Below are 230686 nucleotides of genomic sequence, written 5' to 3'. Positions count from 1 at the left end.
CATTCGTGATGCGTGAAATTGTTGCCCGTGATATCGTGCAAAACGTCAAAGCTGCTAAACGCTTGGTGGAACGCGGAGATGAGCGTATCTGGGATATCCTTGAAGAAGTGATTAAAGAACACCCAGTGCTTTTGAACCGCGCACCGACCCTTCACCGTTTGGGTATCCAAGCCTTCGAGCCAGTCTTGATTGATGGTAAGGCCCTTCGCTTGCACCCGCTTGTCTGTGAAGCCTACAATGCCGACTTTGACGGGGACCAAATGGCCATCCACGTACCGCTTTCAGAAGAAGCCCAAGCAGAAGCTCGTATCTTGATGCTAGCTGCTGAGCACATCTTGAATCCGAAAGATGGTAAACCAGTTGTTACTCCGTCTCAGGACATGGTTTTGGGTAACTACTACTTGACTATGGAAGAAGCTGGTCGTGAAGGTGAAGGAATGGTCTTCAAAGACCGTGACGAAGCGGTTATGGCTTACCGTAATGGTTATGTTCACCTCCACTCACGTGTTGGTATCGCAACAGACAGCCTCAACAAGCCTTGGACAGAAGAGCAAAAACATAAGGTCTTGCTCACAACAGTTGGTAAAATCCTCTTCAACGACATCATGCCAGAGGGGCTACCATACTTGCAAGAACCAAATAATGCCAACTTGACAGAAGGCGTTCCAGCTAAATATTTCTTGCCACTTGGTGGAGATATCAAGGAAGCTATCAGCAATCTTGAGCTTAACCCTCCATTCAAGAAGAAAAACCTTGGGAATATCATCGCTGAAATCTTCAAACGTTTCCGTACGACAGAAACTTCTGCCCTACTTGACCGTATGAAGAACCTCGGTTACCACCACTCAACTCTTGCAGGATTGACAGTGGGTATTGCCGATATTCCAGTCGTTGATGACAAGGCTGAAATCATTGAAGAATCACACAAACGTGTAGAACAAATCACAAAACAATTCCGTCGTGGTATGATTACAGACGACGAGCGTTACAATGCCGTTACAGCTGAATGGCGTGCTGCCCGTGAAAAACTAGAGAAACGTTTGATTGCCAACCAAGATCCTAAGAACCCAATCGTTATGATGATGGACTCTGGAGCCCGTGGTAATATCTCAAACTTCTCACAGCTTGCCGGTATGCGTGGTCTGATGGCTGCTCCGAACGGACGCATCATGGAATTGCCAATCCTTTCAAACTTCCGCGAAGGTTTGTCAGTACTCGAAATGTTCTTCTCAACTCACGGTGCCCGTAAAGGTATGACCGATACGGCCCTTAAGACAGCCGACTCAGGTTACTTGACTCGTCGTTTGGTTGACGTTGCCCAAGACGTTATCATCCGTGAGGATGACTGTGGAACTGACCGTGGTCTCTTGATCCGTTCTATCGCAGAAGGAAAAGAAATGATCGAGTCACTCGAAGAGCGTCTCAATGGTCGTTACACTAAGAAAACTGTTAAACATCCAGAAACTGGTGCAGTGATCATCGGTCCAAATGAGTTGATTACAGAAGACAAGGCGCGTGAAATTGTCAATGCTGGTGTGGAAGAAGTTACTATCCGCTCTGTATTTACATGTAACACTCGTCATGGTGTCTGCCGTCACTGTTATGGTATCAACTTGGCGACTGGTGATGCGGTTGAAGTCGGTGAAGCAGTTGGTACAATCGCTGCCCAATCTATCGGGGAACCTGGTACACAGCTTACAATGCGTACCTTCCACACGGGTGGGGTTGCCTCAAATACCGATATCACTCAGGGTCTTCCTCGTGTCCAAGAAATCTTTGAAGCTCGCAACCCTAAAGGGGAAGCGGTTATCACAGAGGTTAAAGGACAAGTTACAGCTATCGAAGAAGATGCATCAACTCGTACTAAGAAAGTCTTTGTTAAGGGTGAAACTGGCGAAGGGGAGTATGTCGTTCCATTTACAGCTCGTATGCGTGTTGAAGTTGGAGACCAAGTAGCGCGTGGTGCTGCTCTGACAGAAGGTTCTATCCAACCAAAACGTCTCCTTGCAGTTCGTGATGTCTTGTCAGTTGAAACTTACCTTCTCGGTGAAGTACAAAAAGTTTACCGTAGCCAAGGGGTAGAAATCGGTGACAAACACATCGAGGTAATGGTTCGTCAAATGATCCGTAAAGTTCGTGTCATGGATCCAGGTGACACAGATCTTCTCATGGGTACCCTCATGGATATCAATGACTTTACAGATGCCAACAAAGATGTCCTTATTGCAGGTGGAGTTCCAGCGACAGGTCGCCCAGTTCTTATGGGAATTACCAAAGCCTCACTTGAAACCAACAGTTTCTTGTCAGCGGCTTCCTTCCAGGAAACAACTCGTGTCCTTACTGACGCGGCTATCCGTGGTAAGAAAGACCATCTCCTTGGACTTAAAGAAAATGTTATCATCGGTAAGATCATCCCAGCAGGTACTGGTATGGCCCGTTACCGTAACCTTGAACCACAAGCTATCAACGAAGAAGAATACCTTAATCCTCCAGTAGAGGAAGAAGGAAATGAAGAGACAACAGAAGTAGTTGTGGACACTGCCGTTGAAACTGTGGAAGAAACAGTAGAATAAGAGAGAATGAGAGAGCCTTCGGGTTCTCTTTCTCTTTTCTGAAAACTTTCTCCATTTTTCCATGAAATGTGGTAAAATAAAAGAAAGAAGCTGACAAAGGAGACGGGTATGGAACAAACATTCTTTATCATTAAACCAGATGGTGTAAAAAGAGGATTAGTAGGTGAAGTGTTGAAACGCATCGAACAACGTGGCTTTACAATCGAAAAATTGGAGTTGCGTTCACAGGTTTCAGAAGAGTTGATTGATCAGCACTATCAGGACTTGGTTGGTCAAAGTTTTTACCCACCGATTCGTGAATTTATGACTTCAGGCCCAGTTCTTGTAGGTATCATTTCTGGTCCCAAAGTAATTGAAACTTGGCGGACCATGATGGGTGCTACTCGTCCAGAGGAAGCTTTACCAGGAACTATTCGAGGTGATTTTGCAAAAGCTGCTGGAGAAAACCAAGCTATTCAAAATGTTGTGCATGGTTCAGATTCAGAAGAGTCAGCTAAGCGAGAAATTACTCTTTGGTTTGACGGAAAGTAGTAAAAGTTTGATGTAAGGGTTACTTGCATCAAACTTTTTTGCATTTTAGAGTAGAAAATTGACAGTTGAGAAATATTCTAGCAATGGTGAGGATTTCTAGCCTATAATAAGAGCAAGTAAGGGAGGAAGAATGATGGAAAGAATGAAAAAGCAAATTCGTATTTTGTTATTGCTGACAGTTTTTGGTATTAGTAGCTGTTCTTGTTTAAGTTTATCGACTTGGGCCTTGATGTTAAATCAAAACTGCTTCTATTATTTAGTAGGTATGTTGCTCCTTGCCAGTATTGGGGCAGGGATAAACTACTATAGAGGGCAGGGAAATCAATCTTATTCAGTTTTTAAGGAAGATAAGCAACAATTCTTGTATAGTCTCTTGCTATTAGTAAATATTTTGGGTTTAGCTTTAATTGTCATAGAACATATCCTTGCAGGAAATACATCCGTAGAAGGGGGTGTGGAAGCCTTTCTACCGAGTTTCTTTTTCTTATTTGGTATTGATTTGTTAGTTTTTCTGCCGATTCAGAAGTATGTAAATGGATTGAAAAAGATTTTTGGAAAGAAGGAAATGTGTTTTATTAGTGGATTAGCTATTCTAATCTTTCTCAGAAATCCTTGGATGCTATTATCCATGATCTTTTATATTGCCTTGGGAATGCTATTTCTAGAACTGTTGGTGCCAAAAGTCATTCGTTGGGAAGTTTCATTTTACAGTCATTTGATGAGAGATATCTTGTTAGTTGTCTTTTTACTGTTCCTATTTTAAAATCATAACAAGGACTGGCTCAAGTTTTTAATTCATAATATGGAATTCAGAGATAATACCTAGACAAAGAACAAGTTTTTGGTATAATAGAAACATGTACACTAAAAACGAAGAAGAGTTACAGTCCTTAGGGGAACGTTTGGGCTATTTATTAGAAAAGAATGATGTCTTAATTCTAACTGGAGAACTTGGAGCAGGCAAAACGACCTTTACAAAAGGTCTTGCTAAAGGATTAAAGATTACTCAGATGATTAAGAGTCCAACCTACACTATCGTAAGAGAGTATGAAGGTCGTCTTCCTCTTTATCATTTAGATGTTTACCGCATTGAGGGGGATGCTGATTCTATTGATTTAGATGAGTTTCTCTTTGGTGGCGGGGTGACTGTCATCGAGTGGGGACATCTTTTAGGTGATGCCTTACCAGATACTTATTTAGAATTGGAAATTCTAAAAGAAGAAGACGGTCGCAGGCTGAATTTCCAAGCAAAGGGTTTACGTGCAGAAAAACTCTTAGAGGAGCTTCAACATGGAGTATGAGTTGCTCATTAGGGAAGCAGAAGTTGAAGATGCGGCTGAGTTAGTATCATTTTTAAATCGTGTCAGTGTAGAAACAGATTTTACCAGTCTGGACAGGGATGGCATTTTGATGACAGATACTGAGATGGAGTTGTTTTTGGATAAACAGGCTCATTCAGAAAATCAAATCACTTTACTAGCCTTGCTGAATGATGAAATTGCTGGTATTGTAAATATTACAGCTGACCAGCGCAAGAGAGTTCGGCATATTGGAGATCTCTTCATTGTGATTGGTAAGAAGTATTGGAATAATGGACTGGGGAGTTTGTTACTTGAAGAAGTTGTAGAATGGGCGCAGGTTAGTGGCATTCTTCGTAGACTTCAACTCACTGTCCAAACTCGTAATCAGGCTGCAGTTCATTTATATCAAAAGAATGGTTTTGTCATTGAAGGTAGACAAGATCGCGGTGCGTACATAGAAGAAGGGAAATTTATAGATGTTTACCTGATGGGTAGACTGATAGATTGATAGAAATATGGTTAAAAAAATTATTGGAATGGTGCTAGCTTTTCTAGCTGTGACAGTTTTGGGTGTCGGTGTTTTTGCTTATACCATTTATCAGCAAGGCACACAAACCTTATCAAAGACCTATAAAAAAATAGGGGAAGAAACCAATGTTATTGAGGCGACTGAACCCTTAACGATCCTTTTAATGGGGGTTGATACTGGAAACGTAGAACGAACTGACCCTTGGGAGGGAAATAGTGATTCCATGATTCTCTTAACGGTTAATCCGCACACGAAAAAGACAACGATGTTAAGTTTGGAACGTGATATCTTGACTAAAATTCAGCATAAAGATGGTAGTGTTGAGGAAGCTAAACTAAATGCTGCCTATGCTGGTGGTGGTGCGGAATTGGCAATCTCAACTATCCAGAAAATGATGAATATTCATATCGATCGTTACGTTATGGTGAATATGCAGGGACTGCAACAATTGGTTGATGCAGTTGGCGGGGTGACTGTAAATAATACACTCGGTTTTCCAATTTCGATTACTGACCAGGAAGAATTTAATAAAATTTCCATTGGTGTTGGACAGCAAACTCTAAATGGTGAAGAAGCGCTTGTTTATTCTCGCATGCGCTACCAAGATCCAGAAGGGGACTACGGACGTCAGAAGCGTCAGCGTGAAGTCATTCAAAAGGTTGTTGAAAAAGTTCTTAGCTTGAATAGTGTTAGTCACTATCAGTCTATCTTAAAAGCCCTAAGTACCAATATGCAGACCAACATTGATTTATCAGCGAAAAGTATTCCACAATTACTTGGTTATCAAGATTCCTTCAAGAATATTGAAACACATCAATTGCGAGGAGAAGATGCTGAACTGCAGGGCATTTCTTACCAGATTGTTACAACTGAGCATATGTTAGAAATGCAAAATCTCTTACGTCGTTCACTAGGTAAAGAGGAAGTAACTGAAGTAGAAACCAATGCTGTGTTATACGAAGCAATTCTTGGAAGAACTGCTACACCAACGAATGCTTCAAGTGTAGAAATAGAACAAAATTAATAATGAAATCGTGGGAAATTTCCTGCGATTTTTTCAAAAAAATACGAATAGATAGGTAGGAGGAAACATGAAAGCAGAAATCATTGCTGTTGGAACAGAGATTTTGACAGGACAGATTGTTAATACCAATGCCCAGTTTTTGTCGGAAAAACTAGCAGAGATTGGGGTAGATGTATATTTTCAGACGGCTGTAGGAGACAATGAAGCTCGTCTCTTATCCCTGCTTGAGATTGCCAGTCAACGTAGCAGTCTGGTGATTTTGACAGGTGGTTTGGGGCCAACTGAGGACGATCTAACCAAACAAACCCTAGCTAAATTTTTAGGGAAAGAATTAGTCTTTGATCCTCAGGCGCAGGAGAAGTTGGATGTCTTTTTTGCCCAGAGACCAGACTATGCCCGAACACCGAATAACGAAAGACAAGCTCAGCTTGTAGAAGGGGCGACTCCACTACCAAACGAAACAGGACTGGCTGTGGGGGGAATATTGGAAGTAGATGGAGTGACCTATGTCGTCCTTCCCGGTCCACCAAGTGAATTAAAACCCATGGTTTTAAATCAACTTCTACCTAAGTTGATGACAGGGAGTAAGCTATATTCCCGAGTTCTTCGTTTCTTTGGGATTGGCGAAAGTCAGTTGGTTACGATTTTGGCTGATTTAATTGATAATCAAACCGATCCTACCTTGGCTCCTTATGCTAAGACAGGGGAGGTAACTCTACGTCTGTCAACAAAGGCTAGCAGTCAAGAAGAAGCGAATCAAGTGCTGGATATCTTGGAAAATCAAATCTTGGACCACCAGACTTTCGAAGGAATTTCTTTACGAGATCTTTGTTATGGTTATGGGGAAGAAACTAGTTTAGCTAGCATTGTGGTAGAAGAACTGAAAAGGCAGGGGAAAACCATCACGGCTGCTGAGAGTTTGACGGCTGGTCTTTTCCAAGCTAGGGTAGCGGATTTTTCGGGTGCTTCAAGTATATTTAAGGGTGGTTTTGTAACCTATAGCTTGGAGGAAAAATCAAAGATGTTGGATATTCCTGTCAAGGATTTGGAAGAACAGGGTGTGGTGTCTGAATATACAGCTCAGAAGATGGCTGAGCAGGCACGAATCAAGACCCAGTCTGATTTTGGCCTTAGTTTGACTGGAGTGGCAGGACCAGATAGCCTAGAAGGGCACCCAGCTGGGACAGTCTTTATAGGCTTGGCTCAAGGGCAAGGAACTGAGGTCATAAAGGTCAATATTGGAGGCAGAAGTCGAGCAGATGTACGTCATATTGCGGTTATGCATGCCTTTAACCTAGTTCGCAAGGCTTTATTAAGTGACTAACTTTTGATATAATAGTAGATAGGTCTGAGGACCATTAGAATGTAGGAGAATAGAATGGCGAAAAAACCAAAAAAATTAGATGAAATTTCAAAAAAATTCGGGGCTGAACGTGAAAAAGCCTTGAATGACGCTCTTAAACTGATTGAGAAAGACTTTGGTAAAGGATCAATCATGCGTTTGGGTGAACGTGCCGAGCAAAAGGTGCAAGTGATGAGCTCAGGTTCTTTGGCTCTTGACATTGCCCTTGGTTCAGGTGGTTATCCTAAGGGACGTATCATTGAAATCTATGGACCAGAGTCATCTGGTAAGACAACGGTTGCCCTTCATGCAGTTGCGCAAGCGCAAAAAGAAGGTGGGATTGCAGCCTTTATTGATGCGGAGCATGCACTTGATCCAGCTTATGCTGCGGCTCTTGGGGTCAATATTGACGAATTGCTCTTGTCTCAACCAGACTCAGGAGAGCAAGGTCTTGAGATTGCAGGAAAGTTGATTGACTCAGGTGCAGTTGACCTTGTCGTGGTCGACTCAGTTGCTGCCCTTGTACCTCGTGCTGAAATTGATGGAGATATCGGAGATAGCCACGTTGGTTTGCAGGCTCGTATGATGAGCCAGGCTATGCGTAAACTTGGTGCTTCTATCAATAAAACCAAAACAATTGCCATTTTTATCAACCAATTACGTGAAAAAGTTGGGGTCATGTTTGGAAATCCAGAAACAACTCCTGGTGGACGTGCTCTGAAATTCTACGCTTCAGTGCGTTTGGATGTTCGTGGAAGCACACAAATCAAGGGAACTGGTGACCAGAAAGACACCAATGTCGGTAAAGAAACTAAGATTAAGGTCGTGAAAAACAAGGTGGCTCCACCATTTAAGGAAGCCTTCGTTGAAATCATGTATGGAGAAGGTATTTCTAAGACTGGTGAGCTTTTGAAGATCGCAAGCGATTTGGATATCATCAAAAAAGCAGGAGCTTGGTATTCTTACAAGGATGAGAAAATCGGGCAAGGTTCTGAAAATGCTAAGAAATACTTAGCAGATAATCCAGAAGTCTTTGATGAGATTGATCATCAAGTCCGTGTTCAATTCGGCTTGATTGATGGAGAAGAAGTTACTGAAAGCAAAAAAGATGAAGCAGTTCAAGCAGATTCTGTAAATGAAGAAGTAACTCTTGACCTAGGCGACGAACTTGAAATCGAAATTGAAGAATAAGCTGTCAAAGTAGTGGAGAAATCCACTGCTTTTTCGATTCTTTGTTCAAGATTTCAGATTGCATATAGTTTGCTGTTTCTTGTCGCTCCTCTAGAAAGCTGATATAATAGCCTTATGAATAAAAAACGAACAGTGGACCTGATTCATGGTCCTATTCTTCCCTCGCTTGTGAGTTTTGCCTTCCCAATCTTGCTATCAAATATTTTTCAACAGCTCTATAACACTGCTGATGTCTTGATTGTTGGGCGTTTTCTTGGTCAAGAATCCTTGGCTGCAGTAGGAGCGACGACAGCAATCTTTGACCTGATTGTAGGTTTTACTCTTGGTGTTGGCAATGGGATGGGGATTGTCATTGCCCGTTATTACGGGGCTCGGAATTTTACTAAAATCAAGGAAGCAGTAGCAGCCACCTGGATTTTAGGTGCTCTTTTGAGTGTTGTAGTTATGCTGCTGGGCTTTCTTGGTTTGTATTCACTCTTGCAATACCTAGATACTCCTGCAGAAATTCTTCCTCAATCTTATCAATATATATCTATGATTGTGACTTGTGTCGGTGTCAGCTTTGCTTATAATCTTTTTGCAGGTTTGTTGCGGTCCATTGGGGACAGTCTGGCAGCGCTTGGATTTCTGATTTTCTCTGCTCTGGTTAATGTGGTTCTGGATCTCTATTTCATTACACAATTGCATCTGGGAGTTCAATCCGCGGGACTAGCTACCATTATTTCGCAAGGCTTATCAGCGGTTCTTTGCTTTTATTATATCCGTAAGAGTGTGCCTGAGCTACTCCCTCAGCTCAAGCATTTCAAATGGGACAAGACCTTGTATGCGGATCTTTTGGAGCAAGGTTTGGCTATGGGCTTGATGAGTTCAATTGTATCTATAGGCAGTGTGATTTTACAGTCTTCTGTCAATACTTTTGGAGCCGTGATTATTAGTGCTCAAACAGCGGCGCGACGCATTATGGCTTTCGCCCTTCTTCCCATGACCGCTATTTCCGCTTCGATGACGACCTTTGCTTCTCAGAATTTAGGTGCTAAGCGACCAGATCGTATTGTTCAAGGACTTCGAATCGGCAGTCGTCTAAGCATGTCCTGGGCAGTTTTTGTTTGTGTCTTCCTCTTTTTTGCCAGTCCAGCCTTGGTTTCCTTCTTGGCTAGTTCGACGGATAGCTACTTGGTAGAAAATGGCAGTCTCTATCTGCAAATCAGCTCAGTTTTTTATCCCATTTTGAGTCTCTTGTTGATTTATCGCAATTGTTTGCAGGGTTTGGGGCAAAAAGTCCTTCCACTGGTTTCTAGCTTTATCGAACTAATCGGGAAAATCGCTTTTGTGGTCTTGATTATCCCTTGGGCAGGCTATAAGGGAGTTATTCTTTGCGAACCCCTAATCTGGGTTGCCATGACTATCCAACTGTATTTCTCACTGTTTCGTCACCCCTTGATAAAAGAAGGCAAGGAAATTTTGGCAACCAAAGTGATATCCTAGCTGTATTTGCTAAATAAAATCCATTTCCTCTAGTGAAAATCGAAAAAACTTGTGTTATAATAAGAAAGATTAAAATGTGAAAAAAGGAGATTCCTAATGGGACGTAAATGGGCCAATATCGTAGCCAAGAAAACGGCTAAAGATGGAGCTAACTCTAAAGTATATGCAAAATTTGGTGTAGAAATCTATGTAGCAGCTAAAAAAGGTGATCCAGATCCAGAATCAAACTCAGCCTTGAAGTTCGTTATCGACCGTGCTAAACAAGCCCAAGTGCCAAAACACGTTATCGATAAAGCGATTGATAAAGCAAAAGGAAATACAGACGAAACCTTTACAGAAGGACGTTACGAAGGTTTTGGACCAAATGGTTCTATGCTGATCGTTGATACTTTGACTTCTAACGTCAACCGTACAGCAGCCAATGTCCGTGCAGCTTTTGGAAAAAATGGCGGAAACATGGGTGCTTCAGGTTCGGTTTCTTATCTCTTTGACAATAAAGGGGTAATCGTATTTGCAGGTGAAGATGCCGATGCAGTCTTTGAGCAATTGCTTGAAGCAGATGTGGATGTGGATGATGTAGAAGCAGAAGAAGGTACAATCACAGTTTACACAGCTCCAACTGACCTTCATAAGGCTATCGTTGCCCTTCGTGAGTCAGGTATCGAAGAATTCCAAGTGACTGAATTGGAAATGATTCCTCAGTCAGAAGTGGAATTGTCAGGCGATGACCTTGAAACCTTTGAAAAACTTTACAGCGTTCTTGAAGACGACGAAGACGTACAAAAGATCTACACAAACGTAGATGGATTCTAATAGAAAAACGAACAGTTTTACTAGCTGTTCGTTTTTTTGATATTTGAACTTAGACTCAGGTTTCAGAATCGTTTTGTTGCTTGCTTTTTTCTAGACCTAGACCGACTGCATGTTTTTGGACGAGCAAGAGCTGTCCATTGTCCTGTTTTGCAAAAGTTAAGGTAACAGTCTTGGTCTTGTCTCCAATGGAGATATAGGTGATTTTTTTCGTATTGTAACCCCCAAGAGTGAAGTCAAACTCGGAATCTGGCTTTCCGTGTTTGTTGATAATATCCTCGTAGGTGGTACCACCTTTTCCTTTGTTGTCAAGGTCACCTTCGATTAAGGCGTCGAACTGTTCTTGGGTCCAGGCGAAGGTATCGTCTGTCAAGTCGCTTTTTTCTTCGCGTTCCATTGAGGCACTCGTATCCATGTAGGAACGGTTAAACTCCTTGGCATACTCTTTGTAGACATCAGCGTATAGTGCCTGAGTCGTAAAGAAAAGTACAACAGAGGCAACTGCCAGGGATGTTCCGATAATAGCCATTGTTTTCCGTTTTTTGAGGTTGACGATAAGGCCGATAATCCCCAAGATAAATGCGACGATGGCGATGAACAACGATAGATAGTTAATAAACGGGATCCAGGATCCTAAAAGTGCGGTGGCTCCAAAAATGGTTGCTAAGATTCCTAAAACTCTTTGTTCTTTTGGTTTCATTTGAAAGTTTTCTCCCTTCATTGAGTGAATGGATTTCTATCCACAGTAGTAAGTGCTTATTATATAAAAAATCTTGCCTAATGTCAATTTAAACTAAGATAGTTCTCTAGGAAACTTTTTTCTTGACATCCCTCCTCAAAGTGATAAAATAGTTCTCACGAAAACTTATTTAGTTCCTAGGAGAACTAAATACAAGGATTAGAAAGGAGCAATCATGGATAAACCGATGTTGGTCTTTAAGCGTTTTAGTCATCAGATTCATCTGATGGTACAAAGGGAAGCCAAACGTTGTGGTATTGAATTTATGGGTGGACCGCAAGGTCAGGTTGTACGTTTTTTGGATATCCGTGAGGAAAACCAAGACTTGGTCTTGATTAAAGATATTGAGCAAGAACTCAATATTAGCAAGTCTGTTGCTAGTAACTTGGTCAAGCGTATGGTGCAAAATGGTCTGGTAGAATTGGAGGCGAGTTCTAGCGATAAGCGGGCTAAGTTTGTTCGTCTGACGGACAAATCGCGTTCTCAAATGCAAGAATTTAAGGCCTTTTTTAAACGCATAGACAAGCAGTTGTTGGCAGATGTAGATGAAGGCGAATTACTGATTTTTGAGAAAGTCCTCAATCAACTACAGGAAAATATCAAGAGAATAGGAGGAGATAATGAAGAAATTAGCAAAACGAATTAGTAGAAAAGAATGGGGGATGATTTTACTAGCCATTCTCTTTACCTGCTTTTCGGTCTATCTAGAGCTGGAAGTGCCGACCTATATCTCGAAAATTACGGATTTGCTAGGAAGTCAAGGAACCAACTTGGATGAGTTATGGCAACCAGCAGGTATGATGGTCGGAATGTCTTTTTTTGCCTTCTTGTCCGCAGTCGCAGTTGGATTTTTTGCATCCAGAGTGGCTGCTTCTTATACTAGTAGGCTGAGAAGTGACATTTTTAACCGAGTTTTAGACTACTCGCAGACAGAGATTAAGAAATTCTCTATTCCCAGTCTCTTGACGCGTACTACCAATGACATTACTCAAGTTCAGATGTTGATTACCATGGGCTTGCAAGTAGTTACGCGTGGTCCGATTATGGCTATCTGGGCTATCGGGAAGATTTTAGGCCATTCGGAATACTGGCTCTGGGCCGTACTTGTGGCAGTGATTGTCAACGTTTTAATGACGACTATTTTGATGACGTTAGCCTTTCCAAAACAGTCCTTGATTCAAAGTCTGACTGATAAACTGAACAGTATCACTCGTGAAAGTTTAACAGGTATTCGTGTCGTTCGCGCCTACAATGCAGAGGATTACCAAAATGAAAAATTTGCAGCAGCAAATGATGAATTGACACGCTTGAATTTGTTTGTCAACCGTCTTATGGCCATTCTAAATCCAATCATGATGGGGATTTCAAGTGGTTTGAGTGTGGCGATTTACTGGATTGGGGCCTATGTAATCAACGACGCTGCTGCGACAGCGCGTCTGCCTCTCTTTAGTGACATGGTCGTTTTCATGTCTTATGCCATGCAGGTTGTCATGGGATTTCTTCTCATGGGGGCGCTCTTTATCGTTCTTCCCCGAACCATGGTATCTGCTAAGCGGATTAATCAAGTTTTAGATTTGCATTCGTCTATCCAAAATCCTGCCCAAGTGCAGCAGGCTGATGAAAACCTCAAAGGACAGGTCGAATATAAGGATGTGACCTTCCGCTATGCGGCAAATTCGGAGGCAGTTATCGAGCATGTTAGCTTTAAAGCAGAAGCGGGTCAAACAGTGGCCTTTATTGGGTCGACAGGTTCTGGTAAATCAACTCTGGTCAATCTGATTCCACGTTTCTACGACGTGTCAGCAGGAGAAATTCTGGTAGATGGTGTCAATGTTCAAGACTATGACTTGAAAGATTTGCGCAACAAGATTGGTTATATTCCTCAGAAAGCGGTTCTCTTTTCAGGTGATGTTAAGGGCAATTTGGACTTTGGACACAGTCAAGAAACACCGCTGAATGAACAAGCTATGTGGCAAGCCTTGGAATTGGCCCAGTCTAAGAACTTTATCGAAGACAAGGAAGCGGGCTTGGTCTCAGAAGTGGCCCAAGGAGGAAGCAACTTCTCAGGTGGACAAAGACAGCGTCTGGCCATTGCTCGTGCCTTGGCTCGGAAGCCAGAAATCCTCATCTTTGATGACTCCTTCTCAGCCTTGGACTACAAGACAGACCGTGTCCTACGCCAAGAGCTAGCAGAGAAAACCAAGTCTATGACCAAGCTTATCGTTGCACAGCGTATTTCAACGATTATGGATGCAGATTTGATTTTGGTCTTGGATCAAGGAAAAGTCGTGGGACAAGGCACCCACAAGGAACTTCTAGCTAATAACGAAGTTTACCAAGAAATTGCCTATTCACAACTATCGAAGGAGGAATTGGAACATGGAAAATAAGAAAATGTCTCTCTGGAAACAGAGTAAACCCTATCTTGCAGGCCTCCAGTTTGCCCTTCTAATCGCCTTTCTAGCAACAATCGTATCCAATATCATTACTGTATATGGTCCAACCCGCATCAAGGAAATGACTAATATTATTGCCAGTGGTCTAGAAACAAGTGTGGATGTCGCGGCGGTTGCAGCTATTGGTGGTTTTTTGGCCGTGATTTATGTGATCGGACTTCTATCAAATTATTTACAGGCATTTCTGTTTACAACAGCCATTCAACGTTTTTCAGAGCGTTTGAGAACAGCCATTGCAGAGAAAATCAATCGCCTACCATTGGGATATTTTGATGGACACTCTCAGGGGGATACTTTGTCTCGTGTGACCAATGACGTTGACACTGCAGCCCAGTCCCTCAATCAAAGTCTAGGAACAGTTCTTTCATCTAGTTTACTGGTCGTGGCAGTCTTGGTAACCATGTTTGGGATGAACTGGATTTTAGCCTTGGTGACGGTTGTGTCAACCCTTATTGGTTTTGTTTTCGTGTCCGTCTTTATGGGCAAATCACAGGGCTTTTTTAAGAGTCAGCAACAAGATTTGGCAACTGTCAATGGCTATGTGGAGGAAATGTACTCTGGCCATAATGTGGTGACCAGTTACAATGCTATCGAGAGTACGAAAGAAGAGTTTGCGAAATTAAACAATCGTCTGTATGATAGTATCTGGAAATCTCAGTTTATTTCAGGGATTATGATGCCGATTATGATGTTTATTGGGAACTTTAGCTATGCCCTAGTGATTATTGTTGGTGCAGCCTTGGCTTTAAGTGGACACATCAGTATCGGGATTATCGTTGCCTTTATGGCCTATGTTCGTATCTTTTCTCAGCCTCTTTCACAAATTGCCCAAGGAATTACTAGTCTGCAGCAGGCTAGTGCAGCCATGGGACGTGTCTTCGAATTTCTAGCTGAAGAGGAGATGGAAGATGAATCCCATAAAGCAATCCAATTGAGCGATATGAAAGGTCAAGTAGTCTTTGATCGAGTCTCCTTTGGTTATACACCAGAGCGAACTATTATCCATGACTTTTCTGCGACCGCTCATGCAGGTCAAAAGGTTGCCATTGTCGGACCGACAGGAGCTGGTAAGACAACCATTGTCAATCTTTTGATGAAGTTCTATGAGATTGATAAGGGAAGTATCTGCATCGATGGTGTGGATACCAAAGAGATGAAGCGTTCGGAAGTACATGATGCCTTTTCAATGGTCTTGCAGGATACTTGGCTCTTTGAAGGAACCATTCGCGACAATCTTATCTATAACCAAAAGGGGATTAGTGATGAGCGCGTGATTGAAGCCAGCAAGGCTGTAGGGATTCACCACTTTATTATGACCCTACCAGATGGTTATGATACAGTCTTGGACGACACAGTGACCTTGTCTGTCGGACAAAAACAACTCTTGACTATCGCTCGTGCTTTGCTGAAAGATGCGCCGCTCTTGATTTTAGATGAGGCGACCTCTTCGGTTGATACTCGGACGGAAGAATTAATCCAGAAAGCCATGGATCGTTTGATGGAAGGCAGAACTTCCTTTGTCATCGCCCACCGCTTGTCTACTATCCGAAATGCTGACTTGATTCTTGTCATGAAAGATGGAAATATCATCGAGCAAGGAAATCATGATGAGCTAATGGCGCAAGCTGGCTTCTATGCTGATTTGTATAACAGTCAATTTACAGAAGACCAAGCAGAAGAATAAACCAAAAGAAGGCTTGACGGCCTTCTTTTTCTGCACTATACTAGAAGACAAGTGCTTCCCTGCAAGCAATACTCTTCGAAAATCTCTTTAAACCGCGGCAGCTTCGCCTTGCTGTAGGTATATGTTATTGACTCCGTCAGTCTTATTTACAATCTCAAAGCAGTGCTTTGAGCAGTCTGCAGCTAGCTTCCTAGTTTGCTCTCTGATTTTCATTGAGTATAAAATTTGAGTAAGTAATGAGAAAATATATGAAAAATTATCAAGAATGGTATGCCCACATTGCTGCTAACATTAAAAATAAGCCCTTTCTTCTGAGCTTGTTAAGAACTTTTAATCGCTTCATGACAGTAGTTGTGCCTATAGTCTATCTGACCTTGTTAACTACTATCTATTTCCGAGAAGGATTTGGGAAACAAGTCTTGATGTATGTGTTTATCCCTGCATCAGGTTTTGTGATTTTGTCCTTTCTTCGTAAGAAAATCAATGCCCCTAGGCCTTATGAAGTTTGGGAAATTGTCCCGCTACTAGACAGAGATAGTCCTGGTCAGTCTATGCCCAGTCGTCATGTCTTTTCAGCAACCATTATATCCATGGCTTGCTTTCATGCTAGTTTATCTGTAGGGGTTATCTTGTTGGTTTTGTCAGCCTTTCTCGGTCTAGTGAGAGTCTTAGGTGGAGTGCATTTCCCCAAGGATGTAGTAGTTGGCTATATATGTGCTCTTGTGTGGGGTGTGATTTTCTTTCTATGTTGACCTGTAAGTTAAGGTGGTCCCGCAACCACTTACGAGTCTAAAGTAACCACTTGCTTTTTTGCTCTTGTTTTCTTATTTTGGCTTTGATATAGTAGAGTCAGAAAGGAGATGGAATGAAGTTACGAATCGAAATTGACAGCAATTTAGAGGAAACTGAAATTGTCATCAAGGCAGCGTCTTTGACAGATGAGATTGCGGATTTACAGCGGCTCTTGCAAGAGTCCAAGTCTCCTCGGTTGATTTTTTACAAGGGGACGGGTGAATATTATCTGGACTTGTCGGAAATTCTCTTCTTTGAGACAGGAGGGAACAAGATTTACGCTCATACCCAGAAAGATGCCTACGAGGTTCGGCTTAAACTCTATGAGTTAGAGTCTATCCTTCCTCGTTATTTTAGTCGGGTATCCAAGTCGACTATTGCAAATATCCGTCAGGTTTACTCGGTGGACAAATCCTTTTCAGGAACGGGCACCATTTCCTTTTATCAGACCCATAAGGAGGTTCATGTCTCACGACATTACCAATCCCTCCTAAAAGAAAATCTAAGAAACATGAGGTAATAAGATGAAAAAGAAAGCATTTGGTATTGTTTTATTGGTTTTAGCGGCATGGATTTTGTTACAAGGAAATTTTGGTATTCCTTCTTTGGATGGTAAAATATGGCCTTTACTTGGTATCGTCTTTTTTGCCTACCAGTCAGTTGAATCTTTGCTTCGTCGTCACCTGACATCAGCAGTTTTTACAGCTCTAGTAGCAGTAATGATTGCAAATCATTTTTATAACATTTTACCTATCCCAAATCAGTCTCTATTTTGGGCTAGTATCTTAGCAGTGCTAGGTGTTGGCTATCTCACTCACTCAAGTAAGTTTTGGAACGGGAAAAAATGGTGGTATGACGGTGAAAAGACCATTCTGACAGACAAGGAAGTCGCTTTTGGAAGTGGGACTTTCTATAAACAAGATCAAGATCTTGTAGAAGACCAAGTAGAAGTTGCTTTTGGAAATGCAAAAATCTACTATGACAATGCAGATATGTTAGGTGATTTTGCGACTTTAAATATCGAAGTTGCTTTCGGAAATGCAACCGTCTATGTTCCACAACACTGGCGTGTAGATTTGAAAGTAGAAACATCCTTTGGTGCAGCCAAGGCAGATGCTCCTGTAGCGCCAACAAGCAAAACCTTGATTATTCGCGGGGAAGTGGCTTTTGGTAAACTTGGTGTTGTCTACGTCAAATAAAAAAATCTTCCAATCCCCTTGCCAAAACAGAGAAAGTGTGATAACATAGTACAGTATGTGGTGCTAGCACATCCGCTATATTAGATCTAATAGGAGGAAAACACAAATGGCTAAAGTATGTTACTTTACAGGTCGTAAGACTGTATCAGGAAACAACCGTTCACACGCGATGAACCAAACAAAACGTGCCGTAAAACCAAACCTTCAAAAAGTTACTGTTCTTATCGATGGTAAACCTAAAAAAGTTTGGGCTTCAGCTCGTGCTTTGAAATCAGGTAAAGTTGAACGCGTTTAATAATAAAAGTAAGGAGACCTTAGGGTCTTTTTTCTTTTACTGTAGATATAAAATCATTTGAAAAATAGAGTAAATATCCGCTGATACAGTATTCTGCTTTTACACTTGGGCTGAAATATGATAAAATAGAGTATCAACTAGTTGAGGTAAAAAGGATGACTGTAAAAATTAATACAAAAGATGGTCAAATCGAACTAACAGATGAAGTGATTGCAACCGTCGTAGGTGGAGCAGCAACTGAGATTTTTGGTGTGGTCGGTATGGCTAGTAAAAATGCCCTCAAAGATAATTTCCAAGCCCTTCTAGGTAAGGAAAATTACTCTAAAGGTGTGGTCGTAAAGGCAGCCGAAGATGGCAGCATTGCAGTTGATGTATATACCGTGTTGAGCTACGGAACAAAGATTAGCGAAGTGTCAAAAAACATTCAAGAGCGTGTTCGTTTTAGTTTGGAAAACCAACTTGGAATTACTGCTCAGACTGTAAATGTCTACATTCAAAATATCAAAGTTGTAGGAGAATAACCGTGTCAAAAATTACTACTAGCTTATTTCAAGAAATGGTGCAGGCTGCATCAACTCGCTTGAATAAGCAAGCTGAATATGTCAATTCATTAAACGTCTTTCCAGTTCCAGATGGAGATACTGGAACAAATATGGGAATGACCATTGAAAATGGTGCTAAAGAAGTTGCAGACAAGCCAGCTTCTACAGTTGGCGAGGTAGCGAGCATTCTTGCCAAAGGTCTTTTGATGGGTGCGCGTGGAAACTCAGGTGTTATTACGTCTCAGCTTTTCCGTGGATTTTCACAAGCCATCAAGGATAAAGACGAGTTAACAGGTCAAGACTTGGCCCTTGCCTTCCAATCAGGTGTAGAAGTTGCCTATAAGGCAGTGATGAAACCAGTCGAAGGAACGATTTTGACAGTTTCTCGTGGAGCTGCTATCGGTGCTAAGAAAAAAGCTGAGCAAACAGATGACGCTGTTGAAGTCATGCGCGCAGCCTTGGAAGGTGCTAAAACAGCTCTAGCTAAAACACCAGACATGCTTCCAGTATTGAAAGAAGTTGGCGTTGTGGATTCAGGTGGTCAAGGACTGGTCTTCATCTATGAAGGTTTCCTTTCAGCCCTTACTGGTGAATATATTGCATCTGAGGACTTTGTAGCGACTCCGGCCAACATGAGTGAAATGATCAATGCTGAACATCATAAGTCTGTAGCTGGTCACGTAGCGACTGAGGACATCACCTTTGGTTACTGTACTGAAATCATGGTAGCTCTTAAGCAAGGTCCAACCTATGCCAAAGATTTTGACTACGACGAATTCCGTAACTATTTGAATGAACTCGGGGATTCTCTCCTCGTTGTTAATGATGATGAAATCGTCAAAGTCCATGTCCATACAGAAGATCCAGGACTTGTTATGCAAGAAGGTCTCAAATATGGTAGCTTGGTCAAGGTAAAAGTTGACAATATGCGTAACCAACACGAAGCACAGGTTGAGAAAGAAGCTGCTCAAGTTAGCAAACCAGCTGAAGAAAAAGAGTATGCTTTGATTGCTGTAGTGGCTGGTAAAGGTCTAGCAGATATCTTCCGTTCTCAAGGTGTGGATTATGTTATTGAAGGCGGTCAAACTATGAACCCTTCAACAGAAGACTTTATCAAGGCTGTTGAACAGGTCAACGCTCGTAACATCATCTTCCTACCAAACAACAAGAATATTTTCATGGCAGCTCAATCTGCAGCAGAAGTTTTGGAGCAACCAGCAGTAGTGGTAGAGGCTCGTACTCTTCCTCAAGGTTTGACAAGTCTTCTTGCCTTTGATCCAAGCAAGTCTATCGAAGAAAACCAAGAACGTATGACTGCAGCCCTCAGCGATGTCGTTAGTGGAAGCGTCACAACAGCCGTTCGTGATACAACCATTGATGGCTTAGAAATCCATGAAAACGATAATCTTGGTATGGTGGATGGGAAAATCCTCGTGTCAAACCCTGACATGCACCAAACCTTGACAGAAACATTGAAACATATGTTGGATGAAGACAGTGAAATCGTAACCTTCTATGTCGGTGAAGACGGAAGCGAAGAACTTGCCAATGAAATTGCTCAAGAAATCGCAGAAGAATTCGAAGACCTTGAAGTCGAGATTCACCAAGGCCAACAACCTGTTTACCCATACCTATTTAGTGTGGAATAAAAATTTAATAGATTAAAAAGAAAGTTGATTTTGCAACTTTCTTTTTTTATGACATTTGTCATATCTCCTCATGACAGAAGCTTCTAGTGATTCTACCTTCAAAGAATTATACTAGATGTATCAAGTGGAGGAAGAAAAAATGAAACATAAAGTAATTGTCGCAATGAGTTTAGTAGCAGCTGGAGTCATGACTTATCTCATGTTCTCAGGATTGGATGAAGATTTCTATCATTTTCCTTGGGAGCTATTTGCAGGATTTGGAATGATGTCCTGGCTTATCCGAGAAGGTTTGAAATTAGTCTCAGATGTGAAAAAGGAGTTTGAAAAATGAAAAAAGCGTTTCTCTATCTTTTTATTGGACTATCACTAGTGGTATGGTTGGTAGAAATGTTTACAGGTTGGTTTGATCAAGCCTTCCTTCACCAATTCATCCGTGGTGCCTGGGGACTAGGATTTATGATTTTTATCGCCTTTCCTATGGGAAAGGAGTGGCTGAAAGGAGAATAGCATGAACATGATTAAGGTAGAAAGCCTAAATAAAAACATCAAGGGCAAGGCTATTTTGAAGGATATTTCCTTTGAGGTAGCTGAAGGTGAATGCGTCGCCTTGATTGGGCCCAATGGTGCTGGGAAGACCACACTCTTGGACTGTCTGCTTGGAGATAAACTGGTCACAAGCGGTCAAGTATCTATTCAAGGTTTACCAGTGACGAGTTCTAAGTTAGACTATACTAGGACTTACCTCCCTCAAGAAAATGTGATTGTACAGAAATTGAAGGTTAAAGAGTTAATTGCATTTTTTCAAAGTATTTATCCAAATCCTTTGAGCGAGCAGGAAATTGATCAACTATTGCAGTTTGATAAGCAACAAAAAGAACAATTGGCAGAAAAATTGTCAGGTGGGCAGAAGAGTCTCTTCTCTTTTGTCTTGACCTTGATTGGCCGACCAAAGCTTGTCTTTTTAGATGAGCCAACTTCGGCCATGGATACCTCTACCCGTCAACGTTTTTGGGAAATTGTTCGGGACTTAAAAGCGCAAGGAGTTACCATTCTCTATTCGTCTCATTATATTGAAGAGGTAGAGCATACAGCTGACCGGATTTTGGTTTTAAATAAGGGAGAGTTGATTCGTGATACGACGCCTCTAGCTATGCGTAGTGAGGAGATTGAAAAGCATTTTATCCTTCCTCTAGCTTACAAGGAAGTCGTTGAGAAGTCAGTCTTGGTTGAAAGGTGGGTACAAAAACAAGATGCCCTGCAAGTAGTCACTCGAGAAGCAGATGCTTTCTGGGAACTATTATCCCAAGCAGGATGTAGCATACAAGAAATCGAAGTTAATAACCGTAGTTTGTTGGATACAATCTTTGAAGAAACACAAAAGGGAGATGACTAAGATGAAACGATGGACCGCACTAAACAAGATAGAATTTTTATTGACCAAACGACAATCAGTCTATTATCTATTATCCGTAGGGATGCCGACAGCCTTCTATTTATTCTTTTCAGGCATGTACCAGGACACACCCGGTGAGCCAGCTAATTTTATGCGTGATTACCTCATCTCCATGACGGCTTTTTCCATGATGTCGACTGCTATGTTTTCATTTCCAGCTGTCTTACATACTGACAAGATTAACAACTGGCAGAAAACATTGCGCCATACTCCGGTAAATATGGTAGAATATTATCTATCAAAGATAACAAGTATGATGGTTGATTATCTGGTCTCAATCCTGGTTGTTTTCTCAGTTGGGCACTTGGTCAGAGGTGTGGATATGCCTTTAGGAAGCTGGATTGGGGCTGCGCTCTTGCTGATAGTAGGAAGTGTAGCTTTTGTAGCGCTTGGCTTGACCTTGACACTCTTGCCTTCTAGTCAGCTGATGTCTGTCGTGGGCAATCTTCTTTATCTAGGCTTGGCTGTTTTAGGCGGACTCTGGATGCCCATCTCTTTATTTCCAGACTGGATGCAAGCAATCGGGAAGTGTCTACCAACTTATCAGTTGATGGAGTTGCTCAAGACCTTCTTAAACGAGGGTAGCATCAATCTATCAGCCACAGTTTATTTACTTGTTTTTTCAGCAGTTTTATTTGGTTTGACTATTTACCTTCAAGGTCATAAGGAGAATGCTTAATGCTTGAAAGACTGAAAAGCATACATTATATGTTTTGGGCCAGTTTAATTTTTATGATTTTCCCCATCCTACCTGTAGTGACTGGAAGGCTTTCTGCCTGGCATTTATTGATTGATATTCTATTTGTAGTGGCGTATTTGGGTGTTTTAACAACTAAGAGCCAGCGCCTATCTTGGCTATATTGGGTCCTCATGCTGACTTATGTAGTTGGGAATACTGCCTTTGTTACTGTTAATTATATCTGGTTTTTCTTTTTCCTATCCAATCTCTTAAGTTATCATTTCAACGTAGGTGGTTTAAAGTCTTTACATGTCTGGACTTTTCTTCTTGCTCAATTCCTTGTTGTGGGCCAACTGTTGATTTTTCAGAGAATCGAAGTTGAGTCTCTATTCTATCTATTTGTAATTCTTGCTTTTGTCGATTTAATGACTTTTGGCTTGGTTCGGATTCGTATTGTGGAGGATTTGAAAGAAGCGCAGGCCAAGCAAAATATCCAGATAAATCTATTGTTAGCAGAAAACGAGCGCAATCGTATCGGTCAGGATTTGCATGATAGTCTGGGGCATACTTTTGCTATGCTTAGTGTCAAGGCAGATTTAGCATTACAGTTATTACAGATGCAGGCTCATCCACAGGTGGAAAAGGAATTAAGAGAAATACAGCAAATTAGCAAAGACTCAATGCGTGAAGTGCGAACGATTGTGGAAAATCTTAAGTCTAGAACTTTGACATCCGAACTAGAGACTGTGAAAAAGATGTTAGAAATTGCTGGAATTGAGGTGGAAACGGATAACCAACTAGATACTGCTAGCCTTACTCAGGAATTGGAGTCAACGGCTTCCATGATTTTACTTGAGTTAGTGACCAATATCATCAAACATGCCAAAGCGTCGAAGACTTACTTAAAATTACAACGAACAGAGAAAGAACTCGTTTTAACAGTAAGAGATGATGGCTGTGGCTTTTCTTCCCTAAAGGGGAACGAACTCCATACTGTCCGAGATCGTGTCCTTCCATTCTCTGGAGAAGTAAAGGTAATCAATCAGAAAGAGCCAACGGAAGTGAAAGTTCGACTACCTTATAAGGAGAGAAACTAAGATGAAACTACTTGTTGCAGAAGATCAAAGTATGTTACGAGATGCCATGTGCCAGTTACTTGCCTTTCAAGCAGATGTAGAGTCTGTCTTACAAGCCAAGAATGGGCAAGAAGCAATCCAACTCTTAGAAAAAGAGTCTGTAGATATCGCCATCCTTGATGTAGAGATGCCTGTTAAGACAGGTCTCGAAGTGCTGGAATGGGTACGAGCAGAAAAGCTAGAAACAAAGGTGGTTGTGGTAACGACCTTCAAGCGCCCTGGTTATTTTGAACGTGCGGTCAAGGCTGGAGTGGATGCTTATGTCTTGAAAGAAAGAAGCATTGCAGACCTCATGCAAACCTTGCACACTGTTCTCGAAGGACGCAAGGAATATTCGCCTGAATTGATGGAAGTGGTGATGACGCATCCTAACCCGTTAACAGAGCAAGAAATCGCCGTTTTAAAGGGAATTGCTCAGGGCTTCTCTAACCAAGAAATTGCAGATCAACTTTATTTATCAAACGGAACCGTCCGAAACTATGTCACCAATATTCTTTCTAAACTAGATGCTGCTAATAGAACAGAGGCAGCTAATATCGCGAAAGAATCTGGTTGGTTGTGATGATATAATATTTTTCTGAACATTATGTGCTAAAATTGATGGGATTGAATGGAACAATACCAAACTTTAGGAGGGACTATTCCTCCTTTTCTTTCTTTTGGAAGCGGGATCCCAGAGCTAAAATTAACAATAAAAAAGAAAAATATCTTGACAAGCAAGGGAAAAATTTGTTACAATAATAGACGGTACTTTTTACTTTTGGTCTCTCAAGAGTGTACAGGGACGTGCTGACAAATGTTGCAAAAGTACACACAGATGATAGCTGTCACCAAGTGTATCATCACCAAAAATAAAAAAACACAGGAGAATGTAGATGCCTACAATTAACCAATTGGTTCGCAAACCGCGTAAATCAAAAGTAGAAAAATCTAAATCACCAGCTTTGAACGTTGGTTACAACAGTCATAAAAAAGTTCAAACAAACGTTTCTTCACCACAAAAACGTGGTGTTGCAACTCGTGTTGGAACAATGACACCTAAAAAACCTAACTCAGCCCTTCGTAAATTCGCTCGTGTACGTTTGAGCAACCTTATCGAAGTTACTGCCTATATCCCAGGTATCGGACACAACTTGCAAGAGCACAGCGTGGTGCTTCTTCGTGGTGGACGTGTAAAAGACCTTCCAGGGGTACGTTACCATATCGTCCGTGGTGCACTTGATACTGCAGGTGTTAACGATCGTAAACAAGGCCGTTCTAAATACGGTACTAAACGTCCAAAAGCATAAGGAAAGGGGATAAAGAGAAATGAGTCGTAAAAATAGAGCTCCAAAACGTGACGTATTGCCAGATCCGCTTTACAATTCACAACTAGTTACTCGTCTTATCAACCGCGTTATGCTTGATGGTAAACGTGGTACAGCTGCTTCAATCGTTTACGGTGCTTTTGAGCAAATCAAAGAAGCTACTGGTAACGATGCACTTGAAGTATTTGAAACAGCTATGGAAAACATCATGCCTGTACTTGAAGTACGTGCACGTCGTGTTGGTGGTTCTAACTACCAAGTCCCAGTTGAAGTTCGTCCAGAACGTCGTACAACACTTGGACTTCGTTGGTTGGTAACAATCGCTCGTCTTCGTGGTGAACACACAATGCAAGACCGTCTTGCAAAAGAAATCTTGGATGCTGCTAACAACACTGGTGCAGCTGTTAAGAAACGTGAAGACACTCACCGTATGGCTGAAGCTAACCGTGCATTCGCACACTTCCGTTGGTAAAATCATGATGCTAGGAACGATAAGGATGCAAGGTGAAAATAGGAAACTGACGCAGTATTCGACGAATACAAGGAAGTTTATCTTTTTCACACAGCATCCCGTTCTGGCTCAAATCGGCTAATTAACTTTAGCCCGAGTTCAACTCAACTTACCATTTCGTAAGTTGAAACCAACAATAGCATGAAAACATTGAGAACGGGTAGGTCCTGCCTATCCGTTTTTATTAAAATCGTGTTATAATAGAATAGAAATCAAAAATAAATAGGAGAAACAAACCTCATGGCACGCGAATTTTCACTTGAAAAAACTCGTAATATCGGTATCATGGCTCACGTCGATGCTGGTAAAACAACAACTACTGAGCGTATTCTTTACTACACTGGTAAAATCCACAAAATCGGTGAAACTCACGAAGGTGCGTCACAAATGGACTGGATGGAGCAAGAGCAAGAACGTGGTATCACTATCACATCTGCTGCGACAACAGCTCAATGGAACAACCACCGCGTAAACATCATCGACACACCAGGACACGTGGACTTCACAATCGAAGTACAACGTTCTCTTCGTGTATTGGATGGTGCGGTTACCGTTCTTGACTCACAATCAGGTGTTGAGCCTCAAACTGAAACAGTTTGGCGTCAAGCAACTGAGTACGGAGTTCCACGTATCGTATTTGCTAACAAAATGGACAAAATCGGTGCTGACTTCCTTTACTCTGTAAGCACACTTCACGATCGTCTTCAAGCAAATGCACACCCAATCCAATTGCCAATCGGTTCTGAAGATGACTTCCGTGGTATCATCGACTTGATCAAGATGAAAGCTGAAATCTATACTAACGACCTTGGTACAGATATCCTTGAAGAAGACATCCCAGCTGAATACCTTGACCAAGCTCAAGAATACCGCGAAAAATTGATCGAAGCAGTTGCTGAAACTGACGAAGAATTGATGATGAAATACCTTGAAGGTGAAGAAATCACTAACGAAGAATTGAAAGCTGGTATCCGTAAAGCGACTATCAACGTTGAATTCTTCCCAGTATTGTGTGGTTCTGCCTTCAAGAACAAAGGTGTTCAATTGATGCTTGATGCGGTTATCGACTACCTTCCAAGCCCACTTGACATCCCAGCAATCAAAGGTATCAACCCAGACACAGACGAAGAAGAAACTCGTCCAGCATCTGACGAAGAGCCATTTGCAGCTCTTGCCTTCAAGATTATGACAGACCCATTCGTAGGTCGTTTGACATTCTTCCGTGTTTACTCAGGTGTGCTTCAATCAGGTTCTTACGTATTGAACACTTCTAAAGGTAAACGTGAGCGTATCGGACGTATCCTTCAAATGCACGCCAACAGCCGTCAAGAAATTGACACTGTTTACTCAGGTGATATCGCTGCTGCCGTTGGTTTGAAAGATACTACAACTGGTGACTCATTGACAGATGAAAAAGCTAAAATCATTCTTGAGTCAATCAACGTTCCAGAACCAGTTATCCAATTGATGGTTGAGCCAAAATCTAAAGCTGACCAAGACAAGATGGGTATCGCCCTTCAAAAATTGGCTGAAGAAGATCCAACATTCCGCGTTGAAACAAACGTTGAAACTGGTGAAACAGTTATCTCTGGTATGGGTGAGCTTCACCTTGACGTCCTTGTTGACCGTATGCGTCGTGAGTTCAAAGTTGAAGCAAACGTAGGTGCTCCTCAAGTATCTTACCGTGAAACATTCCGCGCTTCTACCCAAGCACGTGGATTCTTCAAACGTCAGTCTGGTGGTAAAGGTCAATTCGGTGATGTATGGATTGAATTTACTCCAAATGAAGAAGGTAAAGGATTCGAATTTGAAAACGCAATCGTCGGCGGTGTGGTTCCTCGCGAATTTATCCCAGCGGTTGAAAAAGGTTTGGTAGAATCTATGGCTAACGGTGTTCTTGCAGGTTACCCAATGGTTGACGTTAAAGCTAAGCTTTACGATGGTTCATACCACGATGTCGACTCATCTGAAACTGCCTTCAAGATCGCGGCTTCACTTGCTCTTAAAGAAGCTGCTAAATCAGCACAACCAGCTATCCTTGAACCAATGATGCTTGTAACAATCACTGTTCCAGAAGAAAACCTTGGTGATGTTATGGGTCACGTAACTGCTCGTCGTGGACGTGTAGATGGTATGGAAGCACACGGTAACAGCCAAATTGTTCGTGCTTACGTTCCACTTGCTGAAATGTTCGGTTACGCAACAGTTCTTCGTTCTGCATCTCAAGGACGTGGTACATTCATGATGGTATTTGACCACTATGAAGATGTACCTAAGTCAGTACAAGAAGAAATCATTAAGAAAAATAAAGGTGAAGACTAATCAGTCCTCGCTCTAGAAGGAAGTCACTTAATGGCTTCCTTTTTTGTAACGTTACGACAAATTTTATATATTCTGAAAATATGACTTAAAGAACTTTCATATAACATAAGTTGAAGTAATTTGCGAAGGAAATTTACAATGTAAATGAAAATATATTGTTAAAGAATGTAATTTATCTTTTAAAACTCATAAAAACAAAATAATTATTCATAAATAAACTTTAAAATAGAAAATTCAGAAAATTTCTTATTTTGTCTTGAAAAATTTTGAAAAAATGGTATGATAGTAACAAGTTATTTTTAAGAGAAGAGAAAGGGGAACAATGGAGAAAATCAGTTTAGAATCTCCTAAGACGGGGTCGGACCTAGTTTTGGAAACACTTCGTGATTTAGGAATTGATACCATCTTTGGTTATCCTGGTGGTGCGGTCTTGCCTTTTTATGATGCGATATATAATTTTAAAGGCATTCGCCACATTTTAGGGCGCCATGAGCAAGGTTGTTTGCATGAAGCTGAAGGTTATGCCAAATCAACTGGAAAGTTGGGTGTTGCCGTCGTCACTAGCGGACCGGGAGCAACAAATGCCATTACAGGGATTGCGGATGCCATGAGCGACAGTGTTCCCCTTTTGGTCTTTACAGGTCAGGTAGCGCGAGCAGGGATTGGGAAGGATGCCTTTCAGGAGGCAGACATTGTGGGAATTACCATGCCAATCACTAAGTACAATTACCAAGTTCGTGAGACAGCTGATATTCCTCGTATCATTACGGAAGCTGTCCATATCGCAACTACAGGTCGCCCAGGGCCAGTCGTAATTGACCTACCTAAAGACGTATCTGCATTAGAAACAGACTTCATTTATTCACCAGAAGTGAACCTACCAAGCTATCAGCCGACTCTTGAGCCAAATGATATGCAAATCAAGAAAATCTTGAAGCAATTATCCAAGGCTAAAAAGCCAGTCTTGCTAGCTGGAGGTGGGATTAGTTATGCTGAGGCTGCGGCAGAATTAAATGAATTTGCAGAACGCTATCAAATTCCAGTAGTAACCAGTCTTTTGGGACAAGGAACGATTGCAACGAGTCATCCACTCTTCCTTGGAATGGGAGGCATGCATGGGTCATTCGCAGCTAATATTGCCATGACAGAAGCTGATTTTATGATTAGTATTGGTTGTCGTTTTGATGACCGCTTGACGGGGAATCCTAAGACCTTCGCTAAGAATGCTAAGGTTGCTCACATTGATATTGACCCAGCTGAGATTGGCAAGATTATCAGTGCGGATATTCCTGTGGTGGGAGATGCTAAGAAAGCCTTGCAAATGTTACTAGCAGAACCGACAGTTCATAACAATACTGAGAAATGGATTGAAAAAGTTACCAAAGACAAGAACCGCGTTCGTTCTTATGATAAGAAAGAGCGTGTGGTTCAGCCGCAAGCTGTTATTGAACGCATCGGTGAGTTGACGAATGGAGATGCCATTGTGGTAACAGACGTTGGTCAACACCAAATGTGGACAGCTCAGTATTATCCTTACCAAAATGAACGTCAGTTAGTGACTTCAGGTGGTTTGGGAACGATGGGATTCGGAATTCCAGCAGCAATCGGTGCTAAAATTGCTAACCCAGATAAGGAAGTGGTCTTGTTTGTTGGGGATGGTGGTTTCCAAATGACTAACCAGGAATTGGCTATTTTGAACATTTACAAGGTGCCAATCAAGGTGGTTATGCTGAACAACCACTCACTTGGAATGGTCCGCCAGTGGCAAGAATCCTTCTATGAAGGTAGAACATCTGAGTCGGTCTTTGATACCCTTCCTGATTTCCAATTGATGGCACAAGCTTATGGAATTAAAAACTATAAGTTTGACAATCCTGAGACTTTGGCTCAAGACCTTGAAGTCATCACTGAGGATGTTCCTATGCTAATCGAGGTAGATATTTCTCGTAAGGAACAGGTGTTACCAATGGTACCAGCTGGTAAGAGTAATCATGAGATGTTGGGGGTGAAGTTCCATGCGTAGAATGTTAACAGCAAAACTACAGAATCGATCAGGAGTCCTCAATCGCTTTACTGGTGTCCTGTCTCGTCGTCAGGTTAATATCGAAAGTATCTCTGTTGGAGCAACAGAAGATCCGAATGTATCGCGTATCACCATTATTATTGATGTTGCTTCACATGATGAGGTGGAGCAAATTATCAAACAGCTCAATCGTCAGATTGATGTGATTCGCATTCGTGATATTACAGACAAGCCTCATTTGGAGCGCGAGGTAATTTTGGTTAAGATGTCAGCGCCAGCCGAGAAGCGCGCTGAGATTCTAGCGATTATTCAACCTTTCCGTGCAACGGTGGTAGATGTAGCGCCAAGCTCGATTACTATTCAAATGACAGGAAATGCAGAAAAGAGCGAAGCGCTGTTGCGAGTCATTCGACCATACGGTATTCGCAATATTGCTAGAACGGGTGCAACTGGATTTACCCGCGACTAAAAATCCAACTTAAATTTGTTAAACCAGCCTAAAAGGCAATAAATAATAGAAAAGAGAGAAAAACTATGGCAGTTCAAATGGAATACGAAAAAGATGTTAAAGTAGCAGCGCTTGATGGTAAAAAAATCGCCGTTATCGGTTATGGTTCACAAGGACATGCGCATGCTCAAAACTTGCGTGATTCAGGTCGTGATGTCATTATCGGTGTACGTCCAGGTAAATCTTTTGACAAAGCAAAAGAAGATGGATTTGACACTTACACAGTAGCAGAAGCAACTAAATTAGCTGACGTTATCATGATCTTGGCACCAGACGAAATCCAACAAGAATTGTACGAAGCAGAAATCGCTCCAAACTTGGAAGCTGGAAATGCAGTTGGATTTGCCCATGGTTTCAATATCCACTTTGAATTTATCAAAGTACCTGCAGATGTAGATGTCTTCATGTGTGCTCCTAAAGGACCAGGACACTTGGTACGCCGTACTTACGAAGAAGGATTTGGTGTTCCAGCTCTTTACGCAGTTTACCAAGATGCAACAGGAAATGCTAAAAATATTGCTATGGACTGGTGTAAAGGTGTTGGAGCAGCTCGTGTAGGTCTTCTTGAAACAACTTATAAAGAAGAAACTGAAGAAGATTTGTTTGGTGAACAAGCTGTACTTTGTGGTGGTTTGACTGCCCTTATTGAAGCAGGTTTCGAAGTCTTGACAGAAGCAGGTTACGCTCCAGAATTGGCTTACTTTGAAGTTCTTCACGAAATGAAATTGATCGTTGACTTGATCTATGAAGGTGGATTCAAGAAAATGCGTCAATCAATTTCAAACACTGCTGAATACGGTGACTATGTATCAGGTCCACGTGTAATTACTGAGCAAGTTAAAGAAAACATGAAAGCTGTCTTGGCAGACATCCAAAATGGTAAATTTGCAAATGACTTTGTAAATGACTATAAAGCTGGACGTCCAAAATTGACTGCTTACCGTGAACAAGCAGCTAACCTTGAAATTGAAAAAGTTGGTGCAGAATTGCGTAAAGCAATGCCATTCGTTGGTAAAAACGACGACGATGCATTCAAAATCTATAACTAATTGATAGAAATCAAGTTGAAGGCGAGTTGGGGGGACCTAACTCGCTTTTATAATCAATTCATCTCTTTTTGAGAGGATGGATTGTGATAGTATGAAATAGTCTAGGAGAAAAAGATGTTAAGTTCAAAAGATATCATCAAGGCTCATAAAGTCTTGAACGGTGTGGTCGTGAATACCCCACTGGATTATGACCATTATTTATCGGAGAAGTATGGTGCTAAGATTTATTTGAAAAAGGAAAATGCTCAACGTGTTCGTTCCTTTAAAATTCGTGGTGCCTATTATGCTATTTCTCAGCTCAGTAAGGAAGAGCGTGAGCGTGGGGTAGTCTGTGCTTCTGCGGGAAATCATGCGCAGGGAGTGGCCTATACATGTAATGAGATGAAAATTCCTGCTACTATTTTTATGCCAATTACGACTCCGCAACAAAAGATTGGTCAAGTTCGCTTTTTTGGTGGGGATTTTGTAACCATTAAACTAGTTGGGGATACCTTTGATGCTTCAGCCAAAGCAGCCCAAGAATTTACAGTCTCTGAAAATCGTACCTTTATTGATCCCTTTGATGATGCCCATGTTCAAGCAGGTCAAGGGACAGTTGCTTATGAGATTTTAGAAGAAGCTCGAAAAGAATCGATTGATTTTGATGCTGTTTTGGTCCCTGTTGGAGGCGGAGGTCTCATTGCTGGAGTTTCGACTTATATCAAGGAAACAAGTCCAGAGATTGAAGTTATTGGGGTAGAAGCTAATGGAGCGCGTTCCATGAAGGCTGCCTTTGAAGCTGGTGGACCTGTTAAGCTCAAGGAAATTGACAAATTTGCGGATGGGATTGCTGTACAAAAGGTAGGTCAATTGACCTATGAAGCAACTCGTCAACATGTTCAAACTTTGGTAGGTGTCGATGAGGGATTGATTTCTGAAACCTTGATTGACCTCTACTCTAAGCAAGGGATTGTTGCAGAACCTGCTGGAGCGGCTAGTATCGCCTCTCTAGAGGTGTTGGCTGAATATATCAAGGGGAAAACCATTTGTTGTATCATTTCTGGAGGAAATAATGATATCAACCGGATGCCAGAAATGGAAGAACGTGCCTTGATTTATGATGGGATCAAGCATTACTTTGTGGTCAATTTTCCACAGCGTCCAGGTGCTCTGCGTGAGTTTGTAAATGATATCCTAGGACCAAATGATGATATCACACGATTTGAGTATATCAAACGAGCTAGCAAGGGGACAGGGCCTGTATTGATTGGAATCGCTTTGGCAGATAAGCATGATTATGCAGGCTTGATTCGTCGAATGGAAGGTTTTGATCCATCTTATATTAACTTAAATGGTAATGAAACGCTCTATAATATGCTTGTCTGAGGACTAATAAAAAAATATCATATTATTTGCACAACTGATGTATAGGTGCTATAATGAGAGTGAAGAAAGGGGGCGATTCCTATGGACTTAGGAAATCGATTACGCTATTTCTATCACAAGTCATTATAGTACCTATTATTTTTTGATTGGGTTTATAGTAAGGGAGTAAAATTACTTGTTATATATAAGGAGTATTTTTAGAATCCACTATTTTATATATGTCTAATCTGAAATTTGGTTAAATATAATAGGAATTAGAAAAAATAATCAATACTAATGAGAAGCTTTATACTGAGTTAACTGAGAAGAGTGATAAGATACTAAGAAGATAAAAACAGTGGAAGATGTTGGAAGATAAGATACTATGGTTTCCTAACTACTCATCTTTTTATAGGTTTGAAGAAATAAAAAGGAATATTGATAAAGTAAATAAATAGTACCAGTTGAACAAGTGAAAAGTACTTATGCAGACAGGAAGAAAATCAAAGAAGGAGAAGAGAAATAATAGTTAGTAATAGTGTGGAGAGAAAGTCTTCTACTATTAGAAATATCATTTTAAAGTTAGGTAAATAGAATAAAGTTGAAGATAAAACCTGTCTAATCTATCAAGAATTGGTATTTGTAAAGCATGAATATTTTTACAAATAAAAGAGTTAATAATACAATTATTTTAAAGGTGTTTACTAATGGTTTATAGCAAGGGAAAACCTATATATTATCGGCTTTAATAAGATAGTAATAGAAAAATAAATCATTAATTTTATTGAATATATGTTTTTTTATTGACAAAAGTCATAAAAACGTATACAATTAAATATCGTAAAGAAGAAAATAGGAGAAGGACATGGCTAAGTCAAACTTTGAAAAAGTAGAATCAGTTGTTGGCTGGGTTCGTGATAAGAAAATCACAGGCTACCGTATCTCTAAAGAAACGAATGCGCGTGAAATGTCTATCATTGCTCTAGCGCAGGGGCGTGCAAAAGTAAAAAATATTTCGTTTGAAACGGCTCTAGGTTTAATTGATTTCTATGATAAAAATCATGAAAAATTTGAAGATTAATCTTTGGATGATGGCGGATTCTTGAATAGGGTCTGCCTTTTCATTTTGATACTCAATGAAAATCAAAGAGCAAACTAGGAAGCTAGCCGTAGGTTGCTCAAAACACTGTTTTGAGGTTGCAGATAGAGCTGACGTGGTTTGAAGAGATTTTCGAAGAGTATGAGGACAGCAAAAAGACTGCACGGTTGATGCAGCCTTTTCTTTTTATTTGAGATAGCGTTGAAGGAACTCTTTTGTACGGTCTTCTTTAGGATTGGTGAAGAGGTCTTCTGGTTTGCCTTCTTCAGCAATCACCCCCTTATCCATGAAGATAACACGGTGAGAGACATCACGGGCGAATTCCATTTCGTGGGTTACGACAATCATAGTCAAGCCTTCCTGAGCCAGATCTTGCATGATTTTGAGGACTTCTCCAACCATTTCTGGATCGAGAGCTGATGTTGGTTCATCAAAGAGAATGGCGTCCGGATTCATGGAGAGGGCACGAGCGATGGCCACACGTTGTTTTTGACCACCTGAGAGTTGTTTTGGTTTCGCTTGCCAGTAGCGTTCTCCCATGCCGACCTTTTCAAGGTTTTCTTTGGCAATCTTTTCAGCTTCTGTACGTTCGCGTTTAAGGACAGTCGTCTGAGCGACAATTGTGTTTTCAAGTACGTTAAGATTTTCAAAGAGGTTAAAGGATTGGAAAACCATCCCCAACTTTTCACGGTATTGCGTGAGGTCATAGCCTTTTTCGAGGACGTTTTGTCCATGATAAAGGATTTGTCCATCAGTTGGTGTTTCAAGTAGGTTAATGGAGCGTAGGAAGGTTGATTTTCCGCTTCCAGAGCTTCCGATGATAGAGATGACTTCTCCCTTGTGGACGGTCAGAGAAATGTCTTTTAGCACTTCGTTTTGTCCATAGGATTTTTTGAGGTGTTTAATTTCAAGGATTGCTTGTGTCATTATTTCAAATCCTCCGTTTGCATTTGGTTAGCACCTGTAGTATAGGTATCCATGTCCATTCGGCGCTCGATGAAGCGTAGGATACGTGTTACGGTGAAGGTGAGGACAAAGTAAATCACGGCGATGATTGTAAATGTCTGGAAGTATTGATAGGTTTGAGTTGCTACGGTATTTCCTGAGAAGTAAAGTTCGACAACCGAGATAACGTTCAATACAGATGTATCTTTGATATTGATGACAAATTCATTACCAGTTGCTGGTAGGATGTTACGGACTACCTGAGGTAGGACAATCTTACGCATGGTTTGGTTATGAGTCATACCAAGAGCAGTTGCGGCTTCAAATTGTCCCTTGTCAACTGCTAGGATACCACCACGAACAATTTCAGTCATGTAGGCACCGGTGTTGATCGAAACGATGAAGATAGCAGCCAGTGTACGGTCAAGGTTGATACCGAAAGCTTGGGCAGTTCCATAGTAGATAACCATCGATTGAACAATCATTGGTGTACCACGGAAAATTTCGATATAGACATTGAGGATCCAGCTGACTAGTTTTTGTAGGCCATAAATGGCTTTATTCTCAGAGAGAGGAGCAGTACGGAAAACACCAATGGCAAGGCCGATAATGAGACCTGTGATGGTTCCGACGATAGAGATTAAAAGAGTGATACCAGCACCACGCAAGAGTTGTTGCCAGTTTTCAGAAAGAATTTTAGTGACTTGGCTAAAGAAACTACTGCTAGTCTCTTCAGTTGTTGTAGCTTCGGCAGGTTGTTCCTTAATCATACGGTCCATCAAGGCAACTTGATCGTCTTTTGAAATGGTTTCAATGCTAGCATTGATTTGGCTAATACGATTGTCATCTTTACGAAGTCCAATGGCAATAGCTGTATCTTCTTCTCCAGTTTTAAAACCTGGTTCTACTTGAACCATCTTGAACTTAGAGTTAGCAGCTTCTGCAGTCAGTGCTTCTGGGCGTTCAGAAACATAAGCATCAATGACACCAGCCTCAAGAGCTTGGCGCATTTGAGCGAAGTCTCCCATGGCTGTTTCTTTTTTAGCACCTGGTATTTGTGAGATCAACTCATAAAGGTAAACACCTTGTTGAGAAGTGATTTTCGCACCATTAAAGTCATCCAAAGATTTGGCGTTTGCATAGGCAGAATCTTTTTTGACTAGTAGAACAGGTTCGCTAGTGTAGTAACTGCTTGAAAAGGCAATTTCTTGTTTACGTTCTGCAGTTGGACTCATACCTGCGATAATCATGTCAATCTTACCAGAAGTAAGAGCAGGAACTAGACCTTCCCACTTGGTTTTAACAACCAAAGGTTCTTTACCTAAGTCCTTAGCGATTTTCTTGGCGATTTGAACATCGTATCCGTTAGCATACTGGTTAGTCCCATCGATTTTGACAGCCCCATTGCTATCATCATCCTGAGTCCAGTTAAAGGGAGCATATGCTGCTTCCATCCCGATGCGTAAATATTCATCGGCTTGAGCAACATTGACAAGTCCCAGCATCAGCAAGAGACTTGTGAAAATAGATAAGTATATTTTTCTCATGATTTCTCCTATTTCTAATCTATTAAAAAATAACTGTCTCCTATTTTATCGAAAAAAACTCTATTTTTCAATACAGGTAAGCCCTTACTTGAGAAAAAATGATATAATGATAGCAAAGATAAAAAGGGGGCTTAGTTGATGAAAAAAACTTTTTTCTTACTGGTGTTAGGCTTGTTTTGCCTTCTGCCACTCTCTGTTTTTGCCATTGATTTCAAGATAAACTCTTACCAAGGGGATTTGTATATTCATGCAGACAATACGGCAGAATTTAGACAGAAGATAGTTTACCAGTTTGAGGAGGACTTTAAGGGTCAAATTGTGGGACTTGGACGTGCTGGCAAGATGCCTAGCGGATTTGACATTGACCCTCATCCAAAGGTTCAGGCCGCGAAAAACGGTGCTGAACTGACAGATGTTACTAGCGAAGTGATAGAAGGAGCAGATGGTTATACTGTTAAAGTTTATAATCCAGGTCAAGATGGCGACACAGTTGAAGTTGACCTTATCTGGAACTTAAAGAATTTGCTTTTCCTTTATGATGATATCGCTGAATTAAATTGGCAACCTCTGACAGATAGTTCAGGAGCTATTGGAAAGTTTGAATTTCATGTAAGGGGAGACAAGGGGGCGGAAAAACTCTTTTTCCATACAGGGAAACTTTTTAGAGAGGGAACGGTTGAAAAGAGTAACCTTGATTATACTATCCGTTTAGACAATCTTCCGCCTAAGCGTGGAGTTGAATTGCATGCCTACTGGCCTCGAACTGATTTTGCTAGCGCTACGGATCAGGGTTTGAAAGGGAATCGTTTAGAGGAGTTTAATAAGATAGAAGACTCGATTTTTAAAGAAAAAGAGCAAAGTAAACAACTCGTTACGTGGGTGTTTCCTTCTATACTTTCTATCTCCTTGTTATTGAGTATTTGCTTTTATTTTATTTATAGAAGAAAGACCACTCCTTCGGTCAAATATGCCAAAAATCATCGTATCTATGAACCACCAATGGAATTAGAGCCTATGGTTTTATCAGAGGCTGTCTACTCTACCTCCTTGGAGGAAGTGAGTCCCTTAGTCAAGGGGGCTGGCAAATTTACCTTTGATCAACTTATTCAAGCTACCTTGCTAGATGTGATAGACCGTGGAAATGTCTCTATCATTTCAGAAGGAGATGCAGTTGGTTTGAGGCTAGTAAAAGAAGATGGTTTGTCAGGCTTTGAGAAAGACTGTCTAGATCTGGCTTTTTCAGGCAAAAAAGAAGAAACTCTTTCCAATTTGTTTGCGGATTACAAGGTATCTGATAGCCTTTATCGTAGAGCAAAAGTCTCTGATGAAAAACGGATTCAAGCAAAGGGGCGTCAGCTCAAATCTTCTTTTGAAGAAGTATTGAAAGAGATGCAAGAAGGAGTGAGAAATAGAGTTACCTTCTGGGGGCTTCCGGATTACTACCGTCCTTTAACTGGTGGGGAAAAGGTCTTGCAAGTGGGTATGGGTGCTTTGACTATCCTGCCCCTATTTATCGGATTTGGCTTGTTCTTGTACAATTTGGATGTTTATGGCTATCTTTACATCCCCTTGCCAATACTTGGTTTTCTAGGTTTGGTTTTGGCTGTTTTCTATTATTGGAAGCTTCGATTAGATAATCGTGATGGTGTCCTAAATGAAGCAGGAGCAGAAGTCTACTATCTCTGGACCAGTTTTGAAAATATGTTGCGTGAGATTGCACGATTGGATCAGGCTGAATTGGAAAGTATTGTGGTCTGGAATCGCCTTTTGGTCTATGCGACCTTATTTGGCTATGCGGACAAGGTTAGTCATTTGATGAAGGTTCATCAGATTCAAGTGGAAAATCCAGATATCAATCTCTATGTAGCTTATGGCTGGCATAGTATGTTTTATCATTCAAGCGCGCAAATGAGCCATTATGCCAGCATCGCAAACACAGCAAGTACCTATTCCGTATCTTCTGGAAGTGGAAGTTCTGGCGGTGGCTTCTCTGGAGGCGGAGGTGGTGGCAGTATCGGTGCCTTTTAAAGAGAGCTATCACAGACTAAAAAAATATGCTATAATGGAAGATAGAAAAAAGGAGTAATCTATGTATCTTATTGAAATTTTAAAATCTATCTTCTTCGGGATTGTTGAAGGAATTACGGAATGGCTGCCGATTTCAAGTACAGGTCACTTGATTTTAGCAGAGGAATTTATCCAATACCAAAATCAAAATGAAGTCTTTATGTCCATGTTTAATGTCGTGATCCAGCTTGGTGCGATTTTGGCGGTTATGGTGATTTACTTTAATAAGCTCAATCCCTTTAAACCGGGTAAAGACAAGCAGGAAGTTCGTCGAACTTGGCAATTGTGGTCTAAAGTTCTTGTAGCTACTTTACCTTTGCTTGCAGTGTTTAAGTTTGATGATTGGTTTGATACTCACTTCCATAATATGGTTTCAGTTGCTCTCATGTTGATTATCTATGGGATTGCCTTTATCTATTTGGAAAAGCGCAATAAAGCGCGTGCTATCGAGCCAAGTGTAACAGAGTTGGACAAGCTTCCTTATACGACAGCCTTCTATATCGGTCTTTTCCAAGTTCTTGCCCTTTTACCAGGAACCAGTCGTTCTGGGGCAACGATTGTCGGTGGTTTGTTAAATGGAACGAGTCGTTCAGTTGTGACAGAATTTACCTTCTATCTTGGAATTCCTGTTATGTTTGGAGCCAGTGCCTTAAAGATTTTCAAATTTGTAAAAGCAGGACAACTCTTGAACTTTGGACAATTATTCTTGCTCTTGGTTGCGATGGGAGTGGCCTTTGCAGTCAGTATGGTTGCTATTCGTTTCTTGACAAGCTATGTGAAAAAACACGACTTCACTCTTTTCGGTAAATACCGTATCGTACTTGGTAGTGTCTTGCTATTGTATAGCTTTGTCCGTTTATTTGTATAAGAAAAACCTTGAAGGGGCAGCTCTTCAAGGTTTTAAAATCCAGTCATGGTAATCCCCAACAGGCGGACACCTCTTTCTTTCTCGCTTAACTCTTCATAGAGTTGCAGGGCTATTTGGCTTATCTGACTAGCATCCTGTGTTTTTTGAGCCAGACTTTTTCGTTTGGTAAGAGTTGAAAAGTCTTCGTAGCGGATTTTCATAATGACAATTTTTCCAGCTTTTTCTTGTTGACTGAGATTGAGAGCGACTCTTTCTGATAGGAGAGTCAGCTCTTTTTTGATGTCTTCCTCGGCACGGAGAATCTTCCCGTAGGTTTTCTCCTTCCCGATTGATTTACGGATGCGATTGGATTTGACCGGGGAATTGTGGATGCCACGAGCCTTTCGATACAGGTCATAGCCCAGTCTGCCAAAGCGGTCTATTAGGGTCACTTCAGGGACTTCAAGTAGATCAGCGCCGGTAAAAACACCCATTTGATGAAGTCTCTCTACCGTCTTTTTTCCTACTCCATGAAACTTAGAAATATCCATTTGTTTGAGAAAATCCTCAGCTTGGTCAGGTAAAATAATTGTCAAACCGTGTGGTTTTTGATAATCACTAGCCATTTTAGCTAAGAATTTGTTGTAGGAAACGCCTGCAGAAGCAGTTAGATGGAGTTCTTGCCAGATATCCTCTTGAATGAGGCGAGCGATTTTGACCGCTGACTTGATACCGAGTTTATTTTCTGTCACATCCAAATAGGCTTCATCAATGCTCATGGGTTCAATCAAATCTGTATAACGCTTAAAGATAGCTCGAATCTGGAGGCCCACAGTCTTGTATTTTTCATAATTCCCTGAGATAAAGACGGCCTGGGGGCAACGTTCGTAGGCTTCTTTAGAACTCATGGCTGAATGGACACCAAAAGCTCGCGCCTCATAGCTACAAGTGGAAACGACACCACGCCCACCTGTTTGCCGAGGGTCGCTTCCAATAATGACAGGTTTTCCTCTGAGTTTAGGATTATCTCTGATTTCGACCGCAGCAAAAAAGGCATCCATGTCAATATGGATGATTTTTCTTGACAAATCATTTAATAAAGGAAAAATCAACATGCCTGGCCCCCCTTTTTACAGCTTATTTTCTTTTATTATACCCTTTTTTCTGAAAAAAGGAAAAAAGGGTAAATTTTTTTCAAAAATATAATACAGTTTGGGGTGAAATATAGACTGTTTTAGAAAAGAAAGTGTAAAAACAGGGATTTAGCACTTGTTGAAATCGGTTACTGTATGGTATACTTGTCTCATGAATGTAACAGATGGATGTTACTAGAAAGAAAAAAGAGGACATTAACATGGTTGTTAAGACAGTTGTTGAAGCACAAGATATTTTTGATAAAGCTTGGGAAGGCTTCAAAGGCGTAGATTGGAAAGAAAAAGCAAGTGTATCACGCTTCGTACAAGCTAACTACACACCTTACGATGGAGATGAAAGCTTCCTTGCAGGACCAACAGAACGTTCACTTCACATCAAAAAAATTGTAGAAGAAACTAAGGCTCACTACGAAGAAACTCGTTTCCCAATGGACACTCGTCCAACTTCTATCGCTGATATCCCTGCTGGATTTATCGATAAAGAAAACGAAGTTATCTTTGGTATCCAAAATGACGAACTCTTCAAATTGAACTTCATGCCAAAAGGTGGTATCCGTATGGCTGAAACTACTTTGAAAGAAAATGGATACGAACCTGACCCAGCTGTTCACGAAATCTTCACTAAATACGTAACAACAGTTAACGACGGTATCTTCCGCGCTTACACTTCAAACATTCGTCGCGCTCGTCACGCTCACACTGTAACTGGTCTTCCAGATGCATACTCACGCGGACGTATCATCGGTGTTTACGCACGTCTTGCTCTTTACGGTGCAGACTACTTGATGCAAGAAAAAGTAAACGACTGGAATGCAATCGAAGAAATCGATGAAGAAACAATCCGTCTTCGTGAAGAAATCAACCTTCAATACCAAGCATTGCAACAAGTTGTTCGCTTGGGTGACCTTTACGGAGTTGACGTTCGCAAACCAGCGATGAACGTTAAAGAAGCAATCCAATGGGTTAACATCGCCTTCATGTCTGTCTGCCGTGTTATCAACGGTGCTGCTACATCTCTAGGACGTGTGCCAATCGTATTGGACATCTTTGCAGAACGTGACCTTGCTCGTGGTACATTTACTGAATCAGAAATCCAAGAATTCGTTGATGATTTCGTTATGAAACTTCGTACAGTTAAATTTGCTCGTACAAAAGCTTATGACCAATTGTACTCAGGTGACCCAACTTTCATCACAACTTCTATGGCTGGTATGGGTAACGACGGTCGTCACCGTGTTACTAAGATGGACTACCGTTTCTTGAACACTCTTGACAATATCGGTAACTCTCCAGAACCAAACTTGACAGTTCTTTGGACTGACAAATTGCCATACAACTTCCGTCGCTACTGTATGCATATGAGCCACAAACACTCTTCTATCCAATACGAAGGTGTTACAACAATGGCCAAAGACGGATACGGTGAAATGAGCTGTATCTCATGCTGTGTGTCTCCACTTGACCCAGAAAATGAAGAACAACGCCACAACATCCAGTACTTCGGTGCACGTGTAAATGTATTGAAAGCTCTTCTTACTGGTTTGAACGGTGGTTACGACGATGTTCACAAAGACTACAAAGTATTTGACATCGAACCAATCCGTGACGAAGTTCTTGAATTCGAATCAGTTAAAGAAAACTTTGAAAAATCTCTTGACTGGTTGACTGATACTTACGTAGATGCTTTGAACATCATCCACTACATGACTGATAAGTACAACTACGAAGCTGTTCAAATGGCCTTCTTGCCAACTAAACAACGTGCGAACATGGGATTCGGTATCTGTGGATTTGCTAACACTGTTGATACATTGTCAGCTATCAAATACGCTACAGTTAAACCAATCCGTGACGAAAATGGCTACATCTACGATTACGAAACAATCGGTGAATACCCACGTTGGGGTGAAGATGATCCTCGTTCAAACGAATTGGCAGAATGGTTGATTGAAGCTTACACAACTCGTCTACGTAGCCACAAACTTTACAAAGATGCAGAAGCTACAGTATCACTTTTGACAATCACATCTAACGTTGCTTACTCTAAACAAACTGGTAACTCACCAGTCCACAAAGGTGTATACCTCAACGAAGATGGTTCTGTGAACTTGTCTAAACTTGAATTCTTCTCACCAGGTGCTAACCCATCTAACAAAGCTAAAGGTGGATGGTTGCAAAACTTGAACTCACTTTCTAGCCTTGACTTTAGTTACGCAGCTGATGGTATCTCATTGACTACACAAGTTTCACCTCGCGCGCTTGGTAAGACTCGTGACGAACAAGTTGATAACTTGGTAACAATCCTTGATGGTTACTTCGAAAACGGTGGACAACACGTTAACTTGAACGTTATGGACTTGAACGATGTTTACGAAAAGATCATGTCAGGTGAAGACGTTATCGTACGTATCTCTGGATACTGTGTAAACACTAAATACCTCACTCCAGAACAAAAAACTGAATTGACACAACGTGTCTTCCACGAAGTTCTTTCAATGGATGATGCCTTGGATGCGTTGAGCTAAGATTATATAAAATAATACAAAGAAGGACTAGTCAAAAGCTAGTTCTTCTTTTTGTAAAATTTATTGGTCAATTAAAGTCAAATCTCTTGACCTTTTTTGACTAATGTAGTATATTATGAACGTAAGGTAGATGAAAGCCTTACTCGAAAAGTTATACTCAATGAAAATCAAAGAGTAGACTAGGAAGCTAGCCGCAGGTTGCTCAAAACATTGTTTTGAGGTTGCAGAGAGAGCTGACGTGGTTTGAAGAGATTTTCGAAGAGTATTATTTAAAGTAAAATAGAAAGAGGTGGGGTCTATGTTTAATCTAGAAATCTTCAGAAGTAAAGATAGTCTACTCCTGCTTGAAAAAGAAAAACCAGAAATAGTACGTAGAGTAGTGATTTAGCTAGTCTAAATTTTTTAAAACAAAGGTCAAAGATAGTCAATATCAGTAATAATAAATAACAAAAAGAGGTAAAGAATATGAACAACAACTTTAATAATTTTAACAACATGGATGATTTATTTAACCAATTGATGGGTGGTATGCGAGGATATAGTTCTGAAAATCGCCGTTACTTGATTAATGGACGTGAAGTCACACCTGAGGAATTTGCTCACTATCGTGCAACTGGTCAATTGCCAGGAAATGCAGAATCTGATGCGCAAATGCAACAACAGGCTTCAGGTATGAAACAAGACGGTGTCCTTGCCAAACTAGGTCGTAACTTGACAGCGGAAGCTCGTGAGGGTAAGTTGGATCCTGTTATCGGACGAAACAAGGAAATTCAAGAAACATCTGAAATTCTATCACGCCGTACCAAGAATAATCCTGTTTTGGTTGGAGATGCAGGTGTTGGTAAGACAGCGGTTGTAGAAGGTCTAGCACAAGCCATTGTGAACGGAGATGTCCCAGCCGCTATTAAGAACAAGGAAATTATTTCCATTGATATTTCAGGCCTTGAGGCTGGTACTCAGTACCGTGGTAGCTTTGAAGAAAACGTTCAAAACTTAGTCAATGAAGTGAAAGAAGCAGGGAATATTATCCTCTTCTTTGATGAAATTCACCAAATCCTTGGCGCTGGTAGCACTGGTGGAGATAGTGGTTCTAAAGGGCTTGCGGACATTCTCAAGCCAGCTCTCTCTCGAGGTGAGTTGACAGTTATTGGGGCAACGACTCAAGACGAATACCGTAACACGATTTTGAAGAATGCAGCTCTTGCTCGTCGTTTCAACGAAGTCAAGGTCAATGCTCCTTCAGCAGAGGATACATATAAAATCCTTCAAGGAATTCGTGACCTTTATCAACAACACCACAATGTCATCTTGCCAGATGAAGTCTTGAAAGCAGCAGTGGATTATTCTGTTCAATACATTCCTCAACGTAGCTTGCCAGATAAGGCTATTGACCTTGTTGATGTAACAGCAGCTCACTTGGCAGCTCAACATCCTGTAACAGATGTTCATGCTGTTGAACGTGAAATTGAAGCAGAAAAAGACAAGCAAGAAAAAGCAGTAGAGGCAGAAGATTTTGAAGCAGCCCTAAACTATAAAACACGCATTGCAGAATTGGAAAAGAAAATCGAAAACCACACAGAAGATATGAAGGTGACTGCAAGTGTCAACGATGTGGCTGAATCTGTAGAACGAATGACGGGTATCCCGGTTTCACAAATGGGAGCATCAGACATCGAACGTTTGAAAGATATGGCTCATCGTCTGCAAGACAAGGTGATCGGCCAAGACAAGGTAGTTGAAGCAGTGGCTCGTGCCATCCGTCGTAACCGTGCTGGTTTCGATGAAGGCAATCGCCCAATCGGTAGCTTCCTCTTTGTAGGGCCTACTGGGGTCGGTAAAACTGAGTTAGCTAAGCAATTAGCGCTCGATATGTTTGGAACTAAGGATGCTATCATTCGGTTGGATATGTCTGAATACAGTGACCGCACAGCCGTTTCTAAATTGATCGGTACAACAGCTGGTTATGTGGGGTATGATGATAATAGTAATACCTTGACAGAACGTGTTCGTCGCAATCCTTACTCTATCATTCTCTTGGATGAAATTGAAAAGGCTGATCCTCAAGTCATTACCCTTCTCCTTCAAGTATTGGATGATGGGCGTTTGACAGATGGTCAAGGAAATACAGTAAACTTCAAGAACACTGTCATTATCGCGACCTCAAATGCTGGATTTGGCTATGAAGCCAACTTGACAGAAGATGCGGACAAACCAGAATTGATGGACCGTTTGAAACCATTCTTCCGTCCAGAATTCCTCAACCGCTTTAATGCAGTTATCGAGTTCTCACACTTGACGAAGGAAGACCTTTCTAAGATTGTGGACTTGATGTTGGCTGAAGTCAACCAAACCTTGGCTAAGAAAGACATTGATTTGGTAGTCAGTCAAGCGGCTAAAGACTATATCACAGAAGAAGGCTATGACGAAGTTATGGGTGTTCGCCCTCTCCGTCGCGTGGTTGAACAAGAAATTCGTGATAAGGTGACAGATTTCCACTTGGATCATCTAGATGCCAAACATCTGGAAGCAGATATGGAAGATGGTGATTTGATCATTCGTGAAAAAGCCTAAGACAGAATTTTGAGAATAAAAAAAGAAGGAGCCAGCTGAAAAACTGGTTCCTTTTGTGTTTAAATCACATGACGCTCAAAGGCATCATCTGAAATCCCTTGTTCTAGAATGAGTTTTGCCCATTCTTTAGCAGAGAAGAGGCTGTGATCCTTGTAGTTTCCGCAAGATTCGATGGTTGTTCCAGGGACATCTTCCCAAGTAGTAGTCTCAGCGATTTCCTTGAGTGAATCCTTGATAACTGCTGCAATTTCAGCACTGGTATGGCGACCCCACATAATCATGTGGAAACCTGTACGGCAGCCAAATGGCGAACAGTCAATCATACCGTCAATTCGGGTACGGATGAGTTTGGCTAAGAGGTGTTCAATGGTGTGAAGGCCAGCGGTAGGGATTGAGTCTTCGTTTGGTTGCACCAAGCGAATATCATAATTGGAGATGATGTCTCCTTTTGGTCCTGTTTCTTCCCCAATCAAGCGGACATAGGGTGCTTTAACAATGGTGTGGTCAAGTTCAAAACTTTCAACAATAACTTCTTTTGACATGGTAAATCCTTTCAGTTTTCTTCTTTCATTATAACATAAAGCTGGCTCCTGAGACAGAGAGAAAACCTCCCCGAGAGTGGAGAGGCTCAAATCTTTATTTACGATACAAGCGATCGTATTGGTAGTAAGGGTCAAAGGTTACATTGATACCCAATTTGCGAAGGACATTCTTGTCTTCATCTGTCAAGATGATGGTTGAGTGGGCTTCGCTTCCTTTGAGGTTGCCAAGCTCTTCCATAGCGCGGGCAGCATCATGATTTTCTGTAGCTGTGATAGCCAGTGCAATCAAGATTTCATTTGAATGCAGGCGTGGATTACGGCTACCTAGATGATCGATTTTAAGACCTTGGATTGGTTTGACAAGTTCAGGTTCGATGAGTTTTACTTCTTTAGCAATGTTAGCTGATTTCTTGATGGCGTTAATCAAGGCAGCGGCTGTTGGGCCAAAGAGCTCTGAGTTCTTACCAGTCACGATTTCCCCATTTGGCAATTCAAGGGCTAGGGCTGGTCCACCAGTTTCTTCTGCCTTTTGACGGGCAACGACAGTAACCTTACGGTCTGCAGGTGTGATGCCGAGGTCGTTCATGAGAAGTTCAATCTTCTTGACAGCAGATTCGCCAACTTTTTCGGCTTTAAAATCAAGAACAGTTTGATAGTAACGGCGAATGATTTCTTGTTTAGAAGCTTCGACAGCAGCCTCGTTATCTGTAATAGCGAAACCAACCATGTTGACACCCATATCTGTCGGTGAAGCGTAAGGAGATTCACCTAGGATACGTTCCAACATACGCTTAAGCACAGGGAAGATTTCGATATCACGGTTGTAGTTGACAGTGGTTTCTCCATAGGTTTGAAGATGGAAAGGGTCAATCATGTTGACATCATCGAGGTCTGCTGTAGCAGCCTCGTAGGCCAAGTTGACTGGGTGATGAAGGGGGAGATTCCAGACTGGGAAGGTTTCAAACTTAGCGTAGCCAGACTTGATACCATTGATTTGGTCATGGTACATATTTGACATACAGGTTGCTAATTTTCCAGAACCAGGTCCAGGAGCGGTTACGACAATCAAGTTACGACTGGTTTTGATGTAGTCATTTTTTCCCATTCCTTCTGGAGAAATGATGTGATCCATATCCGTCGGATATCCTTTGATTGGATAATGAAGATAAGAATCAATTCCGTTTTTTTCAAGTTGATTGCGAAAGGCATCTGCAGCTGGTTGGCCAGCGTACTGTGTGATGACAACGGAACCAACAAAAATCCCTAATTCATTGAATTTGTCAATCAAACGAAGAACTTCTTGGTCATAAGAAATGCCCAAGTCACCACGTGCTTTGGAATGCTCGATATTGCTAGCATTAATAGCAATCACAACCTCAACCTGCTCTTTCAATTCTTGTAAGAGCTTGATTTTGTTGTCAGGCTCATAACCAGGAAGGACACGAGCGGCGTGGAAATCTTCTAACATTTTACCACCAAACTCCAAGTAGAGCTTGCCGTCAAATTGGTTAATGCGCTCCAAAATATGGTCGCGTTGTAAATTCAAATATTGTTCAGAACTAAAAGCTTGTTTTTTCATTTTTTTACCTCTGACCTCTATTATAATAAAAAATTGGAAGTTAGGAAACTATGGAGTTAAAAAAGGAATCAAAAAGATTAGGCAAACGCTTGCACAAAATTCCCAAAAGCGCTATCATAGACTTTAGATTATTAAAATAATGAGGTAAGAAGATGCAAGAAAAATGGTGGCACAATGCCGTAGTCTATCAAGTTTATCCCAAGAGTTTTATGGACAGCAACGGAGATGGAATTGGCGATTTGCCAGGAATTACTAGTAAGTTAGACTATCTAGCCAAGCTAGGGATCACAGCGATTTGGCTTTCTCCCGTTTATGACAGCCCTATGGACGATAATGGCTACGATATTGCTGATTATCAAGCGATTGCAGCTATTTTCGGAACCATGGAGGATATGGACCAACTGATCGCGGAAGCCAAGAAGCGCGATATTCGCATCATCATGGACTTGGTGGTCAATCATACCTCAGATGAACATGCTTGGTTTGTCGAAGCCTGTGAAAATCCTGATAGTCCTGAACGTGACTACTATATCTGGCGGAATGAGCCTAATGATCTTGATTCTATCTTTAGTGGATCTGCCTGGGAATATGATGAAAAGTCAGGTCAATACTATCTCCATTTTTTCAGCAAGAAACAGCCCGATCTCAACTGGGAAAATGAAAAACTTCGCCAGAAAATTTATGAGATGATGAACTTCTGGATTGATAAAGGGATTGGCGGTTTCCGCATGGATGTCATTGATATGATTGGTAAAATTCCTGATGAGAAAGTAGTCAATAACGGTCCTATGCTCCATCCCTATCTCAAGGAAATGAATCAGGCAACCTTTGGCGACAAAGATCTCTTGACAGTAGGGGAGACTTGGGGAGCAACGCCAGAAATTGCCAAGCTCTACTCTGATCCAAAGGGGCAAGAATTGTCTATGGTCTTCCAGTTTGAACATATTTGTCTTCAGTATCAGGAAGGTCAACCTAAATGGCACTATCAAAAAGAGCTGAATATCGCTAAGTTAAAAGAGATTTTCAACAAATGGCAGACAGAGTTAGGAGTTGAGGATGGTTGGAATTCCCTCTTCTGGAACAATCATGACCTCCCTCGTATCGTCTCTATCTGGGGAAATGACCAAGAATATCGTGAAAAATCTGCCAAAGCCTTTGCAATTTTGCTTCATTTGATGAGAGGAACACCTTATATCTACCAAGGTGAGGAGATTGGGATGACCAATTATCCGTTTGAGACACTGGAGCAAGTAGAAGATATTGAATCTCTCAACTATGCGCGTGAAGCTCTTGAAAAAGGCGTTCCGATGGAAGAAATCATGGACAGTATCCGTGTAATCGGACGTGACAATGCCCGTACTCCGATGCAATGGGATGAAAGCAAAAACGCTGGTTTCTCAACAGGTCAACCGTGGTTAGCAGTCAATCCAAACTATCAAGCCATCAACGTTCAAGAAGCACTGGCAAATCCAGATTCAATTTTCTATACTTATCAAAAACTCGTCCAAATACGCAAGGAGAACAGCTGGCTGATACGAGCTGACTTTGAATTACTTAATACAGCTGACAAGGTCTTTGCCTATATCCGTAAGGACGGTGACCGTCGTTTCCTAGTTGTTACTAACTTGTCTAATGAAGAACAAGACTTGACAGTAGAAGGAAATGTTAAATCTGTCTTGATTGAAAACACCGTGGCTCAAGAAGTGGTTGAGAAACAAATCTTAGCTCCATGGGATGCTTTCTGTGTGGAATTACTATAAATATTTTTTACAGAAAAATTTAAAAATGAAATCGTATAAAAACAAGGGAGGACTGTATGAAAGACAGAAATCCTTTGTTTTTTTATGACTAAAGTTTATAAACTTTCATTCTCAAAATTCAATTAACTTTACAAATTCCCACTATTTTGGTAAAATAAGCTTATGTTATAAAAACTAACATAAAGGAGAAAGAAGATGGATACAAAAAAGCGTGTTCTTAGCGCAGGCCTGACCTTTGCGGCTGCTTTGCTTTTAGCTGCTTGCGGACAATCAGGTTCAGATACAAAAACTTACTCATCAACCTTTAGTGGAAATCCAACTACATTTAACTATCTATTAGACTATTACGCTGATAATACAGCCATCATTACCAACCTAGTTGATGGTTTGCTTGAAAATGACAACCACGGGAACCTAGTTCCATCTTTGGCAGAAGACTGGTCTGTTTCAAGCGACGGTCTGACTTATACCTATAAATTGAGAAAAGATGCCAAATGGTTCACGGCTGACGGTGAAGAGTACGCTCCAGTCAAGGCGCAAGATTTTGTGACAGGGATCAAGTACGCAGTGGACAATAAATCACAGGCCATTGACTTGATTCAAAACTCGATCAAGGGCTTGAATGATTATATTACAGGAGCGGATTCTGACTTTTCTAAGGTTGGGGTAAAGGCGATTGACGACCAGACTGTTGAGTATACTTTGGCACGCCCAGAACCTTACTGGAACTCAAAAACAACCAATAGTATTCTTTTCCCAGTAAATGAAGAGTTTCTAAATTCAAAAGGGAAAGATTTTGGTACTTTATCTCCAGATAGTATTCTCTACAGCGGACCTTATTTGTTAAAAGATTTCACATCGAAATCATCAATCGAGTATGTGAAAAATCCGCATTACTACGATCATGACAAAGTATCAATTGAACACGTGAAATTGGCATATTTTGATGGTTCAGACCAAGAATTGACTATCCGTAACTTTGAAAGTGGAGCCTATTCGATCGCTGGGGTTTATCCAAATAGTTCAAACTTTGCTAAGACCAAGGAAAAATATAAGGATAATATCGTCTATAGCTTGCAGGACAAGACTTCTTGGTACTTCAATTTCAACGTCAACCGTAAGGCCTACAATCACACTGCTAAAACGACAGATGAGCAGAAAAAATCAACTGAGACAGCTGTCTTGAACAAGAACTTCCGTCAAGCGGTGAACTTTGCCTTGGATCGTGCAGCTTATTCTGCCCAGTCAAATGGGGAAGAAGCAGCTAGTAAGACCCTTCGTAATACCCTAGTACCTCCTACATTTGTCCAAGTTGGAGACAAGACCTTTGGAGAAGTAGTCGCTTCTAAATTGGTCAACTATGGCACAGAATGGTTAGGTATTAACTTGGCAGATGCTCAGGATGCCTATTTTAACAAAGAAAAAGCCCAAGCAAAATTTGCGGAAGCTAAAAAAGAATTGGCAAGTCAAGGTGTGACTTTCCCTATTCACTTGGATGTGGCTGTTGATCAGACAAGTAAAAATGCTGTGACAGGCATGAACTCAGTTAAGCAGACCCTTGAGTCAGTTTTAGGTGCTGATAACATTGTCATTGATGTTCAGCAACTTTCAACAGATGATTTTAATAACGTAGCCTTTTTAGCGCCAACGCCAGCTGATCGAGACTACGATTTGAACTTTGATGGCTGGGTAGGTGACTACCAAGATCCGTCAACTTATCTCAATCCTTTCAATGCAGAGGATGGGTTCTACCTCAAGATTTTTGGTTTAGATGCTCAAGAGGATAAAGCTAAGATTGCTAGCTTGGAGCTTGATACCTATACCAAGATGCTCAAAGATGCAGATAGTGAAAATAAAGATGTAGCCAAACGCTATGAAAAATATGCTGAAGCACAGGCTTGGATGATTGACAATTCTCTGATTATGTCAGCCATGTCAAGTGGTGGAACAGCTTCTGTAACCAAAGTGACGCCATTTACAAGAGGCTATTCACTGGTCGGCATCAAGGGTGATGGCAATAACTACAAGTATATGAAACTGCAAAAAGATACTGTGACAACCAAACAGTATGAAGAAGCCAAGGCCAAATGGGAGCAAGAAAGCAAAAAAGCAATCGAAAAAGCTCAAAAAGAAGCAGAAAATCATGTTAAATAGATTATCGAGGTTCCGTAAGGAACCTCGTTTGTTATATTTTTGATTCTTCTGTCTATGAAACGAGAATGTCAAAATAGGAAACGATAGATACTATACAGGTTATAAAAAACAATTATTCCTTCGGAGTACATTTAGAAGATGCATTGAAAACGCTGATAAAAAAAGGAATAAATGGAAATTATTTCATGATTGTGATATAATAATTCTGATAATCAACATATAGGGGAAAACTATGAATAAACGTTCAAAAAGAGCCCGTTCGGGTAAAGTTAAGCGGAGTATTAATATAGCCTTATTAACCATTTATGTATTATTGGGTGGTTTTTTGCTGTTCTTGATTTTTAGACATAATATATTGGCGTTTAGATATCTGAATGTTATGACGGCAGCTGTAGTGATTTTGGTCGCTTTAGCGAGTCTGCTTTTGATCATTTATAGAAAAGCAGAAAAGTTTACGATTTTCTTTTTAACACTAGCTATTTTAATGAGTTCAGTTTCTTTTTTTGCACTGCAACAATTTGTAGGCTTTACTAGTCATATCAATTCTACGTCAAATTACTCAGAATACTCAATGAGTGTTGTTGTTCTGAAAGATAGTGACGTTCATAATGTCACACAACTAGATAGTGTTACAGGGCCAACGGATACAGATAATGAGAATATTCAAAAATTGATAGCTGATATCAAAGCTAGTCAGAGCAAAGAATTGACTGTTGAACAAAGCACGTCATATCTTGCGGCTTATAAGAGTTTGGTATCAGGTGAAGCGAAAGCAATTGTATTAAATAGCGTCTTTGAAAATATTATAGAATCTGAATACCCTGATTACGCATCAAAAATTAGGAAAATCTACACTAAAAATATCACCAAAGAAGTAGCTGCTCCTAAAGTTTCTAAGAACAAGTCCTTCAATGTCTATGTGAGTGGTATTGACACTTACGGACCAATTAGTTCGGTTTCTCGTTCAGATGTCAATATTTTGATGACTGTAAATCGAGATTCTAAAAAAATTTTATTAACAACTACCCCTCGAGATTCCTATGTTCCGATTGCAGACGGAGGGAATAATCAAAAAGATAAGTTGACTCATGCAGGTATTTATGGAGTAGACTCATCTATTCATACTTTGGAAAATCTTTATGGAGTTGATATTAACTACTATGTTCGCTTGAACTTCACTTCGTTCTTGAAATTGATTGACCTTTTAGGTGGTGTAGATGTGTACAATGATCAGGAGTTTACATCTCGTCACGGGAAGTTCCATTTCCCAGTAGGAAATGTTCATTTAGATTCTGAGCAAGCTCTTGGGTTTGTTCGTGAGCGCTACTCTTTAGCTGATGGGGATCGTGACCGTGGCCGTAATCAACAAAAGGTCATTGTCGCAATCATTCAGAAATTAACTTCTACCGAAGCATTGAAAAATTATAGTGATATCATTCAAGGCTTGCAAGATTCCCTTCAAACAAATATGCCGATCGAAACGATGATGGATTTGGTTAATACTCAATTGGAGAGTGGTGGCAGTTATAAAGTCAACTCTCAAGATCTCAAAGGTACAGGTCGAATGGGACTTCCTTCTTATGCTATGCCAGATAGTAACCTCTATATGATGGAAATCGATGATAGTAGTCTAGCAGCTGTTAAAAGTGCGATACAAGATGTGATGGAGGGAAGATGATATGATTGATATCCACTCTCACATTGTCTTTGATGTAGATGACGGGCCAAAGTCTATAGAAGATAGTAAATCTCTTTTAAGAGAAGCATATAATCAAGGGGTTCGAATGATAGTTTCGACTTCACATCGTCGAAAAGGGATGTTTGAGACTCCAGAAGAAAAAATAGCGACGAATTTTTTAAAGGTTCGTGAGATTGCTAAAGAAGTGGCAGATGATTTGGTCATTGCTTATGGAGCAGAGATATACTATACTCCAGATGTTCTAGAAAAACTTGAAAACAAGCGTATTCCTACTCTCAATGATAGTCGTTATGCTTTGATTGAATTTAGTATGAATACACCCTATCGCGATATTCATAAAGGGTTAAGCAATATTTTGATGTTAGGGATTACACCAGTGATTGCTCATATTGAACGTTATGATGCGTTGGAAAACAATGAAAAACGTGTTCAAGAACTGATTGATATGGGATGCTATACGCAAGTAAATAGTTCTCATGTTCTAAAACCTAGGCTCTTTGGCGAAACCTATAAATTTATGAAAAAGAGAGCCCAATATTTTTTGGAGAGAGACCTGGTTCATGTCATTGCAAGTGATATGCATAACTTAGATAGTAGACCCCCTTATATGGAGGAGGCTTATCAGATTATTTCTAAAAAGTATGGTAAAGCCAAGGCTGAAGAACTATTTGTAGAGAACCCTAGGAAAATTATAATGGATCAAATAATTTAGGAGAAAATATGAAAGAACAAAATACTATGGAAATCGATGTATTTCATCTGCTTAAAATTCTTTGGAAACGAAAAATTCTAATTGCATTGGTAGCAATTGTAGCTGGAGCCTTAGCTTTTGCCTATAGTGCGTTTGTCGTTAAACCGGAGTTCACTAGTACTACACGGATTTATGTAGTCAACCGTAATCAGGGAGATAAGCCTGGTTTGACAAACCAAGACTTGCAAGCTGGATCATACTTAGTTAAAGACTATCGTGAAATTATTTTGTCTCAAGATGTTTTGGAGAAAGTTACATCTAATTTGAAATTAGATCTATCACCAAAAGCTTTGGCTAGTAAAGTCAAGGTAACTGTACCAGTCGATACTCGTATCGTATCTATTTCCGTTAATGATAAAGTACCTGAGGAAGCTAGTCGTATTGCTAACTCCTTGAGAGAAGTAGCTGCTGAAAAGATTATCAGTATCACACGCGTTTCTGATGTCACAACACTTGAAGAAGCTCGTCCGGCTACAGCACCATCTTCTCCAAATATTCGTAGAAATACAATTATCGGGCTACTTGGAGGAACAGCATTTATGGTTATCGCTGTTCTTATCGTTGAACTGGTTGATACACGAGTGAAACGTCCAGAGGATATTGAAGATGTTATGCAAATTGCATTGTTGGGAGTTGTTCCAAATCTGGATAAATTGAAATAGGAGAGAGATATGCCGACATTAGAAATAGCACAGAAAAAATTAGATCTGGCCAAAAAAGCGGAAGAATACTATAATGCCTTGCGTACGAATATACAATTGAGTGGAAATAATTTACAAGTAATTTCTATAACTTCTGTAAAACCGGGTGAAGGAAAGTCAACGACTTCTACAAATATTGCTTGGGCATTCGCGCGTGCAGGTTACAAGACCCTGTTAGTAGATGCTGATATTCGTAATTCTGTCATGTCAGGTGTCTTCAAGTCACGTGAAAAAATTACTGGATTGACAGAATTTTTATCTGGAACAACAGACCTATCTCATGGTTTATGTGATACCAATGTTGAGAATCTATTTGTGGTTCAAGCTGGGTCTATCTCACCCAACCCAACTGCTTTATTGCAAAGTGAAAATTTTAGCACTATGATTGACACACTTCGCAAGTATTTTGATTATATTATTGTTGATACAGCGCCTATTGGTATCGTAATCGACGCAGCTATTATTACACAAAAATGTGATGCATCTGTTTTAGTTACTGCGGCAGGAGAAGCTAACAGAAAAGATGTTCAGAAGGCTAAAGGTCAATTGGAACAAACGAATAAACCATTTTTAGGAGTTGTATTAAATAAATTCAATACTTCAGCTGAGAAATATGGTTCTTACGGTGAGTATGGTTCTTACGGTAAAAAATAGGGGATAGAATAAGGGATAAACTAAGGAAGTAGTTATGGAAGAGAAAGGGATAAAAATATCTCTGGCAGTAATCCAGAGTTTTATAGTAGTGTTACTGGGGTATTCTCTTAGTTTTGTTAAAGAGACAGATATTCTTTCAACAACAATGATTGTCCTATATATTCTCCACTACATCGTATTTTATTTTAGCGATTACGGTCAAGATTTTTTTAGACGAGGGAGTTTGATTGAACTTGTTTGCTTGACAAAATATATCATTTTCTTTGCATTGGCAATTAGTCTTTCTAATTTCTTTTTAGAAGAACGCTTTAGTATCTCTAGACGAGGCATGGTGTATTTCTTGACCTTACACTCGATTCTAATGTATCTAGTCAATATTTGTATCAAGTATTATTCGAAACGGATATTTCCTAATTTGAAATGGAGTAAAAAACTATTCTTGATTACAGCAACATCTAGAGTTGAGAAAGTGATGGATAAATTACTTGATGCTGGTGATTTCTTTGGAGAACTGGTGGCAGTTAGTGTATTAGATAAACCTAATTTCCAACATGATACTATTACAGTCGTACCAGTCGAAGATATTTTAAATTTTGCAACTCACGAAGTTGTGGACGAAGTGTTTATCAATCTTCCTAGTGAAGAATATGATATTGGTGAATTTATTTCTCGTTTTGAAACGATGGGAATTGATGTGACGGTTAATCTAAATGCTTTTGACCATAATCTAGGGCGTGACAAGAAAATCCGTGGGATGGCTGGTCTAAATGTCATTACTTTTTCGACGAAATTTTATAAGAATAGTCATGTCATTGCTAAGCGTGTGATAGATATTATTGGTTCTATTTTTGGTTTAATGATTTGTGGCTTAGTCAGTATAGTTCTAGTTCCAGCTATTCGAAAAGATGGTGGACCTGCTATTTTTGCCCAGACTCGCATAGGAAAAAACGGCCGACATTTTACTTTTTATAAATTTAGATCAATGTGTATTGATGCTGAGGATAAAAAGAGAGAATTGTTGGAGAAAAATACCATGCAGGGTGGTATGTTTAAGATGGACAATGATCCTCGCATTACAAAAATTGGTCGCTTTATCCGTAAAACTAGCTTGGATGAACTTCCACAGTTTTGGAATGTTCTGAAAGGAGACATGAGTTTAGTTGGAACAAGACCGCCAACAGTTGATGAATATGAGACATACACACCTGAACAAAAACGTCGATTGAGTTTTAAACCGGGTATCACTGGACTTTGGCAAGTTAGTGGTAGAAGTGAGATTAAGAATTTTGACGAAGTTGTTAAATTAGATGTAGCTTATATAGACGATTGGACAATTTGGAAAGACATTGAAATTTTACTAAAAACTATTAAAGTTGTACTTATGAGAGATGGAGCGAAGTGATTTTATGAATAAAGTGAGGGAAATTCAACTAGGAGAATTATCTTTATTGAAAAGTTTTATTGCTATTTGTAGTAAACATAACTTAAGATATTATGCTTTGGGAGGAACATTGCTAGGAGCAATTCGTCATAAAGGATTTATTCCTTGGGATGATGATATGGATTTAGGAATGCCTCGAAAAGATTATGAAAAATTTTTATCTATTTGTAAAAAAGAACTTCCAGAACATGTTGTTTTGAGACTTCATGATGACAATTTAGGTAATACCTCTATTATGGATACATCCTTACAAATTCCATTTGGAGATGAACTATGTAGTCCATTCATAGATATTTTCCCTTTGGATGGTTATCCAGATGATCGTTTTCATTATTTTATTCATACAAACAAAATCAAATTCTATCGTGCACTTTCTAAAATTTCGGTAATCGATCGTCTACATGACAGAGATCGGGGAAGTTTTGAAAATGCAATTGTGAGTATATCAAAAGTTTTGAAATTAAATAAACTTCTAAAAACAGCCACTATTAACAACAAATTACAAAATCTAATTAAACAATATGATTTTGAAACTAGTTCAATAGTAGGTAATGTATTAGGCTCTTACAGAGAACGTGAGCTTGCTAGAAAAGAAGTATTCGGTGAACCACGATTACTAGAGTTTGAGAACTTAGAAATAAGTTGCCATGCAAACCCAGATGAATATTTAACAAAAATATATGGTGATTACATGAAGTTACCAAAAGAAGCCGAGCGTAAGGGTCATTTTGAGTCTACATGGGGAGATTAATTTGAATAGTTTTAATTTAATGGGGGTCAGAATTGACCCTTTAACAATGGATGAAACAGTACAAGAGGTTGAGAAATTTGTAATTGAACAACGTCCTCTTCATTTAATGGGCGTAAACGCTGATAAGATTAACCAATGTCAATCAGATGAAGCTATTAAGAAGATAGTTAACGAGTCTGAGATCATCAATGCAGATGGTGCATCAGTAGTTCTAGCTTCTAGATTTTTGGGCTACCAAGTTCCAGAACGAGTTGCTGGAATTGATTTAATGCAAAGATTATTAAAATTAGCCGATGAAAAATCTTATTCAGTGTATTTTTTTGGTGCTAAAGAAGAAGTTTTGCAAGATATGTTACAAAATTTTAAAGAAGAGTATCCAAATCTACGAGTTGTTGGACATCGTAATGGTTATTTTTCTGAGGAAGATGAGCAAGATATTCAGGAAGATATTCGTGAAAAGAATCCCGACTTTGTATTTGTTGGAATTACTTCACCTAAAAAAGAATACATCATCCAAAAATTTATGGATAATGGAGTGAATTCTATTTTTATGGGTGTAGGTGGTAGTTTTGATGTATTGTCTGGTCACATTCAGCGTGCCCCACTTTGGATGCAGAAATCAAACCTGGAGTGGTTGTTCCGAGTTGCTAATGAACCAAAGCGTCTCTTTAAACGATACTTTGTAGGGAATGTTACCTTTATTAAGCGAGTTTTAGATGAGAAACGAAAAAAGAAAAAATAATATTTTACATATTTCACGAACGATGGATATTGGTGGTGCGGAGAGAATCGTGTACCAGTTGAGTTCTGATTTGAAAGATGAGTTTGATAGTGTACATGTTGCTTCTACAGGAGGCCTTTGGGAACCAAAATTAGAGGCCCAAGGAATTATCCATCATAAAATTCACGATATAGACAGCAAAAATCCTCTTACTGTGTTGAATTTGCTTCTTACTATTTATCAAATTATTAAGACAAATGAGATTACTCTGGTTCATACGCATCATCGAATGGCAGCTTTTTATATTCGTTTGTTAAAACTGATTAATCCCAAGCTAGTCCATGTTTACACTGCTCATAATGTCTTTAAAGATAAGTTGTCTTTATATAGATTTTCACTTAAAAATGCCTACAATATTGCTGTTGGTCAAGCAGTTAATCAAAATTTGAAAGATGATGTGGGAGTTGCAAATAGTACTGTTATCTATAACGGAGTGATCTTGAAACAGTCAAATAGACAAGTTGATGAGATTATGAAGTTTGATGGAATCAAGCTAGGCTGTATTGCAAGATTATCTGAACAAAAAGGTTTGACCTATTTGATTGATGCTATTTCTTTGATATCAGATGAAAACCTTCGTTTATTTATCGTTGGGGATGGAGAACTTAGAGCCGAATTAGAAAACAAGGTTAAAGAACTAAATCTGGAAGATAAAGTATCTTTTTTAGGATATAGACAGGATATAGTCGAGTGTATTAATAGTTTTGATTTCCTAGTGTCTTCCTCATTATTTGAGGGCTTGGCTCTAAATGTTATCGAAGCATTTATGAATGGAAAAACCATGGTTGCGACAGATATTCCTGGCATTAATGAAGTTGTTACAAAAGAAAATGGGATCTTGGTTCCTGCTAAAGATGCTAGGGCCTTAGCTTCTGCTATTGAGAGTCTGGCGACTGACTCAACTCTTAGAACTAGGTTAGCTCATCAAGCTAAAAAAGATTATGAAGAGAAGTTTAGTTATCCTTTATTTTTAGAGAATTATCGTAAATTTTATCAAAAACTAATGGGAGATTCAAAATGAAAAAAGTAATGTTAGTTTTTGGGACGCGTCCAGAAGCAATAAAAATGTGTCCCTTAGTGAATGAACTGAAGAAAAATGATTCAATCAAAACACTTGTGTGTGTAACGGGTCAACATAAAGAAATGTTAGAGCAAGTTTTAGATGTCTTTAAAGTTGTTCCTGATTATGATTTAGGAATTATGAAGGCAAATCAAACACTATTTACAATCACGACAAGTATTTTAGATAAAATTCAAGCAGTTTTAGAGCAGGAAAAACCAGATATTGTTCTTGTTCATGGGGATACTACAACCACTTTTGCGACAGCTTTAGCTGCATTTTACATGGGAATTAAAGTTGGACATGTAGAGGCAGGATTGAGAACTTATAATCTTCAAAGCCCATTTCCTGAAGAGTTCAATCGTCAGACTACTTCAATTATTGCGGATTTCAATTTTGCTCCGACAGAAGTGGCTAAAGAGAATCTTCTAAAAGAGGGAAGAGAGAATATCTATGTTACTGGAAATACTGTCATCGACGCCTTGAAGACAACCGTTCAAGAGCATTATGACCATCCTATTTTAGAGTGGGCTAAGGACAGTAAACTAATCATGTTGACAGCCCATAGACGTGAAAATCTTGGTCAACCAATGGAAAATATGTTTAATGCAGTTAATCGTATCCTGAATGAGTTTGAAGATGTTAAAGTCGTATATCCTATTCACAAGAATCCTAAGGTTCGTGAGCTAGCAAGTAAAGTGTTTGGCGATAATGAACGTATGAAAATCATTGAACCTCTAGAAGTCATTGATTTCCATAATTTTATGAATCAAAGCTACATGATTTTAACAGATTCTGGTGGTGTGCAAGAAGAAGCACCTTCTTTAGGTAAACCAGTATTAGTAATGCGTGATACAACAGAACGTCCAGAGGGGATTGCTGCAGGAACCTTGAAATTGGTAGGAACAGAAGAAGAAAATATTTATACTAATTTCAAACTGCTTCTAGAAGATGAAACAGAGTACAGCAAGATGAGTAAAGCAAGTAATCCATATGGAGATGGAAAAGCTTGTGAGCGTATTGTTGATATCATTTTGGAAGGATTATCATAATGGATCAGATTTCTATTGTTGTACCAGTGTACAATGTTGAGAACTGTTTGAGTTATTGTGTAGAAAGTCTAAGACAACAAACATATAAAAATATTGAAATAATCCTAGTAGATGATGGTTCGACGGATAGTTCTGGAGAAATTTGTGACCAATATGCTCGAGAAGATAATAGAATAAAAGTTCTGCATATTGAAAATGGGGGATTGTCCAATGCCCGCAATACTGGGGTAAAAGAATCTTCAACAGATTGGATTGTTTTCATTGATTCAGACGATTATTATGACCATAGAGCCATTGAATATTTAGTAGAACTTAGAGATAAGTATAGAGTTGATCTTGTAGCAACTCCAGTGATTGAAGTTAGAAACTATGAAAATAGTGATTTTTTAGGAGATTTCAGAGAGAAATATTCTGGAAAATTAGATCGTAGAACAGCTTTAGAACAAATGTTTTATGGAAATTATGTTGGGACACATTCAGGTGGTAAACTATATAAGAAAGAAATCTTATTAAGGTTTCCATATCCTAAAGGGATGTTATATGAAGATTTAGCTCTTGCTTATGAGCATATTGCTTCCTGTGAAAATATTGCTGTTAGTGATCTAAATCTTTATAAATACTATCGAAGACCAGGAAGTATTGTAAATTCTAAGTATAGTGATCGTCTCTTAGATTTTTACAAGGCAATGGAATGGAATAGAAGTTATATTGAACGAGACTATTCAGGTGATAGGGATATGAGAAGAGCCTTGAATGTTCGCTATGTTTTTAATGGTCTGCATATTGTACATGCTATGCTTAGTTCAGATATGTATGCTGAAGTTGATAAAATTAGAAAAGAATACATTCAATATTTCAAAGATGTTATTCCGAATTCAAATGTTACAAGGAAAAATAAATTGAAATATATATTGTTTCTCGTATCTGCAAAATTGTATAACACTATTCGAAATAAGATTGGATAATTTAAACAAACTTAGGTAAAAATATGAAAATAAAAATAAAATTATCAGAGTTATTATATTTTTCAGCTTTCTTTATTTGGTTGCTTTTTAATTTCATAGCTCAAACAAACTTAGTCTATAAATACCCTGAAATTTATCGTTTTCGAATAGTTGCTATGATAGTGTCTATTGTCATACTTCTGTTTAAACTACTATTAGAGAGACACTCGAGTAAGTTTCTGATATTCTTCTTTTCAGCTTTCTGCTTGGCTATAATTATCGGGATTACAACACATAAGCTTTTTGATGCCCTCACAATAATTTCAACAATCTTATTTATTATTTCTATAAACAATGTGAATTTTAGAAAAGTTTTGATTCTCTGGACAGTTTCGATAGTACTATTAATGATTTCTATATATGGTCTATTAAAGTTTGGCATTATTGAAAATACGCTGAGGGTTCAATTAGGAGGGCGATTCCGTTTTAGCCAAGGATACCAATATGTTACTCTCGGTGCTAATTATTTATTTCATCTGACTTTGGTATATCTATATTTAAGAAAAAGTAAAATCAGATTGTCAGAAATTTTATTGTTTGGAATACTGAATTATTATTTTTACGTTAATACTGATACGAAATCAGCTTTCTTTCTTTCAATTCTAGCATTAGTATTGGTGTACATATTTAAAAATAAAGTAGTTAGTCAAAAAATCCTGAATGCCATTGGTAAAATTACGTTGACTGCAGGGATTCTTATTCCTATCATTTTGACTTATTTTTATAACGCAAACAGTAAACTCTTTCAAATTTTAAACGTAGCTTTGACAGGAAGACTAAGTTTAGGACATAAGACACTATCTTTATATGGTGTACATCTGTTTGGTCAAAGAATTGATTGGGAATTGCAACAAAGGGCTACGTCTGTTTTTGATAATTATTTATACGTTGATTCATCTTTTGTAAATATTTTGTTGCATTATGGAGTGATTCTACTAGTTGTTATTTGGTATAGTTTCTATCAACTAAATAAAAGAGGACACTTTAATACAGTTGAGATGCTTGTTTTTATTGTACTGATACTTCACTCAATGTTTGATCCACAATTTTTTGAATTAATGTACAATCCATTATTGTTATTGATGGGTATTTCTTGGAGTAAGTATAGGTATAATTATCAAGATGTTTAAAGTTTTTGTGTTATATGTATCCTTGGTTCTAAATTGAGGCTAGTTAAGTGATTTTTGTACCAAAAAAAGTTTAATCTATTTAACATCATCATTTTTGGACAGATTAATTTTCGCCGTTTATAATAGTAGTTAAGTGAGGAATATGCTCCCTATGAAGGTTCTTAAAAATTATGCATACAATCTTTCATATCAATTATTAGTCATTATTTTACCGATTATTACGACTCCATATGTTACCAGAGTATTTAGTTCTGATGATTTAGGAACTTATGGTTATTATAATTCTATTGTTACCTACTTTATCCTGTTGGCTACCTTGGGGGTAGCCAATTATGGTACAAAGGAAATTTCTGGTAATCGAAAAACAATTCGTAAAAATTTCTGGGGAATTTATACTTTACAACTTGGAGCAACCATCTTATCACTGACTCTCTATATTTTGCTTTGTCTCACTTTTTCGTTAATGCAAAACCCAGTAGCTTATATTTTAGGATTAAGTTTACTTTCTAAAGGTTTAGATATTTCTTGGCTATTCCAAGGTTTAGAGGATTTTCGAAAAATTACAGTCAGAAATATTACAGTGAAACTAGTTGGCGTCATTGCTATTTTTCTATTTATAAAATCAGCTAGCGACCTATATTTATATGTGTTCTTGCTTACCATTTTTGAATTGTTGGGACAACTAAGTATGTGGTTGCCGGCAAGAGAGTTTATTGGGAAACCGCACTTTGATTGGGAATATGCTAAGCAGCATTTGAAGCCAGTTATCTTATTGTTTTTACCTCAGATTGCCATATCGCTCTATGTTACTTTGGATCGTACAATGCTGGGAGCTTTAGCTTCAACAAAAGATGTAGGAATCTATGATCAAGCATTGAAGCTTGTCAATATTTTATTGACCCTAGTAACTTCATTGGGAAGTGTCATGTTACCACGAGTTTCAAATCTTTTATCATCAGGAAATCATAAAGCAGTTAATAAAATGCATGAGATGTCATTTCTGATTTATAATTTGGTTATTTTCCCCATTATGGCAGGTATGTTAATTATAAACGATGATTTTGTTAACTTTTTTCTGGGAAAAGATTTTCAAGATGCACGCTATGCAATAGCTATTATGATTCTAAGAATGTTCTTTATTGGTTGGACAAATATTATGGGGATTCAAATTTTGATTCCCCATAATAAAAATAGAGAGTTCATGCTTTCAACCACAATTCCTGCTATTGTTAGTGTCGGATTAAATCTTCTCTTTCTTCCCAAATTGGGCTATATAGGGGCAGCAATTGTATCTGTTTTAACAGAGTCTCTGGTTTGGGCTATACAGTTATTCTTTACTCGCTCTTATCTAAGAGATGTTCCGATTATAGGATCTATGATAAAAATTATGATTTCATCAGGATTGATGTATGGAATTCTGTTTTTTGTAAAAGACTTATTGAATTTACCGTCTGTATTAAATGTAGGACTTTCTACTATCTTGGGGACAATAATTTATATCAGTTTAATTTTGATTTTTAAAGTTATAAATCTACGAGATATAAAACAACAGTTATTCAGAAATAAAGGGGTGTAATATGTACGATTATCTAATCGTTGGCGCTGGTCTGTCTGGAGCAATTTTTGCTTATGAAGCAACCAAGCGTGGAAAAAAAGTAAAAGTTATTGATAAACGTGATCACATTGGTGGGAATATCTATTGTGAGAATGTAGAAGGTGTTAATGTTCATAAATATGGCGCTCATATCTTCCATACTTCTAATAAGAAAGTCTGGGATTATGTTAATCAATTTGCTGAGTTTAACAACTACATCAACTCGCCTGTAGCAAATTACAAGGGTAGCCTTTATAATCTACCTTTCAATATGAATACTTTCTATGCTATGTGGGGGACAAAAACTCCTCAAGAAGTGAAAAATAAGATTGCTGAGCAAACGGCTCATATGAAGGACGTTGAACCGAAAAACTTGGAAGAACAGGCTATCAAGTTGATCGGCCCAGATATTTATGAAAAATTGATTAAGGGATATACTGAAAAACAGTGGGGACGCTCTGCGACAGACCTCCCACCGTTTATCATCAAACGTCTACCAGTTCGTTTGACTTTTGATAATAACTACTTCAATGACCGTTACCAAGGCATTCCAATCGGTGGCTATAATGTCATTATCGAAAATATGCTGAAAGATGTTGAAGTAGAACTTGGAGTTGACTTTTTTGCCAATCGTCAGGAATTAGAAGCTTCTGCTGAAAAAGTTGTCTTTACAGGGATGATTGACCAATATTTCGATTATAAACATGGTGAGTTAGAATACCGTAGTCTTCGTTTTGAGCATGAAGTTCTAGATGAGGAAAATTATCAAGGGAATGCCGTTGTTAATTATACAGAACGAGAAATTCCTTATACTCGTATTATTGAGCATAAACATTTTGAGTATGGTACGCAAGATAAAACGGTCATTACTCGTGAATACCCAGCAGATTGGAAACGAGGAGATGAACCTTATTATCCAATCAATGATGAGAGAAACAATGCTATGTTTGCTAAGTATCAAGAAGAAGCAGCGCAGAATGATAAGGTCATTTTCTGCGGACGTCTGGCCGATTATAAATACTACGACATGCATGTGGTCATTGAACGTGCCCTAAATGTTGTAGAGGAAGAGTTTAAATAAGATAACGAAGGATAAAATTGATAGATGAAATATTATCTAAAAGAAGAATTTCTGAAGGATTCTGGTGCACGAAATGCGGGAAATAAGGCTCGAAATGATGTTGAAGAAATAGTAGTTCGTGAGGGCTATAGTCCTTTGTTATTGATGGTAGATGATTGGTATCAAATGGGGACTATTAGAGCCCAACGACATAAGGCCAAAGCCCTATCCAAAGCTATCTCTAAGTTGAAGGAAGGGGATCAGCTACTGATTCAATTTCCTATGCTTCATCATAGTTTCTTTACGACTCATTTAGTCAAAAGAATCCAACGTAAAGGAGTGAAGGTTCACTTTATTATCCATGATTTAGAAGTTTTGCGCTATGCTAATTTGGATACAGTACCCTTGAAGCATAAGATTCGTGTTCATCTTCAAGAGTCAAGTCTTTTGAAACAAGCTGATGGTCTTATTGCTCATAATCCAGTTATGAAATCAGTGCTTGTTGATAAGGGGATTTCTGAGAAGAAAATAGTTAGTTTAGGCATTTTTGACTATCTGATCCCGAATTATCAGGACAAAGAAGATTTATCGAAGGAAGGGGCTATTATTGTAGCTGGAAATTTAGCCCAAGAAAAAGCAGGTTACTTATATGAGTTGCCTGCAAGACCGGCATATAACCTCTATGGTGTTGGTTTTGATGAGTCTAGAAAGCTATCAAATGCAACCTATTTTGGTTCCTTTCTTCCAGATGAACTACCATCAGCATTAGAAGGAAGTTTTGGTTTGGTTTGGGACGGTGATAGTTCTAAAACTTGTAGCGGAGTGTTTGGTGAGTATTTGAGATACAATAATTCCCACAAGGCATCCCTTTATTTGGCTTCTGGTTTTCCTATTATTGTCTGGGGGCAATCTGCTTTGGCTAATTTCGTCTTAGAAAAAGAGTGTGGAATTAGTGTTGAGAGTTTACTTGATTTAGAAGAAGTATTGGACAATTTGTCTCAAGAAGAGTATCAGGATTTGATCAAAAATGCTAAGTCCGTAGGTCAAAAAATTCGTGAAGGTTCTTATCTTCTTTCTGCATTACAAGCTTTAAATTAATAAATCTAAAAATGATTTAAATAGATGGATGAGGGAGTTACTGGATTCCCTCTTTTCTTATAGTTAAAGAGAGATTAAAAAATGAAATAAGATTCGATAGTTGTCAGAAAATAACAACTAAAAATGAAAATTCTGAAAATTCTGTTGACAAGGTTAGAAAAAGGGTCTATAATGGATAGAAAAACAAAGGAGAATACTATGAAAACAAGGAAAGTATTGGCTCTTGCGGGAGTCACTTTATTAGCAGCTGGTGTCTTAGTGGCTTGTTCTGGTGGTTCTGCTACTAAAGGTGAGCAGACCTTCGCCTTTACCTACGAGACAGACCCAGATAATCTCAACTATTTGACAACCAGCAAGGCAGCTACTTCAAACATTACTAGTAACGTCATTGATGGATTGCTTGAAAATGACCGTTATGGGAATCTTGTTCCCTCTATGGCAGAGGACTGGTCAGTTTCTAAAGATGGTTTGACCTACACTTATAAGATTCGTCAGGATGCCAAGTGGTACACATCTGAAGGTGAAGAATATGCTCCTGTCAAGGCTCAAGACTTTGTAACAGGTCTTAAATATGCAACAGATAAGAAATCACAAGCTCTTTACTTGGTACAAGATTCAATCAAGGGTCTGGATGCTTATGCTAAAGGGGAAAATAAAGATTTTTCTCAAGTTGGAATTAAAGCCCTTGACGATCAAACAGTCCAATACACTTTGAACAAACCTGAAAGTTTTTGGAATTCTAAAACAACAATGGGTGTCTTGGCACCAGTTAATGAAGAGTTTTTGAACTCAAAAGGGGATGATTTTGCTAAAGCGACAGATCCAAGCAGTATCTTGTATAATGGTCCTTATTTGTTAAAATCTCTTGTGGCTAAATCTTCCGTTGAATTTGCAAAAAACCCTAACTACTGGGATAAGGATAATGTTCATGTTGATAAGATAAAATTGTCATTCTGGGATGGTCAAGATACCAGCAAACCTGCAGAAAACTTTAAAGATGGTAGCCTTACAGCAGCCCGCCTCTATCCAACAAGTGCAAGTTTCGCAGAACTTGAAAAAACGATGAAGGACAATATTGTCTATACCCAACAAGACTCTACGACTTATCTAGTTGGTACAAATATTGACCGCCAGTCTTACAAATATACTTCTAAGACTAGTGACGAACAAAAGACCTCTACTAAAAAGGCTCTCTTAAACAAGGATTTCCGCCAAGCTATTGCTTTTGGTTTTGATCGTACGGCCTATGCTTCACAAGTGAACGGTGCCAGTGGTGCAAGCAAAATTTTGCGTAATCTTTTTGTACCACCAACATTTGTCCAAGCAGATGGGAAAAACTTTGGCGATATGGTCAAAGAAAAATTGGTGACTTATGGGGATGAATGGAAGGATGTGAACCTTGCTGATGCCCAAGATGGACTATATAATCCTGAAAAAGCCAAGGCAGAATTTGCTAAAGCTAAGTCAGCTCTACAAGCTGAGGGAGTACAATTCCCAATTCACCTAGATATGCCAGTTGACCAGACAGCAACTACAAAAGTTCAACGTGTACAGTCTTTCAAACAATCGGTTGAAGAAACCTTGGGTGCAGATAATGTCGTAATTGATATTCAACAACTACAAAAAGATGAAGTCTTGAATATTACCTACTTTGCTGAAACAGCAGCTGGGGAAGATTGGGATATTTCAGATAATGTTGGTTGGACTCCAGACTTTGCGGATCCATCTACTTACCTCGATATTATCAAACCATCAGTTGGTGAAAACACTAAAACCTACCTTGGCTTTGATTCTGGTACAGATAATGCTGCAGCTAAGAAGGTTGGTCTAAACGACTATGAGAAATTGGTAATTGAAGCTGGAAACGAGACAATAGATGTAGCAAAACGTTATGATAAGTATGCTGTAGCCCAAGCTTGGTTGACAGATAGTGCCTTGATTATTCCAACAACATCACTCACTGGTCGCCCAATCTTGTCTAAGATGGTACCATTTACGATGCCGTTTGCCTTCTCTGGTAACAAGGGGACAAGCGATCCGCTCCTTTACAAATACTTGGAACTTCAAGACAAGGCAGTTACTGCTGATGAATACCAAAAAGCTCAAGATAAATGGATGAGAGAAAAAGAAGAATCCAATAAAAAAGCGCAAGAAGAACTCGCAAAACATGTGAAATAGATTTTAATCATCTATAGAAACTGATTGATAAAGGGTTTGGCATTCGATAGGAATGCTAAATCCTTTTTATTATGTTACAATTTTCCCCTTAATTTCAGAGTATGGTTTTGTCAGAATGAAGAAAAAAATTAGCAATTTTCCTAGCTTTTCTATTGCTTTATCTATTAAAAATTGTTATATTAAAAGTGTAATTATTTTTATAAACGTTAAGCATTGCACTTTTCAGATAGAAAGGAGTATTTTTCGAACAAGAAATGTAAACGCTTACGAAGATTGGTGAAAGGAATCAGGAGTTAATGGATAAACGATTTTTTGAAAAACGATGTACATACAGCATTCGTAAATTTGCACTAGGTGCTGCTTCAGTTATGATTGGGGCTAGTTTTTTTGCTACTGCTCCAGTATTGGCTAACACACCAACAGTTGGCTCAACAGATAATTTACCAAGTGAGCTGGCAGATTTGGATAAAAAAGCGAGCGATAATGGGCGGGAGTTCGATAATGGGCGGGAGTTCGATAAAGAAGCTGCAGCAGCAAATCCAGGTTCTGCTGAAACAACGGATGGACCAAAAACTGAAGAAGAGTTACTAGCTCTTGAAAAGGAAAACAAAGAAACTACTGACAAGTTGCCGAAAGAATTAGAAGGTAAAGTTGAAAAAGCTACTGATAATGGTAAAGAGGTAAATAAAGATCAATTAGCACAAGATACTGGTAGTCTAGTTCCTGAAGATGTTGCCAAAACAAAAAATGGAGAATTGAACTATGGTGCTACTGTTAAGATTAAGACTCCATCAGGAGAAGGTAGTGGTATTGTCATTGGTAAGGATCTTGTTTTGACTGTTTCTCACAACTTTATCAAGGATCAACAAGATGGAAATATCCGTAAAGTTGTGGATAATGATAAAGGGGATGGCGATATTTTTAGTATCTCTTACCCTGGTTTAGAAGATGTGAAATTTAGCAAGAAAGATGTGATTCACTGGGATAGAGATGGTTATCTAAAGGGCTATAAGAACGATTTGGCTCTTGTGAGATTGCGTACAGTTCTTGAAAATGCTCCTGTTGAAGTTACTGAAAAGCCAGTTGTTAAGAAAGTTGGGGATAAAGTCAATATGTTTGGCTATCCTGCTGGTAAGTTGGCGCCAGTTATTAACACTGCTGTGGATTTTGCTGAATCTTATGGTGAAGGTGTTCAAGGAGTTGGTTATCAAGGTGGACAACCAGGTGCTAGCGGTGGCGGTATCTTTGACACGGATGGTAAATTGATTGGCGTTCATCAAAATGGTGTGGTCGGTGTCCGTAGTGGAGGAATTCTTTTCTCTCCAGCTCAATTAAAATGGATCCAAGATCATATTAAGGGAATCTCTAGTTCAAAACCTGCTGATTTAGAGGAAACTGAAAAACCAGTTGAAGAAAAGCCAAAAGAAGATAAGCCGAAAGAAGAAAAACCAGCGACAGCTAAGCCAGAGACACCAAAGGAAGTCACTCCTGAATGGCAAACTGTAGCAAGAAAAGAACAGCAAGGGACTGTTGCTATTCGTGAAGAAAATGGTGTTCGTTACAATAAGTTATCTTCAACAGATCAAAATGACAATGCTAGCAAACCAGCCTTGTTTGAAAAGCAAGGATTGACTGTGGATGCGAATGGGAATGCGAATGTAGATCTCACTTTCAAAGAAGAGTCTGAAACAGGCAAATCACGTTTTGGTGTTTTCTTGAAATTTAAAGATACAAATAATAATGTCTTTGTTGGATATGATAAATCAGGTTGGTTCTGGGAATACAAGACACCAGGTAATAGCACATGGTATCAGGGTGGTCGTGTTGCAGCTCCAGTAAATGGCTCAGTGAATCATCTGACTATTAGCTTAAAATCAGATGGTCAGCTGAATGCAACAAATAATGATGTAAAACTTTTTGATACAGTTACTTTGCCAGCGGCTGTTAATGAAAATCTTAAAAATGAAAAGAAAATCCTACTTAAAGCTGGTACATATGGTACTGAAAAGACAGTTGTGAATATTAAGACTGACAATCAAGACGGAGTTCAAGCTACTGAAGCTACTGCTGAAAAAGAAACTGGAGCGGTGGTAGATGATAGTAAAGTGACTTATGATACCATCCAGTCTAAAGTCCTAAAAGCAGTGATTGACCAAGCCTTTCCACGTGTCAAGGAATACACACTGAATGGCCATACTTTACCTGGACAGGTTCAACAGTTCAATCAAATATTTATCAATAACCACAAAATCACTCCTGAGGTTACTTATAAGAAAATCAATGAAACAACTGCAGAATATGAAATGAAACTCCGTGATGAGGCTAATCTTATCAATGCGGATATGACAGTTCGTCTGCAAGTTGTAGACAATCAATTACATTTTGATGTAACTAAGATTGTCAACCACAATCAAGTCACTCCAGGTCAAAAGATTGACGATGAAAGAAAATTACTCTCTACTATTAGTTTCCTCGGGAATGCTTTGGTATCTGTTTCAAGTGACCAAGCTGGTGCTAAATTTGATGGGGCAACCATGTCAAACAATACCCATGTCAGCGGGGATGATCATATTGAAGTAACCAATCCAATGAAGGACTTGGCTAAGGGTTACATGTATGGATTCGTTTCTACAGATAAGCTTGCTGCAGGTGTTTGGAGTAATTCTCAAAACAGCTACGGTGGTGGTTCTAATGACTGGACTCGTTTGACAGCTTATAAAGAAACAGTTGGAAATGCCAACTATGTCGGAATTCATAGCTCTGAATGGCAATGGGAAAAAGCTTATAAGGGCATTGTCTTCCCAGAATATACGAAAGAACTTCCAAGTGCCAAGGTTGTAATCACTGAAGATGCTAATGCGGATAAGAAAGTGGACTGGCAAGATGGTGCCATTGCTTATCGTAGCATCATGAACAACCCTCAAGGTTGGGAAAAAGTCAAGGATATCACAGCTTATCGTATTGCGATGAACTTTGGTTCTCAAGCACAAAACCCATTCCTTATGACCTTGGATGGTATCAAGAAGATCAATCTCCATACAGATGGTCTTGGACAAGGTGTCCTTCTTAAAGGTTATGGTAGTGAAGGTCATGACTCAGGCCACTTGAACTATGCTGATATTGGTAAACGTATTGGTGGTGTCGAAGACTTCAAGGCTTTGATTGAGAAAGCGAAGAAATATGGAGCTCATCTAGGTATCCACGTCAACGCTTCTGAAACTTATCCTGAGTCTAAATACTTTAACGAAAATATTCTTCGTAAGAATCCAGATGGAAGCTACAGCTATGGTTGGAACTGGCTAGACCAAGGTATCAACATTGATGCTGCTTATGACTTGGCGCATGGACGCTTAGCTCGCTGGGAAGAGTTGAAAAACAAACTTGGTGAAGGCCTTGACTTTATCTATGTGGACGTTTGGGGCAATGGGCAATCAGGTGATAATGGAGCATGGGCTACCCACGTTCTTGCTAAAGAAATTAACAAACAAGGCTGGCGCTTTGCGATTGAGTGGGGCCATGGTGGTGAATACGACTCTACCTTCCAACACTGGGCAGCTGATTTGACCTATGGTGGCTACACTAATAAAGGTATCAACAGTGTCATCACACGCTTTATACGCAACCACCAAAAAGATTCTTGGGTCGGTGACTACAGAAGTTATGGTGGTGCAGCCAACTACCCACTTCTAGGTGGTTATAGTATGAAAGACTTTGAAGGCTGGCAAGGACGAAGTGACTACAATGGCTATGTAACCAACTTATTTGCCCATGACGTCATGACTAAGTACTTCCAACACTTCACTGTAAGTAAATGGGAAAATGGTACACCTGTTACCATGTCTGATAACGGTAGCACCTATAAATGGACTCCAGAAATGCGAGTGGAATTGGTAGATGCTGACAACAATAAGGTAGTTGTGACTCGTAAGTCAAATGATATCAATAGCCCACAATATCGTGAACGTACAGTAACACTTAACGGACGTGTCATCCAAGATGGTTCAGCTTACTTGACTCCTTGGAACTGGGATGCAAATGGTAAGAAACTTCCTACTGATAAGGAAAAGATGTACTACTTCAATACGCAAGCTGGTGCAACAACTTGGACACTTCCGAGTGATTGGGCAAATAGCAAGGTTTACCTTTACAAGCTAACTGACCAAGGTAAGACCGAAGAGCAAGAATTAACTGTAAAAGATGGCAAGATTACCCTAGACCTTCTGGCAAATCAACCATATGTTCTCTACCGTTCAAAACAAACTAATCCTGAAATGTCATGGAGTGAAGGCATGCATATCTATGACCAAGGATTTAACAGTGGAACTTTGAAACACTGGACTATTTCTGGTGATGCTTCTAAAGCAGAAATTGTCAAATCACAAGGCGCAAATGAAATGCTTCGTATCCAAGGCAACAAGAGCACAGTCAGCCTTACTCAGAAACTGACTGGCTTGAAACCAAATACTAAGTATGCCGTTTATGTTGGTGTTGATAACCGTAGTAATGCTAAGGCAAGTATCACAGTGAATACTGGTGAAAAGGAAGTAACTAGCTATACCAATAAGTCACTAGCTCTTAACTATGTTAAGGCCTATGCCCATAATACTCGTCGTGATAATGCTACAGTTGACGATACAAGTTACTTCCAAAACATGTATGCCTTCTTTACAACAGGTTCAGATGTATCAAATGTCACTCTTACTTTGAGTCGTGAAGCTGGTGATGAAGCAACTTACTTTGATGAAATTCGTACCTTTGAAAACAATTCAAGTATGTACGGAGATAATCATGATACAGCTAAAGGAACATTTAAACAAGACTTTGAAAATGTCGCTCAAGGTATTTTCCCATTTGTAATTGGTGGTATCGAAGGAGTTGAGGATAATCGTACTCACTTATCTGAAAAACATGATCCATATACACAACGCGATTGGAATGGTAAGAAAGTCGATGATGTCATCGAAGGAAATTGGTCATTGAAGACAAATGGACTAGTGAGCCGTCGTAACTTGGTTTACCAAACAATTCCTCAAAACTTCCGTTTTGAAGCTGGTAAGACTTATCGTGTAACCTTTGAATATGAAGCAGGCTCTGACAATACCTACGCCTTTGTAGTCGGTAAGGGAGAATTCCAATCAGGACGTCGCGGTAATCAAGCAAGCAATTTAGAAATGCATGAATTGCCAAATACTTGGACAGATTCTAAGAAAGCTAAGAAGGTAACCTTCCTCGTAACAGGTGCAGAAACAGGCGATACTTGGGTTGGTATCTACTCAACTGGTAACGCAAGTAATACTCGTGGAGATTCTGGTGGAAATGCTAACTTCCGTGGTTACAACGACTTCATCATGGATAAACTTCAAATCGAGGAAATCACTCTAACTGGTAAGATGTTGACAGAAAATGCTCTGAAGAACTACTTGCCAACGGTTGCTATGACCAACTATACTAAGGAATCTATGGATGCCTTGAAGGAAGCTGTCTTTAACCTCAGTCAAGCAGATGATGATATTAGCGTGGAAGAAGCGCGTGCTGAGATTGCTAAGATTGACGCTCTGAAGAATGCCTTGGTACAAAAGAAAACAGCCTTGGTAGCAGAAGACTTTGAAAGTCTAAATGCTCCAGCGCAAGCGGGAGAAGATTTAGCAAATGCCTTTGATGGTAACTTGTCAAGTCTATGGCATACGTCTTGGAGTGGTGGAGATGTTGGCAAACCTGCAACTATGGTCTTGAAAGAAGCGACAGAAATCACAGGCTTCCGTTATGTGCCACGCGGATCAGGATCAAATGGTAATTTGCGAGATGTGAAACTGGTTGTGACAGATGAGTCTGGTAAAGAGCATACTTTTACTGCAACTGATTGGCCAGATAACAATAAACCAAAAGACATTGACTTTGGTAAGACAATCAAGGCTAAGAAAATTGTTTTGACAGGTACTAAGACTTATGGAGACGGTGGTGATAGATATCAAGCCGCTGCAGAGTTGATCTTTAGTCGTCCACAGGTGGCAGAAACAGCTCTTGATTTGTCAGGTTATGAAACAGCTTTAGCGAAAGCTCAAAAATTGACCAGCAAAGAAAATCAAGAGGAAGTAGCAAGTGTAGTAGCTAGCATGAAATATGCTACGGATAACCATCTCTTGACTGAAAGAATGGTTGCCTATTTTGCAGAATATCTCAACCAACTACAAGATCAGACTGTGAAACCAGATGTTCCTACAAGTAGTAAAGGTGAAGAGGCAGCACCAATTCTCGAAGTGCCTGAGTATAAAGGTCCGATTGGAACAGCTGGTGAAGAAGTAGCACCAATTTTTGATGTACCTGAGTATAAAGGACCAGTTGGAACAGCAGGTGAAGAAGCAGCTGTCAATGAAGTTCCGGAATACAAAGGTGGAGCCAATGCAGTAGAGGCCTTAGTTCATGAATTGCCAGAATATAAAGGTGGCGCTAATGCAGTAGAAGCAGCTGTCAATGAAGTTCCAGAATACAAAGGTGGAGCCAATGCAGTAGAAGCCTTAGTTCATGAATTGCCAGAATATAAAGGCGGTGCTAATGCGGTAGAAGCTTTGGTAAACGAAAAGCCAGCTTACACAGGGCTATTGGCTACAGCAGGCGATCAAGCAGCACCAACAATTGAAAAACCTGAGTATCAGATTAGTCAATTAGGTCAAGGTAAACTTTCAGAATCTAAAACTTCAGTTTCAACAGAAGATAAGAAGAGATTGCCAGAAACGGGAGAAAGCCAATCGGATACAGCTATCTTCCTAGCTAGCGTCGGTCTTGCCTTATCTGCTGCTGTCCTTGCGACAAAACGAAAAGAAAATTAAAGAAGACTGAATTTTATAACTTACAGGAACTAGAATTCAGACAGAAATAACTTAGTTGGAGAGAACCTCTAGGTTCTCTCCATTTTCAAATGGGAAATGAGACCGCTTACTGTAATAAGTGGGAGAAAGGAATAGGAGAAAGATGGATAGACATTTTTTTGAAAGACGCTGTCACTATAGTATTCGAAAATTTGCAATTGGTGCAGCCTCTGTATTGATAGGTGCTAGTATCTTTGGTGCAAATGTAGTGCAAGCTGCAGAGACAGTTGGAACACCTGAGAAAGAAGGAACAATCACACAAGCTCAGCCTTTAGACAAGTTGCCAGATGATTTAGCAGCTGTTTTAAAGAAAGCTGAATCAGAGGCAACGGCAGATGCAGGTCATGAAGAAAATCATGAAAATACTGCAGGAACAAGTCCTGCAGCAACTGAAGAAACAAGCCCGGCAACAACTCCAACAGCTCCCAAACCAGCTGAGACTCTGAAGCCGGTTGAAACACCAAAAGCAGATTCTAAACCTGTAGAACCAGCTACACCTACAATCAAACCAGTTGAAAAGCAAATTGAAGATAGAGAAGATCGTAACCACTTAGAAGGTGTAACTGTTCAAGTAAACGACTCAGAAACTGGTACTCCTTATACTGCTGACAAGGCAGTGGACGGTAATCCTGATACTCGTTGGTCAACAAATCAAAATATTGACAAACCAACTTTCGAATTAACTCTTCCCAAGACTACACTTATTAGACATGTGGAAATTGATTGGGATCGCCGTGTTCGCAATGGTCAAAATGATCCAAATATCAAATCTTGGAGTCTCTACTATGCAGGTCAAGATGATGTAAATGCTAGTGGAGAAAAACAATGGAAGCTAGCTCATACCAAGACTGGAGAACCTGTTTTAGATGAGAAAGTTGACTTAGCCAATAGTATTCAAGCTAAATATCTCAAGTTAGAAATCAATGACTATCAAGCGGGCACAATGGGCTGGAGAAACGTTGGTATTCAAGAAATTCGAGCTTATTCGAATATTCCTGATACAAGTAAGGTAACGGATATCCGTCAGGTTACAGAATTGACTGTTGCTAAAGATGGCCAGTCACTTGTCTTGCCAACTCTACCAGGCAAAGTTAGTCTTATCGGTAGCAATAAACAAGGTGTGATTGATCTTCAAAATCATATTTATAAACCTTTGACTGATCAACGCGTTAAGGTTATGGTAGAGCAAATTAAAGATTCACATACCTTTACTAAAGAATTTGAAGTAGTCATCAAGGGGCTACATCAGGACGAAGGTGTGGGTATCAAACCAAAAGTAGCACCAGCTGTTCAACAATGGTATGGAAAAGAAGGTCAATCTTCTATCACTTCAGATACAGTTCTTGCGACAGGTGATTCAGGCTTTGAACAAGCAGCAACTTTCTACCAGTCAGACCTTGCAAGCCGTGGATTGGAACTTGCGACAGGTGACAAGCAGGCTCAAAAACGAATTGAATTTAAAAAAGTTGAAAATAAGGGGTATGGTAAGGAAGGTTATGGCATCACTATTCAAGATGGTGTCATTACCATTGAAGCTGCCACAAACACAGGTGCCTTCTATGCTACTCGTACTCTTCTTCAAATGGGGGAAAGCAATCTCCAAAATGGAGAAATCCGTGATTTCCCAAGCTTCAGTCACCGTGGCTTTATGCTAGATACAGGTCGTAAATTTATTCCTTATGACACCCTTGTAGACATCATGCTCAACATGGCTTACTACAAGATGAACGACTTGCAGTTGCACCTCAACGATAACTATATCTTCCTAAAAGAGCACTTAGCAGGTAAGAACCTAACACAAGAAGAAGAGCTTAAGTACGTTCTAGAACATGCTAAGACAGGTTTCCGTGTAGAGACAGATATTGTCGGTAAGAATGGTCAAAAATTAACATCAGATGAGCACTATACTAAAGAAGAGATGCAAAATCTGATTAAACTTGCTAAGGCCTTGCATATCAATCTAGTACCTGAAATTGACACACCAGGTCATGCTCTGTCATTTGTCAAAGTTCGTCCAGACCTCATGTATCAAGGTAGCCTGAGCGATTACAGAGGTAAACATAATGTAGAGCGAGTAGCCATGCTCGATCTAGATAATAAATACGATGAAACGCTGGCTTTTGTCAAATCAGTTTATGACAAACTTCTTGATGGTCCAGATGCACCACTTCATGGGGTGTCTACTGTTCATATCGGAACGGATGAATACTACGGAAGCAGAGAAAGCTATCGTCGTTATGTCAATGACCTTATTAAATACATTAAAGGGAAAGGCTATACACCTCGTATTTGGGGGTCGCTCAGTGCGAAACGAGGTAAAACAGCGGTTGATTGGAAAGATGTAGAAGTTGATATCTGGAGTATTGGCTGGCAGCAACCAAAAGAAGCTATTGCTCAGGGAGCTAAGATTATCAACATAACAGATATCCCAACATATAGTGTTCCGAATGGAGATAATCGTCAAACAGCTTACGGTGACTATGCTAACTATGAAACACAATACAATAGGTGGACACCAAATGATTTCCGAACAGGTCATGGTCCACTTCTAGAAGCATCAAATCCAAATGTAATTGGTGGGGGCCACGCAGTTTGGAATGACAATATTGATCTTCATGAGACAGGTTTGACATCTTATGATATCTTTAAACGCTTCTTTAAGAGCATGCAAACAACTGCAGAACGCACTTGGGGATCTGACCGTTCGGCTGCGACCTTTGCAGAACGTACCCTACCAACGAGCCCTTATGCGCCACAGTCAAATCCTGAAAAAGAGATTGATCAAAGTGATTTGTTTACCATCAATCCTGAAACAGTGAAAAGTTATGCAAGTAAGAAGGTGAAGACAAGCGAGCAAGGATTGGCTTTTGAGAAAGATAGCAGTATCGAAGGATTAGCTGGTGATGTTGGTCCAGGTCATGTCTTGAAGTTTGATGTAACTGTCACTGGAGACGGTGAACAAACCTTCTCAACAAGTGGAGACAACCGTATCTATCTAGCTGATAAAGACGGCTATCTTGCTTATCAATTTGAACAGTTCCATATCCAGTTCAAGAAAAAACTCGAAAAGAATAAACGTTATCAAATCTCTATCGTGACCAAACCACAATCAACGGAATTCTATGTGGATGGTGAGAAGATTGAACGTATCGCGAATCCAGCTCACCCTCGTTTTGCTCACAATAGCTTGGTTCTACCGCTTGAAAGCATCGGTGGGTTCAAAGGAATTTTACATAGTGCAGAGTTGTCAGATAAACCATTTGTAAATCCTCGTTTGATTCCAACAGATCATTTCACAATTTCTGCAACTAGTCAAGAAACACCAGGAACAGCGACTGAAGGCGCTGTTGAAAAAGCCTTTGACAATGATCCAAACACATTCTGGCATACTAAATGGACTGGTGATACTGCTCCGTACACTCTTTCCATGACCTTGAAAGAAGTAGAAAAAGTCAATGGTTTGACTTATCTTCCACGTCCAGGTGGTGGAAATGGAGTCGTTACTCGCTACGAAATCTACGCACAAAAAGATGGCCAAATGGTCAAGGTTTCAGAAGGAAACTGGGACAACAACGCTCAAGAAAAAACAGTTAACTTTGCGGCGGTTCATACCAACAAGATTGAGTTGAAAGTTCTATCAGGTGTTGGGGGCTTTGCAAGTGCAGCTGAAGTTCATCTATTGAAACCTATCAAAGAGGGACAAGAAACACCAGAACCAGAACAACCATCTACACCTGAAACTCCAAAAGTCGAGCAAACAGGTGATGGAACAGTTGAACTAGCGGATCAATTCACTGCAAGCAAACCAGCTAGCGAAGATAGCATTGCGGCTGCCAGCAAGAGCACAGATTATCTCAAGAAAGAGTACAAGGTTTTCCCAACTCCACAAAAAGTGACTTATGGAGAAGGAGTCACAGCTCTTCGTAAGCAAGTCAATCTGGTAATGGGAGATCAACTCGATATTTATACTCGTAATCGCTTGAAGAGTGTCTTGCAGGACAATCAAGTATCCTACACTACTAGTCAATCAGCAGTTGCTGGCGCAACTAATATCTATCTTGGAGTACATGGACGAGGAACACAAGCAGAACAAAACTTATCTAACGTTTCAGCAGGTCTCTTTGACAAAATTGATGCTTATGCTCTGACCATCAAGGATAATTCGATTTCCATCGTCGGAAAAGACACAGATGCGGTCTTCTATGGTTTGACAACCTTGAAACACATGCTCAAAGAAAGTAAAGTTCCAGTTCTTCGCAATGTGACAGTGGAAGATTACGCTGAAATCAAGAATCGTGGTTTCATCGAAGGTTACTATGGAAATCCATGGTCTAATGCAGATCGTGCTGAACTCATGCGTTTTGGTGGCGATTTGAAATTGACCCAATACTTCTTCGCACCGAAAGATGATCCATACCACAACAAGAAATGGCGTGAACTTTACCCAGAAGAAAAACTAGCTGAAATTCGTGAACTTGCTCGCGTCGGAAATCAAAGTAAAACTCGCTATGTTTGGACCATCCATCCATTCATGAACAACCGTATCCGATTTGGTAATGAAGCGCATTACCAAGAAGACTTGGCAACCATCAAGGCTAAATTTACCCAGTTGATGAAAGTGGGTGTCCGTGAATTTGGTATTCTAGCCGATGATGCATCAAGCCCAGTTGGAGGCTACAATAGCTACAACCGCTTGATGCAGGATATGACCAACTGGTTGACAGAAATGCAAGGAACTTATAGCGGTCTTCGCAAAGAAATGATCTTTGTTCCAGGTCAGTATTGGGGTAATGGGCGTGAAGCAGAGTTGAAATCTCTAAATGAAAATCTCCCAAGTTCAACCTCTATGACTTTGACGGGTGGTAAGATTTGGGGTGAAGTTTCTGAAGGCTTCTTATCAACTCTCAAGAACAATCTAACTGCAGGTGGTAAAACTTATCGTCCAGTATCACTTTGGGTGAACTGGCCAGTTACAGATAACTCTAAACAACACTTGATTCTAGGTGGTGGTGAGAAATTCCTTCATCCAAATGTGGATCCAAGCTTGCTATCCGGTATCATGTTGAACCCAATGCAACAGTCTGAACCATCTAAGATAGCCCTCTTTGCTGGAGCTCAATATACATGGAAACAGTGGAAATCAGAAGAAGAAGCTAAGAAACTCAATGACATTGCCTTCAACTTTGTTGAAAATGGTCATTTTGGAGATAGCAAGGTATCAGCAGCCTTCCGCGAACTTGGTAAGCATATGATCAACCAAAACATGGATGGTCGTGTCGTTAAACTAGAAGAATCAGTTGAATTAGCTCCAAAATTGACAGACTTCATGACTAAGCTCAAAGCGGGTCAAGATGTAACTGCAGAGCGTGTAGCCTTGCGTGCAGAATTTGCCAAGATTAAAGAAGCAGCTGAACTTTATAAAGCATCAGGTGATAAAAAAATGGTTGCACAGATCCACTATTGGTTGGATAATGCAATTGACCAAATGAATGCCCTTGATGCCTTCCTAACAGGCACAGAGGCTATGGCTACAAATGATGCAGCCAAACTTTGGGACAGCTACTATAAAGGTTTGAAATTGTACGAACAGTCTCAAACTCATACCTTCCATTATGTAGACCATCTTGAAAAGGCTGAATTGGGGGTTCAACATATCCGTCCATTTATCCTATCCTTGAAAGAAGTTCTAGCGTCTGAAGTTCAAAAAGTCTTGCATCCAGATCAAATCATCAGCACCTTTATTACCAATCGAACAGGTGTAGAAGGTGGTTTGGCAGAAGTAACGGATGGTGACTTGGCAACTCATGCCTTGATTAAATCACCAAATAGTATCAAGACAGGTGATTATATCGGCATGAAATTCAACAAACCGGTAGATATCCAAACCTTGACCTTTGCTATGGGAACTCAGGCAAATCCACGTGATACCTTTAGTAAGGCTGAAGTGCAGTATCAAGATGAAAAAGATAATTGGGTAAGTTTGAAAGAACCAACTTATGTTGGTAATGAGTCACTTGTTCAGTTTGAAAATCTTAACATCAAAGCTAAAGCAGTACGTATGATTGCTACAGAAGATCGTGATGACACCTGGTTTGCAGTTCGCGAGATTGCAGTAAATCGTCCAGTAGAGAACGCTCGTAAACAACAAACTGCTACAATTAGCCTCAGCTCAAATCTAGTTTATAAATTGAGAACATCAGCAAGTCAAATTACTGATGGTAAAGATAATACAGAAGCTATGATGGCAAATGCTGACGGCAGCAATACGACTCCAGTAGATGCCTGGGCACAACTTGACCTAGGTGAAGTCAAGTCAGTCACTAAAGTTCGTCTTCGTCAAGGAACTGGTGATAAACTTGCCGCAGGTGTACTTGAGTACTCTACAGATGGATCTGCATGGCAAGAGTTAGATCGCCTATCAGGAGAACAAACTAAGGAAGTGACTAGAGCTATCAATGCTCGATACATCCGAGTACGCAATACTAAGGCAAGTGACCTTTGGTGGCGTATTCAGGACTTCTCTGTTGAGACACGCTCTGGAAATAGCGACTTAACAGACACCAACGTGGATGCTTTGAAAGAAACGCCAGTATTTGATAGCCTTGGTCGTTATGAACTTCAAATTCCAGCTGGAACTAAACTTCCTGCAAATAGCTATCTAGGAATGAAACTTGACCGTATCCATCAAGTCAAAAGCATCCAGCTCCAAGGTCAAACAAATCCAGCACTCAGTCTAGAGTATTCTGCAAATGCTCAAGAATGGACACCAGCTAGCCAGTTGACAGACAGAACTGTCGCAACCCACTTGGTACGTTATGTTCGTCTTGTTAATAAGACAGATCAAGAGCAGGCTGTTCCATCTACTTCTCTTCTAGTAACTACCAAAGAAGTCCAACCAACAACACTAGAATCAACAACTATGGGCATTCATCCAACATACGGAAGTAATGATGTTCGTAAGATTAATAACCTCGATCAATTGTTTGATGGTGTGTACAACAACTTCGTTGAGTTTTCAGACTATGCCCATAAAGATGGCCATGTAACCTTGAAACTTGGTAGCGAACGCACTGTTAAGAAGATCAGAGCCTACATCCAAGACGGAACTCAAAACTATCTTCGTGATGGTAAAATTCAAGTCAGCCAAGACGGTAAAACTTGGACGGATGTTGTGACAGTGGGAGATGGTGTAGCCAATAGTACACACGATGATTCATTGACAGATGGTTGGACACATGATTCTAAGATGCCAGGAAATCGTTACATCGAGGGTGAATTGACGACACCAGTCAAAGCAAACTATCTTCGTGTCCTCTATACAGCTGACTATGATGCTCGTTTTGTAGGATTTACAGAATTGGTGATCAATGATGGCGAATTTGTCAAACCAATCAATGATCCAACTGTAGAAGGAAACGGTGGCGAAAGCCGAGGTAACTTCTATACTAATCTCGTAGATGGAAAAGTTTTGACTAGCTACAAAGCAGAACAAGATAAGGGAGAAATGATTTATCACTTGTCTGAACCAACCAATGCTAACCATCTTCGTCTCGTTTCAAGCCTTCCTGAAGGAGCGAAAGCACGAGTTCAAGCGAGAACACTTAAGGATGGACAAGAAAGTTGGACAGATCTTGGTGCCATTACATCTAGTCTCCAAACCTTTGCTATCCGAAATGGTGGTTCTCTTCTAGATGTTAAACTGGTCTGGGAAGGTGGCAAGGCTGAGTTTTATGAATTGGCGAGCTTCTATCAAGAATTGACAGAAGAACCTGTTCAATCAAGCAAGGGTGAAGAACCAGCACCAGTGCTTGAGGTACCTGAATTTACAGGTGGTGTAAATGCAGTTGAAGCTTTGGTACATGAGCTACCAGCCTACACAGGTCCATTATCAACCGTAGGTGACCAAGCTGCACCGACAGTAGAGAAACCAGAGTTTCAGGGTGGAGTCAACTCAGTTATGGCTTTGAAACATGAACTACCAGAGTACACAGGCCCAGTAGCAACAGTAGGCGACCAAGCCGCTCCAACAGTAGAGAAACCAGAGTTCAAGGGTGGAGTCAACTCAGTTATGGCCTTGAAACACGAACTACCAGAGTACACAGGTCCATTGTCAACCGTAGGTGACCAACCAGCTCCGACAGTAGAGAAACCAGAGTTCAAGGGTGGAGTTAACTCAGTTATGGCCTTGAAACATGAGCTACCAGCCTACACAGGCCCATTATCAACCGTAGGTGACCAACCAGCTCCGACAGTAGAAAAACCAGAATTTAAGCTAAGTTCGTTAGAAAAATCTCAGACTCCAGAAGCACCAGTTCAAGTTGCTAAGGAAGACAAGAGATTGCCAGAGACTGGTGAAAAACAGTCAGAAACAGCTATTTTCTTGGCAAGCGTTGGACTAGCCTTATCTGCTATCTTTGTAGCAAAAAGTAAAAAAGATTAGTTGTGTATGACAATTAAACTCTCTCTTAACAGTATTCTAAACCAGTAGGTGTATAGAACAAAAAACCTGAGAAGTACAATTGACCTTCTCAGGTTTTTATTATCTAATTATTGATTGGACAAAGAACAGATTGAAAAACCACCCAATTTTTGGGTGGTTAGTAATTTATTGTTGCGCTGGTTGAGGATTTTGGTTAGGCTGCCCTTGATTGGTACTTGGTTGTTGTGTCGCCGTATTCTCATTGGTTCCAGCATTGGGAGTAGCTGTATTTGAATTTGAATTTGGATTTGGATTTGTGTTTGGTGTCGTTACACTTGACTGAGAGGTTGAAGTCTCTGGAGTCTGGTTTGCAGGAGCAGGTGTAGAACTTTGTTGAGTAGCAGGAGCAGTCCATGTAGGACGAGCTCCATTCTTAAAGACATATTCTCCACTCCTATATAAGCCCTCAGGCATAGTCCAATCTCCTGGGGGGTCATCTTCTGATAGGTAAGTCATCATTGAACGATAGACCGCAGAAGCAACTGTGAACCCACTGCCGATGACTGGAGTAAGACGATTTGAGTAACCTGTCCATACGGCCATCGAATATTTACGAGTATAGCCGACAAACATTTCATCCGGTGCAACAAGTTGACTTGATTTAATATGATTTTCGATTTCTTCATCTGAATAGTTAGAGGTACCTGTCTTACCGGCTTGAGGAAGCCATGAAATATAGGCGTTAAAACCAGTTCCAGAGGTCAAGACTGTTTTCATCATTTCTGTCATCATGTAAGCAGTGGTCTCTTTCATAGCTCGGGTACCAGGGTCAGAAAATTCTTTTTCGCTACCATCACTAAAGACAACTTTATTAATGTACATCGGTTTGTGATAGATACCACCATTGGCAAATGCAGCATAAGCAACAGCCATTTTTTCGCTACTTGCGCCGTATTGCTTATTAGATTCAGTTGTGTTACTTGATATGGCGTTAGAATAATGCATATCTGGATAGTCAATTCCTAAACCATTTAAGAAGGTTTTTGCACGATTTAATCCAACTTTGTTGAGTGTTTCTACAGCAGGAACATTGCGAGATTGCTGTAGTGCATATTGCAGGGTGATATTACCGAAGTATCCTCTATCCCAGTTGTAGACAGGGGTATTTGTTCCAGGATAATTATACGGGATATCGCGTACAATGGTAGCAGTTGAGTCATAGATATCGAATTCCAAAGCAGGAGCATAATCAGTGATGGGTTTCATTGTTGATCCCCAGTCACGATTGGTCTCCACAGCCTGATTGGTGCCGAATGAAACATTACTTGCTTGATGACGAGCACCAAGTTGTGCAATAACGTTACCATTAGATACATCTACAATAGTCGAAGCTACTTGCATGTCATCATCAGGATAAGTGACATATTGGTCGGTGTTATAAACATCCCAGAGTCGTTGTTGGACATCTTTGTCCACATTTGTATAGACATCCATACCTGTAGTAAGAAGGTTGTAACCAGTTTCTTGTTCAACTTGGTCGATTACTTCTTTAAGGTAATTGTCCATGTATGCAGGATAGCTGTTACCGGATTTCAGGCTTTGTAGACCATCGGTAACAGGGGTATTAATAGCTTTTTCATACTCTTCTGCACTGATGTATTTCTGTCCCTTCATTTCTGAAAGTACCAAGTTCCGACGCTCTAGAGCAGCTTCTGGATGAGAATAAGGATCATATTGGTTTGGTGCTTGAGGCATTCCGGCTAGGAGTGCTAACTGTGGTAAGCTTAAATCCTTCAAGTCTTTTCCATAGTAATTTTGGGCTGCAGTTTGCATTCCATAGTTACCGTTAGACATGTAGACTTTGTTGATGTAGTAGGTCAGGATTTCTTGCTTGGTTGCTTTTTGCTCTAGTTGAACGGCTAGCCAAGCTTCTTGAGCTTTACGTGACAAAGTTTGATCGGCAGTTGAAGTAGAAAAATAAGTTAATTTGATCAATTGTTGAGTCAAGGTTGAGGCTCCCTGGAGGCCTCCTCCGCCTTGGAGGTTTCTCAATGCCGCACCCATGATACGAATGGTGTCAACACCTCTATGATCAAAGAAACGGTGGTCTTCGATAGACACGATGGCCTTGACCAAATCAGTAGGGATTTCATTTGCTTGAGTATTTACTCGACGTTCAGATCCAAGGTCAGCGATCAGTTCGTTCTTATTGTCATAAATCTTGCTAGAGGTCGTCGCAACTAATTTACTTTCAGATAAGGTTGGAGCCTTGCTAACAAAGTAGAGGAAGACACCTCCACCTAATAGAAATAATGCGATAAATAATGTAAGGAACGTAATTCCGATATACTTTAAGAATCGCAGAATAGTTTGTTTGTTCATCTTGTTTTACCACCTAGTAAATGTTCTTTGATAATGTCGAGATAGGGAATTTGAGGGAAAGCCCCTTGCTTTACTAAATATCCATATTCTTGAATATATCCAAGTGGCATAGATTTTTGCCCCTTATCTTGATGATAAAAGCGAATCAAATCAAATGCCGGCAACAAATAAGTTTCCTGTTTAGAAGAAAAATGAAGCAGTACGAAGCAAATACCCTGCTGTTCTAGAACTTGTTCCATATGTTGAATCTGGTGAAGATGGAAGTTCTTCATTGGAATAGCATTCTTTTGTCGTGTTTCCTTGGCTTCAAAGTCAATGTAATGTCCTCTATACACGCCAGAGTAATCTGTTGTGGAAGCTTGTCTAAAATAGGCTTCTACAATTTTGGCTCTACTACGTTGAGGATAGTCTACTCGGACAATTTGAACAGGCGTGGGTTTTTTATGGATAACTGCCATACCATGCGTCAGATAGTAGTCGTTTGTAGCGTTAATCATCTTTTCAAAAGTCATTCCTCGATTTGCGAAATTATTTGGTTGAGAAATGGATGTTTTGTTTTTTTTTGATGAAATTTTATGAGGATAGTTGACCATATTTCTCCTTATTGGTACAATGACATCACTCTATTATACCATAAAAATAGAAAGAAAGGTGTAAAAATGACTATAGCTTTAATTATGGGATATTCTAATTTTGACTTGGGTGTCTTTAACGAAAAAGATATCAGGTTAAAAATTATAAAGAAAGCCATTCGCCGTGATTTAGAAAGTTTGGCAGAAGAAGGGATTAACTGGCTGGTCTTTACAGGGAACTTGGGATTTGAATCTTGGGTACTTGATGTCGCAAATGAAATGAAAGAAGAATATGATTTCAACCTAGCGACCATTTTTGATTTTGAAACACACGGGGAAAATTGGAATGAAGCGAATCAGCTTAAACTTAGCCAATTTAAGCAGGTAGATTTTGTCAAATATGCCTATCCTAAATATGAACATATGGGGCAACTACGAGACTACCAACGATTTTTACTGGAAAATACTGATTTAGCTTATTTTTTCTATGATCCAGAAAATGAGACCAAATTAAAATTTATGGATACCTTGATGAAAAATCAGGAAGGGTATCGCATAAAAAGGCTAACGTTTGAAGACCTAAATGAGCTAGCAGAAAATTTTTCTGAAAAGTAAGCCTTTGACCTTGATTTTTGTTTGCCTTTTTTTATATAATAATACTATTAGAAACCGAGAATGGAGAGAGAGATGGCAAGTATTATTTTTTCAGCAAAAGATATTTTTGAGCAAGAGTTTGGACGTGAAGTCCGTGGATATAGTAAGGTTGAAGTTGATGAATTTTTGGACGATGTCATCAAGGACTACGAAACTTATGCTGCCTTAGTCAAGTCTCTCCGTCAAGAAATTGCAGAGTTGAAGGAAGAATTGTCTCGCAAACCTGAATCTGCACCGGTTCAAGCAGAACCACTTGAAATGACGGCTACAACTTCTATGACGAATTTTGATATTTTGAAACGACTAAATCGTCTTGAGAAAGAAGTATTTGGGAAACAAATTTTGGATAACTCTGATTTATAAGAGCTTATTTGAAAAGTGCAATTTTTGGATAATCGCGTGAGGAGAATTTCTTTTCATGAGGAAAGTCCATGCTAGCACAGGCTGTGATGCCTGTAGTGTTTGTGCTAGGCGAAACCATAAGCCTAGGGACGAGAAATCGTTACGGCAGTTGAAATGGCTAAGTCCTCGGATAGGCCAGAGTAGGCTTGAAAGTGCCACAGTGACGGAGTCTCTCTGGAAACAGAGAGAGTGGAACGCGGTAAACCCCTCAAGCTAGCAACCCAAATTTTGGTCGGGGCATGGAGTACACGGAAACGAACGTAGTACTCTGACTACTTTCAGCTGTAGGCTGTTAGCGGTAGACAGATGATTATCGAAGGAAGTGGTCCTAGTCACTTCTGGAACAAAACATGGCTTATAGAAAATTGCATATAGGTTGGGGCTGAGAAAACTTTCTCAACCTCATTTTTTAAAGTGGACATATAGAAAGGTCTTATAAGACTGAAAATGAAAAAAGAATTTAATTTAATCGCTACTGCTGCAGCGGGTCTTGAGGCTGTCGTTGGTCGTGAAGTACGAGAGTTGGGCTACGATTGTCAGGTTGAAAATGGACGTGTTCGTTTTCAAGGAGACGTGAGAGCCATTATCGAAACCAACCTCTGGCTTCGGGCAGCAGATCGTATCAAGATTATCGTAGGAACGTTCCCAGCTAAGACTTTTGAGGAGCTCTTTCAAGGAGTTTTCGCTCTAGATTGGGAAAATTATTTACCACTTGGAGCTCGATTCCCGATTTCAAAAGCCAAATGCGTTAAATCTAAGCTACACAATGAACCCAGTGTACAGGCTATTTCAAAGAAGGCCGTTGTTAAGAAGTTGCAAAAACACTACGCCCGCCCAGAAGGTGTTCCTCTGATGGAGAATGGCCCAGAGTTTAAGATTGAGGTTTCTATTCTGAAAGATGTCGCAACTGTCATGATTGATACGACCGGGTCTAGCCTCTTTAAACGTGGCTATCGTACTGAAAAAGGTGGTGCTCCTATTAAGGAAAACATGGCAGCAGCTATTTTGCAACTCTCTAACTGGTATCCAGACAAGCCCTTGATTGATCCGACCTGTGGTTCGGGGACTTTCTGTATCGAGGCAGTTATGATTGCTAGAAAGATGGCGCCTGGTCTTCGTCGCTCCTTTGCCTTTGAGGAATGGAACTGGATTAGCGATCGCTTGATCCAAGAAGTGCGCACAGAGGCGACTAAAAAAGTAGATCGTGAGCTTGAGCTAGATATCATGGGCTGCGATATCGATGCACGTATGGTGGAAATTGCTAAGGCCAATGCTCAAGTAGCAGGGGTTGCAGGAGATATTACCTTTAAGCAGATGCGCGTGCAGGATTTGCGTTCCGATAAAATCAATGGAGTGATCATCTCTAACCCACCTTATGGGGAACGCTTGTCAGATGATGCAGGAGTTACCAAACTCTATGCTGAGATGGGGCAAGTATTTGCACCGCTGAAAACGTGGAGCAAATTTATCCTAACTAGTGATGAAGCCTTTGAGACCAAGTACGGCAGTCAGGCGGACAAGAAGCGCAAGTTGTACAATGGAACTTTAAAAGTTGATTTGTATCAATATTTCGGTCAGCGTGTTAAGCGTCAGGAAGTAAAGTAGGAAGGAAAACTCATGAGTAAGAAAAGACATGATCGTCATATAACAGAACATCAAGAAGCGCAATTTGATTTTGATGATGCCAAAGAGCTAACGGTTGGAGAAGTCATGCTAAAAAATGAAGAGGTGGAAGCAGGTGTATTGCCTGGAGATTCTATCTTGGACAAGTATGTGAAACAACATAAAGATGAAATTGAGGCAGATAAGTTTGAAACGCGTCAGTTTAGCAAGGATGATTTAGTTGAAAAAGAAGAGGTAGAAGAGATAGAGGAGACTCAGACTCTAGATAATTTACTTCAAGAGCTTCGTGAGGGAACAGGAGTAGATTCTCCAGCTCCAGAAGATGAGTTGAGTCAGTTTGATGATTTAGAATTAACACGAGTTTCAGAAGCACCTCTTGTAGAAGAATTTGAGACTGAAGATATTCCAACACTTTATCGAGTGACAGATAGTGAAGATGGAAATAGTAAGAAGAAATGGGTACTTTATGGTATTCTAGCAGCCTTAGTGGTTCTTATCCTTGGAACTGGTTATTATGTTTATCGTCAAGTGGATCGTTCTACCAAGGAAATCCAGACTTCTCAATCAACTACAAACACGCAGTCAGATGTGGAAGAATTCAATAATTTATATGATGCCTTCTATACAGATAGCAACAAAACGGCTTTGAAGAATAGCCAGTTTGATAAACTGGGTCAACTTAAAACCTTGCTTGATAAGCTAGAAGGTAGTCGTGAATATACGCTTGCAAAATCTAAGTATGATAGTCTAGTAACTCAAATCAAGGCCATTCAAGATGTCAATGCTCAATTTGATAAGCCAGCTATTGTAGATGGAGTTTTGGACACTAACGCTAAAGCTAAATCAGATGCTAAATTTACAGATATTAAAACTGGAAATACGGAGATTGATAAAGTGCTAGATAAGGCTATCAGTCTAGGTAAGAGTCAACAAACAGCTCCTTCAAGTTCAAGCTCAAGTCAAGAAAGTTCAAGTTCATCAACAGAGAGGGCTACAGACAACACAAGTCCATCTTCAAGCGTCTCATCAAACAATTCAGTTTCTGCACGTGATGATAGCCATGGCGGTTTATCAAGTTCTGGAGTTGACCTCCAGAGAGCTTCGAGTCGTGTGCCGTTCAATCAATCAGCTGTTGATGATAGCAATAATTCTGCATGGGATTTCGCGGATGGTGTCTTGGAAAAAATCCTAGCGACTTCACGTTCACGTGGTTATATCACTGGTAACCAATACATCCTTGAACGTGTCAATATCGTTAATGGCAATGGTTATTACAACCTCTACAAGCCAGATGGAACCTATCTCTTTACCCTTAACTGTAAGACAGGATACTTTGTTGGAAATGGTTCTGGACATGCGGATGCTTTGGACTACTAAGTAGTCGTTACAAAATTCTTTCTTTTCAAAAGTAAAAATGATAAAATAAAACAAATTAAACAAGAGGAGTGTCAAATGACAAAAGCTAACTTTGGTGTCGTAGGTATGGCCGTAATGGGTCGTAACCTTGCCCTTAATATTGAATCACGTGGTTACACAGTTGCTATTTACAACCGTAGTAAAGAAAAAACTGAAGATGTAATTGCTTGCCATCCTGAAAAGAACTTTGTACCAAGCTATGACGTTGAAAGTTTTGTAAACTCAATCGAAAAACCTCGTCGTATTATGCTCATGGTTCAAGCTGGACCTGGTACAGATGCGACAATTCAAGCCCTTCTTCCTCACCTTGACAAGGGTGATATCTTGATTGACGGCGGAAATACTTTCTACAAAGATACAATCCGTCGTAATGAAGAATTGGCAAACTCAGGTATCAACTTTATCGGTACTGGGGTTTCTGGTGGTGAAAAAGGTGCCCTTGAAGGTCCTTCTATCATGCCTGGTGGACAAAAAGAGGCCTACGAATTGGTTGCAGATGTTCTTGAAGAAATCTCAGCTAAAGCACCAGAAGATGGCAAACCATGTGTGACTTACATCGGTCCTGATGGAGCTGGTCACTATGTAAAAATGGTTCACAACGGTATCGAGTATGGTGACATGCAATTGATCGCAGAAAGCTATGACTTGATGCAACACTTGCTAGGTCTTTCTGCAGAAGACATGGCTGAAATCTTTACTGAGTGGAACAAGGGTGAATTGGACAGCTACTTGATCGAAATCACAGCTGATATCTTGAGCCGTAAAGACGATGAAGGTCAAGATGGACCAATCGTAGACTACATTCTTGATGCCGCAGGTAACAAGGGAACTGGTAAATGGACTAGCCAATCATCTCTTGACCTTGGTGTACCATTGTCACTCATCACTGAGTCAGTATTTGCACGTTACATTTCAACTTACAAAGAAGAACGTGTACATGCTAGCAAGGTTCTTCCAAAACCAGCTGCCTTCAAATTTGAAGGAGACAAGGCTGAGTTGATTGAAAAAATCCGTCAAGCCCTTTACTTCTCAAAAATCATTTCATACGCACAAGGTTTTGCGCAATTGCGTGTAGCTTCTAAAGAAAACAACTGGAACTTGCCATTTGCAGATATCGCATCTATCTGGCGCGATGGCTGTATCATCCGTTCTCGTTTCTTGCAAAAGATTACAGATGCTTACAACCGTGATGCAGACCTTGCTAACCTTCTTTTGGATGAGTACTTCTTGGATGTTACTGCTAAGTATCAACAAGCAGTGCGTGATATCGTAGCTCTTGCTGTTCAAGCTGGTGTACCAGTGCCAACTTTCTCAGCAGCTATTACTTACTTTGATAGCTACCGTTCAGCTGACCTTCCAGCTAACTTGATCCAAGCGCAACGTGACTACTTTGGTGCCCACACTTACCAACGTAAAGACAAAGAAGGAACATTCCACTACTCTTGGTATGACGAAAAATAAGTAGGTCTGCCATGGGGAAACGGATTTTATTACTTGAGAAAGAACGAAATCTAGCTCATTTTTTAAGTTTGGAACTCCAAAAAGAGCAATACCGAGTTGATCAGGTTGAGGAGGGGCAAAAAGCCCTCTCCATGGCTCTTCAGACAGACTATGACTTGATTTTATTGAATGCTCATCTGGGGGATATGACAGCCCAGGATTTTGCAGACAAACTGAGTCGGACTAAGCCAGCCTCAGTCATCATGGTCTTGGACCATCGTGAAGAATTGCAAGATCAGATTGAGACAATCCAACGCTTTGCCGTTTCGTACATCTATAAGCCAGTTATTATTGATAATTTGGTGGCTCGTATTTCAGCGATTTTCCGAGGTCGGGACTTTATCGACCAACATTGTAGTCAGATGAAGGTTCCAACGTCTTATCGCAATCTGCGTATGGATGTAGAACATCATACCGTTTATCGTGGCGAGGAGATGATTGCTCTGACTCGTCGTGAGTATGACCTCTTGGCTACTCTTATGGGAAGCAAGAAAGTTCTGACTCGTGAACAGTTGTTGGAAAGTGTCTGGAAGTATGAAAGTGCGACCGAAACCAATATCGTGGATGTCTATATCCGTTATCTACGTAGCAAGCTTGATGTAAAAGGTCAAAAAAGCTACATTAAAACCGTGCGTGGTGTCGGTTACACCATGCAAGAATAGAAAGCAGTTGCAGTTATGTAACTGCTTTTTTTGAGGGGGTTCTCTATATATTGACATACAGTTGGGGCTTTGCTATAATCAGTTATGGAGGATACGTCTAATGAAAACAATAAAAAAATTGATGCAAATTGCATTAGCAGTCTTTTTCTTCGGTTTGCTAGCAACAAGTGCAGTATTGGCGGATGATGCTGATTCAGAAGGTTGGCAATTTGTCCAAGAAAATGGTAGAACCTACTACAAGAAGGGGGAACTCAAAGAAACCTACTGGCGAGTGATTGATGGGAAGACCTATTATTTTGATCCTTTATCTGGAGAGATGGTGGTCGGCTGGCAATATATTCCGTTTCCATCTAAAGGTAGTACAATTGGTCCTTACCCTAATGGTATAAGATTAGAAGGATCCCCAATGCCAGAATGGTACTACTTTGGTAAAGATGGGGTTCTTCAAGAATTTGTTGGCAAGCAAGTTTTAGAGGTAAAAACTGCTACAAATACCAATAAACATCATGGAGAACAATATGATAGTCCAGCAGAGAAACGAGTCTATTATTTTGAAGATCAACGTAGTTATCATACTTTAAAAACTGGTTGGGTTCATGATGAGAAAAACTGGTATTATTTACAGAAGGATGGTGGCTTCGATGCTCGTATCGACAGTTTGACGGTTGGGGAACTAGTGCGTGGCTGGACCAATGATAACTCAACTTGGTACTATCTAGATCCAACAACTGCTACAATGCAAACTGGTTGGAAACAACTTGGCAACAAGTGGTACTACCTTCGTTCATCAGGAGCCATGGCAACTGGCTGGTATCAGGAAGGCTCAACTTGGTACTATTTAGATGCTGAAAATGGCGATATGAAAACAGGCTGGCAATATCTTGGTAACAAGTGGTACTACCTTCGTTCATCAGGAGCCATGGCAACTGGTTGGGTGAAAGATGGTTCAACTTGGTACTACCTAAATGCAAGTAATGGAGATATGAAGACAGGTTGGACAAAAGTAAATGGAAACTGGTATTATCTCAATTCCTCTGGCGCAATGGTTACAGGTAGCCAAACTATCGATGGTAAAGTTTATAACTTTGCTTCATCTGGTGAGTGGATTTAATGTTGGAGGGTATATAGATGAAAATTTTGAAAAAAATGATGCAAGTTGGATTAACAGCATTTTTCTTTGGTTTGCTAGCTACAAATACTGTATTTGCGGATACCACAGGTGGCCAATTTGTTGATAAGGATAATAGAAAATATTATGTAAAAGATGATCATAAAGCAATCTATTGGCATAAAATAGGCGGTAAAACTTACTATTTTGGTGATAAAGGAGAAATGGTTGTCGGTTGGCAATACGTAGAAATTCATGGAACAGGTTATCGTGATAATTTATTTAATAATCGTCCAGTCTTAGAAATTGGCCTTCAGGAGAAGTGGTACTATTTTGGACAAGATGGTGCTTTGCTAGAACAAACAGATAAACAAGTACTAGAGGCAAAAACGTCTGAAAATACAGGAAAAGTATACGGTGAACAATATGCTCCATCTGCTGAAAAGAGAACTTATTATTTTGATAATAATTATGCTGTAAAGACAGGTTGGACTTATGAAGACGGCAATTGGTATTATTTAAATAAGCTAGGAATTTCTGGCGATGATTCTTACAATCCACTACCAATTGGTGAAGTTGCTAAGGGTTGGACTCAAGATTTCCATGTTACTTTTGGCATTGATAGAAGCAAACCTGCTCCGTGGTATTACCTAGACCCAGAAACTGGCATTATGCAAACTGGATGGCAAAACCTTGGTAACAAGTGGTACTACCTTCGTTCATCAGGTGCAATGGCAACTGGCTGGTATCAGGAAGGCTCAACTTGGTATTATTTAGACCAGTCAAATGGTGATATGAAAACGGGCTGGCAATACCTTGGTAACAAGTGGTACTATCTCCGTTCATCAGGAGCTATGGCAACTGGTTGGTATCAAGATGGTTCAACTTGGTACTACCTAAATGCAAGTAATGGAGATATGAAGATAGGCTGGTTCCAGGTCAATGGCAAATGGTACTATGCTTATAGCTCAGGTGCTTTGGCAGTGAATACGACCGTAGATGGCTACTACGTCAACTATAATGGCGAATGGGTTCAATAATGAAAGAGGCGATTGTGAAGGAAACAATCGCTTTTTTTGTGAAAATATAATAAAATAGATAGGAGAGAATAAATACTTGTAGGAAAAAATAATACTCTTCGAAAATCAAATTCAAACCACGTCAGCGTCGCCTTACCGTACTCAAGTACAGCCTGCGGCTAGCTTCCTAGTTTGCTTTTTGATTTTCATTGAGTATGAGACGGCTTTTTCGTCTAGCAAAAGGAAAAAATGACAAAAAAAGTTGGTGTCGGTCAGGCACATAGTAAGATTATTTTAATAGGGGAGCATGCGGTCGTTTACGGTTATCCTGCTATTTCCTTGCCCCTTTTGGAGGTGGAGGTGACTTGTAAGGTAGTTCCTGCAGCGAGTCCTTGGCGTCTCTATGAGGAGGATACCTTGTCCATGGCGGTTTATGCCTCGCTGGAGTATTTGGATATCAAAGAAGCCTGCATTCGCTGTGAGATTGATTCGGCTATCCCTGAAAAACGGGGAATGGGTTCGTCAGCTGCTATCAGCATAGCGGCTATTCGTGCGGTTTTTGACTACTATCAGGCCGACCTGCCTCATGATGTATTGGAAATCTTGGTCAATCGGGCTGAGATGATTGCCCATATGAATCCTAGTGGTTTGGATGCTAAGACCTGTTTAAGTGACCAACCTATTCGCTTTATCAAGAACGTAGGATTTACAGAGCTTGAGATGAATCTATCTACCTATTTGATAATTGCTGATACGGGCGTTTATGGTCACACTCGTGAAGCTATCCAAGTGGTTCAAAGTAAGGGCAAGGATGCCCTGCCGTTTTTGCATGCCTTGGGAGAATTAACCCAGCAGGCAGAAGATGCGATTTCACGAAAAGATGCTGAAGGACTGGGACAAATCCTCAGTCAAGCGCATTTACATTTAAAAGAAATTGGGGTTAGTAGTCCTGAGTCAGATTCTTTGGTTGAAACGGCTCTTAGCCATGGTGCTCTGGGTTCCAAGATGAGCGGTGGTGGGCTAGGAGGCTGTATCATAGCCTTGGCAGCCGATTTGACACAAGCTCAAGAACTAGCAGAAAGATTAGAAGAGAAAGGAGCTGTTCAGACATGGATAGAGAGCCTGTAACAGTACGTTCCTACGCAAATATTGCTATTATCAAATATTGGGGAAAGAAAAAAGAGAAAGAGATGGTGCCTGCTACTAGTAGTATCTCTCTGACTTTGGAGAATATGTATACGGAGACGACTTTGTCATCTCTACCGACGGATGCGACAGCTGATGCCTTTTATATCAATGGTCAGCTACAAAATGAGGCAGAGCATGCTAAGATGAGTAAGATTATTGACCGCTACCGTCCAGATGGTGAGGGCTTTGTTCGTATTGACACTCAAAATAATATGCCTACCGCAGCAGGCTTGTCATCAAGTTCTAGTGGTTTGTCTGCCTTGGTCAAGGCTTGCAATGCTTATTTCAAGCTTGGATTGGATAGAAGTCAGTTAGCGCAGGAAGCGAAGTTTGCCTCAGGATCTTCCTCTCGGAGTTTTTATGGACCATTAGGTGCCTGGGACAAGGATAGTGGAGAGATTTACCCTGTAGAGACAGACTTGAAACTAGCTATGATCATGTTGGTGCTAGAGGACAAGAAAAAACCAATTTCTAGCCGTGACGGGATGAAACTCTGTGTGGAAACTTCGACGACTTTTGACGACTGGGTGCGTCAGTCTGAGAAGGATTATCAGGATATGCTGGTTTATCTCAAAGAGAATGATTTTGCCAAGGTTGGGGATTTAACGGAGAAAAATGCTCTTGCTATGCACGCTACGACCAAAACAGCATCGCCAGCCTTTTCTTATCTGACGGATGCATCTTATGAAGCCATGGACTTTGTCCGTCAACTTCGCAAGCAAGGAGAAGCCTGCTACTTTACTATGGATGCTGGTCCCAATGTTAAGGTCCTCTGTCAAGAGAAAGACTTGGAGCATTTATCAGAAATTTTCGGTCAACGTTACCGCTTGATTGTGTCAAAAACAAAGGATTTGAGCCAAGATGATTGCTGTTAAAACTTGCGGAAAACTCTATTGGGCAGGTGAATATGCTATTTTAGAGCCAGGGCAGTTAGCCTTGATAAAGGCCATTCCCATCTATATAAGGGCTGAGATTGCCTTTTCTGATAGTTATCGTATCTATTCGGATCTGTTTGATTTCGCAGTTGATTTGACGCCAAATCCTGCCTACAGCTTGATTCAAGAAACAATTGCTTTAGTGGAAGATTTCCTGACTTATCGAGGTCAAACTTTAAGACCTTTTTCTCTAGAAATCCGTGGAAAAATGGAACGAGAAGGCAAAAAGTTTGGTCTGGGTTCTAGCGGTAGTGTCGTTGTCTTGGTTATCAAGGCTCTGCTTGCTCTATATGATCTTTCGGTTAATCAAGATCTCTTATTTAAGCTGGCTAGTGCTGTCTTGCTCAAGCGAGGAGACAATGGTTCCATGGGCGATCTTGCCTGTATTGTGGCAGAGGATTTGGTTCTCTACCGGTCATTTGATCGTCAAAAGGTGGCAACTTGGTTAGAAGAAGAAAACTTGGCGACAGTTTTGGAGCATGATTGGGGTTTTTCAATTTCACACGTACAACCTGCCCTAGAATGTGATTTCCTAGTGGGATGGACTAAGGAAGTAGCCGTATCTAGTAACATGGTCCAGCAAATCAAGCAAAACATCAATCAGAATTTTTTAACTTCCTCAAAAGCAACGGTGACTGCTTTGGTAGAAGCCTTGGAGCAGGGGAAAGTTGAAAAAATTATCGAGCAAGTAGAAGTGGCCAGTCAACTTTTAGAAGGCTTGAGCGTAGATATTTACACGCCTTCGCTTAGACAGTTGAAAGAAGCCAGTCAAGATTTGCAGGCTGTTGCCAAGAGTAGTGGCGCTGGTGGTGGTGATTGTGGTATTGCCTTGAGTTTTGATGAGCAATCAACTGAAACCCTAAAAAATCGTTGGGCCGATCTGGGGATTGAGCTCTTATACCAAGAAAGGATAGGACATGACGACAAATCGTAAGGATGAGCACATCCGCTATGCCCTTGAGCAGAAAAGTTCCTATAATAGCTTTGATGAGGTGGAGTTGATTCATTCTTCCTTGCCTCTTTACGATCTAGATGAAATCGATCTGTCGACAGAATTTGCTGGTCGAAAGTGGGACTTTCCTTTTTATATCAATGCTATGACGGGTGGAAGCGATAAGGGAAGAGAAATCAATCAAAAACTAGCTCAGGTGGCGGAAGCCTGTGAAATTTTGTTTGTGACGGGCTCTTATAGCGCAGCCCTCAAAGATCCAGCAGATGACTCTTTTTCTGTCAAGTATGATCATCCAAATCTCCTTCTTGGAACCAATATTGGATTGGATAAGCCGGTTGAACTTGGTTTGCAGACTGTGACGGAGATGAATCCCTTACTTTTACAAGTGCACGTCAATGTCATGCAGGAATTACTCATGCCCGAGGGAGAAAGGAAGTTTAGAAGCTGGCAATCGCATCTAGCAGACTACAGCAAACAAATCCCTGTTCCTATTGTCCTCAAGGAAGTGGGCTTTGGAATGGATGCCAAGACCATCGAGAGAGCCTATGAATTGGGCGTTCGAACCTTTGACCTGTCAGGTCGTGGTGGTACCAGTTTTGCCTATATTGAAAATCGCCGCAGTGGGCAACGTGATTACCTCAATCAATGGGGGCAATCTACCATGCAGGCCCTTATCAATGCCCAAGACTGGAAAGACAAGGCTGAACTCTTAGTTAGTGGAGGTGTTCGCAATCCGCTGGATATGATTAAGTGTTTGGTCTTTGGTGCTAAGGCTGTAGGACTCTCTCGAACAGTTCTAGAATTGGTTGAAACCTACACAGTTGAAGAAGTGATTGGCATTGTCCAAGGCTGGAAAGACGATCTGCGTTTGATTATGTGTGCCCTTAATTGTGCCACCATAGCAGATCTGCAAAAAGTAGACTATCTTCTTTATGGAAAGTTAAAAGAAGCAAAGGAACAGATGAAAAAGGCGTAACCACCGCCTTTTTTCCATCTTCAGACTGAGGTGACTTTTTTGAATTGTGATAAAATAGAAGAGAGAGGATGAACCTATGAGAAAATTTAAAATCTTTTTATTTATCGAAGCCTGTCTGTTGACAGGAGCTCTGATTTTGATGGTATCAGAGCATTTTTCGCGTTTTCTGCTGATTTTATTCCTCTTTTTGCTTTTGATTCGCTATTACACTGGTAAAGAGGGCAATAACCTTCTTTTGGTGGTGGCAACCATTCTCTTCTTTTTCATCGTCATGCTCAATCCTTTTGTGATTTTAGCTATTTTTGTTGCGGTTATATACAGCCTCTTTCTTCTTTATCCGATGATGAACCAGGAAAAAGAGCAGACCAATTTGGTGTTTGAAGAGGTGGTAACGGTTAAGAAGGAGAAAAATCGTTGGTTTGGCAATCTCCATCATTTTTCAAGCTACCAGACTTGCCAGTTTGATGATATCAATCTCTTTCGTCTCATGGGCAAGGACACCATTCATCTGGAGAGGGTCATTCTAACCAATCATGACAATGTCATTATCCTTAGAAAGATGGTAGGCACGACCAAAATCATCGTACCTGTAGATGTGGAAGTCAGTCTCAGCGTTAACTGTCTCTATGGGGATTTGACTTTTTTCAACCAGCCCAAGCGAGCCCTCCGCAATGAACACTATCATCAGGAAACAAGAGACTATCTCAAGAGTAACAAGAGTGTCAAGATTTTCTTGACCACTATGATTGGCGATGTGGGGGTGGTCAGAGGATGAAAAAACAAGCCTATGTAATCATTGCTCTCACCTCCTTATTATTTGTCTTGTTTTTCTCCCACAGCTTGCTGGAAATCCTTGACTTTGACTGGACTATTTTCTTACATGATGTCGAAAAAACAGAAAAATTTGTCTTTTTGTTGTTAGTATTCAGCATGTCCATGACCTGTCTCTTAGTCCTGTTTTGGCGAGGTGTTGAAGAGCTTTCTCTAAGAAAAATGCAGACTAATCTCAAGCGTTTATTAGCAGGGAAAGAAGTGGTTCAGGTTTCCGATTCAGATTTGGATGCCAGTTTCAAGTCCTTGTCAGGGAAACTTAACCTCTTGACGGAAGCACTTCAAAAGGCTGAAAATCACAGTCTTGCTCGGGAAGAGGAAATCATTGAGCAGGAAAGAAAGCGGATTGCTCGGGATTTGCACGATACAGTCAGTCAGGAGTTGTTTGCGGCCCACATGATTTTGTCAGGCGTCAGTCAGCAGGCTTTGAAATTGGATAGAGAAAAGATGCAGATCCAGTTGCAGAGTGTTACAGCCATCCTTGAAACAGCCCAGAAGGATTTGCGGGTCTTGCTCTTGCATTTGCGACCAGTTGAATTGGAACAGAAGAGCTTGATTGAAGGGATTCAAATTCTCCTAAAAGAGCTTGAGGACAAGAGCGATCTCAAGGTTAGTTTCAAGCAAAATGTGACGAAATTGCCCAAGAAAATCGAGGAGCATATCTTCCGCATCTTGCAGGAGTTGATCAGCAATACCCTCCGCCATGCCCAGGCCTCTTGTTTGGATGTCTATCTCTATCAGACGGATGTTGAATTGCAGCTGAAGGTGGTGGATAATGGGATTGGTTTCCAGTTGGGGAGCTTAGACGACTTGAGTTATGGACTTCGTAATATCAAGGAGCGGGTCGAAGATATGGCAGGGACGGTTCAGTTATTAACAGCTCCCAAGCAAGGACTGGCAGTTGATATCCGTATTCCCTTGTTAGGTAAGGAATCATAAAGGAGTAGAGATGAAAATTTTACTAGTAGATGACCATGAAATGGTCCGATTGGGCTTGAAAAGTTACTTTGACCTCCAAGACGATGTAGAAGTTGTGGGCGAGGCGGCAAACGGGTCTCAAGGTATTGACTTGGCCTTGAAACTGCGTCCAGATGTCATTGTCATGGATATCGTTATGCCTGAGATAAATGGAATTGATGCGACCTTGGCTATCCTCAAAGAATGGCCTGAAGCCAAGATTTTGATTGTGAGCTCTTATTTGGACAATGAAAAAATCATGCCCGTCTTAGATGCAGGTGCTCGTGGCTATATGCTTAAGACTTCTAGTGCCGACGAACTGCTCCATGCTGTCCGTAAGGCGGCTGCTGGGGAGTTGGCCATTGAGCAAGAGGTCAGCAAAAAAGTCGAATACCACCGCAATCACATAGAACTACATGAGGACCTGACTGCGCGTGAGCGAGATGTGCTCCAACTCATCGCTAAGGGCTATGAAAATCAGCGTATCGCAGACGAACTTTTCATCTCTCTCAAGACGGTCAAGACTCACGTGTCCAACATTCTTGCCAAACTTGAAGTCAGCGATCGCACCCAGGCAGCGGTCTATGCCTTTCAGCACCACTTGGTGGGGCATGAGGAGTTTTAGTAATTATATAAAATAATATCAGAGCAATGACTTAATTTAGTATCAAAGAAGCAAGCAAGTACCTCTAGCGTCATTGAAAAGCGCATTCATTAGTTGAAAAAAGTCGCCCATTTATGTTATAATAGACTGTATTTAAAAAATTTTAAGGAGAAATGACAGAATGTCTGTATCATTTGAAAACAAAGAAACAAACCGTGGTGTCTTGACTTTTACTATCTCTCAAGACCAAATCAAACCAGAATTGGACCGTGTCTTCAACTCAGTGAAGAAATCTCTTAATGTTCCAGGTTTCCGTAAAGGTCACCTTCCACGCCCTATCTTCGACAAAAAATTTGGTGAAGAGTCACTTTACCAAGACGTTATGAACGCTCTTTTACCAAACGCTTATGAAGCAGCTGTAAAAGAAGCTGGTCTTGAAGTCGTTGCACAACCAAAAATTGATGTAACTTCAATGGAAAAAGGTCAAGACTGGGTTATCACTGCTGAAGTTGTTACAAAACCTGAAGTAAAATTGGGTGACTACAAAAACCTTGAAGTATCAGTAGATGTAGAAAAAGAAGTAACTGATGCTGACGTTGAAGAGCGTATCGAACGCGAACGCAACAACTTGGCTGAATTGGTTATCAAAGAAGCTGCTGCTGAAAACGGCGACACTGTTGTCATCGACTTCGTTGGTTCTATCGACGGTGTTGAATTTGATGGCGGAAAAGGTGAAAACTTCTCACTTGGGCTTGGTTCAGGTCAATTCATTCCTGGTTTCGAAGACCAATTGGTAGGTCACTCAGCTGGTGAAACTGTTGATGTTATCGTAACATTCCCAGAAGACTACCAGGCAGAAGACCTTGCAGGTAAAGAAGCTAAATTCGTAACAACTATCCACGAAGTAAAAGCTAAAGAAGTTCCAGCTCTTGACGATGAGCTTGCAAAAGACATCGACGAAGAAGTTGAAACACTTGCTGAATTGAAAGAAAAATACCGCAAGGAATTGGCTGCTGCTAAAGAAGAAGCTTACAAAGATGCAGTTGAAGGTGCAGCAATTGATAAAGCTGTAGAAAACGCTGAAATCGTAGAACTTCCAGAAGAAATGATCCACGAAGAAGTTCACCGTTCAGTAAACGAATTCCTTGGAAACTTGCAACGTCAAGGTATCAACCCTGACATGTACTTCCAAATCACTGGAACTACTCAAGAAGATCTTCACAAACAATACGAGGGAGAAGCTGAGTCACGTACTAAGACTAACCTTGTTATCGAAGCAGTTGCCAAAGCTGAAGGATTTGATGCTTCAGAAGAAGAAATCCAAAAAGAAATCGAGCAATTGGCTGCAGATTACAACATGGAAGTTGCACAAGTACAAAGCTTGCTTTCAGCTGATATGTTGAAACACGACATCACAATTAAAAAAGCTGTTGAATTGATCACAAGCACAGCAACAGTTAAATAATCTTAATAAACAAAAATCCCACCTGAATTGGTGGGTTTTCTTATGCACTATTTTCCAAAAATCTCTTTGAGGTCTACGTCTGTAATCCCAATCATGGCGGGGATGCTGTCCCAGTTTTCTTCGGTTAAGATGTAGGATTGTTCAGAGGTACTTGATGTGACTGTTTCAGAGACCGCTTGTTGCTTTTCTTCAACATTCTCCAATAAATCACTGAAGCGTTCAATCAGATAGGTTTTTCGGGCAGTTCCGATATGCTGGGTGGCATAGTCGAAGGCCTGTAATTCGCCTAGTAAGATAAGCTTGCTTTTGGCGCGTGTAATGGCTGTATAGATGAGATTGCGCTCCAGCATACGCCTACTAGCACTAGTGATAGGTAGGATGACAACAGGGAACTCACTTCCCTGGGACTTATGGATACTCATGGCATAGGCCAGGCGAATCTTGTACCATTCGTTACGTGGGTAAGAGACCTCGTTGCCATCAAAATCAATGACAATTTCGTCTTGTTTCGACTCGGTGTATTTACCAGGAATCAGGTCTGTGATAGTTCCTAAATCTCCATTAAAGACATTGATTTCAGCATCATTGACCAAGTGAATGACCTTGTCGCCCTTACGATAGTGGCACTGGGGAGCTTCAAAACTGACTTGGTCTTTTTGTGGTGGATTAAGCAGGTCTTGCATGAGTTGGTTGATGGCATCAATCCCTGCTGTTCCTCGGTACATGGGAGCCAGAACTTGGATATCACGGGCAGGGATACCACTTCTTAGGGCAGCGCCTAAGATTTTTTCAATCGTAGCTGGAATATGGCCGCTAGCAATTTCAAAGTAGGAACGGTCTGCTTTTTTCTGGGTAAAGTCAGCTGGCAAGATGCCCTGTCGAATCTGACTAGCTAGAGTGACGATGGTTGATTCTTCGCTTTGTCGGTAAATTTTTTCCAAACGAGTCTGAGGAATCAAGGGAATATGAAGCAGATCCGCTAGAACCTGTCCAGGGCTGACAGACGGTAGTTGGTCGCTGTCACCCACGATGAGGATTTTACTGCTAGAAGAGATGTTGGAGAAGAGTTGGTTGGCCAGCCAAGTATCCACCATGGAAAATTCATCTACGATGATAAAGTCAGCATCCAGATAATCTTCCAGATGACTGGTATCATCGTCCCCTGTCATTCCCAAATGGCGGTGTATGGTAGCACTAGGCAAACCTGTCAATTCATTCATGCGCCGAGCTGCTCGGCCAGTTGGAGCAGCAAGAAGAATCGGCAGATTGCTTTTTTTCCTGAGGTCAAGTCCTTCTAAAAGGGCATAAACAGCGATGATCCCATTGATAACCGTTGTCTTACCAGTACCAGGTCCACCTGTTAGGATAAAGACCTTGTTCTGGATAGCATCACAAATAGCTTGTTTTTGAATGTTATCATACTCAATTCCCAGTTCTTCCTCGACAGTAGTGATATGCTTTTGAATAGTTTCTAAATCATGGCTCTTCTGTTTTCCTTTTTCAAGGATACGAACCAAGTGACTGCGGATGCCTTCCTCAGCGAAAAAGAGGCTGTTATCAAAGATTTTTGTATCAATCTGCTGAACCTTGTCTTCTTCGATCAGGTAGGAGAGTTCTTGGGCTACTTGGCTAGGATCCAGTTCCACGGGACGGGAAGATTCAAGGAGAGTAAGGGTTTGTTCCAGCAAATCCCGTGCTTCAACATAGGTGTCCCCTGTTCCCATACAGGCCTGAAAAAGACTGTGAACTAGACCGGCACGAAAGCGCTCAGGAGCCTGACTTTCGATGCCGAGTTCTTCCGCTAATTGGTCAGCAATAGTAAAGCCTAAACCCTTGATATCCTCAACCAATTGGTAGGGATAATTTTCAACCACATCAAGAGTTTCTTCCTTGTAAAAGTCTTGAATCTGAAAGGCTAGTTTATTGGGAATGCCGTAGTTGGCTAGTTTGGACAAAACCATCTCGGTTCCGTAGTTGAGACGGAGAGTGGAGACGAAAGCCTCGCGATTTTTGGCAGATAGTCCTGCGATGCTTCCTAGCTTTTCTGGGTGTTGCAGAATTTCGTCAATGGTATTGTCGCCATAGGTATCCACAATTTTCTGAGCTGTCTTGAGACCAATTCCCTTGAAATGGCTACTTGAAAAGTACTTAACCAGCCCTTTACTAGTTGGTTTTGCGCGTTCATACCGGCTGATTTGCAGTTGCTTCCCATACTTGGAGTGCTGTACAATTTGCCCCCAAAAAGTATAGTCTTCTCCCTCAATCACGTCAGCCATGGTACCCGTGACAATGATTTCAAAATCATCAAAATCCTCTGCGTCCGTATCGTCAATTTCTAGGAGGAGGATGCGGTAAAAATTGCTGGGATTTTCAAAAATAATCCGTTCAATGGTTCCTGAAAAATAAAATTCCATAAAATTCCTTTGCATGAATAGGTGAGAGTTCGGGATATTTTTATTATAGTCAATAAACTATCACTTCTCACGATAGAAGAAGAGGCTGAGATTCTTGATTCTCGGCCTCTTAGGTCTTTTAAAATGTTCCGATACGGGTGATTGGCCAGAAGCGGAATTTAGCTTCCCCTGTGATATCTTTTGCTTTGAAGGTACCTACGTGACGGCTGTCGCTCGAAACCAAGCGGTCATCTCCAAGGAGAAGGTATTCTCCTTCTGGGACAGTAAAGCTAAAGTTGGTGTTGTAATTGACATCAACTGTGAAGGCTTGGGCTTTTTCAGCAATACTTCTAAAGAAAGTTCCTTTATTTCCTTCAAAACCCTTGCCTGAATAGGTGCTTTGGAGTTTGTCATTCTTGAAACGTTTGATGTAGTCAGCTAGATAAGGTTCGTCCGTCTCTTTGTCATTGATGTAAAGTTTATCGTTTTCGTAACGGACGGTGTCGCCAGGCATTCCGATGACACGCTTGACGATGTCCTTATTACCATCTTCCTCATGGGCAACCACGATATCAAAACGGTCAATAGGTAGGTGTTTGACAACAAAGAGGATTTCGCCATCCGCTAGGGTAGGATCCATGGAATGCCCTTCTACGCGGACATTGCTCCAAAAAAAGATACGACTTAAAGCTAGTAATGACAGAATTAGAAGGAACAATCCCCACTCTTTTAAGAAATTTTTAAATGAATTCATAACTTACCTTTCTAGGCGTTTTTTCGCTTTTTCAGTATTTTTAAAGTGCAGTTTGGCGCAGAAATTGAGTCCTTGCATACCATAGGCTTGCAAAATCTGGCTAGCCACCTTATCAGAAGCCGTTCCAGCTCCACTTGGAAGTTGATAGCCCAGCTCTCGTCCCAGATTTTCAAGATTTTCTAGAAAGAGATCACGTGCAATGATAGAAGAAACTGCGACAGCCAAGTATTTGCCTTCAGCCTTTTCTTCTAAGCTGATAGGATTGCTGAAACGATTGGCCTCTTGTGCCAAGTACTTGTCATAATTTTTAGCACTGGTAAAGGCATCAATCACAATTTTCTCAGGCTGAACACCTTTCTGAAGGAGGAGATAGATAGCCTGGTTATGGAGGGCTACCTTAACAGAAACAGCGTTGTAGCGGTCTCCGATGACCTCGTTGTACTTGCTTGGTGAGAGAAGGAGTGCCTGGTGCTGGATTTTTTCTTTGAGGATAGGGGCAATCTGACGGATCTTTTGATCAGTCAGAGTTTTAGAATCCCCCACACCGAGTTTTCGCAAGAAGGCATGCTGGTCAGGCGTGACAAAGGAAGCCACAACTGCAAGCCCACCAAAGTAGGAACCATTTCCAACCTCATCTGTCCCAATTAAAGGGAAATTTTGTCCCCTGGTTTCCTCTACAACTTGATAGCCAAAGAAACTAGCATATTTCTCAGCTCCTTCCCCTTGAAGCAAGACCTTTCCAGAAGTATAGATAGAAACCGTTGCTTGAGGTAGTTTCAAAAAGTAGCGCATATAGGGATTCTTGCTGGGAGCTAGACTAGTTTGATAGTGTTCAAGAAAAGCCTGAATCTCCTTTTCGCTTGGTGTGAGTGTAATACTTGCCATAGTTTCTATTGTACCATAAAAGCAGGCAAATTTGTAAAAACTGACAAAATTAGCGAATTTTGGTATAATATCGTGAGGTGAATTTTATGGCAAATCTAAATCGATTCAAATTTACATTCGGGAAAAAATCATTAACCTTGACCAGCGAGCATGATAACCTTTTTATGGAGGAGATCGCCAAGGTTGCGACAGAAAAATACCAAGCAATTAAAGAACAAATGCCTAGTGCAGACGATGAAACCATCGCTCTTTTGTTGGCAGTCAACTGTTTGTCAACTCAGCTCAGCCGTGAGATTGAATTTGATGATAAGGAGCAAGAATTAGAAGAACTCCGTCACAAGCTTGTGACTTGCAAGCAAGAACAGAGCAAGATTGAGGATTCCTTATGATTTCACTCCTTCTTCTATTGGTCTTGGCTTGGGGATTTTATATCGGCTATCGGAGAGGCCTGCTCTTACAGGTTTATTACCTGATTTCAGCCATGGCATCTGCTTTTGTGGCTGGCCAGTTTTACAAGGGGCTTGGAGAACAGTTTCATTTATTGCTACCTTATGCAAATCCGCAGGCAGGTCAGGGAACTTTCTTTTTCCCATCGGATCAACTCTTTCAGTTGGATAAGGTCTTTTACGCAGGGATCGGCTACTTGCTGGTATTTGGGATAGTCTATAGTATCGGTCGTTTACTTGGTCTCCTTTTGCACTTACTTCCTAGTAAAAAACTGGGTGGTAAGTTGTTCCAAGTTTCAGCAGGGATCTTGTCCATGTTGGTGACCTTATTTGTCTTGCAAATGACCTTGACAATCTTGGCGACCATCCCCATGGCGGCTGTACAAAATCCTCTTGAAAAGAGTATCGTCGCAAAACACATCATCCAGAGCATACCGGTAACAACCAGTTGGCTCAAACAAATCTGGGTGACAAATTTAATCGGATAAAAAGGGCAGGAATTTTCCTAGCCCTTTGTTTACAGATTTGACTCGAATCTATCAGAATGTAAAAAGCTACCACACCTAGATATTCAAAGATAAGGAAATAAAGATGAATAAGAAAATATTAGAAACATTAGAGTTCAATAAGGTCAAGGCTTTGTTTGAACCTCATTTGTTGACCGAGCAGGGCTTGGAGCAATTGAGACAGCTTGCTCCGACTGCCAAAGCAGATAAAATCAAACAGGCTTTTGCTGAGATGAAGGAAATGCAGGCTCTCTTTGTCGAGCAACCGCATTTTACCATTCTCGCAACTAAGGAAATCGCAGGAGTCTGCAAGCGGTTGGAGATGGGAGCGGACCTCAATATCGAGGAGTTCCTACTCTTGAAGCGCGTACTTCTTGCTAGCCGAGAACTGCAAAGTTTTTATTCTAATCTGGAAAATGTCAGCTTGGAAGAATTAGCCCTATGGTTTGAGAAATTTCACGATTTTCCGCAATTACAAGGAAATCTACAAGCCTTTAATGATGCAGGTTTCATTGAAAATTTTGCCAGTGAAGAATTGGCACGAATCCGTCGAAAAATTCATGATAGCGAGAGTCAGGTACGTGATGTCTTGCAAGATTTGCTCAAACAAAAAGCGCAGATGTTGACGGAAGGGATTGTTGCAAGCAGAAATGGCCGTCAGGTTTTACCAGTCAAAAACACCTACCGCAACAAGATTGCAGGTGTTGTTCATGACATTTCTGCCAGCGGAAACACCGTCTATATCGAACCCCGTGAGGTGGTCAAACTGAGCGAAGAAATCGCTAGTCTGCGAGCAGATGAGCGTTATGAAATGCTTCGCATTCTCCAAGAAATTTCTGAGCGTGTCCGCCCACATGCTGCTGAGATTGCCAATGATGCTTGGATTATCGGTCATCTAGACTTGATTCGTGCCAAGGTCCGCTTTATCCAAGAGAGGCAAGCAGTTGTTCCTCAGCTGTCAGAAAATCAGGAGATTCAACTGCTCCATGTCTGCCATCCTTTGGTCAAAAATGCGGTTGCGAATGATGTCCATTTTGGTCAAGATTTAACAGCCATTGTCATCACAGGTCCAAATACAGGTGGGAAGACCATCATGCTCAAAACTCTGGGCTTGACGCAGGTTATGGCTCAGTCTGGTTTGCCGATTTTAGCAGAAAAGGGAAGTCGTGTGGGTATTTTTGAAGAAATCTTTGCCGATATTGGCGATGAGCAGTCTATTGAGCAGAGTTTGTCTACCTTCTCTAGCCACATGACCAATATCGTGGATATTCTTGGCAAGGTCAACCAACATTCCCTCTTACTCTTAGACGAGTTGGGTGCTGGTACAGACCCTCAAGAAGGAGCTGCTCTTGCCATGGCTATTCTGGAGGACCTTCGCCTGCGTCAAGTCAAGACCATGGCGACCACCCACTATCCCGAACTCAAGGCCTATGGTATTGAGACAGCCTTTGTGCAAAATGCCAGCATGGAGTTTGATACTGCCACTCTTCGCCCGACCTATCGCTTTATGCAGGGCGTGCCTGGTCGAAGCAATGCCTTTGAAATTGCCAAACGTCTAGGCCTATCTGAAGTCATCGTAGGGGATGCCAGCCAGCAGGTCGATCAGGACAATGATGTCAACCGGATTATTGAGCAACTGGAAGAGCAGACGCTTGAAAGTCGTAAACGCTTGGATAATATCCGTGAGGTGGAGCAAGAGAATCTCAAGATGAATCGTGCTCTCAAAAAACTTTACAACGAGCTCAATCGTGAAAAGGAAACAGAGCTTAACAAGGCGCGTGAACAGGCAGCTGAGATTGTGGACATGGCCCTAAGTGAAAGTGATCAGATTCTCAAAAATCTCCATAGCAAATCCCAACTCAAGCCCCATGAAATCATTGAAGCCAAAGCCAAGCTGAAAAAATTAGCTCCTGAAAAAGTGGACTTGTCTAAAAACAAGGTCCTTCAAAAGGCCAAGAAAAAACGAGCTCCAAAGGTGGGAGATGATATCGTGGTTCTCAGTTATGGACAGCGTGGTACCTTGACCAGCCAACTTAAGGATGGCCGTTGGGAAGCCCAAGTCGGTTTAATCAAGATGACCTTGGAAGAAAAAGAATTTGATCTTGTTCAAGCCCAGCAAGAAAAGCAAGTCAAGAAGAAACAAGTCAATGTTGTGAAACGAACTTCTGGTCGTGGCCCACAAGCAAGACTGGACCTTCGAGGCAAACGTTATGAAGAGGCCATGAATGAGCTAGATGCCTTTATCGACCAAGCTCTGCTCAACAATATGGCCCAAGTCGATATCATCCATGGTATCGGTACAGGTGTCATCCGTGAAGGAGTCACCAAATACCTACAAAGAAACAAACATGTCAAGAGTTTCGGCTATGCCCCGCAAAATGCTGGGGGCAGTGGTGCAACTATTGTCACTTTTAAAGGATAAGAAAAGCCTGAGGAATATAGATGATTCCTCAAGCTTTTTTGATTTCTAGATTAGATATCTAAAGGCTGGCCAGTGTGATTGAGTTGTGTGACAGTAACAAAGAAATCCTCTCTCATTCGAGTCAGAAGTTGATTTGGATAGATTTTTTCAAAGTTATCAAGACTGGCAAAGATATGCTTAGCAAGTTCTAGACCTCTGACATCGTCTTTTCTGAGAAAATTATTAGCACGTTCCATAGAAATGCTAATCATCTCTGTCATCTTGGTACTCAGTAGAGGGAAAGTATTAATCACTTCCAGAGTCTTCACTGCTAAATTCTCAGCCTTATCATAGTAGCCATTGACAGAGTAATGCTTGATAGCAGTTCTTAAGCAGGCAATATAGTAGTCAGCAGTACGGATTGAATGGTATTCAGTTTGTTTTTTTAGAGTATCTAATAGGTGGTAGAGTCTGTAATCTAAAAATTCGATTGAAAAGTGAGGCAGGATAGATGAAAAGATATTAACCTCAATTTTATTCCAGTCGTCCAATTCACTCAGATAGTTCTTGATATATTCTAGTTCTTGATAATCTTTTGGAGTCAGAAAAGAATCGCCAATGATGTTTGCGATAGCAAATTTATTGACTACACGGTTGGCAATCACATAGTGTTCAGCAATCCCAGGATTTTCCATGGGTTGATTAATCAAACTAATGATTTTTTTAAATTCACGCTTGTAGGCCAAATCAGCAACCTGAGCCTGTAATTTATGAAATTCCGTTGGAAACATCTGTGTTTTGAGACTATCAAAGGTCTCTTTATCAATTCCAATATTAGAAAGAATCTCTTCAAATTTTTGAATGGTTATTCGAGATTTCCCTTGCTCAAACTGACGTAAAAAATGAGGAGTCACTGTAGTCCCAGCAGCTTCCTTTTGTGTAAATCCTCTCTCCTCACGAATAGCCTTATAGACTAATCCATACACACTTTCATCTTGCATCCTAAATCTCCTCAAGTCCTTTTTTCCATTCTATCATAATTCTACCAATTTTTAAGGTTTTTTTAGAAAAAGGTAATTATAGTTACGCTTTTTCGGGGGGGGGGGGGGGTAATTGTTCAATAAAGGTAAATATAAATACGCTTTTTGTAAATAAGGTAAATAGCATGCTATACTGTAACCGTAAACAATAAAATATAAAAGGAGATTGTTGATGATTAAATACAAAGAATTGGAAAGTTATATAGATGAATGGAGATATTATTCCGATGAGAATAATCCTAGATTAGATTTAGAATATTGTAAGACGAAAATTGTTGAAAAAGCAAAAGAGTTTGATCTTCCTTGTAAAATTGATGAAGAACAAATAAAACTCGGTGGTTTGTTTAATAAAGAGATTGAAGAATGTCTAGTTATTTCACACCCAAATCACCAGAAAGACTATGTAAAGTTTTGTTTTCGTTTAAAAAACCAAGGATCAGTACAGCTTCTGACTATAGATACTTTAGGTGAGAGTAAACAATTAAAAAAATACTACATATCAGAAGATAATAAAAGATTCAGGGAAGCAATTAGAGAATCGGATTTGTCATTGGGTCAGAAATTAGGAGCTCAACTTAGTAATTTAACAGTTAGCAGTCTTAGAACTTTGGGGAAAAATCAGAGCAAGATTGATGCAGAATTAAAATACTGTGAGTTTTTAACAGAAATACTAACACAGTTTAAATCAAATAATGATTAGGAGTGAAATATGAGTAAAGCAATTGGAATTGATTTAGGAACGACTTATTCAGCAGTATCTGTATTATCAGAGACTGGACAACCACAAATTTTATTGAATCAAGATGGTGAAAATTTAACTCCATCTGTTGTATTCTTTCAGGATTTTGATGGGAAAGATGAACCACTTGTTGGTATTCAAGCTAAAAATTTGGCAGCAAGTCGTCCTGAAGCAGTTGTACAGTATGTCAAAAGGCAAATGGGAAATCCAAATTGGAAGTTTGATTCTCCTAGTGATACTGTTTATACAGCAGAAGAAATTTCAGCAATCATTTTAAAAAGATTAAAAGAAGGAGCAGAAAATGCCCTTGGTGACAAAGTAGAGGATGTTGTAATAACTGTTCCAGCTTATTTTGATGATGCTCGTAGAACAGCAACAAAACATGCTGGAGAAATTGCTGGACTCAATGTTTTACGAGTTTTAAATGAACCGACAGCCGCTGCACTTGCATATGGTATATCAGCAGAAAAAAATGAGACAGTATTGGTATACGATTTAGGTGGTGGAACTTTTGACGTTACATTAATGAAAATAAAAGATGGCGAGTTTGATGTTATTGCCACCGATGGAGATCGTAATCTAGGAGGGTTTGATTTTGATAACGCCTTATCAATGATTATTGCTGAAAAGATGGAAGAACAGGGAGCAGAGGATATTTATACGGATGAACATTTTACTGCCTTACTTCGTGAAAAATCAGAGAATACAAAGAGAGGACTAACAACTGTAGAAAAAACAAATGTCTTTCTCGACTATAAAGGAAAAAGTTATAAAATTCCTATAACACGTGTAGAATTTGAAGAAGCAACAAAAAGTCTAATGAATCGTACAGAGGAGCTGTTAGATGATGTTGTTGAAGAATCTGGAATGTCATGGGATGAAATTGACCAAGTACTATTAATAGGTGGTTCAACTCGAATGCCAATGGTACAAAGAAAATTGGAAGAGAAAATTGGGAAGAAGATTGTATATTCTATTAATCCAGATGAAGCTGTAGCACAAGGAGCAGCTATTCAGGCAGCATTGGAAATCGCTAATAAATCAGAAAGTGCAGATGTTAGTGAAACAGTTCGTGGATTAGCAGAAAAGTTAGTTGTTTCGGATGTTACTTCTCAAGCCTTGGGAACTCTGGCTCTTTCGAATGGTGTGAAAAGAAATACAATTATTATTCCTAAAAATTCCAAGGTACCAAACAAGTACTCTGAGTATTTTTCAACAGTTGTTGATAATCAACAAAATGTGTTAGTAGAGGTTACTCAAGGGGATGACGAGGATCCGCAATTTGTTACGGTTATAGGAGAGAGTACCATTAAATTACCAGGTGACTGGCCAGCAGGAACGGTTTTGAAGGTAACTTATCATTATGATGTCGATCAAACAGTTTTTGTAGAGGTACATGATTCGGATAATCACTTATTAGGGACTTTTGAAGTAGAGAGACAAGCAAATCTCGATAAAAGTGCTGTAGAAGTAGCTAGTCGTAAAATAAAAGATTTAACTATTGATTAGGGGAGGAACACAATGTCGGTCATAAACTATTATGAAGAGTTAGGGATTTCAGAAACAAGTTCATTAGATGATGTCAAGAAAAGTATCAAGTCAAATAGAAGACGCTATCGCCAGTTGACAGGTTCTCCAAATATTGATCAAAGATCAATGGCTGAGAGAAAGATGGAAGTCATTGCACAGGCAGAAAAAGTATTTGAAAGTGAAGAAACCAGACAAAAATATGATAGGGAATTAGAAAATTCTAAACAAAGTTCTGAAGGAGTCCCTGATTCGACTCCAACTAATCATTCAAATTCAAGCTATCTTGATTCAGCTAGACAGGCCTTCTATTCAGGAAAGAAATCATTAGCTTATTCCTACATTGAAGAAGCCTTAAAAATAAATCGAAATGATGCAGATGTTTGGTATTTCAAGGCTATGATTAGCCTTGAAGATAGAAAGTTATCAGATGCAGAATTAGCTATTAGTGAAGCTAATAGATTGAGACCTAAAAACGCAGATATCTTATCTTTGTTAGGTGATGTTTATTGTGAAAAGAATCAGCAAAAGTTTGCAATTCAGTATTATCAGGAAGCTTTTGAACTATCTAATAATTCCTTTTATCTTTTGAAAAAGGGGAGATCACTATTTTTATTTGATCAGTATAAACAGGCAGTAAAAGATGTTCGATATCTGTACGATCATTATTTAGAAGAAAATAAAAATAATGAAGAATATATTTATTACCTTTTATCATGCTCTTATAGAGAAATTGGAGATAATGAGGAAGCCTATAATTTTGCAAGAAAATTAGTAGATGTTTCAGATTCACTAGAGCATAAACTACATTATGCAGGTATTCTATTTTTGAAATCTGAAGATGAGTGTGAGAATTATTTAGATACCTTAAACGAACGCTATGGTAACAATAAAGATTTCCAGCAAGTATATTTTAAGTTACTATTAGATATCACGATAGAGCGTATGAAAAAAGCACCTGATACAGACGTTGAGGCTTTCTTTAGAAAATATATTGATCGAACAAAATATGAGAATGAAGCAGTTTTAGATAATAAGGCGCGTGTTCGAATTGCAGAAGCTTACTTGGCCAAGGCACAAAGTTTAGGGATTGAAAATAAAATTATAGATAATGGTTTTTACAATGAATTTATTGAAAATAAAAATTATATCAATTATGCCACAACACGCCATTCACAAGGTATGGGATGTCTCATGTTCATCTTAGTTTTTGCAGCCAATTGGTTTTTGAGTGGTTTCTTTGATAAGTTTGTAAATAGCTTTTGGATTAGTAACGCATTAAGTTTGGCATTGTTATCAAATATTGTCTTGTATTACAATTACCCTAAAGGATGGCAAATAAATAGAAGAAAGAAAGGATAAAGTTTTTATGAGTGAAGAAGTATTGCATGAAAAAGTTTCGTATATCGTAGATAAAGTTGAAGATATTGAATCTTTAATTACACGCCGTTTATTAGAAGATAAAGCAAAAAATAGTCTGATTGAAGAACTGAAGCAGTATTTAATCTATAGACAGGATTTAGATAAGGGTGAGAAATTTGCTCCATTTATGAAACAGATTCTTCAAGTTATTGATCGTATTGAATCATCTGAAGAAAAATCAGATTTGCTTACTTCAATTGCTGAAGAACTGCTGCAAATTCTTTCATTGAATGGATTACAAGTTATTGATAATAGTGGTATGATTGACCCCAGTATGCACGAGGTTGTTAATACAGTAGCAGCTACTGATGAACAAAGTGAAAATAATATTGTTGAAGTATTGCAAAAAGGATATTTGTTAAATAATAGGGTTCTTAGACCAAGTAAAGTGACTATTGCTAAATAAGGTATTTTTTTAGGAGGTGGAGAAATTGTTGCGCTTTTTTAAGCATCGCAGAAATATACTATATTTTATATTAGGATTTCTTTGGGGCAGAAGACAGAATGCTAAGGTTTCTCCAGAACCACCTACTCCTTCTACACCTAAACATAGTGAACTTCCCAGTATTTCCAAGGCAACTCATAATGGTAAAATGACAGGATTTGAGCCACAAAAGCTTAAGAATTATCAACTTTATCAGCATGAATTGATGTTTGGAGAACCTGGAAAAGGATTGAATAAATCAGGATTCGATGAATCTGCAGTTAATCTTGGTCAAGAGGGTGAAATCAATTTTGCGAAAGCATTACAAAAACAAGGACTTTTAGAAAAATTAGTTACCTTTTGGTCTGTTCATAATCTCAATTTAGAAGATGAAAGGGTAGATGCAGATATTGATTGTGTTATTGTTTCTGGATCTACGATTTGGTTAGTAGATTTAAAATTTTATGCTTCAGGAAATGTGATTTATAGAGAAGCGGATGGTTTATTGTACACTATAGACAGTGCTACAGGAGCTCAAATAGGCAGACCTAAAAAAATGTCCCCTAACATGTCTTATGCAGAAGAAAGCTTTTCCCATAAATTTGCAAATTTATTAAAATATTATCGCTTGGAAACACGTGTTGTCTTGATGCCTACCTATAAGGGTGCAGGTAGATTGGATAATGTCTTTTGGCCAGGCCATATTAAGGCTGTTAGTCTAGAAGAGATGTTAGATGAGTTATCTAGGGAAGATAAGTTTAGGGATACAATTGGTGGACAGATGATTCGGCAGACATTTAATTTGCTTTTGAAACGCTAAATCATGTAAAAACAATAAAGGATTTGATGTTATAGATTTTTTATATGAGTTATATTTCAAGAATAATATGAGCCGAATTGAATTTACTAGAACTTATACAATCAAGTAAAATATTTCTAAGGAAGTAGAAGGAAGTATTAGAAATTATTTTAATAAGTTCAGATTAATATATACCTACAAATTATTAAACAAATATAGGGGGGATTCTGCTTTAAGATTGTCATGGTTTTAAGAAATGATAAATTGGATGGATAGGAGAGCTGGAATTTATATGAGAACAAACATTTTAAAATTAAGTCAATTCTTGAATATTTTCTATTTAAAAATTGCTTTACTAATATTCTCGTGCTTGTATTTTATCGCTCCATGGTTCATTGTATTAAAGGATTTTGAAACATATAAAGTTCAATATCCAGCTGTTATTGGAATAGCTGAGTTTATCGTTTTAACATCTTTCTTAATTTTTGTATATATTTTTTTACCTATCTTCTGTGTGATTTTTCTATATAAAATAATTGTGGGCAGTATTAATGTAAGACGTTGTTTGATACAGATAAAGAATTACAAATTATATATGATTGTTTTGAATAGAATACCACTACATACATTTATAGTTTATTTTTCATCATTATTGTTATGGTTAATGTATCTTACAAAACCAGTGGATGTGAGTAATGCTTTACCTTTACCAATTATCTTACCTCTTGAAAAGATAAATCCCTTCTATATGATTCTAGGATATTGGCTCTTAAATAAGCGATGTGAATATCAGTTGCATCAGTACCTTTATCCTGTAATGAAAGGTAGTTCTCATGATGGTAGAATTTATGCACTTCCAGAGGAACTTTTTATCTGGAATAGGAATAGAAGTCAAAAAATTGGTAAGTGGAAACGAGATAGAAGGTATAATACGACCACCGATCTAGTAGAAGCTCAAATTGGTTACAGTAAGTTTCCATTTTTTTTACTGGCAACAAAATGGTCAGTAGATCCTTATGATCAGAACTGGACAATAGGAGAAAAGGCATATTTGACGAGTAGGTGGAAATGATAAAATAGAAAGTCTTTAGTCTAATAACTAGGAAAAAGATTAAGTATACTTTTTTCATAAAAATTTCATTTGCTAATCAAATAAAAGATAAACACAGATACTCTTTTCATAAATATAGTAGAGTCCACCCCTTACTGTAACCGTAAACAATAAAAATTTAAAGGAGATTGTTGATGATGAAGTCAAAAACAGTTTTAGTGACTAGTCTAGCGGCTGCAACACTTGGTCTTGTCTCTCTTGTAGACACAGCAGGAGTTCTACCTTTTTCAGCACAAACAGTGCGTGCTGAAATTACTCGTACCGAGAATCATGAGGTAAAATCTAAGATTACTCCAGGTTCAGAAAATGAAAAAATCTATGTTGATATGACTGTTCAAAGTGTACCTGGTAGCTCATATGCGTATATACGAGCAGATCTTATAAATAAAAATACTGGAAAAAAGCTAAAAAAGAAGCTTTAGGAAGAAGATTTGATGCTGCGCCTGTACCCCGTACTGTACAAGATTCTACAACTTTTTCAAGTGTACCTGATGGAGAATATTATCTAAAATTTTATAGTGAAGATGAACTAACTTCTAAAACTTTACATATTTTCAGCGGTATATCAGCGACATTCACTGTTAAGAATGAAAAATATGTCAATCCTCTAGAAACGTCCAATAAACCTGAAACACCAAAACAAGAGAAATCGACACCAACACCAATACCTAAAATTCAAACTGGTTGGTCAGGTAACTCATACTACCAAAATGGTAAAAAAGTCATTAACAATTGGGTTTTTGATGTTCATTACAATAGCTACTACTTTATCAATGTGAATGGAAATTATGTTCAAAATGCTTGGTCAGGTAATTACTATCTTAAATCAAATGGTAAGATGGCTGTGAATGAACGCACGCCAGATGGTTATCGTGTAGATGCATCAGGTAAATGGATTCGCTAGAATTATAGCTTGTGAGAGATGACCTATAACAAATAAATAGAAACGGAAAATAATTTTCGGATAGGTAACATTTTGATAAAATAAAAATACCGAAAGGAATTGGCACATGCTGATTCCTTTCTCTTAGATAAAGGAGTAATATGAAAAAGTTTTTATTAGTCACAACGCTTTTACTGACACTGGTTTTGGGAGGCTGTCAGTATCTACCATGGAACAAAAGCGCGGAAACACCATCTTATTCAACATCAGATACATCTGCGGCAAGTCCAGAGATAGATTGCAGTTACTACAATAAGGTTTTGGATGACTATGAAAAAGTAGCTAAAGGCACCTTGCCGACTGGTATGGATGTCAATCCCCTAGCTAGTCAAGTAAAGTCTTCTCAAGGTTTTTACACAGATGTGGTTTACCACAAGACAGATTTGAATAACGACGGAGTGGATGAACTCTTGCTTGCTCTTGAAATGAAGAGCGGCGAAAAGAGTTTACTTGATATTCGTACTTTGAAAGATGGAAAGGTGATCCGTCTGACCAATCAAGAAAATCGTTTAGACCAGATTGGTGAGAGAATGACAGTCGGTATCCTGCCAGACAATTCTCTGCTCTATCGTGGATCTAGTTCGGCAACGAGTCATATTTATGCTTACTACCAATTTAGTGAGGATGGACAGTCTTTGGTAAAAGTTAAGGAAGCTCAAGAGTTAGCAGATCTTGGTGTCGGTTCGCCCATTTCTCTAGAAACCCTAAGTTGGAAGTCAGTTTCAGATAAACTTCCTGGAGGAAGTAATTCAGACAAGGGGACAGCTGCAACAGCATCTTCAACTACCAAAACAGCTTCAGGGAAAATGGATATAAACGCCATCAAAAACGGAGATTTTTCTAGTATTGAGGGAAGATGGAGTACAGGAAATGGGGGACAGGATCTAGTTTTTAGTAAAAATGGCTTAATAGAACCAGCAGAATTTTATGTGGATATCAATGATGCTGTTTTTAAAGATGGATATATAATTACAAGTTATAAAGCTCCAACTATTAGGGCGCAACTCGATATGATTCCTGCTGGAGTGGTTATTCCGACAGTTACTGAGCCAAATTTTGTAGAAGATGCATCTGATACTAGTAGAGACCGAATGATTATTCACCAAGCACCTCACGCACATGGGAATGATCAATCCTTCTTCTACAAAGTCAAATAAGAATTTTCTAAAACACATTGACAAAAGCCAACATTTTTTGTAAAATAAGAATCAATTAAATACCAACACCGAATGAAGTTTAATAGAAGTGGTAAATCGTTTGATTTTTCATGACTGTAAATGGACGGAACTCTGGAGAGACCGTAAAGGCACCGAAGGGGCAAGGCAGGTAACTGCTCAAACTCTCAGGTAAAAGGACAGAGCTAGGATAGACCGCTTTTTAGCATTTATCTAAGCATTCCAGAGTACATGTATCTTGCATGTGCTCTTTCTTTTGGGGTTGAAAAGATAGGAGAAGGAAATGTTAGAATTGCTTAAATCAATCGATGCTTTTGCTTGGGGCCCACCTCTTTTGATTTTATTGGTCGGAACAGGAATTTACCTAACTGCTCGTCTAGGACTTTTGCAGGTTTTGCGTCTGCCCAAGGCTTTCCAGCTTATTTTTACTAAGGACAAGGGGCATGGCGATGTATCCAGCTTTGCGGCCTTGTGTACAGCCCTAGCAGCGACAGTTGGTACGGGAAATATTATCGGGGTGGCGACGGCTATCAAGGTCGGTGGACCAGGAGCCCTCTTTTGGATGTGGATGGCTGCTTTCTTTGGGATGGCTACCAAGTATGCGGAAGGACTCTTGGCGATTAAATACCGCACAAAGGACGACCATGGTGCAGTAGCGGGAGGTCCCATGCACTATATCCTTCTAGGGATGGGAGAAAAGTGGCGACCACTTGCTATCTTCTTTGCCCTGGCAGGTGTGCTAGTAGCTTTATTAGGAATCGGGACCTTTACCCAAGTCAACTCGATTACAGAGTCTATCCAAAATACGACGACTATTTCGCCAGCTATCACGGCTCTCGTTTTGTCTGTATTAGTAGCGATTGCCGTTTTTGGCGGACTCAAGTCCATTTCAAAGGTTTCAACTACTGTTGTTCCTTTTATGGCTATTATTTATATTTTGGGAACTCTTACAGTTATTTTCTTTAATATCGGGAAAATTCCTTCTACAATCGCTTTAATCTTGACATCGGCTTTTAGTCCGGTTGCTGCGGTGGGTGGATTTGCCGGTGCTAGTATTCGGATGGCTATTCAAAATGGTGTAGCGCGTGGTGTTTTCTCGAACGAATCTGGTTTGGGTTCTGCTCCCATTGCAGCTGCTGCGGCTAAGACAAATGAACCGGTAGAGCAAGGTTTGATTTCCATGACTGGAACCTTTATTGATACCCTCATTATCTGTACCTTGACTGGTTTAACCATCTTGGTAACTGGTGTTTGGAGTGGTGATTTGAATGGAGTTGCCTTGACTCAGTCAGCCTTCTCAACAGTCTTTTCACACTTTGGACCTGCTCTCTTGACCATCTTCCTTGTGCTCTTTGCCTTTACAACGATTCTAGGTTGGAACTATTACGGGGAACGTTGTTTCGAGTTCCTCTTTGGGGTTCGCTTTATCTGGCTCTACCGTGTGATTTTTGTACTCATGGTCTTGTTGGGAGGATTTATCGAGTTGGATATGGTTTGGATTATCGCAGATATTGTCAACGCCTTGATGGCTCTGCCAAACTTGATTGCCCTCTTGGTCTTGTCGCCAGTCGTCATTGCTGAGACTAAAAAGTATTTTGATAAATAATGAAATCACACACCGCGTGTGATTTTTTGCTTTCATAAAAAATTTCTATCAGTGCAATTTAAAATATATATTATACAGGGTATAGAATCTGTGATAGACTAGGTTTCAACAAAATGAAAAGAGGTTTTATGATGACAACATTTACAATCCATACAGTAGAATCAGCACCAGCAGAAGTGAAAGAAGTTCTTGAAACAGTAGAAAAAGATAACAATGGCTATATTCCTAACCTAATCGGTCTCTTGGCTAATGCACCGACTGCTTTAGAGGCTTACCGTACTGTCGGAGCTATCAATCGTCGCAACAGCCTGACACCCGTTGAGCGTGAAGTGGTGCAAATCACGGCAGCTGTGACCAATGGTTGTGCCTTCTGCGTCGCAGGTCACACAGCCTTTTCAATCAAACAAATCCAGATGAATGATGACCTTCTTCAAGCCCTTCGCAATCGTACTCCAATTGAAACAGATCCTAAATTGGACACCCTAGCTAAGTTTACCTTGGCGGTTATCAATACCAAGGGACGTGTGGGAGATGAAGCCTTGGCTGAGTTTTTAGAAGCTGGCTACAGCCAACAAAATGCCTTGGATGTGGTTCTTGGTGTCAGCCTAGCAAGCCTCTGTAACTATGCCAATAATCTAGCTAATACCCCAATTAACCCAGAATTGCAACCTTATGCCTAGAAGGAGGAAAGGCTATGGGATTTTTTTCAGAAGAATTTTTGAGCTGGTTAGACCAGCATGCTGATGAAATCGACAAGCAGTCTTGTCAAGCTGGAGAACGGTTGATTGAGAAAATTGCAGCAGAGGGAGCCTTTCGTGTGGGGATTCCTGCATCTCTTGGAGGTTCAGGAGGAAGTGATCAAGATGTTATTGATATCCTTGCAGAGCTCGCACAACATTCTTTAACAGCCTCTTTTATTTCATGGGGACAACGCACTTTAATTGATAATATTCTCCATACAGATAACTCCTATTTTAAGGAAACCTATCTGGAAAAACTCTTGTCTGGAGAATATGCAGGTGCTACTGCCTTGTCCAATGCTGTCAAATATCTATCTGACCTAGAGGAACTGAATGTTCGCGTTCTTGAAGAAAATGGACAATTGTATCTAAAAGGAAGACTGCCATGGGTAACTAATGCTCGAAGAAATCGATTTTTAACTATTTTTGTGGCAGGTTTTACAGATGATCCAAGTACAAGTTATGTGGTGGCTGTACCATCAGATGCAGAGAATTTTAGTCGTTCTGAAGACTTAGAATTTGTTTCTCTTCAAGGAGGAAACACGGCTGCTCTGACTTTTAATAAGGTCCTTTTGAAAGAGGAATGGATTTTATCAAAAGATGCTCACCAATTTTTGGCACAAAATCGTCCAGCTTTTTTAGGCTACCAATTTGGTCTAGCTTTTGGTTTAGCTGAACGTTCTCTATCAGAAGTAGAAAAAGACTTGGTGAAACGCAGTGTATTGACAGATGAGTGGAAGCATCAGATCGAACAGTTAGATGCTATTCGTCGAGAGCTTTATCAAGGTTTGTCTGACAGGTCTTATTTTGTTGCCAATCCGCGTGAACTATTTCAGTTAAGAATAGACATTGTGGATGTTGTTGCTCAGAGTCTTCTATTAGAGTTACAAGCAGGTGGAGGTAGAGGCTACTTTAGTAAATCAACATCTGGATTTATTCGTCGTTGGAATGAAGGAGCCTTTCTTCCAATTGTTTCTCCAAGTGCTGTTCAGTTGCGTCATATCTTAGCAACGAGTTAAAAAATAGTGGAATAAAAACGAAGCTTGAATTTTCAACTTCGTTTTTTATCCCCTCATTTAAGCGCTTTTATGCTATACTGAAACTAACATGATTATTGGAGGTTAGGATGAAAAAACTCCCCTTGGTATTTTCTGGTTGTTTGCTAGGTTTGGCAGGAGCTGGAAATCTTATTTTAGATACGTTGCCGGTTCTGTCCCATCTGTTGAGTCTAGCAGGTTTGATTTTGTGGATTTACTTTTTGCTTCTGCATCTTTTTAATTGGAAAGAAACCAAGCAAGAGTTGACCAAGCCCCCTCTTTTGTCAGGAATGGCCACCTTTCCCATGGCTGGGATGATTTTATCGACTTATGTCTTTAGAGTCTTTCCTCATTTCCCTTTGGTTGCTCAAGGGCTCTGGTGGTTTTCATTTCTCTTGGATGTAGCCCTGATTGCTGGTTTCACTATCAAATTTGCCTATCCGGGGCGGAGGGTTCATGCCACTCCAAGCTGGACGGTTCTCTATGTGGGGATAGCAGTAGCAGCCTTGACCTATCCTCTTGTAGGTATCATTGAAATTGCCTATGCGACCTTGAGTTTTGGATTTCTCTTGACCTTCTATCTCTACCCGCTTATTTATAGCGATTTAAAGAAACATCCACTCCCACAAGCCATGCTTGGACAAGAAGGGATCTACTGTGCTCCTTTTTCTCTACTCTTGGCTTCTCTAGTCCGAGTTGGAGGAGCCAGCCTACCAACTTGGGTCTTAATAGTTATGATTTTATCTTCCCAATCCTTCTTTTTCTTTGTTTTGACTCGCCTGCCTAATATTTTAAAACAAGGTTTCCAACCAGCCTTTTCAGCTCTCACCTTCCCGACCATTATCACAGCTACTTCGCTTAAGATGGCTCAGGGAATTTTGAAACTTCCATTTCTGGATTATCTGGTACTGGCTGAAACCGCTATTTGCTTAATTATTTTATCCTTTGTATTGGGCGCTTATATGAATTGGTTACGAAAAAAGGTCTAGCTAGAAATAGCTAAACCTTATTTTTATGGTTTGATAACCTCAGCTCCACCCATGTATGGACGAAGTGCTTCTGGGATGGTCACAGAACCATCTTCATTTTGGTAGTTTTCAAGAATAGCAGCCACTGTACGTCCAACTGCAAGTCCAGAACCGTTCAAAGTGTGAAGGAGTTTCACCTTGCCGTCTGCTTCATCACGGTAACGGATTTGGGCACGACGGGCTTGGAAATCTTCTGTATTTGAACAACTTGAGATTTCACGGTAAGTATTTTGCGCTGGAATCCAAACTTCTAAGTCGTAAGTCTTGGCAGCTGAGAAGCCCATATCTCCAGTAGAGAGCGCAACGACACGGTATGGAAGGTTTAGTTTTTGAAGAATGTTTTCAGCGTTGGCAGTCATTTTTTCCAATTCTTCGTAAGATTCTTCTGGTTTGGCAAATTTAACCATTTCAACTTTGTGGAATTGGTGCAAACGAATCAAGCCACGAGTATCACGGCCAGCTGAACCAGCCTCAGAACGGAATGATGGGCTCATAGCAGTGAAGTAGATTGGCAGGTCTTTACCGTCAAGGATTTCATCACGGTAGTAGTTTGTCAGAGGAACTTCAGCTGTAGGAATGAGGACGTAATTACTGTCGCTCAATTCAAAAGTATCTTCCTTGAATTTTGGATATTGACCAGTACCAAACATAGAATCGTGGTTAACCATGTAAGGTGTGATGACTTCAGTGTAGCCTTCTTTTCCATGTTCATCCAACATAAAGTTGTAAATAGCACGTTCCAAACGAGCGCCGAGACCTTTATAGAAGAGGAAGCGAGCTCCTGTTACCTTACCACCACGTTCCCAGTCAAGGATGCCAAGGTCTTCACCCAGATCCCAGTGAGCTTTAGGTTCGAAATCAAACTCGCGTGGAGTACCCCAACGGCGAACTTCCACATTGTCATCTTCGTCAACCCCAACAGGAACGCTATCAGCTGGAATATTTGGAAGAGTAGTGGTAAATTCTGTCAATTTAGCATCGATTTCTGCCAATTCAGCATCCAAGGCTTTGACTTCAGCAGATAGAGTTTGCATGGCAGCAATCTTGTCATCTGCATTTTCCTTGTTGCGCTTAGCTTGGGCAATCTCAGCTGAAACTGTGTTACGTTCAGCCTTGAGAGTTTCAACCTTGACTAAAATATCACGACGTTTAGCATCGATTTCTTTCATCTCATTCAAGACAGCAGCATCTACACCACGTGTAGCCAGTTTTTCTGCGACAGCATCAAAGTCTGTACGAATACGTTTGATATCTAACATAAGAACTCCTTTATGAAAAAAGCACACCTGACAAAGCGTTGGAGTGGCAGGGCCACGGTTCCATCCAACTTCACAGGAGTGCACTTGATTGTGTATGCAATTGTTACTAACGGTAGAATTTCACCTATCCCTCCTATCTGCTCGCAGCATCCGCAGACTTTCTGAAAGAAGAAGATAACCTACTTATCCGTTGCTATGATTATACTAAAGTTTCTACTTTTTTGCAAATAGATTTTTAAATTTTTGACTAATGGTTTGAATCAGGGTCGGAAGTTTGACGACCTTGTCATTGCCCAGTTTTTCGCGTGCAATTTTAAGAATGGTACCCGAGTCTTTTGAGGCAAAGAGGAATTTTCCTCTGTCTGTAAAGACTTCGAAGTGACGACTGATTTTGCGACCAGTAACATTGGCTCCAATCTGGTTAATATGGCTCCAAGGAATCTGGATAAATTGTTCAACATTGACATCGGGGTAAAATTCCAAAGCCTGATCTCCGACAAGGAATTTTCCAACTTTCCCAGCTATAGAGAGGTAGGAGGTGCCTGTCGTATTGAGGAGCACTGTTTTGTTAAGTGATTGAGCCATGCTTAGTCTTCCTTGCTTTCACCGAAAAAGGCATTGTATAGGGCTTTAATAGCTGCTTTCTCTTGGTCCTTATGGACAACAAACATAATAGACACTTCACTAGAACCTTGAGACATCATCTGGATGTTGATCTTATTTTCAGATAGAGCACGTGTCGCAGTAGCAGTTACTCCGATATGGCTCTTCATCTTTTCTCCAACAATCATAATGATTGAAAGGTCGTGCTCGATTTCTGCATGGTCTACTTCAGCCTTTTGAACCAACTGACGAAGGATTTCTTCTTCCTTGATAGGAGTTAGTTCGCGAGAACGGAGGATGATTGAAAGATCGTCGATACCTGTTGGCATATGTTCCCAACCGATGTTGAGGTCTTCAAGGATTTGCAGAACCTTGCGACCAAATCCAACCTCACGGTTCATGAGGTATTTCGACATGTTAATGCTGACAAAGCCTGAATCACCGGCAATTCCCACAACTGGAAATTCATCACTACTGTGTTTTAGAACGATACGAGTACCTGGATGGTCAGGATTGTTGGTATTCTTGATAACTAGAGGAATTTTTCCACGGTAGGCAGGTAGAAGGGCTTCGTCATGAAGGACTGAGAATCCTGCATAAGCCAACTCACGCATTTCACGGTAGGTCAACTCAGGGATTGAGTGTGGTTGGTGAATAATGCCTGGGTGGGCTGCAAAGATACCATCAACGTCTGTAAAGTTTTCATAGAGGTCTGCCTTAACACCTGCAGCAATGATAGAACCTGTAATGTCTGATCCTCCACGTGAGAAGGTACAGATTTGATTTTCCTTAGTAACTCCAAAGAAACCAGGAATGACAAGGACTTCATTTGCATTTGTCAATTCTTCAATCTTGTCATAACTTGATGGAATGATGCGAGCGTGACCAGGCTCACTTGTGACCACAATACCAGCTTCTCTAGGGTGCACATAGCGTGCATCAATCCCATTTTGATTAAAGTAGGCAGCAATCAATTTAGCATTGTTATTTTCACCGGCTGCTAGGAAAGTATCGTAGAGAAATTCATTTTCATCAATAGGAAGAGTGGCTAAGGCACGAATGCTTTTAGAAATTTTTTCTAAAACAGCTGGTTTTAGCCCTAGTTCACTAACCATAGCAGCATAGCGGTCGATAATCCAGTTTTGGCTCTTGCTAATATCGTTACCAGCAACATAGTCGCGGTAGTATTTAATCAAGGCATCCGTAACCTTAGTATCTTCAGCATTGCGTTTACCAGGCGCAGAAACGACTACAAAACGACGCTCTGAATCGCTTTTGACGATGTTTAAAACTTTTTCTAATTGACTAGCAGAGGCAAGAGAGCTACCTCCAAATTTAACAACTTTCATAAGAACTCCTAAAGTAAGTATTTTATACGATTATAGCAGAAAGAAAGCCTTTTTTCAATGAAGAAAATAAGATGCTTTCTAGGACAAAGCGAGCCTTTCTAATCGGCTGAGACACTTTCAGTTGATTTTTTCTTGCTTTCTGATTTTAAAAAAGATATACTTTTGAAATAAAATAATTTAAACTGCTTATAAAATAAAAAGGAGTCCAGATGGAACACATTATTTATCAGCTTGAAGAGGATTTGGCAATCCTTACCTTGAATCGTCCTGAGGTAGCGAATGGTTTTCATATCCCTATGTGTGAGGAGATTTTAGAAGCTCTGATTTTGGCAGAAGAGGATCCGGCTGTGCATTTTGTCTTAATCAACGCGAATGGCAAAGTCTTCTCTGTTGGGGGAGATTTGGTTGAGATGAAGCGAGCAGTCGATGAGGATGATATTCCATCATTGACGAAAATCGCAGAATTGGTCAATACTATTTCTTATAAAATCAAGCAAATTGCTAAACCTGTCTTGATGGAGGTTGATGGGGCTGTTGCAGGTGCCGCAGCGAATATGGCTGTTGCTGCAGATTTCTGTCTGGCAACGGATAAGGCTAAATTTATCCAAGCTTTTGTTGGAGTTGGCTTGGCTCCGGATGCAGGAGGAATTCATCTCTTGAGTCGAAGTATTGGTGTGACGCGTGCTGCTCAATTGGCTATGACAGGTGAGGCTTTGAACGCAGAAAAAGCTCTAGAATGGGGACTAGTTTACCGCGTCTGTGAAGCTGATAAACTTGAAAAGACGAGAGAACAGATTCTTAAAAAATTAAGACGTGGCTCAAACAATTCTTATGCTGCCATCAAGAAGTTGGTGTGGGAGAGCCAATTTAAAGATTGGCAAGATTATGCTACTTTAGAACTGAATCTTCAAGAATCTCTAGCCAAAACAGAGGATTTCAAAGAAGGAGTTCGGGCTCATTCGGAAAGAAGAAGACCTAAATTTACAGGAAAATAAAAAAATACTTGCACCATTCTTTGAACTTTGATATAATTCTTTTGTCAAATGTTTTGATTCTAAAAGTTTTTTTGAAAAGGAGGGAAGGAAAGATTGGACTACCAACGAATTAATGAATATTTAACGTCTATATTTAACAATGTCCTCGTTATTGAGGAAGTTAGCTTGAGGGGTAGTCGTTTCAAGGATATCTCCATCAAAGAAATGCATACGATTGATGTGATTGGAAAAGTTCCAGATGTGACACCAAGTCAAGTGTCAAAAGAGTTGATGGTGACTCTTGGGACAGTTACGACTAGTTTGAATAATCTCGAACGCAAGGGTTACATTGAACGCATTCGTTCAGAACATGATCGACGTGTAGTGCATCTGCATTTGACAAAGAAAGGTCGCTTGGTTCATAGACTACATAAACGCTTCCACAAGGCTATGGTTGAAAAAATCATTGATGGTATGAGTAAGCAAGAGATGGAGGTTATGAGCAAAGGTTTGACCAATCTTTATCAATTTTTGGAGGATTTGAGATAATGGCTTTTGCAAAAATAAGCCAGGTTGCTCATTATGTGCCAGAGCAAGTGGTTACAAATCATGATTTGGCTCAGATTATGGATACCAATGATGAGTGGATTTCAAGTCGGACGGGAATACGACAAAGGCATATTTCAAGAACAGAATCTACTAGTGATTTGGCTACAGAAGTTGCCAAGAAACTGATGGCAAAAGCTGGAATCACAGGAGAGGAGTTGGATTTTATCATCCTAGCTACCATTACTCCAGATTCGATGATGCCCTCTACAGCTGCTCGTGTTCAAGCTAATATTGGTGCTAATAAGGCCTTTGCTTTTGACCTAACAGCGGCTTGCAGTGGATTTGTATTTGCTCTTTCAACTGCTGAAAAGTTTATCGCTTCTGGTCGCTTTCAAAAAGGCTTGGTGATTGGTAGTGAGACCCTCTCTAAAGCAGTCGATTGGTCAGACCGATCAACAGCTGTTTTGTTTGGAGATGGTGCTGGTGGAGTCTTGCTAGAAGCTAGCGAGAAAGAGCATTTTTTGGCTGAGAGTCTCAATAGTGATGGGAGTCGTAGCGAGTGTCTAACTTATGGACATTCAGGCTTGCATTCTCCGTTTTCAGATCAAGAAAATGCAGATTCATTTTTGAAGATGGATGGGCGCGCGGTCTTTGATTTTGCTATTCGGGACGTAGCCAAGTCTATCAAGCAGACTATTGATGAATCTCCTATAGAGGCGACAAACTTGGATTATCTGCTACTTCATCAGGCTAATGACCGTATTTTGGATAAAATGGCTAGAAAAATCGGTGTTAACCGAGATAAACTTCCAGCCAATATGATGGAATATGGCAATACCAGTGCAGCCAGTATCCCGATTTTACTTTCAGAGTGTGTAGAACAAGGCCTCATCCGTTTAGATGGTAGCCAGACTGTTCTACTATCAGGCTTCGGTGGAGGCTTGACCTGGGGCACGCTCATTCTTACAATTTAGGTAATCATGTGGTGAACACATTGTTATAAAAAAACTATTTATTTTAAAGGAGTCCTATCATGGCAGTATTTGAAAAAGTACAAGAAATTATCGTTGAAGAACTTGGAAAAGACGCATCAGAAGTAACACTTGAATCAACTTTTGATGATTTGGACGCAGATTCATTGGACTTGTTCCAAGTAATTTCAGAAATCGAAGATGCTTTTGATATCCAAATCGAAGCAGAAGATGACTTGAAAACAGTTGGTGACTTGGTTGCCTACGTTGAAGAGCAAACAAAATAAGCAGAATATAAGATAGAAGGAGTAGGGAAACCCGCTCCCTCTTGTTTAGGCAATAGTTTGATTGTCAAATTATGACGGTATCGAACTATTACGTAAGCAAGAAACGATGGAGGCACTATGAAAACGCGTATTACAGAATTATTGAACATTGATTATCCTATTTTCCAAGGAGGGATGGCCTGGGTTGCTGATGGTGATTTGGCAGGGGCTGTTTCCAAGGCTGGAGGACTAGGGATTATCGGTGGGGGGAATGCCCCTAAAGAAGTTGTCAAGGCAAATATTGATAAAATCAAATCATTGACGGATAAACCCTTTGGTGTCAACATCATGCTCTTGTCTCCCTTTGTGGAAGATATTGTAGACCTCGTTATCGAGGAAGGTGTTAAGGTAGTTACAACAGGAGCAGGAAATCCAAGTAAATACATGGAACGTTTCCATGCTGCTGGTATTACAGTTATTCCTGTTGTTCCTAGTGTTGCCCTAGCTAAGCGCATGGAAAAAATCGGTGCAGATGCCGTTATTGCAGAAGGAATGGAAGCTGGGGGGCATATCGGTAAATTAACAACCATGACCTTGGTGCGCCAGGTTGCTGCTGCTGTATCTATTCCTGTTATTGCTGCAGGAGGGATTGCAGATGGTGAAGGTGCTGCAGCTGGCTTTATGCTAGGTGCAGAAGCTGTTCAGGTTGGAACTCGCTTTGTCGTTGCAAAAGAGTCTAATGCCCATCCAAATTATAAGGCGAAAATTTTAAAAGCTAGAGATATCGATACTACGATTTCAGCTCAACACTTTGGACATGCTGTTCGTGCGATTAAAAACCAATTGACTCGTGATTTTGAAAAAGCTGAGAAAGATGCCTTTAAACAAGAAAATCCAGATTTGGAAATTTTTGAACAAATGGGAGCAGGTGCACTAGCCAAAGCGGTTGTTCACGGAGATGTGGATGGTGGATCTGTTATGGCAGGTCAAATTGCTGGGCTTGTTTCCAAAGAAGAAACCGTTGAAGAAATCCTAAAAGATTTGTATTACGGAGCAGCTAAGAAAATTCAAGAAGAAGCCTCTCGTTGGGCAGGAGTTGTAAGAAATGACTAAAACGGCCTTTTTATTTGCTGGCCAAGGTGCCCAGTATCTAGGTATGGGACGGGATCTCTATGATCACTACCCTATTGTCAAAGAAACGATTGATCAAGCGAGTCAGGTACTCGGTTATGATTTGCGTTATCTCATTGATAGGGAAGAAGAAAAACTCAATCAGACCCGCTATACGCAACCAGCTATTTTAGCGACTTCAGTTGCTATCTATCGTTTATTGAAAGAAAAGGGCTATCAGCCTGATATGGTTGCTGGTTTGTCACTTGGAGAATACTCTGCCTTGGTAGCCAGCGGTGCCTTGGATTTTGAAGATGCGGTTGCCTTGGTAGCTAAGCGTGGAGCCTATATGGAAGAAGCGGCCCCTGCTGGTTCTGGCAAGATGGTAGCAGTTCTCAATACGCCAGTAGAGGTTATTGAAGAAGTCTGTCGAAAAGCTTCTGAACTTGGAGTGGTTACTCCAGCCAACTATAATACACCTGCACAAATTGTGATTGGTGGAGAAGTGGCTGCAGTTGACCGAGCTGTCGAACTCTTGCAAGAAGCAGGTGCCAAACGCTTGATTCCACTCAAGGTGTCAGGTCCCTTTCATACCGCTCTCCTTGAGCCTGCTAGCCAGAAACTAGCTGAAACTCTTGCTCAAGTAAGTTTTGCAGATTTTACTTGTCCCCTAGTTGGTAATACAGAAGCTGCTGTCATGCAAAAAGAAGATATAGTTCAACTCTTGACGCGTCAGGTCAAGGAACCAGTTCGTTTCTATGAAAGTATTGCAGTTATGCAAGAAGCAGGAGTAACCAACTTTATCGAGATTGGCCCAGGGAAAGTCTTGTCAGGCTTTGTCAAAAAAATTGATAAAACAGCTAAACTAGCCAATGTTGAAGATCAGGCGAGTTTGGAAGCCTTGCTAGAAAACGAGTAATCCCTTCTCCCACAAATACAAGAGGAAACAGGAGAAAAGAATGCAACTAAAAAATAAAAATATCTTTATTACAGGTTCGAGTCGTGGGATTGGTCTTGCCATCGCCCACAAGTTTGCTCAGGCAGGAGCCAATATTGTTTTAAACAGTCGTGGGGCAATCTCAGAAGAATTGCTCGCTGAGTTTTCAAACTATGGTGTCAAGGTGGTTCCCGTTTCAGGAGATGTATCAAATTTTGCAGATGCTAAGCGTATGGTTGATCAAGCTATTGTAGAGCTGGGTTCAGTAGATGTTTTGGTCAACAATGCAGGGATTACCCAAGATACCCTAATGCTCAAGATGACAGAAGCAGATTTTGAAAAAGTGCTCAAGGTTAACCTGACTGGTGCCTTTAACATGACACAATCAGTCTTGAAACCGATGATAAAAGCCAGAGAAGGTGCTATCATTAATATGTCTAGTGTAGTTGGTTTGATGGGGAATATCGGTCAAGCTAACTATGCAGCTTCTAAGGCTGGTTTGATTGGTTTTACCAAGTCTGTGGCGCGTGAAGTGGCCAATCGCAATATCAGGGTTAATGCTATTGCACCTGGAATGATTGAGTCCGATATGACAGCTGTTCTATCAGACAAGGTAAAAGATGCTATGCTGGCACAAATTCCTATGAAAGAATTTGGGCAGGCAGAGCAGGTTGCAGATTTAACAGTATTTTTAGCAGGCCAAGATTATCTAACTGGTCAAGTGGTTGCCATTGATGGTGGCTTAAGTATGTAGCAGAAGCTAGAGGTAAAAAAGATGAAACTAAATCGCGTAGTAGTAACAGGTTATGGAGTAACATCTCCAATCGGAAATACACCAGAAGAATTTTGGAATAGTTTGACAACTGGAAAAATCGGAATTGGCCAAATTACAAAATTTGATCATAGTGACTTTGATGTGCATAATGCAGCAGAAATTCAAGATTTTCCTTTTGATAAATACTTTGTAAAGAAAGATACCAATCGTTTTGATAACTATTCTTTGTATGCTTTGTACGCAGCCCAAGAGGCTGTCAATCATGCCAATCTGGATGTAGAGGCTATTGACAAGGATCGTTTTGGTGTTATTGTTGCCTCTGGTATTGGTGGAATCAAGGAAATTGAAGATCAAGTACTTCGCTTAAATGATAAAGGTCCAAAACGTGTGAAACCATTGACCCTTCCAAAAGCTTTGCCAAATATGGCTTCAGGAAATGTTGCCATGCGTTTTGGAGCAAACGGTGTTTGTAAATCGATCAATACTGCCTGCGCTTCATCAAATGATGCGATTGGGGATGCCTTCCGCTCAATTAAATTTGGTTTCCAAGACGTTATGTTGGTAGGTGGTTCAGAAGCCTCTATCACACCTTTTGCTATTGCTGGTTTCCAAGCCCTAACAGCTCTCTCTACTACAGAGGACCCAAGTCGTGCTTCTATCCCATTTGATAAGAACCGTAATGGTTTTGTCATGGGTGAAGGTTCAGGGATGTTGGTTCTTGAAAGCCTTGACCACGCGGAAAAACGTGGGGCTACTATCCTTGCTGAAGTGGTTGGTTACGGAAATACTTGTGATGCCTACCACATGACTTCACCACATCCAGAAGGTCAGGGAGCTATCAAGGCCATCAAACTAGCCTTGGAAGAAGCTGAGATTTCTCCAGAGCAGGTAGCCTATGTCAATGCTCACGGAACGTCAACTCCTGCTAATGAAAAAGGAGAAAGTGGTGCTATCGTAGCTGTTCTTGGCAAGGAAGTACCTGTATCATCAACTAAGTCTTTCACCGGACATTTGCTGGGGGCTGCGGGTGCAGTAGAAGCTATCGTAACCATCGAAGCTATGCGTCATAACTTTGTACCAATGACAGCTGGGACAAGCGAAGTATCAGACTATATCGAAGCCAATGTCGTTTATGGACAAGGCTTGGAGCAAGAGATTCCATACGCTATTTCAAATACCTTTGGTTTTGGTGGCCACAATGCCGTTCTTGCTTTCAAACGTTGGGAGAATAAATAAGTATGAATTTAAACGATATTAAAGACTTGATGGCTCAATTTGACCAGTCAAGTTTGAGAGAATTTTCTTATAAAAATGGGACGGATGAGTTGCAGTTTAGCAAAAATGAAGCTAGACTTGTGCCTGAAGTTGCAGCTCCAGTTGCTCCAGCGCCCGTTCTAGCAACACCAAATTCAGCGGCTCCTACATCTGCTCCAGCAGAGACTGTAGAAGAAGTTCAAGCTCCAGCTGAAACAAGTGTAGTTGCTGAGGGAGATGTTGTAGAGAGCCCACTTGTTGGAGTGGCTTACTTGGCTGCTGGCCCAGATAAACCGGCCTTCGTTTCAGTTGGTGATAGTGTCAAAAAAGGTCAAACATTGGTGATTATCGAAGCCATGAAAGTTATGAATGAAATTCCAGCACCTAAGGATGGTGTAGTAACGGAAATTCTCGTTTCTAACGAAGAAATGGTTGAGTTTGGTAAAGGATTGGTACGTATCAAATGATCGATATTCAAGGAATCAAAGAAGCTCTACCCCACCGTTATCCCATGCTCCTAGTGGACCGTGTCTTGGAAGTGAGCGAGGATACTATTGTTGCCATCAAAAATGTGACTATCAACGAGCCTTTCTTTAACGGCCATTTTCCTCAATACCCAGTTATGCCAGGTGTTCTAATCATGGAAGCCTTGGCGCAAACTGCTGGTGTTTTGGAGTTGTCTAAGCCTGAAAATAAGGGGAAACTAGTCTTTTACGCTGGTATGGACAAGGTTAAATTCAAGAAGCAGGTTGTACCAGGCGACCAATTGGTTATGACAGCGACTTTTGTAAAACGTCGTGGTACCATTGCCGTGGTTGAAGCCAAAGCTGAAGTGGATGGCAAGCTTGCTGCTAGTGGTACTCTTACCTTTGCAATTGGGAACTAAGGAGGTTCTCCATGTTTCGAAAAATTTTAATTGCCAATCGTGGTGAAATTGCGGTCCGTATTATCCGTGCAGCGCGTGAATTGGGGATTGCGACGGTAGCGGTTTATTCAACTGCTGATAAGGAAGCCCTTCATACGCTTTTGGCAGATGAAGCGGTTTGTATCGGCCCTGGCAAGGCAACTGAGTCTTATCTTAACATTAATGCGGTTCTATCAGCTGCAGTCTTGACTGAAGCAGAAGCTATTCACCCCGGTTTTGGATTTCTCAGTGAAAATTCCAAATTTGCAACCATGTGTGAAGAGGTTGGCATCAAGTTTATCGGTCCATCTGGCCATGTTATGGATATGATGGGGGACAAGATTAATGCACGTGCTCAGATGATTAAAGCAGGCGTGCCCGTCATTCCGGGTTCGGATGGAGAAGTGCATAACTCTGAGGAAGCTTTGATTGTTGCTGAAAAAATTGGCTATCCTGTGATGCTCAAGGCTTCAGCAGGTGGAGGTGGTAAAGGGATTCGTAAGGTTGAAAAACCAGAAGACCTTGTTTCAGCTTTTGAAACTGCCTCTAGTGAAGCCAAGGCTAATTATGGCAATGGTGCCATGTACATAGAACGGGTCATTTATCCAGCTCGTCATATCGAGGTTCAAATTCTAGGAGATGAACATGGAAATGTAATCCATTTGGGGGAACGAGATTGCTCTCTTCAACGGAATAACCAAAAGGTTTTAGAAGAAAGCCCTTCGATTGCAATCGGAAAAACGCTACGCCATGAAATCGGTGCTGCGGCTGTTCGAGCTGCAGAGTCTGTTGGCTATGAGAATGCAGGGACCATTGAGTTTCTTCTTGACGAAGCCAGTGGAAACTTCTATTTCATGGAGATGAATACTCGTGTTCAGGTAGAGCATCCAGTAACAGAGTTTGTTTCAGGTGTGGATATCGTTAAGGAACAGATTCGCATTGCGGCAGGCCAGCCTTTGTCTGTGAAGCAAGAAGATATTGTCCTACGTGGCCATGCTATCGAGTGTCGGATCAATGCAGAAAATCCAGCTTTTAATTTTGCTCCAAGTCCAGGTAAGATTACCAATCTCTATCTGCCAAGTGGAGGGGTTGGCTTGCGCGTAGATTCAGCAGTTTATCCAGGCTATACCATTCCCCCCTATTATGATAGTATGATTGCCAAAGTCATCGTTCATGGAGAGAATCGTTTTGATGCTTTGATGAAAATGCAACGAGCCCTCTATGAACTAGAGATAGAGGGGGTGCAGACCAATGCTGATTTCCAGCTTGACCTCATTTCAGATCGCAATGTCATTGCTGGGGATTACGATACTTCCTTCTTGATGGAAACCTTCTTACCCAAATATCAAGAAAAAGAATAAAATGACTTCAAGAGTTTAAACCGAAAAGGGGAATCAATGGCTCTATTTAGTAAAAAAGATAAGTATATTCGAATCAATCCCAATCGTTCAGTTAGGGAAAAACCTCAAGCTAAGCCAGAGGTTCCAGATGAATTATTCTCCCAGTGTCCGGGTTGTAAGCATACCATCTACCAGAAGGATCTGGGAAGTGAGCGTATCTGTCCGCACTGTAGCTATACCTTTCGTATTTCTGCCCAAGAACGCTTGGCTTTGACGATTGATATGGGAACCTTCAAGGAATTGTTTACAGGGATTGAAAGCAAGGATCCCTTGCATTTCCCTGGTTACCAAAAGAAACTGGCAACCATGCGTGAAAAAACAGGTCTGGATGAAGCCGTTGTGACAGGAACTGCTCTTATTAAAGGTCAGACTGTGGCTCTTGGGATTATGGATTCCAACTTTATCATGGCATCTATGGGTACGGTTGTAGGGGAAAAAATCACTCGATTATTTGAGTATGCGACTGTTGAAAAATTGCCAGTTGTTCTTTTCACAGCATCTGGTGGAGCCCGTATGCAGGAAGGAATTATGAGTCTCATGCAGATGGCAAAGATTTCTGCAGCAGTTAAACGCCATTCAAATGCTGGCCTCTTTTACCTGACGATTTTGACAGATCCAACGACAGGTGGTGTAACAGCTTCCTTCGCTATGGAAGGCGATATCATTCTGGCTGAACCACAAAGTTTGGTTGGTTTTGCTGGGCGTCGTGTCATTGAAAATACGGTTCGTGAAAGCTTGCCTGAGGATTTCCAAAAGGCAGAATTCCTATTAGAACATGGCTTTGTGGATGCTATCGTTAAAAGAAGAGACTTGCCAGATACAATTGCTAGCCTAGTCAGATTGCACGGAGGGAGTCCAAGATGAATATTGCAAAAATAGTCAGAGAAGCGCGTGAGCAGAGTCGCTTGACAACCTTAGACTTTGCGACAGGCATTTTTGATGAATTTATCCAATTACACGGTGACCGTTCTTTTCGTGACGATGGTGCAGTTGTTGGTGGTATTGGCTGGCTTGGGGACCAAGCTGTAACAGTGGTTGGTATCCAAAAAGGCAAGAGTTTACAAGATAACCTCAAGCGGAATTTTGGTCAACCGCATCCAGAAGGCTACCGTAAGGCTCTACGGTTGATGAAACAGGCTGAAAAGTTTGGTCGTCCAGTTGTGACCTTTATCAATACTGCAGGTGCCTATCCTGGTGTCGGCGCGGAAGAACGCGGTCAAGGAGAAGCTATCGCTCGCAATCTCATGGAAATGAGTGACCTGAAAGTTCCGATTATTGCTATTATTATCGGTGAAGGTGGTTCAGGTGGAGCTCTGGCTCTGGCAGTCGCAGACCGTGTCTGGATGCTGGAAAATTCTATCTATGCCATTCTCAGCCCAGAAGGCTTTGCTTCCATTCTATGGAAGGACGGCAGTCGTGCCATGGAAGCGGCAGAACTGATGAAAATCACTTCTCATGAGCTGTTAGAAATGGACGTGGTAGACAAGGTGATTTCTGAAGCAGGACTTTCTAGCAAAGAACTGATTAAGAGTGTAAAGAAAGAACTTCAAGCTGAGCTAGCTAGACTTTCGCAAAAACCGTTAGAAGAGTTGTTGGAAGAACGCTATCAAAGATTTAGAAAATATTAATACAAAAACTAGAACTGGCAGTTAGTTCTAGTTTTTATGTGGTTCTTACTCTGTATCAAGGATGAAGTAAAAGGTGCTTGGAAAACCAAACACCTTTTCGATTATTCATTTTCTTCAGTTACAAATTGACTAAGCAGTCCGTTGATAAAGCGGGCTGATTTTTGATCTGAAAAATTCTTAGCAAGTTCAATGGCTTCATTGACTGCTACCAGCTGAGGAGTATCAAATGATGTGATTTCAAAGATACCCAAGCGTAGTAAGTTTTTTTCGACCAAGGTCAAGCGTTCAACTGTCCAGCCTGACTTGAGGTGCTGGTTGATTTGTTTATCCAACTCGTCTTTTTGAGCTTGAACACCAGAAACCAAGTTCAGAAGAAAGGCAGGAATTTGCACATCTTCATCTTCACGGTCATGTGTGTAGGCAAAGCGACAAGCCGTTTCCATATCTGTGTCGAATTCAAGGCTCATGAGAGCTTGAAAAGCGCATTTACGAAGTTCGCGTCTAGATTCTAATAATGGACTAGTCATTGAGGAAGTCCTCGTTAAATAGATCTTTCAACTCAGGTTTTGGTGTCTTGTCTGGAACGATTCCTGCAACATGGATGTTGACAGCAGCAAGTTCCACATCAGCCATATCACGGACAGCGTCTTTCACTGCTTTTTGAATAGCAAGAGCAACTTTTGGTACTTTCACACCGTACTCAAGGTAGAGATAGATGTCAGCAGTTAGTTCTTCGTTGCTTTCTTTTAAGTAGACGCCACGACCAAGAGAGAGTTTTGATAGGGTATCAGATACGGATTTATTTGAAAATGAGTGGACACCCTCAACTTTAGCAGTTGCGATGGCAATAATTTTTTCAAGTACACGTGGAGCGATAACGATTTCGCCAAATTGTTCTTCAATTCCCATAGAATGACCTCTTTCTAGAGATTAGGCACGAGAAACGTAAGTTCCTTCTGCAGTGTTGATGATCAATTTTTGCCCAGCTTCGATGAAGTCTGGAACGTTGACAACAAGTCCAGTTTCCATAGTTGCTGGTTTACCAGAACCTGTAACAGTAGCACCTTTGATAGATGGTTGTGTTTCAGCAACTGTCAATTCAACAGTGGTTGGTACAGTTACACCGATTACTTCAGTTCCGTAGAATTGGATTTTCACATCAGAGTTTTCAAGGATGTAAAGCAATTCATTTTCAACATTTACGACTGGGATTTCGTATTGGTCGTAAGTTTCAGTGTTCATGAAGTAGGCAGTTTCATCCATTTTGTACAAGTATTGAGCTGGAACAGTTTCGATAATAGCTTGTTCGAATTTTTCTTCTGGACGGTAGCTTGTATCAAAAGTAGAACCAGTACGGACATCACGTAATTTCATACGCATGATTGTGTTCCCTTTACCTGGTTTGTGGTGGCTAGCTTCCAAAACGCGGATCAATTTTCCGTCTGCAGTTTCAAACGTCATACCAGCTTTCAATTTGCTTGCTTCAATCATGTTTTTACCTCTTTAATAAATATTATTACTCTTCATTTTACCATAAAATGTTCTGGAAATAAAGCCAAAATAGTTATTGGGAGATGGTAGGGGAGAAAAAACCAACCTCAGGGCTGGTTTTTTACATATTAATCTTCTTTCAACTTCGCCAATTCTTGTGCAAGCAGTTTAAGAGCAACTTGTGGGTTGGCTTGGCCTTTGGTTGCTTTCATAAGGAAGCCTGTGAAGGCCTTGTCTGCATTACGTTTTCCTGACTTGAAGTCGGCAACGGCGGCTTCGTTATCCGCAAAGACTTGGTGGATGATCGGGATCAAGATTTCAGGATCTGAGATTTGAACCATACCTGCTTTTTCCACGTATTCACGCGCGCCACCGCCATTTTTAGCTAGGTGGACAAAGACTTTCTTGGCAATCTTAGACGAGATAGTGCCGTCTTCGATGATGGCAATCATTTCAACCAAGTTTTCTGGTGTCAATTCGATTTGTTCCAGTGTCTTGCCTTCAGCATTCAAGAATTGAGCCACTTCACCTTGGAGCCAGTTAGAGACTTGTTTAGCATCGCCACCGAGGGCAACAGCTTTTTCAAAGAAGTCAGAAGTGACCTTGTTTGCAGTCAACTGGTTAGCATCGTAGTCTGACAAGCCAAGGTCAGCCACGTAACGCGCACGGCGTTCTTTCGGAAACTCTGGCAACTCTGTACGCATTTCCTCAATCCACTCGTTTGAAATTTCAAAGAGAGGTAGGTCTGGTTCTGGGAAGTAGCGGTAGTCTGCAGCGCCTTCCTTGACACGCATGAGTATGGTTGCTTTGTTGGCTTCATCGTAACGGCGTGTTTCTTGGCGGATTTGACCACCTGAGCGTAGGATTTCAGCCTGACGTTGGACTTCGTATTCAAGACCCTTACGCACGTTTGAGAAGGAGTTGAGGTTTTTCAACTCAGTCTTGGTACCGAATTTCTCTTGACCATAAGGACGAAGAGAAATGTTGGCATCCACACGCATCGAACCTTCTTCCATCTTAACGTCAGAAATGCCAGCATACTGGATAACTTCCTTGAGGGCGGTTAGATAAGCATAGGCTTCTTCAGGAGAACGCATGTCGGCTTCAGATACAATCTCAATCAATGGCACCCCTTGGCGGTTGAGGTCAACATAAGAGTAGCCATCTGTACCGTGAGTGTTTTTACCAGCGTCTTCTTCTAGGTGAGCGCGTTCGATACCGATTTTCTTGGTTGTACCGTCTTCTAGCTCTACTTCAATCCAGCCGTTGTAACCGATTGGCTCATCAAATTGAGAAATTTGGTAGGCTTTGGGATTATCAGGATAGAAGTAGTTCTTGCGGTCGAAGTGCATCTTTTTGTGGATATCCATATTGAGGGCAAGAGCAGCTTTGATACCGGCATCAACAACACCTTTATTGAGAACTGGCAGAACACCTGGGAAGGACCAATCAATCACGTTGGTGTTGGCATTTTGGTCATTTCCAAAGTGGGCAGAAGTAGGTGAGAAGATTTTTGAATTGGTGTTGAGCTCTACGTGGACTTCAAGTCCAATGACTGTTTCAAAGTTCATTAGTTGTCACCTCCAAAAATCACGGGTTGTTGTTTGTGGTAGTCTGTTGTTGCTTCAAAAGCAGCAGCAACTTGGTAAATGGTTTCCTCAGAGTACTTAGGACCAATCAATTGTAGACCGACTGGTAGACCTTGAGAGAATCCAGCAGGAATCGAAATTCCTGGTAGACCAGCTAAGTTGACTGGGATGGTCAAGAGGTCAGCCAAGTACATGGCAACTGGATCGTGGTTGAGTGAATCCAAGTCATAGGCAACGCTTGGAGCAGTTGGTCCCAAAATCAAATCGTAATCCGCAAAGACTTTTTCGAAATCTTGAATGATGAGGGTACGGACCTGACCAGCTTTCTTGTAATAGGCATCGTAGTAACCTGACGAAAGGCTGAAAGTACCTAGCATAATACGGCGTTTCACTTCTTCACCGAAACCTTGGCTACGGCTGTTTACATAGATTTCATCAAGGTTGCTTGCATCTTCTGCGCGGTAGCCGTAACGGATACCGTCAAAGCGTTGCAAGTTTGATGAAGCTTCAGATGAAGCGATGATGTAGTAGACGGCAACACCGTATTTAGAGTGAGGAAGGCTGACTTCTTCGACGATAGCCCCCAGTTTTTCAAAGTGTTTAGCAGCATTAAGAATGGTTTCTTTAACTTCTGGGTCAATCCCTTGGCCAAGGTATTCCTTAGGCAAAGCGATTTTCATACCCTTGATGTCTTGACCAATTTTTGAAGTAAAGTCGGCAATGCGGACAGGGGCAGAAGTAGAGTCTTTGGCATCTTCGCTGGCAATAGCGTTGAGCAAGAGAGCATTTTCCTTAACAGTAGGAGCAAAAGGTCCAATCTGGTCTAATGAACTACCAAAGGCAATGAGACCGAAACGTGAAACTGTTCCGTAGGTTGGTTTGAGACCAACGATCCCGTTGAAGGCAGCAGGTTGGCGAATAGAGCCACCCGTATCAGAACCAAGTGACAAGCGAATTTGTCCTGAAGCTACAGCTGCGGCAGAACCACTTGATGAACCACCAGGAACCTTGCTGTGGTCCCAAGCGTTTTTAGTTGCTCCGTAGTGGGAAGTCTCACCTGAACCACCCATGGCAAATTCGTCCATGTTGGTCTTTCCTACAACAATCATGCCTTTAGCCTTTGCATTGGCAACGGCTGTCGCATCAAAAATTGGCTCGTAGTTATAGAGCATTTTTGATGCAGCAGTTGTGAGAATGCCGTCTGTAGAGATGTTATCCTTAACTGCAAATGGAATTCCTGAAAGGACATTATCAGCGTCAATTCCAGCTTCATCAATAGCTTTAGCTTGAGCAAGAGCTTGCTCCTCAGCGATGGTAACAAAAGCGTTGATAGCTGTCTCTCGAGACTTGATATCTTCAAGAGTTGCTTGGGTCAATTCAGTTGCAGAAATTTCCTTTGAGACAAGGAGATTGTGCAAGTCTTCAATGGTTTTATTGTTGAAAGTCATTAGGCATCTCCTCCATCGTCTAGGATAGCTGGTACCTTGATATAGTAGTTGTCTTTTTCAGGTACGTTTTTAAACAAGCGATCACGGTCTGTTCCTTCTTCGGCCACATCAGGGCGGAGTACAGTCTTGCGGTCAGCCATGGTCGTAGTAGGTGCGACACCAGTTGTGTCTACTTCGCCCAGTAATTCAACCATGTCTACAATCTTGGACAAGGTAGTTGCAAAGGCAGCAGTTTCTTCTTCAGAGAATCTTAATTTTGAAAGATTGGCAACGTGTGTTACCTCTTCTTGCGTAATTTTCATCTTGCATCCTTTCGTGAAATGATGATTTTGAGTCTGTTCTATTTTACCATATTTTCCTATAAATAAGGGAGCCAAACTGAAAAGAAATAGAAATTGAAAAATCGTTTTTAATTCGCTATAATAGTTAAACTAGAAAAAAGAAAAAATAAGAGTTAGGATAGAAACATGTTCCATCAATTTATCACCAGAACTCAGACAGTCCCTCCTCCCATTTCACTTTTTTGGTATGGGGTTATGATGCTGGTCTTAATGCTTTGTATTTATGGGGCACTTGCTTATCACAAAAATCCGAAATTTGTATACTTGTTTAAGGGGATTCAGATCCTCCAGTTGCTAGCACTCTATAGTTGGTATGTTGGTTTTGGGATTCCCTTTTCTAATAGTCTCCCATTTTATCATTGCCGTTTAGCTATGTTTGCTGTGGTTTTCTTGCCCGATAAATGGAAAAGCAAGCAGTACTTTGCCCTCTTAGGAGCAAGTGGAGCTGTCTTTGCACTGGTTTACCCAGTTTTTGACCCCTATGACTTCCCCCATATTACCAGTTTTTCATTTTTGATTGGGCACTATGCCCTTCTAGTGAATTCCTTGGTCTACTTGATGAATCACTATGACAAGAGCCTACTCAAGAAATATATGATTGTAGTCTATACCTTTATCCTCAATCTCTTTCTAGTTGGGGTTAATCAGGTGACTGGTGGGAATTATGGCTTGTTAAATAAGACACCTTTTATTCCTGATGCCCCCCTGTGGCTAAAGTACCTACTTGTGTCCGTCATCCTTTCACTGGCTCTGGTTCTTTTTGATATCTTGTTCAAAAAACGGTGGAAAAAGAGAAACCAGGTGAAATCAGTGCTCTAGCTAACTTTTTTCATCGGATGAGCAATTGAAAAACTACTCAAAATCCGATATAATGGAGTGTTGAAAGGAATGGTAAAATCCAATGTAGAAATCATTCTTAGCTATTGAAACAAGAAAAATAGAGAATCAAAGAAAGAGAACTTATGAATATTCAAGAAGAAATTAAGAAACGTCGTACCTTTGCCATCATCTCCCACCCTGACGCGGGGAAAACTACTATTACTGAGCAGTTGCTCTACTTTGGGGGCGAGATTCGTGAGGCTGGTACCGTAAAAGGGAAGAAAACAGGGACGTTTGCCAAGTCTGACTGGATGGATATCGAGAAGCAACGTGGGATTTCGGTGACTTCATCTGTGATGCAGTTTGACTACGATGGTAAGCGCGTCAATATCCTCGACACACCAGGGCACGAGGACTTCTCAGAAGATACCTATCGGACCTTGATGGCGGTGGATGCTGCGGTCATGGTTGTGGACTCTGCCAAGGGTATCGAGGCGCAAACCAAGAAATTGTTTGAAGTTGTAAAACACCGTGGCATTCCCGTCTTTACCTTTATGAACAAGCTGGACCGTGACGGTCGTGAGCCTTTGGATCTCTTGCAAGAATTGGAAGAAGTCTTGGGTATTGCAAGTTATCCGATGAACTGGCCAATCGGTATGGGGAAAGCCTTTGAAGGCTTGTATGACCTTTATAACCAACGCTTGGAACTTTATAAAGGGGATGAGCGTTTTGCCAGTCTAGAAGATGGGGACAAGCTTTTTGGTAGCAATCCTTTCTACGAGCAAGTCAAAGATGATATTGAGCTTTTAAATGAAGCTGGAAATGAGTTTTCAGAGGAAGCAATCCTTGCTGGAGAATTGACACCTGTCTTCTTCGGCTCAGCCCTTACTAACTTTGGTGTGCAGACCTTCCTTGAGACTTTCCTCAAGTTTGCTCCAGAACCACATGGTCACAAGAAAACAGATGGTGAAATTGTGGATCCTTATGACAAGGATTTCTCAGGATTTGTCTTTAAAATCCAAGCCAACATGGACCCTCGACACCGTGACCGTATTGCTTTTGTTCGTATCGTTTCGGGTGAGTTTGAGCGCGGGATGAGTGTCAATCTGCCTCGTACTGGTAAGGGGGCTAAATTGTCTAATGTTACCCAGTTTATGGCGGAAAGTCGTGAGAATGTGACCAATGCCGTGGCGGGTGATATCATCGGGGTTTATGATACAGGTACTTATCAGGTTGGGGATACATTGACTGTTGGCAAAAACAAGTTTGAATTTGAACCACTGCCAACTTTTACACCTGAAATTTTCATGAAAGTTTCCGCTAAGAATGTCATGAAGCAAAAATCCTTCCACAAGGGAATTGAGCAATTGGTGCAAGAAGGAGCCATTCAGCTTTATAAGAATTACCAAACAGGCGAGTATATGCTGGGTGCTGTTGGTCAACTCCAGTTTGAAGTCTTTAAACACCGCATGGAAGGCGAGTACAATGCAGAAGTAGTCATGAGCCCAATGGGTAAAAAGACCGTTCGTTGGATCAAGCCTGAGGATTTGGATGAACGGATGTCATCAAGTCGCAATATCTTGGCCAAAGACCGTTTTGACCAACCAGTCTTCCTCTTTGAAAATGACTTTGCCCTCCGTTGGTTTGCGGACAAGTATCCAGATGTAGAGTTGGAAGAGAAGATGTAACTCAGTACCAACAATTGGAACTAAAGTTCCTAATTGTTGGACGCTAGTCGCTATTTGGCGAACTAGCTAACTGCCTTACTAACTACGTTTGGCAAATGAAATCGATTTGCCAAACTCCGTGTCGTAGTGTAACAATCGGTTTACCTAAATGCTTTACTAGGAAAAATCCACGAATGGTATCAATTCGTGGGCTTTTCTGTCGTGACGGGGAGATAATGGCCTAGCTAACTAGAAAAAACATCAATAGAATGCCCATGATTATAACCTAATTGTGGGCATTTTTGATAGGAGTTACAGGGAGAATCGAGTTGATTCGAAGCAATTTTTTATGAAAATCTATTGTCACAAGATGTACTTCGATAGTATTTTTTGCATTACATTATGAATTTATCAATGAAACATGAATAGTCAAGTTTTTATATTTTGTTTATATAATATGTTAAAAATCCGAACGTTATATACTTTTTACAACTAAAATAAATTTAGCTATATATATTTTAAAAAGTTATTTGAGGCTTTTTATACAAAGGTATTAGATGTTGTTAGAGAACTTATAAATGGTTCGATATTTCAAAATATTTGAATGGTAATATTATATAAAAATATATCAAATTTCTTGACAAGCGTTTGCATTTAAAGTATACTTTAAAGGTATGATTAAAATAGGGTGGATTGTCCACTTTTGGTATGTAGGGAAAGGGTAAAACATGTTTTTTAGACGTCAAAAAGGTGAGTATAGAGAAACCGATCGAGTGACGCGGTATAAGTTAATCAAATCAGGAAAACATTGGTTGCGAGCTTCAACCTCTCTTTTTGGTTTGTTCAAGGTCTTGCGTGGTGGTGTAGATACGACGCAAGTCATGACTGAAGTAGTAGAGGATAAAGTAAATTCTTCTATTACAGGTTTGGATATTATCAAGGGGCTTGCTGCCACAGGGGCTGTTTTAGGTGGTAGTGTTGCTACTCAAACAAAAGTATTTGCAAATGAAACAGTAGCCGTGGAAAAAACACTGGAAAATCCAGATCTTTTGGTTACAAATGATACAGTAGTTTTGGGTACGACATCTCTAAGTAACTCAGAAAATTCTGCTAGCTTGTCTACTTCTATAAGCGAAAGCGCTTCGATTTCAGAATCAGCTTCTACTAGCACCTCGGCTAGTACTTCAGCCAGCACCTCAGCAAGTGCTTCCGCTAGTACATCAGTTAGTGCCTCAGCTAGCACATCATCTTCAGCCAGCGCTAGTGCTTCAGATTCTGCAAGTATGTCAACTAGTTTGAATCAATCTACTAGCCAAACAAGTAGTGTGTCAACATCTGTAGGAGCTTCCTCAGAAAAAACTGTATCTGAAATTCAAGATGAGAAGAAAGCATCGACTCAAAATGAATCAAAGGTTGACAAGATTGATTCATCAATTTTGAAGCCTGCTACTATTGAGTCAAACACTGTTAAAACAAATTCAGATACAACAAGTTTAGTGGGAGCGACAGCTGCAACCTTGTCATCTGTAGAAACTTCTGTAAAGAAAAATGAAGAAAATCGTAAGAAGTTAAGCAAGCTTTCAGCTGAAATGGGTGAATACTTAGCGAAGGCTGCTGGTTTACCAAATACTGATTCTGCAATTACTAAAGTAAATGCAGCAGTGACAGCTATTGAAAAAGCCTTGGCAGATCCAACGAGTGACTGGACAGAGGTGGTGCAAAAAGCTACTCTAGCTCGTAATTCTATTGTCAATGCTGTTTTAAGAGCGCAATCAGGAGCGCGTGATGCCCGTAATGGTCAAACCATGTTGCGTGATGCTTCCCTTCGTGCAAGTTGGGCTCCTTCTCAAAATGATAGCCGTATGACAGTAAGTAGCCCAGTCGCTACTTTTGATAAAGCTACTGGTATCGCGACGTACACTATGAATGTTCAGGCTAATAGTGCTTTGAGCAATGTGGGTGTTAAAATAAATGTCGGCCGAGGTGGTCATGTCCAAAGTGCAACATTTAATGACAATCAGATGACTCCAACCTTTACTCAGGGTTCTGAAATTGTTTATAATTACAGACATGGACAAAATAGAAACTTAAACGGTACAATTGTAGTCAAAGTTAAATACGATAACAATGTGCCGACTGCGACTGCAGATATGCAGGTGCAGGTCAGCTCAGCCCCTATCGGGCAAAATACTCAAGGAAATGCTTCTACAGTTCAATCGGCAAGTGTTCCAACAGGGTATAATCCATCTAGACCAACCCCACCACCTTCAGTAGAGAAATCTGGTCCAGGTTTTGAGATTATTGGCGGTACTCATTTTGATGTTTATAATGATGACTCGATTAATCAAAAAATTTCTATATTAAAAAAAGGATCTAGACTCCGCTTGTATAGATTAAATGGGGGTGAAGCGATTCCTGGTGTTACTTATGGTGGGGCTGCGATTGGAGAAGAGATAAATAGACCGAATCCTAAATATGATCCCTATAATCCTAGAAATAAGGAAACTCCATTTATAAATCAAAGACAAGAATTTGAAAACATCCCGTCTGCTATAGCCGGTACTGTAGGTAACGGTGAAGCGTCCGCTGAAGTAGGGAAAACCTATAGCTATCGTATTTGGGCGATAGATTGGGGTAATAAAACTTCTGAAGCTACTGTTACTTATACCATCAAAGGTTTCAACGAGCGTCATGATGTTCAAAGTGGAGATGTTGTTCAAGTTAAGGATTTGGAGCATTTAACACAACAAGAAATTGCAGAAGTTTATAATAATTTTATTAATAATGCAGCCAATAAACGTGATTTACTAGCTAATCAAGACCTTACTAAAGATGTATCAAATTCAAACGTAACTTCGGACGCAAATGGTACCGTTTTAACCTTCCCAGGAACGAAAGCTAAGATTGAAGTTTCAACAAATGGTACGATCACAGTCACCTATCGTGATGGTACCACAAGTACTATCAATGCTGCCTTAGAAAAATACAATCCAATTGCCAAAGTCCCTAAAGTCTATACTTATATTGGTGAGCAGGCTGGTGACCTAGAGAATGCAAGTAACTTTATCCAGCGTGCTAACGGTAAAGAATTCCCTGCTGGAACAAGAATTACTTGGAAACAAGGGGCAGAAATTAAGACATCAGAGACAGGTTCTAAACAAGCTATTGCACACATCGAATATCCTAATGGTGGCAGTGAAGATGTTACTGTAGATTATGAAGTTCTGGCGACAATTAAGCCTAAAGGTCCAGTAAATGATATTCAAGGAACAGCTCCTCATAAGGGAACAGTTTGGCGTAATTATGTTGATAAAGAGGGGACGGCTGGATATCCAAGTGGTGCAAGCCAAGCTTGGAGTAAAGATGGTCAAGTAGTTTCTAGCTCGCCTATCAATACAAATGAGACAGGAAGAAATACCTACCAAGTGACCTTTACCTATCCGGTAGGTCGTATGGGGGAAAATGACTCTAATAAATTAAGTCATACAGTTAATGTTGTCCATGATGTCTATAAGTTTGAATCAAATCGTTCTTATACTTTCACACAGAATAAAACAGATGATCCAGCTTATAAACAAGCAGTGGCAAATCCTAAAGAAGCGGTTACAAAAGTATCTGGAAGCCCAGAGTTTAATGCAGCAAACACTAATTACAAATGGGTCAATGGTGCACCGTCACTCACTGAGGTAGGAACCTTTACTAAGGAAGTAGAAGTAGAACTACCTGCAGATTCAACAGGGGTCAGAGTTAAACAGAATGTCCCCGTTACTGTGAAAGTAAAGCCACAAGCCCCTGAAATTGCAGCTGATTCAGTGAATGAAAAAGGTGGTTTGCCAAATCGTTCAATTGTTGTAACGAATGTGACACCTGGAGCTCTTGTAACCTTGACTTTAGCAGGCTATACGTTCGAGAAAAAAGCGAAGGACAACGAATCAAGCGTTACCTTTGAACCTGCTGATCTGAAAAAAGCATACGACGGCAATAATGGACTCTTACCTACAGGAAATGTAACGGTTAAACAAGAGAAAGTTGTAAGGACTCCTGCTGGAGGAACAGAGACCCTTACTTCTGCCACAACTACTAAGACCATTACTAAAGAAAATGTAGCTCCAAATCCTGAATTTGAAATCTATGTCAAGAATGATAAGACTAAAAAGTGGGAAAAGCTTTCTCCGAAAAATAATGTCCGTCCTGGTACGAGTGGATACGAGATTTTTGCCGGAGATGAAGTTAAAGTTGTCTTGAAAGGTTCAGATAATAGTGGCAAACTTAGAGATTTGAAACTTTATGATGGTGTTTCTGATAAAGATAGAATATTCTCAGGTGACTATTCTTCGAATGATAGTGCACCAGGATTCAAGAATAAACCAACGAATGCTCCTGCTACTTTAGAGTATACAGCGACTTATAATCCTAATCAGGAATATGCAGATGGGAATAGATGGACACTTGGCGTAAAAGCTGTGGACCTGTCTAATAATGAAGCACGCACTCCAGCAGCAGTTGTTGCGCAAGGTAAATTGAATGAAAGATTCCCTGGTAAGAAGCCGTCAGAAGTCTTCCAAGTTGAACATCCAAACGCTCTGAACCAGCGTGAGAAAGATAGAATCTTAGCTGCTGTGAAAACAGCAAATCCAGAGACTGCAAACCGTATTAGAAGTTATTCTATTGCAGAAAATGGAACGGTGACTATCACTTATAAAGATGGAACGGTAAATACGGTAACGCCAAATATATCAGATTCAGATTACCGTGCATCAGTATCAGCATCAACCAGTGCAAGCCAAAGTGCTTCAACAAGTGCATCTAAGTCAGCGTCGACAAGTGCGAGTCAAAGTGCTTCAACAAGTGCATCTAAGTCAGCGTCGACAAGTGCGAGTCAAAGTGCTTCAACAAGTGCATCTAAGTCAGCGTCGACAAGTGCGAGTCAAAGTGCTTCAACAAGTGCATCTAAGTCAGCGTCGACAAGTGCGAGTCAAAGTGCTTCAACGAGCGCATCTAAGTCCGCGTCAACAAGTGCAAGTCAAAGTGCTTCAACAAGTGCGAGCCAATCAGCAAGCACATCAGCTTCTGAGTCAGCATCAACAAGTGCCAGCCAATCAGCAAGCACATCGGCATCTGAATCAGCATCAACAAGTGCGAGCCAATCAGCAAGCACATCAGCGTCTGAGTCAGCATCAACAAGTGCATCAGAATCAGCATCAACAAGTGCGAGCCAATCAGCAAGCACATCAGCCTCTGAGTCAGCATCAACAAGTGCGAGTCAATCAGCAAGCACAAGTGCCTCTGAGTCAGCATCAACAAGTGCGAGCCAATCAGCAAGCACATCGGCATCTGAATCAGCATCAACAAGTGCGAGCCAATCAGCAAGCACATCAGCGTCTGAGTCAGCGTCAACAAGTGCAAGCCAATCAGCAAGCACAAGTGCCTCTGAGTCAGCATCAACAAGTGCAAGTCAATCAGCAAGCACATCGGCATCTGAATCAGCATCAACAAGTGCGAGCCAATCAGCAAGCACATCAGCTTCTGAGTCAGCATCAACAAGTGCAAGCCAATCAGCAAGCACATCGGCATCTGAGTCAGCATCAACAAGTGCGAGCCAATCAGCAAGCACATCAGCTTCTGAGTCAGCATCAACAAGTGCGAGCCAATCAGCAAGCACAAGTGCCTCTGAGTCAGCATCAACAAGTGCGAGCCAATCAGCAAGCACATCAGCTTCTGAATCAGCATCAACAAGTGCAAGCCAATCAGCAAGCACATCAGCTTCTGAGTCAGCGTCAACAAGTGCAAGTCAATCAGCAAGCACATCAGCTTCTGAGTCAGCGTCAACAAGTGCAAGTCAATCAGCAAGCACATCAGCTTCTGAATCAGCATCAACAAGTGCAAGCCAATCAGCAAGCACATCGGCATCTGAGTCAGCATCAACAAGTGCGAGCCAATCAGCAAGCACATCAGCGTCTGAGTCAGCATCAACAAGCGCGAGCCAATCAGCAAGCACAAGTGCCTCTGAGTCAGCATCAACAAGTGCGAGCCAATCAGCAAGCACATCGGCATCTGAATCAGCATCAACAAGTGCGAGCCAATCAGCAAGCACAAGTGCCTCTGAGTCAGCATCAACAAGTGCGAGCCAATCAGCAAGCACAAGTGCCTCTGAATCAGCATCAACAAGTGCGAGTCAATCAGCAAGCACAAGTGCCTCTGAGTCAGCATCAACAAGTGCGAGCCAATCAGCAAGCACATCGGCATCTGAATCAGCATCAACAAGTGCGAGCCAATCAGCAAGCACATCAGCGTCTGAGTCAGCGTCAACAAGTGCAAGCCAATCAGCAAGCACAAGTGCCTCTGAGTCAGCATCAACAAGTGCGAGCCAATCAGCAAGCACATCAGCGTCTGAGTCAGCGTCAACAAGTGCAAGCCAATCAGCAAGCACAAGTGCCTCTGAGTCAGCATCAACAAGTGCAAGTCAATCAGCAAGCACATCGGCATCTGAATCAGCATCAACAAGTGCGAGCCAATCAGCAAGCACATCAGCTTCTGAGTCAGCATCAACAAGTGCAAGCCAATCAGCAAGCACATCGGCATCTGAGTCAGCATCAACAAGTGCGAGCCAATCAGCAAGCACATCAGCTTCTGAGTCAGCATCAACAAGTGCGAGCCAATCAGCAAGCACAAGTGCCTCTGAGTCAGCATCAACAAGTGCGAGCCAATCAGCAAGCACATCAGCTTCTGAATCAGCATCAACAAGTGCAAGCCAATCAGCAAGCACATCAGCTTCTGAGTCAGCGTCAACAAGTGCAAGTCAATCAGCAAGCACATCAGCTTCTGAGTCAGCGTCAACAAGTGCAAGTCAATCAGCAAGCACATCAGCTTCTGAATCAGCATCAACAAGTGCAAGCCAATCAGCAAGCACATCGGCATCTGAGTCAGCATCAACAAGTGCGAGCCAATCAGCAAGCACATCAGCGTCTGAGTCAGCATCAACAAGCGCGAGCCAATCAGCAAGCACAAGTGCCTCTGAGTCAGCATCAACAAGTGCGAGCCAATCAGCAAGCACATCGGCATCTGAATCAGCATCAACAAGTGCGAGCCAATCAGCAAGCACAAGTGCCTCTGAGTCAGCATCAACAAGTGCGAGCCAATCAGCAAGCACAAGTGCCTCTGAATCAGCATCAACAAGTGCGAGTCAATCAGCAAGCACAAGTGCCTCTGAGTCAGCATCAACAAGTGCGAGCCAATCAGCAAGCACATCGGCATCTGAATCAGCATCAACAAGTGCGAGCCAATCAGCAAGCACATCAGCGTCTGAGTCAGCGTCAACAAGTGCAAGCCAATCAGCAAGCACAAGTGCCTCTGAGTCAGCATCAACAAGTGCGAGCCAATCAGCAAGCACATCGGCATCTGAATCAGCATCAACAAGTGCAAGTCAATCAGCAAGCACATCGGCATCTGAGTCAGCATCAACAAGTGCGAGCCAATCAGCAAGCACATCAGCGTCTGAGTCAGCATCAACAAGCGCGAGCCAATCAGCAAGCACAAGTGCCTCTGAGTCAGCATCAACAAGTGCGAGCCAATCAGCAAGCACAAGTGCCTCTGAGTCAGCATCAACAAGTGCCAGCCAATCAGCAAGCACATCAGCTTCTGAGTCAGCGTCAACAAGTGCAAGTCAATCAGCAAGCACATCGGCATCTGAATCAGCATCAACAAGTGCGAGCCAATCAGCAAGCACAAGTGCCTCTGAATCAGCATCAACAAGTGCAAGCCAATCAGCAAGCACATCGGCATCTGAGTCAGCATCAACAAGTGCGAGCCAATCAGCAAGCACATCAGCTTCTGAGTCAGCATCAACAAGTGCAAGTCAATCAGCAAGCACATCGGCATCTGAATCAGCATCAACAAGTGCGAGCCAATCAGCAAGCACAAGTGCCTCTGAGTCAGCATCAACAAGTGCCAGCCAATCAGCAAGCACAAGTGCCTCTGAATCAGCGTCAACAAGCGCTTCTGAATCAGCATCAACAAGTGCAAGTCAATCAGCAAGCACAAGTGCCTCTGAGTCAGCATCAACAAGTGCGAGCCAATCAGCAAGCACATCGGCATCTGAGTCAGCATCAACAAGTGCGAGCCAATCAGCAAGCACATCAGCGTCTGAGTCAGCATCAACAAGTGCGAGCCAATCAGCAAGCACATCGGCATCTGAATCAGCATCAACAAGTGCAAGTCAATCAGCAAGCACATCGGCATCTGAATCAGCATCAACAAGTGCGAGCCAATCAGCAAGCACAAGTGCCTCTGAGTCAGCATCAACAAGTGCGAGCCAATCAGCAAGCACATCAGCTTCTGAGTCAGCGTCAACAGTGCAAGTCAATCAGCAAGCACATCGGCATCTGAATCAGCATCAACAAGTGCGAGCCAATCAGCAAGCACAAGTGCCTCTGAATCAGCATCAACAAGTGCGAGCCAATCAGCAAGCACATCAGCGTCTGAGTCAGCATCAACAAGTGCAAGTCAATCAGCAAGCACAAGTGCCTCTGAGTCAGCATCAACAAGTGCGAGCCAATCAGCAAGCACATCGGCATCTGAGTCAGCATCAACAAGTGCGAGCCAATCAGCAAGCACATCAGCGTCTGAGTCAGCATCAACAAGTGCGCAGCCAATCAGCAAGCACATCGGCATCTGAATCAGCATCAACAAGTGCAAGTCAATCAGCAAGCACATCGGCATCTGAATCAGCATCAACAAGTGCGAGCCAATCAGCAAGCACAAGTGCCTCTGAGTCAGCATCAACAAGTGCCAGCCAATCAGCAAGCACATCAGCTTCTGAGTCAGCGTCAACAAGTGCAAGTCAATCAGCAAGCACATCGGCATCTGAATCAGCATCAACAAGTGCGAGCCAATCAGCAAGCACAAGTGCCTCTGAGTCAGCATCAACAAGTGCGAGCCAATCAGCAAGCACAAGTGCCTCTGAGTCAGCATCAACAAGTGCGAGCCAATCAGCAAGCACAAGTGCCTCTGAATCAGCATCAACAAGTGCGAGCCAATCAGCAAGCACATCAGCGTCTGAGTCAGCGTCAACAAGTGCAAGTCAATCAGCAAGCACAAGTGCCTCTGAGTCAGCATCAACAAGTGCGAGCCAATCAGCAAGCACATCGCATCTGAGTCAGCATCAACAAGTGCGAGCCAATCAGCAAGCACATCAGCGTCTGAGTCAGCATCAACAAGTGCGAGCCAATCAGCAAGCACATCGGCATCTGAATCAGCATCAACAAGTGCAAGTCAATCAGCAAGCACATCGGCATCTGAATCAGCATCAACAAGTGCGAGCCAATCAGCAAGCACAAGTGCCTCTGAGTCAGCATCAACAAGTGCGAGCCAATCAGCAAGCACATCAGCTTCTGAGTCAGCGTCAACAAGTGCAAGTCAATCAGCAAGCACATCGGCATCTGAATCAGCATCAACAAGTGCGAGCCAATCAGCAAGCACAAGTGCCTCTGAGTCAGCATCAACAAGTGCCAGCCAATCAGCAAGCACATCAGCTTCTGAGTCAGCGTCAACAAGTGCAAGTCAATCAGCAAGCACATCAGCTTCTGAATCAGCATCAACAAGTGCAAGCCAATCAGCAAGCACAAGTGCCTCTGAGTCAGCATCAACAAGTGCCAGCCAATCAGCAAGCACAAGTGCCTCTGAATCAGCGTCAACAAGCGCTTCTGAATCAGCATCAACAAGTGCCTCTGAATCAGCATCAACAAGTGCAAGCCAATCAGCAAGCACATCAGCTTCTGAGTCAGCATCAACAAGTGCGAGCCAATCAGCAAGCACAAGTGCCTCTGAGTCAGCATCAACAAGTGCGAGTCAATCAGCAAGCACAAGTGCCTCTGAGTCAGCATCAACAAGTGCGAGCCAATCAGCAAGCACATCAGCGTCTGAGTCAGCGTCAACAAGTGCAAGCCAATCAGCAAGCACATCAGCGTCTGAGTCAGCAGGTAAGACTAGACAGCAATTGCCGAATACAGGTACAGAAGCTTCCAAATCATCCGTGCTTTTAGGAGCTTTAGCAGCAGTTACAGGTATTGGATTGGTTGCGAAACGCCGTAAACGTGATGAAGAAGAGTAAGATAACCTATAAATTTAGGCTAAACTAACTCGTGCACGTAAATCATAGAAACCCCTTGAAAAAGTAGAATTTTCAAGGGGTTTTTACTATTATATAGCTGAAATTTTGACTAAAAAATTGTATAATAAATATAAGGAGAAAATCGCTAGTGGATGATAAAATAACGGTCATTGTACCGGTTTACAATGTGGAAAGCTATCTAAGAAAATGCCTAGATAGTATTATTGCTCAAACATATAAAAATATTGAGATCGTTGTCGTTAATGATGGTTCTACTGATGCTTCAGCTGAGATTTGTAAAGAATTTGTAGAAATAGATCACCGAATTATCTATATAGAACAAGAAAATTCTGGCCTGTCTGCTGCACGAAACACCGGTCTGGAAAATATGTCCGGAGATTATGTGACCTTTGTGGATTCAGATGATTGGATTGAGTTAGATTATGTAGAAACCCTATACAAAAAAATAACAGAGTATCAGGCTGATATTGCAGTAGGTAATTATTATTCTTTCAACGAAAGTGAAGGAATGTTCTATTTTCATATATTAGGAGACTCTTATTATGAGAAAGTATATGACAATATTTCTATCTTTGAGAACTTATATGAATCCCAAGAAATGAAGAATTTTGCTTTGATATCTGCTTGGGGTAAACTCTATAAGGCAGGATTGTTCGAGCAGTTACGCTTCGACATAGGTAAATTAGGAGAGGATGGTTACCTCAATCAAAAGATTTATCTGTTGGCAGAAAAGATTGTTTATATCCATAAAGGAATCTATTCTTATCGCATCAGAAATAATAGTTTATCTAGAACTTGGACAGAAAAATGGATGCATGCCTTGGTTGATTCCATGTCTGAACGTATCACTTTATTAGCCAGTCTAGGATATCCTTTAGAAAAGCATTTAGCTATTTATCGTCAGATGTTAGAAGGGAGTCTTTCTAATGGGAAGGTCAGCGGCTTAGAAGAAACTCCTACCTATAAAGAGTTTGAGACAAAAAAATATCTACTAGACAAACTTGAAAACAGTAAGAATACACAAAAGAAAGCCATTGTCCTCGCAGCAAACTATTCCTATGTAGACCAAGTAATGACTACTATCAAGTCTATCTGTTACCACAATCGCTCGATTCGTTTTTATCTGATTAATAGCGATTTTCCTAATGAATGGATTAGGCAATTAAATAAGTGCTTAGAGAGGTTTGATTCAGGAATTATCAATTGTCGGGTAACCTCTGAGCAAATTTCACGTTATAAAACGGATATCAGTTATACAGTGTTTTTACGCTATTTCATAGCTGATTTCGTGCAAGAGGATAAGGCCCTCTATTTGGACTGTGATTTACTTGTAACGAAAAATCTGGACGACTTGTTTGCTACAGACTTACAAGATTATCCTTTGGCTGCTGTTAGAGATTTTGGGGGCAGAGCTTATTTTGGTCAAGAAATCTTTAATGCAGGTGTTCTCTTGGTAAATAATGCTTTTTGGAAAAAAGAGAATATGACCCAAAAATTGATTGATTTGACCAATGAATGGCATGATAAGGTGGAACAAGCTGATCAAAGTATTTTAAATATGCTTTTTGAAAACAGATGGTTGGAATTGGACTTTGATTATAATCATATTGTCATTCATAAGCAGTTCACTGATTATCAATTACCTGCAGGTCAGGACTATCCTGCTATTATTCATTATCTTTCTCATAGGAAACCGTGGAAGGACTTGGCGGCTCAAACCTATCGTGATGTTTGGTGGTACTACCATGGCCTTGAATGGACAGAATTGGGACAAAATCATCATTTACATCCATTACAAAAATCTCACCTTTATCCTGTAAAGGAACCGTTCACTTGTCTCATCTATACAGCTTCAGACCATATTGAACAAATTGAAACATTGGTTCAATCCTTACCAGATATTCAGTTTAAAATCGCTGCTAGAGTGATGGTTAGTGATCGATTGGCTCAGATGACGGTTTATCCAAACGTGACTATTTTTAATGGAATTCACTATTTGGTAGATGTTGATAATGAATTGGTAGAAACCAGTCAAGTACTTTTAGATATTAATCATGGTGAAAAGACAGAAGAAATTCTCAATCAATTTGCAATACTTGGGAAACCTATTTTATCCTTTGAGAATACAAAATCCTACGAAGCGGGTCAGAAAGTATATGCTGTTGACCAAGTTCAAGCAATGATTGAAAAATTAAGAGAAGTGGAAGATAGACATGGAGTTTAAAGATTCTGTAAAGTTATTAGGAGATTTTCATCATATAGAGATATCTCCTACTGCTACTATTGAACTAGGAACGGATGTTACATTGCGTTCATTTATAAGTTTGGAAGTATCTGATAATGCTAAATTAACACTTGGAAATAGAGTTTTCTTTAATGATCATTGTACGATTCGTTGTGGTAAAGAAATTGAAATCGGTAAAGATACTATGTTTGGAGATGGAGTAAGGATTTTTGACCATAACCATAAATATTCAAATTACCATATCGAAAAAATTAAATTTACTGCTGACAAAATAACTATTGGAAAAAATTGTTGGATTGGGACTAATGTCGTCATTTTAAAAGGAGTGACGATTGGGGATAATGTCATTATTGGAGCAAATGCGCTGATTTATAAAGATATACCAGCTAATTCTATTGTTACTTCCCAAGAGGATTTGAAAATCACTTCTAGGAAACAACACCAGTCTCACGTTTTCACTTTAACAGCTTCAGACACTTTAGAAAATTTAGACTACCTTGTTCAGAATCTTCCAGAGGTAGCTTTTCATATAGCAGCTAAAACAAATATTTCGGATTATCTTGAAAGTTTCAATCGTTATGAAAACGTAAATATATATACAAATGTTCATCATGATGATATTATTGAGGACTTGATGAAGAAATCAGACATTTATTTAGATATCAACCATTGGGGTGAGGTGGATGGTATTGTTAATAGAGCAATAAAACAGAATAAGCCTGTTTATGCTTTTGAGAATACAGTCCATGGAAATCAAGGTCAGGAAGTCTTTTCGTCAAGTGATCCAGATAAACTAGTTTCTAGAGTGAGAGAGTATCTGAATGAAGTCGAGTAGGCACTAATCATCAAGAAAAAATCATTCCAAGATGGGACTTGGAATGTATTTCAAATTAATAATAAAGTGGATTTAATTGTCAGAAGCATGTTTTTTCAGTTGGTAAACATAGAGGAATCGGGAGATAAGAATGTATAGAAAAGTTATTGCTTTAGGAGCTGATATTAATTATCTTGATAAGGTAGAAACTGTTATAAAGTCAGTTTCAGTTCATAATCACGAAGTGAAATTTTATGTGTTTAATGACGACCTACCTAGTGAATGGTTTTTATTAATGAGACATCGTTTGAAAGTTATTGGATCTGAGATTGTCAATGTTAAAAAAACAGTTCATAATCTTCGTGATTTTTACTTACCAAATGCAATCCTTTCCTATGCTGCTTTCTTTAGATATTTTATTGCAGACGAAGTTATAGAAGATAGGGTTCTCTATTTAGACTCAGATACGATTGTCAATGCAAAATTAGACGACTTATTTTTCTTGGATTTACATGGATATGCTATCGCAGCTGTTCAGGATTTTGATCAGAGTGGTTGCTTAACAACCTTTAATTCAGGTGTGATGGTGATTGATGCAAAGAAATGGAGAGAAAATCGTTTGACACAAAGTCTACTGGAGTTGACTGCCAAACATCATGAACATGTCTATGGAGACCAAGGGATTCTCAATATGTATTTTGGTGATCAGTGGCTACATTTGGATAAAGAGTATAATTTCATGGTTGGTTTAGATCAATTTCTTCATTTAAGAGGGAATAGTGAATGGTACCAATCTAACTATTATGGAAATTGTGAACCAAAGATTATTCACTATACCACAGAATTTAAACCATGGACCCATTTAACGCTGACACGTTTTCGTAAACTCTGGTGGTTTTATTATGGTTTGAACTGGAACGATGTATTGTTAAGTTCAGATATCGTTAAACGCTCTTTTAACGAATTAGTAGGAGCTCCCTTATATCATACTTGTATTTTTACAAATAGTGCTGCCATGGAGTCCTTGGAATATCTCCTATCGGAATTGCCAGAAGTGCACTTTACGATCTTGGCGCATACAAATTTTGCTCCCTCTGTTATTGATTTACAGATACATCTGAATCTTTCACTTATGCCGAATTTTAATCAGTTTAATATGAAAGAAACCTTGGATAAAATGGATTTCTATCTTGATATTAACCATGAAGGAGAAATTGTCAACATTATCGAAGAAGTTCATAAACGCAATAAACCAATCTTTGGTTTTGATAATACTAGTCATGATAGCACAGGAAGAAGTCAGATTTTTTCAGCAAGTGAGCCAGATAAGATGGTAGATGCTATTCGCAGATTTTTAGGAGAAGAAGTCAATGGAAAATGAGTTAATCAGTATTGTTGTTCCAATATATAATGTGGAAAATTATCTGAGAATGTGTTTAGATAGTATTCAAAAACAAACGTATACAAATTTTGAATGCTTATTAATCAATGATGGTTCTCCAGATAATTCAGCAGATATTTGTAGAGAATATGTTGCTAAGGATGCTCGTTTCCGTTATTTTGAAAAAGAAAATGGAGGCCTATCAGATGCACGCAATTATGGAATAAGACAATCAAAAGGTTCCTATCTTACTTTTGTAGATTCTGATGATTGGTTGGAAAATGATGCTTTACAACAGTTATATGATGCATTGAAAAAAGAAAATGCGGATATTAGTATCGGACGTTATAATTGTTACGATGAATCACGTTGCCAATATTTGTTTTATAATTCTAATCCAGATGATTCTCTTGGAATGATAGAAGGAAAAGAAATCATAGATAGAGAAGGTGTCGAAGAAATGAGAAATGGGAATTGGACTGTAGCTTATTTGAAATTATTCAAGAGAGAGCTATTAGAAAATTTGCCATTTCCTTTAGGAAAAATTGCGGAAGATACTTACTGGACGTGGAAAGTACTCCTAAAGGCTTCACGGGTTGTCTATTTAAATAGTTATATTTATTGGTACCGTGTTGGTTTGAATGGTACTTTATCGAATATATGGAGTGAAAAGCGTATGTATGATGAAATCGAGGCTAGGGAAGAAAAACTAGCTATTTTAGCAAGTTTGAATTATGATTTGACCAATCATAATTTGATTTATAAAAATAGATTACAAAGAGTAGTAGCAAGATTAGAAGAGCAAAATATGCAGTTCACAGAGATTTATCGAAGGATGATGGAAAAATTGTCTTTGCTTCCGTAAATATTAATAAAAAATGAGATAATACAATATGAAACTACATTTAACAAACTTATACGGTATGGCTGGTGATAGTACGGTTATTCTAGCCCAAAATGCTGTACAAAAGATAGCCAGTCAACTGGGATTTAGAGAAGTTGGTATCTATTTTTATAATATTGCTTCAGATAGTCCTTCTGAAATGAATAAACGTCTGGATGGTATTATGGCCAGTATTTCTATTGGTGATATCTTAGTCTTTCAGTCTCCTACTTGGAATGGCTTTGAGTTTGATCGAGTCTTGTTTGATAAGCTGAAGGATATGCAGGTAAAAATTGTTTGCTTTATCCATGATGTTGTTCCTCTCATGTTTGATAGTAATTATTATCTCATGAAAGAGTATATGTATATGTATAATCTATCGGACGTTTTGATTGTTCCATCTGAACAGATGAAAGAACGCCTGATGGAAGAAGGCTTGACAACTAAGAAAATTCTCATTCAAGGGATGTGGGATCATCCTCATGATTTATCCTTATACACTCCGACTTTTAAAAAAGAACTCTTTTTTGCTGGAAGTTTAGAGCGTTTCCCAGACTTGCAAAATTGGTCTCAAGATACGCCTTTAAGAGTATTTTCAAATAAAGGGGAAGCTAGTTCTAGTGCTAGAAATCTCAGCATCGAAGGATGGAAAAAAGATGAGGAATTGTTGCTAGAATTATCAAAGGGTGGATTTGGCATTGTCTGGGGAACCCATCAAAATGAGGGAGAAAGTAACCAATACTATACCTTGAATATATCTCATAAGGTTAGTACCTATCTAACAGCTGGTATCCCAGTGATTGTACCGAGCAGCTTATCAACTGCTAAATTTCTAGTAGATCAAGGATTGGGCTTCGTGGCAGATAGCCTAGAAGAAGTTCATGCGATAGTTGATAAAATGAATGTAGAAGAATATCAAGAAATGACGAATCGTATCAAGACATTTAGTTATCTGCTGAAAGAGGGCTATTTCACTAAAAAGCTATTGGTAGATGCGATTTATCACTTAGGAATTGATTAAGAGAACAAGATGATTAAAACAATTGTATTAGCTGGTGATCGTAATTACACCACGCAGTTAGAAACAACCATAAAATCTATCCTATACCACAATCGAGATGTTAAGATTTATATTTTAAATCAAGATATCATGCCAGATTGGTTCCGCAAACCACGAAAAATAGCTCGCGTGTTAGGTAGTGACATTATCGATGTTAAACTACCTGAACAAGCTGTGTTTCAGAATTGGAAAAAACAGGCTCACATTAGTTCAATTGCCTATGCTAGGTACTTTATTCCAGACTATATACAAGAAGATACTGTGTTGTATTTGGATTGTGACTTACTTATTAATGATAAATTAGACAGTCTATTTGAGCAGGATGTAAGAGAACATTATATCGCAGCGATTAGAGATGCAAATGGTCAAGGTTTCAATACTGGCGTCCTACTAATCAACAATGAAAAATGGCGTCAAGAGAATCTAAAAGAACGGTTAATTGAACAGTCTATAATAACAACAAAGGAAGTTGAAGAAGGTCGCTTTGAGCATTTTAATGGTGATCAAACGATTTTCAATCAGGTCTTACAAGATGATTGGTTAGAACTAGGTAGAGCTTATAATTTACAAGTAGGACATGATGTGGTTGCTTTGTATAATAATTGGCAGGAACATCTGGCTTTTAACGATAAACCAGTGGTGATTCATTTTACTACCTACAGAAAGCCATGGACCACCTTGATAGCCAACCGTTATCGTGATTTATGGTGGGAATTTCATGATTTGGAGTGGAATCAAATTTTACAACACCATATAGGAGAGTTTGAAATGACATCGCCTCTAGATAAGGAATTTTCTTGTTTAACTTTGACAAATTCCCAAGATTTAGAAGGGATAGAAGAGCTAGTTACGGCTCTACCAGATGTAGTCTTTCATATCGCAGCTTGGACGGATATGGGTGATAAGCTGATAAAATTAGCTGTCTATGATAATGTGAGATTGCATCCACAGATTGTTCCTCCTGTCTTGGAAAAACTGAAAAGAAAAGTGGATATTTATCTGGATATCCATCAGGGATTAGAAGTTGAAAGTATTTTGAAAGATGTTTGTAACGTTGGGATTCCTATCTTAAGTTTTTCTAATACACAGCATGGAATGTATGATCAAATAGTATTTGATAAAGAAAATGTCAATTTAATGATAGAAGCTATCAAAGACTATGCTAGTCATTCTCGATTTTTAAAAGATTATAATCAGGAGACATTTCATTGCTTAATATTTACTGATACACAGGACATTGAACAATTAGATTATTTAGCTCAATATCTTCCACATGTTATCTTTGATATCGCAGCTTGGACAGATATGGGGCCAAAGTTATATGAACTACAAAGTAACTATCAAAATATTCGTTTACATCCAGCTATAACAACAGAAAAATTAGAACAATTAAAAGTAAGAGCGGGCTTGTATTTAGATATTAGCTGTGGCCATTCGACACATGATATAGTGAGATCAGCTCATGAAATGAATAAAATCATTTTCTCTTTTGATAGTACCCAACATGGTTCTTTTGGACAACAGATATACTCTTCAAAAGTACCCGAACGTATGGTGGAAGACATTGAAAATATTATTTCTGGAACATTCCAATCAAGAAGACCAGCGATTATGGTTAAGGATATTGATCAAACTCTAGATTATATAATAGAAAACCAATCTTCTATTATCCGTTTTGGAGATGGAGAGATGGATTTAATGTTAGGAAAATCTATTCCTTATCAAGTTTATGATGAAAACCTTGCAAGTCAGTTGAAAGAGATTATTTCTCTTCAAAGTGATGAAAAATTAGTTATTGGTTTACCAAATGTATTTGCTGATCGTTCAAATTTTACACCAGCAGCGGAAGCCTTTTGGAAGGGACATTTAGAACATCATTTAAAAGATTATGTAGAATTAGCTAGAGCAAATTGGTATGGGACTACATTTGTATCTCGACCATACATTGACTATATGGATAAATCGCAATCATTCAGTCAATTTGAAAAACTAAAACATATTTGGAAGGATGAGGACATTCTGATTGTAGAAGGAGTAACTTCTCGTTCAGGTGTAGGCAATGATTTATTTGATGGAGCAAGTTCAATTAAGCGGATTATCTGTCCTTCTCAAAATGCTTTTTCGCGCATAGAAGAGATTCAAGAAGCGGTATTACAGTATGCTGAAAATCGTCTTGTTTTATGTATGCTTGGCCCTACAGCTAAAATTTTATCCTATAATCTTTTTAAGAAGGGATATAGGGTCCTCGATATTGGTCATATTGATTCAGAGTATGAGTGGATGAAGATGGGTGCTAAAACCAAGGTTAAATTTTCTCATAAACATACTGCTGAACATAATTTTGACCAAGATATTGAATTCATTGAGGATGAGACCTATAACAATCAGATTGTTGCAAGGATTTTAGAATAACTTATAAGTATGATTAATAAGTTCTCAATTTTGATTGAACATTTTTAGACAAAAAAAGAAATTAATGAGGGTAATTCTCTAAAAGAATAGACATTTTTAATAAAAAGAATCTATTATGAACAGGAATTTAACGGAAATTTTTCAAGATTTACATAGAGACTGCCCGACAACTATATTGCTATATAAATAAAGATTTATTCTATAATTTTAAGATTGTAGGTGAAATGTATGGAATCTTTGATTAGTGTTATTATTCCAGTTTATAATACTGAAAGTTATATTGGAATTTGCTTGGAAAGTCTTGTTAAACAGACTTATACAAATTTTGAAGTGCTTATGATTGATGATGGTTCTACAGATAATTCAGGAAGAATTTGTCAGGAATATACAGAGAGTGACTCCCGTTTTCATTACTATGGGAAAGAAAATGGCGGAGTTTCTTCTGCTCGTAATTTGGGGATTGAATACTCCAGAGGTGATTATTTAACTTTTGTTGATTCAGATGACTGGGTTGAGGAAGATTATTTAGAAGTTCTATATTCTGCTCTAGTATCCGAATCTGCGTCAGTCTCAATTTCAACATATAAAAGATTTTCTATGGAAGATAATACTTGGTATGTTCATTCTTTTCAACGAGGTTACGATAAACGAGTCTTTCATCATCTAGAACTAATCAATGAATTAATTGATTTGGATTCTTTCGATTATTCATATCGTTTTGTAAGTGGAAAGTTAGTAAGAAAAGATGTTGTGGGGGATATTCGTTTTAATTCTCTAACTATTTTAGGTGAAGATATGGAATTTTGGTTTAAAATCTATCTAATCTCACCTAAATCTGTCTATATCAATAGGGATAGTTATGTTTATAGAGTAGGTGAAGGATCGACGAGACATTTTAGTTTACTCAAGGTCAGGTGTGATTTACAACAGCGTGAAAATTTTATAGCTCTTCTTGCTGCTCGAAATATAGATGTCAGTCGTTATGTTGATTCTTTTATTGAAATTTTAAAACGAAGAAAAAAAGAACTTGAAGATAAAAATCTATCATCAACAGATACGATGAGATGGATCAAGGAAACATTATGTTTGCTTGATAAGTAAGTGAACAGATTGATTTTATGTAAAGATTCTAAAATAAAATCTATTTGATTTAATGTATGTAGGACAATAAATAATGTTAGTTAGAATAAATGATAAGGATTTAAAATGGGAAATACCAAACGTGCAGTAGTATTTGCAGGTGATTACGCTTATATTCGACAAATCGAAACAGCGATGAAGTCACTCTGTAGACACAACAGTCATTTGAAAATTTATTTGCTCAATCAGGATATTCCCCAGGAATGGGTTAGTCAAATAAGAATATATTTACAAGAGATGGGAGGCGATTTGATTGATTGCAAGTTAATTGGTTCACAGTATAAAATGAACTGGTCTAATAAATTACCTCATATCAATCATATGACCTTTGCACGCTATTTTATTCCAGATTTTGTAACAGAAGATAAAGTTCTCTATCTAGATAGTGATTTGATTGTGACTGGTGATTTGACCGATTTGTTTGAATTAGATTTAGGTGAAAATTATTTGGCTGCAACTCGCTCTTGCTTTGGAGCAGGTGTTGGTTTTAACGCAGGAGTTCTATTGATAGACAATAAAAAATGGAAATCAAATAATATGCGTCAGCAGTTAGTTGAATTAACGGAAAAAGAACATGAAAATGTGGGGGAAGGAGATCAATCTATTCTCAATATTCTTTTTCAAAGTAGTTATTACCAGTTAGAGGATACCTATAATTTTCAAGTAGGTTTTGATGCTGGTGCAGCTGAAAAAAATCATGCTTTTGTTTTTGAAATTCCACTAACACCTCTTCCAAAAATTTTGCACTATATTTCTCCTGATAAACCATGGAAGCAGTTTTCGGTTGGACGTTTGAGAGAAGAGTGGTGGAAATATTCTTTTATGGAATGGAGTTATATAGTATCTAGCTGGAAAGAAAAGGATGTTTTTTATTCTGCAGATATTTATAAACCAGCATTAACTTGCATGAATTTAACCAATTCTTGGTGTGTAGAAAAAATTGATTATCTAGTTGAACAATTGCCAGAAGTACATTTTTATATTGTTGCTCATACTTTTATGTCGGATGAATTAAAGAGATTATCTAGGTTTCAAAATGTGACTCTTTACCCTAATTCTTTTCCTATTTTAGTGGAAAAACTTCTAAAGAGTTCCGATATTTATTTAGATTTAAATTTAGATGAGAAACTAGTATATGTTTATGATTTAGTAAAGAAATGTGAAAAGCCGATACTAACTTTCGATAATACACGTTGCTTGACTATACCTGAAGAATCATATGCTGGTATTTGTCATCATGATAGGCCTGATGAAATGGTAGAAATGATTAAAAGTTTTATGGAAGGAGAGTCATGAGGAAATCAATTGTCTTAGCAGCGGATAATGCTTATTTAGTTCAATTAGAGACAACAATTAAATCGATTCTTTGTCATAATACAGAAGTTGATTTTTATATTTTAAATAGTGATATAGCGCCAGAATGGTTTAAATTATTAGTTCCTAAATTAAAACATTTTGATTCCAGCATTAAAAATATTCATTTGGAGTCTAATGGCTTTAAAGACTTTAAAACGGCGAATCATATAAATTATGCAACATTTTATAGATTTTTAATTCCTAATGTTATAAATGATAGTAGATCGCTTTATCTTGATTGTGATTTAATTGTAAGTGGAGATTTAAGTCCCTTGTTTGAATTAGATCTAAATGGATATCCTATAGCAGCAGTACAAGATAATTATGGATGGGAATTATCTATTAATGGTTTTAATGCTGGAGTGTTATTAATCAATAATGATATGTGGAGAGAACAAAATATTACACATGACTTATTGATATTAACCGAAGAAAAGCAAGACCAGGTTCAAATGGCAGACCAAAGTATCTTAAACATTTATTTTGAAAATCGATGGTTGCAATTGGATTATGATTTTAATAAATTAATAGGACTAGATTTCCTTAATACATCAGGAAATCTAGAAAATTTGAAATATTGTAGACCAGTAATAACACATTTTGCAAGTCATGATAAACCTTGGAACACGTATAGTGTATCGCGTCTTCGAGAATTGTGGTGGGCTTATAGAGATTTAGACTGGTCTGAAATGATATCAGGAAAAGCAAATCTTAATTATTTTGACCGTAGCAATCAATCTAAGAAGAATGTTTTTATTGTAACATGGGTTTTAGAAGTAGAACACTTGGAATATTTAATAAAGTCTTTACCTGATTGGCATTTTAATATCGGAGCTCCAGTATATTGTGCCCCTGCTCTAACTAACTTATCAGTTTATGAAAATGTAACTCTTTATCAGAGTATCATTCATAATAGAATTGAATGGCTTTTAGATGATACAACTGTCTATTTAGATATTAATCATGGAGCAGAGGTTCTAGATGTCTTATCCAAGGCCAGAGATAGAGGGGTAAAAATCTTTACGTTTGATAATACTAGGAAATCCCCAGATGATAGTATTTACGATGGTATTTTTTCTGTAGAAAGTCCTGAGGAAATGGTTAAAGTCTTAAGAAATTAGAAGAATAATCTTTACCGTTTAGTGTAAGAATAATATATAATAAAAGTGAGATTTGACCCCAAAGCTAATAAAGGAGTATTTTGTGACTAAGATTTATTCGTCAATAGCAGTAAAAAAAGGATTATTTACCTTATTTCTACTGTTTATCTATGTATTGGGAAGTCGTATTACTCTCCCTTTTGTTGACCTAAATAGTAAAGATTTTTTAGGAGGTTCAACAGCCTATCTAGCCTTCTCAGCTGCCCTAACAGGTGGAAATCTGAGAAGTTTGTCAATTTTTTCTGTTGGACTCTCCCCTTGGATGTCAGCTATGATTTTGTGGCAGATGTTTTCATATTCTAAAAAATTGGGGCTAAGTTCTACAGCGATTGAAATTCAAGATCGTCGAAAAATGTATCTGACCTTGCTGATTGCTGTTATTCAATCCTTGGCAGTTAGCTTGAGCTTACCAGTTCAATCCTCCTATTCGGCAATTTTGGTTGCTCTAATGAATACCTTGTTGCTGATAGCAGGAACATTTTTTCTTGTTTGGTTGTCAGATTTAAATGCTAGTATGGGGATTGGGGGTTCTATTGTAATCCTCCTATCCAGTATTGTTTTAAATATCCCTCAGGATGTTATTGAAACATTTCAAACGGTTCATATTCCAACAGGGATTATTGTGTTACTTGCTTTATTAACCGTTGTCTTTTCTTATTTACTTGCCATTATGTATCGAGCTCGCTATTTGGTTCCTGTTAATAAAATTGGCTTACACAATCGTTTTAAACGCTATTCTTATCTCGAAATCATGCTGAATCCTGCAGGTGGGATGCCTTATATGTATGTGATGAGTTTTCTTAGTGTACCGGCTTATCTGTTCATCTTGCTGGGTTTTATTTTCCCTAATCATTCAGGGCTAGCGGCTTTATCAAAGGAATTTATTGTTGGGAAGCCTTTGTGGGTCTATGTTTATATTTCGGTCTTATTTTTATTTAGTATTATTTTTGCATTTGTTACTATGAATGGAGAAGAGATTGCAGACCGCATGAAAAAATCTGGAGAATACATTTATGGAATTTATCCAGGAGAGGACACTAGTCGATTTATTAATCGATTGGTCCTTCGTTTCTCAGTCATAGGTGGTCTCTTTAATGTGATCATGGCAGGTGGTCCCATGCTTTTTGTTTTATTTGATGAAAAATTATTACGATTGGCAATGATTCCAGGCTTGTTTATGATGTTTGGGGGCATGATTTTTACGATTAGAGACGAGGTCAAGGCTTTAAGGCTAAATGAGACCTATAAACCTTTGATTTAGGAGACTTTTATGTATTATTTTATTCCAGCTTGGTATGGTTTTGAGAGGAAATGGCATGCAGATATCACTCCATGGTATTTTTCTCGTTTTCGTCTAGAGTTTGATGATACCTTTCACCAGATTCGGCTCTTTCAAGAGCAAGATATAGATTCTCGTCTATTAGTATTAGCTTACCAGCCTCATCTACGTTATTTTTTACATAGACATGGTGTGTTAGAAACGGATACTTATTCCGTTTTTGATGTTATGCAAGATTTTCATAATCTCCATACCCAAGTGTTAAGTATTAGAGATATTGAGTGGGATGATGACTGTGAATTTATTTATAGTCCCTTTACGATTATCGTTCAAAAAAATGGGAAGAAATTTGCTAAGGTTGAACATGGGGTTGAAGGCTTCATCAGTGATATACAGTATTTTGAACCGAATGGTCAAATACATATGCACTATATCATGGATGACCGTGGGTTTGTATCGAGTGTTATCTTTTTTGAAGAGGGGCAAGTGGCTTATCAAGAATATCTGAATCCCAAGGGAGTATGGCAATTCAGAGAACGTTTAAAAGAAGGCGGACGGGTAGAAATCAATCCAATTTTTAGTTATCGCTTTAAAGCACTTATTTACCAAAACATGGGAGACTTGGTGGCAGAATTTTTTGAGAATTATCTGCAAAAGTATGTGAAGGACCAGGATATTTTTATGCTTCCTTCTCATTCTCATCATGATCAGCTTGTCTTAGACCGATTACCTAAGAAAAATCCGAAACTGTTGAGTCTTTTCATTGGACGTAATCCTCAAGATACCTTTAGGGATTTAGATTTAACTTTTGAAAAATCGGATTTGATTTTGGTGGATAGAGAGGATAGTTTACGATTGTTGCAGGAGTTGTATCCTGAACGAATGCATCACTTTTATCATTTATCATCTTTTGACACCCGATTACGATTGGGACGAAGCCAAACTAAGAAAGAATCCATCATATATTATCAACTGGATTTTGAACAGGGGATTGATAATCAAGCTCTACTTCAAGTCTTGGCCTTTGTCTCTGAAAATAAAGATACTGAAGTGATTTTTGGAGCCTTTGCTGCTAGTCAGGAGCAAATGAATGAGGTGGAAGGGATTGTTGAGTCTTTCATCCAAGAAAACATTCAATCCGAAAATCTGGGAAAGGCGATTGATTATGGTGATGCAGAAAATCCTCTGGAAGAAAATCAACACCAGGACTTACGTATACAGTTTGTCAACTTGAATGATGAGTTAGATTTAATAAAAACACTAGAATTTGTTCGTTTGATTGTGGATTTAAATAGATATCCTCATCTCTACACACAGATAGCTGGGATTAGTGCAGGGACTCCTCAAATCAACCTAGTTAAAACAGTCTATGTTGAACATTTAAAAAATGGTTATTTGCTGACAGATGTGACAGAATTTTCTAAGGCTGCACATTATTATACAGATAGATTAAAAGAATGGAATGAGTCTTTAATTTATTCGATTGATAAGATTAAGGAGCACACTGGACAACAATTTCTTGGAAAATTAGAGAAATGGATAGAGGAGGTTAAAAATGTCAAAGGAACTTAATATTTTACAGATAGGACTTGCCAATTGGGGAAATCACTATGACATACCTGAAAATATGAGTTGGTATCATTTTTACCCCAACTCGTCAGTAGCCCTTCGTGAAATAATTGAAAAAGAGGATATTAACCGTTTTCATGCAGTTTTAATAGAAGATGGTCAGTATGCTAAAGACTTATTTTCCTTTGTAAAATATTTTGAACCTTATACTTTATTTTATAACCAGAATCTACAAATAAATGATAGAGAGGTTGTGGATTTTCTAAAAAAACGATGTGCACAAGCAATTGATTTTTCAAGTCCCCAACAACTCATCAATGATTTGAGTAAATCTCTTTTTGGCGGTGGTTATGGTGATAAACTCTTTCCTTCGATGATACAAGTGAATCCAAACTTTACAGGAGCTATTTCTTATCAGGGATTAGATTATGTGAGTTTGGAAGGTGGATTTGGACAAGATTTTTCCCAACTTGCCTATTGGGCTTATAATATAGTTGTTCAAAAAACACTTCCTATTGAGTTGTGGCTTGAATATGAAAAGCAAGGAAATTGTGACTTTCGTTTGGTCATCCGTAAAATTTGGAGTGGATCTGTTGATGATATTTTTGAAGAGATCATAGTGTCTGAAAAAGACTTGGAGCAAGCACTTTTTATGGATAGTCGAGATGGAGATTACTTTCTTTCGATATCTGTTGAAGCAAGAGGTCGTGGAGCTATCAAACTAGGTAATCTTCACCAACGTTGGAGTCGAAAACAATTTGGTAAGTTTGTACTTGGTGGAAATATCCTTCATGATTCCAAGCGTGATGAAATAAACTATTTCTTCCATCCAGGTGATTTTAAACCGCCTTTGGCTGTCTATTTTGCAGGTTATCGACCTGCAGAAGGATTCGAGGGCTACTTTATGATGAAGAGTCTGGGATGTCCTTTCCTCCTCTTTTCAGATCCTCGTTTAGAGGGTGGGGCTTTTTACCTTGGAAGTGATGAATTAGAAGGTAAGTTAAAAGCCACCATTCAATATTATTTAGATTATCTTGGTTTAACCTCTAAGGATTTGATTTTATCAGGCCTTTCTATGGGAACGTTTCCTTCTCTCTACTACGGTGCTACTTTTGAACCTCATGCTGTGATTTTAGGGAAACCCTTGGCAAATTTAGGAACCATAGCTAGCCGTGGACGTTTGGATGCACCGGGTGTCTCTAACTTAGCTTTTGATTGCTTAATTCACCATACAGGTGGGACGAGTTGGCAAGATATGACGGAGTTGGATCAGCGATTTTGGAAAACTTTTAAGCAGGCAGATTTTTCCAATACTACCTTTGGATTATCTTACATGAAAGATGAAGATATGGATCCGCAGGCTTATGAGAAACTAGTTACTTATTTGTGTAATACAGGTGCTAAAATCTTATCTAAAGGAACGGCAGGTCGACACAATGATGATACAGATACCAATGTTGCTTGGTTTATCCACTTTTATCGGATGGTACTAGCAAGTGGTTTTGGAAGGGAGAAAGGATGATAATCACACAGAGACAGTCCATTCATTGGGGAGAAGTTGGTGGGACTTATATGTACGGATCAAATGTATCCTACTACCCAGACAAGAGTGTGCGTTTATATAACCCCCTCTTGCCATCTGGTGAAGTTTTGAGGACTTGGTTTTCTAGTGTTAATTACCAAGGTGCTAGGACCCAGCCACAACTTCCATTACTCAAAAGAAATCATCAATATCATTTAGCGATGCATTTTGATTGTCAACCTGAGAATGGTGTCTATATCAAACTGATCTTCTTAAATCGTTATGAGGATGTATTGGAAGAAAAAGTTGAAAAGGTAAGAGAGTTTACCTTTACTTATCCAGAGGATACCTATACTTATCGCATTTCCCTTTTGAGTGCTGGTTTTCAAGAATTAACCTTTTATGATTTTTCAATCAAGGAGATAAAAAGTGTTTAGACGATTCAGTCAAGATTTTCAGCTTAGGAAAGTGAAAAAGATTTTAAAGAGGATCAATAGCTTAAAAGGCAAGATGTCCTCTCTTTCGGATCAAGAATTAGTTGCTAAAACAGTGGAGTTTCGTCAGCGTCTTTCCAAGGGAGAAAGTCTAGATGACCTTTTAGTAGAAGCTTTTGCAGTGGTGCGTGAAGCAGACAAGCGGATTTTAGGGATGTTCCCCTATGATGTTCAGGTCATGGGAGCTATTGTCATGCACTACGGAAATGTTGCTGAGATGAATACGGGGGAAGGTAAAACCCTAACAGCTACCATGCCGGTCTATTTGAACGCTCTTTCAGGTCAAGGTGTGATGGTTGTTACGCCTAATGAGTATTTATCAAAGCGGGATGCAGAGGAAATGGGCCAAGTTTATCGTTTCCTAGGCTTGACTATTGGGGTCCCATTTACAGGGGATCCAAAGAAGGAAATGAAAGCAGAAGAAAAGAAACTGATCTATGCTTCGGATATCATTTACACAACCAATAGTAATTTAGGTTTTGATTACCTAAATGATAATCTGGCTTCGAATGAAGAAGGTAAGTTTTTGCGACCTTTTAACTATGTCATTATTGATGAAATTGACGATATCTTGCTTGATAGTGCACAAACTCCTTTGATTATTGCGGGTTCTCCCCGTGTTCAGTCTAATTACTATGCAATCATTGATACACTAGTGACAACGCTAGTCGAAGGAGAAGATTATATTTTCAAAGAGGAGAAGGATGAGGTTTGGCTCACTACCAAGGGGGCTAAGGCTGCTGAAAGCTTCTTAGGCATAGATCATTTTTACAAGGAAGAACATGCGGTTTTTGCTCGTCATTTAGTGTATGCGATTCGAGCCCATAAACTCTTTACTAAAGATAAGGACTATATCATTCGTGGAAATGAGATGGTATTGGTGGATAAGGGGACTGGTCGTTTAATGGAAATGACCAAATTGCAGGGAGGTCTCCATCAGGCCATTGAAGCCAAGGAACACGTGAAGTTGTCTCCTGAAACGAGAGCCATGGCTTCCATCACCTATCAGAGTCTCTTTAAGATGTTTAAAAAAGTATCTGGGATGACGGGGACAGGAAAGGTAGCAGAAAAAGAATTTCTTGAGACTTATAATATGGCCGTTATTCGGATTCCAACCAATCGTCCTAAGCAACGAATTGATTATCCCGATAATCTCTATGTGACTTTACCAGAGAAAGTTTATGAGTCTTTGGAATACATCAAAGAGTATCATGCTAAGGGGAATCCCTTACTGGTTTTTGTAGGTTCAGTTGAAATGTCTCAGCTTTATTCATCGCTCTTGCTTCGTGAGGGAATAGCTCATAATGTCCTCAATGCTAATAATGCTGCGCGTGAGGCTCAAATCATCGCAGAATCAGGTCAAATGGGGGCTGTAACAGTAGCAACTTCAATGGCAGGACGCGGTACGGATATTAAACTCGGTGAGGGAGTTGCAGAACTTGGTGGCTTGATTGTCATCGGAACAGAGCGGATGGAGAGTCAGCGGATTGACCTTCAAATCCGTGGTCGTTCGGGCCGTCAGGGAGATCCAGGCATGAGTAAGTTTTTTGTATCACTGGAAGATGATGTTATTAAGAAATTTGGTCCATCTTGGGTTCACAAGAAGTATAAAGATTATCAGGTTCAAGATATGACGCAACCAGAAATTCTCAAAGGTCGTAAGTATCGTAACCTGGTCGAAAGGGCTCAGCATGCCAGTGATAGTGCTGGACGTTCGGCACGCCGTCAGACTCTAGAATATGCTGAAAGTATGAATATTCAACGGGATATGATTTACAAGGAACGCAATCGTCTAATAGATGGTTCTCGTGACTTAGAAGATGTAGTTTTGGATATCATCGAGAGATATACAGAAGCGGTAGCGGCTGAACACTATGCCAGTCGTGAATTACTGTTTCACTTTATTGTTACCAATATCAGTTTCCATGTAAAGGAGATTCCAGATAATCTAGACCTATCTAATCAGAAACAAGTCCGCAACTTTATTCAACAAGTTGTGAATAGAGAACTCTCTGAAAAGAAGGAATTACTGGAGAAACACGGCTTGTATGAACAGTTTTTACGACTCTCCATGCTCAAGGCTATTGATGATAACTGGGTGGAGCAGGTAGACTATCTACAACAATTATCTATGGCTATCGGTGGTCAATCTGCTGCACAGAAAAATCCAATTGTAGAATATTATCAAGAAGCCTATGCAGGTTTTGAAGCGATGAAAGAGCAAATTCGTGCTGATATGGTACGGAATCTCCTGATGGGGCTGGTTGAGGTCACTCCAAAAGGTGAAATCGTGACTCATTTTCCATAAGAGGAGAAAATATGACAATTTACAATATAAATTTAGGAATTGGTTGGGCCAGTAGCGGTGTAGAATATGCTCAAGCCTATCGTGCCGGTATTTTTCGAAGTTTGAATTTACCCTCTAAATTTATCTTTACAGATATGATTTTAGCTGATAATATTCAGCATCTGACAGCCAATATAGGTTTTGATGATGAGCAAGTTATCTGGCTTTATAATCACTTTACAGATATCAAGATTGCACCGACTAGTGTGACAGTGGCAGATGTATTAGGTACTTTTGACGGTGTTGAAAGTCATCGAGAAAAGAATGGCAAGATTTTGCGTTTCTTCTTTTCTGACCAAGATAAGTTTGTCACCTGTTATTTGGTTGACGAGGATAAGGACTTGGTCCAACATGCCGAGTATGTTTTTAAGGGGAATTTGATTCGGAAGGATTACTTTTCTTATACGCGCTATTGTAGCGAATATTTTGCTCCCAAGGACAATGTTGCAGTCTTATACCAAAGAACTTTCTACAATGAAGACGGGACTCCAGCCTATGATATCTTGATGAATCAAGGGAAGGAAGAAATTTATCGTTTTAAGGATAAGATTTTCTATGGGAAACCAGCTTTCATGCGTGCTTTTATGAAATCCTTGAATTTAAATAAGTCTGATTTAGTCATTCTGGATAGGGAGACAGGCATTGGACAGGTTGTTTTTGAGGAAGCACAAGCAGCGTATTTAGCGGTAGTTGTTCATGCGGAGCATTATAGTGAAAGTGCTACAGACGATGACTATATCCTTTGGAATAATTACTACGACTATCAGTTTACCAATGCAGATAAGGTTGACTTCTTTATCGTATCAACTGATAGACAAAAGGAAGTGTTGCAAGAGCAATTTGCCAAATACACCCAGCACCAACCAAAGGTTATTACCATTCCTGTAGGAAGTATTGATTCCTTGACCGAGTCAAGTCAAGGACGTAAGCCTTTTTCATTGATTACTGCTTCACGTCTTGCCAAAGAAAAACACATTGATTGGTTGGTCAAGGCAGTTATTGAAGCTCGTAAGGAAATTCCTGAACTAACCTTTGATATTTATGGTAGCGGTGGAGAGGATTCTCTGCTTAGAGATATTATTGCAAATCATCAGGCTGAGGATTATATCCAGCTCAAGGGACATGCGGAACTTTCGCAGATTTATAGCCAGTATGAGGTCTACTTGACGGCTTCAACCAGTGAAGGTTTTGGTTTGACCTTGATGGAAGCTATTGGTTCAGGCCTCCCTCTCATCGGTTTTGATGTGCCTTATGGTAATCAGACCTTTATAGAAGATGGGCAAAATGGTTATTTGATTCCAAGTTCATCTGACCATGTAGAAGACCAAATCAAGCAAGCTTACGCAGCTAAGATTTGTCAACTGTATCAAGAAAATCGTTTGGAATCTATGCGTGACCATTCTTATCAAATTGCAGAAGGCTTTTTAACCGAAGAAATTTTAGAAAAGTGGAAGAAAACAGTAGAGGAGGTGCTCCATGATTGAACTTTATGATCGTTATAGTCAGGAAAGTCGAGATTTACATGAAAGTCTAGTCGCTACTGGTCTTTCTCAACTTGGAGTGGTCATCGATGCAGATGGTTTTCTGCCTGATGGTCTGGTTTCTCCTTTTACCTATTATCTAGGCTATGAAAAGGGAAAACCTCTCTATTTCAACCAAGTCCCTGTTCCAGCTTTTTGGGAAATTTCAGGCAATAATCAGTCTGCTCGTATTGAAGATATGACAGAGGAGAGGGCCGTCATTCATTATGCTGATGGAATGCAGGCTCGCTTGGTAAAACAGGTAGATTGGAAAGACCTGGAAGGTAGAGTCCGTCAGGTTGACCATTACAATCGCTTCGGAGCTTGCTTTGCTACAACCACTTATAGCGCTGATAGTGAACGGATTATGACTGTTTACAAAGCTGTCAATGGTCAGGAAGTTTTACTTGAAAACCATGTGACGGGTGATATCTTATTGACCTTACCAGGTAAACCTATGCGATCTTTTGTAAATAAAGTTGAATTTATCACCTTCTTTTTACAAGATTTGGGATTAGATAGCCATCAGCTTATCTTTAATACCTTAGCGACTCCTTTCTTGGTTTCCTTCCATCATCCAGATAAATCTGGCTCAGATGTTTTGGTTTGGCAGGAACCTCTTTATGATGCCATTCCAGGCAATATGCAGTTGATTTTGGAAAGCGATGATGTGCGTACTAAGAAGATTATCATTCCAAACAAAGCGACTTATGAACGTGCTTTAGAGTTGACTGACGAGAAATACCATGATCAGTTTGTCCACTTGGGTTACCATTACCAGTTTAAACGCGATAATTTCCTAAGACGAGATGCCTTAATCTTGACTAATTCAGATCAGATTGAGCAAGTAGAAGCAATCGTAGAAGCCTTGCCTGATGTCACTTTCCGCATCGCGGCGGTAACAGAGATGTCTTCTAAGTTATTAGACATGCTTTGCTATCCTAATGTGGTCCTTTACCAGAATGCTAGTCCACAGAAGATTCAGGAGCTGTATCAACTGTCGGATATTTATTTAGATATCAATCACAGCAATGAGTTGTTGCAGGCGGTGCGTCAGGCCTTTGAGCACAATCTCTTGATTCTTGGATTTAATCAGACAGTGCACAATAGACTCTATATCGCTCCTGATCATCTATTTGAAAGTAGTGAAGTTTCTGCTTTGGTTGAGACCATTAAACTGGCCCTTTCAGATGTTGAACAAATGCGTCAGGCACTTGGCAAACAAGGCCAACATGCCAACTATGTTGACTTGGTGCGATATAAGGAAACCATGCAAACCGTTTTAGGAGGCTAACATGTCAGACGAAGATTTATTTTACAAAGACGTTGAAGGTCGTATGGAAGAGTTGAAACAAAAACCGATCAAGAAAGAAAAAGAAACCCGAGGGGAAAAGATTAGTAAGATTTTTTCACTCATCTTGGGTTTAATGATTCTGATTGGTTTACTCTTTACTTTACTGGGAATTTTGAGGTAGGCCTATGACTGATATTCTGATTGTTTTAGCTATTATCCTCTCTCTTGCTTTGATTGTATTGGTAACCATACAACCTCGTCAAAATCAACTATTTTCCATGGATGCCACTAGTAATATTGGTAAACCAAGCTACTGGCAGAGCAATACCTTGGTCAAGGTTCTTACTTTATTAGTGAGTTTGGCTTTATTCGTTTTACTGTTAACATTTATGGTAATAACTTACAAATAAAAGAAAACTTCAGATATTCACCTTTTGTGATTGATCTGAAGTTTTCTTTTTTTACTCAATGAAAATCAAAGAGCAAACTAGGAAGCTAGCCGCAGGCTGCTCAAAACACCGTTTTGAGGTTGTGGATAGAACTGACGAAGTCAGCTTAAAACACTGTTTTGAGGTCGTAGATAAGACTGACGAAGTCAGTAACATATATACGGCAAGGTGAAGCTGACGTAGTTTGAAGAGATTTTCGAAGAGTATTACTATCCATATTTTTGGTAAAAATTAACTTTTACTTGGATGAAGGTTTTGGCTTCACGTAGGAGTTGAAGAAGTGTGGCACGGGTTTCAAATTCTTCTCTTGTCTTGGGCAGACTGCGATTACGGAAGACTTCCAGATAACGTTCAATTTCATCTAGCAAATCAGAAGCAGGATTGGTCTGGCTTAGTTGGCCTGCAATTTTTGAAAAGAGCTGGGCCAAAATCAGGCTCTCACTGGCAGCTAGGTGACAGGTGTTGATTTGCTGGGCCATGTTTCGCAGGATACGACTTTGTCGCTGTCTCATTTCAAAATAGTGGATATGGTAGTCGGTCTGGTGAAAGAGGTGGTCAGAGTGATCTAGATAGACCAGTCTGAGGGCTTCTTCCAAAAGGGTGTCCAATTCGTCAACTAACTGTGCTCGGTTGCGTCCATCTCCTCTGGATAAATAATATTTGAAGCGTTGGAGAATATCTTTTAACTTTTCTTCTACCAATGTGTGGTAGTGATGAATTTCCTCATCTCGTGAAGGCATGTAGAGATTGACAAGCAAGGCAAAACCTGTACCGATAGCAAAGAGAAGGAATTCATTGACTAGAAGCTCTGGAGAGGTTGACTCTTGTACCAAGAGGTGGCTAACCAAAACAGTGCTTGGTGTGATGCCAATTTCCCAACCCATCTTATAGGCTAGGGGCACATAAAGGGCTAGATAGAGGCCAAGGCTCCAGATATGAAATCCGCTCAAGTGAAAAGTCAAAACACCAATAGCTAGAGCTAGAAGCATGGAAAAGAGTCGATTGTGGGCCAGTTTTAAGGTACTTCTACGGGTATCGGATAGGCTCAAGAGGGCGATGATTCCAGCTGAAACTGCTGAGGAGAGATTGAGAAAATAAGCAAGAAGGCAGGCAAGACAGGTAGCTAAGATGAGTTTGGTCGTACGTTGGCTAATAGACATATGGATTTCCTAGTAAGTTCGAATAAAAGCGGAAAAGACAAGACCTGAGCAGGCTTGTCTTTATGAGTTATTTTTTACGGGCTGCTGCGTATTCGGCAACGGCAGTAAAGAGGACATCTGTTGAAGAGTTGAGAGCTGTTTCGCATGAGTCCTGGATGACCCCAATGACAAATCCAACACCGACAACTTGCATGGCAATATCGTTAGAAATACCGAAAAGGCTACAAGCAACTGGGATAAGAAGGAGGGATCCTCCGGCAATACCAGAAGCACCACAGGCTGAGATTGCTGCTACTACACTGAGGACAAAGGCTGTCGCAAAGTCAACAGGGATTCCCAAAGTATTTACTGCAGCAAGGGTCAAAACGTTAATAGTAATCGCTGCTCCGGCCATGTTGATAGTAGAACCAAGTGGGATAGAAACTGAATAGGTATCTGGATCTAGTCCAAGGTCGTGACAAAGTTTCATGTTTACAGGGATGTTAGCTGCAGAACTACGAGTGAAGAAGGCTGTCACACCGCTGACACGCAAACATTTCCAAACGAGGGGATAAGGATTTCTCTTCATAAAGAGGAAGGCAATTAGTGGATTGACTACCAGAGCCACAAAGAACATAGTTGTCACCAATAGGGCAAGCAAGATTCCGTAGTTAGCTAGGCTTCCGATTCCCTTATCAGAGATAGTTTTGAAGACAAGGCCAAGGATTCCAAAGGGAGCTAGGTTGATGATCCATTCGACAATCTTAGAAGTCACATCAGCCATAGTTTTCAGCAATTCTTTACTATTTTTGCTGGCCTCTCTCATAGCAATCCCGAAAATAACTGCCCATGATAAGATACCGATGTAGTTGGCAGTAATGAGGGCATTGACTGGATTGTCAACCAGTTTGAGCAAGAGGTTGCTGAGGACCTGGCCAATTCCATCTGGTGGTGCGATTTCTGTATTGGCACTATTTAAGGTAATCTCAACAGGGACAATAAAGCTTGCTAGGACAGCAACAAGTGCCGCTGCAAAGGTTCCTACCAAGTAAAGGAAGATAACCGTTTTCATGTTGCTATCTTGTCCCTTTTGATGTTGGGAAAGGGCGTTAGCAACGAGGGCAAAGACTAGAATAGGTGCGATGGCTTTGAGGCCACCAACAAAGAGATCTCCGAGTAGACCAATTCCTGAAATGTTAGGAAGTGTCAGCCCTAGGGTTCCTCCAATAAGCATGCCAATCAAAATCCGTTTGATTAGGCTTGCCTTATTCCAAGCATGAATGATTTTTTTCATAACAACCTCCTTTGTTGTGTAATGTTTATGATTATAGTATAAATATGAACTAAAATCAAGAATTTTCTGTCTATTTTGGCTATTATTTTTGAATATTTATGGAGATTCATCACTTGTAAAAGTATGGTATAATAAACGAAAGGAGTTTTCTATGAAAGAATTTATTCAAACCTACCTCAATAAGCTTGATATAACAACGATTATTGAGAATATCTTGACCAAGGTACTTTCTCTGTTATTTCTATTTTTGCTATTCTACATAGCTAAAAAACTGCTTCATACAATGGTGCAGAGAATTGTCAAACCTTCTCTAAAAATGTCTCGTCATGATGTCGGGCGCCAAAAAACCATCTCACGTTTATTAGAGAATGTGTTTAATTATACCCTTTATTTCTTTTTGCTTTATTGTATCTTGTCTATTTTGGGTTTGCCAGTTTCTAGTTTGCTTGCTGGAGCTGGGATTGCTGGGGTGGCTATTGGGATGGGAGCCCAAGGTTTTCTGTCTGATGTCATCAATGGCTTTTTCATCCTCTTTGAACGTCAACTGGATGTAGGAGATGAGGTTGTTCTGACAAATGGTCCTATTACTGTATCGGGCAAGGTGGTTAGTGTTGGCATTCGAACAACGCAACTCAGAGGAGAAGACCAGGTTCTGCACTTCGTTCCCAATCGGAATATCACCGTCGTCAGCAATTTCTCTCGTACAGACCAGGCCTGAAATTTTAGCAGATTTATGGTACAATAGAAAGAGTTTGGTAAAGGAGAGAAGATGTTTTTAGAAAAACAGTTGGGCAATGGTTGTACCTGGATTAACCTAGATTTGGACAAGTTGAAAAAATTAGAGGACCTTTCTGAAATCTACGGTTTGGACAAGGAAACCATCGAATATGCGCTGGATAGAAATGAGCGTGCCCACATGGATTATCACCGTGAAAATGGGACTGTGACCTTTATCTACAATGTCTTGAACTTGAAAAAGGATAAGGCCTACTACGAAGCCTTTCCCATGACCTTTATCGTGGAACATCATCGTCTGATTACCATTAGTAATATCAAGAACGCCTATGTCATTGAACAGATGACCCGTTATCTGGAGAGTCATGACACGCTTTCGATTTACAAGTTTCTCTTTGCCAGTCTGGAAATCATCAGTAATGCCTACTATCCTGTCATCGAGCAAATGGACAAGAGTAAAGATGAGGTCAATGGGCTCTTGCGCCAGCGAACAACTAAGAAAAATCTTTTTGCGCTGTCCGACTTGGAGACTGGTATGGTTTATCTTACTGCGGCTGCCAAGCAAAATCGCATGTTGCTGGAGCATATTCAAGGGCATGCCCTCTATCGCAGTTTTAACGAGATTGAGAGAGAACAGTTTGATGATGCCATGATTGAGGCTCATCAGCTGGTATCCATGACAGACTTGATTTCTCAAGTACTCCAACAACTATCAGCATCTTATAACAACATCCTAAACAATAATCTGAATGATAATTTGACAACCTTGACCATCATTTCAGTCTTGCTAGCGGTTTTGGCAGTCGTGACAGGCTTTTTCGGAATGAATGTTCCCCTACCTTTAACAGATGAGCCCCATGCTTGGCTCTACATCAGTTTGGCTAGTGCTGGGTTGTGGATTGTCTTGTCATTGTTACTAAGGAAAATTGCGAAAAAAAGTTAAGAAAAGGAGCCAGAATGGCGATTGAAAATTACATGCCAGATTTTGCTGTGGAAGCAGTTTATGATCTGACAGTCCCAAGCCTGCAGGCGCAGGGAATCAAGGCTGTTTTGGTCGATTTGGACAATACCCTCATTGCTTGGAACAACCCTGATGGGACGCCAGAGATGAAGCAATGGCTACATGACCTTCGGGACGCGGGCATTCGCATTATCGTAGTCTCAAATAACACCAAAAAACGTGTCCAACGAGCAGTTGAGAAATTTGGGATTGATTACGTTTATTGGGCTCTGAAACCCTTCACATTTGGGATTAATCGTGCCATGAAGGAATTCCACTATGAGAAAAGCGAAGTGGTCATGGTTGGTGACCAGCTCATGACAGATATACGAGCAGCCCACCGTGCAGGCATTCGCTCGATTTTAGTCAAACCCTTGGTCCAACATGACTCGATCAAAACGCAAATTAACCGAGCTCGTGAGCGCCGTGTGATGCGAAAAATCACTGAAAAGTACGGACCGATTACATATAAAAAAGGAATTTAACTATGGAAGAAATTCTCTGTATTGGTTGTGGAGCAACCATTCAGACGACAGACAAGGCTGGTCTTGGTTTCACCCCCCAGTCGGCACTTGAAAAAGGTTTGGAGACTGGTGAAGTCTATTGCCAACGCTGTTTCCGTCTCCGCCACTACAATGAAATCACAGATGTCCAGTTGACGGACGATGATTTCCTCAAGCTCTTGCACGAGGTGGGAGACAGTGATGCTTTAGTGGTAAATGTCATTGATATCTTTGACTTTAATGGCTCTGTCATTCCAGGCTTGCCACGCTTTGTATCGGGCAATGATGTCCTCTTGGTGGGAAATAAAAAAGATATCCTGCCTAAGTCAGTTAAGCCTGGTAAGATTAGCCAGTGGCTCATGGAACGTGCCTACGAAGAAGGGCTTCGTCCAGTCGATGTCGTCCTAACTTCAGCCCAAAACAAACATGCTATTAAGGAAGTCATAGACAAAATCGAGCACTACCGAAAGGGCCGTGATGTCTATGTGGTCGGTGTGACCAACGTTGGAAAATCAACCCTTATCAATGCCATTATCCAAGAAATTACGGGTGATCAGAATGTCATCACGACTTCACGCTTCCCAGGGACAACCTTGGACAAGATTGAGATTCCGCTTGATGACGGATCTTATATCTACGATACACCGGGGATTATCCACCGTCACCAGATGGCTCACTACTTGACGGCCAAAAACCTCAAGTATGTCAGCCCTAAAAAGGAAATCAAGCCTAAAACCTATCAGCTCAATCCAGAGCAAACCTTGTTTCTAGGCGGTCTAGGACGCTTTGATTTCATCACTGGTGAAAAGCAAGGTTTCACAGCCTTCTTTGATAATGAACTCAAACTCCATCGTACCAAGCTTGAAGGCGCTAGTGCTTTCTACGATAAGCACCTTGGAACCCTTCTAACACCACCAAATAGTAAGGAAAAAGAAGATTTTCCTAAACTGGTTGAGCATGTATTTACCATCAAGGACAAGACAGACCTAGTCATCTCTGGACTCGGCTGGATCCGCGTAACAGGCACCGCCAAAGTCGCCGTCTGGGCACCAGAAGGCGTCGCAGTCGTCGCACGAAAAGCAATTATTTAAAATAAAATCACTGAGCGAACAAAGTGAGCTCATGTAGAGATAGTTATTGCCGTGGTGTCTTGCCAATCTGTAGATTGGCAAGGGGCACAATTGAGACCAAGGCTCAATTGTAAGGTCAGGAAATCCATTTTTCAAAGATGAGATCTTTGGAAAATTAGTTCCGACCGTCCCTCACCACCTAAAATAACTATCAGAAAATAAGGAAGAAATTATGTCATTAACATCAAAACAACGTGCCTTCCTCAACAGCCAGGCACACACCCTCAAACCTATCATCCAAATTGGGAAAAATGGACTGAACGACCAAATCAAAACCAGCGTTCGTCAAGCTCTTGACGCCCGCGAATTGATTAAAGTAACGCTCTTGCAAAATACAGATGAAAATATCCACGAAGTAGCTGAAATCTTGGAAGAAGAAATTGGTGTGGATACTGTCCAAAAAATCGGACGCATCTTGATTTTGTTTAAACAATCTAGCAAGAAAGAAAATCGCAAGATTTCTAAAAAAGTCAAAGAAATCTAAAAACCTACTCCAAATAACTGTTTTTACAGAGAAATAAAGGAGACTAGCCTATGGCAATCGAACTATTGACTCCCTTTACCAAGGTAGAGTTGGAGCCAGAACTCAAGGAGAAAAAACGCAAGCAAGTCGGGATTTTAGGAGGGAATTTTAACCCCGTTCACCATGCCCATCTGATCGTTGCGGACCAAGTACGGCAACAGTTGGGGCTGGACCAGGTTCTGCTCATGCCTGAATACCAACCTCCTCATGTGGACAAAAAAGAAACCATCCCTGAACATCACCGTCTCAAGATGCTTGAGTTGGCGATTGAGGGGATTGAAGGCCTAGCCATTGAAACTATCGAGCTAGAGCGCAAGGGCATTTCCTACACCTACGACACCATGAAAATCTTGACAGAGCAACATCCAGATACGGATTATTACTTTATCATCGGTGCCGACATGGTTGACTATCTGCCTAAGTGGTACCGAATTGATGAACTGGTTGACATGGTTCAGTTTGTTGGGGTTCAGCGCCCACGCTACAAGGCAGGGACTTCCTATCCCGTTATCTGGGTGGATGTGCCTCTCATGGATATCTCATCCAGCATGGTGCGGGACTTCCTTGTCCAAGGACGAAAACCCAATTTTCTCCTGCCTAAGCCGGTGCTAGACTACATCGAGAAGGAGGGGCTCTACTGATGGCCTATCAAGACTATATCAATTGTTCTCGTGAGGCTTTGTTGGAAAAAATGGCAGAGCTTCTACCTGAAAAACGTTTAACCCATTGTTTGGGGGTGGAGAGTGCAGCCATAGAACTTGCCCAACGATTCGGTGTGGATACTGAGAAGGCAGGCTTAGCAGGCCTTCTTCATGACTATGCTAAAAAGCTATCAGATCAGGAATTTCTGGATTTGATTGACTGTTACCAATTAGACCCTGGCCTCAAAAACTGGGGCAATAATGTCTGGCATGGCATGGTGGGCATCTACAAGATTCAAGAAGATTTGAATTTGCAAGACTCTGAAATCCTGCGAGCTATTGAAATCCATACAGTCGGTGCTGATCAGATGACTGACTTAGAAAAAGTCATCTACGTCGCAGACTATATTGAGCACAATCGAGCCTTTCCTGGAGTGGATGTGGCACGTGAGATTGCTGAGCTATCGCTCAATAAGGCAGTGGCCTACGAAACAGCTCGTACCGTGGAGCATCTAGCTCATCAGGGATTTCCCATCTATCCCCAAACCCTTGAAACCTATAACGCCTTTGTGCACTATTTGAAAGAGGACTAAATGAACGAAAAAGAATTACTAGAACTAGTCGTGAAAGCGGCTGATGAGAAACGTGCGGAGGATATCCTCGCACTTGATGTACAAGATTTAACCAGCGTGACGGACTACTTTGTCATCACTAGCTCTATGAATAGCCGTCAGTTGGACGCTATCGCTGACAATATCCGTGAAAAAGTAGCTGAAGCAGGCTTTAAAGGTAGCCATATCGAAGGCGATGCAGCTGGAGGCTGGGCCTTGCTGGACCTCGGTGCTGTCGTTGTGCATATCTTCTCAGAAGAAATGCGTGCCCACTATAATCTGGAAAAACTATGGCATGAGGCGGATTCTGTAGATTTATCTGAAACTCTTGCTTAGAAGATGAACTCAGTTGCAGTCAACTGGGTTTCTTTGCTTATTTTAGAAAAAATGGATAGAAAGGTATAGGGCGAGTGGTGTTTGCCATGGAGGCTCTTGGTATCATGATTATGGCAACTTATGAAACCTTTGCGGCGGTCTATGATGCAGTCATGGACGATAGTTTATACGACAAATGGACGGATTTTTCTCTGCGTCACTTGCCTAAGACCAAGGAGAGAAAGAAGCTTTTGGAATTGGCTTGTGGGACAGGCATCCAGTCTGTGCGATTTTCTCAAGCTGGTTTTGATGTGACTGGACTTGACTTGAGCGCAGATATGCTGAAGATTGCGGAGAAGAGAGCGGCTTCAGCCAAACAAAAGATTGATTTTATCGAAGGCAATATGCTGGATTTATCCAAGGTGGGTAAATATGACTTTGTCACTTGTTATTCGGACTCTATCTGCTACATGCAGGATGAGGTGGAGGTAGGAGACGTCTTTAAGGAAGTGTATAATGCCCTCAATGAAGATGGAGTTTTCATCTTTGATGTGCATTCGACCTACCAGACGGATGAGGTTTTTCCAGGCTATTCCTATCATGAAAATGCGGAAGATTTCGCCATGCTCTGGGATACCTACGAGGATGCGGCGCCTCACTCCATTGTGCATGAGCTGACATTCTTTATCAAGGAAGCGGATGGTTCCTTTAGTCGCCACGATGAAGTGCATGAGGAGCGGACTTATGAGGTTCTGACCTATGATATTTTGCTGGAACAAGCTGGCTTCAAGTCTTTCAAACTCTATGCGGACTTTGAAGACAAGGAGCCAACAGAAACCAGCACCCGTTGGTTTTTTGTGTGTAATAAATAATTTTATGAATTTGAAAAGGGGATGCAAATTAGATGCTTAAATTTTTACATTTAGAAGATTATCGTTGTTTCAAAGATACAAAACTAGAGTTTAAAGATTTAACAATTGCAGTTGGAAAAAATAATGCAGGGAAATCAACCATTATTGAAGCATTGAGAATAATTTCTTATGCCTTATCCAAACCAATTTTTAGAAATATTCCTGACGGTTTGGCTCGTGATTTCCCTAAAAAAGCTAAATGTATTATTGTTAATGGTAAGATGTTAAAAATCAATACTGGTACGATTCCACATAACTATGACGAAGGGGCTAAACCAAAACTCACTGCAGGATTTTATGATGGATATAAAATTGTAGTTCATTTCTATGATGGATTAATATTTGCACTTGTTTATGACTCGAATGGTAAAATTATTACTAATAAAAATACTTTTAACAATTCTGGATTTCCTAAGTTAAATATTTTACCTCAAATAGGTCCGTTAAGAAAAATTGAAAAATATTTGTCGGAAGAAACAGTAAGGAAAGATAAGGATACATATTTATCATCATTGCACTTCAGAAACGAAATTTATTTAGAAATGACTAATGATGAAAAAGTATTTAATGAATTTTCTTCATTAATAAAGCAAACATGGAAAAATCTGCAAATAAATCCTCCAAAACTTGACCACTTTTCAGATAATACTTTGGTTTCTTTAGTTGTAGGAGAGAATGATTTTATGACAGAATTAGGGTATGTTGGTAATGGGCTTCAAATGTGGTTACAAATGATGTGGTTTGTTACTAAATCAAAAAACCAAGGGATAACGACGGTTATTTTAGATGAGCCAGATGTATATATGCATCCTGATTTACAACGAAAATTATTGAAATATGTTCGTAGAAATTTTCAACAAGTGATTATTGCGACTCATTCTATAGAAATTATTTCTGAAGTCGATTCAGAGAATATTTTGAATGTTAGTAATAAAAAGAAAAAGTTGAAGTATACGAATGAGTTACTCGCTGTTCAAAAAGTGGTAGATGAAATCGGAAGTATTCAAAATATGTCTTTGTTACGTTTGTTTACGTATAAGAAATTACTATTTCTTGAAGGTGAAGATATGTGGTTTTTGAGGAAGTTTTTTGATAAGTTATACCCTGAAAGTGATTTTTCAATTGATCATATATTTTCTATAAAAATAGAAGGTTTTTCGAACTTTAACAAATATTTTAAAGTGGCTGATTTTTTTAAGAGTATTGATGGAAAGCTAAGTATAATTGGAATATTAGATAGAGATTATTATCCCGATTCGTACTTGAGTTCAATAAAACAGGATGCAGAAGCTAAAGAAGAAACGAAAGAGCGTCTAAAGTTACATATTTGGACTAAAAAAGAAATAGAAAATTATCTTTTGATTCCTGAAGTTTTATTTAGAATATCAAAAGGACAAGATAGAGCTAAGTTTTATCAAGAAGTAGAAGATATCTGCGAAACTTTTCGAGAAGAGACATTAGGAAAATTTTATGATAAGATGATTGCTTATGGAACGGGGGATGGTAAAGAATTAGATTCTAAGTGGGAAGCATCAAAGAAGTATTCTAAATGTCAGGAATTATTTGATAATCGATGGAAAGTCAGTTTAGAAAACAAGATTTCGATGATTAATGGTAAAGATTTAAAAAGTAAAATTTATAAATTTATTGAGAAAGAGTATCATCAAAGTTGCACAGATAATATTATATTTAAAGAAATAAATAGAGAGGAAGTGCATGAGGATATTGAGAATTTATTTTTAGATATTATTGATGGTATAGAAATATAGGCGTTAAAAGTAGGAGAACATCATGACCATCACAGGTATTATCGCGGAGTTTAATCCTTTTCATAATGGGCATAAATACCTGCTGGATCAGGCAGAGGGGCTGAAAATCGTGGCTATGTCTGGGAATTTCATGCAGCGTGGAGAGCCTGCTATCGTAGACAAGTGGACACGGGCCCAGATGGCGCTGGAAAATGGAGCGGATCTGGTGGTGGAATTGCCCTTTTTAGTCAGTGTTCAGGCGGCGGATTTCTTCGGCCAAGGAGCTGTGGATATCTTGGCTAGGTTGGGCATTGATAGCCTCGCTTTTGGGACGGAGGAAGTTCTAGATTACCAGAAAATCGCTGACTTATACACAGAGCAGGGGGCTGAGATGGAGAAATTTGTGGAAAATCTGCCTGATTCTCTTTCCTATCCCCAGAAAACCCAAGCCATGTGGAAGGAATTTGCAGGTCTTGATTTTTCAGGAAATACGCCCAATCATGTCCTTGCTCTGGCCTATGCCAAGGCGGTTGCGGGACGCAACATCAAACTCCATCCGATTCAGCGGCAGGGAGCTGGTTACCATTCTGTGGATAAGGATGTGGAATTTGCCTCGGCGACAGCCCTGCGTCAGCATCAAAGCGACAAAGATTTTTTAGAACGCTTTATGCCTTCTGTTGCCCTCTTTGAGCAGGCGAGTAAAGTGAGATGGGACGATTATTTTGCTATGCTCCGCTATCAGATCTTGTCAAATCCCGACCTAACCACCATCTATCAGGTCAATCAAGAAACGGCTGTGCGCATCAAGGAAGCTATCAAGACGGCTCAGTCTGTTGACGAATTGGTTGAAGTGGTTGCCACCAAACGCTACACTAAGGCGCGTGTCAGACGCCTCTTGACCTATATCTTGGTGCAGGCTAGAGAAAGTGACTTACCAGAAGGGATTCATGTTCTTGGTTTTACCGAAAAAGGCAGACGACATCTCAAGTCTCTGAAAGGACAGGCCACTCTAGTCAGCCGAATTGGCAAAGAACCATGGGATATCATGACTCAAAAGGCAGACCAGATTTACCAACTAGGAAATCCAAGTATAGCAGAGCAGAATTTTGGAAGAGTGCCGATTAGAATAGAAACAAACTAAGTCTACTGAAAGGTGGGCTTTTTGAGAATTTTTACGAATATATAGATAGAAAAGAAAATCTTGTACAAGTTCCTGATAATTTCTTTCTTTTCGTGTATAATAGTGGAAAAGAGGTAAAACGAGGTATGGTTATGGAAGCAGTTCTTTACTCAACATTCCGAAATCATTTAAAAGATTACATGAAGAAGGTAAATGATGAATTTGAACCTTTAACGGTGGTCAATAAAAATCCAGACGAGGACATTGTAGTCCTTTCAAAGAGCGAGTGGGATAGCATTCAGGAAACTTTGAGAATTGCTCAAAACAAGGAGTTATCAGACAAGGTCTTGCGAGGAATGGCTCAAGTCCGTGCTGGAAGCACTCAGATCCATGTTATTGAGGAGTGAGGAATGCTACTCAAGTTTACAGAAGATGCCTGGGCAGATTATTGCTACTGGCAAACTCAAGACAAGAAAACACTCAAAAGAATCAACAAGATAATCAAGGATATTCAACGTAATCCGTTTACAGGAATAGGAAAACCAGAACCACTCAAGTATGACTACCAAGGAGCTTGGTCACGTCGTATTGATGCAGAAAATCGATTGATTTATATGATGGATGGAGATAGCGTGGCTTTCTTGTCTTTCAAAGATCATTACTAAGTCTACTGAAAAGCAGGCTTTTTCTCAAGTCTCTACTAAACTACTATTTCTAAATAACAAGTTTATTTTGGCAAATGCGTTCCAAATTCCCCAAAACATATTCTATTTTAGGTTTGTGAAAATCACTTTTTTATGGTAGAATGTAAAAGAATGTATGTCATTCGAAATAATAATAAAATGAGGTAAAAACATGGAAATCATGTCGCTTGCGATTGCTGTTTTTGCCGTCATCATTGGTTTAGTCATTGGATATGTCAGCATCTCAGCTAAGATGAAATCATCTCAGGAAGCTGCGGAGTTGATGCTTTTAAATGCTGAACAAGAAGCAACTAATTTACGTGGACAAGCTGAGCGTGAAGCGGATTTACTTATTAATGAAGCTAAACGTGAAAGCAAGTCTCTTAAAAAAGAAGCACTATTGGAGGCCAAAGAAGAAGCCAGAAAATACCGTGAAGAAGTGGACGCTGAATTCAAATCAGAACGTCAAGAACTCAAACAAATCGAAAGTCGTTTGACAGAGAGAGCTACTAGCCTTGACCGTAAGGACGACAATTTGACGAGTAAAGAACAAACACTTGAACAAAAAGAACAAAGTATTTCTGATAGAGCGAAAAACCTTGATGCGCGTGAAGAGCAATTAGAGGAAGTCGAAAGACAAAAAGAAGCAGAACTAGAGCGTATTGGTGCCCTGTCTCAGGCAGAAGCACGAGATATTATCTTGGCTCAGACAGAGGAGAACTTGACCAAGGAGATTGCTAGCCGCATTCGCGAAGCTGAGCAAGAGGTCAAGGAACGTTCTGACAAAATGGCCAAGGACATTCTGGTTCAAGCAATGCAACGTATCGCTGGTGAATATGTAGCGGAGTCAACAAACTCAACAGTTCATCTGCCAGATGATACTATGAAGGGACGCATTATTGGTCGTGAAGGTCGTAATATTCGTACTTTTGAAAGCTTGACAGGGGTCGATGTGATTATCGACGATACGCCAGAAGTGGTGACCTTGTCAGGTTTTGACCCAATCCGTCGTGAGATTGCCCGTATGACCATGGAAATGTTGCTCAAAGATGGTCGTATTCATCCAGCTCGCATCGAAGAGTTGGTTGAGAAAAACCGTCAAGAGATTGACAATAAGATCCGTGAATACGGTGAGGCAGCAGCCTATGAGATTGGTGCGCCGAACCTTCATCCAGATTTGATGAAGATTATGGGACGTTTGCAGTTCCGTACTTCATATGGACAAAATGTCTTGCGTCATTCGATTGAGGTTGCTAAATTGGCTGGTATTATGGCCAGTGAACTTGGTGAGAATGCGGCTCTTGCCCGTCGTGCTGGATTCCTTCACGATATCGGAAAAGCCATTGACCGCGAGGTTGAAGGTAGCCACGTTGAAATCGGTATGGAATTGGCACGTAAGTACAAGGAACATCCAGTTGTAGTGAATACGATTGCTAGTCACCACGGTGATGTCGAACCAGAAAGCGTGATTGCAGTGATTGTTGCTGCAGCAGATGCCTTGAGTGCGGCTCGTCCAGGTGCTCGTAGTGAGTCTCTTGAAAGCTACATCAAGCGTCTTCATGATTTGGAAGAAATTGCTAACGGCTTTGAAGGGGTACAAAATAGCTTTGCCCTTCAAGCAGGACGTGAAATCCGTATCATGGTCAATCCAGGACAAATCAAGGACGACAAAGTCACAATCTTGGCTCACAAAGTTCGTGAGAAAATTGAAAACAATCTCGATTACCCAGGAAATATCAAGGTAACCGTGATTCGCGAGCTTCGTGCAGTAGATTATGCTAAATAATAAAAAACTGAGGTCAGAAGAGAATCTGACTTCAGTTTTTTGAATAAATTATTTGATATAATTAGTTATATCAGCGAGGTGAAACCTCAATTGGAGATAGATAGACTAAGTCTTGAGTGGAGTTATAGTTTCCAATTTGTGCTTTTATACGTACATTTTGTCCTTTAGAAATATTTTCGCCATTAAAAGAGTTGAAAGCTGAGTTTGAAACTGTTGTTATATTTACAAATTTAAAGTTTGGTCCCGAAGGTGCTTGTTCTTCTCCTAAGTAATTTCCACCATGAATAAGTATGTCGAATTTTGTTTTGTAATTTTTATAGTGTGCAATATCTGCTATGTGTCCATCAAATTCGATGATTTGACCTTTATATTTTTGAATAAAATTTATTACGGTACTTGAATCTTTAGACTGCAATAGTGCCTTAAAATCATCATTGTTTTCAGTCGTGATGACAGCTGATTGTGATGGGCTTGTCGATGAGGATTCGGTAGAGCTTGATGAGTTGCTAGTTGAACTAGATGAAATAGATGTAGAATTTTGTGATGTAGATGATGGCTCACTTGTTTTTTCGATGGATTTTTCAACAGTAGAGCTAGTTTGTGTAGAGGAAGGGGTAGAAACAGTAGACGACTTATCTGAGTTTACTCCAATTAGAATTAGTAGAAGAATAAAAAATATTACACCTGCACCAATTAAATATGGAATTAATTTTTTTATTTTCAGTTCCATTGGGCTTAATGGTGTGATTTCAACCTCAGCTTCTTTTTCAAAAAAACCAAATACTCCAGCACTTCCTTCTTCAATAATATTGATTTTAACCTCATTTTTTTTGAGATTGAGTTCAGATAAGCCATTTTCAATCGCTTCATCAACATTTTTTCCTTTATAATTTCCCATAAACTTCTCCTTTTTATATTAGTAGTTTTATTATCTCTTAAATAGAATAAAATTTCAAGACTTTTTAGTAGTAAAGTATTGTAAACTAACAGTTTATGCTAAATAAATAAGAAAGAGCAGTTGAAAAATTACTGCTTTTTTGTTACACTAGATAGAAAGACTGTAGAAGGATAGTTTGCGCTAATTGCTACTATCTGAAGGGAAATCTTATTTTATTTTTACAGACTGACTAAAAGGAGACACAATGGCAGACCGAGGCTTACTAATCGTTTTTTCTGGTCCTTCAGGAGTTGGGAAGGGAACGGTTAGAAGAGAGATTTTTGAGAGTTCTGAAAACCAATTTCAATACTCTGTATCGATGACGACACGTGCACAACGTCCTGGAGAAGTGGACGGTGTTGACTATTTCTTCCGTACTCGTGAAGAGTTTGAAGAGCTGATTCGCCAAGGACAGATGTTGGAATATGCAGAATATGTCGGCAACTACTATGGAACTCCTCTGACCTACGTCAATGAAACCTTAGACAAGGGAATCGATGTTTTCCTTGAAATTGAAGTTCAAGGTGCTCTTCAGGTCAAAAAAAAGGTTCCAGATGCTGTCTTTATCTTCCTGACACCACCAGATTTGGATGAATTACAAGATCGTTTGGTAGGTCGTGGAACAGACAGTGCAGAAGTGATTGCCCAACGCATCGAAAAAGCCAAGGAAGAAATTGCCCTCATGCGTGAGTATGATTATGCGATTGTTAACGATCAGGTGCCCCTAGCTGCTGAGCGTGTCAAACGTGTGATTGAAGCAGAGCACTTCCGTGTGGATCGTGTCATTGGTCACTATCAGGAGATGTTACCAAAATCTCCAACTACCCGATAAAATTTAGAAAATAGGTACAAGCAAATGATGTTAAAACCCTCTATTGATACCCTGCTTGACAAGGTTCCATCAAAATATTCACTCGTAATCTTGGAAGCAAAACGTGCCCACGAATTGGAAGCAGGTGCGCCAGCAACTCAAGGTTTCAAGTCTGAAAAATCAACTCTTCGCGCTTTAGAAGAAATCGAATCAGGAAACGTAACAATTCACCCAGATCCAGAAGGAAAACGTGAAGCAGTGCGTCGCCGTATCGAAGAAGAAAAACGTCGCAAAGAAGAAGAAGAAAAGAAAATCAAAGAGCAAATCGCTAAAGAAAAAGAAGATGGTGAAAAAATTTAAGGTTGGGGGGACTCAATCTTATTTTTTCTATTGCAAGAATGTACTGACAAGGAGGAGGTGAGAAGATGGCTATAGCCAAGATTATTGTAGATGTGCCCTTGATGCAGACGGACCAGCCCTATAGTTACAGGATTCCTGAGGAGTTTCTGGGAATGCTGGAAGTTGGGATGCGGGTTCATGTGCCTTTTGGTAAGGGCAATCGCCTGATTCAAGGGATTGTTCTTGGTTTGGAGTCTCAATCAGACGAAGGAGAGATGGAGCAGGATTTAAAAGATATTGCAGAGGTGCTGGATTTTTCTCCTGTTCTCACGCAAGAACAACTCTGGCTAGCTGAAGAGCTCCGCAAGTCCGTCTTCTCCTATAAAATCTCCATCCTCAAGGCTATGTTACCGGGATTTCTGAACTCCAGCTATGATAAGATTCTCTATCCTCTGGCAGGTCTGAGTCAGGCAGACCGAGAGCGCTTGTTTGGTTCAGAGGATTCGCTTGCCTTTTCTTCACTAGACCTTGCCAAACAAGCCGAAATGATGCGTTTGACTAGAAAAGGACTGCTTGGTCTGGAATACCAGGCAATTGATCAAAAGAAGGTTAAGACCCAGTCTTGGTATGAGGTAGACCTTGCTCAATTAGAAGGTGTAGAGATTTCTACACGCGCCAAGAAAAAGTTAGAACTGAGAGACTATCTGCTGTCTCATCCTGAGAGCGCTTCCTTGGCTAGTTTGCTAGATTTCTATTCGCGGGAGCAAGTCAACTTTTTTGTGGAACAAGGTGCTGTGACCATAGTCCAAAAGGAAGTGCAACGCTCGGCTGCTTATTTTGAAGGCATTGAAGCAAGTCAGCCTTTGGAGTTGAATCCAGAGCAAAGGCAGGCGCGTGATGCGGTTGTGAGTGCGATTGGCAGTCACCAGCCTCCCTTCCTCCTTCAAGGGATTACAGGAAGTGGGAAGACGGAGGTTTACTTGCAGATTATCCAAGGGGCCTTGGACAAGGGCAAGACAGCTATTTTGCTGGTGCCTGAGATTTCCTTGACTCCACAGATGACGGAGCGTTTTATTGCCCGTTTTGGTGAGAAAGTGGCCATCCTTCACTCAGGCCTGTCCAATGGTGAAAAGTACGACGAATGGCGCAAGGTGGAACGAGGAGATGCTCAAGTTGTTGTGGGTGCCAGATCTGCCATCTTTGCTCCGCTGAAAAATCTAGGTGTCATGATTATCGATGAAGAGCATGAAGCAACTTATAAGCAGGATAGTAATCCTCGTTACCATGCCAGAGAAGTGGCTATTTTACGGGCCCAGTATAATCAAGCGGCTCTGGTGCTTGGGTCTGCAACGCCGAGCTTAGAGAGCCGGGCGCGTGCTGGCAAAGGTGTCTATCAACACCTACGTCTGACCCAACGTGCCAATCCTTTGGCTACCATTCCTGAGGTTCAAGTGATTGATTTTCGGGACTATATCGGACAAAATGAGACGTCAAACTTTACGCCACCTTTGCTAGAAGCCATCCAAGACCGTCTGGCTAGAAAAGAGCAGGTGGTTCTCATGCTCAATCGCCGTGGTTATTCTAGCTTTGTCATGTGTCGGGAGTGTGGGACGGTAGATACTTGTCCCAACTGTGACATTTCCTTGACCTTGCACATGGATACCAAGACCATGAACTGCCATTATTGTGGTTTTTCAAAGGACATTCCTCAGGTCTGTCCTAACTGTAAGAGTCGAAGTATTCGTTACTATGGGACAGGAACCCAGAAGGCTTATGACGAGCTAGCAGAGCTTTTTCCTCAGGCACGTATTCTGCGCATGGATGTGGATACGACCCGTAAGAAAGGCAGTCATCAAGCTCTACTTGACCAGTTTGGACGAGGGGAAGTGGATATCTTACTTGGCACACAAATGATTGCCAAGGGTTTGGATTTTCCAAATGTGACCTTAGTCGGAGTTCTCAATGCGGATACGGCCTTGAATTTGCCTGATTTCCGTTCTTCTGAGAGAACCTTCCAGCTCTTGACTCAGGTGGCAGGTCGGGCAGGTCGGGCTGAAAAAGCAGGTCAGGTCTTGATCCAGTCCTACAATCCGCAACACTATGCTATTCGATTTGCCAAGGAACAGGACTACGAAGGTTTTTATGCCTATGAAATGGGAATCAGACGACAACTTGGTTATCCACCTTACTATTTCACAATTGGCATTACCCTTTCTCACAAGAAAGAAGAAGAGGTGGTCAAACGTGCCTATGAAGTCATGAACATTTTGCGGTCAGGCTTGTCTGAAACCAGTGACATCCTTGGGCCAACGCCCAAACCCATTGCTCGTACCCACAACCTCTATCATTACCAAATTTTGATTAAATACCGTTTAGAAGATGAGCTGGGGCCGACTCTAAATCAGGTTCTGGCCTTGACTCAAGAACGGGAAAATAGTGAGCTCCGTCTCAGCATTGACCATGAGCCACAGCAATTTTTATAAGAAGGAGAAGATATGACAAAACTAATCTTTATGGGAACTCCCGACTTTTCAGCAACAGTCTTAAAAGGACTTTTGACAGATGACCGTTACGAAATTCTAGCCATTGTAACCCAGCCAGACCGTGCTGTCGGCCGTAAAAAAGTAATCCAAGAGCCCCCAGTCAAGCAGGCTGCCAAGGAAGCTGGACTCCCTATCTACCAACCCGAAAAATTATCTGGAAGTCCAGAGATGGAATCTCTTATGAAACTTGGAGCGGATGGAATTGTGACTGCTGCTTTTGGGCAGTTTCTCCCAAGTAAACTCCTTGATAGCATGGATTTTGCGGTCAATGTTCACGCTTCCCTTCTTCCAAAACACCGTGGTGGTGCGCCTATCCATTATGCCTTGATTCAAGGGGATGAGGAAGCTGGTGTGACCATTATGGAAATGGTCAAGGAAATGGATGCAGGAGATATGATTTCTCGTCGTAGCATTCCTATCACAGATGAGGATAATGTCGGTACCTTATTTGAGAAATTAGCTGTCGTTGGTCGTGATTTGCTTTTGGACACTTTGCCTGCCTATATTGCTGGTGACATCAAACCTGAACCGCAGGATCCAAGTCAGGTTACTTTCTCGCCAAATATCAAGCCAGAGGAAGAAAAACTGGACTGGAATAAAAGCAATCGTCAACTCTTTAACCAAATCCGTGGCATGAACCCGTGGCCTGTTGCCCATACATTCCATAAGGGCGACCGCTTTAAGATTTATGAAGCCCTACCAGTAGAAGGTCAGGGAAATCCAGGTGAGATCCTCTCAATTGGTAAGAAAGAATTGATTGTCGCAACAGCAGAAGGAGCTCTGTCCCTCAAACAAGTGCAGCCAGCTGGTAAACCTAAGATGGACATTGCATCCTTCCTCAATGGAGTTGGACGTACATTGACTGTAGGAGAACGATTTGGTGACTAAAGTAGAAACGGCTAGAAGTTTAGCCCTAGCAGTATTAGAGGATGTCTTTATCAATCAAGCATACTCAAACATCGCTTTAAATAAGCATCTTAAGGGAAGTCAGCTCTCTGTAGCAGACAAGGGATTGGTGACCGAGCTAGTCTATGGAACGGTAGCCCGTAAACTGACTCTGGAATGGTACCTATCCCACTTTATCGAAGACAGAGACCAGTTAGACAGTTGGCTTTATGTCCTTCTTCTTGTTAGTGTCTACCAGCTCCGTTATTTGGACAAGATTCCAGATCATGCTGTGGTCAATGAAGCAGTGGAATTGGCCAAAGTTCGTAAAAAAGGCAGTGAAAAATTGGTCAACGCCGTCCTTCGTCGTATCTTGCGTGAAGGATGGCCAGATATCACCAGCATCAAACGAAAAAACAAGCGTGACTCCATTGCATATTCCCTTCCGGTTTGGCTCGTTGCTAAGCTCAAGGAAGAATATGGAGAAGAGAGAGCACAAACCATTTTTGAAAGTCTTTTGGTGCGCAACAAGGCCAGTATTCGTGTGACAGACCTAGGACGAAAAGAGGAAATCCAAGCCTTGTTGGAGGCCAGTGATTCATCCTTGTCTCCTTCTGGTTTGGTTAAGGAGCAGGGGCACTTTGCAGGCCATGATTTGTTTGCGGAGGGAGCTATTACCATTCAAGACGAGTCCAGTCAGCTTGTTGCTCCGACGCTTGATTTACAAGGTGATGAGCAGGTTCTAGATGCCTGTGCGGCTCCGGGTGGAAAAACAGCCCATATAGCTTCTTATCTCACAACAGGTCAGGTTACTGCTCTGGACTTGTACGACCATAAGTTGGACTTAATTCAAGAAAATGCCCAACGTTTGGGGGTCGCAGAACGGGTTCAAACGCAAAAATTGGATGCCAGAAAGGTGCATGAGTTTTTTGGTCAGAATTCCTTTGACAAGATTTTAGTGGATGCTCCCTGTTCAGGAATCGGTCTTCTACGCCGGAAACCTGATATCAAATACAATAAAGAAACGGCAGATTTCGCATCCTTACAGGAAATTCAGCTAGAAATATTAGGTAGTGTTTGTCAAACACTAGGCAAAGGTGGTATAATAACTTATAGTACCTGTACTATTGTCTCAGAAGAGAACTTTCAAGTCGTACAGGCATTTTTAGAAAGTCATCCTGAATTTGAGCAGGTGAAACTAGAACATGAATGTAAGGATATCATGAAAGATGGCTGTATCCTCATCACCCCTGAATTGTATGGAAGTGATGGATTCTTCATCAGTCAATTTCGCAAGATATCAGATTAGGAAGGAACTAACACATGGAAATTTCATTATTAACAGATGTTGGTCAGAAACGAACAAATAACCAAGACTATGTCAACCACTATGTCAATAGAGCTGGGCGTACCATGATTATCCTAGCTGATGGTATGGGAGGTCATCGCGCAGGGAATATCGCTAGTGAGATGGCGGTAACAGACCTGGGTGTAGCTTGGGTTGATACACAAATCGATACGGTTAATGAAGTGCGTGAATGGTTTGCTAACAACCTTGAGATTGAAAATCAAAGGATTAACCAATTGGGACAAAATGAAGCCTATAAAGGAATGGGAACAACCCTTGAGGCTGTAGCCATTATTGATAATCAGGCTATCTATGCCCACATCGGGGATTCTCGTATCGGTTTGATTCGTGGAGAAGAATACCACCAGTTAACGAGCGATCATTCTTTGGTCAATGAATTGCTTAAGGCAGGTCAATTGACACCTGAAGAAGCTGCTAGCCATCCACAGAAAAATATTATTACTCAATCTATTGGTCAAAAAGATGAAATTCAGCCTGATTTTGGAATAATCACCCTTGAGCCTGGGGACTATCTCTTACTCAATAGCGATGGTTTGACAAATATGATTTCAGGAAGTGAGATTTCTGATATTGTAACCAGCGATATTTCTTTGGAAGATAAGGCAGCAACCTTGATCCGTTTTGCCAACAATGCAGGTGGTTTAGATAACATCACAGTTGCCCTTATTGCTGTTAATGAGGAGGAAACAGAATGATCCAAATCGGCAAGATTTTTGCCGGGCGGTATCGAATTATCAAACAAATTGGTCGAGGAGGCATGGCAGATGTCTATTTGGCCAAGGATTTGATTTTGGACGGTGAAGAAGTGGCAGTAAAGGTTCTGAGGACCAACTACCAGACAGACCCGATTGCTGTGGCTCGTTTTCAGCGGGAAGCGAGAGCCATGGCAGATTTGGACCATCCTCATATCGTTCGGATTACAGATATCGGTGAAGAAGAGGGACAACAGTATCTCGCAATGGAATATGTTGCTGGGTTAGATCTCAAACGCTATATCAAGGAACATCACCCTCTTTCAAATGAAGAAGCGATTCGAATCATGGGACAAATCCTTCTGGCTATGCGCTTAGCCCATACTCGAGGGATTGTTCACAGGGATTTGAAACCGCAAAATATCCTTTTGACCCCAGATGGGACTGCCAAAGTTACAGACTTTGGAATCGCAGTAGCCTTTGCAGAGACAAGTCTGACTCAGACCAACTCAATGCTAGGTTCCGTTCATTATTTGTCTCCAGAGCAGGCGCGTGGTTCTAAAGCAACTGTGCAGAGTGATATCTATGCCATGGGGATTATTTTCTATGAGATGCTGACAGGTCATATTCCTTACGATGGGGATAGTGCGGTGACCATCGCCCTCCAGCATTTCCAGAAACCACTGCCATCGGTTATAGCTGAAAATCCATCTGTGCCTCAGGCTTTAGAAAATGTTGTTATCAAGGCAACTGCCAAGAAATTGACCGATCGCTACAAATCAGTCGCTGAGATGTATGTGGACTTGTCGAGTAGTTTATCTAATAATCGTCGTAATGAACCAAAGCTGGTCTTTGACGATGCAACTAAGGCAGATACTAAAACTCTTCCTAAAGTTCCACAAAGTACGCTGACTTCTATTCCTAAAGCTCCGGTACAAGAGGGAAGACCTCAATCTAAGCCCCAGCCTCATCAGACAGAAAAACCAGTACCTAGTCCAAAGCCAACCAAACGGCGTCGCCTGAAAGCACGTTATCCAATTTTATTTGCGACCTTCTTGTTAGTTGTGGCATCCTTGGTATGGATTTTATATAGAACGCCCGCTACCATTGCCGTTCCAAAGGTGGCAGGTCAGACGGTTGCTGAGGCTAAAGAAGCGCTTAAGAAAGCCAATTTTGAGGTTGGTGAAGAAAAAACAGAGGCTAGTGATAAGGTTGAAGAAGGTCGTGTTATTCGTACCGATCCTGACGCCGGTACGACACGCAAAGAAGGAACAAAAATTAATTTGATTGTGTCTTCTGGTCAGCAATCCTTCCAACTTGGAAATTATCTTGGACGAAAATCTAGTGATGTAGTGGCAGAATTGAAAGGCAAGAAGGTTCCAGAAAATCTAATTATGATTGAGGAAGAAGAATCCAACGAAATCGAAGCTGGTACAATCATGAAACAAAGTTTACCGGAGGGAACAACCTATGATCTTAGCAAGGCAACTCAAATAGTTCTGACTGTTGCTAAAAAAGTAAATTCTATTTCAATGCCAAGTTATATTGGTTCAACTCGAGAATTTGCAGTTAATAATCTTACAGAGATATATGGAATTAAAAAAGCTAATATCGAAGTTGTAGAAGTGTCTACTGCTCCTGAAGGAACAGCTGAGGAGACTGTTGTAGAGCAAAGTCCAAAACCGGGTGGAAAAATTGATTTAGCCAGCACACGTATTAAAATTTCGATTTATAAACCCAAAACACCACCATCAAGTTCCTCTTCAACGTCAGTTCCACGTGGTAACCAAGGTTCACCTACTACTCCAAATCAAGGGAATCAACAAGGTGGCCATCAAGGAAATCAACAAGGAACGGTTCCTACTCCGACTCAACCAAATAGTGAAGGAAACCACGAAAATTCTCGTGATTAAACGAATCTTTGTCATGATTTCATGGCAAAGATTTTTTTTGACTCCGGATTTGTGATAGAATAGAGGGAGTTGATAAAAGGAGGCAAGCATGGAAGAATCAAAAGAATTAAATGCCGTCATCGATGTCATTATGTTAGCAGGAACCATTCTCCTTAAAAGTGGCTCAGAGATTCATCGTGTAGAAGATACCATGATCCGCATTGCGCATTCGCAGGGGATTGTGGATTGCAATGTTCTTGCCATGCCTGCCGCTATCTTTTTCTCCATTGAAAATACCAATATTTCGCGAATGAAACGCGTGACCTCCTCTTCTTATAACATTGAAAAAGTCTGCGATGTGAACCAGATTTCTCGTCAACTGGTTGGGGGGGAGATTGATTTAGAGACAGCCTTCAAGCAATTGAAGGCCTTGCAAGCCCAGCCCCTTCCTTATACTAAGTTGCAGGTAACTTTGGCTGCGACCTTTAGTGCCCCATTCTTCTCAATTATGTTTAGTGGAAATATCTACGACGCACTTGGGGCAGGAGTGGCTACCTTATTTGGTTTTGCCTTTTCCCTCTATGTGGAGAAGTTTATCCGAATTCCCTTTGTGACGGCCTTTGCTGGAGCCTTTGTCTTTGGGATGATTGCCCAGTTTTGGGCTCGCCACACAGGCTTTCCTTCAACAGCAGATTTGATTATAGCTGGTGCAGTCATGCCGTTTGTACCAGGGATTGCCTTGACCAATGCGGTTCGTGATATTATGACCAACCACATAAACTCTGGTATGAGTAAGATGTTTGAATCCCTGCTCATTACCCTTGCTTTAGGGGCGGGAACTTCTGTCGCCTTGGTATTGATGAATTAATATGACACTAACAACCTTTTTATTACAAGCAGTAGCAAGTCTTCTTGCTATCATCACTTTTTTAATCGTACTCAATGTTCAGCGGTCTATGCTCTTACCAGGAGGGATTTTGGGCATGGCTGTCTGGCTAATCTATCTTTTGCTCAAGGAACCGACCAATGTTATTGTGGCTACCTTTATTGCGGCCATTATCGGTTCTTGTGTCAGCCAGATTTTAAGTATTCTTTATAAGACACCTGCTGTGGTTTTTATCTTGGCCATCTTGGCCCCTCTGGTTCCGGGATATCTGTCTTATCGGACAACGGCCTTTTTTGTGACAGGAGACTATAGTCACGCGATTGCTAGTGCAACTTTAGTTGTCATGTTGGCTCTGGTAATCTCTATTGGCATGGCTAGCGGAACAGTGATTCTCAGACTGTATTCCTACTTACGAAAACAGCAAAATCGTTAGACGAACAAGAGACTTGATTTGGTGAATCAAGTCTTTTTTCTCTCTTTTACTGTCATTTGTGATAAAATAGTATAGAACGATTTTTTACATGAATGATAAAACAGAGGTAAATATGACAATCGGTATTGATAAGATTGGTTTTGCGACCAGTCAATATGTCTTGAAATTACAAGACTTAGCAGAAGCAAGGGGCATTGACCCTGAAAAATTAAGCAAAGGACTCTTACTCAAGGAATTGAGTATTGCGCCCCTAACTGAGGATATAGTGACCTTGGCGGCCAGTGCTAGTGACTCTATTTTAACTGAGCAAGAGAGACAAGAAATTGACATGGTCATTGTGGCTACCGAGTCAGGAATTGACCAGAGTAAGGCTGCAGCCGTCTTTGTGCATGGTTTGCTGGGCATCCAGCCCTTTGCTCGTAGTTTCGAGATTAAAGAAGCCTGCTATGGAGCGACAGCTGCCCTCCATTATGCCAAATTGCATGTGGAAAATTCTCCAGAGTCCAAGGTCTTGGTCATTGCCAGTGATATTGCCAAATACGGTATTGAAACTCCAGGAGAACCAACTCAGGGCGCTGGCAGTGTGGCTATGTTGATTACACAAAATCCACGCATTATGGCCTTTAATAATGACAATGTGGCTCAAACCCGTGACATCATGGACTTTTGGCGTCCAAATTACTCGACAACCCCTTATGTAAATGGTGTCTATTCTACTCAACAATATTTGGATAGTTTGAAAACGACTTGGCTTGAATACCAAAAACGCTACCAGCTTACTTTGGATGATTTCGCGGCTGTTTGCTTCCACTTGCCTTATCCTAAATTAGCACTAAAAGGCTTGAAAAAAATCATGGATAAGAGTCTGCCTCAAGAGAAAAAAGACCTCTTGCAAAAGCATTTTGACCAGTCTATTCTCTACAGTCAAAAGGTGGGGAATATCTATACAGGTTCCCTCTTTCTTGGACTTTTATCTCTCTTGGAAAATACAGATAGCTTGAAGGCTGGGGATAAAATTGCACTTTATAGTTACGGAAGTGGGGCTGTGGCTGAGTTCTTCAGTGGTGAATTGGTTGAAGGATATGAAGCTTATTTGGATAAAGACCGCTTGAACAAGCTCAACCAAAGAACTGCCCTGTCTGTTGCAGACTATGAAAAAGTCTTCTTTGAGGAAGTGGTATTGGATGAAACAAACTCTGCCCAGTTTGCTGGCTATGAAAATCAAGACTATACCTTGGTTGAAATTGTCGACCACCAACGCCGTTATAGCAAGGTTGAAAAATAATGAAGATAAGTTGGAATGGATTTTATAAAAAATCATACCATGAGCGCCTTGAGCTGTTAAAAGCTCAGGCGCTCCTTAGTCCTGAAAAACAAACCAGTCTGGAGCAGGATGAACAGATTAGTGTGACTGTCGCAGACCAGTTGAGTGAGAATGTGGTGGGAACTTTTTCTCTGCCTTATTCGCTGGTTCCAGAGGTTCTTGTCAATGGTCAGGAAAACACCGTACCCTATGTGACAGAGGAGCCCTCTGTGGTTGCTGCGGCCAGCTATGCTAGTAAAATCATCAAGCGTGCAGGCGGTTTTACTGCACAAGTCCATGAGCGCCAGATGATTGGACAGGTAGCCCTTTATCAAGTTGCTAATCCTGAACAAGCGCAAGAGAAGATTGTCAGCAAGAAAGCGGAGCTCTTGGAACTTGCCAATCAAGCCTATCCTTCTATCGTTAAACGCGGGGGTGGGGCGAGTGATTTGCATGTAGAACAGATCAAAGGCGAAACAGACTTTCTAGTCGTCTATCTTCATGTTGATACCCAGGAAGCCATGGGTGCCAATATGCTCAACACCATGCTGGAAGCCTTGAAGCCAGTCTTAGAAGAACTCAGTCAGGGGCAGAGTCTTATGGGAATCCTGTCCAACTACGCGACCGATTCTCTAGTTACTGCAAGCTGTCGCATCGCTTTTCGATACTTGAGTCGCCAAAAGGATCAAGGACGAGAAATTGCGGAGAAAATGGCTTTAGCTAGCCAATTTGCGCAGGCTGATCCTTATCGAGCAGCTACTCACAATAAAGGGATTTTTAATGGTATTGATGCCATTTTAATTGCCACTGGTAATGACTGGCGTGCCATTGAGGCGGGGGCCCATGCCTTTGCCAGTCGAGACGGACGCTATCAAGGTCTTAGCCGATGGACGCTGGATCTTGAAAGAGAAGAATTGGTCGGTGAGATGACCCTGCCTATGCCTGTAGCGACCAAGGGTGGCTCTATCGGACTCAATCCTCGTGTAGCCCTCAGTCATGAATTACTGGGAAATCCTTCTGCCAAAGAATTAGCCCAGATTATCGTTTCGATGGGGCTTTCCCAAAACTTTGCTGCCCTCAAAGCCTTGGTGAGTACGGGAATCCAGCAGGGCCACATGAAATTGCAGGCCAAATCCTTAGCACTCCTCGCAGGTGCTAGTGAATCTGAAGTTGCTCCCCTAGTCGAGCAACTTATCGCAGATAAAACCTTTAACCTAGAGACAGCCCAGCGCTATCTTGAAAACTTAAGATCATAAAAAAACTCAGACGAATTAGTCTGAGTTTTCTTGTGCTTATACTCAATGAAAATCAAAGAGCAAACTAGGAAGCTAGCCGCAGGTTGCTCAAAACACTGCTTTGAGGTTGTAGATAAGACTGACGAAGTCAGTTACATATATCTACGGTAAGGCGACGCTGACGTGGTTTGAAGAGATTTTCGAAGAGTATTAAATACTTTTTCCTGGTAATAGGGTAACTGGTAAAAAGTAACCAGTTGTCGCAACTTCCTTACCTTCAATCTTTTGCAAGAGAAGGTCAACAGTAAGGCAGGCAATCTCTTCCAAAGGTTGCTTCACAGTTGTCAAATGAGGATAGTAATTCTCGATAAAGTAAGTCCCATCATAACCGATGACCTTGAGTTCTTCTGGGACAGAAATGCCAAGTTCCTGAGCAATTTTAATGACTAGAATAGCAGTCAAATCATCCGAAGCAAAAATGGCATCTGGTTTTTGTCGGGTCAAGATATTCTTGATTTCCATTTCTTTTCTGACAGGAGAAAAGTCACTGGAAACATTGATAATAGGAGCTTTGGGGAGTACGGATGCAAAACCAGCGTGGCGTAGTCCGGTTGGCGAGTTAGAATTATCATTCCCTGTAATCATGATGATAGACTGGGCGCCTGTCTTGACCAAGGTCTGGGCAGCAAGAACCCCACCAGCATAGTTGTCAGAGGAGACGACTGGAATGTCAGGTGATAGGTTTCGGTCAAAGGAAATAATCGGCGCTGTCACACGATTGTAGTCTTCAATTCCTAGGTTGTGACTACCAGAAATGATACCGTCCACCTGATTGGCTTCCAACATTTCGATGTACTCGCGTTCCTTTTCAGAATCGTGCTCACTGTTGCAGATGATGGTCTTGTAACCATTTTTGAAGAGTTGGTGTTCTAATTTATCAATCAATTCTGCGTAGAAAACATTGGAAATATTTGGGAAAATCAAGCCGATTAACTTAGCAGATTTTCCTTGTAGACTGCGAGCCAGGTTGTTGGGTTTATAGCCCAATTCTCGCATGGCTTCATTGACCTTTTGAATGGTTTTTTCAGATAGATATCCTTTTTTATTGATAACCCGTGAGACGGTAGTAGGGCTGACGCCTGCAAGTTTGGCGACATCAGTTAGCTTTGCGACCATAATCTAATTCATAGTAAGTTCCAGTTGGGTTTCCAGACTTGATCAGGATACCATTTTGGTCCGCATGTGGGAAGACACGACCAGAAAATACTTTTTCTCCTTTATTGATGAAAATTTCAAAGACAGAGTTATCGATGAAAATTGTAGCAGTAGTAGCTTGATGATTGATAGGGCAAGAACGAGTCGTCCCAAATTCTTGAGCGTACTGTTCACCAGCCTGGCTACGATCTACTGTCACTTGACCATTTACAAGGTCAAAGTTGATGGAAAGTCCCTTGCCTTCTTTATCAGCAAGTAAGATAATCTCGCTCTGGCTATTGGCTTCCAAGTTGAGTTCGAGTTCGTAGGTGTTATTGGTTTGGGCACGGTTTGAGAAGGCTTCTTCAGAAGCACGAAGGTCCTTGATAGCTGCGACTGGGTATTGGTAGAGTTTGCCATCTTTGATAGTCAGTTCTTTGACCAAAGAGAAGGTTCCTTGGTGGTCAAAGCGGTCAGATGGGTAAGAAACATCTGGCAAACCAAGCCAGCTAACTGCTAGAGCACGTCCGTCAGGAGCGTTGAAGGCTTGGGTTGCATAGGCTTCGAAACCGTAATCCATGTTTTGAAGTTGAGACACATCTACCATTTTGGCATTTTCAGGGTCAAAGGAAGCCCCGATTTTATACATATTTGGATAGATATTGTCGTAGTCTAGAACTTTCTTATCCAATCCTTGAGGGCAGTAGAGAAGGACAGGCTGCTCTCCTACAAAGACAAGATTTGGACATTCCATCATGTAGGCAGTGCGATCGTTAGCAAAGTCAAGGTCACCAATAGCTTGCCAGTTTGTGTAGTCATTGTCAACAGCCTTGTAGAGACGGACGAAGCTTTTTTTCTCCAAATCTTGTCCACCGACGATGGCATAGTATTGACCTTTAAAATTAAAAATTTGCGGATCGCGGAAGTGGTCAGTAGAGTCTGCTGGCTGGTCAATCAAGATCTTGTCAATCTTCGTAATCTTGCCATCCTTATCCATCAAAGCCCCAATCTGGTAAGGGTGACGGATCCAGTTTTCATCACGGACATTTCCTGTATAGAATAGGAATAAGTTATCGCCAAACTGCATGGCAGAACCAGAGTAGGCGCCGTGGCTATCTAATGGAGTATCAGGCAAAACTTTGACTCCAGTTTCTGTGAAATGAACCAAGTCCTCGCTTTCCAATTGCACCCAAGATTTTAAACCGTGGGCTGCACCAAAAGGAAAGTTCTGATAAAAAACAATCCACTTTCCATCAAAGTAAGAAAAGCCATTTGGATCGTTTAGGAGTCCTGTTTTTGGCTCAACATGGTAATGAGTATGCCATGGAGATTGTGCCATATTTTCCTTAATATTCTTAATTTCTTCTTGCGTCCAGTCTTGATAAAGTCTGTAACGACGCTCAGTAGTCCATTCCATTCTTTCATTCCTCCAAAAATCTTATCACTTTTAATAGTAACCGTTTTCGGAAAAAAAAGCAAGCCTTTTATGTTAAAAAAGAGAAAAAACTGTCAAACGTTTGTCACAAAATAAATGCAGGAAATCAATCGCATTTTCAGGAAAATATGAAAGATAATGAAACAAAACCCTTTTAACTAAGATTTTAGACTTGTTTTTTTAAGGAACGCCTGATAAAACAGTCAAAATCAATCAATCTAAAACATGCTTACTAAGTGGATAGAATATTTTTCTGCAAAACGCTTGACATATTTCTAAAACATGATAAAATAAAAGTCGTAGGGCGGATAAAATCGCTTTCAAACAAGAATAAAATTTTATATAAGGAGATTTTTGCAAATGAACAATCAAGAAATTGCAAAAAAAGTCATCGATGCCTTGGGCGGACGTGAAAATGTCAACAGTGTTGCCCACTGTGCGACTCGTCTTCGTGTCATGGTCAAAGATGAAGGAAAAATCAATAAAGAAGTGATTGAGAACTTGGAAAAAGTTCAAGGTGCTTTCTTTAACTCAGGTCAATACCAAATCATCTTTGGTACAGGTACAGTTAACAAAATGTACGATGAAGTTGTTGCACTTGGTTTGCCAACATCATCTAAAGCTGACATGAAAGCAGAAGCTGCTAAACAAGGGAATTGGTTCCAACGTGCTATCCGTACTTTCGGTGACGTTTTCGTTCCAATCATCCCAGTTATCGTAGCAACAGGTCTTTTCATGGGTGTGCGTGGTCTTTTCAACGCTCTTGAAATGCCACTTCCAGGAGACTTTGCAACTTACACACAAATCTTGACAGATACAGCCTTCATCATCTTGCCAGGTTTGGTTGTTTGGTCAACCTTCCGTGTATTCGGTGGAAATCCTGCCGTTGGTATCGTTCTAGGTATGATGCTTGTTTCTGGCTCACTTCCAAACGCTTGGGCAGTTGCTCAAGGTGGTGAAGTAACAGCTATGAACTTCTTTGGTTTCATCCCTGTTGTTGGTTTGCAAGGTTCCGTTCTTCCAGCCTTCATCATCGGGGTTGTCGGAGCTAAATTTGAAAAAGCTGTCCGTAAGGTTGTTCCAGATGTGATTGACCTCTTGGTAACACCATTCGTGACACTTTTGGTTATGTCTATCCTTGGACTCTTTGTCATCGGACCAGTCTTCCACGTTGTTGAAAACTACATCCTTATCGCTACAAAAGCGATCCTTAACATGCCATTTGGTCTTGGTGGTTTCTTGATTGGTGGGGTTCACCAATTGATCGTCGTGTCAGGTGTGCACCACATTTTCAACTTGCTTGAAGTTCAATTGCTTGCTGCTGACCATGCTAACCCATTCAACGCTATCATCACTGCGGCTATGACAGCTCAAGGTGCTGCAACTGTTGCGGTTGGTGTTAAAACTAAAAATCCAAAACTAAAAACACTTGCTTTCCCAGCTGCTCTTTCTGCCTTCCTCGGTATTACAGAGCCTGCTATCTTCGGGGTTAACTTGCGCTTCCGTAAACCATTCTTCCTTTCATTGATTGCTGGTGCAATCGGTGGTGGATTGGCTTCAATCCTTGGACTTGCTGGTACTGGTAATGGTATCACCATCATCCCTGGTACAATGCTTTATGTTGGTAACGGACAACTTGCACAATACCTTCTTATGGTAGCTGTATCATTTGCACTTGGTTTTGCTCTTACTTACATGTTTGGTTACGAGGATGAAAAAGAAGTTGCTACTGAAGTAGAGACAGAACGTTTGGTCCAAGAAGAAACAACTGGTAACATTCCAGCAGCTCTTCAAAATGAAACACTTGTAACTCCTATCGTTGGTGACGTTGTAGCTCTTGCTGATGTCAATGACCCAGTCTTCTCAAGTGGAGCTATGGGACAAGGTATTGCTGTGAAACCTAGCCAAGGTGTGGTTTATGCACCAGCTGATGCTGAAGTTTCAATCGCCTTTGCAACAGGTCACGCCTTTGGTTTGAAAACAACTAACGGTGCTGAAGTCTTGATCCACGTTGGTATCGACACTGTAACAATGAACGGTGAAGGTTTCGAACAAAAAGTTACTCAAGGTGACAAGGTAAAAGCTGGCGATGTTCTTGGAACATTTGACTCAAACAAAATCGCTGCAGCTGGTCTTGATGATACAACAATGGTTATCGTTACAAATACAGCCGACTACGCTTCAGTAGCTCCAGTCGCAACAGGTTCAGTTGCGAAGGGGGATGCTGTGATCGAAGTGAAAATCTAATCAATCCTCTCTAATGTGAAAACGAACAAATGACATGTTTGTTCGTTTTTGCTTGAATGGTAAGATTTACAGAGGAAAATCTAAAAAATAGAGAAATTTAGACTTTCGAAATATGCTATAATAAAGAAAATAAAAACAAGAGGTTTATCATGACAAAATTATATGGAAGCTTGGAAGCGGGCGGTACAAAGTTTGTCTGTGCTGTCGGTGATGAAAACTTTAACGTTGTAGAAAAAACACAATTCCCAACAACAACTCCAATCGAAACAATCGATAAAACCATCGAGTTCTTCTCAAAATTCGATAACCTTGCTGGTCTTGCAGTTGGTTCATTTGGTCCGATTGATATTGATAAAAACTCAAAAACTTATGGCTTTATCACAACGACTCCAAAACCAAACTGGGCAAATGTGGACTTGCTTGGTGCCCTTCGTCGCGCCCTCAACGTGCCAATGTACTTCACTACAGACGTAAACAGCTCTGCTTATGGTGAAGTGGTTGCCCGTAACAACGCTGGTGGCCGTATCGAAAACTTGGTTTACTACACAATCGGTACAGGTATCGGTGCAGGTGTTATCCAACGTGGTGAGTTTATCGGCGGTGTGGGTCACCCTGAAATGGGTCATTATTATGTTGCTAGACACCCAATGGATATTGAAAAAGAGTTTAAGGGTGTTTGTCCTTTCCATAAGGGATGTCTGGAAGGCTATGCAGCTGGTCCAAGTTTGGAAGCTCGTACAGGTGTTCGTGGGGAAAATATTGAACTCAACAACCCTGTTTGGGATGTTCAAGCCTACTATATCGCTCAAGCTGCGGTCAATGCGACAGTGACTTTCCGCCCAGACGTGATTGTCTTTGGTGGAGGGGTCATGGCTCAACAACACATGCTGGACCGTGTCCGTGAGAAATTTACATCTCTTCTCAATGGTTACCTACCAGTACCAGATGTGCGGGATTACATCGTGACGCCAGCAGTCGCAGGAAATGGTTCTGCCACACTTGGGAACTTTGTTCTTGCAAAAGAAGTTTCAAAATAAAGCACAAAATCCGCTTGGGAAACCAAACGGATTTTTTACATGTCAAAGCATTTGCCAGAAAAAGTCAATAATATAGGTCAGACCGTAGGTATAAACCACGAGGGTAAAGGGCTTGGTCAGAATGATGATGGTCATATAGCGCTTGAAGCTCATCTTGGTCAGGGCAGCCAGCATACAGAGAAAGTCAGCTGGACTAATGGGCCAAATCATCATAAAGATAAAGAAACGGTCAAAACGATTGCCCTTATCCAGCCAACCGATGTACTTGTCGTAGGTGCGCTTACTGACGACGGATTGGACAAAGGCAGCTCCATAGAGGCGCACTAGATAAAAGATAATGGCACAGCCAATGACAATGCCGATATAGTTGTAGATTGTCCCGATGATGTGACCGTAGATAAAGACACCAGCCACCGAGGTCAAGGCCCCAGGAATGATAGGGACAACCGTTTGTAAAATCTGTAAAAAGATAAAGAGAGGTGGCCCCCAGATACCTGCCTGCTGAATAAAAGCAGAGAGGGTTTCCTTAGACTGTAATACACCCGCCTGATAAGCCCAAATACAGAAAATCAAACTCCCAACCCCACCGACAATCGATGAGATGTTGATAATTTGCTGTAAAAGGGGAGAAACAGCTTTCATTTGTTTATCCTGTGACATGTAAACTCCTCATAGATAGTATAGTTCTACTATACCATAATTTACGGTTTTAAACTATCTGAGTGTCTAGAGGTAGAATAATTATGGTAAAATGGAAATAATCAAATGCTAAATTAAATTGAGGAAGAATCATGTTGGGATTAAAGTTTAATGGGACTTGGCGCAACTACCAAAAACAGGTCTTGGGCAACTTCCAAGAATACCAAGCAGATGGGCATGTTCACTTGGTGGCAGCACCAGGTTCAGGGAAAACAACTATAGGGATCGAGTTGATTGCCCGCTTTGATAAACCTGCTCTCGTTTTGGTGCCGACGGTCACCATCCGAGAACAATGGGTAGAAAGGATTCGCCAGGCCTTTTTAGAGGATGAGGACCAAGTCACAAGTCTCGTGTCTCAAAATCTCAAGGACATGAAGCAAATCACCATCGCCACCTACCAAGCTTTTCACAGCGCTATGCAACAGGTACAATCTCAAGAAGATAATGGGGAGGTTGAGGACTTTATAGGCTTTGACCTGCTTGACAGACTCAAGGAAAGGGGTGTAGAAACCCTCTGTCTGGACGAATGCCATCACTTGAGAAACGAATGGTGGAAAAGTCTAGAAGACTTCCGTAAAAACTACCAGCAACTGCAAGTCATCTCTCTCACTGCGACACCGCCTTATGACAGTGAACCAGAACTCTGGGATCGTTATCTCCAGATGTGTGGTGAGATTGACCAAGAAATCACAGTGCCAGAACTGGTTAAGGAAGACACTCTTTGCCCTCATCAGGACTTTGTCTATATCTGTTTTCCGACCAAGGAAGAGGACAAGCGCTTGGAAGAGTTTGAAGACACCAAGTGGCAGTATGTCAGTCAACTAGTCCTTGATCCTGACTTCCAAGAGTTGATTCGGAGTTCCAAGGTCCTCAAAGGGGAAATTTCTGCGGATATGCTCCTTGAGGATCCCAAGTATCTCTCAGCACTCCTCATTTATCTACAAGCTCAAAAACAGGAAATTCCCAAGCATCTACGAGATTTACTGGGAGCTGAAGGCTTGCCTGCCCTCAATTATTATTGGTTAGAAGTTCTCTTGCAAGGCCTTCTCTATCAGACTCCTGACTGGTATGAGGATCCACAGGAGAACAAGAAAAAGATAGAGGCAAATCTGAAATCAAGAGGACTGATTGAAAAACGACAGGTTTTCTTGGTCGAATCCAAGGCCAATGACCAAATCCTCAACCAATCTCTAGGAAAACTAGCTGGGATTGCATCTATCTTTGAGACCGAGTATGCCAGCCTAGGAAAGGACTTGAGACAGTTGATCTTGGCGGACTATATCCGCAAGGATTTTGCCAGTTATCTGGGAGATGACCAAGCACCAATCACGCAATTAGGAGTACTCCCTTACTTTGAAACCATTCGCAGAAGTGCACAAAAGCAAGACCTGTCTGTCCCGATAGCAGTCCTTTCTGGTAGTGTCGTGATCATACCTGCTAGTGTCAAGGCAGAACTAGAAGCACTCATTCCAAACACTAGCTTAAGCTTCTCTGCCATTGGAAAACTCGATCAAGGTACTTATCTCCAAGTAGGCTTTCCATCCAGCTTTAAGGGGATGGTCGCAGCAGTGACCGAGCTCTTCCAACGAGGTTCTATCCAGGTCTTGATCGGAACCAAGTCTCTCTTGGGAGAAGGATGGGATGCCCCTTGCGTCAACTCTCTCATCCTCGGAAGTTTTGTCGGAAGCTTTATGCTCAGCAATCAAATGCGGGGCCGTGCCATCCGTATCTGGCCAGGACATCCAGATAAGACCAGCAATATCTGGCACCTAGTAGCCATCAAACCTTACAAAAATCCAGTCTTTTCTAAGGAGGATCAAGAAGAACAAGACCTCAATACTTATCAGGACCTACAAACCCTTGCCCGTCGCATGGACCATTTCCTTGGCTTGTCCTATAAGGAAGATACCATTGAAACAGGTCTGGATCGCTTGAACTTTCCTGAGTTCCCATTTAAGAAAAAGAAACTCGAAGACTATAACGAGAAGATCATGGAACTATCCAAGGATCGCGCCTCCTTACGTAAAAAATGGCAGGAATCTCTCATCGTTGCAGATAAGATTGAGATTGTCAATGAAGTTGCAACTGACAGCAAACGAATCCCTCTGCTTGCCCTAGCGGATGCTGAAAAGTGGCTTCGCTACGCTCTGATGGTATTTGCCGTTAGTCTCCTAGCTTATGTCGTTCGACTAACCTTCTTTGCCTTGCCATGGTTGACAGCTCTTTGTTTCCTTTTCCTGGCCATTACAGCCTTTCGATATTACAGCTACAAGAGTCCTTATAAACGCTTGCGCCAGATCGGTGAAGCTATTCGCAAAGTCATGGTGACTGCAGGGCATTTGTCTGATAACCAGTCGCGCGTGCAGGTCGAGGAGGACAAGGAAAGCTTTAACGTATTTGCCTATCTAAAAGGTGGCAGCATGCGAGATAAGGAGCTCTTCTCTCAGACCTTGGGTGAATTCTTTGCTCCCGTGGACAATCAACGCTACCTCTTAGTAGCTAAAAAAGCACCAGCAGGTCAGTCCAAGTATTTTGTGGTTCCTAGCCTTTTTGAAAAACGCAAGGAAGAAGCACAGCTCTTTTTAGACGCAGTCGCACCGTATCTGGGCAACTACCAACTCGTTTACACCCGCAACGAAGTAGGGCGAAAAATCCTGCTAGAAGCTCGACTCAAATCTCTAGCCAACAAAAACGACCGCATCATTACTAAGAAAAAGGTCAAAAGTGATTTGAAATAGAAGGAAGTGAGCGTTTTCTGGCCGGAACATGATATAATAGATAATTAACTATGAGACAAATTGAAGAGATAGTCTGAAAGATATTGTTAGTAAAAATAGACAGTTCTGACTAGCAAAAGGAAGTTTTTATGGCAAGACGAAAAGATTTTTCTGAATTAACAAGAGTACAAATCCCAGCAGCTCTGCATCTCATGCGTATGGGCTATACCTATCTTCCTCGAAATGGGAAGGAAATTGAAGAAAGAGATCCAGATACCAATATTCTTGTATCTGTTTTTAAAGAGCGATTTTTAACATTTAATAACTATTTAACAGATGAAGATTTTGAGAGAGAATTGGCCAATATCAAGCTGGAACTGGATCAAAATGATTTGGGGCGTTCCTTCTTTAAAAGGATACAGGGACAAGAAGGTGCTGTTTATATCGATTGGGAAAATCCTGAAGCCAATACCTTCCATCTGGCGCTTGAAGTCACTTGTCAAAATGGGCAAGATGAATTTCGTCCAGATATAGTTGTGTTTATCAATGGACTTCCCCTTTCTTATATCGAACTTAAACAACCCAATGCTATCCGTGATGGAAAGACAGGGATTCAGTCAGAACAGGACAGGACTAGATACCGTTTTGAAAATCGTAAGTTCCGTCGTTTTAACAATATTACCCAGTTGATAGCTTTATCAGATAATTTACCTTATATCAGTGGCCAAGGTCAACAAAAACAGGGTTCTTACTACGGTTCAAATGCCTATTCAAAAACAAAATTTAATGCTTTCAAGGAAGAAAGAGAAGTAGATTTTCTTGGTTCAATTGTACCTTTAAGAGATGAACAAATTGACTTTGTCCTTGAGGATGTGAAGCGTTTTGCTCTCAAGTCTCAACCAGAATTTACAACAAACTTACAGCCCGACACTCCCTGCAATACTTTCTTATCATCTCTGTATCAAAAAGAACGCCTGCTTTTCATGCTTCGCTTTGGGCTGGTCTATGTAGAAGAAGAAAGCAAGGAAGGGCAGATGCAATTGCAGAAGCATGTCATGCGTTATCCGCAATACTTCGCTACAAGAGCTATCGAAGAAACCATCGCAAAAGGTGTCAAAAAAGGCGTTATCTGGCATACACAGGGTTCAGGTAAGACAGCCCTGGCTTTCTTCAATATCCGCTATCTGACTAATTATTTCTCAAAACAGGGTATTGTTCCTCAGTTTTACTTTGTCGTTGATCGCTTGGATTTGGCAGACCAAGCCTTTAAGGAATTTACTAAAAGAGGTCTAAAAGTTAAGCGCATCAACAATCCTCGAGAACTCAATCAAAAACAAGATGGTTATGATGTCGCTGTTGTCAATATTCAGAAGTTCAAAGATGATTCAGACCTGACCGACCGCTCTGGCTATGATCTCAATCGTCAAAATATCTACTTTATCGATGAAGCCCATCGCTCTTATAACGAACGAGGTTCCTACCTGCCAAATCTCTATCAGGCAGATACCAATGCGATCAAGATTGCCTTGACTGGGACCCCCTTGATTACCTACAAGAAAGATGGTAAGACCAAGGAAAGCCATGCAACCACACGTGATATTTTTGGGGATTATATCCATAAATACTACTACAACCAGTCTATAGATGATGGTTTTACCTTGCGTTTGATGCGAGAAGATATCGAGACGTCCTATAAAGATAATCTCAGAGCAATCAATGAAGAAATCCAACGTGGAGATTTATCAAAAGAAGATATCTTTGCTCATCCGCACTATGTGCAACCTATGCTTGATTTTATCATGGAGGATTTTAATCGTGCGCGTGATTTGGTTTTTGATGACCAGACCATTGGTGGCATGATTGTCTGTGATTCGTCCAAGCAGGCGCGTGAGCTTGAAAAACAGTTAGAAGAACGACGCAAGGCTGGAACAACCAACTTGACCTCTGCTCTCATCCTCCATGATGAGGGAGACAAGGAAGAGAAAAAGGAAAAGGTGGATGCCTATAAAGAAGGTAAGATTGACCTCATTATCGTCTATTCCATGCTCCTGACAGGTTTTGATGCGCCTCGCCTCAAGCGTCTCTATCTAGGTCGCAAGATTAAGGCTCATAACCTTCTCCAGACTTTGACTCGTGTGAATCGTCCTTACAAGGACTATCTCTTTGGCTATGTAGTTGATTTTGCGGATATTTCTAAGGAGTTTGACAAGACTAATCGTGCATATTTGGAAGAACTCAATCAAGAGTATGATACGACCCTGACTGGGGAAAATGGAGAGGATGTGTTTGGGTCGCTCTTTGTGCCAGCAGAGGAAATTTCTCAGGAACTAAGCAAGACAGAGCGCATCCTCATGGACTATCCAACCTCTAATCTAGAGTTCTTTTCTCAATCAATTGATGATATCAAGGATAGAAAGCAACTAAATGAACTACGAAAAGCTTTAGAATCGGTTAAGCAATACTATAATATCGCCCGCTTACTTGGTTATGACCATTTGATTAAGCAGATTGATATTGCTCAGATTGCAACTCTGCTCAATGTCATCTCAAGACGTTTGCTGACCTTGTCCCTGATAGATAAGCCAGATGATTTTTCTAGTCGCACTCTTTTAAATCTTGCCATGTCTGAGACCAGTTTTAGTTTTGTCAAGATTGCGGAGGAAGAACTCCGTCTAGCAGCCAATGACTTAGAAGATTTGAAGCGTCGAGTTGCTGGAGGTATCATAAAACAGCGTGATGAGAAAGATCCTGAGTGGGTTTTTCTCTACGAAGAATTCCAGCGCATCATGAAAAAACACTTAATATATGGGCAAGAAGGCTACACTATGGAAAAACATCAAAGAAATCCAAAAGGAGTATAAAGACCTCTTTAGGTCAGTGGAAAATCATTGTACTCATATGAGACGTTTGACGATGAATTTTGGCGGAGATGAAATGGCGGCGCGTTCCTATAAACACGTGACCAACTCGACTATGGTAAGCGAGTACCCAGCAGTTTATCATGTCATTAAAGATTCTAAAGTTGTACTGGACCACAAAATCGGTCAAAATCAAGGAGTGCTTGATAATGAGGACTTCTTCAAGAAATTGATTCGAGAAGTAGCCCGAATTTCAATGAAAACCAACCAATCTGCAAGTGATTTGACAAGACAGGTTTTTAACGATATCGTCGAGTCGCTATTTGAAGGATATGAAGAGGAATACCAACACTAATGAATGAAACATATAAAATCCAAGTCCAAGACTTGGTAGATGATTTGAAAGCAGTCTTTACTCATGCAGGACTAGGAGGAGAAGCGGGTGAGTACAAACTCCTCACCCAGTCCTTCCTCTACAAATTTTTAAATGATAAGTTTTTATATCAGGCAAAGTGTCTAGATGAAGTTAATACTTATGAGAACTTGTTGACTTTGAGTGTAGATGACTATGACTGGCTCTTGGAGGATATCGGTACCAGTACGGCTTGGCTCAAGCCTGACCAGTTAATCGAAACCCTTCACCGTCAGCAAAATGAAGCGACTTTCTACGAGAGTTTTGAAAATACCCTTAATCAGATAGCTATTGACAATAACGATATTTTCTCTGTTCATACAGACGGTGACACAGCTATCCGTCTCTTTGATGAGCGTTTGATTACAGATACCATCTCAGATAGCAGTAAGCGTAACGAAGTGGCAAAAGCTATTATCAATCTCCTTGCGCGCGTTAAGTTTGATGAGACCATTTTCTCACAAGGTTTCGACTTTTTCTCTACCCTCTTTGAGTACATGATTAAGGACTACAACAAAGATGGCGGTGGTAAGTACGCTGAGTACTACACGCCTCACTCTGTGGCTAAGATTATCGCTGATATCTTGGTGGGAAATGACCAACCATCAAACGTGCGGATTTATGACCCGTCTGCTGGTTCTGGAACCTTGCTAATGAACCTGGCTAGTCGTATCGGTGTGGATAAGACCACTGTTTACAGTCAGGATATCTCGCAAAAATCATCTAATCTCCTCCGTCTCAATCTGATCTTGAATGGTCTCCAACACTCCATTCACAATATCGTACAGGGAAATACCATCATCGCCAACCGTCATCCTGAAAAGATGGACTATATCGTATCTAACCCTCCTTTCAAGCTAGATTTTTCAGAGTGGCGCGACCGAGTGGAAAGCTTGCCAGAAGCCAGTGAGCGTTTCTTTGCAGGAGTGCCAAAAGTTCCAGCCAAGTCTAAGGATAAGATGGCGATTTACGAGCTCTTTGTTCAGCATATCATCTACTCCTTGAAGCCAGATGGTCAAGCAGCCGTTGTCTTGCCAACAGGATTTATCACTGCCCAGTCAGGGATTGATAAGGCTATCCGTCAACACTTGGTGGACAATCAAATGCTGGCTGGTGTCGTTTCTATGCCGTCTAATATCTTTGCGACGACAGGTACCAACGTCTCCATCCTCTTTATTGATAAGAAAAACAAGGGCGATGTCGTCCTCATCGATGCCTCAAACCTTGGAACCAAGGTCAAGGAAGGCAAGAACCAAAAGACCGTGCTCTCTCCTGAGGAAGAGCAGAAGATCGTCGAGACCTTTATCAAGAAAGAAGCCGTCGAGGACTTTTCTGTCACTGTTTCTTATGAGGAAATCAAGGAGAAAAACTACTCTCTCAGCGCAGGTCAATACTTTGACATCAAGATCGACTATGTAGATATCACAGCAGAAGAGTTTGAAGCAAAGATGACAGCCTTTCAAAACAAACTCACCAACCTCTTCCAGCAATCGCATGCATTGGAGCAGGAGATAGAGAAGCAGATGAAGGGGTTGAAGTATGAGTGAGTGGAAAAAATATAAATTATCAGAACTTTATGAAATGAGTTCAGGAATTTCTTCAACTAAAGAGCAAGCGGGACACGGTTCACCATTTCTTTCATTCTCTGTTGTTTTTAATAATTATTTTTTGCCAGACAGTTTAATTGATTTAATGGATACGACAGATGGTGAGAAGCAAAAATACTCAATAAATGAGGGTGATATATTTTTAACACGCACTAGTGAAACAGTTGATGAATTGGCTATGTCTTCAGTTGCTTTGAAGGATTATCCTGAAGCTAGTTTCAGTGGATTTTTGAAAAGACTTAGGCCGGTTGATAAAACAATTGTTTATCCTAAATTCATGGCTTTTTATTTAAGAAGTCCTTTGTTTAGAAGAACAATAATAAATAATACTGTAATGACACTAAGAGCTAGTTTCAATGAGGCGATGTTTTCATATCTTGAAATTATGCTACCAGATTTTGATACTCAAAAGAAAATTGGTGATTTCCTTTATTCGTTAGAAAAGAAAAAACAAATCAACAACCAAATCAACCAAGAGTTGGAAGCCATGGCTAAGACCCTCTATGACTACTGGTTTGTGCAGTTTGATTTCCCAGACCAGAATGGCAAACCCTACAAATCATCAGGCGGAAAGATGGTCTATAGCCCAGAACTTAAACGCGAAATCCCAGAGGGGTGGGGAAACTCTATACTTGGTGAGTTTGCTGATTTATATCAGCCAAAAACAATCTCTGATAAAGACATGATAGAGGATGGTGAGTATTTAGTTTACGGTGCTAATGGAATTATTGGACGATATTCTGAATATAACCATGAAGATAGTATGGTGACAATTAGTTGTCGTGGCAATTGTGGAATAATAAATATAACACGACCATATTCTTGGATTACAGGAAATTCAATGGTTGTTAAACCAAAAGATGATATATATAATATTGATTATATAAGTAATTTACTTTTATCCTTATCTATATCCTCGGTAATTACTGGTTCAGTTCAAAAGCAACTTACTAGAACTAGTTTAGTTCCATTAAAAATTATTATTCCGAATAAAGAAATTATAGAAAAATATAGATCTATAACTAAGGCAAGTTTTGAGAAAAGAAAGTCCATTCAAATTGAAGTAGAACAACTCACCCAACTTCGCGATTGGCTCTTGCCAATGCTGATGAATGGACAGGTGAAGGTGGAGTAGGGGAAATTCCTTTTTTTAAAAAATAAAACAAACTTTTTTTGAAAAATATAATAAAAAAAGTCATACAAAATGACTTTTTTTGGTATAATAGATTAAAATTGGGAAATAAGGAGCTGGAATCTATGGTGAAGTTAAAGAGTATTGTTATAGAAAACATAAAAAACGTTCAATATGGAGTGATAGATTTTCAGAATAAATCAGACTTTATCAATGTTACGGGTATTTACGGTCAGAATGGATCCGGGAAAACTGCAGTTGTAGATGTATTTGAAGTATTGGCTGCTTTAATAAGAGGTGGGTCTATTCCACCTCATAAAAAGGGTATCTTTAATGCTATAGACAAAGTGGGTGAAAATAACATTACGCTAGAGTTAGAAGTCCCAGAACGTTATAATATTTGGTATAAAGTAAAGTTTGCTGCAAGTGAGCCTACAGGTAGTCAAGATATAATAGTAATAAAAGAAGAGATTGGCTATAGACCCTTAGAAAGTGGTGCTAGATATCGTTATCTAATGAGATATGAGTATGAGGGAAGTAATTTTGATTCTGTGAAACCTCAACACACAGGGACTTTAAAATCTCAAAGAAGCATTATGGGGAAAGATGCGATTAGTGTATTAACAAAAACTATTACTGATGATAATCGTTCCTTCCTTTTTTCAAATGAATTACGTTCTTTCATCACTGCATCAGGAAAGAAAGAACTTTCTACTCTTGTTGAAATATATGGAGTAATGGAGGAATTCTGTCAAAATTTAAGGATATTTAATCAGGAATTATCTAGTATGACAGGTGGAGAAGTCACTCCAGTGACAATCAACTATCATAACCGTGAATCTCATCTTAGTTTTCAAGGAATTATTCCAATGTCTCTTCAAAATGGTGGATTTTCAATACCTGAAGAACTTTATCCTGTATATGATGGGACAATTACTTATTTGAATGAAATTGTTCCTATTATTATACCTGACTTGACACTTGAAATGGAAACTGGAGAAACAGAGACCCATTCAGATGGAGAAAAATATAAAAAGGTCAACTTCATTTCTAATCGTGCAGGTAAGAGATTTTCTTTAAAACATGAATCAGAAGGTATACGTAAGATTATTAGTATGCTTGGATTCTTGGTAGAGGTCTATAATAAGGAAAATATTATAGCTATTATAGACGAATTGGATGCTGGAGTATTTGAATATCTACTTGGGGAACTAATTGAAATTTTTTCTGAAAGTGCTAAGGGACAACTCATTTTTACCTCTCATAATTTGCGTGTTTTAGAGAAGCTTCCTTCTTATAAAGTTGTATTTTCAACAACTTCTCCTACAAATCGTTATATTCGACTTACAGGGATAAAACCAAGTAATAATTTGAGAGATACCTATTTGCGAGCTATACAGGTTGGAGGTCAAGCGGAAGAACTCTACCAAGGAGTATCTAATAGTAAAATTAAACGTGCTTTGAGAAAGGCAGGTATGAAACTTGGCAAATAAAAGTAGAAAGGTTATTCTAATATTCGTAGAGGGTGAATCTGATGAAACTGTAGTAGGTTTTGTGACAGACTCATTAGTAAAACAATTGAATCAGTTACATATTACACTAAAAGTAATATATGGGGATGTTTTTTCTGATAGAAGATATTCTCTTTCGTCTGGTCCTAAAATTGCAAGTGATAGAATTACTGAGGAATTGGATAAAAAGAAATTGAAAGCAAAGGATTTACTTTTTGTTGCTTTTGTCACAGACACTGATGGAATATATATCGATCCAATGTCTCTAGTGATTGATAGTTCTATCGAACCAAAAGATTCATTTCAATATGATATAGAAACTCAAAGACTATTATTTTCGACACAAGAAAAAAAAGTCGAGATAGTAGAAACTAGACAAAGAAAGTCTAGAAAACTTGCTCAGTTGTTAAAAGAAGGTGAGTCACTCACAATCAATAGAATACAAGTTTCTTGTTATGTATATTATAATTCTGTCAATTTAGAGCATGTTTTATTTGAAAAATTATTACCAGATTATGAAAAGCAGGAAGCTGCTGATAATTTTATTGACCAGTATGATGAAAAAGGTGACGAGGGATTAGATGAGATTTTAGCATTTTTCAAGAGCAGATGCCCAGCAGACGATTATGAAGAAAGCTGGGAATTTATAAAACAGCATGAAATGATGCAAGGATATTCTAATTTGGCTATATTATTTGACAAGATTCAATCCTACAAGGATAAAAAAATGGAGAGCAATGTATAGGACTGATACTTTTGGAGTTATTTCTAGTCGGCAAGAAATCGAAATTCTAAAAATAGAGGAGGTCAGTAATCACTATGACTAATAAAATTGTTGAATACAAAGACCTAATTGCTTTTCATCCAGGTCAGTATGTTGAGGAGTTGATTGAAGATTATAACGTAACGCAAAAGGGATTTGCGGAGCGTTTAGGAATTTCTGAAATGAAGCTCTATAAGTTAGTGAATGGTGAGGAATCAATTAGTAATGATATTGCTCGGAAGTTAGCAAAGATCACTAATATCTCGATGATAACTTGGCTCAATCTTCAAAGTATCTACGATGTAAAAATTGCGGAAATCATAGAGTAAACATGGTATAATCTCAAATATGAATAATAACAACCAACGTGCCCTTTGCCAGCAACTCTGGGCGAGAAACAAATACCTCGTTTTGAGTCATTCTAGCAATATTTACAATGAGATTCGTCAGTATCTCAAGAATGAAGAGGTGGAGGTGAGTCAGGTTCAAGAACTGATCAACCGTGCTTGTCAAATCCCAGAACACAGGGGTCAGGTTTGCAATGCCTTTCAGCATATTTGGGGCTATTTTAAAAAGAAAGCGACAGATGCTGAGCGCAAGGACTACATGCTCTTGCTGGATCACTATCGCTTTGGCCAGGCTTCTAAGGAAGATGTGATTGCTAAGACTCGAGATTTGCTTGAACGCTATCCAAATACCTATTTGCAACATTCAACGTTACTGAAAGGAGATTCCCATGAGACTTTGGCATGAGACTTTGATTTCACAACTTCCCCGGCCTCAGCTTTTGGGGCAACATCGAGAGTGTTGCGCCCTACGTGGCAATGGCTGGGGCAGAAAGCATGCGACGGTGGACTATGTCTTTACCTACTCGCCCTATCGTCTCTATGCCTATCATCGCTTGATCATGGAGGAGATGGCTAGCCGTGGCTACAATGTCAGCCCGGAGTGGCTGGACAAGAACTACCGTGGCAAGACCTGCCCTCTCTATGAAGATTTAGCAGAGGAGAAGTTGACTAACCCTATATACAGCGAACATGACGCTACCTACTATGAGGAGTGTTTAGCTAATCTCCGAGAGAAGGGGATAGAGCTAGAGTAAACGTAAGAATTATCAGTACTTTATAACTCTTCTCGTAATTTTTTCGAATAATAAAAATGAGACCTTTAGAATGATTATAAGGTCTTCTTTTTATGAGTGTCCAGATGTACTTTTAATAACTTTTAAGTTATAATTTCTAAGAAGCACAGCGTGAACTGAAGGACTTAAAAGAAAGAGGGTTAAGTGATGAAGAATAGTGCCATTGGGAGTAATTGGAAGGATGTCCGGTCTGAACTATTTACCAAGGAGGAAATCCTTGAAAGTGATATGCGAGTGGCTATTATGAGTGAGCTGATTGAGGCTAGGCATGAACAAGGAATCAGTCAGAAAAAGCTAGAAGAACTTAGTGGAGTAAGCCAGCCTGTCATAGCTAGGATGGAAACAGGAAAGACAAGTCCTCAGTTGGACACAGTCTTAAAAGTCCTAGCTAGTTTAGGAAAGACACTAGCAGTCGTCCCACTTGAACAGAAAAAAGGTTGATAGGGATGAAATTACTTGGTTGGCTAAAATCATCCACTGGATAATTTTACCTCCCGTCCGCACTTTTTCAGGGAAATATCAGAATTACAAAAGAAAAATCAACCTATAGTCTTTTCTAATAACAAGCCATAGTCACTTATAAGAATTACTAATAACGCGATTGAGTATTCTAACTGGAATACGGCTTTAAAACAAGCTACACAAAGGATTTGAGGTATTTGTCTCAGGTCTTTTTCTTTTGTCTAAAACAGAGATATAGTTTCAAACTATATCAAAGCCTAATTTTTTACAATTATACAGATGATTTCTTTTCTGTTAAGATAGTTTCAACAACAAATTTTGGAGGACACATCATGTCAACTACAATCATCGGTTTCCCTCGTTTGGGCGAATTCCGCGAATTAAAATTTACAACTGAAAAATATTTTAGAAAAGAAATCTCAGAAGAAGAACTCCTTGCAGCCGCAAAAGACTTGCGTGCTAAACACTGGAACATTGTCAAAGAAAAAGGCATCACTGAAATCCCATCAAATGACTTTTCTCACTATGACAACTTCCTAGATGCAGCTTTCCTTTTCAACGTGGTGCCTGCTTCCGTTCAAAACTTGGACTTGTCTGACCTCGAGCGCTACTTCGCTTTGGGTCGTGGTTACCAAGGAGAAAAAGGGGATGTTCGCGCCCTTCCAATGAAGAAATGGTTCAACACCAACTACCACTACATCGTTCCTAAATTTGAAAAAGACACTCAAGTTAAACTTGCAGGTCACAAGATTTTCGATGAGTTCCAAGAAGCTAAAGAACTTGGTCTCAACACTCGTCCTGTTCTTGTAGGTCCATTCACTTTCCTTCAATTGTCAGACTTTGAAGAAGGAGTGAAAGCAGAGGACTTCGTAGACAGCTTAGTAGCTGCTTACCAAGAAGTTTTTGCTAAATTGGCTGAACTTGGTGCAACTCGCATCCAATTGGATGAAGCTGCTCTTGTAAAAGACTTGACAGCTGAAGAAAAAGCTCTCTTCTTGAACCTTTACAACAAACTCTTGGCTGACAAAAAAGGTCTTGAAGTCTTGCTTCAAACTTACTTCGGAGACGTTCGTGACGTTTACGCTGATCTTGTAAACTTGCCAGTTGATGCTATCGGTCTTGACTTCGTTGAAGGTAAGAAAACTCTTGAACTCGTTAAAGGTGGTTTCCCAGCAGATAAGACTCTCTATGCAGGTATTGTCAATGGTAAAAACATCTGGCGTAACAACTACGAAAAGAGCCTGGCTGTTCTTGAGCAAATTCCAGCTGAAAACATTGTTTTGACTAGCTCATGCTCACTTCTTCATGTGCCTTTCACAACAGCTAATGAAGAATTTGAACCAGCTATCTTGAACCACTTTGCTTTTGCGGTTGAAAAATTAGACGAAATCCGTGACTTGGATGCTATCCGCAATGGTCAAGGAGCAGAAGCTCTTGCAGCTAACAAAGAACTCTTTGCGACTGAGCGTGTGGGTGAAAATGCAGAACTTCGTGCGCGTATCGCTGGCTTGACAGACGCAGACTACACTCGTTTGCCAGCTTTTGCAGAACGTGAAGCTATCCAAGAAGAAGCTTTCAAACTTCCAGCTCTTCCAACAACAACTATCGGTTCATTCCCTCAAACAAAAGAAGTTCGTGCGAAACGTTTGGCTTACCGTAAAGGTGAATTGTCTCAAGAAGAGTACGACGCTTTCCTTGCTGAAACAATTGACGAATGGATCAAATGGCAAGAAGATATCGATTTTGATGTCCTTGTTCACGGTGAATTTGAGCGTAACGACATGGTTGAGTACTTCGGTCAAAACTTGTCAGGTTACCTCTTCTCTAAAAATGGTTGGGTACAATCATACGGTATGCGTGGGGTGAAACCACCAATCATCTGGGGTGATGTCACTCGTCTTAACCCTATCACTGTTAAATGGTCTAGCTATGCACAAAGCCGTACAAACAAACCTGTTAAAGGTATGTTGACTGGACCTGTTACCATCCTCAACTGGTCATTCCCACGTGAAGACATCTCTATCAAGGATTCAACTCTTCAAATCGCCCTTGCTATCAAGGATGAAGTGCTTGATCTTGAAGCTGCCGGTGTGAAAATCATCCAAATCGACGAGGCTGCTCTTCGTGAGAAATTGCCACTCCGTCGTAGCGACTGGTATGAAGACTACCTTGACTGGGCAATTCCTGCCTTCCGCTTGGTACACTCAACAGTAGCACCAGATACACAAATCCACACTCACATGTGTTACTCAGAATTTACAGATATCATCCCAGCTATCGACAACTTGGATGCGGACGTTATCTCATTTGAGGCTAGCCGTTCAAATCTTGAAATCTTGGACGAACTCAAAGCGAAAAACTTCCAAACAGAAGTGGGACCTGGGGTTTACGATATCCACTCACCTCGTGTACCAAATGAAGGCGAAATCGACCACACAATCGAAGCCATCCTTGCTAAAGTGCCAAGCAAGAAAGTTTGGATCAACCCTGACTGTGGTTTGAAAACACGTGGTATTCCAGAAACAAAAGAAAGCTTGATCCGCCTTGTTGAAGCAGCTAAAGCTGCGCGTGAGAAATTGTAAGATAAGAATTTCTCAATAAGCGCTGTTTGGTCAATCTGCCTGTTTCACTTGGATTCTAGGAATCCAGCTAACGAAAAAATCAACTAGAAAAGGATAATGACTATGTCACGCCAAACACCGTCACTCTCATTTGAAGTGTTCCCTCCCAACCCAGCCGTGGGTAATGATAACATTATTTCTGCTCTTCAAGATATGCAGGAGTTGGCCCCTCACTTTATCAGTGTAACTGCCAGCAATAATAAATTTAATATCAAGGAAACGACGGTCCGTTTGGCTGACTTTATCCAAAATGATTTAGCGATTCCGACTATTGCCCACTTGCCAGCCATCTATTTGACTAAGGACAAGGTTGCTGAAACTATTGCAGACTTGGACAAGGTTGGGGTGCAGAAAATCTTAGCTCTTCGTGGGGATATTATTCCAGATGTGGAACCACAAAAGGATTTCCGCTACGCAACTGACTTGATCGAGTTCATCAAGGAACAAGCCCCTCACTTTGATATTGTCGGTGCTTGTTATCCAGAAGGTCATCCAGATTCACCAAATCAGATTTCAGATATTCAAAATCTTAAGAAGAAAGTAGATGCAGGCTGTTCGAGCCTTGTAACCCAGCTTTTCTTTGACAATGAGCGCTTCTATGATTTCCAAGACAAGTGCATTTTGGCTGGGATTGATGTTCCTATTCATGCAGGGATTATGCCAATTCTGAATCGAAATCAGGCTCTCCGCCTCTTGAAGACTTGTGAGAATATCCACCTTCCACGCAAATTTAAAGCCATCTTAGACAAGTATGAGCATGACCCTGAGTCGCTCAGAGCAGCAGGACTTGCCTATGCGGTGGACCAAATCGTGGACTTGGTAACTCAGGATGTTGCCGGAGTGCATCTCTACACTATGAACAATGCTGAAACAGCAAAATACATTCATCAAGCAACCCATGCCTTGTTTAATCATCAGTCTCTAGGATAATAAAAAGCAAACCATTCTTCTCAGGTGAGGGGAATGGTTCCTTTTTAATGGTAAAGACCGTACTTTTTAAGAAAAATATGATAAAATAGACTCTGTACGTACTTGATACAAAGATGAGGGTATTTAGGTTGTAGAAGTTTGTTTAAAGTTGATTATTTTTTAAACAAAATCTGATAATGTGTGTTTCAAAAAACACGAACAGAGTGAGTATTTAAAAGATATTTCACGCTATCAAAGATTCTTAATTGAATTTTGACCTCATTTCTTAGGAAAAAAGATAAGCTTCCTAGCACTCATCGAGTGCGGCGTCATCTTCCTATTTTTCTACAGAAATGTTCGGCAAGCCGAACCGTCCAAAATATCTTGATCTTTGTAGGCAAGGCGTATAATTTCATCAATCCAAAGGGGATTAAAATGACAAAACAAGTGTTTCAAACGACTTTTGCGGGTCGTGAGTTAATCGTAGAGACTGGTCAGGTTGCTAAGCAGGCAAATGGTTCTGTTGTCGTGCGTTACGGTGAGTCAACTGTCTTGACTGCGGCCGTTATGTCTAAGAAAATGGCAACTGGAGATTTCTTCCCTCTCCAAGTCAACTACGAAGAAAAAATGTATGCGGCTGGGAAGTTTCCTGGTGGCTTTATGAAGCGTGAAGGACGTCCTTCAACAGATGCGACTTTGACAGCGCGTTTGATTGACCGTCCAATCCGTCCCATGTTTGCGGAAGGTTTCCGTAATGAAGTACAGGTCATCAACACCGTGCTTTCTTATGATGAAAATGCATCTGCACCAATGGCAGCTATGTTTGGTTCATCCTTGGCACTTTCCATTTCAGATATTCCATTTGATGGACCAATTGCTGGGGTACAGGTGGGCTATGTCAACGGTGAAATCATTATCAACCCAAGTCAAGAACAAGCAGAGCGATCTCTCCTTGAATTGACAGTAGCTGGTACCAAACACGCCATCAACATGGTAGAATCTGGTGCTAAAGAATTGTCAGAAGAAATCATGTTGGAAGCTCTCCTTAAAGGGCACGAAGCAGTTAAAGAATTGATTGCCTTCCAAGAAGAAATCGTTGCTGCAGTTGGTAAGGAAAAAGCAGAAGTAGAATTGCTTCATGTGGACGCTGAATTGCAAGCTGAAATCATCGCAGCCTACAACAGCGACCTTCAAAAGGCAGTTCAAGTAGAAGAAAAATTGGCACGTGAAGCTGCAACACAAGCAGTTAAGGATCAAGTAACTGCTGTTTACGAAGAAAAATATGCAGATCATGAAGAATTTGACCGTATCATGCGTGATGTTGCTGAAATCTTGGAACAAATGGAACACGCTGAAGTGCGTCGTTTGATTACAGAAGACAAGGTTCGCCCTGATGGTCGTAAGGTCGATGAAATCCGTCCTTTGGATGCGGTTGTTGACTTCCTTCCTCGTGTACACGGTTCTGGTCTCTTCACTCGTGGTCAAACTCAGGCTCTTTCAGTCTTGACCTTGGCTCCGATGGGGGAAACTCAAATCATCGATGGCTTGGATCCTGAGTACAAGAAACGCTTTATGCATCACTATAACTTCCCTCAATATTCTGTAGGGGAAACTGGTCGTTACGGTGCGCCAGGTCGTCGTGAAATTGGTCACGGTGCTCTCGGTGAGCGTGCCCTTGCTCAAGTTTTGCCAAGCTTGGAAGAATTCCCATATGCTATCCGCTTGGTAGCTGAGGTCTTGGAATCAAATGGTTCTTCATCTCAAGCTTCTATCTGTGCGGGAACGCTTGCACTTATGGCTGGTGGTGTGCCAATCAAGGCGCCAGTAGCAGGAATCGCCATGGGTCTCATCTCAGATGGAAACAACTATACAGTCTTGACAGATATACAAGGTTTGGAAGACCACTTTGGAGACATGGACTTTAAGGTTGCTGGTACTCGTGACGGGATTACAGCCCTACAAATGGATATCAAAATTCAAGGGATTACTGCAGAAATCTTGACAGAAGCACTTGCTCAAGCCAAGAAAGCGCGTTTTGAAATCCTTGATGTGATTGAAGCAACCATTCCAGAAGTTCGTCCAGAATTGGCTCCAACTGCTCCGAAAATTGATACCATCAAGATTGATGTGGACAAGATCAAGATTGTCATCGGTAAGGGTGGAGAAACCATCGACAAGATTATCGCTGAAACAGGCGTTAAGATTGATATCGACGAAGAAGGAAATGTATCTATCTACTCTAGTGACCAAGATGCCATCAACCGTGCTAAAGAAATTATTGCTGGTTTGGTTCGTGAAGCGAAAGTGGACGAAGTTTACCGTGCTAAAGTCGTTCGTATCGAGAAATTTGGTGCCTTTGTCAAC

Annotated in this window: 188 protein-coding genes, 1 other RNA gene, 2 pseudogenes and 1 riboswitch (2 of these 192 only partly in view); of the genes and pseudogenes, 164 read left to right on the top strand and 27 right to left on the bottom strand. The window is 40.4% G+C overall.

Annotated elements, in window-relative coordinates:
* The 10 genes from rpoC to JJN14_RS08845 all read left to right on the top strand — a co-directional run.
* Positions 1 to 2573 carry the 3' portion of a DNA-directed RNA polymerase subunit beta' gene (rpoC, locus tag JJN14_RS08890; RefSeq protein ID WP_049487426.1) on the top strand. Its footprint begins 1105 nt before the window's first position, so the window shows 2573 of its 3678 coding nt (coding positions 1106-3678); its start codon lies off the left edge, out of view; it ends in the stop codon at positions 2571 to 2573.
* Between the two features lie 108 nt (positions 2574 to 2681).
* The gene (ndk, locus tag JJN14_RS08885; protein WP_049552313.1) at positions 2682 to 3104 is read left to right on the top strand and encodes a nucleoside-diphosphate kinase; all 423 of its coding nucleotides are present in this window, start codon (positions 2682 to 2684) and stop codon (positions 3102 to 3104) included.
* 130 nt (positions 3105 to 3234) lie between these two features.
* Complete coding sequence (locus JJN14_RS08880) at positions 3235 to 3867, top strand: competence protein (RefSeq protein WP_236253691.1); 633 nt, start codon at positions 3235 to 3237, stop codon at positions 3865 to 3867.
* A 94-nt stretch (positions 3868 to 3961) separates the two neighbouring features.
* A complete protein-coding gene (tsaE, locus tag JJN14_RS08875) occupies positions 3962 to 4405 on the top strand; it encodes a tRNA (adenosine(37)-N6)-threonylcarbamoyltransferase complex ATPase subunit type 1 TsaE (RefSeq protein WP_201058462.1) in 444 nt (147 codons plus the stop codon).
* Positions 4395 to 4913, top strand: a complete 519-nt coding sequence (locus JJN14_RS08870; protein ID WP_201058461.1) for a GNAT family N-acetyltransferase — start codon at positions 4395 to 4397, stop codon at positions 4911 to 4913. The genes tsaE and JJN14_RS08870 overlap by 11 nt, the downstream gene beginning before the upstream one ends.
* A gap of 7 nt (positions 4914 to 4920) precedes the next feature.
* Positions 4921 to 5958: a biofilm formation/cell division transcriptional regulator BrpA gene (brpA, locus tag JJN14_RS08865; RefSeq protein WP_049487428.1), complete on the top strand. Its 1038-nt coding sequence runs from the start codon at positions 4921 to 4923 to the stop codon at positions 5956 to 5958.
* A gap of 67 nt (positions 5959 to 6025) precedes the next feature.
* Positions 6026 to 7282: a competence/damage-inducible protein A gene (locus JJN14_RS08860; protein WP_201058460.1), complete on the top strand. Its 1257-nt coding sequence runs from the start codon at positions 6026 to 6028 to the stop codon at positions 7280 to 7282.
* A gap of 54 nt (positions 7283 to 7336) precedes the next feature.
* Positions 7337 to 8491 (top strand): recombinase RecA, encoded by a 1155-nt coding sequence (gene recA / locus JJN14_RS08855; protein ID WP_201058459.1) that lies wholly within the window; start codon positions 7337 to 7339, stop codon positions 8489 to 8491.
* Between the two features lie 114 nt (positions 8492 to 8605).
* Positions 8606 to 9976: an MATE family efflux transporter gene (locus JJN14_RS08850; protein ID WP_201058458.1), complete on the top strand. Its 1371-nt coding sequence runs from the start codon at positions 8606 to 8608 to the stop codon at positions 9974 to 9976.
* Positions 9977 to 10072: 96 nt separating this feature from the next.
* Positions 10073 to 10789 (top strand): YebC/PmpR family DNA-binding transcriptional regulator, encoded by a 717-nt coding sequence (locus JJN14_RS08845; protein WP_000532877.1) that lies wholly within the window; start codon positions 10073 to 10075, stop codon positions 10787 to 10789.
* A gap of 55 nt (positions 10790 to 10844) precedes the next feature.
* Here JJN14_RS08845 and JJN14_RS08840 read toward each other — a convergent pair whose 3' ends face one another.
* A complete protein-coding gene (locus JJN14_RS08840) occupies positions 10845 to 11486 on the bottom strand; it encodes a DUF4190 domain-containing protein (protein ID WP_201059157.1) in 642 nt (213 codons plus the stop codon).
* A 214-nt stretch (positions 11487 to 11700) separates the two neighbouring features.
* Between JJN14_RS08840 and JJN14_RS08835 the strand changes: the two genes are divergently transcribed.
* The 23 genes from JJN14_RS08835 (at position 11701) to JJN14_RS08725 (ending at position 33555) form a co-directional block, all read left to right on the top strand.
* A complete protein-coding gene (locus tag JJN14_RS08835; protein WP_201058457.1) occupies positions 11701 to 12171 on the top strand; it encodes a MarR family winged helix-turn-helix transcriptional regulator in 471 nt (156 codons plus the stop codon).
* Positions 12146 to 13915, top strand: coding sequence for an ABC transporter ATP-binding protein (locus JJN14_RS08830; protein WP_201058456.1), 1770 nt, complete (start codon positions 12146 to 12148; stop codon positions 13913 to 13915). Before JJN14_RS08835 ends, JJN14_RS08830 begins: the two co-directional genes overlap by 26 nt.
* Positions 13905 to 15665, top strand: coding sequence for an ABC transporter ATP-binding protein (locus tag JJN14_RS08825; RefSeq protein ID WP_201058455.1), 1761 nt, complete (start codon positions 13905 to 13907; stop codon positions 15663 to 15665). Before JJN14_RS08830 ends, JJN14_RS08825 begins: the two co-directional genes overlap by 11 nt.
* A 248-nt stretch (positions 15666 to 15913) precedes the next feature.
* The gene (locus JJN14_RS08820; protein WP_201058454.1) at positions 15914 to 16417 is read left to right on the top strand and encodes a phosphatase PAP2 family protein; all 504 of its coding nucleotides are present in this window, start codon (positions 15914 to 15916) and stop codon (positions 16415 to 16417) included.
* A gap of 113 nt (positions 16418 to 16530) precedes the next feature.
* Positions 16531 to 16977 carry a LytTR family DNA-binding domain-containing protein gene (locus tag JJN14_RS08815; RefSeq protein WP_201058453.1) on the top strand — a complete coding sequence of 149 codons (447 nt, stop codon included), beginning with the start codon at positions 16531 to 16533 and terminating at the stop codon, positions 16975 to 16977.
* 4 nt (positions 16978 to 16981) lie between these two features.
* Complete coding sequence (locus tag JJN14_RS08810; protein WP_125415574.1) at positions 16982 to 17656, top strand: LiaF transmembrane domain-containing protein; 675 nt, start codon at positions 16982 to 16984, stop codon at positions 17654 to 17656.
* A 106-nt stretch (positions 17657 to 17762) separates the two neighbouring features.
* Entirely contained in the window at positions 17763 to 17951 is a 189-nt protein-coding gene (rpmB, locus tag JJN14_RS08805; protein ID WP_001140948.1) for a 50S ribosomal protein L28, read from the top strand.
* Positions 17952 to 18106: 155 nt separating this feature from the next.
* Complete coding sequence (locus tag JJN14_RS08800) at positions 18107 to 18472, top strand: Asp23/Gls24 family envelope stress response protein (RefSeq protein ID WP_000216437.1); 366 nt, start codon at positions 18107 to 18109, stop codon at positions 18470 to 18472.
* A gap of 2 nt (positions 18473 to 18474) precedes the next feature.
* Positions 18475 to 20142: a DAK2 domain-containing protein gene (locus JJN14_RS08795; protein WP_201058452.1), complete on the top strand. Its 1668-nt coding sequence runs from the start codon at positions 18475 to 18477 to the stop codon at positions 20140 to 20142.
* Between the two features lie 139 nt (positions 20143 to 20281).
* Positions 20282 to 20473, top strand: a complete 192-nt coding sequence (locus tag JJN14_RS08790) for a hypothetical protein (protein ID WP_012972435.1) — start codon at positions 20282 to 20284, stop codon at positions 20471 to 20473.
* On the top strand, positions 20470 to 20649 hold the full coding sequence (locus JJN14_RS08785) for a hypothetical protein (RefSeq protein ID WP_201058451.1): 180 nt from the start codon (positions 20470 to 20472) through the stop codon (positions 20647 to 20649). The genes JJN14_RS08790 and JJN14_RS08785 overlap by 4 nt, the downstream gene beginning before the upstream one ends.
* Position 20650: 1 nt before the next feature.
* Positions 20651 to 21535, top strand: a complete 885-nt coding sequence (locus JJN14_RS08780) for an ABC transporter ATP-binding protein (RefSeq protein WP_201058450.1) — start codon at positions 20651 to 20653, stop codon at positions 21533 to 21535.
* Between the two features lies 1 nt (position 21536).
* Positions 21537 to 22274 carry an ABC transporter permease gene (locus JJN14_RS08775; RefSeq protein ID WP_201058449.1) on the top strand — a complete coding sequence of 246 codons (738 nt, stop codon included), beginning with the start codon at positions 21537 to 21539 and terminating at the stop codon, positions 22272 to 22274.
* Positions 22274 to 23371, top strand: a complete 1098-nt coding sequence (locus JJN14_RS08770) for a sensor histidine kinase (protein WP_201058448.1) — start codon at positions 22274 to 22276, stop codon at positions 23369 to 23371. The genes JJN14_RS08775 and JJN14_RS08770 overlap by 1 nt, the downstream gene beginning before the upstream one ends.
* A gap of 1 nt (position 23372) precedes the next feature.
* Complete coding sequence (locus JJN14_RS08765; protein WP_201058447.1) at positions 23373 to 23972, top strand: response regulator transcription factor; 600 nt, start codon at positions 23373 to 23375, stop codon at positions 23970 to 23972.
* Positions 23973 to 24285: 313 nt separating this feature from the next.
* A complete protein-coding gene (gene rpsL, locus JJN14_RS08760) occupies positions 24286 to 24699 on the top strand; it encodes a 30S ribosomal protein S12 (protein ID WP_001142332.1) in 414 nt (137 codons plus the stop codon).
* A gap of 19 nt (positions 24700 to 24718) precedes the next feature.
* Positions 24719 to 25189: a 30S ribosomal protein S7 gene (gene rpsG / locus JJN14_RS08755; RefSeq protein ID WP_000087873.1), complete on the top strand. Its 471-nt coding sequence runs from the start codon at positions 24719 to 24721 to the stop codon at positions 25187 to 25189.
* Positions 25190 to 25468: 279 nt separating this feature from the next.
* A complete protein-coding gene (gene fusA, locus JJN14_RS08750) occupies positions 25469 to 27550 on the top strand; it encodes an elongation factor G (protein WP_000090348.1) in 2082 nt (693 codons plus the stop codon).
* A 322-nt stretch (positions 27551 to 27872) separates the two neighbouring features.
* Positions 27873 to 29573 carry an acetolactate synthase large subunit gene (locus JJN14_RS08745; RefSeq protein WP_000411735.1) on the top strand — a complete coding sequence of 567 codons (1701 nt, stop codon included), beginning with the start codon at positions 27873 to 27875 and terminating at the stop codon, positions 29571 to 29573.
* Complete coding sequence (gene ilvN, locus JJN14_RS08740; RefSeq protein WP_001253803.1) at positions 29566 to 30042, top strand: acetolactate synthase small subunit; 477 nt, start codon at positions 29566 to 29568, stop codon at positions 30040 to 30042. The genes JJN14_RS08745 and ilvN overlap by 8 nt, the downstream gene beginning before the upstream one ends.
* Positions 30043 to 30107: 65 nt before the next feature.
* Positions 30108 to 31130, top strand: coding sequence for a ketol-acid reductoisomerase (ilvC, locus tag JJN14_RS08735; RefSeq protein WP_000290683.1), 1023 nt, complete (start codon positions 30108 to 30110; stop codon positions 31128 to 31130).
* 114 nt (positions 31131 to 31244) lie between these two features.
* Positions 31245 to 32495: a threonine ammonia-lyase IlvA gene (gene ilvA, locus JJN14_RS08730; protein ID WP_000952976.1), complete on the top strand. Its 1251-nt coding sequence runs from the start codon at positions 31245 to 31247 to the stop codon at positions 32493 to 32495.
* A gap of 844 nt (positions 32496 to 33339) precedes the next feature.
* Positions 33340 to 33555: a hypothetical protein gene (locus JJN14_RS08725; RefSeq protein WP_001130035.1), complete on the top strand. Its 216-nt coding sequence runs from the start codon at positions 33340 to 33342 to the stop codon at positions 33553 to 33555.
* Positions 33556 to 33759: 204 nt separating this feature from the next.
* On the opposite strand, the gene JJN14_RS08720 is transcribed toward JJN14_RS08725, so the two are convergent.
* Complete coding sequence (locus JJN14_RS08720; protein WP_000189477.1) at positions 33760 to 34500, bottom strand: amino acid ABC transporter ATP-binding protein; 741 nt, start codon at positions 34498 to 34500, stop codon at positions 33760 to 33762.
* Positions 34500 to 36065: an ABC transporter substrate-binding protein/permease gene (locus tag JJN14_RS08715; RefSeq protein ID WP_201058446.1), complete on the bottom strand. Its 1566-nt coding sequence runs from the start codon at positions 36063 to 36065 to the stop codon at positions 34500 to 34502. The genes JJN14_RS08720 and JJN14_RS08715 overlap by 1 nt, the downstream gene beginning before the upstream one ends.
* 138 nt (positions 36066 to 36203) lie before the next feature.
* Between JJN14_RS08715 and JJN14_RS08710 the strand changes: the two genes are divergently transcribed.
* Positions 36204 to 38093 carry a DUF2207 domain-containing protein gene (locus JJN14_RS08710; RefSeq protein ID WP_201058445.1) on the top strand — a complete coding sequence of 630 codons (1890 nt, stop codon included), beginning with the start codon at positions 36204 to 36206 and terminating at the stop codon, positions 38091 to 38093.
* A 61-nt stretch (positions 38094 to 38154) separates the two neighbouring features.
* The gene (locus JJN14_RS08705) at positions 38155 to 39000 is read left to right on the top strand and encodes an undecaprenyl-diphosphate phosphatase (protein ID WP_201058444.1); all 846 of its coding nucleotides are present in this window, start codon (positions 38155 to 38157) and stop codon (positions 38998 to 39000) included.
* 32 nt (positions 39001 to 39032) lie between these two features.
* On the opposite strand, the gene dinB is transcribed toward JJN14_RS08705, so the two are convergent.
* On the bottom strand, positions 39033 to 40094 hold the full coding sequence (dinB, locus tag JJN14_RS08700) for a DNA polymerase IV (RefSeq protein WP_201058443.1): 1062 nt from the start codon (positions 40092 to 40094) through the stop codon (positions 39033 to 39035).
* Positions 40095 to 40333: 239 nt separating this feature from the next.
* On the opposite strand from dinB, the gene pflB reads away from it, so the two are divergent.
* The gene (gene pflB / locus JJN14_RS08695) at positions 40334 to 42658 is read left to right on the top strand and encodes a formate C-acetyltransferase (RefSeq protein WP_020901544.1); all 2325 of its coding nucleotides are present in this window, start codon (positions 40334 to 40336) and stop codon (positions 42656 to 42658) included.
* Positions 42659 to 43123: 465 nt separating this feature from the next.
* Complete coding sequence (locus tag JJN14_RS08690; protein ID WP_201058442.1) at positions 43124 to 45229, top strand: ATP-dependent Clp protease ATP-binding subunit; 2106 nt, start codon at positions 43124 to 43126, stop codon at positions 45227 to 45229.
* Positions 45230 to 45288: 59 nt separating this feature from the next.
* Here JJN14_RS08690 and JJN14_RS08685 read toward each other — a convergent pair whose 3' ends face one another.
* Positions 45289 to 45771 (bottom strand): S-ribosylhomocysteine lyase, encoded by a 483-nt coding sequence (locus JJN14_RS08685; RefSeq protein WP_000032547.1) that lies wholly within the window; start codon positions 45769 to 45771, stop codon positions 45289 to 45291.
* 94 nt (positions 45772 to 45865) lie between these two features.
* Positions 45866 to 47350: a DUF1846 domain-containing protein gene (locus tag JJN14_RS08680; protein WP_201058441.1), complete on the bottom strand. Its 1485-nt coding sequence runs from the start codon at positions 47348 to 47350 to the stop codon at positions 45866 to 45868.
* A 152-nt stretch (positions 47351 to 47502) separates the two neighbouring features.
* Between JJN14_RS08680 and JJN14_RS08675 the strand changes: the two genes are divergently transcribed.
* The 19 genes from JJN14_RS08675 (at position 47503) to JJN14_RS08585 (ending at position 83524) form a co-directional block, all read left to right on the top strand.
* Entirely contained in the window at positions 47503 to 49110 is a 1608-nt protein-coding gene (locus tag JJN14_RS08675) for a glycoside hydrolase family 13 protein (protein WP_201058440.1), read from the top strand.
* A gap of 195 nt (positions 49111 to 49305) precedes the next feature.
* Positions 49306 to 51264 (top strand): peptide ABC transporter substrate-binding protein, encoded by a 1959-nt coding sequence (locus JJN14_RS08670; protein ID WP_201058439.1) that lies wholly within the window; start codon positions 49306 to 49308, stop codon positions 51262 to 51264.
* A gap of 232 nt (positions 51265 to 51496) precedes the next feature.
* Positions 51497 to 52942: an LCP family protein gene (locus tag JJN14_RS08665; RefSeq protein ID WP_004263760.1), complete on the top strand. Its 1446-nt coding sequence runs from the start codon at positions 51497 to 51499 to the stop codon at positions 52940 to 52942.
* A gap of 1 nt (position 52943) precedes the next feature.
* On the top strand, positions 52944 to 53675 hold the full coding sequence (gene cps4B, locus JJN14_RS08660) for a capsular polysaccharide biosynthesis protein Cps4B (protein WP_004263758.1): 732 nt from the start codon (positions 52944 to 52946) through the stop codon (positions 53673 to 53675).
* Positions 53676 to 53683: 8 nt separating this feature from the next.
* The gene (gene cpsC, locus JJN14_RS08655; protein WP_201058438.1) at positions 53684 to 54376 is read left to right on the top strand and encodes a capsular polysaccharide biosynthesis protein CpsC; all 693 of its coding nucleotides are present in this window, start codon (positions 53684 to 53686) and stop codon (positions 54374 to 54376) included.
* Positions 54377 to 54385: 9 nt separating this feature from the next.
* Complete coding sequence (locus JJN14_RS08650; RefSeq protein ID WP_020901549.1) at positions 54386 to 55069, top strand: tyrosine-protein kinase; 684 nt, start codon at positions 54386 to 54388, stop codon at positions 55067 to 55069.
* Positions 55070 to 55103: 34 nt separating this feature from the next.
* Positions 55104 to 56471: a sugar transferase gene (locus JJN14_RS08645; protein WP_201058437.1), complete on the top strand. Its 1368-nt coding sequence runs from the start codon at positions 55104 to 55106 to the stop codon at positions 56469 to 56471.
* Positions 56472 to 56475: 4 nt separating this feature from the next.
* Positions 56476 to 57261, top strand: coding sequence for a LicD family protein (locus JJN14_RS08640; protein WP_201059156.1), 786 nt, complete (start codon positions 56476 to 56478; stop codon positions 57259 to 57261).
* A gap of 19 nt (positions 57262 to 57280) precedes the next feature.
* Entirely contained in the window at positions 57281 to 58003 is a 723-nt protein-coding gene (locus tag JJN14_RS08635; protein ID WP_201059155.1) for a WecB/TagA/CpsF family glycosyltransferase, read from the top strand.
* The gene (locus JJN14_RS08630) at positions 57978 to 59063 is read left to right on the top strand and encodes a glycosyltransferase family 4 protein (protein WP_201058436.1); all 1086 of its coding nucleotides are present in this window, start codon (positions 57978 to 57980) and stop codon (positions 59061 to 59063) included. Before JJN14_RS08635 ends, JJN14_RS08630 begins: the two co-directional genes overlap by 26 nt.
* Positions 59060 to 60154: a non-hydrolyzing UDP-N-acetylglucosamine 2-epimerase gene (gene wecB, locus JJN14_RS08625; RefSeq protein ID WP_033682309.1), complete on the top strand. Its 1095-nt coding sequence runs from the start codon at positions 59060 to 59062 to the stop codon at positions 60152 to 60154. The genes JJN14_RS08630 and wecB overlap by 4 nt, the downstream gene beginning before the upstream one ends.
* Complete coding sequence (locus JJN14_RS08620; RefSeq protein ID WP_201058435.1) at positions 60154 to 61119, top strand: glycosyltransferase family 2 protein; 966 nt, start codon at positions 60154 to 60156, stop codon at positions 61117 to 61119. The genes wecB and JJN14_RS08620 overlap by 1 nt, the downstream gene beginning before the upstream one ends.
* A gap of 23 nt (positions 61120 to 61142) precedes the next feature.
* Positions 61143 to 62288, top strand: a complete 1146-nt coding sequence (locus tag JJN14_RS08615) for an oligosaccharide repeat unit polymerase (protein WP_201058434.1) — start codon at positions 61143 to 61145, stop codon at positions 62286 to 62288.
* 151 nt (positions 62289 to 62439) lie between these two features.
* Positions 62440 to 63864: a flippase gene (locus tag JJN14_RS08610; protein ID WP_201058433.1), complete on the top strand. Its 1425-nt coding sequence runs from the start codon at positions 62440 to 62442 to the stop codon at positions 63862 to 63864.
* Position 63865: 1 nt separating this feature from the next.
* Positions 63866 to 64963: a UDP-galactopyranose mutase gene (gene glf, locus JJN14_RS08605; protein WP_120718981.1), complete on the top strand. Its 1098-nt coding sequence runs from the start codon at positions 63866 to 63868 to the stop codon at positions 64961 to 64963.
* Between the two features lie 24 nt (positions 64964 to 64987).
* Positions 64988 to 66040 (top strand): sugar transferase, encoded by a 1053-nt coding sequence (locus JJN14_RS08600; RefSeq protein WP_201058432.1) that lies wholly within the window; start codon positions 64988 to 64990, stop codon positions 66038 to 66040.
* A 198-nt stretch (positions 66041 to 66238) separates the two neighbouring features.
* The gene (locus tag JJN14_RS08595) at positions 66239 to 68218 is read left to right on the top strand and encodes a peptide ABC transporter substrate-binding protein (RefSeq protein WP_201058431.1); all 1980 of its coding nucleotides are present in this window, start codon (positions 66239 to 66241) and stop codon (positions 68216 to 68218) included.
* 296 nt (positions 68219 to 68514) lie between these two features.
* A complete protein-coding gene (locus tag JJN14_RS08590) occupies positions 68515 to 75045 on the top strand; it encodes a SpGH101 family endo-alpha-N-acetylgalactosaminidase (protein ID WP_201058430.1) in 6531 nt (2176 codons plus the stop codon).
* Between the two features lie 142 nt (positions 75046 to 75187).
* A complete protein-coding gene (locus JJN14_RS08585) occupies positions 75188 to 83524 on the top strand; it encodes an SIALI-17 repeat-containing surface protein (protein WP_201058429.1) in 8337 nt (2778 codons plus the stop codon).
* A gap of 165 nt (positions 83525 to 83689) precedes the next feature.
* On the opposite strand, the gene pbp1a is transcribed toward JJN14_RS08585, so the two are convergent.
* Positions 83690 to 85885, bottom strand: a complete 2196-nt coding sequence (pbp1a, locus tag JJN14_RS08580) for a penicillin-binding protein PBP1A (protein WP_201058428.1) — start codon at positions 85883 to 85885, stop codon at positions 83690 to 83692.
* Positions 85882 to 86478, bottom strand: coding sequence for a Holliday junction resolvase RecU (gene recU, locus JJN14_RS08575; RefSeq protein WP_004263564.1), 597 nt, complete (start codon positions 86476 to 86478; stop codon positions 85882 to 85884). Before recU ends, pbp1a begins: the two co-directional genes overlap by 4 nt.
* A 66-nt stretch (positions 86479 to 86544) precedes the next feature.
* Between recU and JJN14_RS08570 the strand changes: the two genes are divergently transcribed.
* The 17 genes from JJN14_RS08570 (at position 86545) to tig (ending at position 102749) form a co-directional block, all read left to right on the top strand.
* Entirely contained in the window at positions 86545 to 87072 is a 528-nt protein-coding gene (locus JJN14_RS08570) for a DUF1273 domain-containing protein (RefSeq protein WP_201058427.1), read from the top strand.
* 72 nt (positions 87073 to 87144) lie between these two features.
* Positions 87145 to 87474 carry a cell division regulator GpsB gene (gpsB, locus tag JJN14_RS08565; RefSeq protein ID WP_000146534.1) on the top strand — a complete coding sequence of 110 codons (330 nt, stop codon included), beginning with the start codon at positions 87145 to 87147 and terminating at the stop codon, positions 87472 to 87474.
* Positions 87475 to 87494: 20 nt separating this feature from the next.
* Positions 87495 to 87876, top strand: an RNA gene (gene rnpB / locus JJN14_RS08560) — RNase P RNA component class B.
* An 84-nt stretch (positions 87877 to 87960) separates the two neighbouring features.
* Complete coding sequence (locus JJN14_RS08555) at positions 87961 to 89118, top strand: THUMP domain-containing class I SAM-dependent RNA methyltransferase (RefSeq protein WP_201058426.1); 1158 nt, start codon at positions 87961 to 87963, stop codon at positions 89116 to 89118.
* Positions 89119 to 89130: 12 nt separating this feature from the next.
* Complete coding sequence (gene mapZ, locus JJN14_RS08550) at positions 89131 to 90513, top strand: cell division site-positioning protein MapZ (RefSeq protein WP_201058425.1); 1383 nt, start codon at positions 89131 to 89133, stop codon at positions 90511 to 90513.
* 75 nt (positions 90514 to 90588) lie between these two features.
* Positions 90589 to 92013 carry an NADP-dependent phosphogluconate dehydrogenase gene (gene gndA / locus JJN14_RS08545; protein ID WP_000158778.1) on the top strand — a complete coding sequence of 475 codons (1425 nt, stop codon included), beginning with the start codon at positions 90589 to 90591 and terminating at the stop codon, positions 92011 to 92013.
* Between the two features lie 11 nt (positions 92014 to 92024).
* Entirely contained in the window at positions 92025 to 92714 is a 690-nt protein-coding gene (locus JJN14_RS08540) for a response regulator transcription factor (protein WP_050283620.1), read from the top strand.
* Between the two features lie 100 nt (positions 92715 to 92814).
* Positions 92815 to 93825, top strand: coding sequence for an N-acetylmuramoyl-L-alanine amidase family protein (locus JJN14_RS08535; protein ID WP_201058424.1), 1011 nt, complete (start codon positions 92815 to 92817; stop codon positions 93823 to 93825).
* Between the two features lie 17 nt (positions 93826 to 93842).
* Positions 93843 to 94862: a choline-binding protein CbpC gene (gene cbpC, locus JJN14_RS08530; RefSeq protein ID WP_201058423.1), complete on the top strand. Its 1020-nt coding sequence runs from the start codon at positions 93843 to 93845 to the stop codon at positions 94860 to 94862.
* Positions 94863 to 95090: 228 nt separating this feature from the next.
* Positions 95091 to 95969 (top strand): mevalonate kinase, encoded by an 879-nt coding sequence (gene mvk / locus JJN14_RS08525; RefSeq protein ID WP_201058422.1) that lies wholly within the window; start codon positions 95091 to 95093, stop codon positions 95967 to 95969.
* Positions 95951 to 96904 (top strand): diphosphomevalonate decarboxylase, encoded by a 954-nt coding sequence (gene mvaD, locus JJN14_RS08520; RefSeq protein ID WP_201058421.1) that lies wholly within the window; start codon positions 95951 to 95953, stop codon positions 96902 to 96904. Before mvk ends, mvaD begins: the two co-directional genes overlap by 19 nt.
* Positions 96891 to 97898: a phosphomevalonate kinase gene (locus JJN14_RS08515; protein WP_201058420.1), complete on the top strand. Its 1008-nt coding sequence runs from the start codon at positions 96891 to 96893 to the stop codon at positions 97896 to 97898. Before mvaD ends, JJN14_RS08515 begins: the two co-directional genes overlap by 14 nt.
* Positions 97882 to 98892, top strand: a complete 1011-nt coding sequence (fni, locus tag JJN14_RS08510; protein WP_201058419.1) for a type 2 isopentenyl-diphosphate Delta-isomerase — start codon at positions 97882 to 97884, stop codon at positions 98890 to 98892. Before JJN14_RS08515 ends, fni begins: the two co-directional genes overlap by 17 nt.
* Positions 98893 to 98968: 76 nt before the next feature.
* Positions 98969 to 99667: a cell wall-active antibiotics response protein LiaF gene (gene liaF, locus JJN14_RS08505; RefSeq protein ID WP_070528777.1), complete on the top strand. Its 699-nt coding sequence runs from the start codon at positions 98969 to 98971 to the stop codon at positions 99665 to 99667.
* Positions 99664 to 100662, top strand: coding sequence for a sensor histidine kinase (locus JJN14_RS08500; protein ID WP_201058418.1), 999 nt, complete (start codon positions 99664 to 99666; stop codon positions 100660 to 100662). Before liaF ends, JJN14_RS08500 begins: the two co-directional genes overlap by 4 nt.
* Positions 100663 to 100672: 10 nt before the next feature.
* Complete coding sequence (locus tag JJN14_RS08495; protein ID WP_049509719.1) at positions 100673 to 101305, top strand: response regulator transcription factor; 633 nt, start codon at positions 100673 to 100675, stop codon at positions 101303 to 101305.
* Positions 101306 to 101465: 160 nt separating this feature from the next.
* Positions 101466 to 102749 (top strand): trigger factor, encoded by a 1284-nt coding sequence (gene tig, locus JJN14_RS08490; RefSeq protein ID WP_045612235.1) that lies wholly within the window; start codon positions 101466 to 101468, stop codon positions 102747 to 102749.
* Between the two features lie 47 nt (positions 102750 to 102796).
* Here the strand turns inward: tig and JJN14_RS08485 are convergent, their stop codons facing one another.
* The 3 genes from JJN14_RS08485 to rnhC all read right to left on the bottom strand — a co-directional run bounded on the left by JJN14_RS08485 (position 102797) and on the right by rnhC (position 106781).
* Positions 102797 to 105163, bottom strand: coding sequence for an ATP-dependent RecD-like DNA helicase (locus JJN14_RS08485; protein WP_201058417.1), 2367 nt, complete (start codon positions 105161 to 105163; stop codon positions 102797 to 102799).
* A 118-nt stretch (positions 105164 to 105281) separates the two neighbouring features.
* On the bottom strand, positions 105282 to 105896 hold the full coding sequence (lepB, locus tag JJN14_RS08480; protein WP_049486944.1) for a signal peptidase I: 615 nt from the start codon (positions 105894 to 105896) through the stop codon (positions 105282 to 105284).
* Positions 105897 to 105899: 3 nt separating this feature from the next.
* Positions 105900 to 106781, bottom strand: a complete 882-nt coding sequence (gene rnhC, locus JJN14_RS08475; RefSeq protein ID WP_201058416.1) for a ribonuclease HIII — start codon at positions 106779 to 106781, stop codon at positions 105900 to 105902.
* A gap of 86 nt (positions 106782 to 106867) precedes the next feature.
* Here rnhC and zapA point away from each other — a divergent pair, with 86 nt between their 5' ends.
* The 3 genes from zapA to JJN14_RS08460 all read left to right on the top strand — a co-directional run bounded on the left by zapA (position 106868) and on the right by JJN14_RS08460 (position 110155).
* Complete coding sequence (gene zapA / locus JJN14_RS08470) at positions 106868 to 107170, top strand: cell division protein ZapA (protein ID WP_000002019.1); 303 nt, start codon at positions 106868 to 106870, stop codon at positions 107168 to 107170.
* Positions 107167 to 107715: a CvpA family protein gene (locus JJN14_RS08465; protein WP_115904881.1), complete on the top strand. Its 549-nt coding sequence runs from the start codon at positions 107167 to 107169 to the stop codon at positions 107713 to 107715. Before zapA ends, JJN14_RS08465 begins: the two co-directional genes overlap by 4 nt.
* Positions 107716 to 107818: 103 nt before the next feature.
* Positions 107819 to 110155 carry an endonuclease MutS2 gene (locus JJN14_RS08460; RefSeq protein WP_201058415.1) on the top strand — a complete coding sequence of 779 codons (2337 nt, stop codon included), beginning with the start codon at positions 107819 to 107821 and terminating at the stop codon, positions 110153 to 110155.
* A 50-nt stretch (positions 110156 to 110205) separates the two neighbouring features.
* On the opposite strand, the gene JJN14_RS08455 is transcribed toward JJN14_RS08460, so the two are convergent.
* The gene (locus JJN14_RS08455; protein ID WP_201058414.1) at positions 110206 to 111135 is read right to left on the bottom strand and encodes a helix-turn-helix domain-containing protein; all 930 of its coding nucleotides are present in this window, start codon (positions 111133 to 111135) and stop codon (positions 110206 to 110208) included.
* 211 nt (positions 111136 to 111346) lie between these two features.
* On the opposite strand from JJN14_RS08455, the gene JJN14_RS08450 reads away from it, so the two are divergent.
* From JJN14_RS08450 to JJN14_RS08395, 13 genes are all read left to right on the top strand, one after another.
* Positions 111347 to 111874, top strand: coding sequence for a hypothetical protein (locus JJN14_RS08450; protein WP_033686457.1), 528 nt, complete (start codon positions 111347 to 111349; stop codon positions 111872 to 111874).
* A gap of 9 nt (positions 111875 to 111883) precedes the next feature.
* Positions 111884 to 113422, top strand: a complete 1539-nt coding sequence (locus tag JJN14_RS08445) for an Hsp70 family protein (protein ID WP_000030105.1) — start codon at positions 111884 to 111886, stop codon at positions 113420 to 113422.
* 12 nt (positions 113423 to 113434) lie between these two features.
* The gene (locus JJN14_RS08440) at positions 113435 to 114802 is read left to right on the top strand and encodes a hypothetical protein (protein ID WP_049502063.1); all 1368 of its coding nucleotides are present in this window, start codon (positions 113435 to 113437) and stop codon (positions 114800 to 114802) included.
* Positions 114803 to 114809: 7 nt separating this feature from the next.
* Entirely contained in the window at positions 114810 to 115268 is a 459-nt protein-coding gene (locus tag JJN14_RS08435) for a nucleotide exchange factor GrpE (protein WP_033686459.1), read from the top strand.
* A 28-nt stretch (positions 115269 to 115296) separates the two neighbouring features.
* Positions 115297 to 116106 carry a nuclease-related domain-containing protein gene (locus JJN14_RS08430; protein WP_236253689.1) on the top strand — a complete coding sequence of 270 codons (810 nt, stop codon included), beginning with the start codon at positions 115297 to 115299 and terminating at the stop codon, positions 116104 to 116106.
* Positions 116107 to 116377: 271 nt separating this feature from the next.
* On the top strand, positions 116378 to 117157 hold the full coding sequence (locus tag JJN14_RS08425; RefSeq protein ID WP_049502091.1) for a hypothetical protein: 780 nt from the start codon (positions 116378 to 116380) through the stop codon (positions 117155 to 117157).
* A 173-nt stretch (positions 117158 to 117330) separates the two neighbouring features.
* On the top strand, positions 117331 to 117618 hold the full coding sequence (locus tag JJN14_RS10165; protein WP_049487018.1) for a hypothetical protein: 288 nt from the start codon (positions 117331 to 117333) through the stop codon (positions 117616 to 117618).
* 353 nt (positions 117619 to 117971) lie between these two features.
* Complete coding sequence (locus tag JJN14_RS10160) at positions 117972 to 118100, top strand: hypothetical protein (RefSeq protein ID WP_236253688.1); 129 nt, start codon at positions 117972 to 117974, stop codon at positions 118098 to 118100.
* 140 nt (positions 118101 to 118240) lie between these two features.
* Positions 118241 to 119296, top strand: coding sequence for a DUF6287 domain-containing protein (locus tag JJN14_RS08415; protein WP_201058413.1), 1056 nt, complete (start codon positions 118241 to 118243; stop codon positions 119294 to 119296).
* 122 nt (positions 119297 to 119418) lie between these two features.
* A riboswitch (glycine riboswitch) is annotated at positions 119419 to 119507 on the top strand.
* A gap of 90 nt (positions 119508 to 119597) precedes the next feature.
* Positions 119598 to 120920, top strand: a complete 1323-nt coding sequence (locus tag JJN14_RS08410) for an alanine/glycine:cation symporter family protein (RefSeq protein WP_201058412.1) — start codon at positions 119598 to 119600, stop codon at positions 120918 to 120920.
* Between the two features lie 131 nt (positions 120921 to 121051).
* Positions 121052 to 121600 carry a carboxymuconolactone decarboxylase family protein gene (locus JJN14_RS08405; protein ID WP_000206767.1) on the top strand — a complete coding sequence of 183 codons (549 nt, stop codon included), beginning with the start codon at positions 121052 to 121054 and terminating at the stop codon, positions 121598 to 121600.
* 14 nt (positions 121601 to 121614) lie between these two features.
* Positions 121615 to 122679 carry an acyl-CoA dehydrogenase family protein gene (locus JJN14_RS08400; protein WP_201058411.1) on the top strand — a complete coding sequence of 355 codons (1065 nt, stop codon included), beginning with the start codon at positions 121615 to 121617 and terminating at the stop codon, positions 122677 to 122679.
* A 107-nt stretch (positions 122680 to 122786) separates the two neighbouring features.
* Positions 122787 to 123686 carry a TDT family transporter gene (locus JJN14_RS08395; protein WP_201058410.1) on the top strand — a complete coding sequence of 300 codons (900 nt, stop codon included), beginning with the start codon at positions 122787 to 122789 and terminating at the stop codon, positions 123684 to 123686.
* Positions 123687 to 123709: 23 nt separating this feature from the next.
* Here JJN14_RS08395 and serS read toward each other — a convergent pair whose 3' ends face one another.
* The 3 genes from serS to JJN14_RS08380 form a co-directional block, all read right to left on the bottom strand.
* Positions 123710 to 124984 (bottom strand): serine--tRNA ligase, encoded by a 1275-nt coding sequence (serS, locus tag JJN14_RS08390; RefSeq protein ID WP_201058409.1) that lies wholly within the window; start codon positions 124982 to 124984, stop codon positions 123710 to 123712.
* A gap of 213 nt (positions 124985 to 125197) precedes the next feature.
* Positions 125198 to 125569, bottom strand: a complete 372-nt coding sequence (locus tag JJN14_RS08385; RefSeq protein ID WP_023946563.1) for a DUF956 family protein — start codon at positions 125567 to 125569, stop codon at positions 125198 to 125200.
* 2 nt (positions 125570 to 125571) lie between these two features.
* Positions 125572 to 126936, bottom strand: coding sequence for an aspartate kinase (locus JJN14_RS08380; RefSeq protein ID WP_000869661.1), 1365 nt, complete (start codon positions 126934 to 126936; stop codon positions 125572 to 125574).
* 209 nt (positions 126937 to 127145) lie between these two features.
* Between JJN14_RS08380 and JJN14_RS08375 the strand changes: the two genes are divergently transcribed.
* The 13 genes from JJN14_RS08375 (at position 127146) to JJN14_RS08315 (ending at position 137704) form a co-directional block, all read left to right on the top strand.
* Positions 127146 to 127931, top strand: coding sequence for an enoyl-CoA hydratase (locus tag JJN14_RS08375; protein WP_153199182.1), 786 nt, complete (start codon positions 127146 to 127148; stop codon positions 127929 to 127931).
* A gap of 93 nt (positions 127932 to 128024) precedes the next feature.
* The gene (locus tag JJN14_RS08370; protein WP_000386356.1) at positions 128025 to 128459 is read left to right on the top strand and encodes a MarR family winged helix-turn-helix transcriptional regulator; all 435 of its coding nucleotides are present in this window, start codon (positions 128025 to 128027) and stop codon (positions 128457 to 128459) included.
* Complete coding sequence (locus JJN14_RS08365) at positions 128459 to 129433, top strand: beta-ketoacyl-ACP synthase III (protein WP_201058408.1); 975 nt, start codon at positions 128459 to 128461, stop codon at positions 129431 to 129433. The genes JJN14_RS08370 and JJN14_RS08365 overlap by 1 nt, the downstream gene beginning before the upstream one ends.
* 59 nt (positions 129434 to 129492) lie before the next feature.
* Positions 129493 to 129717 carry an acyl carrier protein gene (locus JJN14_RS08360; RefSeq protein WP_000257838.1) on the top strand — a complete coding sequence of 75 codons (225 nt, stop codon included), beginning with the start codon at positions 129493 to 129495 and terminating at the stop codon, positions 129715 to 129717.
* Positions 129718 to 129834: 117 nt separating this feature from the next.
* Positions 129835 to 130809, top strand: a complete 975-nt coding sequence (gene fabK / locus JJN14_RS08355; protein WP_084927828.1) for an enoyl-[acyl-carrier-protein] reductase FabK — start codon at positions 129835 to 129837, stop codon at positions 130807 to 130809.
* Positions 130802 to 131725, top strand: coding sequence for an ACP S-malonyltransferase (gene fabD / locus JJN14_RS08350; protein ID WP_201058407.1), 924 nt, complete (start codon positions 130802 to 130804; stop codon positions 131723 to 131725). Before fabK ends, fabD begins: the two co-directional genes overlap by 8 nt.
* A 40-nt stretch (positions 131726 to 131765) precedes the next feature.
* Positions 131766 to 132497 (top strand): 3-oxoacyl-[acyl-carrier-protein] reductase, encoded by a 732-nt coding sequence (fabG, locus tag JJN14_RS08345; RefSeq protein WP_064276628.1) that lies wholly within the window; start codon positions 131766 to 131768, stop codon positions 132495 to 132497.
* Positions 132498 to 132518: 21 nt separating this feature from the next.
* Entirely contained in the window at positions 132519 to 133754 is a 1236-nt protein-coding gene (fabF, locus tag JJN14_RS08340; protein WP_201058406.1) for a beta-ketoacyl-ACP synthase II, read from the top strand.
* Between the two features lie 2 nt (positions 133755 to 133756).
* Positions 133757 to 134239 carry an acetyl-CoA carboxylase biotin carboxyl carrier protein gene (gene accB, locus JJN14_RS08335; protein ID WP_201058405.1) on the top strand — a complete coding sequence of 161 codons (483 nt, stop codon included), beginning with the start codon at positions 133757 to 133759 and terminating at the stop codon, positions 134237 to 134239.
* Positions 134236 to 134658 carry a 3-hydroxyacyl-ACP dehydratase FabZ gene (gene fabZ / locus JJN14_RS08330; protein ID WP_000565515.1) on the top strand — a complete coding sequence of 141 codons (423 nt, stop codon included), beginning with the start codon at positions 134236 to 134238 and terminating at the stop codon, positions 134656 to 134658. The genes accB and fabZ overlap by 4 nt, the downstream gene beginning before the upstream one ends.
* Positions 134659 to 134669: 11 nt before the next feature.
* Positions 134670 to 136037 (top strand): acetyl-CoA carboxylase biotin carboxylase subunit, encoded by a 1368-nt coding sequence (accC, locus tag JJN14_RS08325; protein WP_201058404.1) that lies wholly within the window; start codon positions 134670 to 134672, stop codon positions 136035 to 136037.
* A gap of 36 nt (positions 136038 to 136073) precedes the next feature.
* A complete protein-coding gene (gene accD, locus JJN14_RS08320; RefSeq protein WP_020902990.1) occupies positions 136074 to 136940 on the top strand; it encodes an acetyl-CoA carboxylase, carboxyltransferase subunit beta in 867 nt (288 codons plus the stop codon).
* A complete protein-coding gene (locus tag JJN14_RS08315) occupies positions 136937 to 137704 on the top strand; it encodes an acetyl-CoA carboxylase carboxyl transferase subunit alpha (RefSeq protein WP_201058403.1) in 768 nt (255 codons plus the stop codon). The genes accD and JJN14_RS08315 overlap by 4 nt, the downstream gene beginning before the upstream one ends.
* A 101-nt stretch (positions 137705 to 137805) precedes the next feature.
* On the opposite strand, the gene nusB is transcribed toward JJN14_RS08315, so the two are convergent.
* From nusB to gatC, 6 genes are all read right to left on the bottom strand, one after another.
* A complete protein-coding gene (gene nusB, locus JJN14_RS08310; protein ID WP_084889753.1) occupies positions 137806 to 138231 on the bottom strand; it encodes a transcription antitermination factor NusB in 426 nt (141 codons plus the stop codon).
* The gene (locus JJN14_RS08305; protein ID WP_000510577.1) at positions 138224 to 138613 is read right to left on the bottom strand and encodes an Asp23/Gls24 family envelope stress response protein; all 390 of its coding nucleotides are present in this window, start codon (positions 138611 to 138613) and stop codon (positions 138224 to 138226) included. Before JJN14_RS08305 ends, nusB begins: the two co-directional genes overlap by 8 nt.
* 21 nt (positions 138614 to 138634) lie before the next feature.
* A complete protein-coding gene (efp, locus tag JJN14_RS08300) occupies positions 138635 to 139195 on the bottom strand; it encodes an elongation factor P (protein ID WP_000568643.1) in 561 nt (186 codons plus the stop codon).
* Between the two features lie 128 nt (positions 139196 to 139323).
* Positions 139324 to 140766, bottom strand: coding sequence for an Asp-tRNA(Asn)/Glu-tRNA(Gln) amidotransferase subunit GatB (gene gatB / locus JJN14_RS08295; RefSeq protein WP_201058402.1), 1443 nt, complete (start codon positions 140764 to 140766; stop codon positions 139324 to 139326).
* The gene (gene gatA, locus JJN14_RS08290; RefSeq protein ID WP_201058401.1) at positions 140766 to 142232 is read right to left on the bottom strand and encodes an Asp-tRNA(Asn)/Glu-tRNA(Gln) amidotransferase subunit GatA; all 1467 of its coding nucleotides are present in this window, start codon (positions 142230 to 142232) and stop codon (positions 140766 to 140768) included. The genes gatB and gatA overlap by 1 nt, the downstream gene beginning before the upstream one ends.
* A complete protein-coding gene (gatC, locus tag JJN14_RS08285; protein ID WP_000705419.1) occupies positions 142232 to 142534 on the bottom strand; it encodes an Asp-tRNA(Asn)/Glu-tRNA(Gln) amidotransferase subunit GatC in 303 nt (100 codons plus the stop codon). The genes gatA and gatC overlap by 1 nt, the downstream gene beginning before the upstream one ends.
* Positions 142535 to 142699: 165 nt before the next feature.
* On the opposite strand from gatC, the gene JJN14_RS08280 reads away from it, so the two are divergent.
* The 22 genes from JJN14_RS08280 (at position 142700) to asp5 (ending at position 178074) form a co-directional block, all read left to right on the top strand.
* A complete protein-coding gene (locus tag JJN14_RS08280; RefSeq protein WP_049552708.1) occupies positions 142700 to 143392 on the top strand; it encodes a TIGR02206 family membrane protein in 693 nt (230 codons plus the stop codon).
* Between the two features lie 143 nt (positions 143393 to 143535).
* The gene (locus JJN14_RS08275; protein WP_001025437.1) at positions 143536 to 145080 is read left to right on the top strand and encodes a peptide chain release factor 3; all 1545 of its coding nucleotides are present in this window, start codon (positions 143536 to 143538) and stop codon (positions 145078 to 145080) included.
* A gap of 707 nt (positions 145081 to 145787) precedes the next feature.
* Positions 145788 to 155099, top strand: a complete 9312-nt coding sequence (locus JJN14_RS08255) for an accessory Sec-dependent serine-rich glycoprotein adhesin (protein ID WP_416069235.1) — start codon at positions 145788 to 145790, stop codon at positions 155097 to 155099.
* On the top strand, positions 155090 to 155167 hold the full coding sequence (locus tag JJN14_RS10320) for an LPXTG cell wall anchor domain-containing protein (protein ID WP_265471112.1): 78 nt from the start codon (positions 155090 to 155092) through the stop codon (positions 155165 to 155167). Before JJN14_RS08255 ends, JJN14_RS10320 begins: the two co-directional genes overlap by 10 nt.
* 148 nt (positions 155168 to 155315) lie before the next feature.
* On the top strand, positions 155316 to 157412 hold the full coding sequence (locus JJN14_RS08250; RefSeq protein ID WP_201058400.1) for a glycosyltransferase: 2097 nt from the start codon (positions 155316 to 155318) through the stop codon (positions 157410 to 157412).
* Positions 157402 to 158268 carry a DapH/DapD/GlmU-related protein gene (locus tag JJN14_RS08245; protein ID WP_201058399.1) on the top strand — a complete coding sequence of 289 codons (867 nt, stop codon included), beginning with the start codon at positions 157402 to 157404 and terminating at the stop codon, positions 158266 to 158268. Before JJN14_RS08250 ends, JJN14_RS08245 begins: the two co-directional genes overlap by 11 nt.
* Positions 158269 to 158398: 130 nt before the next feature.
* Positions 158399 to 159628 (top strand): glycosyltransferase family 8 protein, encoded by a 1230-nt coding sequence (locus JJN14_RS08240; protein WP_201058398.1) that lies wholly within the window; start codon positions 158399 to 158401, stop codon positions 159626 to 159628.
* Positions 159618 to 160493 carry a glycosyltransferase family 2 protein gene (locus JJN14_RS08235; RefSeq protein ID WP_201058397.1) on the top strand — a complete coding sequence of 292 codons (876 nt, stop codon included), beginning with the start codon at positions 159618 to 159620 and terminating at the stop codon, positions 160491 to 160493. Before JJN14_RS08240 ends, JJN14_RS08235 begins: the two co-directional genes overlap by 11 nt.
* 28 nt (positions 160494 to 160521) lie before the next feature.
* Entirely contained in the window at positions 160522 to 161532 is a 1011-nt protein-coding gene (locus JJN14_RS08230; RefSeq protein ID WP_201058396.1) for a sugar transferase, read from the top strand.
* A 9-nt stretch (positions 161533 to 161541) separates the two neighbouring features.
* On the top strand, positions 161542 to 163983 hold the full coding sequence (locus JJN14_RS08225) for an SP_1767 family glycosyltransferase (protein ID WP_201058395.1): 2442 nt from the start codon (positions 161542 to 161544) through the stop codon (positions 163981 to 163983).
* A 228-nt stretch (positions 163984 to 164211) separates the two neighbouring features.
* The gene (locus tag JJN14_RS08220) at positions 164212 to 165084 is read left to right on the top strand and encodes a glycosyltransferase family 2 protein (protein ID WP_201058394.1); all 873 of its coding nucleotides are present in this window, start codon (positions 164212 to 164214) and stop codon (positions 165082 to 165084) included.
* Positions 165085 to 165189: 105 nt separating this feature from the next.
* Entirely contained in the window at positions 165190 to 166419 is a 1230-nt protein-coding gene (locus JJN14_RS08215; RefSeq protein WP_201058393.1) for a glycosyltransferase, read from the top strand.
* A complete protein-coding gene (locus tag JJN14_RS08210; protein ID WP_201058392.1) occupies positions 166416 to 167600 on the top strand; it encodes a glycosyltransferase family 8 protein in 1185 nt (394 codons plus the stop codon). Before JJN14_RS08215 ends, JJN14_RS08210 begins: the two co-directional genes overlap by 4 nt.
* Positions 167601 to 167682: 82 nt before the next feature.
* A complete protein-coding gene (gene secY2 / locus JJN14_RS08205) occupies positions 167683 to 168900 on the top strand; it encodes an accessory Sec system protein translocase subunit SecY2 (protein ID WP_084862892.1) in 1218 nt (405 codons plus the stop codon).
* 9 nt (positions 168901 to 168909) lie between these two features.
* A complete protein-coding gene (gene asp1, locus JJN14_RS08200) occupies positions 168910 to 170490 on the top strand; it encodes an accessory Sec system protein Asp1 (protein WP_201058391.1) in 1581 nt (526 codons plus the stop codon).
* Positions 170474 to 172009, top strand: coding sequence for an accessory Sec system protein Asp2 (gene asp2 / locus JJN14_RS08195; protein ID WP_201058390.1), 1536 nt, complete (start codon positions 170474 to 170476; stop codon positions 172007 to 172009). Before asp1 ends, asp2 begins: the two co-directional genes overlap by 17 nt.
* Positions 172006 to 172446: an accessory Sec system protein Asp3 gene (gene asp3, locus JJN14_RS08190; RefSeq protein WP_201058389.1), complete on the top strand. Its 441-nt coding sequence runs from the start codon at positions 172006 to 172008 to the stop codon at positions 172444 to 172446. Before asp2 ends, asp3 begins: the two co-directional genes overlap by 4 nt.
* Positions 172439 to 174811 (top strand): accessory Sec system translocase SecA2, encoded by a 2373-nt coding sequence (gene secA2 / locus JJN14_RS08185; protein WP_201058388.1) that lies wholly within the window; start codon positions 172439 to 172441, stop codon positions 174809 to 174811. The genes asp3 and secA2 overlap by 8 nt, the downstream gene beginning before the upstream one ends.
* An 11-nt stretch (positions 174812 to 174822) precedes the next feature.
* Complete coding sequence (gtfA, locus tag JJN14_RS08180) at positions 174823 to 176334, top strand: accessory Sec system glycosyltransferase GtfA (RefSeq protein ID WP_201058387.1); 1512 nt, start codon at positions 174823 to 174825, stop codon at positions 176332 to 176334.
* Positions 176327 to 177664, top strand: coding sequence for an accessory Sec system glycosylation chaperone GtfB (gene gtfB, locus JJN14_RS08175; protein WP_201058386.1), 1338 nt, complete (start codon positions 176327 to 176329; stop codon positions 177662 to 177664). The genes gtfA and gtfB overlap by 8 nt, the downstream gene beginning before the upstream one ends.
* Before the next feature lies 1 nt (position 177665).
* On the top strand, positions 177666 to 177845 hold the full coding sequence (gene asp4, locus JJN14_RS08170) for an accessory Sec system protein Asp4 (RefSeq protein WP_049488410.1): 180 nt from the start codon (positions 177666 to 177668) through the stop codon (positions 177843 to 177845).
* 4 nt (positions 177846 to 177849) lie between these two features.
* A complete protein-coding gene (gene asp5, locus JJN14_RS08165) occupies positions 177850 to 178074 on the top strand; it encodes an accessory Sec system protein Asp5 (RefSeq protein WP_004260825.1) in 225 nt (74 codons plus the stop codon).
* Between the two features lie 248 nt (positions 178075 to 178322).
* On the opposite strand, the gene JJN14_RS08160 is transcribed toward asp5, so the two are convergent.
* Together JJN14_RS08160 and sstT are read right to left on the bottom strand one after the other, a co-directional pair.
* Complete coding sequence (locus tag JJN14_RS08160; protein WP_201058385.1) at positions 178323 to 179273, bottom strand: aromatic acid exporter family protein; 951 nt, start codon at positions 179271 to 179273, stop codon at positions 178323 to 178325.
* Between the two features lie 67 nt (positions 179274 to 179340).
* Complete coding sequence (gene sstT, locus JJN14_RS08155) at positions 179341 to 180546, bottom strand: serine/threonine transporter SstT (protein ID WP_141230462.1); 1206 nt, start codon at positions 180544 to 180546, stop codon at positions 179341 to 179343.
* Positions 180547 to 180697: 151 nt separating this feature from the next.
* On the opposite strand from sstT, the gene JJN14_RS08150 reads away from it, so the two are divergent.
* The 14 genes from JJN14_RS08150 (at position 180698) to JJN14_RS08085 (ending at position 192252) form a co-directional block, all read left to right on the top strand.
* Positions 180698 to 181264: a mechanosensitive ion channel family protein gene (locus tag JJN14_RS08150; RefSeq protein WP_061590246.1), complete on the top strand. Its 567-nt coding sequence runs from the start codon at positions 180698 to 180700 to the stop codon at positions 181262 to 181264.
* Between the two features lie 51 nt (positions 181265 to 181315).
* The gene (locus JJN14_RS08145; protein ID WP_201058384.1) at positions 181316 to 182224 is read left to right on the top strand and encodes a magnesium transporter CorA family protein; all 909 of its coding nucleotides are present in this window, start codon (positions 181316 to 181318) and stop codon (positions 182222 to 182224) included.
* Between the two features lie 14 nt (positions 182225 to 182238).
* Positions 182239 to 182766 (top strand): YqeG family HAD IIIA-type phosphatase, encoded by a 528-nt coding sequence (locus JJN14_RS08140; RefSeq protein WP_049488402.1) that lies wholly within the window; start codon positions 182239 to 182241, stop codon positions 182764 to 182766.
* A 2-nt stretch (positions 182767 to 182768) separates the two neighbouring features.
* Entirely contained in the window at positions 182769 to 183875 is a 1107-nt protein-coding gene (gene yqeH, locus JJN14_RS08135) for a ribosome biogenesis GTPase YqeH (RefSeq protein WP_201058383.1), read from the top strand.
* A gap of 211 nt (positions 183876 to 184086) precedes the next feature.
* Entirely contained in the window at positions 184087 to 184398 is a 312-nt protein-coding gene (gene yhbY, locus JJN14_RS08130) for a ribosome assembly RNA-binding protein YhbY (protein ID WP_000060169.1), read from the top strand.
* Positions 184399 to 184448: 50 nt separating this feature from the next.
* Positions 184449 to 185078 (top strand): nicotinate-nucleotide adenylyltransferase, encoded by a 630-nt coding sequence (locus JJN14_RS08125; protein ID WP_201058382.1) that lies wholly within the window; start codon positions 184449 to 184451, stop codon positions 185076 to 185078.
* Positions 185078 to 185671 carry a bis(5'-nucleosyl)-tetraphosphatase (symmetrical) YqeK gene (gene yqeK, locus JJN14_RS08120; RefSeq protein WP_201058381.1) on the top strand — a complete coding sequence of 198 codons (594 nt, stop codon included), beginning with the start codon at positions 185078 to 185080 and terminating at the stop codon, positions 185669 to 185671. Before JJN14_RS08125 ends, yqeK begins: the two co-directional genes overlap by 1 nt.
* A complete protein-coding gene (gene rsfS / locus JJN14_RS08115; RefSeq protein WP_201058380.1) occupies positions 185672 to 186025 on the top strand; it encodes a ribosome silencing factor in 354 nt (117 codons plus the stop codon).
* 110 nt (positions 186026 to 186135) lie between these two features.
* Positions 186136 to 186876 (top strand): class I SAM-dependent methyltransferase, encoded by a 741-nt coding sequence (locus JJN14_RS08110; protein WP_322107908.1) that lies wholly within the window; start codon positions 186136 to 186138, stop codon positions 186874 to 186876.
* 32 nt (positions 186877 to 186908) lie between these two features.
* Entirely contained in the window at positions 186909 to 188684 is a 1776-nt protein-coding gene (locus tag JJN14_RS08105; protein WP_201058379.1) for an ATP-dependent nuclease, read from the top strand.
* 22 nt (positions 188685 to 188706) lie between these two features.
* A complete protein-coding gene (locus JJN14_RS08100; protein WP_201058378.1) occupies positions 188707 to 189804 on the top strand; it encodes a nucleotidyltransferase in 1098 nt (365 codons plus the stop codon).
* A 131-nt stretch (positions 189805 to 189935) separates the two neighbouring features.
* Positions 189936 to 190190 carry a type II toxin-antitoxin system Phd/YefM family antitoxin gene (locus tag JJN14_RS08095; protein ID WP_201058377.1) on the top strand — a complete coding sequence of 85 codons (255 nt, stop codon included), beginning with the start codon at positions 189936 to 189938 and terminating at the stop codon, positions 190188 to 190190.
* A gap of 3 nt (positions 190191 to 190193) precedes the next feature.
* On the top strand, positions 190194 to 190448 hold the full coding sequence (locus JJN14_RS08090) for a Txe/YoeB family addiction module toxin (RefSeq protein WP_201058376.1): 255 nt from the start codon (positions 190194 to 190196) through the stop codon (positions 190446 to 190448).
* Between the two features lie 190 nt (positions 190449 to 190638).
* Positions 190639 to 192252, top strand: coding sequence for a ribonuclease Y (locus JJN14_RS08085; RefSeq protein ID WP_201058375.1), 1614 nt, complete (start codon positions 190639 to 190641; stop codon positions 192250 to 192252).
* 70 nt (positions 192253 to 192322) lie between these two features.
* Here the strand turns inward: JJN14_RS08085 and JJN14_RS08080 are convergent, their stop codons facing one another.
* A complete protein-coding gene (locus tag JJN14_RS08080; RefSeq protein ID WP_201058374.1) occupies positions 192323 to 193150 on the bottom strand; it encodes a DUF4839 domain-containing protein in 828 nt (275 codons plus the stop codon).
* A gap of 244 nt (positions 193151 to 193394) precedes the next feature.
* Here JJN14_RS08080 and gmk point away from each other — a divergent pair, with 244 nt between their 5' ends.
* From gmk to JJN14_RS08025, 11 genes are all read left to right on the top strand, one after another.
* Entirely contained in the window at positions 193395 to 194021 is a 627-nt protein-coding gene (gene gmk, locus JJN14_RS08075) for a guanylate kinase (RefSeq protein ID WP_000775041.1), read from the top strand.
* A gap of 24 nt (positions 194022 to 194045) precedes the next feature.
* On the top strand, positions 194046 to 194360 hold the full coding sequence (gene rpoZ / locus JJN14_RS08070; RefSeq protein WP_000979235.1) for a DNA-directed RNA polymerase subunit omega: 315 nt from the start codon (positions 194046 to 194048) through the stop codon (positions 194358 to 194360).
* 65 nt (positions 194361 to 194425) lie between these two features.
* The gene (locus JJN14_RS08065) at positions 194426 to 196822 is read left to right on the top strand and encodes a primosomal protein N' (RefSeq protein ID WP_201058373.1); all 2397 of its coding nucleotides are present in this window, start codon (positions 194426 to 194428) and stop codon (positions 196820 to 196822) included.
* Positions 196823 to 196834: 12 nt separating this feature from the next.
* The gene (fmt, locus tag JJN14_RS08060; RefSeq protein ID WP_201058372.1) at positions 196835 to 197770 is read left to right on the top strand and encodes a methionyl-tRNA formyltransferase; all 936 of its coding nucleotides are present in this window, start codon (positions 196835 to 196837) and stop codon (positions 197768 to 197770) included.
* Positions 197763 to 199076, top strand: coding sequence for a 16S rRNA (cytosine(967)-C(5))-methyltransferase RsmB (gene rsmB / locus JJN14_RS08055; protein WP_201058371.1), 1314 nt, complete (start codon positions 197763 to 197765; stop codon positions 199074 to 199076). The genes fmt and rsmB overlap by 8 nt, the downstream gene beginning before the upstream one ends.
* Before the next feature lie 14 nt (positions 199077 to 199090).
* Positions 199091 to 199831, top strand: coding sequence for a Stp1/IreP family PP2C-type Ser/Thr phosphatase (locus JJN14_RS08050; RefSeq protein WP_070479797.1), 741 nt, complete (start codon positions 199091 to 199093; stop codon positions 199829 to 199831).
* Positions 199828 to 201741 carry a Stk1 family PASTA domain-containing Ser/Thr kinase gene (gene pknB, locus JJN14_RS08045; RefSeq protein WP_201058370.1) on the top strand — a complete coding sequence of 638 codons (1914 nt, stop codon included), beginning with the start codon at positions 199828 to 199830 and terminating at the stop codon, positions 201739 to 201741. Before JJN14_RS08050 ends, pknB begins: the two co-directional genes overlap by 4 nt.
* A gap of 88 nt (positions 201742 to 201829) precedes the next feature.
* Complete coding sequence (locus JJN14_RS08040) at positions 201830 to 202588, top strand: threonine/serine exporter family protein (protein ID WP_201058369.1); 759 nt, start codon at positions 201830 to 201832, stop codon at positions 202586 to 202588.
* A gap of 1 nt (position 202589) precedes the next feature.
* Positions 202590 to 203039: a threonine/serine exporter family protein gene (locus JJN14_RS08035; protein ID WP_025171133.1), complete on the top strand. Its 450-nt coding sequence runs from the start codon at positions 202590 to 202592 to the stop codon at positions 203037 to 203039.
* Positions 203040 to 203151: 112 nt separating this feature from the next.
* Positions 203152 to 204324, top strand: coding sequence for a hydroxymethylglutaryl-CoA synthase (locus JJN14_RS08030; RefSeq protein WP_201058368.1), 1173 nt, complete (start codon positions 203152 to 203154; stop codon positions 204322 to 204324).
* Positions 204324 to 205598 (top strand): hydroxymethylglutaryl-CoA reductase, degradative, encoded by a 1275-nt coding sequence (locus JJN14_RS08025; protein ID WP_201058367.1) that lies wholly within the window; start codon positions 204324 to 204326, stop codon positions 205596 to 205598. Before JJN14_RS08030 ends, JJN14_RS08025 begins: the two co-directional genes overlap by 1 nt.
* A gap of 189 nt (positions 205599 to 205787) precedes the next feature.
* On the opposite strand, the gene JJN14_RS08020 is transcribed toward JJN14_RS08025, so the two are convergent.
* The gene (locus JJN14_RS08020; RefSeq protein WP_070481867.1) at positions 205788 to 206753 is read right to left on the bottom strand and encodes a LacI family DNA-binding transcriptional regulator; all 966 of its coding nucleotides are present in this window, start codon (positions 206751 to 206753) and stop codon (positions 205788 to 205790) included.
* Complete coding sequence (locus JJN14_RS08015; protein WP_201058366.1) at positions 206734 to 208188, bottom strand: sucrose-6-phosphate hydrolase; 1455 nt, start codon at positions 208186 to 208188, stop codon at positions 206734 to 206736. The genes JJN14_RS08020 and JJN14_RS08015 overlap by 20 nt, the downstream gene beginning before the upstream one ends.
* A gap of 378 nt (positions 208189 to 208566) precedes the next feature.
* Between JJN14_RS08015 and JJN14_RS08010 the strand changes: the two genes are divergently transcribed.
* Positions 208567 to 210453, top strand: a complete 1887-nt coding sequence (locus tag JJN14_RS08010) for a sucrose-specific PTS transporter subunit IIBC (RefSeq protein ID WP_236253687.1) — start codon at positions 208567 to 208569, stop codon at positions 210451 to 210453.
* 149 nt (positions 210454 to 210602) lie between these two features.
* Positions 210603 to 211490 carry a fructokinase ScrK gene (gene scrK, locus JJN14_RS08005; protein ID WP_000164310.1) on the top strand — a complete coding sequence of 296 codons (888 nt, stop codon included), beginning with the start codon at positions 210603 to 210605 and terminating at the stop codon, positions 211488 to 211490.
* Positions 211491 to 211532: 42 nt separating this feature from the next.
* On the opposite strand, the gene JJN14_RS08000 is transcribed toward scrK, so the two are convergent.
* Entirely contained in the window at positions 211533 to 212150 is a 618-nt protein-coding gene (locus tag JJN14_RS08000; RefSeq protein WP_201058365.1) for a TVP38/TMEM64 family protein, read from the bottom strand.
* Between the two features lie 131 nt (positions 212151 to 212281).
* Here JJN14_RS08000 and JJN14_RS07995 point away from each other — a divergent pair, with 131 nt between their 5' ends.
* The 13 genes and pseudogenes from JJN14_RS07995 to pnp form a co-directional block, all read left to right on the top strand.
* A complete protein-coding gene (locus JJN14_RS07995) occupies positions 212282 to 214927 on the top strand; it encodes a DEAD/DEAH box helicase family protein (RefSeq protein WP_201058364.1) in 2646 nt (881 codons plus the stop codon).
* Positions 214928 to 215055: 128 nt separating this feature from the next.
* Positions 215056 to 218119: pseudogene (locus JJN14_RS07990) on the top strand (DEAD/DEAH box helicase family protein).
* On the top strand, positions 218119 to 219723 hold the full coding sequence (locus JJN14_RS07985; RefSeq protein ID WP_201058363.1) for an HsdM family class I SAM-dependent methyltransferase: 1605 nt from the start codon (positions 218119 to 218121) through the stop codon (positions 219721 to 219723). The pseudogene JJN14_RS07990 and the gene JJN14_RS07985 overlap by 1 nt, the downstream one beginning before the upstream one ends.
* Entirely contained in the window at positions 219716 to 220918 is a 1203-nt protein-coding gene (locus JJN14_RS07980) for a restriction endonuclease subunit S (RefSeq protein ID WP_201058362.1), read from the top strand. Before JJN14_RS07985 ends, JJN14_RS07980 begins: the two co-directional genes overlap by 8 nt.
* Positions 220919 to 221040: 122 nt before the next feature.
* Positions 221041 to 222408 carry an AAA family ATPase gene (locus tag JJN14_RS07975; RefSeq protein ID WP_070481875.1) on the top strand — a complete coding sequence of 456 codons (1368 nt, stop codon included), beginning with the start codon at positions 221041 to 221043 and terminating at the stop codon, positions 222406 to 222408.
* Entirely contained in the window at positions 222398 to 223171 is a 774-nt protein-coding gene (locus tag JJN14_RS07970) for a hypothetical protein (RefSeq protein WP_236253686.1), read from the top strand. Before JJN14_RS07975 ends, JJN14_RS07970 begins: the two co-directional genes overlap by 11 nt.
* 74 nt (positions 223172 to 223245) lie before the next feature.
* Positions 223246 to 223515, top strand: a pseudogene (locus JJN14_RS07965) (HigA family addiction module antitoxin); the annotation flags it as partial.
* A 22-nt stretch (positions 223516 to 223537) separates the two neighbouring features.
* Positions 223538 to 223942: a YbgA family protein gene (locus JJN14_RS07960; protein ID WP_201058360.1), complete on the top strand. Its 405-nt coding sequence runs from the start codon at positions 223538 to 223540 to the stop codon at positions 223940 to 223942.
* Positions 223926 to 224291, top strand: coding sequence for a TIGR02328 family protein (locus tag JJN14_RS07955; protein WP_201058359.1), 366 nt, complete (start codon positions 223926 to 223928; stop codon positions 224289 to 224291). The genes JJN14_RS07960 and JJN14_RS07955 overlap by 17 nt, the downstream gene beginning before the upstream one ends.
* A 186-nt stretch (positions 224292 to 224477) precedes the next feature.
* Positions 224478 to 224771 carry a helix-turn-helix domain-containing protein gene (locus JJN14_RS07950; protein WP_185776784.1) on the top strand — a complete coding sequence of 98 codons (294 nt, stop codon included), beginning with the start codon at positions 224478 to 224480 and terminating at the stop codon, positions 224769 to 224771.
* A gap of 353 nt (positions 224772 to 225124) precedes the next feature.
* Complete coding sequence (gene metE, locus JJN14_RS07945; protein WP_201058358.1) at positions 225125 to 227374, top strand: 5-methyltetrahydropteroyltriglutamate--homocysteine S-methyltransferase; 2250 nt, start codon at positions 225125 to 225127, stop codon at positions 227372 to 227374.
* Between the two features lie 102 nt (positions 227375 to 227476).
* A complete protein-coding gene (gene metF / locus JJN14_RS07940) occupies positions 227477 to 228343 on the top strand; it encodes a methylenetetrahydrofolate reductase [NAD(P)H] (RefSeq protein ID WP_000089967.1) in 867 nt (288 codons plus the stop codon).
* Positions 228344 to 228757: 414 nt separating this feature from the next.
* Positions 228758 to 230686, top strand: partial view of a polyribonucleotide nucleotidyltransferase gene (gene pnp, locus JJN14_RS07935; RefSeq protein ID WP_201058357.1) — the 5' portion only. The gene runs 285 nt beyond the window's last position; 1929 of the gene's 2214 nt are visible here — the first part of the coding sequence; the start codon lies at positions 228758 to 228760; its stop codon lies beyond the right edge, outside the window.

This window comes from Streptococcus mitis (assembly GCF_016658865.1).
Classification (GTDB): Bacteria; Bacillota; Bacilli; order Lactobacillales; family Streptococcaceae; genus Streptococcus; species Streptococcus mitis_BT.
The sequence above is the reverse complement of the archived record's forward strand: the minus strand, read 5'-3'. Positions and strand labels throughout refer to the sequence as shown.

Bases quoted from the DNA above. Each gene is read 5' to 3' on its own strand.
- ndk (WP_049552313.1), top strand. From the start codon at position 2,682: ATGGAACAAACATTCTTTATCATTAAACCAGATGGTGTAAAAAGAGGA.
- JJN14_RS08880 (WP_236253691.1), top strand. From the start codon at position 3,235: ATGATGGAAAGAATGAAAAAGCAAATTCGTATTTTGTTATTGCTGACA.
- tsaE (WP_201058462.1), top strand. From the start codon at position 3,962: ATGTACACTAAAAACGAAGAAGAGTTACAGTCCTTAGGGGAACGTTTG.
- JJN14_RS08870 (WP_201058461.1), top strand. From the start codon at position 4,395: ATGGAGTATGAGTTGCTCATTAGGGAAGCAGAAGTTGAAGATGCGGCT.
- brpA (WP_049487428.1), top strand. From the start codon at position 4,921: ATGGTTAAAAAAATTATTGGAATGGTGCTAGCTTTTCTAGCTGTGACA.
- JJN14_RS08860 (WP_201058460.1), top strand. From the start codon at position 6,026: ATGAAAGCAGAAATCATTGCTGTTGGAACAGAGATTTTGACAGGACAG.
- recA (WP_201058459.1), top strand. From the start codon at position 7,337: ATGGCGAAAAAACCAAAAAAATTAGATGAAATTTCAAAAAAATTCGGG.
- JJN14_RS08850 (WP_201058458.1), top strand. From the start codon at position 8,606: ATGAATAAAAAACGAACAGTGGACCTGATTCATGGTCCTATTCTTCCC.
- JJN14_RS08845 (WP_000532877.1), top strand. From the start codon at position 10,073: ATGGGACGTAAATGGGCCAATATCGTAGCCAAGAAAACGGCTAAAGAT.
- JJN14_RS08840 (WP_201059157.1), bottom strand. From the start codon at position 11,486: ATGAAACCAAAAGAACAAAGAGTTTTAGGAATCTTAGCAACCATTTTT.
- JJN14_RS08835 (WP_201058457.1), top strand. From the start codon at position 11,701: ATGGATAAACCGATGTTGGTCTTTAAGCGTTTTAGTCATCAGATTCAT.
- JJN14_RS08830 (WP_201058456.1), top strand. From the start codon at position 12,146: ATGAAGAAATTAGCAAAACGAATTAGTAGAAAAGAATGGGGGATGATT.
- JJN14_RS08825 (WP_201058455.1), top strand. From the start codon at position 13,905: ATGGAAAATAAGAAAATGTCTCTCTGGAAACAGAGTAAACCCTATCTT.
- JJN14_RS08820 (WP_201058454.1), top strand. From the start codon at position 15,914: ATGAAAAATTATCAAGAATGGTATGCCCACATTGCTGCTAACATTAAA.
- JJN14_RS08815 (WP_201058453.1), top strand. From the start codon at position 16,531: ATGAAGTTACGAATCGAAATTGACAGCAATTTAGAGGAAACTGAAATT.
- JJN14_RS08810 (WP_125415574.1), top strand. From the start codon at position 16,982: ATGAAAAAGAAAGCATTTGGTATTGTTTTATTGGTTTTAGCGGCATGG.
- rpmB (WP_001140948.1), top strand. From the start codon at position 17,763: ATGGCTAAAGTATGTTACTTTACAGGTCGTAAGACTGTATCAGGAAAC.
- JJN14_RS08800 (WP_000216437.1), top strand. From the start codon at position 18,107: ATGACTGTAAAAATTAATACAAAAGATGGTCAAATCGAACTAACAGAT.
- JJN14_RS08790 (WP_012972435.1), top strand. From the start codon at position 20,282: ATGAAACATAAAGTAATTGTCGCAATGAGTTTAGTAGCAGCTGGAGTC.
- JJN14_RS08785 (WP_201058451.1), top strand. From the start codon at position 20,470: ATGAAAAAAGCGTTTCTCTATCTTTTTATTGGACTATCACTAGTGGTA.
- JJN14_RS08780 (WP_201058450.1), top strand. From the start codon at position 20,651: ATGAACATGATTAAGGTAGAAAGCCTAAATAAAAACATCAAGGGCAAG.
- JJN14_RS08775 (WP_201058449.1), top strand. From the start codon at position 21,537: ATGAAACGATGGACCGCACTAAACAAGATAGAATTTTTATTGACCAAA.
- JJN14_RS08770 (WP_201058448.1), top strand. From the start codon at position 22,274: ATGCTTGAAAGACTGAAAAGCATACATTATATGTTTTGGGCCAGTTTA.
- JJN14_RS08765 (WP_201058447.1), top strand. From the start codon at position 23,373: ATGAAACTACTTGTTGCAGAAGATCAAAGTATGTTACGAGATGCCATG.
- rpsL (WP_001142332.1), top strand. From the start codon at position 24,286: ATGCCTACAATTAACCAATTGGTTCGCAAACCGCGTAAATCAAAAGTA.
- rpsG (WP_000087873.1), top strand. From the start codon at position 24,719: ATGAGTCGTAAAAATAGAGCTCCAAAACGTGACGTATTGCCAGATCCG.
- fusA (WP_000090348.1), top strand. From the start codon at position 25,469: ATGGCACGCGAATTTTCACTTGAAAAAACTCGTAATATCGGTATCATG.
- JJN14_RS08745 (WP_000411735.1), top strand. From the start codon at position 27,873: ATGGAGAAAATCAGTTTAGAATCTCCTAAGACGGGGTCGGACCTAGTT.
- ilvN (WP_001253803.1), top strand. From the start codon at position 29,566: ATGCGTAGAATGTTAACAGCAAAACTACAGAATCGATCAGGAGTCCTC.
- ilvC (WP_000290683.1), top strand. From the start codon at position 30,108: ATGGCAGTTCAAATGGAATACGAAAAAGATGTTAAAGTAGCAGCGCTT.
- ilvA (WP_000952976.1), top strand. From the start codon at position 31,245: ATGTTAAGTTCAAAAGATATCATCAAGGCTCATAAAGTCTTGAACGGT.
- JJN14_RS08725 (WP_001130035.1), top strand. From the start codon at position 33,340: ATGGCTAAGTCAAACTTTGAAAAAGTAGAATCAGTTGTTGGCTGGGTT.
- JJN14_RS08720 (WP_000189477.1), bottom strand. From the start codon at position 34,500: ATGACACAAGCAATCCTTGAAATTAAACACCTCAAAAAATCCTATGGA.
- JJN14_RS08715 (WP_201058446.1), bottom strand. From the start codon at position 36,065: ATGAGAAAAATATACTTATCTATTTTCACAAGTCTCTTGCTGATGCTG.
- JJN14_RS08710 (WP_201058445.1), top strand. From the start codon at position 36,204: ATGAAAAAAACTTTTTTCTTACTGGTGTTAGGCTTGTTTTGCCTTCTG.
- JJN14_RS08705 (WP_201058444.1), top strand. From the start codon at position 38,155: ATGTATCTTATTGAAATTTTAAAATCTATCTTCTTCGGGATTGTTGAA.
- dinB (WP_201058443.1), bottom strand. From the start codon at position 40,094: ATGTTGATTTTTCCTTTATTAAATGATTTGTCAAGAAAAATCATCCAT.
- pflB (WP_020901544.1), top strand. From the start codon at position 40,334: ATGGTTGTTAAGACAGTTGTTGAAGCACAAGATATTTTTGATAAAGCT.
- JJN14_RS08690 (WP_201058442.1), top strand. From the start codon at position 43,124: ATGAACAACAACTTTAATAATTTTAACAACATGGATGATTTATTTAAC.
- JJN14_RS08685 (WP_000032547.1), bottom strand. From the start codon at position 45,771: ATGTCAAAAGAAGTTATTGTTGAAAGTTTTGAACTTGACCACACCATT.
- JJN14_RS08680 (WP_201058441.1), bottom strand. From the start codon at position 47,350: ATGAAAAAACAAGCTTTTAGTTCTGAACAATATTTGAATTTACAACGC.
- JJN14_RS08675 (WP_201058440.1), top strand. From the start codon at position 47,503: ATGCAAGAAAAATGGTGGCACAATGCCGTAGTCTATCAAGTTTATCCC.
- JJN14_RS08670 (WP_201058439.1), top strand. From the start codon at position 49,306: ATGGATACAAAAAAGCGTGTTCTTAGCGCAGGCCTGACCTTTGCGGCT.
- JJN14_RS08665 (WP_004263760.1), top strand. From the start codon at position 51,497: ATGAATAAACGTTCAAAAAGAGCCCGTTCGGGTAAAGTTAAGCGGAGT.
- cps4B (WP_004263758.1), top strand. From the start codon at position 52,944: ATGATTGATATCCACTCTCACATTGTCTTTGATGTAGATGACGGGCCA.
- cpsC (WP_201058438.1), top strand. From the start codon at position 53,684: ATGAAAGAACAAAATACTATGGAAATCGATGTATTTCATCTGCTTAAA.
- JJN14_RS08650 (WP_020901549.1), top strand. From the start codon at position 54,386: ATGCCGACATTAGAAATAGCACAGAAAAAATTAGATCTGGCCAAAAAA.
- JJN14_RS08645 (WP_201058437.1), top strand. From the start codon at position 55,104: ATGGAAGAGAAAGGGATAAAAATATCTCTGGCAGTAATCCAGAGTTTT.
- JJN14_RS08640 (WP_201059156.1), top strand. From the start codon at position 56,476: ATGAATAAAGTGAGGGAAATTCAACTAGGAGAATTATCTTTATTGAAA.
- JJN14_RS08635 (WP_201059155.1), top strand. From the start codon at position 57,281: ATGGGGGTCAGAATTGACCCTTTAACAATGGATGAAACAGTACAAGAG.
- JJN14_RS08630 (WP_201058436.1), top strand. From the start codon at position 57,978: ATGAGAAACGAAAAAAGAAAAAATAATATTTTACATATTTCACGAACG.
- wecB (WP_033682309.1), top strand. From the start codon at position 59,060: ATGAAAAAAGTAATGTTAGTTTTTGGGACGCGTCCAGAAGCAATAAAA.
- JJN14_RS08620 (WP_201058435.1), top strand. From the start codon at position 60,154: ATGGATCAGATTTCTATTGTTGTACCAGTGTACAATGTTGAGAACTGT.
- JJN14_RS08615 (WP_201058434.1), top strand. From the start codon at position 61,143: ATGAAAATAAAAATAAAATTATCAGAGTTATTATATTTTTCAGCTTTC.
- JJN14_RS08610 (WP_201058433.1), top strand. From the start codon at position 62,440: ATGAAGGTTCTTAAAAATTATGCATACAATCTTTCATATCAATTATTA.
- glf (WP_120718981.1), top strand. From the start codon at position 63,866: ATGTACGATTATCTAATCGTTGGCGCTGGTCTGTCTGGAGCAATTTTT.
- JJN14_RS08600 (WP_201058432.1), top strand. From the start codon at position 64,988: ATGAAATATTATCTAAAAGAAGAATTTCTGAAGGATTCTGGTGCACGA.
- JJN14_RS08595 (WP_201058431.1), top strand. From the start codon at position 66,239: ATGAAAACAAGGAAAGTATTGGCTCTTGCGGGAGTCACTTTATTAGCA.
- JJN14_RS08590 (WP_201058430.1), top strand. From the start codon at position 68,515: ATGGATAAACGATTTTTTGAAAAACGATGTACATACAGCATTCGTAAA.
- JJN14_RS08585 (WP_201058429.1), top strand. From the start codon at position 75,188: ATGGATAGACATTTTTTTGAAAGACGCTGTCACTATAGTATTCGAAAA.
- pbp1a (WP_201058428.1), bottom strand. From the start codon at position 85,885: ATGAACAAACAAACTATTCTGCGATTCTTAAAGTATATCGGAATTACG.
- recU (WP_004263564.1), bottom strand. From the start codon at position 86,478: ATGGTCAACTATCCTCATAAAATTTCATCAAAAAAAAACAAAACATCC.
- JJN14_RS08570 (WP_201058427.1), top strand. From the start codon at position 86,545: ATGACTATAGCTTTAATTATGGGATATTCTAATTTTGACTTGGGTGTC.
- gpsB (WP_000146534.1), top strand. From the start codon at position 87,145: ATGGCAAGTATTATTTTTTCAGCAAAAGATATTTTTGAGCAAGAGTTT.
- JJN14_RS08555 (WP_201058426.1), top strand. From the start codon at position 87,961: ATGAAAAAAGAATTTAATTTAATCGCTACTGCTGCAGCGGGTCTTGAG.
- mapZ (WP_201058425.1), top strand. From the start codon at position 89,131: ATGAGTAAGAAAAGACATGATCGTCATATAACAGAACATCAAGAAGCG.
- gndA (WP_000158778.1), top strand. From the start codon at position 90,589: ATGACAAAAGCTAACTTTGGTGTCGTAGGTATGGCCGTAATGGGTCGT.
- JJN14_RS08540 (WP_050283620.1), top strand. From the start codon at position 92,025: ATGGGGAAACGGATTTTATTACTTGAGAAAGAACGAAATCTAGCTCAT.
- JJN14_RS08535 (WP_201058424.1), top strand. From the start codon at position 92,815: ATGAAAACAATAAAAAAATTGATGCAAATTGCATTAGCAGTCTTTTTC.
- cbpC (WP_201058423.1), top strand. From the start codon at position 93,843: ATGAAAATTTTGAAAAAAATGATGCAAGTTGGATTAACAGCATTTTTC.
- mvk (WP_201058422.1), top strand. From the start codon at position 95,091: ATGACAAAAAAAGTTGGTGTCGGTCAGGCACATAGTAAGATTATTTTA.
- mvaD (WP_201058421.1), top strand. From the start codon at position 95,951: ATGGATAGAGAGCCTGTAACAGTACGTTCCTACGCAAATATTGCTATT.
- JJN14_RS08515 (WP_201058420.1), top strand. From the start codon at position 96,891: ATGATTGCTGTTAAAACTTGCGGAAAACTCTATTGGGCAGGTGAATAT.
- fni (WP_201058419.1), top strand. From the start codon at position 97,882: ATGACGACAAATCGTAAGGATGAGCACATCCGCTATGCCCTTGAGCAG.
- liaF (WP_070528777.1), top strand. From the start codon at position 98,969: ATGAGAAAATTTAAAATCTTTTTATTTATCGAAGCCTGTCTGTTGACA.
- JJN14_RS08500 (WP_201058418.1), top strand. From the start codon at position 99,664: ATGAAAAAACAAGCCTATGTAATCATTGCTCTCACCTCCTTATTATTT.
- JJN14_RS08495 (WP_049509719.1), top strand. From the start codon at position 100,673: ATGAAAATTTTACTAGTAGATGACCATGAAATGGTCCGATTGGGCTTG.
- tig (WP_045612235.1), top strand. From the start codon at position 101,466: ATGTCTGTATCATTTGAAAACAAAGAAACAAACCGTGGTGTCTTGACT.
- JJN14_RS08485 (WP_201058417.1), bottom strand. From the start codon at position 105,163: ATGGAATTTTATTTTTCAGGAACCATTGAACGGATTATTTTTGAAAAT.
- lepB (WP_049486944.1), bottom strand. From the start codon at position 105,896: ATGAATTCATTTAAAAATTTCTTAAAAGAGTGGGGATTGTTCCTTCTA.
- rnhC (WP_201058416.1), bottom strand. From the start codon at position 106,781: ATGGCAAGTATTACACTCACACCAAGCGAAAAGGAGATTCAGGCTTTT.
- zapA (WP_000002019.1), top strand. From the start codon at position 106,868: ATGGCAAATCTAAATCGATTCAAATTTACATTCGGGAAAAAATCATTA.
- JJN14_RS08465 (WP_115904881.1), top strand. From the start codon at position 107,167: ATGATTTCACTCCTTCTTCTATTGGTCTTGGCTTGGGGATTTTATATC.
- JJN14_RS08460 (WP_201058415.1), top strand. From the start codon at position 107,819: ATGAATAAGAAAATATTAGAAACATTAGAGTTCAATAAGGTCAAGGCT.
- JJN14_RS08455 (WP_201058414.1), bottom strand. From the start codon at position 111,135: ATGCAAGATGAAAGTGTGTATGGATTAGTCTATAAGGCTATTCGTGAG.
- JJN14_RS08450 (WP_033686457.1), top strand. From the start codon at position 111,347: ATGATTAAATACAAAGAATTGGAAAGTTATATAGATGAATGGAGATAT.
- JJN14_RS08445 (WP_000030105.1), top strand. From the start codon at position 111,884: ATGAGTAAAGCAATTGGAATTGATTTAGGAACGACTTATTCAGCAGTA.
- JJN14_RS08440 (WP_049502063.1), top strand. From the start codon at position 113,435: ATGTCGGTCATAAACTATTATGAAGAGTTAGGGATTTCAGAAACAAGT.
- JJN14_RS08435 (WP_033686459.1), top strand. From the start codon at position 114,810: ATGAGTGAAGAAGTATTGCATGAAAAAGTTTCGTATATCGTAGATAAA.
- JJN14_RS08425 (WP_049502091.1), top strand. From the start codon at position 116,378: ATGAGAACAAACATTTTAAAATTAAGTCAATTCTTGAATATTTTCTAT.
- JJN14_RS10165 (WP_049487018.1), top strand. From the start codon at position 117,331: ATGATGAAGTCAAAAACAGTTTTAGTGACTAGTCTAGCGGCTGCAACA.
- JJN14_RS08415 (WP_201058413.1), top strand. From the start codon at position 118,241: ATGAAAAAGTTTTTATTAGTCACAACGCTTTTACTGACACTGGTTTTG.
- JJN14_RS08410 (WP_201058412.1), top strand. From the start codon at position 119,598: ATGTTAGAATTGCTTAAATCAATCGATGCTTTTGCTTGGGGCCCACCT.
- JJN14_RS08405 (WP_000206767.1), top strand. From the start codon at position 121,052: ATGACAACATTTACAATCCATACAGTAGAATCAGCACCAGCAGAAGTG.
- JJN14_RS08400 (WP_201058411.1), top strand. From the start codon at position 121,615: ATGGGATTTTTTTCAGAAGAATTTTTGAGCTGGTTAGACCAGCATGCT.
- JJN14_RS08395 (WP_201058410.1), top strand. From the start codon at position 122,787: ATGAAAAAACTCCCCTTGGTATTTTCTGGTTGTTTGCTAGGTTTGGCA.
- serS (WP_201058409.1), bottom strand. From the start codon at position 124,984: ATGTTAGATATCAAACGTATTCGTACAGACTTTGATGCTGTCGCAGAA.
- JJN14_RS08385 (WP_023946563.1), bottom strand. From the start codon at position 125,569: ATGGCTCAATCACTTAACAAAACAGTGCTCCTCAATACGACAGGCACC.
- JJN14_RS08380 (WP_000869661.1), bottom strand. From the start codon at position 126,936: ATGAAAGTTGTTAAATTTGGAGGTAGCTCTCTTGCCTCTGCTAGTCAA.
- JJN14_RS08375 (WP_153199182.1), top strand. From the start codon at position 127,146: ATGGAACACATTATTTATCAGCTTGAAGAGGATTTGGCAATCCTTACC.
- JJN14_RS08365 (WP_201058408.1), top strand. From the start codon at position 128,459: ATGGCTTTTGCAAAAATAAGCCAGGTTGCTCATTATGTGCCAGAGCAA.
- JJN14_RS08360 (WP_000257838.1), top strand. From the start codon at position 129,493: ATGGCAGTATTTGAAAAAGTACAAGAAATTATCGTTGAAGAACTTGGA.
- fabK (WP_084927828.1), top strand. From the start codon at position 129,835: ATGAAAACGCGTATTACAGAATTATTGAACATTGATTATCCTATTTTC.
- fabD (WP_201058407.1), top strand. From the start codon at position 130,802: ATGACTAAAACGGCCTTTTTATTTGCTGGCCAAGGTGCCCAGTATCTA.
- fabG (WP_064276628.1), top strand. From the start codon at position 131,766: ATGCAACTAAAAAATAAAAATATCTTTATTACAGGTTCGAGTCGTGGG.
- fabF (WP_201058406.1), top strand. From the start codon at position 132,519: ATGAAACTAAATCGCGTAGTAGTAACAGGTTATGGAGTAACATCTCCA.
- accB (WP_201058405.1), top strand. From the start codon at position 133,757: ATGAATTTAAACGATATTAAAGACTTGATGGCTCAATTTGACCAGTCA.
- fabZ (WP_000565515.1), top strand. From the start codon at position 134,236: ATGATCGATATTCAAGGAATCAAAGAAGCTCTACCCCACCGTTATCCC.
- accC (WP_201058404.1), top strand. From the start codon at position 134,670: ATGTTTCGAAAAATTTTAATTGCCAATCGTGGTGAAATTGCGGTCCGT.
- accD (WP_020902990.1), top strand. From the start codon at position 136,074: ATGGCTCTATTTAGTAAAAAAGATAAGTATATTCGAATCAATCCCAAT.
- JJN14_RS08315 (WP_201058403.1), top strand. From the start codon at position 136,937: ATGAATATTGCAAAAATAGTCAGAGAAGCGCGTGAGCAGAGTCGCTTG.
- nusB (WP_084889753.1), bottom strand. From the start codon at position 138,231: ATGACTAGTCCATTATTAGAATCTAGACGCGAACTTCGTAAATGCGCT.
- JJN14_RS08305 (WP_000510577.1), bottom strand. From the start codon at position 138,613: ATGGGAATTGAAGAACAATTTGGCGAAATCGTTATCGCTCCACGTGTA.
- efp (WP_000568643.1), bottom strand. From the start codon at position 139,195: ATGATTGAAGCAAGCAAATTGAAAGCTGGTATGACGTTTGAAACTGCA.
- gatB (WP_201058402.1), bottom strand. From the start codon at position 140,766: ATGAACTTTGAAACAGTCATTGGACTTGAAGTCCACGTAGAGCTCAAC.
- gatA (WP_201058401.1), bottom strand. From the start codon at position 142,232: ATGACTTTCAACAATAAAACCATTGAAGACTTGCACAATCTCCTTGTC.
- gatC (WP_000705419.1), bottom strand. From the start codon at position 142,534: ATGAAAATTACGCAAGAAGAGGTAACACACGTTGCCAATCTTTCAAAA.
- JJN14_RS08280 (WP_049552708.1), top strand. From the start codon at position 142,700: ATGTTCCATCAATTTATCACCAGAACTCAGACAGTCCCTCCTCCCATT.
- JJN14_RS08275 (WP_001025437.1), top strand. From the start codon at position 143,536: ATGAATATTCAAGAAGAAATTAAGAAACGTCGTACCTTTGCCATCATC.
- JJN14_RS08255 (WP_416069235.1), top strand. From the start codon at position 145,788: ATGTTTTTTAGACGTCAAAAAGGTGAGTATAGAGAAACCGATCGAGTG.
- JJN14_RS08245 (WP_201058399.1), top strand. From the start codon at position 157,402: ATGGAGTTTAAAGATTCTGTAAAGTTATTAGGAGATTTTCATCATATA.
- JJN14_RS08240 (WP_201058398.1), top strand. From the start codon at position 158,399: ATGTATAGAAAAGTTATTGCTTTAGGAGCTGATATTAATTATCTTGAT.
- JJN14_RS08235 (WP_201058397.1), top strand. From the start codon at position 159,618: ATGGAAAATGAGTTAATCAGTATTGTTGTTCCAATATATAATGTGGAA.
- JJN14_RS08230 (WP_201058396.1), top strand. From the start codon at position 160,522: ATGAAACTACATTTAACAAACTTATACGGTATGGCTGGTGATAGTACG.
- JJN14_RS08225 (WP_201058395.1), top strand. From the start codon at position 161,542: ATGATTAAAACAATTGTATTAGCTGGTGATCGTAATTACACCACGCAG.
- JJN14_RS08220 (WP_201058394.1), top strand. From the start codon at position 164,212: ATGGAATCTTTGATTAGTGTTATTATTCCAGTTTATAATACTGAAAGT.
- JJN14_RS08215 (WP_201058393.1), top strand. From the start codon at position 165,190: ATGGGAAATACCAAACGTGCAGTAGTATTTGCAGGTGATTACGCTTAT.
- JJN14_RS08210 (WP_201058392.1), top strand. From the start codon at position 166,416: ATGAGGAAATCAATTGTCTTAGCAGCGGATAATGCTTATTTAGTTCAA.
- asp1 (WP_201058391.1), top strand. From the start codon at position 168,910: ATGTATTATTTTATTCCAGCTTGGTATGGTTTTGAGAGGAAATGGCAT.
- asp2 (WP_201058390.1), top strand. From the start codon at position 170,474: ATGTCAAAGGAACTTAATATTTTACAGATAGGACTTGCCAATTGGGGA.
- asp3 (WP_201058389.1), top strand. From the start codon at position 172,006: ATGATAATCACACAGAGACAGTCCATTCATTGGGGAGAAGTTGGTGGG.
- gtfA (WP_201058387.1), top strand. From the start codon at position 174,823: ATGACAATTTACAATATAAATTTAGGAATTGGTTGGGCCAGTAGCGGT.
- gtfB (WP_201058386.1), top strand. From the start codon at position 176,327: ATGATTGAACTTTATGATCGTTATAGTCAGGAAAGTCGAGATTTACAT.
- asp4 (WP_049488410.1), top strand. From the start codon at position 177,666: ATGTCAGACGAAGATTTATTTTACAAAGACGTTGAAGGTCGTATGGAA.
- asp5 (WP_004260825.1), top strand. From the start codon at position 177,850: ATGACTGATATTCTGATTGTTTTAGCTATTATCCTCTCTCTTGCTTTG.
- JJN14_RS08160 (WP_201058385.1), bottom strand. From the start codon at position 179,273: ATGTCTATTAGCCAACGTACGACCAAACTCATCTTAGCTACCTGTCTT.
- sstT (WP_141230462.1), bottom strand. From the start codon at position 180,546: ATGAAAAAAATCATTCATGCTTGGAATAAGGCAAGCCTAATCAAACGG.
- JJN14_RS08150 (WP_061590246.1), top strand. From the start codon at position 180,698: ATGAAAGAATTTATTCAAACCTACCTCAATAAGCTTGATATAACAACG.
- JJN14_RS08145 (WP_201058384.1), top strand. From the start codon at position 181,316: ATGTTTTTAGAAAAACAGTTGGGCAATGGTTGTACCTGGATTAACCTA.
- JJN14_RS08140 (WP_049488402.1), top strand. From the start codon at position 182,239: ATGGCGATTGAAAATTACATGCCAGATTTTGCTGTGGAAGCAGTTTAT.
- yqeH (WP_201058383.1), top strand. From the start codon at position 182,769: ATGGAAGAAATTCTCTGTATTGGTTGTGGAGCAACCATTCAGACGACA.
- yhbY (WP_000060169.1), top strand. From the start codon at position 184,087: ATGTCATTAACATCAAAACAACGTGCCTTCCTCAACAGCCAGGCACAC.
- JJN14_RS08125 (WP_201058382.1), top strand. From the start codon at position 184,449: ATGGCAATCGAACTATTGACTCCCTTTACCAAGGTAGAGTTGGAGCCA.
- yqeK (WP_201058381.1), top strand. From the start codon at position 185,078: ATGGCCTATCAAGACTATATCAATTGTTCTCGTGAGGCTTTGTTGGAA.
- rsfS (WP_201058380.1), top strand. From the start codon at position 185,672: ATGAACGAAAAAGAATTACTAGAACTAGTCGTGAAAGCGGCTGATGAG.
- JJN14_RS08110 (WP_322107908.1), top strand. From the start codon at position 186,136: ATGGCAACTTATGAAACCTTTGCGGCGGTCTATGATGCAGTCATGGAC.
- JJN14_RS08105 (WP_201058379.1), top strand. From the start codon at position 186,909: ATGCTTAAATTTTTACATTTAGAAGATTATCGTTGTTTCAAAGATACA.
- JJN14_RS08100 (WP_201058378.1), top strand. From the start codon at position 188,707: ATGACCATCACAGGTATTATCGCGGAGTTTAATCCTTTTCATAATGGG.
- JJN14_RS08095 (WP_201058377.1), top strand. From the start codon at position 189,936: ATGGAAGCAGTTCTTTACTCAACATTCCGAAATCATTTAAAAGATTAC.
- JJN14_RS08090 (WP_201058376.1), top strand. From the start codon at position 190,194: ATGCTACTCAAGTTTACAGAAGATGCCTGGGCAGATTATTGCTACTGG.
- JJN14_RS08085 (WP_201058375.1), top strand. From the start codon at position 190,639: ATGGAAATCATGTCGCTTGCGATTGCTGTTTTTGCCGTCATCATTGGT.
- JJN14_RS08080 (WP_201058374.1), bottom strand. From the start codon at position 193,150: ATGGGAAATTATAAAGGAAAAAATGTTGATGAAGCGATTGAAAATGGC.
- gmk (WP_000775041.1), top strand. From the start codon at position 193,395: ATGGCAGACCGAGGCTTACTAATCGTTTTTTCTGGTCCTTCAGGAGTT.
- rpoZ (WP_000979235.1), top strand. From the start codon at position 194,046: ATGATGTTAAAACCCTCTATTGATACCCTGCTTGACAAGGTTCCATCA.
- JJN14_RS08065 (WP_201058373.1), top strand. From the start codon at position 194,426: ATGGCTATAGCCAAGATTATTGTAGATGTGCCCTTGATGCAGACGGAC.
- fmt (WP_201058372.1), top strand. From the start codon at position 196,835: ATGACAAAACTAATCTTTATGGGAACTCCCGACTTTTCAGCAACAGTC.
- JJN14_RS08050 (WP_070479797.1), top strand. From the start codon at position 199,091: ATGGAAATTTCATTATTAACAGATGTTGGTCAGAAACGAACAAATAAC.
- pknB (WP_201058370.1), top strand. From the start codon at position 199,828: ATGATCCAAATCGGCAAGATTTTTGCCGGGCGGTATCGAATTATCAAA.
- JJN14_RS08040 (WP_201058369.1), top strand. From the start codon at position 201,830: ATGGAAGAATCAAAAGAATTAAATGCCGTCATCGATGTCATTATGTTA.
- JJN14_RS08035 (WP_025171133.1), top strand. From the start codon at position 202,590: ATGACACTAACAACCTTTTTATTACAAGCAGTAGCAAGTCTTCTTGCT.
- JJN14_RS08030 (WP_201058368.1), top strand. From the start codon at position 203,152: ATGACAATCGGTATTGATAAGATTGGTTTTGCGACCAGTCAATATGTC.
- JJN14_RS08025 (WP_201058367.1), top strand. From the start codon at position 204,324: ATGAAGATAAGTTGGAATGGATTTTATAAAAAATCATACCATGAGCGC.
- JJN14_RS08020 (WP_070481867.1), bottom strand. From the start codon at position 206,753: ATGGTCGCAAAGCTAACTGATGTCGCCAAACTTGCAGGCGTCAGCCCT.
- JJN14_RS08015 (WP_201058366.1), bottom strand. From the start codon at position 208,188: ATGGAATGGACTACTGAGCGTCGTTACAGACTTTATCAAGACTGGACG.
- JJN14_RS08010 (WP_236253687.1), top strand. From the start codon at position 208,567: ATGAACAATCAAGAAATTGCAAAAAAAGTCATCGATGCCTTGGGCGGA.
- scrK (WP_000164310.1), top strand. From the start codon at position 210,603: ATGACAAAATTATATGGAAGCTTGGAAGCGGGCGGTACAAAGTTTGTC.
- JJN14_RS08000 (WP_201058365.1), bottom strand. From the start codon at position 212,150: ATGTCACAGGATAAACAAATGAAAGCTGTTTCTCCCCTTTTACAGCAA.
- JJN14_RS07995 (WP_201058364.1), top strand. From the start codon at position 212,282: ATGTTGGGATTAAAGTTTAATGGGACTTGGCGCAACTACCAAAAACAG.
- JJN14_RS07985 (WP_201058363.1), top strand. From the start codon at position 218,119: ATGAATGAAACATATAAAATCCAAGTCCAAGACTTGGTAGATGATTTG.
- JJN14_RS07980 (WP_201058362.1), top strand. From the start codon at position 219,716: ATGAGTGAGTGGAAAAAATATAAATTATCAGAACTTTATGAAATGAGT.
- JJN14_RS07975 (WP_070481875.1), top strand. From the start codon at position 221,041: ATGGTGAAGTTAAAGAGTATTGTTATAGAAAACATAAAAAACGTTCAA.
- JJN14_RS07960 (WP_201058360.1), top strand. From the start codon at position 223,538: ATGAATAATAACAACCAACGTGCCCTTTGCCAGCAACTCTGGGCGAGA.
- JJN14_RS07955 (WP_201058359.1), top strand. From the start codon at position 223,926: ATGAGACTTTGGCATGAGACTTTGATTTCACAACTTCCCCGGCCTCAG.
- JJN14_RS07950 (WP_185776784.1), top strand. From the start codon at position 224,478: ATGAAGAATAGTGCCATTGGGAGTAATTGGAAGGATGTCCGGTCTGAA.
- metE (WP_201058358.1), top strand. From the start codon at position 225,125: ATGTCAACTACAATCATCGGTTTCCCTCGTTTGGGCGAATTCCGCGAA.
- metF (WP_000089967.1), top strand. From the start codon at position 227,477: ATGTCACGCCAAACACCGTCACTCTCATTTGAAGTGTTCCCTCCCAAC.